The sequence below is a fragment of the Mesorhizobium sp. M0862 genome (genome assembly GCF_040319795.1).
Taxonomy (GTDB): domain Bacteria; phylum Pseudomonadota; class Alphaproteobacteria; order Rhizobiales; family Rhizobiaceae; genus Mesorhizobium.
This window is the reverse complement of the sequence record NZ_JAMYOJ010000003.1, coordinates 229,487-419,084: the sequence shown is the minus strand read 5'-3', so window position 1 is coordinate 419,084 and position 189,598 is coordinate 229,487. Positions and strand designations below refer to the sequence as shown.

General features: G+C 62.3%; 201 protein-coding genes, 1 tRNA gene, 1 other RNA gene and 1 pseudogene (1 of these 204 only partly in view). 106 read left to right on the top strand and 98 right to left on the bottom strand.

Going from position 1 to position 189,598, the window contains the following annotated elements; all coding sequences use genetic code 11:
* Together NKI15_RS07090 and NKI15_RS07085 are read right to left on the bottom strand one after the other, a co-directional pair.
* Positions 1-296 (bottom strand): helix-turn-helix domain-containing protein (locus tag NKI15_RS07090; protein WP_352885940.1); only part of this gene is annotated, 296 nt, incomplete at its 3' end.
* Between the two features lie 94 nt (positions 297-390).
* Entirely contained in the window at positions 391-849 is a 459-nt protein-coding gene (locus NKI15_RS07085) for an SRPBCC family protein (protein ID WP_352514506.1), read from the bottom strand.
* Positions 850-992: 143 nt separating this feature from the next.
* On the opposite strand from NKI15_RS07085, the gene NKI15_RS07080 reads away from it, so the two are divergent.
* The 3 genes from NKI15_RS07080 to NKI15_RS07070 all read left to right on the top strand — a co-directional run bounded on the left by NKI15_RS07080 (position 993) and on the right by NKI15_RS07070 (position 5,083).
* A complete protein-coding gene (locus tag NKI15_RS07080; protein WP_023806313.1) occupies positions 993-2,798 on the top strand; it encodes an IlvD/Edd family dehydratase in 1,806 nt (601 codons plus the stop codon).
* 330 nt (positions 2,799-3,128) lie between these two features.
* The gene (locus tag NKI15_RS07075; RefSeq protein WP_352514507.1) at positions 3,129-4,610 is read left to right on the top strand and encodes a flavin monoamine oxidase family protein; all 1,482 of its coding nucleotides are present in this window, start codon (positions 3,129-3,131) and stop codon (positions 4,608-4,610) included.
* A gap of 44 nt (positions 4,611-4,654) precedes the next feature.
* Complete coding sequence (locus NKI15_RS07070; RefSeq protein ID WP_023738152.1) at positions 4,655-5,083, top strand: hypothetical protein; 429 nt, start codon at positions 4,655-4,657, stop codon at positions 5,081-5,083.
* A gap of 17 nt (positions 5,084-5,100) precedes the next feature.
* On the opposite strand, the gene NKI15_RS07065 is transcribed toward NKI15_RS07070, so the two are convergent.
* Both NKI15_RS07065 and pdxR read right to left on the bottom strand, forming a co-directional pair.
* The gene (locus tag NKI15_RS07065) at positions 5,101-6,705 is read right to left on the bottom strand and encodes a trimethylamine methyltransferase family protein (RefSeq protein WP_023738153.1); all 1,605 of its coding nucleotides are present in this window, start codon (positions 6,703-6,705) and stop codon (positions 5,101-5,103) included.
* A gap of 206 nt (positions 6,706-6,911) precedes the next feature.
* A complete protein-coding gene (gene pdxR / locus NKI15_RS07060) occupies positions 6,912-8,405 on the bottom strand; it encodes a MocR-like pyridoxine biosynthesis transcription factor PdxR (protein WP_023669484.1) in 1,494 nt (497 codons plus the stop codon).
* Positions 8,406-8,832: 427 nt separating this feature from the next.
* On the opposite strand from pdxR, the gene pgi reads away from it, so the two are divergent.
* The 3 genes from pgi (at position 8,833) to NKI15_RS07045 (ending at position 11,495) form a co-directional block, all read left to right on the top strand.
* The gene (pgi, locus tag NKI15_RS07055) at positions 8,833-10,476 is read left to right on the top strand and encodes a glucose-6-phosphate isomerase (RefSeq protein ID WP_023688784.1); all 1,644 of its coding nucleotides are present in this window, start codon (positions 8,833-8,835) and stop codon (positions 10,474-10,476) included.
* Complete coding sequence (locus NKI15_RS07050) at positions 10,473-11,204, top strand: HAD family hydrolase (protein WP_023688783.1); 732 nt, start codon at positions 10,473-10,475, stop codon at positions 11,202-11,204. The genes pgi and NKI15_RS07050 overlap by 4 nt, the downstream gene beginning before the upstream one ends.
* Before the next feature lie 69 nt (positions 11,205-11,273).
* Complete coding sequence (locus NKI15_RS07045) at positions 11,274-11,495, top strand: hypothetical protein (RefSeq protein ID WP_155922478.1); 222 nt, start codon at positions 11,274-11,276, stop codon at positions 11,493-11,495.
* Positions 11,496-11,579: 84 nt separating this feature from the next.
* Here the strand turns inward: NKI15_RS07045 and NKI15_RS07040 are convergent, their stop codons facing one another.
* Together NKI15_RS07040 and NKI15_RS07035 are read right to left on the bottom strand one after the other, a co-directional pair.
* The gene (locus NKI15_RS07040) at positions 11,580-12,287 is read right to left on the bottom strand and encodes a class I SAM-dependent methyltransferase (RefSeq protein ID WP_027049319.1); all 708 of its coding nucleotides are present in this window, start codon (positions 12,285-12,287) and stop codon (positions 11,580-11,582) included.
* A gap of 28 nt (positions 12,288-12,315) precedes the next feature.
* On the bottom strand, positions 12,316-14,307 hold the full coding sequence (locus NKI15_RS07035; protein ID WP_352885938.1) for a long-chain fatty acid--CoA ligase: 1,992 nt from the start codon (positions 14,305-14,307) through the stop codon (positions 12,316-12,318).
* A 475-nt stretch (positions 14,308-14,782) separates the two neighbouring features.
* On the opposite strand from NKI15_RS07035, the gene NKI15_RS07030 reads away from it, so the two are divergent.
* The 5 genes from NKI15_RS07030 to NKI15_RS07010 are packed head-to-tail and all read left to right on the top strand — an operon-like array spanning position 14,783 to position 20,022.
* Positions 14,783-16,381: an ABC transporter substrate-binding protein gene (locus tag NKI15_RS07030; RefSeq protein WP_023669491.1), complete on the top strand. Its 1,599-nt coding sequence runs from the start codon at positions 14,783-14,785 to the stop codon at positions 16,379-16,381.
* 47 nt (positions 16,382-16,428) lie between these two features.
* Complete coding sequence (locus tag NKI15_RS07025) at positions 16,429-17,436, top strand: ABC transporter permease subunit (protein WP_023692619.1); 1,008 nt, start codon at positions 16,429-16,431, stop codon at positions 17,434-17,436.
* 26 nt (positions 17,437-17,462) lie between these two features.
* Positions 17,463-18,347 carry an ABC transporter permease subunit gene (locus tag NKI15_RS07020; RefSeq protein ID WP_050485757.1) on the top strand — a complete coding sequence of 295 codons (885 nt, stop codon included), beginning with the start codon at positions 17,463-17,465 and terminating at the stop codon, positions 18,345-18,347.
* Complete coding sequence (locus NKI15_RS07015) at positions 18,347-19,192, top strand: ABC transporter ATP-binding protein (protein WP_023682051.1); 846 nt, start codon at positions 18,347-18,349, stop codon at positions 19,190-19,192. The genes NKI15_RS07020 and NKI15_RS07015 overlap by 1 nt, the downstream gene beginning before the upstream one ends.
* On the top strand, positions 19,192-20,022 hold the full coding sequence (locus NKI15_RS07010; protein WP_023682050.1) for a dipeptide ABC transporter ATP-binding protein: 831 nt from the start codon (positions 19,192-19,194) through the stop codon (positions 20,020-20,022). The genes NKI15_RS07015 and NKI15_RS07010 overlap by 1 nt, the downstream gene beginning before the upstream one ends.
* A 122-nt stretch (positions 20,023-20,144) precedes the next feature.
* Here the strand turns inward: NKI15_RS07010 and NKI15_RS07005 are convergent, their stop codons facing one another.
* From NKI15_RS07005 to NKI15_RS06985, 5 genes are read right to left on the bottom strand one after another with little or no spacing between them, the layout of a single operon-like run.
* Positions 20,145-21,941, bottom strand: a complete 1,797-nt coding sequence (locus NKI15_RS07005; RefSeq protein ID WP_027049321.1) for an ABC transporter ATP-binding protein — start codon at positions 21,939-21,941, stop codon at positions 20,145-20,147.
* Positions 21,941-22,987: a glycosyltransferase family 2 protein gene (locus NKI15_RS07000; protein WP_023682048.1), complete on the bottom strand. Its 1,047-nt coding sequence runs from the start codon at positions 22,985-22,987 to the stop codon at positions 21,941-21,943. Before NKI15_RS07000 ends, NKI15_RS07005 begins: the two co-directional genes overlap by 1 nt.
* A complete protein-coding gene (locus NKI15_RS06995; protein WP_023682047.1) occupies positions 22,984-24,096 on the bottom strand; it encodes a glycosyltransferase family 2 protein in 1,113 nt (370 codons plus the stop codon). Before NKI15_RS06995 ends, NKI15_RS07000 begins: the two co-directional genes overlap by 4 nt.
* Positions 24,093-25,274 carry an acyltransferase family protein gene (locus NKI15_RS06990; RefSeq protein WP_023682046.1) on the bottom strand — a complete coding sequence of 394 codons (1,182 nt, stop codon included), beginning with the start codon at positions 25,272-25,274 and terminating at the stop codon, positions 24,093-24,095. Before NKI15_RS06990 ends, NKI15_RS06995 begins: the two co-directional genes overlap by 4 nt.
* Positions 25,274-25,462, bottom strand: a complete 189-nt coding sequence (locus tag NKI15_RS06985; RefSeq protein WP_023682045.1) for a hypothetical protein — start codon at positions 25,460-25,462, stop codon at positions 25,274-25,276. The genes NKI15_RS06990 and NKI15_RS06985 overlap by 1 nt, the downstream gene beginning before the upstream one ends.
* A gap of 746 nt (positions 25,463-26,208) precedes the next feature.
* Between NKI15_RS06985 and NKI15_RS06980 the strand changes: the two genes are divergently transcribed.
* From NKI15_RS06980 to NKI15_RS06970, 3 genes are read left to right on the top strand one after another with little or no spacing between them, the layout of a single operon-like run.
* A complete protein-coding gene (locus NKI15_RS06980; RefSeq protein ID WP_352885935.1) occupies positions 26,209-27,381 on the top strand; it encodes a DNA polymerase III subunit beta in 1,173 nt (390 codons plus the stop codon).
* Position 27,382: 1 nt separating this feature from the next.
* On the top strand, positions 27,383-28,543 hold the full coding sequence (locus tag NKI15_RS06975; RefSeq protein ID WP_352885934.1) for a tyrosine-type recombinase/integrase: 1,161 nt from the start codon (positions 27,383-27,385) through the stop codon (positions 28,541-28,543).
* Positions 28,544-28,559: 16 nt separating this feature from the next.
* A complete protein-coding gene (locus NKI15_RS06970) occupies positions 28,560-28,826 on the top strand; it encodes a helix-turn-helix domain-containing protein (protein WP_023828541.1) in 267 nt (88 codons plus the stop codon).
* On the opposite strand, the gene NKI15_RS06965 is transcribed toward NKI15_RS06970, so the two are convergent.
* The 30 genes from NKI15_RS06965 to NKI15_RS06820 form a co-directional block, all read right to left on the bottom strand.
* Positions 28,823-29,257, bottom strand: coding sequence for a hypothetical protein (locus NKI15_RS06965; RefSeq protein ID WP_352885933.1), 435 nt, complete (start codon positions 29,255-29,257; stop codon positions 28,823-28,825). The genes NKI15_RS06970 and NKI15_RS06965 overlap by 4 nt on opposite strands.
* Entirely contained in the window at positions 29,226-29,417 is a 192-nt protein-coding gene (locus tag NKI15_RS06960; protein ID WP_352885932.1) for a hypothetical protein, read from the bottom strand. Before NKI15_RS06960 ends, NKI15_RS06965 begins: the two co-directional genes overlap by 32 nt.
* Before the next feature lie 10 nt (positions 29,418-29,427).
* The gene (locus tag NKI15_RS06955) at positions 29,428-29,790 is read right to left on the bottom strand and encodes a hypothetical protein (protein WP_352885931.1); all 363 of its coding nucleotides are present in this window, start codon (positions 29,788-29,790) and stop codon (positions 29,428-29,430) included.
* Positions 29,791-29,887: 97 nt separating this feature from the next.
* A complete protein-coding gene (locus NKI15_RS06950; RefSeq protein ID WP_352885929.1) occupies positions 29,888-30,430 on the bottom strand; it encodes a glycoside hydrolase family protein in 543 nt (180 codons plus the stop codon).
* 70 nt (positions 30,431-30,500) lie between these two features.
* Complete coding sequence (locus NKI15_RS06945) at positions 30,501-30,764, bottom strand: DUF7940 domain-containing protein (RefSeq protein WP_352885928.1); 264 nt, start codon at positions 30,762-30,764, stop codon at positions 30,501-30,503.
* Between the two features lie 9 nt (positions 30,765-30,773).
* On the bottom strand, positions 30,774-32,036 hold the full coding sequence (locus tag NKI15_RS06940) for a phage late control D family protein (protein WP_352885927.1): 1,263 nt from the start codon (positions 32,034-32,036) through the stop codon (positions 30,774-30,776).
* 3 nt (positions 32,037-32,039) lie between these two features.
* Entirely contained in the window at positions 32,040-32,252 is a 213-nt protein-coding gene (locus tag NKI15_RS06935; RefSeq protein WP_352885926.1) for a tail protein X, read from the bottom strand.
* A gap of 78 nt (positions 32,253-32,330) precedes the next feature.
* Positions 32,331-32,729: a phage tail protein gene (locus NKI15_RS06930; protein ID WP_352447182.1), complete on the bottom strand. Its 399-nt coding sequence runs from the start codon at positions 32,727-32,729 to the stop codon at positions 32,331-32,333.
* 4 nt (positions 32,730-32,733) lie between these two features.
* A complete protein-coding gene (locus NKI15_RS06925; protein WP_352885925.1) occupies positions 32,734-34,629 on the bottom strand; it encodes a phage tail tape measure protein in 1,896 nt (631 codons plus the stop codon).
* A complete protein-coding gene (locus NKI15_RS06920; protein ID WP_023828531.1) occupies positions 34,629-34,748 on the bottom strand; it encodes a GpE family phage tail protein in 120 nt (39 codons plus the stop codon). Before NKI15_RS06920 ends, NKI15_RS06925 begins: the two co-directional genes overlap by 1 nt.
* A 23-nt stretch (positions 34,749-34,771) precedes the next feature.
* Positions 34,772-35,044, bottom strand: a complete 273-nt coding sequence (locus tag NKI15_RS06915) for a phage tail assembly protein (protein WP_352447180.1) — start codon at positions 35,042-35,044, stop codon at positions 34,772-34,774.
* A 14-nt stretch (positions 35,045-35,058) separates the two neighbouring features.
* Positions 35,059-35,571, bottom strand: a complete 513-nt coding sequence (locus NKI15_RS06910; RefSeq protein WP_023828529.1) for a phage major tail tube protein — start codon at positions 35,569-35,571, stop codon at positions 35,059-35,061.
* Positions 35,568-36,965, bottom strand: a complete 1,398-nt coding sequence (locus tag NKI15_RS06905) for a phage tail sheath subtilisin-like domain-containing protein (RefSeq protein ID WP_352447178.1) — start codon at positions 36,963-36,965, stop codon at positions 35,568-35,570. The genes NKI15_RS06910 and NKI15_RS06905 overlap by 4 nt, the downstream gene beginning before the upstream one ends.
* An 80-nt stretch (positions 36,966-37,045) precedes the next feature.
* Positions 37,046-37,570 (bottom strand): hypothetical protein, encoded by a 525-nt coding sequence (locus tag NKI15_RS06900; protein ID WP_352885922.1) that lies wholly within the window; start codon positions 37,568-37,570, stop codon positions 37,046-37,048.
* Between the two features lie 4 nt (positions 37,571-37,574).
* Entirely contained in the window at positions 37,575-38,291 is a 717-nt protein-coding gene (locus NKI15_RS06895; RefSeq protein ID WP_352885920.1) for a hypothetical protein, read from the bottom strand.
* Positions 38,288-39,304 carry a hypothetical protein gene (locus NKI15_RS06890; RefSeq protein ID WP_352885919.1) on the bottom strand — a complete coding sequence of 339 codons (1,017 nt, stop codon included), beginning with the start codon at positions 39,302-39,304 and terminating at the stop codon, positions 38,288-38,290. Before NKI15_RS06890 ends, NKI15_RS06895 begins: the two co-directional genes overlap by 4 nt.
* A 10-nt stretch (positions 39,305-39,314) precedes the next feature.
* Positions 39,315-42,539, bottom strand: coding sequence for a DUF4815 domain-containing protein (locus NKI15_RS06885; protein ID WP_352885917.1), 3,225 nt, complete (start codon positions 42,537-42,539; stop codon positions 39,315-39,317).
* Positions 42,540-42,541: 2 nt separating this feature from the next.
* The gene (locus NKI15_RS06880; RefSeq protein WP_352885915.1) at positions 42,542-43,633 is read right to left on the bottom strand and encodes a phage tail protein; all 1,092 of its coding nucleotides are present in this window, start codon (positions 43,631-43,633) and stop codon (positions 42,542-42,544) included.
* Positions 43,630-44,478, bottom strand: a complete 849-nt coding sequence (locus NKI15_RS06875) for a baseplate J/gp47 family protein (RefSeq protein ID WP_352885913.1) — start codon at positions 44,476-44,478, stop codon at positions 43,630-43,632. Before NKI15_RS06875 ends, NKI15_RS06880 begins: the two co-directional genes overlap by 4 nt.
* Entirely contained in the window at positions 44,475-44,804 is a 330-nt protein-coding gene (locus tag NKI15_RS06870; protein ID WP_352885912.1) for a GPW/gp25 family protein, read from the bottom strand. Before NKI15_RS06870 ends, NKI15_RS06875 begins: the two co-directional genes overlap by 4 nt.
* 17 nt (positions 44,805-44,821) lie before the next feature.
* Positions 44,822-45,394 carry a phage baseplate assembly protein V gene (locus NKI15_RS06865; protein WP_352447169.1) on the bottom strand — a complete coding sequence of 191 codons (573 nt, stop codon included), beginning with the start codon at positions 45,392-45,394 and terminating at the stop codon, positions 44,822-44,824.
* Between the two features lies 1 nt (position 45,395).
* Positions 45,396-45,944: a hypothetical protein gene (locus tag NKI15_RS06860; RefSeq protein ID WP_352885910.1), complete on the bottom strand. Its 549-nt coding sequence runs from the start codon at positions 45,942-45,944 to the stop codon at positions 45,396-45,398.
* 3 nt (positions 45,945-45,947) lie between these two features.
* A complete protein-coding gene (locus NKI15_RS06855; protein ID WP_352447166.1) occupies positions 45,948-46,277 on the bottom strand; it encodes a head-tail joining protein in 330 nt (109 codons plus the stop codon).
* A gap of 15 nt (positions 46,278-46,292) precedes the next feature.
* Positions 46,293-47,375, bottom strand: a complete 1,083-nt coding sequence (locus tag NKI15_RS06850) for a major capsid protein (protein WP_352885908.1) — start codon at positions 47,373-47,375, stop codon at positions 46,293-46,295.
* Positions 47,376-47,407: 32 nt separating this feature from the next.
* Positions 47,408-48,055, bottom strand: coding sequence for a head decoration protein (locus NKI15_RS06845; protein ID WP_352885907.1), 648 nt, complete (start codon positions 48,053-48,055; stop codon positions 47,408-47,410).
* 24 nt (positions 48,056-48,079) lie between these two features.
* Entirely contained in the window at positions 48,080-49,453 is a 1,374-nt protein-coding gene (locus NKI15_RS06840) for a S49 family peptidase (RefSeq protein WP_352885906.1), read from the bottom strand.
* Positions 49,443-50,957 (bottom strand): phage portal protein, encoded by a 1,515-nt coding sequence (locus NKI15_RS06835; RefSeq protein ID WP_352885905.1) that lies wholly within the window; start codon positions 50,955-50,957, stop codon positions 49,443-49,445. The genes NKI15_RS06840 and NKI15_RS06835 overlap by 11 nt, the downstream gene beginning before the upstream one ends.
* Positions 50,957-51,172, bottom strand: coding sequence for a phage head-tail joining protein (locus NKI15_RS06830; RefSeq protein ID WP_023828513.1), 216 nt, complete (start codon positions 51,170-51,172; stop codon positions 50,957-50,959). The genes NKI15_RS06835 and NKI15_RS06830 overlap by 1 nt, the downstream gene beginning before the upstream one ends.
* Before the next feature lie 5 nt (positions 51,173-51,177).
* On the bottom strand, positions 51,178-53,145 hold the full coding sequence (locus NKI15_RS06825) for a phage terminase large subunit family protein (protein ID WP_352885903.1): 1,968 nt from the start codon (positions 53,143-53,145) through the stop codon (positions 51,178-51,180).
* Positions 53,139-53,702, bottom strand: a complete 564-nt coding sequence (locus NKI15_RS06820) for a hypothetical protein (protein ID WP_352447160.1) — start codon at positions 53,700-53,702, stop codon at positions 53,139-53,141. The genes NKI15_RS06825 and NKI15_RS06820 overlap by 7 nt, the downstream gene beginning before the upstream one ends.
* A 41-nt stretch (positions 53,703-53,743) precedes the next feature.
* On the opposite strand from NKI15_RS06820, the gene NKI15_RS06815 reads away from it, so the two are divergent.
* Together NKI15_RS06815 and NKI15_RS06810 are read left to right on the top strand one after the other, a co-directional pair.
* Positions 53,744-54,532: a DUF3489 domain-containing protein gene (locus NKI15_RS06815; RefSeq protein WP_352885901.1), complete on the top strand. Its 789-nt coding sequence runs from the start codon at positions 53,744-53,746 to the stop codon at positions 54,530-54,532.
* Positions 54,529-54,954, top strand: a complete 426-nt coding sequence (locus tag NKI15_RS06810; RefSeq protein ID WP_352885899.1) for a DUF7768 domain-containing protein — start codon at positions 54,529-54,531, stop codon at positions 54,952-54,954. The genes NKI15_RS06815 and NKI15_RS06810 overlap by 4 nt, the downstream gene beginning before the upstream one ends.
* A 486-nt stretch (positions 54,955-55,440) precedes the next feature.
* On the opposite strand, the gene NKI15_RS06805 is transcribed toward NKI15_RS06810, so the two are convergent.
* Positions 55,441-55,686: a hypothetical protein gene (locus tag NKI15_RS06805; RefSeq protein ID WP_352885898.1), complete on the bottom strand. Its 246-nt coding sequence runs from the start codon at positions 55,684-55,686 to the stop codon at positions 55,441-55,443.
* 120 nt (positions 55,687-55,806) lie between these two features.
* Here NKI15_RS06805 and NKI15_RS06800 point away from each other — a divergent pair, with 120 nt between their 5' ends.
* Positions 55,807-56,694 carry an ATP-dependent DNA ligase gene (locus NKI15_RS06800; RefSeq protein ID WP_352885896.1) on the top strand — a complete coding sequence of 296 codons (888 nt, stop codon included), beginning with the start codon at positions 55,807-55,809 and terminating at the stop codon, positions 56,692-56,694.
* 621 nt (positions 56,695-57,315) lie between these two features.
* Here the strand turns inward: NKI15_RS06800 and NKI15_RS06795 are convergent.
* Both NKI15_RS06795 and NKI15_RS06790 read right to left on the bottom strand, forming a co-directional pair.
* Entirely contained in the window at positions 57,316-57,864 is a 549-nt protein-coding gene (locus tag NKI15_RS06795) for a phage tail protein (protein WP_352447151.1), read from the bottom strand.
* Between the two features lie 7 nt (positions 57,865-57,871).
* Entirely contained in the window at positions 57,872-58,063 is a 192-nt protein-coding gene (locus tag NKI15_RS06790; protein ID WP_352885894.1) for a hypothetical protein, read from the bottom strand.
* Between the two features lie 460 nt (positions 58,064-58,523).
* Between NKI15_RS06790 and NKI15_RS06785 the strand changes: the two genes are divergently transcribed.
* The 13 genes from NKI15_RS06785 to NKI15_RS06725 all read left to right on the top strand — a co-directional run bounded on the left by NKI15_RS06785 (position 58,524) and on the right by NKI15_RS06725 (position 65,000).
* Positions 58,524-58,745, top strand: coding sequence for a hypothetical protein (locus NKI15_RS06785; protein WP_352885893.1), 222 nt, complete (start codon positions 58,524-58,526; stop codon positions 58,743-58,745).
* A complete protein-coding gene (locus NKI15_RS06780) occupies positions 58,742-58,987 on the top strand; it encodes a hypothetical protein (RefSeq protein ID WP_352885891.1) in 246 nt (81 codons plus the stop codon). Before NKI15_RS06785 ends, NKI15_RS06780 begins: the two co-directional genes overlap by 4 nt.
* Before the next feature lie 11 nt (positions 58,988-58,998).
* Positions 58,999-60,063 carry a phosphoadenosine phosphosulfate reductase domain-containing protein gene (locus tag NKI15_RS06775; RefSeq protein ID WP_352885890.1) on the top strand — a complete coding sequence of 355 codons (1,065 nt, stop codon included), beginning with the start codon at positions 58,999-59,001 and terminating at the stop codon, positions 60,061-60,063.
* Positions 60,064-60,138: 75 nt separating this feature from the next.
* Complete coding sequence (locus NKI15_RS06770) at positions 60,139-60,600, top strand: hypothetical protein (protein WP_352885888.1); 462 nt, start codon at positions 60,139-60,141, stop codon at positions 60,598-60,600.
* A gap of 60 nt (positions 60,601-60,660) precedes the next feature.
* Positions 60,661-60,849 carry a hypothetical protein gene (locus NKI15_RS06765; protein WP_352885886.1) on the top strand — a complete coding sequence of 63 codons (189 nt, stop codon included), beginning with the start codon at positions 60,661-60,663 and terminating at the stop codon, positions 60,847-60,849.
* Positions 60,850-60,953: 104 nt separating this feature from the next.
* Positions 60,954-61,196 (top strand): hypothetical protein, encoded by a 243-nt coding sequence (locus tag NKI15_RS06760; RefSeq protein WP_352885885.1) that lies wholly within the window; start codon positions 60,954-60,956, stop codon positions 61,194-61,196.
* Positions 61,197-61,208: 12 nt separating this feature from the next.
* The gene (locus tag NKI15_RS06755; RefSeq protein ID WP_352885883.1) at positions 61,209-62,057 is read left to right on the top strand and encodes a DUF6011 domain-containing protein; all 849 of its coding nucleotides are present in this window, start codon (positions 61,209-61,211) and stop codon (positions 62,055-62,057) included.
* 1,069 nt (positions 62,058-63,126) lie between these two features.
* Positions 63,127-63,336, top strand: a complete 210-nt coding sequence (locus NKI15_RS06750; protein ID WP_352885881.1) for a hypothetical protein — start codon at positions 63,127-63,129, stop codon at positions 63,334-63,336.
* A 51-nt stretch (positions 63,337-63,387) separates the two neighbouring features.
* Positions 63,388-63,618, top strand: coding sequence for a hypothetical protein (locus NKI15_RS06745; protein WP_352885879.1), 231 nt, complete (start codon positions 63,388-63,390; stop codon positions 63,616-63,618).
* Positions 63,615-63,956, top strand: coding sequence for a hypothetical protein (locus NKI15_RS06740; protein ID WP_352885877.1), 342 nt, complete (start codon positions 63,615-63,617; stop codon positions 63,954-63,956). Before NKI15_RS06745 ends, NKI15_RS06740 begins: the two co-directional genes overlap by 4 nt.
* 80 nt (positions 63,957-64,036) lie before the next feature.
* Complete coding sequence (locus tag NKI15_RS06735; protein WP_352885875.1) at positions 64,037-64,213, top strand: hypothetical protein; 177 nt, start codon at positions 64,037-64,039, stop codon at positions 64,211-64,213.
* Entirely contained in the window at positions 64,210-64,491 is a 282-nt protein-coding gene (locus NKI15_RS06730) for a hypothetical protein (RefSeq protein ID WP_352885873.1), read from the top strand. Before NKI15_RS06735 ends, NKI15_RS06730 begins: the two co-directional genes overlap by 4 nt.
* A gap of 299 nt (positions 64,492-64,790) precedes the next feature.
* Positions 64,791-65,000, top strand: coding sequence for a hypothetical protein (locus NKI15_RS06725; protein ID WP_352885871.1), 210 nt, complete (start codon positions 64,791-64,793; stop codon positions 64,998-65,000).
* Positions 65,001-65,232: 232 nt separating this feature from the next.
* Here the strand turns inward: NKI15_RS06725 and NKI15_RS06720 are convergent, their stop codons facing one another.
* From NKI15_RS06720 to NKI15_RS06670, 11 genes are all read right to left on the bottom strand, one after another.
* A complete protein-coding gene (locus NKI15_RS06720; protein ID WP_352885869.1) occupies positions 65,233-66,426 on the bottom strand; it encodes an HWE histidine kinase domain-containing protein in 1,194 nt (397 codons plus the stop codon).
* A gap of 314 nt (positions 66,427-66,740) precedes the next feature.
* Positions 66,741-66,968, bottom strand: a complete 228-nt coding sequence (locus NKI15_RS06715; RefSeq protein ID WP_352885867.1) for a DUF768 domain-containing protein — start codon at positions 66,966-66,968, stop codon at positions 66,741-66,743.
* 38 nt (positions 66,969-67,006) lie between these two features.
* Positions 67,007-67,291, bottom strand: coding sequence for a hypothetical protein (locus NKI15_RS06710; RefSeq protein WP_352885865.1), 285 nt, complete (start codon positions 67,289-67,291; stop codon positions 67,007-67,009).
* Positions 67,292-67,527: 236 nt separating this feature from the next.
* Positions 67,528-67,833 carry a hypothetical protein gene (locus NKI15_RS06705; protein WP_352885863.1) on the bottom strand — a complete coding sequence of 102 codons (306 nt, stop codon included), beginning with the start codon at positions 67,831-67,833 and terminating at the stop codon, positions 67,528-67,530.
* 109 nt (positions 67,834-67,942) lie between these two features.
* Positions 67,943-70,807, bottom strand: a complete 2,865-nt coding sequence (locus tag NKI15_RS06700) for a primase/helicase family protein (RefSeq protein ID WP_352885861.1) — start codon at positions 70,805-70,807, stop codon at positions 67,943-67,945.
* On the bottom strand, positions 70,794-71,216 hold the full coding sequence (locus NKI15_RS06695; protein ID WP_352885859.1) for a hypothetical protein: 423 nt from the start codon (positions 71,214-71,216) through the stop codon (positions 70,794-70,796). The genes NKI15_RS06700 and NKI15_RS06695 overlap by 14 nt, the downstream gene beginning before the upstream one ends.
* The gene (locus NKI15_RS06690) at positions 71,213-72,052 is read right to left on the bottom strand and encodes a hypothetical protein (protein ID WP_352885857.1); all 840 of its coding nucleotides are present in this window, start codon (positions 72,050-72,052) and stop codon (positions 71,213-71,215) included. The genes NKI15_RS06695 and NKI15_RS06690 overlap by 4 nt, the downstream gene beginning before the upstream one ends.
* The gene (locus tag NKI15_RS06685) at positions 72,045-72,326 is read right to left on the bottom strand and encodes a hypothetical protein (protein WP_352885856.1); all 282 of its coding nucleotides are present in this window, start codon (positions 72,324-72,326) and stop codon (positions 72,045-72,047) included. Before NKI15_RS06685 ends, NKI15_RS06690 begins: the two co-directional genes overlap by 8 nt.
* Before the next feature lie 11 nt (positions 72,327-72,337).
* A complete protein-coding gene (locus NKI15_RS06680) occupies positions 72,338-73,819 on the bottom strand; it encodes a DEAD/DEAH box helicase (protein ID WP_352885855.1) in 1,482 nt (493 codons plus the stop codon).
* Position 73,820: 1 nt separating this feature from the next.
* Positions 73,821-74,312, bottom strand: a complete 492-nt coding sequence (locus tag NKI15_RS06675; RefSeq protein ID WP_352885853.1) for a hypothetical protein — start codon at positions 74,310-74,312, stop codon at positions 73,821-73,823.
* A 41-nt stretch (positions 74,313-74,353) separates the two neighbouring features.
* Positions 74,354-76,000 carry a DNA methyltransferase gene (locus NKI15_RS06670; RefSeq protein ID WP_352885852.1) on the bottom strand — a complete coding sequence of 549 codons (1,647 nt, stop codon included), beginning with the start codon at positions 75,998-76,000 and terminating at the stop codon, positions 74,354-74,356.
* 599 nt (positions 76,001-76,599) lie between these two features.
* Between NKI15_RS06670 and NKI15_RS06665 the strand changes: the two genes are divergently transcribed.
* The 9 genes from NKI15_RS06665 (at position 76,600) to NKI15_RS06625 (ending at position 81,018) form a co-directional block, all read left to right on the top strand.
* Positions 76,600-77,226, top strand: coding sequence for a helix-turn-helix domain-containing protein (locus NKI15_RS06665; RefSeq protein ID WP_352447112.1), 627 nt, complete (start codon positions 76,600-76,602; stop codon positions 77,224-77,226).
* Between the two features lie 228 nt (positions 77,227-77,454).
* Positions 77,455-77,838 carry a hypothetical protein gene (locus NKI15_RS06660; RefSeq protein WP_352885851.1) on the top strand — a complete coding sequence of 128 codons (384 nt, stop codon included), beginning with the start codon at positions 77,455-77,457 and terminating at the stop codon, positions 77,836-77,838.
* A complete protein-coding gene (locus tag NKI15_RS06655) occupies positions 77,835-78,833 on the top strand; it encodes a YqaJ viral recombinase family nuclease (RefSeq protein ID WP_352885850.1) in 999 nt (332 codons plus the stop codon). The genes NKI15_RS06660 and NKI15_RS06655 overlap by 4 nt, the downstream gene beginning before the upstream one ends.
* Before the next feature lie 4 nt (positions 78,834-78,837).
* A complete protein-coding gene (locus NKI15_RS06650; protein ID WP_352885849.1) occupies positions 78,838-79,785 on the top strand; it encodes a hypothetical protein in 948 nt (315 codons plus the stop codon).
* Positions 79,785-80,144: a helix-turn-helix transcriptional regulator gene (locus NKI15_RS06645; protein WP_352885847.1), complete on the top strand. Its 360-nt coding sequence runs from the start codon at positions 79,785-79,787 to the stop codon at positions 80,142-80,144. Before NKI15_RS06650 ends, NKI15_RS06645 begins: the two co-directional genes overlap by 1 nt.
* The gene (locus tag NKI15_RS06640) at positions 80,141-80,335 is read left to right on the top strand and encodes a hypothetical protein (RefSeq protein WP_352885845.1); all 195 of its coding nucleotides are present in this window, start codon (positions 80,141-80,143) and stop codon (positions 80,333-80,335) included. Before NKI15_RS06645 ends, NKI15_RS06640 begins: the two co-directional genes overlap by 4 nt.
* Before the next feature lie 41 nt (positions 80,336-80,376).
* On the top strand, positions 80,377-80,604 hold the full coding sequence (locus NKI15_RS06635; protein WP_023828469.1) for a hypothetical protein: 228 nt from the start codon (positions 80,377-80,379) through the stop codon (positions 80,602-80,604).
* The gene (locus NKI15_RS06630; protein WP_352885844.1) at positions 80,601-80,840 is read left to right on the top strand and encodes a hypothetical protein; all 240 of its coding nucleotides are present in this window, start codon (positions 80,601-80,603) and stop codon (positions 80,838-80,840) included. The genes NKI15_RS06635 and NKI15_RS06630 overlap by 4 nt, the downstream gene beginning before the upstream one ends.
* Positions 80,827-81,018: a hypothetical protein gene (locus NKI15_RS06625; RefSeq protein WP_352885842.1), complete on the top strand. Its 192-nt coding sequence runs from the start codon at positions 80,827-80,829 to the stop codon at positions 81,016-81,018. The genes NKI15_RS06630 and NKI15_RS06625 overlap by 14 nt, the downstream gene beginning before the upstream one ends.
* Here NKI15_RS06625 and NKI15_RS06620 read toward each other — a convergent pair.
* The 5 genes from NKI15_RS06620 to NKI15_RS06600 all read right to left on the bottom strand — a co-directional run bounded on the left by NKI15_RS06620 (position 81,015) and on the right by NKI15_RS06600 (position 83,796).
* The gene (locus tag NKI15_RS06620; protein WP_352885841.1) at positions 81,015-81,626 is read right to left on the bottom strand and encodes a BglII/BstYI family type II restriction endonuclease; all 612 of its coding nucleotides are present in this window, start codon (positions 81,624-81,626) and stop codon (positions 81,015-81,017) included. The genes NKI15_RS06625 and NKI15_RS06620 overlap by 4 nt on opposite strands.
* The gene (locus tag NKI15_RS06615; RefSeq protein ID WP_352885839.1) at positions 81,626-82,495 is read right to left on the bottom strand and encodes a DNA-methyltransferase; all 870 of its coding nucleotides are present in this window, start codon (positions 82,493-82,495) and stop codon (positions 81,626-81,628) included. The genes NKI15_RS06620 and NKI15_RS06615 overlap by 1 nt, the downstream gene beginning before the upstream one ends.
* Positions 82,496-82,819: 324 nt before the next feature.
* A complete protein-coding gene (locus NKI15_RS06610; RefSeq protein ID WP_352885837.1) occupies positions 82,820-83,011 on the bottom strand; it encodes a hypothetical protein in 192 nt (63 codons plus the stop codon).
* Positions 83,012-83,184: 173 nt separating this feature from the next.
* Complete coding sequence (locus tag NKI15_RS06605) at positions 83,185-83,349, bottom strand: hypothetical protein (RefSeq protein WP_352885944.1); 165 nt, start codon at positions 83,347-83,349, stop codon at positions 83,185-83,187.
* Positions 83,350-83,720: 371 nt separating this feature from the next.
* Positions 83,721-83,796: transfer RNA gene (locus NKI15_RS06600), tRNA-Thr, on the bottom strand.
* A gap of 350 nt (positions 83,797-84,146) precedes the next feature.
* Between NKI15_RS06600 and NKI15_RS06595 the strand changes: the two genes are divergently transcribed.
* Positions 84,147-85,370 carry a hypothetical protein gene (locus tag NKI15_RS06595; RefSeq protein ID WP_352514510.1) on the top strand — a complete coding sequence of 408 codons (1,224 nt, stop codon included), beginning with the start codon at positions 84,147-84,149 and terminating at the stop codon, positions 85,368-85,370.
* A 7-nt stretch (positions 85,371-85,377) separates the two neighbouring features.
* On the opposite strand, the gene NKI15_RS06590 is transcribed toward NKI15_RS06595, so the two are convergent.
* Both NKI15_RS06590 and NKI15_RS06585 read right to left on the bottom strand, forming a co-directional pair.
* Positions 85,378-86,976, bottom strand: a complete 1,599-nt coding sequence (locus NKI15_RS06590; RefSeq protein ID WP_023692612.1) for a cisplatin damage response ATP-dependent DNA ligase — start codon at positions 86,974-86,976, stop codon at positions 85,378-85,380.
* Between the two features lie 244 nt (positions 86,977-87,220).
* Positions 87,221-88,231 carry a ligase-associated DNA damage response exonuclease gene (locus tag NKI15_RS06585; protein ID WP_023725791.1) on the bottom strand — a complete coding sequence of 337 codons (1,011 nt, stop codon included), beginning with the start codon at positions 88,229-88,231 and terminating at the stop codon, positions 87,221-87,223.
* Positions 88,232-88,336: 105 nt separating this feature from the next.
* Between NKI15_RS06585 and NKI15_RS06580 the strand changes: the two genes are divergently transcribed.
* The gene (locus NKI15_RS06580; RefSeq protein ID WP_023725790.1) at positions 88,337-89,269 is read left to right on the top strand and encodes a class I SAM-dependent DNA methyltransferase; all 933 of its coding nucleotides are present in this window, start codon (positions 88,337-88,339) and stop codon (positions 89,267-89,269) included.
* 104 nt (positions 89,270-89,373) lie between these two features.
* Positions 89,374-89,730: a hypothetical protein gene (locus NKI15_RS06575; RefSeq protein WP_023725789.1), complete on the top strand. Its 357-nt coding sequence runs from the start codon at positions 89,374-89,376 to the stop codon at positions 89,728-89,730.
* A 12-nt stretch (positions 89,731-89,742) separates the two neighbouring features.
* Here the strand turns inward: NKI15_RS06575 and NKI15_RS06570 are convergent, their stop codons facing one another.
* From NKI15_RS06570 to NKI15_RS06540, 7 genes are all read right to left on the bottom strand, one after another.
* Positions 89,743-90,684, bottom strand: a complete 942-nt coding sequence (locus NKI15_RS06570) for a 2-hydroxyacid dehydrogenase (RefSeq protein WP_023696755.1) — start codon at positions 90,682-90,684, stop codon at positions 89,743-89,745.
* Between the two features lie 19 nt (positions 90,685-90,703).
* Entirely contained in the window at positions 90,704-92,332 is a 1,629-nt protein-coding gene (locus tag NKI15_RS06565) for an ABC transporter ATP-binding protein (protein ID WP_352885834.1), read from the bottom strand.
* Positions 92,329-93,468 carry an ABC transporter permease gene (locus NKI15_RS06560; RefSeq protein WP_023682037.1) on the bottom strand — a complete coding sequence of 380 codons (1,140 nt, stop codon included), beginning with the start codon at positions 93,466-93,468 and terminating at the stop codon, positions 92,329-92,331. Before NKI15_RS06560 ends, NKI15_RS06565 begins: the two co-directional genes overlap by 4 nt.
* A complete protein-coding gene (locus NKI15_RS06555; RefSeq protein WP_023688770.1) occupies positions 93,468-94,565 on the bottom strand; it encodes a microcin C ABC transporter permease YejB in 1,098 nt (365 codons plus the stop codon). Before NKI15_RS06555 ends, NKI15_RS06560 begins: the two co-directional genes overlap by 1 nt.
* A gap of 174 nt (positions 94,566-94,739) precedes the next feature.
* The gene (locus tag NKI15_RS06550; RefSeq protein ID WP_352514512.1) at positions 94,740-96,608 is read right to left on the bottom strand and encodes an extracellular solute-binding protein; all 1,869 of its coding nucleotides are present in this window, start codon (positions 96,606-96,608) and stop codon (positions 94,740-94,742) included.
* Positions 96,608-98,485, bottom strand: coding sequence for an extracellular solute-binding protein (locus NKI15_RS06545; RefSeq protein ID WP_352514513.1), 1,878 nt, complete (start codon positions 98,483-98,485; stop codon positions 96,608-96,610). The genes NKI15_RS06550 and NKI15_RS06545 overlap by 1 nt, the downstream gene beginning before the upstream one ends.
* A 151-nt stretch (positions 98,486-98,636) precedes the next feature.
* Complete coding sequence (locus NKI15_RS06540) at positions 98,637-99,302, bottom strand: c-type cytochrome (protein ID WP_023669512.1); 666 nt, start codon at positions 99,300-99,302, stop codon at positions 98,637-98,639.
* Between the two features lie 193 nt (positions 99,303-99,495).
* On the opposite strand from NKI15_RS06540, the gene NKI15_RS06535 reads away from it, so the two are divergent.
* Entirely contained in the window at positions 99,496-100,221 is a 726-nt protein-coding gene (locus NKI15_RS06535; RefSeq protein ID WP_023712584.1) for a 3-deoxy-manno-octulosonate cytidylyltransferase, read from the top strand.
* Between the two features lie 53 nt (positions 100,222-100,274).
* Positions 100,275-101,138 (top strand): prephenate dehydratase, encoded by an 864-nt coding sequence (locus NKI15_RS06530; protein ID WP_352514514.1) that lies wholly within the window; start codon positions 100,275-100,277, stop codon positions 101,136-101,138.
* A 7-nt stretch (positions 101,139-101,145) separates the two neighbouring features.
* Here NKI15_RS06530 and NKI15_RS06525 read toward each other — a convergent pair whose 3' ends face one another.
* The 3 genes from NKI15_RS06525 to NKI15_RS06515 all read right to left on the bottom strand — a co-directional run bounded on the left by NKI15_RS06525 (position 101,146) and on the right by NKI15_RS06515 (position 102,923).
* A complete protein-coding gene (locus tag NKI15_RS06525) occupies positions 101,146-101,451 on the bottom strand; it encodes a Dabb family protein (RefSeq protein ID WP_023669515.1) in 306 nt (101 codons plus the stop codon).
* A 75-nt stretch (positions 101,452-101,526) separates the two neighbouring features.
* The gene (nudC, locus tag NKI15_RS06520; RefSeq protein WP_023715298.1) at positions 101,527-102,468 is read right to left on the bottom strand and encodes an NAD(+) diphosphatase; all 942 of its coding nucleotides are present in this window, start codon (positions 102,466-102,468) and stop codon (positions 101,527-101,529) included.
* 35 nt (positions 102,469-102,503) lie between these two features.
* A complete protein-coding gene (locus NKI15_RS06515) occupies positions 102,504-102,923 on the bottom strand; it encodes an HIT domain-containing protein (protein ID WP_023682032.1) in 420 nt (139 codons plus the stop codon).
* A gap of 157 nt (positions 102,924-103,080) precedes the next feature.
* Between NKI15_RS06515 and ffs the strand changes: the two genes are divergently transcribed.
* From ffs to NKI15_RS06455, 12 genes are all read left to right on the top strand, one after another.
* Positions 103,081-103,177, top strand: an RNA gene (gene ffs / locus NKI15_RS06510) — signal recognition particle sRNA small type.
* Positions 103,178-103,381: 204 nt separating this feature from the next.
* Complete coding sequence (locus tag NKI15_RS06505; protein WP_352514515.1) at positions 103,382-105,193, top strand: DNA polymerase III subunit gamma/tau; 1,812 nt, start codon at positions 103,382-103,384, stop codon at positions 105,191-105,193.
* 30 nt (positions 105,194-105,223) lie between these two features.
* A complete protein-coding gene (locus NKI15_RS06500; RefSeq protein ID WP_352514516.1) occupies positions 105,224-105,547 on the top strand; it encodes a YbaB/EbfC family nucleoid-associated protein in 324 nt (107 codons plus the stop codon).
* Between the two features lie 218 nt (positions 105,548-105,765).
* Complete coding sequence (locus NKI15_RS06495) at positions 105,766-106,734, top strand: cell wall hydrolase (RefSeq protein ID WP_023688761.1); 969 nt, start codon at positions 105,766-105,768, stop codon at positions 106,732-106,734.
* Positions 106,735-106,831: 97 nt separating this feature from the next.
* Positions 106,832-107,437, top strand: a complete 606-nt coding sequence (gene recR / locus NKI15_RS06490) for a recombination mediator RecR (RefSeq protein ID WP_023692600.1) — start codon at positions 106,832-106,834, stop codon at positions 107,435-107,437.
* A gap of 194 nt (positions 107,438-107,631) precedes the next feature.
* Entirely contained in the window at positions 107,632-108,909 is a 1,278-nt protein-coding gene (locus NKI15_RS06485) for a lytic murein transglycosylase (protein ID WP_352885942.1), read from the top strand.
* 264 nt (positions 108,910-109,173) lie between these two features.
* Positions 109,174-110,817 carry an ABC transporter substrate-binding protein gene (locus NKI15_RS06480; RefSeq protein ID WP_023725785.1) on the top strand — a complete coding sequence of 548 codons (1,644 nt, stop codon included), beginning with the start codon at positions 109,174-109,176 and terminating at the stop codon, positions 110,815-110,817.
* A 19-nt stretch (positions 110,818-110,836) separates the two neighbouring features.
* Positions 110,837-111,904 (top strand): ABC transporter permease, encoded by a 1,068-nt coding sequence (locus NKI15_RS06475; RefSeq protein WP_023669524.1) that lies wholly within the window; start codon positions 110,837-110,839, stop codon positions 111,902-111,904.
* Complete coding sequence (nikC, locus tag NKI15_RS06470; protein ID WP_023682024.1) at positions 111,901-112,821, top strand: nickel transporter permease; 921 nt, start codon at positions 111,901-111,903, stop codon at positions 112,819-112,821. The genes NKI15_RS06475 and nikC overlap by 4 nt, the downstream gene beginning before the upstream one ends.
* 10 nt (positions 112,822-112,831) lie before the next feature.
* Positions 112,832-113,668: an ABC transporter ATP-binding protein gene (locus NKI15_RS06465; RefSeq protein WP_023682023.1), complete on the top strand. Its 837-nt coding sequence runs from the start codon at positions 112,832-112,834 to the stop codon at positions 113,666-113,668.
* The gene (locus NKI15_RS06460; RefSeq protein WP_352885831.1) at positions 113,665-114,414 is read left to right on the top strand and encodes an ABC transporter ATP-binding protein; all 750 of its coding nucleotides are present in this window, start codon (positions 113,665-113,667) and stop codon (positions 114,412-114,414) included. The genes NKI15_RS06465 and NKI15_RS06460 overlap by 4 nt, the downstream gene beginning before the upstream one ends.
* Positions 114,415-114,452: 38 nt before the next feature.
* Positions 114,453-114,791: a hypothetical protein gene (locus NKI15_RS06455; RefSeq protein ID WP_023703494.1), complete on the top strand. Its 339-nt coding sequence runs from the start codon at positions 114,453-114,455 to the stop codon at positions 114,789-114,791.
* A 12-nt stretch (positions 114,792-114,803) separates the two neighbouring features.
* On the opposite strand, the pseudogene NKI15_RS06450 reads toward NKI15_RS06455, so the two are convergent.
* A pseudogene (locus tag NKI15_RS06450) lies at positions 114,804-115,572 on the bottom strand (efflux RND transporter permease subunit); the annotation flags it as partial.
* Between the two features lie 196 nt (positions 115,573-115,768).
* Here NKI15_RS06450 and NKI15_RS06445 point away from each other — a divergent pair.
* Complete coding sequence (locus NKI15_RS06445) at positions 115,769-117,046, top strand: 4-aminobutyrate--2-oxoglutarate transaminase (protein ID WP_023703491.1); 1,278 nt, start codon at positions 115,769-115,771, stop codon at positions 117,044-117,046.
* Between the two features lie 121 nt (positions 117,047-117,167).
* Here the strand turns inward: NKI15_RS06445 and NKI15_RS06440 are convergent, their stop codons facing one another.
* Positions 117,168-118,421, bottom strand: coding sequence for an NAD(P)/FAD-dependent oxidoreductase (locus NKI15_RS06440; protein WP_023708184.1), 1,254 nt, complete (start codon positions 118,419-118,421; stop codon positions 117,168-117,170).
* Between the two features lie 491 nt (positions 118,422-118,912).
* Here NKI15_RS06440 and NKI15_RS06435 point away from each other — a divergent pair, with 491 nt between their 5' ends.
* From NKI15_RS06435 to trmB, 18 genes are all read left to right on the top strand, one after another.
* Positions 118,913-120,205, top strand: a complete 1,293-nt coding sequence (locus NKI15_RS06435; RefSeq protein ID WP_023669535.1) for an imelysin family protein — start codon at positions 118,913-118,915, stop codon at positions 120,203-120,205.
* A 59-nt stretch (positions 120,206-120,264) separates the two neighbouring features.
* Complete coding sequence (locus tag NKI15_RS06430) at positions 120,265-120,576, top strand: hypothetical protein (RefSeq protein WP_023688751.1); 312 nt, start codon at positions 120,265-120,267, stop codon at positions 120,574-120,576.
* Positions 120,542-121,027, top strand: coding sequence for a bacterioferritin (gene bfr, locus NKI15_RS06425; RefSeq protein WP_023669537.1), 486 nt, complete (start codon positions 120,542-120,544; stop codon positions 121,025-121,027). The genes NKI15_RS06430 and bfr overlap by 35 nt, the downstream gene beginning before the upstream one ends.
* 12 nt (positions 121,028-121,039) lie before the next feature.
* Complete coding sequence (locus NKI15_RS06420; RefSeq protein ID WP_352885827.1) at positions 121,040-122,629, top strand: di-heme oxidoreductase family protein; 1,590 nt, start codon at positions 121,040-121,042, stop codon at positions 122,627-122,629.
* Positions 122,629-123,708, top strand: coding sequence for an imelysin family protein (locus tag NKI15_RS06415; protein ID WP_023692589.1), 1,080 nt, complete (start codon positions 122,629-122,631; stop codon positions 123,706-123,708). Before NKI15_RS06420 ends, NKI15_RS06415 begins: the two co-directional genes overlap by 1 nt.
* A gap of 2 nt (positions 123,709-123,710) precedes the next feature.
* The gene (locus NKI15_RS06410; protein WP_023692588.1) at positions 123,711-124,817 is read left to right on the top strand and encodes a DUF1513 domain-containing protein; all 1,107 of its coding nucleotides are present in this window, start codon (positions 123,711-123,713) and stop codon (positions 124,815-124,817) included.
* A gap of 107 nt (positions 124,818-124,924) precedes the next feature.
* Positions 124,925-125,602 carry a tRNA (adenosine(37)-N6)-threonylcarbamoyltransferase complex dimerization subunit type 1 TsaB gene (gene tsaB, locus NKI15_RS06405; protein ID WP_023669541.1) on the top strand — a complete coding sequence of 226 codons (678 nt, stop codon included), beginning with the start codon at positions 124,925-124,927 and terminating at the stop codon, positions 125,600-125,602.
* Complete coding sequence (gene rimI / locus NKI15_RS06400) at positions 125,602-126,096, top strand: ribosomal protein S18-alanine N-acetyltransferase (RefSeq protein WP_023669542.1); 495 nt, start codon at positions 125,602-125,604, stop codon at positions 126,094-126,096. The genes tsaB and rimI overlap by 1 nt, the downstream gene beginning before the upstream one ends.
* A gap of 28 nt (positions 126,097-126,124) precedes the next feature.
* Positions 126,125-126,925 carry a lyso-ornithine lipid O-acyltransferase gene (olsA, locus tag NKI15_RS06395; RefSeq protein ID WP_023669543.1) on the top strand — a complete coding sequence of 267 codons (801 nt, stop codon included), beginning with the start codon at positions 126,125-126,127 and terminating at the stop codon, positions 126,923-126,925.
* 76 nt (positions 126,926-127,001) lie between these two features.
* Positions 127,002-128,411: a tRNA (N6-isopentenyl adenosine(37)-C2)-methylthiotransferase MiaB gene (gene miaB, locus NKI15_RS06390; RefSeq protein ID WP_023669544.1), complete on the top strand. Its 1,410-nt coding sequence runs from the start codon at positions 127,002-127,004 to the stop codon at positions 128,409-128,411.
* A gap of 83 nt (positions 128,412-128,494) precedes the next feature.
* Positions 128,495-129,487 (top strand): PhoH family protein, encoded by a 993-nt coding sequence (locus tag NKI15_RS06385; protein ID WP_027049340.1) that lies wholly within the window; start codon positions 128,495-128,497, stop codon positions 129,485-129,487.
* Between the two features lie 17 nt (positions 129,488-129,504).
* Positions 129,505-130,011, top strand: a complete 507-nt coding sequence (gene ybeY / locus NKI15_RS06380) for an rRNA maturation RNase YbeY (RefSeq protein WP_352885824.1) — start codon at positions 129,505-129,507, stop codon at positions 130,009-130,011.
* A 28-nt stretch (positions 130,012-130,039) separates the two neighbouring features.
* Positions 130,040-131,134, top strand: coding sequence for a hemolysin family protein (locus NKI15_RS06375; protein ID WP_023826828.1), 1,095 nt, complete (start codon positions 130,040-130,042; stop codon positions 131,132-131,134).
* A gap of 20 nt (positions 131,135-131,154) precedes the next feature.
* Entirely contained in the window at positions 131,155-131,625 is a 471-nt protein-coding gene (locus NKI15_RS06370; RefSeq protein WP_023669548.1) for a VOC family protein, read from the top strand.
* A gap of 77 nt (positions 131,626-131,702) precedes the next feature.
* Entirely contained in the window at positions 131,703-133,295 is a 1,593-nt protein-coding gene (lnt, locus tag NKI15_RS06365; RefSeq protein ID WP_023669549.1) for an apolipoprotein N-acyltransferase, read from the top strand.
* Between the two features lie 137 nt (positions 133,296-133,432).
* On the top strand, positions 133,433-133,852 hold the full coding sequence (locus NKI15_RS06360) for a helix-turn-helix domain-containing protein (RefSeq protein WP_023669550.1): 420 nt from the start codon (positions 133,433-133,435) through the stop codon (positions 133,850-133,852).
* A 222-nt stretch (positions 133,853-134,074) separates the two neighbouring features.
* Entirely contained in the window at positions 134,075-135,340 is a 1,266-nt protein-coding gene (gene metK / locus NKI15_RS06355; RefSeq protein WP_023669551.1) for a methionine adenosyltransferase, read from the top strand.
* A gap of 139 nt (positions 135,341-135,479) precedes the next feature.
* Positions 135,480-136,181 (top strand): tRNA (guanine(46)-N(7))-methyltransferase TrmB, encoded by a 702-nt coding sequence (trmB, locus tag NKI15_RS06350; protein WP_023688742.1) that lies wholly within the window; start codon positions 135,480-135,482, stop codon positions 136,179-136,181.
* Between the two features lie 42 nt (positions 136,182-136,223).
* On the opposite strand, the gene NKI15_RS06345 is transcribed toward trmB, so the two are convergent.
* Positions 136,224-136,388: a hypothetical protein gene (locus NKI15_RS06345; protein ID WP_023669553.1), complete on the bottom strand. Its 165-nt coding sequence runs from the start codon at positions 136,386-136,388 to the stop codon at positions 136,224-136,226.
* Between the two features lie 335 nt (positions 136,389-136,723).
* Between NKI15_RS06345 and rimP the strand changes: the two genes are divergently transcribed.
* The 10 genes from rimP to NKI15_RS06295 all read left to right on the top strand — a co-directional run bounded on the left by rimP (position 136,724) and on the right by NKI15_RS06295 (position 148,946).
* Entirely contained in the window at positions 136,724-137,368 is a 645-nt protein-coding gene (gene rimP / locus NKI15_RS06340) for a ribosome maturation factor RimP (protein ID WP_023669554.1), read from the top strand.
* Positions 137,369-137,415: 47 nt separating this feature from the next.
* Positions 137,416-139,011 (top strand): transcription termination factor NusA, encoded by a 1,596-nt coding sequence (gene nusA / locus NKI15_RS06335; protein ID WP_023669555.1) that lies wholly within the window; start codon positions 137,416-137,418, stop codon positions 139,009-139,011.
* A gap of 38 nt (positions 139,012-139,049) precedes the next feature.
* The gene (locus NKI15_RS06330) at positions 139,050-139,700 is read left to right on the top strand and encodes an RNA-binding protein (RefSeq protein WP_023669556.1); all 651 of its coding nucleotides are present in this window, start codon (positions 139,050-139,052) and stop codon (positions 139,698-139,700) included.
* Positions 139,697-142,261, top strand: coding sequence for a translation initiation factor IF-2 (infB, locus tag NKI15_RS06325; RefSeq protein WP_023669557.1), 2,565 nt, complete (start codon positions 139,697-139,699; stop codon positions 142,259-142,261). Before NKI15_RS06330 ends, infB begins: the two co-directional genes overlap by 4 nt.
* Before the next feature lie 161 nt (positions 142,262-142,422).
* Entirely contained in the window at positions 142,423-142,842 is a 420-nt protein-coding gene (gene rbfA / locus NKI15_RS06320; RefSeq protein WP_023669558.1) for a 30S ribosome-binding factor RbfA, read from the top strand.
* Positions 142,842-143,813, top strand: coding sequence for a tRNA pseudouridine(55) synthase TruB (gene truB / locus NKI15_RS06315; RefSeq protein ID WP_023746681.1), 972 nt, complete (start codon positions 142,842-142,844; stop codon positions 143,811-143,813). Before rbfA ends, truB begins: the two co-directional genes overlap by 1 nt.
* Before the next feature lie 44 nt (positions 143,814-143,857).
* A complete protein-coding gene (gene corA / locus NKI15_RS06310) occupies positions 143,858-144,952 on the top strand; it encodes a magnesium/cobalt transporter CorA (protein ID WP_023682006.1) in 1,095 nt (364 codons plus the stop codon).
* 95 nt (positions 144,953-145,047) lie between these two features.
* Positions 145,048-145,422 carry a 30S ribosomal protein S15 gene (rpsO, locus tag NKI15_RS06305; RefSeq protein ID WP_280790898.1) on the top strand — a complete coding sequence of 125 codons (375 nt, stop codon included), beginning with the start codon at positions 145,048-145,050 and terminating at the stop codon, positions 145,420-145,422.
* A 277-nt stretch (positions 145,423-145,699) separates the two neighbouring features.
* Positions 145,700-147,847: a polyribonucleotide nucleotidyltransferase gene (gene pnp / locus NKI15_RS06300; RefSeq protein ID WP_023732440.1), complete on the top strand. Its 2,148-nt coding sequence runs from the start codon at positions 145,700-145,702 to the stop codon at positions 147,845-147,847.
* Positions 147,848-147,932: 85 nt separating this feature from the next.
* Complete coding sequence (locus NKI15_RS06295) at positions 147,933-148,946, top strand: class I SAM-dependent methyltransferase (RefSeq protein WP_023732439.1); 1,014 nt, start codon at positions 147,933-147,935, stop codon at positions 148,944-148,946.
* 16 nt (positions 148,947-148,962) lie between these two features.
* Here NKI15_RS06295 and NKI15_RS06290 read toward each other — a convergent pair whose 3' ends face one another.
* The 4 genes from NKI15_RS06290 to fabA form a co-directional block, all read right to left on the bottom strand.
* Positions 148,963-150,516, bottom strand: coding sequence for a putative bifunctional diguanylate cyclase/phosphodiesterase (locus NKI15_RS06290; RefSeq protein WP_352514528.1), 1,554 nt, complete (start codon positions 150,514-150,516; stop codon positions 148,963-148,965).
* A gap of 184 nt (positions 150,517-150,700) precedes the next feature.
* Positions 150,701-151,513, bottom strand: coding sequence for an enoyl-ACP reductase FabI (gene fabI, locus NKI15_RS06285; RefSeq protein ID WP_023669564.1), 813 nt, complete (start codon positions 151,511-151,513; stop codon positions 150,701-150,703).
* A gap of 33 nt (positions 151,514-151,546) precedes the next feature.
* The gene (fabB, locus tag NKI15_RS06280) at positions 151,547-152,767 is read right to left on the bottom strand and encodes a beta-ketoacyl-ACP synthase I (RefSeq protein WP_023699465.1); all 1,221 of its coding nucleotides are present in this window, start codon (positions 152,765-152,767) and stop codon (positions 151,547-151,549) included.
* A 122-nt stretch (positions 152,768-152,889) separates the two neighbouring features.
* Complete coding sequence (fabA, locus tag NKI15_RS06275) at positions 152,890-153,405, bottom strand: 3-hydroxyacyl-[acyl-carrier-protein] dehydratase FabA (RefSeq protein WP_023703479.1); 516 nt, start codon at positions 153,403-153,405, stop codon at positions 152,890-152,892.
* Positions 153,406-153,749: 344 nt separating this feature from the next.
* Between fabA and irrA the strand changes: the two genes are divergently transcribed.
* Entirely contained in the window at positions 153,750-154,181 is a 432-nt protein-coding gene (gene irrA, locus NKI15_RS06270) for an iron response transcriptional regulator IrrA (RefSeq protein WP_023688734.1), read from the top strand.
* A gap of 10 nt (positions 154,182-154,191) precedes the next feature.
* A complete protein-coding gene (locus NKI15_RS06265; protein ID WP_023703478.1) occupies positions 154,192-154,551 on the top strand; it encodes a DUF4260 domain-containing protein in 360 nt (119 codons plus the stop codon).
* Positions 154,552-154,564: 13 nt separating this feature from the next.
* Here NKI15_RS06265 and NKI15_RS06260 read toward each other — a convergent pair whose 3' ends face one another.
* The gene (locus NKI15_RS06260; protein WP_023703477.1) at positions 154,565-155,122 is read right to left on the bottom strand and encodes an SH3 domain-containing protein; all 558 of its coding nucleotides are present in this window, start codon (positions 155,120-155,122) and stop codon (positions 154,565-154,567) included.
* 157 nt (positions 155,123-155,279) lie between these two features.
* Here NKI15_RS06260 and NKI15_RS06255 point away from each other — a divergent pair, with 157 nt between their 5' ends.
* Entirely contained in the window at positions 155,280-156,281 is a 1,002-nt protein-coding gene (locus tag NKI15_RS06255; protein ID WP_023703476.1) for a 2-hydroxyacid dehydrogenase, read from the top strand.
* A 12-nt stretch (positions 156,282-156,293) separates the two neighbouring features.
* Here NKI15_RS06255 and NKI15_RS06250 read toward each other — a convergent pair whose 3' ends face one another.
* Genes NKI15_RS06250 through dnaN form a run of 6 tightly spaced genes read right to left on the bottom strand, consistent with a single transcriptional unit; the run spans position 156,294 to position 161,556 of the window.
* The gene (locus NKI15_RS06250; protein WP_023682001.1) at positions 156,294-156,707 is read right to left on the bottom strand and encodes an aconitase X swivel domain-containing protein; all 414 of its coding nucleotides are present in this window, start codon (positions 156,705-156,707) and stop codon (positions 156,294-156,296) included.
* The gene (locus NKI15_RS06245; RefSeq protein WP_023703475.1) at positions 156,704-157,957 is read right to left on the bottom strand and encodes an aconitase X; all 1,254 of its coding nucleotides are present in this window, start codon (positions 157,955-157,957) and stop codon (positions 156,704-156,706) included. The genes NKI15_RS06250 and NKI15_RS06245 overlap by 4 nt, the downstream gene beginning before the upstream one ends.
* Positions 157,954-158,442 (bottom strand): GNAT family N-acetyltransferase, encoded by a 489-nt coding sequence (locus tag NKI15_RS06240; protein WP_023703474.1) that lies wholly within the window; start codon positions 158,440-158,442, stop codon positions 157,954-157,956. The genes NKI15_RS06245 and NKI15_RS06240 overlap by 4 nt, the downstream gene beginning before the upstream one ends.
* A gap of 4 nt (positions 158,443-158,446) precedes the next feature.
* A complete protein-coding gene (locus NKI15_RS06235; RefSeq protein WP_023703473.1) occupies positions 158,447-159,202 on the bottom strand; it encodes a molybdopterin-synthase adenylyltransferase MoeB in 756 nt (251 codons plus the stop codon).
* Between the two features lie 31 nt (positions 159,203-159,233).
* On the bottom strand, positions 159,234-160,379 hold the full coding sequence (recF, locus tag NKI15_RS06230) for a DNA replication/repair protein RecF (protein WP_352885822.1): 1,146 nt from the start codon (positions 160,377-160,379) through the stop codon (positions 159,234-159,236).
* A 58-nt stretch (positions 160,380-160,437) separates the two neighbouring features.
* Positions 160,438-161,556: a DNA polymerase III subunit beta gene (gene dnaN / locus NKI15_RS06225; protein WP_023669575.1), complete on the bottom strand. Its 1,119-nt coding sequence runs from the start codon at positions 161,554-161,556 to the stop codon at positions 160,438-160,440.
* On the opposite strand from dnaN, the gene NKI15_RS06220 reads away from it, so the two are divergent.
* Positions 161,555-161,830, top strand: coding sequence for a hypothetical protein (locus NKI15_RS06220; RefSeq protein WP_155922476.1), 276 nt, complete (start codon positions 161,555-161,557; stop codon positions 161,828-161,830). The two genes, dnaN and NKI15_RS06220, sit on opposite strands and share 2 nt — an antisense overlap.
* A gap of 27 nt (positions 161,831-161,857) precedes the next feature.
* Here the strand turns inward: NKI15_RS06220 and dnaA are convergent, their stop codons facing one another.
* On the bottom strand, positions 161,858-163,402 hold the full coding sequence (gene dnaA, locus NKI15_RS06215; protein WP_031195619.1) for a chromosomal replication initiator protein DnaA: 1,545 nt from the start codon (positions 163,400-163,402) through the stop codon (positions 161,858-161,860).
* A 569-nt stretch (positions 163,403-163,971) separates the two neighbouring features.
* Here dnaA and NKI15_RS06210 point away from each other — a divergent pair.
* On the top strand, positions 163,972-164,223 hold the full coding sequence (locus tag NKI15_RS06210; RefSeq protein WP_155921597.1) for a hypothetical protein: 252 nt from the start codon (positions 163,972-163,974) through the stop codon (positions 164,221-164,223).
* 26 nt (positions 164,224-164,249) lie between these two features.
* Here the strand turns inward: NKI15_RS06210 and rpsT are convergent, their stop codons facing one another.
* From rpsT to NKI15_RS06190, 4 genes are all read right to left on the bottom strand, one after another.
* Positions 164,250-164,516: a 30S ribosomal protein S20 gene (rpsT, locus tag NKI15_RS06205; protein WP_023681995.1), complete on the bottom strand. Its 267-nt coding sequence runs from the start codon at positions 164,514-164,516 to the stop codon at positions 164,250-164,252.
* 159 nt (positions 164,517-164,675) lie between these two features.
* Positions 164,676-165,449 (bottom strand): enoyl-CoA hydratase, encoded by a 774-nt coding sequence (locus NKI15_RS06200; protein WP_023708181.1) that lies wholly within the window; start codon positions 165,447-165,449, stop codon positions 164,676-164,678.
* A gap of 41 nt (positions 165,450-165,490) precedes the next feature.
* On the bottom strand, positions 165,491-166,381 hold the full coding sequence (gene mutM / locus NKI15_RS06195) for a bifunctional DNA-formamidopyrimidine glycosylase/DNA-(apurinic or apyrimidinic site) lyase (RefSeq protein ID WP_023703469.1): 891 nt from the start codon (positions 166,379-166,381) through the stop codon (positions 165,491-165,493).
* Positions 166,374-167,612, bottom strand: a complete 1,239-nt coding sequence (locus NKI15_RS06190) for a phosphopentomutase (RefSeq protein WP_023703468.1) — start codon at positions 167,610-167,612, stop codon at positions 166,374-166,376. The genes mutM and NKI15_RS06190 overlap by 8 nt, the downstream gene beginning before the upstream one ends.
* 175 nt (positions 167,613-167,787) lie before the next feature.
* Here NKI15_RS06190 and NKI15_RS06185 point away from each other — a divergent pair, with 175 nt between their 5' ends.
* Positions 167,788-168,741, top strand: coding sequence for a PhnD/SsuA/transferrin family substrate-binding protein (locus NKI15_RS06185; protein ID WP_023703467.1), 954 nt, complete (start codon positions 167,788-167,790; stop codon positions 168,739-168,741).
* Positions 168,742-168,766: 25 nt separating this feature from the next.
* Here the strand turns inward: NKI15_RS06185 and NKI15_RS06180 are convergent, their stop codons facing one another.
* From NKI15_RS06180 to NKI15_RS06170, 3 genes are all read right to left on the bottom strand, one after another.
* Positions 168,767-169,402 carry a TadE/TadG family type IV pilus assembly protein gene (locus NKI15_RS06180; RefSeq protein ID WP_023703466.1) on the bottom strand — a complete coding sequence of 212 codons (636 nt, stop codon included), beginning with the start codon at positions 169,400-169,402 and terminating at the stop codon, positions 168,767-168,769.
* A 25-nt stretch (positions 169,403-169,427) separates the two neighbouring features.
* Entirely contained in the window at positions 169,428-170,045 is a 618-nt protein-coding gene (locus tag NKI15_RS06175; RefSeq protein WP_031196259.1) for a TadE/TadG family type IV pilus assembly protein, read from the bottom strand.
* A 155-nt stretch (positions 170,046-170,200) separates the two neighbouring features.
* Positions 170,201-170,623 (bottom strand): pilus assembly protein N-terminal domain-containing protein, encoded by a 423-nt coding sequence (locus tag NKI15_RS06170; protein ID WP_023681988.1) that lies wholly within the window; start codon positions 170,621-170,623, stop codon positions 170,201-170,203.
* Between the two features lie 345 nt (positions 170,624-170,968).
* On the opposite strand from NKI15_RS06170, the gene NKI15_RS06165 reads away from it, so the two are divergent.
* From NKI15_RS06165 to NKI15_RS06125, 9 genes are all read left to right on the top strand, one after another.
* On the top strand, positions 170,969-171,139 hold the full coding sequence (locus NKI15_RS06165; protein ID WP_023681987.1) for a Flp family type IVb pilin: 171 nt from the start codon (positions 170,969-170,971) through the stop codon (positions 171,137-171,139).
* A gap of 149 nt (positions 171,140-171,288) precedes the next feature.
* Positions 171,289-171,807 carry an A24 family peptidase gene (locus NKI15_RS06160; protein ID WP_023703464.1) on the top strand — a complete coding sequence of 173 codons (519 nt, stop codon included), beginning with the start codon at positions 171,289-171,291 and terminating at the stop codon, positions 171,805-171,807.
* Between the two features lie 205 nt (positions 171,808-172,012).
* Positions 172,013-172,825, top strand: a complete 813-nt coding sequence (gene cpaB / locus NKI15_RS06155; RefSeq protein WP_023681985.1) for a Flp pilus assembly protein CpaB — start codon at positions 172,013-172,015, stop codon at positions 172,823-172,825.
* Positions 172,822-174,354 carry a type II and III secretion system protein family protein gene (locus NKI15_RS06150; protein ID WP_023681984.1) on the top strand — a complete coding sequence of 511 codons (1,533 nt, stop codon included), beginning with the start codon at positions 172,822-172,824 and terminating at the stop codon, positions 174,352-174,354. Before cpaB ends, NKI15_RS06150 begins: the two co-directional genes overlap by 4 nt.
* Before the next feature lie 13 nt (positions 174,355-174,367).
* Entirely contained in the window at positions 174,368-175,105 is a 738-nt protein-coding gene (locus tag NKI15_RS06145; RefSeq protein WP_352858845.1) for a CpaD family pilus assembly protein, read from the top strand.
* 54 nt (positions 175,106-175,159) lie between these two features.
* The gene (locus tag NKI15_RS06140) at positions 175,160-176,443 is read left to right on the top strand and encodes a CpaE/TadZ family protein (protein ID WP_023681982.1); all 1,284 of its coding nucleotides are present in this window, start codon (positions 175,160-175,162) and stop codon (positions 176,441-176,443) included.
* A gap of 29 nt (positions 176,444-176,472) precedes the next feature.
* On the top strand, positions 176,473-177,978 hold the full coding sequence (locus tag NKI15_RS06135; protein ID WP_023738191.1) for a TadA family conjugal transfer-associated ATPase: 1,506 nt from the start codon (positions 176,473-176,475) through the stop codon (positions 177,976-177,978).
* A gap of 29 nt (positions 177,979-178,007) precedes the next feature.
* The gene (locus NKI15_RS06130) at positions 178,008-179,021 is read left to right on the top strand and encodes a type II secretion system F family protein (RefSeq protein ID WP_023703461.1); all 1,014 of its coding nucleotides are present in this window, start codon (positions 178,008-178,010) and stop codon (positions 179,019-179,021) included.
* Between the two features lie 39 nt (positions 179,022-179,060).
* Positions 179,061-180,077: a type II secretion system F family protein gene (locus tag NKI15_RS06125; protein ID WP_023703460.1), complete on the top strand. Its 1,017-nt coding sequence runs from the start codon at positions 179,061-179,063 to the stop codon at positions 180,075-180,077.
* A 113-nt stretch (positions 180,078-180,190) separates the two neighbouring features.
* Here the strand turns inward: NKI15_RS06125 and NKI15_RS06120 are convergent, their stop codons facing one another.
* Positions 180,191-181,012, bottom strand: coding sequence for a tetratricopeptide repeat protein (locus NKI15_RS06120; RefSeq protein WP_023703459.1), 822 nt, complete (start codon positions 181,010-181,012; stop codon positions 180,191-180,193).
* A gap of 239 nt (positions 181,013-181,251) precedes the next feature.
* Here NKI15_RS06120 and NKI15_RS06115 point away from each other — a divergent pair, with 239 nt between their 5' ends.
* The 3 genes from NKI15_RS06115 to NKI15_RS06105 all read left to right on the top strand — a co-directional run bounded on the left by NKI15_RS06115 (position 181,252) and on the right by NKI15_RS06105 (position 183,916).
* On the top strand, positions 181,252-182,613 hold the full coding sequence (locus NKI15_RS06115) for a leucyl aminopeptidase family protein (RefSeq protein ID WP_023703458.1): 1,362 nt from the start codon (positions 181,252-181,254) through the stop codon (positions 182,611-182,613).
* A gap of 62 nt (positions 182,614-182,675) precedes the next feature.
* Positions 182,676-183,026, top strand: coding sequence for a MarR family winged helix-turn-helix transcriptional regulator (locus NKI15_RS06110; protein ID WP_023669596.1), 351 nt, complete (start codon positions 182,676-182,678; stop codon positions 183,024-183,026).
* 29 nt (positions 183,027-183,055) lie between these two features.
* Positions 183,056-183,916 (top strand): C40 family peptidase, encoded by an 861-nt coding sequence (locus NKI15_RS06105; protein WP_023703457.1) that lies wholly within the window; start codon positions 183,056-183,058, stop codon positions 183,914-183,916.
* Between the two features lie 141 nt (positions 183,917-184,057).
* On the opposite strand, the gene NKI15_RS06100 is transcribed toward NKI15_RS06105, so the two are convergent.
* Entirely contained in the window at positions 184,058-184,252 is a 195-nt protein-coding gene (locus NKI15_RS06100) for a hypothetical protein (RefSeq protein ID WP_245260071.1), read from the bottom strand.
* Between NKI15_RS06100 and NKI15_RS06095 the strand changes: the two genes are divergently transcribed.
* Together NKI15_RS06095 and pdeM are read left to right on the top strand one after the other, a co-directional pair.
* The gene (locus NKI15_RS06095) at positions 184,160-186,664 is read left to right on the top strand and encodes a ligase-associated DNA damage response DEXH box helicase (protein WP_245261101.1); all 2,505 of its coding nucleotides are present in this window, start codon (positions 184,160-184,162) and stop codon (positions 186,662-186,664) included. The two genes, NKI15_RS06100 and NKI15_RS06095, sit on opposite strands and share 93 nt — an antisense overlap.
* Positions 186,661-187,377 carry a ligase-associated DNA damage response endonuclease PdeM gene (gene pdeM / locus NKI15_RS06090; protein ID WP_023703455.1) on the top strand — a complete coding sequence of 239 codons (717 nt, stop codon included), beginning with the start codon at positions 186,661-186,663 and terminating at the stop codon, positions 187,375-187,377. Before NKI15_RS06095 ends, pdeM begins: the two co-directional genes overlap by 4 nt.
* Positions 187,378-187,381: 4 nt before the next feature.
* On the opposite strand, the gene NKI15_RS06085 is transcribed toward pdeM, so the two are convergent.
* The gene (locus NKI15_RS06085; protein WP_023708179.1) at positions 187,382-188,353 is read right to left on the bottom strand and encodes a quinone oxidoreductase family protein; all 972 of its coding nucleotides are present in this window, start codon (positions 188,351-188,353) and stop codon (positions 187,382-187,384) included.
* 95 nt (positions 188,354-188,448) lie between these two features.
* On the opposite strand from NKI15_RS06085, the gene NKI15_RS06080 reads away from it, so the two are divergent.
* Positions 188,449-189,327: a LysR substrate-binding domain-containing protein gene (locus tag NKI15_RS06080; protein ID WP_023688709.1), complete on the top strand. Its 879-nt coding sequence runs from the start codon at positions 188,449-188,451 to the stop codon at positions 189,325-189,327.
* Between the two features lie 12 nt (positions 189,328-189,339).
* Here NKI15_RS06080 and NKI15_RS06075 read toward each other — a convergent pair whose 3' ends face one another.
* Positions 189,340-189,598: the 3' end of a dimethyl sulfoxide reductase anchor subunit family protein gene (locus tag NKI15_RS06075; RefSeq protein ID WP_023688708.1), read on the bottom strand. The gene runs 680 nt beyond the window's last position; 259 of the gene's 939 nt are visible here — the last part of the coding sequence; the start codon falls outside the window, past its right edge — the gene reads right to left on this strand; the stop codon is at positions 189,340-189,342.

Genomic DNA, 189,598 nt, shown 5'->3' with positions numbered 1-189,598 from the left:
GTGCGCCTGAGCCGTGCCACGATCTTCTTTGGACCCCAAAGCGGATGCAGCTCCTTGGCCGCCACAATCCGCTCAACCAGATCCTGAGCTGTCGCCCGGCCATGATTGAGCGGGGCTCGCGGCAGGTCGTGCAAACCCTCAGGCCCAAACGTCCGATAGCGTCCTAGCCATTTGTAGCCGTTCTTGCGTGAGATCCCGTAGGCCGCACAAAGCGCAACCATCGTCTCATCCCCAGAAAGACACTCCACAACAAACCGTAGCCGCTCGTCCATGATGCCAGTCTCTCGCCAAACCATCGCCGGTCCTCCGGCGGACAAGAAAACTGTCACCCATGCTATCGGTCCATTCTGTTACCTATCTATCCGGTTCGGACAACGAGGCACCCTCCCCTCAAGGGGGAGGGGAGCCCACCTTCTCGCCAAAGCTTGAAAAAAACTGCCCGGCCAGCTTCTTCGAAGTCGATTCGATCAGCCGGCTGCCGAGTTGGGCGATCTTGCCGCCGACTTCGGCTTTGGCAAAGTATTTGAGGACCGTCGCATCCGGCCCGTCCGCCGTCAGCGTCACGTCGGCGCCACCCTTGGCGAAGCCGGCAATACCGCCCTTGCCCTCGCCCTGGATGGTGTAGGAGTGCGGCGGCTTCAGGTTCTTCAACGTCACCTCGCCGTTGAATGTCGCCTTGATCGGTCCGATCTTCAACACCACCGTCGCCGCCATTTCGGTCGGCGATTTCATCTCCAGGTGCTGGCAGCCGGGAATGGTCGCCTGCAAAACCTTCGGATCGTTCAGCGCGTCCCACACTTTCTGCAGGGGGGCGGCAATGCGTTCCTCGCCTTCGATCACCAAAGCCATCGACACCTCCCGGACAGACTTCGAAGGCCTAACGCACGGTCTGGTCTGTGTCTATCGCACCAAAGTCCGGTTGCGACGGTGCGCCCTCTTGCCTGCTTCCGCGCGTTGCCATATCGATTTGTCTTACAAATACGGAGACCATGATGGCAGGCGCCCCCACCGGAAAGAAGAAGTTTCGCTCGCAGGAGTGGTTCGACAATCCCGACAATCCAGGCATGACCGCGCTCTACCTCGAGCGCTACCTGAACTACGGCCTGACGCGGGCCGAGCTGATGTCGGGCAAGCCGCTGATCGGCATCGCCCAGACCGGCTCGGATCTGTCGCCATGCAACCGCCATCATATCGAACTCGCCAAGCGCGTGCGCGAAGGCATCGTCTCGATGGGCGGCATCCCCTTCGAATTCCCGTGCCATCCGATCCAGGAGACCGGCAAGCGCCCGACCGCGGCACTGGACCGCAACCTTGCCTATCTCGGCCTGGTCGAAGTGCTTTACGGCTATCCGCTCGACGGCGTCGTGCTGACCATCGGCTGCGACAAAACCACGCCGGCGCTGCTGATGGCGGCGGCCACCGTCAATATTCCGGCCATAGCACTTTCGGTCGGACCGATGCTCAATGGCTGGCACAAAGGCAAGCGCACGGGATCCGGCACCATCGTCTGGGAATCGCGCCAGCGGCTCTCCGCCGGCGAGATTGACTATGACGAGTTCATGGACATCGTCGCCTCATCGGCGCCGTCGACCGGCTATTGCAACACCATGGGCACCGCCACCACGATGAACTCGCTGGCAGAGGCGCTCGGCATGCAATTGCCGGGTTCGGCCGCCATTCCCGCACCCTACCGCGAGCGCGGCCAGATCTCCTATGAGACCGGCAAGCGCATCGTCGAGATGGTGCATGAGGATCTGAAGCCGTCCGACATCATGACGCGCAAGGCCTTCGAGAACGCCATTGTCGTCAATTCGGCGATTGGCGGCTCGACCAATGCCCCGATCCACCTCAACGCGATTGCCCGTCATCTCGGCGTGCCGCTCACCAATGACGACTGGCAGACGGTCGGCCTCCATGTGCCGCTCATCGTCAATCTGCAGCCATCGGGCGAATATCTCGGCGAAGACTATCACCATGCCGGCGGCGTGCCGGCTGTGGTGGCCGAGTTGATGAAGGCCAAGCTGCTGCCTTATCCCGAAGCGATGACCGTCAATGGCAAGACTATCGGTGACAATTGCAAGGGTGTCGCCAACGAGAACACCGACGTCATCCGCACCGTCGCCGAGCCGCTGAAGGCCAATGCCGGCTTCATCAATCTCAGCGGCAATCTGTTCGATTCCGCAATCATGAAGATGAGCGGCATCTCGCCGGAATTCCGCGAGCGCTATCTCTCCAACCCGAACGACCCGGAAGCCTTCGAAGGCAACGCCATGGTCTTTGACGGTCCGGAGGACTACCACGCCCGCATCGACGATCCGGCGCAAGGCATCGACGAGCACACCATCCTGTTCATGCGCGGGGCCGGCCCGATCGGCTATCCCGGCGGCGCCGAGGTGGTCAACATGCAGCCGCCCGCCTATCTCATCAAGAAGGGCATTCACGCGCTGGCCTGCATCGGCGATGGCCGCCAGTCGGGCACATCGGGCTCGCCCTCTATCCTCAACGCTTCGCCGGAAGCCGCCATTGGCGGCGGCCTGGCGCTGCTCAAGACCGGCGACCGTGTGCGCATCGATTTACGGAAAGGCACTGCCAACATCCTCGTCACCGACGAGGAAATCACGCGCCGCCGTGCCGAACTGCAGGTCGATGGCGGCTATCATTATCCCAAGCATCAGACGCCATGGCAGGAGATCCAGCGCTCCATGGTCGACCAGTTCTCGGAGGGCATGGTGCTGAAGCCGGCGGTGAAATACCAGGACGTCGCCCATACCAGCGGCGTGCCGAGGGACAACCACTGAGCACCCGCTTGATATGAAAATGCCGGCCTGATCGGGCCGGCATGAAAGCCTTGGCGTAAGCTTGTTTGGATGGCGGCCTCAGGGTGGAGGCGGGCCGGACGAAGCGGCGATGGCTGTGATGCCGGAGAGTCGTCCTGCCTTGCGGATGACTGGTGTGTGATACTGTTTCTTCATAGGACCCGTTGCCCGTTTAGATCACTGCTCGCACGCCAACTGATCCCACCTGTCAGTATGACATTGCAGTCCTCGTCAGTTTCGGGTTTTTTGACACGAAATCAAGGGGGTCCAGAGAGTCGTCCATGATGATGGTTTTCCGCCACGGGCGTATCCTTGCCGCCTAGCCCGATCGACATTGCCCCGGTCGACATTGCTATTGTCGGCGCGGGCATGGCCGGTCTCTTCCTGGCGTGGCGCTTGTCCCAAAGTGAAAAGCCCGCAAGGATCGCTGTTTTCGAATCCGCCGGTCGCGTCGGCGGTCGGGCCTCCACGGTCTCATTTCCCGGAGAGCCGAACTTCGGCATCGATCTCGGCGCGATGATGCTGATGCCGCAACATCGGCTACTCAAAAAACTCATGGCGACGCTGGATGTAAAGCTGTCGGGTATGGACGTCGTCACCGGCGCCAACCGGCTCCATCTGCGCGGTAGGAGCCTGCCCTACGCCGCTATATCGCGCTTTGCGCCGCGCCGCCTGTTTGCCTATGACGTGACGCGTCGGCTGCAGGAAAAAGGCCCGTCCCGCCTGCTGCGAAAGGCGGCAGCACTGATCCTGCCGGGTTCGGAGGCCTTCGGCAGCGCCGAATGGAACGGCGCCGCAGGCTTCGTTTATCGCGGCCGCAAGCTGGCGGATTGGGCGACTTGGGATGTGCTGGCGACGGTCTTGACCCCGGAGGAAATGGCTTTTGCCGAGGACGCGGTGGGCTATTCGTTGCTCCTGCGTGGACCCAACGCCGCCGAGACGTTCAGGCTTGCGCTCGGCGAGCTGAGCGGCGGCCGCTCCTATTGTTCCCCCGATGGCGGGTTCCAGCCGGTTGCGGAGCGAATGGCCGGGCGGATCGCTGTCAGCGGCGGCGCCGTCCATCTCGATCACACCGTGACCGCCATCGCCCGCTCGGCGCAAGGGATGGTCTTGTCTGTCGAGGGGCAGGGCGGGACGGTCGAGGCGCGCAAGGTCGTGCTGGCGTTACCGGTCCGCCCCCTGCGGACCCTGCTGGAAAAGTCCGGCATCGAGCAGCCCAGCGATCTGCCGGCACCGGAACCCTGGCCGATGCTCACGCTGGCCGCCTGCTATGCCAGCCCGTGGTGGGCTCGAAACGGCATCGCGGCCGGCCACAGCGTGACCGATCTGCCGGCTCGCCAGATATGGCAGTTCACAAAAGCGGACGCTCGCGACGCGACGATTCGTCGGAGCGTCGCCATGGCCTATTGCGATGGCAGGCACATGGTATTCTGGCGCTCACTGCTGCCTGAGCTCGCTCGGCGCCACGGTTTTGCGGTTTTGGCCGAGGGACATTCCGCGCTGGAGGCCTTTCACGGCCAGATGGTCGAAGTCCATGGCAAACACGGCGCCATCTCGAAACCCATCGGCGGGTTTGCGCAGGATTGGGGTGCGCCGGCCTATGGCGGCGCGTCGCATGTCTGGGACCGTGGCATAGATATCTCCGGTATAAAACCGGCGAGCCATACGCTCGCTCCGGGCATTCATGTCTGTGGCGAAGCGTGGTCCAACAATCACGGCTGGATCGAGGGCGCGCTGGAAAGTGCGGAAGACCTGTTGCAGCGGGAATTCGGGCTCGACGCCTGGTTTGCCTGAGACTCCGGAAAGGCGATGAAAAGCGATCCTACGTTCCCATATGAATGGTCGGCTATCGGACGGAAAGTATCAACGTGACTAAACGGCGCTCTTCCCTCGGTTTCCTCGGCATGTTCGGCCGCTCGGGTGACTTGCGGGAACTGGACAACGCGCTGCGCGGCGCCGACCTTCACCCGGCACTGGTGCCAGAGGGAGTAAAGCTCACCATCGTCAATCTGATGAAGGATCACTGGCCGGACGAGCCCCCGCCAGAGGCTTATCGGTCCGTGGCGCAGCTGTTTGGTTATTGCATCGCAGGCCCACAAACCTTTGAGCAGGCCAATGGGCCGGAGCGGCGGCTGGACGCTGAGCGCCGCATCGAGGCAGCGCTTGAAACCGGCGACAGCCTGGATGCCCAGATCGTGCTGATGGCGCTGCATGGCAAGCTGATCAGCGCCGAAGTCGTCGAGCGCTTTGGGCTAAGTGCGGACTGACCTTCGTAAGGTGAAGCTTACCCGCCCATGCCGCTGCGTGGCAGCTTGATCATCTCGCCGAAGCGGGCACGCAATTTGTCGTCGAGCAGCTTCGGCACATGGCGCGGGAAGCGCTCGGCAAGCACGCGCTTCTTTTCGATGATCGCCCGCTGCAAGATGTCGGGCCGGCCCTTCTCGTTCCATTCCTTGGGCGAAAAGCGGTCGCCGACGGCCGGATAAAAATACTCGGTCTGCATCAGGCGCAGCGTCTGCTCGTTGCCGAGATAGTGGCCTGGGCCATTCATGCAGACTTCGGTGATGGTGTCGATCGACAGCGCTTCGTCGGTCACTTCGATGCCCCGCACGCAGCGCAGGCAGTGGCCCAGCATGTCATTGTCTATGATCAGGCTCTCCAGGCAAAAGCCGAGCAGCGAGGCGTGCATGCCCGCCGATTCATAGACCAGATTGAGGCCGGCAAGACCGGCCATCACATCGGTGATGCCCTTTTCATAGCCGGACTGGATGTCGGGCAGTTTCGAATCCGTCATGCCGGCGGCCGAACCGCCCGGCAGATCGTAGAACTGCGCCATCTGCGCACAGGCCGAAGTCAACACTGCCTGCTCGGCCGAGCCGCCCGACATGGCGCCGGTCCTGAGGTCGGAGACGAACGGCCAGGTGCCGAAGATCGCCGGATGCCCGGGCTTGATGGCGTTGACGTAGATGAGGCCGACCAGCACTTCGGCCACCGCTTGCACCACAGCGCCGGCAATTGCCGCCGGTGCGGTGGCGCCGGCTTGGCCGGCCGATAGAAGCAGGATCGGAATGCCGCCTTCGACGCAGGCTTCGAGCACGCCGCAGGCGTCCTCGGCAAACTTCATCGGCGGCACGACGAAGCAATTGGAGTTCGACACGAACGGCCGGGCGCGAAAGTTCTCCTCGCTGCCGGCGATCGCATAAAGCATTTCCAGCGCCGGCTGCACGTTCTCGCGCACCGTGAACGAGGTGCCGACATGCTTCGACGTCCCCATCACGCAAGCGTAGAGCGTGTTGAAGTCCATTTCGAGCGGATCGGGAATGTCGCGCGGCACCATCGGTCGCTGGAAGAAATGGATGTTGTCGAGCCCTTCGACGAGGCGGGCGGCATCATAAATGTCCTGCACCAGCGACTCGCGGTATTCGCGCTTTTCGACATCGACCAGATGCACCGCCGCACCCGCCGTGCCGTAATGCACGCGCTTGCCCTGGATCAGCATGTCATGCCTGGGGTCCTGGCCGTGCAGCGTAAAATTCCTCGCGGCTCGTCTGATCGTGTCCATCACAAGCCCACGTGGGAAACGGACGCGGCCGTCATCGCCATAGACGGCGCCGACCCCGGTCAGAGCCTCGATGCAGGAGGGAATGGCATTGGCGAAGCCGACGGTCTCCAGTAGCGTCAGCACCGCTTCATGGATGCGTTCCTGGTCGTTCTGGTTGAGCGGCCCGTAGCTGCCGCCTTCGAGGCCGGCGCGCACCGGCCGGATATCGTCGGCAAGCGGTGCGGCCCGCATGGCGCGGCGCGCTTCGCGCCCGCCGGATCGGCGCGAACGCTGGTCGGCTGATGCATCTTTAGGAGCCGCATCCTGCTTCTCAACAGCCACTGACATGGGGGCACTCCACCTTTAGTTTGCGAAACACGACGCGATGATTGGTCCACCGTCGGCTTGCTTCGTCCCTCTGTCAGCCGACTATGCCGTTGCCATTGGCCCAGCCTATGGGCCAGTCAACGCAGCCGAGTATGCCAGAGAGCTAATGCAGAATGTTGGTGATCATGCCAAGGGCCGGGGCTGTTCAAAGCTCCGGCACAGGCAAATCAGGCTGCCGCGGGCCTGCGTCCGGCTGCGGTCGCGAGCTCGCGAATACCCGGCTCGATGTGCTGCAATGCGATCGAGGAAATGCCCAAGCGCATGAAACGCGACGGCTTTTCGGTGCGATCGAAGAAACGATCGCCGGGCTCGATTATGACGCTGCGCGACGCCGCGGCCTCGGCCAGTCCACGTGAATCGGTGCCGCGCGGGCCTTCCAGCCAGAGCGATGTGCCGCCGGCGGAATCGGTCGAGCGCCATTCCGGCAGGAATGCGGAAATCGCATGGACCAGACGCTTGCGCCGCTCGTCGAAGGCCGACGACAGCCGCCGCACCAGGGCTTCGTGATGGCCGAGCGACAGGAACAGCGCAACCGCGCGCTGGTTGTTGGCCGGCGGGTGCCTGAGCATGAAGCGGCGCAGCGCCCTGAGCTCGGAGATTAGTCCAGCCGAAGCGACGATGTAGCCAAGCCGTAGGCCCGGAGCCAGCGTCTTCGACATCGAGCCGACATAGACGACGCGACCCGAGCGATCGAGGCTCTTCAGCGCCTGCTGCGGCGCCTCGTCGAGAAGCTGGCTGTCATAGCCGTCCTCGATGATGATCTGGTTGTGGCGGTTGGCGCGCGCCAGAAGGTCCTGCCGCCGCTCCGCCGACAGCGGCACCATGGTCGGGCAGTGGTGGCTGGGGGTGACGAAGACAAAGCCGGAATCGTTGGGAATGGACGAGGTGACGATGCCGGACTGATCGACCGGAACCGGCTGGATTTCGGCGCCTGCCAAGCGGAAGATCGAGCGCGCGTCGGGGTATCCCGGGTCTTCCATCGCGACCTTGGAGCCCTTTGTCATCAGCAGTGTCGCCAGCATATAGAGCGCGTTCTGGGCGCCCAGCGTGACGATGATCTCGTCCGGATTGGCGAAGATGCCGCGCCGCGGCAACAGCCGCGCCTGGATCTGCTCGATCAAGAGCGGATCGTCACGATCGACCATGTCGGAGGCCCAGTTGCGGATTTCGAGCACGGCCAGCGCCATGCGGTTGCACTCACGCCATTCGGCTGTCGGGAACAGCGCCGGGTCGAACTGGCCGTAGACGAAGGGGTAGGAGGACTTGATCCAGTTGTCGTGCTTGGCCGGTGGCGGCATGTCGCTGGCGGCGATCTGCCGGCGTGCCTTCCAGTCGATCTCGTTCTGCTGGTCGGGCGCCTTCTGGTGCGGCTTGGCGGGGGTGGCCAGCACATCCGGATTGACGAAATGGCCGCGCCGTTCGCGCGCCACCAGGAAACCTTGGTCGACCAATTGCTGGAACGCCAGCACCACAGTGCCGCGCGCGACGCCGAGTTTTTCAGCCAGGATGCGGCAGGACGGAAGCGGCATCGAAGCGGCGATCTGCCGGTCGAGAATGGCGGCGACGATCGCCTGACGGATCTGCGCCTGCAGGGTCTGGCCCGATTCCGCCGAAATCCGGAACAGGCCGGACCATATGGCCGTGTCGTTACGCTGTGGCATGGAAGGTGTTCCTCGATGGCCAGTCTTTTTTGCTTGGCTGGACCAGCGGAAGGTAACCGTGGCACAAGGGGTTGCGCCAATCAATTTTTCTGATCGCTGGGATTTATGCCAGTGATCTATGCGCGACGCGCAGCGTCGTCTCATCCCCGGGTGACGCTTGCGTCATCCCGCAGCGCGGACGCCCGCGCGATGCGAAGCGTCGTCGCGCCTCATTATCCCCAGCGCGACGCGCAGCGTCGTCGCTACTCCCATCAAATCATCCAGCGCGGCGCGCAGCGTCATAGCTCCATCACATCGCACTATGCTGCACTGCGTCATCCCCACGCATTGAAACATGCGGAATTCGGCTCAATAAGATCAGCGCGACGACACGCGCCGGAAACATCCGGTCTGATAAGATGTCGTGAAAAACGATCAGGAGCCGAAAGTGGATCATTCCTCCTTCGACAAACAGCTTGTCGCCTTGCGTGCTGCGCGCGCGGCGGCATCGGGTACGATGCGCGAGGCTTTTGCCGCCGACCCCAAGCGCTTCGAGACGTTCTCGGCCAGCGACGGCGACCTTTTGCTCGACTGGTCGAAATGCGCGGTCGACCAGGGCACGATGGAACTGCTCGAGAAGCTCGCCGCCGCCGCCGATCTCGAAGGTCGCCGCGCCGCAATGTTTTCCGGCAAGAAAATCAACATCACCGAAGACCGCGCCGTGCTGCACACGGCGCTGCGCAACCTCTCGGGCAAGGGCGTCACCGTCGATGGCCAGGACGTCAAGGCGGATGTGCTGTCCGTGCTCGACGCCATGGGCGCTTTCGCCGACGCCATTCGCTCCGGCAAGGCCGCCGGCGCCACCGGCAAGAAAATCACCGACATTGTCAACATCGGCATTGGCGGCTCCGATCTCGGCCCGGCCATGGCGACGCTGGCGCTGGCGCCCTATCACGACGGCCCGCGCGCGCACTACGTCTCCAACATCGACGGCGCCCATATCCACGACACGCTGAAGGGCCTGTCGGCCGAAACCACCCTGTTCATCATCGCCTCGAAGACCTTCACCACGGTCGAGACGATGACCAATGCCGAGACGGCGCGCGAATGGGTGCAGAAGGCGCTCGGCAAGGAAGCTGTCGGCAAGCATTTCGCCGCCGTCTCGACCGCGCTCGACCTGGTTTCCAAGTTCGGCATCGAAGCGGATCGCGTGTTCGGCTTCTGGGACTGGGTCGGCGGCCGCTATTCGCTGTGGGGCGCCATCGGCCTGCCGGTGATGATCGCCATCGGCCCGCGCAACTTCCGCGCCTTCCTCGATGGCGCGCATGAGATGGACGAGCACTTCCGCACCGCACCCCTGCAGAAGAACCTGCCGGCGCTGCTGGGGCTGGTCGGCTGGTGGCATCGCGTGATCTGCGGTTATCCGGCGCGTGCGGTCATCCCTTATGACCAGCGCCTTTCCAGGCTGCCGGCCTATCTGCAGCAGCTCGACATGGAATCGAACGGCAAGGGCGTCACCCTCGACGGCACGCCGGTGACGACGCCGACCGGACCGCTGGTCTGGGGCGAGCCCGGCACCAATGGCCAGCACGCCTTCTTCCAGCTGCTGCACCAGGGCACCGATTCCATCCCGGTCGAGTTCCTTGCCGCTGCCGTCGGCCATGAGCCGGATCTGAAGCACCAGCACGATCTACTGCTTGCCAATTGCCTGGCCCAATCGGAAGCGTTGATGAAGGGCCGCACGCTGGACGAGGCTCGCGCGCAGATGCTGGCCAAGGGCATGAAGCCGGCCGATGTCGACAGAATAGCCCCGCACCGCGTCTTCTCCGGCAACCGCCCCTCGGTGACGATCCTCTACCGCAAGCTCGACCCGCGCACCTTCGGCCGGCTGATCGCGCTTTACGAGCACCGCGTCTTCGTCGAAGGCACTCTGTTCAACATCAATTCCTTCGACCAATGGGGCGTCGAGCTCGGCAAGGAGCTGGCGACCGGCCTGTTGCCAGTCGTGGAAGGCAAGGAGAGCGCCGCCAAGCGCGACGCATCGACGGCCGGGCTGGTGGCGCGCATCCAGCAACTGCGGGGGGCGCAATGAAAAATCCGGCCGACATCAAGGGCATATTGTTCGACAAGGACGGCACGCTTGTCGATTTCAACGCGACCTGGCTCGGCATCGCCGATTTCATGGCCATGGATGCTGCCGAGGGCGATCGCTGGAAAGCCGACAGGCTGCTTTCAGCGGCGGGCTTCGATTTTGTCGCCAAGCGTTTCAAGCCGGATTCCATCTTCGCCTCGGGCACCAACATGGATGTCGTCGAACTATGGTTCCCGCGCCTGTCCGACGAGGACCAGATGCTGGCCGTCGCCCGTTTCAACGAGATCACCTCGGTGCAAGGCTCATCGATGGCGGTGGCCTTGCCCGGCATCGTCGCGGCGCTGACGGCTCTGCACAAGCGATCCTACCGGCTCGGCGTCGCCACCAATGATTCGACTGCCGGTGCCGAAAAGACCATGGTCACGCTCGGCGTCGCGCAGCTGTTCACCGCCGCCTATGGCTATGACGCGGTCGCCAATCCGAAACCGGCGCCGGACACGATCGTCGCCTTTTGCGACCTGACCGGGTTGAAGGCGTCCGAGATCGCCATGGTCGGCGACAACCGCCACGACCTGGAGATGGCGCGTGCCGGCGGCTGCGGCCTGGCGGTCGGCGTGCTCTCCGGCACCGGCACGCGGGAATCGCTGGCGTCGATCGCCGATGTCGTTCTGGATTCGGTTGCCGACTTGCCGGACTTTCTGTCGGCGCGGGTCAAGGAGACGGTCTGACGGGGGCCTGGGGCAAACTCAATTCGGCTCGGGATTTCCCCGCCAATGGCCGAGTTGGGGGAAGCAGCCATGAAACTATGGAGCTTCTGGTTTGTTTTCGGACATAGTGGGCTACTCATCAGCAGAGCAAACGTACCCGCATCTGCCGCACCTGATCTTGGCGCTTGCGTTATCGATGTCTTCGCCAGGCTGAAGCTCGAAGCCGCGATTTTCGCACTTTGGGCAAACTATGAAGCCGATACGTTGAACAACTTTAATCCACGCCATTCGACTTCTCCTATCAACGGCTAATCCAATCTATTTTCTGCCCCTTGAGGTTTGTCCACAATGAGTAGAATCCGGCCATTCAGAGCGACTGGGCTTTGCCGCGTCGCGCTAGCAATCTTCCGGCTCGAACCAAAACACACCGCTCGGCTTGGTCAAATCACCCTTTGCGTCGCCGAAATCCGGCACCTGATATTCGGCGAGCAATCGTAGCCGCGACAGCGGCAGATCGGCGCGGCGGGGATCGCCGACCAGCACCTCGATGCCGGCTGCCAGGCAGCGGTCGAGGAACGGGATCACCCGCAGAGCAACCTCGCGGCCGTAGAACACGTCGCCGGCAAGCACGAGATCGACCGCTGGCGGCGGGCCCGTGGTGATATCCTGGTCGACAATGGTGATCTCGACGCCGTTGGCCAACGCGTTGAGGCCGATCGCGGCGACGCCGTTGCGATCGCTCTCGGCGGCGATCACCGCGCTGGCGCCGGCCTTGGCGGCGGCGATGCCGACGAGGCCCGAGCCGGCGCCGAGGTCGAGCACGCGGTGACCGGCCACGATTTGCGGATGGTCGAGTATATAGCGCGCCAGCACGGCGCCGCCGGCCCAGGCATAGGCCCAGTAGGGCGGCTGCGGCTCAGCTTCGTGCTCCTCGGTCTGGCTGCCGTCTTCCGGTCCATGAGCTCGCCACTCGACAAGCCGCCTCAGGCCGCTGCCGGAATGAGCCGTATAGAGCTGGATTTCAGGGAGCGCGGGAACGGGCGCAAGCCGCAGGTTCGCCTTGATGAACACTACTGCATCGGGACGCCGACTATCGTCCGCCATCCCGCCGTCGCCAGGCTCGCCGTTCAAATTATTCCCGCAGCGCCCGGCGCAAAATCTTGCCCACCGGCGTCTTCGGCAGCTCGGTCCTGAACTCGATGTATTTCGGCCGCTTGTAGCCGGTCAGGTTCTCGCGACAATACGCAGTGATTGCCTCAACGGTCAGCGCCGGATCCTTCTTGACGATGAACAGCTTCGGCACTTCGCCCGAATGCTCGTCCGGCACGCCGACCGCCGCCACTTCGAGCACGCCCGGATGCTGGGCGACGACTTCCTCGAGTTCGTTGGGGTAGACGTTGAAGCCGGAGACCAGGATCATGTCCTTCTTGCGGTCGACGATCTTGGTGTAGCCGCGCTCGTCCATGAAGCCCATGTCGCCGGATTTGAAAAACCCGTCCTTGGTCATCACCTTGGCGGTCTCGTCCGGCCGGTTCCAGTAACCGGCCATGACCTGCGGCCCGCGAATGCAGATCTCGCCGACCTCGCCGAGCGGCAGGTTGTTGCCGTCATCGTCGCGGATGACGATCTCGGTCGACGGCAGCGGCAGGCCGATCGTGCCGGTGAAATTGCTGTCGCTGAACTTGTTGGCGGTCGCCACCGGCGAGGTCTCCGACAGCCCGTAGCCCTCGGTGATCGAATTGCCGGTCAGCGCCTTCCAGCGCTCGGCAACCCCCTTCTGCACCGCCATGCCACCACCCAGCGTCATGATCAGCGGCTTGAAGTCGAGCTTGCGGAAATCCTCGTTGTTGAGCAGCGCGTTGAACAGCGTGTTGAGGCCGGGGAAAATGTGCATCGGGTATTTCTGCAGCTCCTTGACGAAGCCGGGAATGTCGCGCGGGTTGGGAACGAGCACGTTCTGGGCGCCCTGCTGCATGCCCATCAGCGCGTTCACCGTCAGCGCGAAGATATGGTAGAGCGGCAGTGCGCAAATGAAATTGAGATGCGCCGGTTTCGGCTTGATCGCATAGGCGTCCTGCAGCCACAGCGTGTTCTGCGCGACATTGGACAGCACATTGGAGTGCAGCAGCACAGCACCTTTGGAAATCCCCGTGGTGCCGCCTGTATATTGCAGGAAGGCGACGTCGCTGGCTTCCATCTTGGCCGGCTTGAAGGCGATGCCGGCGCCGGCCTTCACCGCCGCATTGAACTTGACATGGTCGGGCAGCGACCAGGCCGGCACCATCTTTTTCACCCGGCGCACGACCAGGTTGACGATCGTGCCCTTGAGGCCGCCGAGCATGTCGCCCATCGCCGCGACCACCACATGCTTGACCGCCGTCCTGGCAATCACCGCGTCCAGGGTGCTGGCGAAATTCTCCAGAATGACGATCGCCTGCGCGCCGGAATCCTTGAGCTGATGTTCGAGCTCGCGCGGCGTGTAGAGCGGATTGATGTTCACCACGACATAGCCGGCGCGAAGCACGGCCATCATCGCCACCGGATATTGCAGCACATTCGGCATCATCAGCGCCACGCGTGCGCCCTTCTGCAGGCCCTTCAATTGCAAATAGGCGCCGAAGGCGGCCGATTGCCGCTCGAGTTCGGCATAGGAGATCGACTTGCCCATGCAGACGTATGCCGGCTGGCCGGAAAACTGCTTGCAGGCGCCGACGAGGAAGTCGCCGATCGAACTGTAGGGCAGGGCGCCGATCTCCGCCGGCACGACTTTCGAATAGCTTTTTAGCCATGGCTTTTCCGGCAAGCCCGCGGCAAGCGCCGTCAGCGTATTCGGCAGTTTTTTGGCCACGCCCGTCGACGGCTTCGAGGCGGGCTTCGCCGCGGCTGTCTTGGCGGCTGGCGGCTGGGCGGGCTTTGCAGCGGGTGCTGTCTTCGCAGCGCGGTTGACCGCAGGTTTCGCTGCCGGCTTGGCGCTTGCCTTCGCCGGCGTCGAGGTTGCCGTTGGCTTGACGGCGGGAGTGGCTTTGGCCGGTGGCGCTTTCGACTTGGCGGCAGCGGCGGCCGGTTCTGAAGCTTTCGCCGCTTTTGCTTTCGCCGGGGCCGTTGACTTTGTTGCTTTCGCCACCTCTAGCCTCCCTAAGTCGTTCTGTTGCCTGCTCCATGCTGCGCCGCCTCGATGTGGTGAGGCGTCCTCCGCTGCAGCGATGTCGCGGATCCCGGAAAATCCAGCGTGTCATCTATCTATTGCGACTATCGGCGGCCGTGCAAGTCTTGCCCCAGCGGCAGGACGGCAAAGATTTGCCGTCGAAATCCTTCCCGCGACGCCGGCTCGGCAATGCCGTCCTGTCATCTCGGTGGCGAAACCCAGGCTTGTGGATTTTTGGCTTACGATTGCTGCGATCAATGAAAAAATGCGGTCGTTAACAATCCCGTGATTAGCAGATTTTGCTATTTGTTTCTGCAGTTCGTCAAAGACCGAGAAATATTTTCTGCTTACGGTGGGGTAGGCAAACAGGGTGTTCCAAAGCCGGAAAAACGGTGCTTATATGCGCGCTTCGCGAGCCTATAGAGGGGCTTGGAAGAACATCAGGGAGTGCTCAATGAAAAAGAAACTGACTTTTGCAGCCGCGTTGCTGGCTGCAAGCGTCCTCGGCGGTGTGGCCAATGCCAAGACGCTGGTCTATTGCTCGGAGGCCTCGCCGGCCAACTTCGACCCGGGTACCACGACGGGCGGCAACGACTTCGACGCCTCGTCGCGCACCGTCTATTCGCGCCTGGTCGAGTTCAAGCATGGCGGCACCGAAGTTGTGCCCGGTCTCGCCGACAAATGGGAGATTTCGGACGACGGTCTGGTCTATACTTTCCACCTGCATCCGGGCGTGAAGTTCCAGACGACGGATTTCTTCAAGCCGACGCGTGATTTCAATGCCGACGACGTCGTCTTTTCGTTCGATCGCCAGTTCAACAAGGAAAACCCCTGGAACGGCGAGAAGTACCTGCCGAACCTGACCTGGGACTACTACACCGGCATGGACATGCCGAAATACGTCGCCAAGTGGGAAAAGGTCGATGACCTGACCGTGAAGCTGACGCTGACCGAGCCGAACGCGCCGATGCTGGCCAATCTCGGCATGGACTTCGCCTCGATCGTGTCGAAGGAATATGCCGACCAGCTGGAAAAAGACGGCAAGATGGCCGACTTCTCGACCAAGCCGGTCGGTACAGGTCCGTTCCAGTTCGTCGACTACCAGCTGGATTCGGTCATCCGCTATGCGGCCAACCCGGACTACTTTAAGGGCAAGGAAAAGATCGACGATCTCGTCTTCGCGATCACGCCTGACGCCACCGCCCGCATCCAGAAGGTGCTCGCCGGCGAATGCGATATCGCGCCCTATCCGAATCCTGCCGACATCGGCACGATCAAGGCCAACGCCGACGTGACCCTGATGGATCAGGCTGGCCTCAACATCGGCTATATGAGCTACAACACCACCATCCCGCCGCTCGACAAGCCTGAAGTGCGCCATGCGCTCAACCAGGCGATCGATCGGGAATCGCTCATCAAGTCGCTGTTCCAGGACGCCGGCGCCACGCCGGCCGTAAACCTGATCCCGCCGACCATGTGGTCGTGGAACAAGGACGTGAAGTCCGACGCCTATGATCCGGAAGCAGCCAAGAAGGTGCTGGCCGATGCCGGATTGAAGGAGATCCAGCTTTGGGCCTCCGACCGCGTCCGTCCCTACAACCCGAACTTCCAGCGCGCCGCGGAACTGATCCAGGCTGACTGGGCCAAGGTCGGCGTCAAGGCGGAGATCGTCAGCTACGAGTGGACGAAGTACCGCGAAGAAGGCAAGAAGAAGGAGCGCCCGGGCGCCTTCCAGATCGGCTGGACCGGTGACAATGGCGATCCGGACAATTTCTTCGCCACGCTGTTCGCCTGCTCGGCCATCGGCGTGTCGAACTACTCCAGCTGGTGCGACAAGGACTTCGAGGATCTGATCCAGAAGGCCAAGAAGACCAGCGACCAGGCCGAACGCACCAAGCTCTATGAAGAGGCGCAGGTTGTCTTCCAGAAGCAGGCTCCGGCCTTCCTCATGGCACACAGCCAAGTCTACGCAGTCGTGCGCAAGAATGTCAGCGGCTTCATGATGGACCCGCTCGGCATTCATCGCTTCGACGGCGTCGACAAGGCCGAATAGAACTGTTAGGCGGGCGGCGCGCAATCAGGCGCCGCCCGCTTTTCAAGATGCTCCGATATCTCCTAAACAAAATCGTCTTGGTGCTGCCGACGCTGATCGGCATCACCATCTGCGCCTTCGCTTTCGTCAGGCTGCTGCCCGGCGATCCCATTCTTGCCATGGCCGGCGAGCATGGCGTGTCGCCCGAGCGTTACGCGGAACTGAAGGAACAGTTCGGCTACAATTTGCCGATCTGGCAGCAATACGCGCATTATGTCCGCGATGCCGCGACCGGCAATTTCGGCGTGTCGATTTCGTCCAAGCGGCCGGTCATCGAAGATTTCATGACGCTCTTCCCGGCAACCGTCGAGCTCTCAGTCTTCGCCATGATCTTCGCCATGGTGCTGGCCATCCCGGCCGGCATCATTGCTGCGGTCAAACGCGGCTCCTGGTTCGACCAGGGGCTGATGGGCACCGCCCTTGTCGGCTATTCCATGCCGATTTTCTGGTGGGGTCTGCTGCTGATCATCTTTTTCTCCGGCTATCTCGGCTGGACCCCGGTTTCAGGACGCATCGGCCTTCAGTTCTTTATCAAGCCGATCACCGGCTTCCTGACCCTCGACAGCCTGCTCTACGGCAAATGGGATGCTTTCCGCTCGGCATTGAGCCACCTGGTGCTGCCGACAATTGTGCTCGGCACCATCCCGCTGGCGGTGATCGCGCGCCAGACGCGCTCGGCCATGCTCGAAGTGCTGGGCGAAGACTATGTGCGGACCGCCCGCGCCAAGGGCCTGTCGTCGTCCCGCGTCATCGGCGTGCATGCGCTGCGCAATGCGCTGATCCCGGTGGTCACCACCATCGGCCTGCAGGTCAGTACCCTGCTCGCCGGCGCCATTCTCACAGAAACCATCTTCGCCTGGCCGGGCATCGGCAAGTGGATGGTCGAATCCATATCCAAGCGCGACTATGTCGTCGTGCAGTCAGGCTTGCTGCTGATCGCCCTTATCGTCATGGCGGTGAACCTGATCGTCGACGTGCTTTATGCCGTCATCAACCCGCGCATCAGGGCGGCGTGATGAGCCAGTCGACCGAAATCGCCCCGATGGCCGCCGGCAACCCTGACCGACTGACCGGCTTCAGGACTTTCTGGCACTATTTCTCGGTAAACCGCGGCGCCGTCATCGGCCTGTTCGTCTTCATCCTTTTGGTGCTGGCCGCGCTCTTTGCACCGCTGCTCGCGCCCTATGCGCCCGACATCCAGGACAAGACCGCTTTCTTGCGTCCGCCGGCCTGGCAGGCAGGCGGCAGCATGGAATATCTGCTTGGCACCGACGCGGTCGGCCGCGACATGCTCTCGCGCCTGCTCTATGGCGCGCGTTTCTCGCTGCTCATCGGCGCCGTCGTGGTCACGCTGGCGCTTGTCGGCGGCATCACGCTCGGCCTTTTGGCTGGCTATTTCCGGGGCTGGGTCGACGTGGCGATCATGCGGGTCATGGATCTGATCCTGTCCTTCCCGTCGCTGCTCTTGGCGCTGGTTCTGGTCACCATCCTCGGCCCCGGCCTGTTCAACGCCATGCTGGCCATCGCGCTTGTCCTGCAACCCCACTTTGCCCGTCTGGTGCGCGCTGCCGTCATGGCCGAAAAGAGCCGCGAATATGTGGTCGCCGCCAAGGTCGCCGGCGCCGGCCATATAAGGCTTATGCTGCGCACCATCCTGCCCAACTGCCTGGCGCCGCTGATCGTGCAGGGCACGCTGTCCTTCTCCAACGCCATCCTGGAGGCGGCCGCTCTCGGCTTTCTCGGCCTTGGCGCCCAGCCGCCGACACCGGAATGGGGAACCATGCTCGCCTCGGCGCGTGAATTCATCCTGCGCGCCTGGTGGGTGGTGACCTTCCCCGGTCTGGCCATCCTCATCACCGTGCTTGCCATCAACCTGATCGGCGACGGTCTGCGCGATGCGCTCGATCCGAAGCTGAGGAGGTCGTAATGGCGCTGCTCGACATCCGCAATCTCGTCGTTGAGTTCCAGACCGCATCCGGCCCGTTCCGCGCGGTCGATGGCGTCTCGCTCCATGTGAACGAACGTGAAGTGCTGGCCATCGTCGGCGAATCCGGCTCCGGCAAGTCGGTGTCGATGTTGGCTGTGATGGGGCTGTTGCCGTGGACGGCGACGGTCACTGCCGACGAGATGAGCTTCAACGGCCGCGATCTCCTGAAGATGAGCCCGGCCGACCGGCGCAAGATCGTCGGCAAGGACATGTCGATGATCTTCCAGGAGCCGATGGCCAGTCTCAATCCGTGCTTCACCGTCGGCTTTCAGATCGAGGAGGTGCTGCGCTTCCATATGGGCATGGACAAGGCCCAGCGTCGCGAGCGCGCCATCGAATTGCTGACGCAGGTCGGCATTGCCGAGCCGGCCGAACGGCTGAACTCGTTTCCGCACCAGATGTCGGGCGGCCAGTGCCAGCGCGTGATGATCGCCATCGCCATCGCCTGCAATCCGAAGCTTCTGATCGCCGACGAGCCGACCACCGCGCTCGACGTCACCATCCAGAAGCAGATCCTCGACCTGCTCGTGTCGCTGCAGGTCAAATACGGCATGGGCCTGATCATGATTACCCACAATATGGGCGTCGTGGCCGAGACGGCCGACCGCGTCATCGTCCAGTACAAGGGGCGCAAGATGGAAGAGGCCGACGTGCTGTCGCTGTTTGAATCGCCGAAGAGCAATTACACCCGCGCGCTGTTGTCGGCGCTGCCGGAAAATGCCGTCGGCGACCGGCTGCCGACCGTCTCGGACATGCTGTTCGAACCGGCTGCCGGGGGCGTCTGATGAGCATCAAGGTCGTCGAAGGCAAGGACATCGTGCGCGACTATCACGTCGGCGGCGGCCTGTTTCGCGGCGCGCGCACCGTGCATGCGGTCAAGGGCGTCTCGTTCAGCGTCGACAAGGGCAAGACGCTGGCCATCGTCGGTGAATCGGGCTGCGGCAAGTCAACGCTGGCGCGCATCATCACGCTGATCGATCCGGCAACGTCGGGCGAACTGTTCATCGACGGCAACAAGGTCGACATCGCAAGGAACGGCCTGACCAGGGAGATGCGCCGCAAGGTGCAGATCGTCTTCCAGAACCCTTACGGATCGCTCAATCCGCGCCAAAAGATCGGAGATGTGCTGGGCGAGCCGCTGCTCATCAACACCGACAAGCCGGCCGAAGAGCGGCGCGACCTCGCCATGAGGATGCTGAAGAAAGTCGGCCTCGGAACCGAGCACTACAATCGCTATCCTCACATGTTCTCGGGCGGCCAGCGCCAGCGCATCGCCATTGCCCGCGCGCTGATGCTGAACCCGAGCCTGCTGGTGCTTGACGAACCGGTCTCCGCGCTCGATCTTTCGGTGCAGGCGCAGGTGCTCAACCTGCTCGCCGATCTGCAGGACGAATTCCAGCTGACCTATGTCTTCATCAGCCACGATCTGTCGGTCGTGCGCTACATCGCCGACGATGTGATGGTGATGTATTTCGGCGAAGCCGTCGAATACGGCTCGCGCGAGGAGGTCTTCGCCGACCCCAAGCACAACTACACCAGGACGCTGTTCGCCGCGACGCCGCGCGCCGACGTCGCCTCGATCAAGGCGCGGCTGGCGAAGAAGAAGGCCGCCTGACCTCCCACCGAGAATTGTTTTTGAACAATCGGAAATGCGTCGCGGCGGTGGTTTGCCGGCAGGATTGATCGCGATCTGCGAGCTGCCGGGCGCAAGCCGCGTCGCAGGTTGGGTGCGCCCCATCACTCACCCGCTCCGTGCTGGTAAAGCTCGTCCATGCTGAGCATTGCCAGGGTTGCGAAGGGGGCCTGTTTTTTCACCCGACCGCGGCTCAAGATCACCACGTCGTCGCAGAACGATATGGTGCTGTAATGATGACTGATGACAATGGTGGTGCGGCGGCCGGCCCGCGATTTCAGCGTCTCGACAATAGCGGCTTCTGACAACCCATCCACCGCACTGGTGGCTTCGTCGAGGATGAGAATATCGGGATCGCGCACCAGCGCCCGCGCCAGGGCGATCCTTTGCCTTTGTCCGGCTGACAGGTTGATGCCCCGGTATCCGACCAGTGTCGCGTAGCCCTGCGGCAGGTGCTCGATGAATTGATGTGCCTCGGCCAGCCTTGCGGCGCGCATGGCGTCGCTGGCCGACGCCGTGTCGTAGCCGTAGATAATGTTTTCAAAAATGGTGCCATCGACCAGTTCCAGCTCCTGACTGGCCAGGGCAATGTTCCGCCGCCACTGGCTTGGGTCCACTTCATCGAGCGGTGCCCCATCGACGAGGATCCTGCCGCTGTCGGGTTTGACGAAGCGGCACAGGAGATTGACGATCGTCGTCTTGCCGGCGCCCGAGCGGCCGATCAGCGCCGTCGAGCGGCCGCTGCGGATATCGAACACCGCCTTATGCAGCACCGCCTCGCGCGCGTCGGGGCCTGACAGGGGACCGGAATAGGCGAAGCTCACATCATCGAAGCTGATCCCTTGGCGCAAGCCGTCGAACGGCAGGCTGCCCTGCGGCGCCTCGGGCTTGTCGGAAGGATCGAGCAGCCATTGTACCTCCTCCAGCGAGCCGCTCATGCCTTGCAACTGACTCCAGGACATCTGCAAGGCGCGCATATGCGGCTGCAGTCGGTAGAGCAGGATGAGGAAGGCGACGGTCAGCGGGAAGCTTACATTCGCCAGCCAGGCTCCGATCACCACCGCCAGGAACAGCATCGCGTGCAACACCTCGGTCAGTGGCGGCAAGACGCCCTGGCGGATTGAAAGCACGAAAGCCGCCCGCCGCACCCCGTCGGACGCTTTGGCGAAGACCGCCTTTTCGCGGTTCTCCTGCCCGAAGATGCGAATTAGGCGCCCGGCATGCACCAGATGCAGCATCTGCGACGCCAGTGCGCTGTTGCGCGAGACGACGCTGCGGCTCGGCGCCTTCAGATTGGACGACAAAACCCCGTGCGCCAGCTGGACGAGCGCCAGCCCTAGCGTCACCAGCAGCGTCATCTGCCAAGAGAGGAGCAGGAGGAAGGCGAGCAGGATGACGGCGGCCGAGGCACTGACGATCGCGCCGAGCAGGGCCTGGATAGCGTCGGATGCTCGCCACGATTCGTTGGAGATGATGTTGAGCAGCCGCCCGGGGCTTTGCTGCAGGAAAAAGGGGTAGCCGACCCTGAGCAACTGCTCCGACAGTGCGCTACGGATCGAATAACCTGCCTTGCCGTAGATGTAGCTGGTCAGCAGCGTGTTGGCGAAGGCAAAGACATTTTTCAGTACGATCGAACCGAGGATCGCGGCCGAAATGGCGATCAGCCGCTGGCGCTCGCCGAGGTCCGCTCCAACCTGCTGGAGGAGGGCGGAGAAACCGGCCATGCCTGATGTTTCGCCACGTCCCATAATGATGCCAAGCAGCGGAATGATGAGACCGATGCCGAGGCCTTCCAGCGCGGCGCCCGCAAGCCCGAGCCCCACCACGACGGGAACGAGCCGCAACAGCCTGCCACCAAGCGCGCGGCGCAGCATTGGCAGGGCTGACGGAATCAGTGACATTATCGCGCTCTGGCCTCCGCATTGGCTTCGCTGGCTTCTCGGTCGTGGCGCAGCGGCAGCCGTTTTGGCCATCCCATCATGACGAGCAGCGCAAATCTGGCGGCACCTGCCAGATTCATAACGACAATAGGCCAGTGCGACAGATCGAGGTCGCGGTCAAAGCGAGGACGGCCCGCCAGTTCCCTGAACGCGGCCCGCGCGGACCAATAGACATGGCGAAGCAGCCAAGGGGCGTGGCGGACATGTTTCAGGCACAGCGCACCATTACCGAGGCTATAGTCGCGGTGCAGCCTGTCGATCGATTTGCGGTCTCGCCGGCCGTGATGATGCAAGACCGTCATGTCGGGCACATACTCGACCGGCATGCCGAGCAGCATCGCCCGCACGAGATAATCAGTATCTTCAGCCGAGCGTAGCGGGCCGCCAGCGCCGAAGCGTTCGTCGAACGACCCGATGCGGGCCGCGACGTCGCGGTGCATGGTCATGTTGCAGCCGAGCACGAAGCCGCCGGGGTGGACCGCCGGGGTCAGCCGCTCGCTTGCCTCGCAGAGCTTTATGGTGAAGGGCAGGTCCCGGGCATCACCGAGCTCGACCCGGCCGCCGCGGATCAGCCACTTCTCGCCACTCCGGTAGTGCCGCTCCAGGTCGCGGAGATAGTCGCGGTCGAGCTTGCAGTCGTCGTCGACGAAGACCAGCACGCGGCCTCGCGCTCGCGCCAATCCGGCATTGCGGGCAGCGGCTAGTCCGGGGCGAGTCTCCGAGACGGCTGTGACTGGGATGTCGGAAGTTTCGGCGATAGCGGCCAGCCGCTTTGACGTGCCGTCCCGTGAACCATTATCGACCACCACCAACTCTGCCGCGAAGGTGGCGTGCACCCGGCATGCCGCCTGGATCGAGGCTATGCAAGCCTCCAGCACAGCGGCGCGGTCGCGCGTGCAGACGATGAAACTGACCTCGAGCGACGGCCGCTCCGATCGGGGAGATGTCGGGACAGGCGCACTCGCAAACTGGTGATCGCGCAGGAGCGGGTGGGGCCTGTCGGTCATACCAGTCCCCGCTGATAACGCGCAAGCACCGCTTCGGCCGGCGTGGTTTTGAAGAAGTAGGCCACCGCGTCCGCCCGCTTTCCGGCCCTTATCGAGAGCAGGCTGAGCCAAGGCGCCCAGACGCCGGGACGCAGCGCATATTGTTCGCGGCGCCGGATGAAATTCCATCTCGCCGTCCGCGTGAGCAATTCGTGGGTCAGCGGCGGTTCTCCTTCGTCGCCGACGAGTTGGTAGAGGAAATAGAACAGGTTCAGCGCGCCTGCCTCGAAGCTTGGCCGTGTGTCGGTCGGCAGCTCGGAAATCCGCTCTTCAAGCGCACGGATGAAATCGGCTGCGCGCGAAACCGTGTCGAAAGAGACGGCCTCGCCGATGTCGCGCAGATCCGCTGTGGTTTCCGCAAGCCCCTCACGCTCGAGATTTTCGGCCACGATCCGCAAATGCGTCCTGCGCATTTCCTTGGCATGCCGCATGGTCACGCTTCCCGCATGGATGCGATAGACGAGCAGGCTATCGGGCAATATGGTCGCCGGGAAACGGCCGGCAAGCCGTCTGAAGAGATCAAAATCCTCGGCATGCCTATATTTTGGATCGTAATAGAGATCGTTGTTCCCAATAACCTTCCTGTTATAGATCACCGTCGGATGTAAGAATATCGTAAAGAACATCGACAATATGTCGAGCCGGCCGAGCCGGAACACCGGATCTAGCCTGCCTTTGGCGATACGGCCGTGAAGCAAGGTATCGACGCAGGCGCCGCAGAAGCCGAGATCGGGCCGCCGCTCGAACAGTGCGACCTGGCGCGAGAGGCGCCGGGGATAGGCGACATCGTCCGCATCCATTCGCGCAACAAGCTCGCCCTGGGCCAGCCGTAGCCCTTCATTGAGGGTGGCGACGAGGCCGCGGTTCTCACGCGAGATGACAGAAACGCGATTGTCTGCCCGGCGGTATCGTTCGAGAATCTCGAGCGAGTTGTCAGTCGATCCGTCATCGATAGCGATGACCTCCAGGCGATCGTAGTCTTGCCGCAGAATGCTCTCCAGCGCAGCGGTGAGATAAGGCCCGGCATTGTAGACCGGCAGCAGGACGGAGACGAGCGGCGCGGTGGTCATCTCTGCGCATCCGTTCGCCGGAGTTCGAGTGCGGCGCGGCCATCGGGGGATCCGCCGGGATAGGCGTCCGCCGCCCTGCCGAGCCAGCCGGGATCGCCAGCGCGTGCCTGGGAGCGGCGGCGCGCTACATAGGGGAAGCGGCGCTTTAGGCCGTTGAGCGGCTTTTCGAAAGCCGTCCACGAGATCGAAGCGACGGCGATCGTGGCGGCGCTCGCGACCAGGAAACGCCCTGGCCCCTGCTCCGAGACGTTGAGCGGGATCCAGGGCTGTGACTTGACGGCGAGCGACAGAAGGATCGGATGGTAAAGATAGACGCCGTAGCTGATGCGGCCCAGTGACAGCAGCGGTGGCAGTTCGAAAACCCTGCCGAGGACGCCGCCAAGGCCGGCTGAACAGGCGGCCACAACGGCCACCAGCGGCACTAGGGGCAGGATCTGCAGCAACGCCCAGCGGGCCCATTCCAGCATAGGATCGGCCGGCGCAGGGATAAGCCACTCAATCGCCAGGAAGACAGCCGCAAGGGCTGGCCAGCCTAGCCGCATCCATTGCGGCAGGCCGGCGCCTCTGGTCCGCCGGCAGGCAAGCAAAGCACCAAACGCCAGCGCGTCCATCGATGCTGGCGGCAGCAGGTCGCGCGCTAGCGCCGGGGTGGCGGTGATCGGCCAGTAGAAGCGATAGGCCAGCGACAACAGGATGACGCCGATAGTGATCGCTTCCACCCGCCGGCGGGGTGCGAGAAGCACGACCAGCGGCCAGGCGATATAGAACTGCTCCTCGATGCTCAGGCTCCAGAAATGGCAGAGTAGCCAGGGCGTCCATTCGTTGCGCAGCGCGTACCAAAAATTCGACAGGTAAAGCGCATGCCAGACGAGCGATCCACTGGACTGCTCCAGATCGGTCAGCCAGACGAACCCAAGCACGGCGAAATAGGGCGGGAATATGCGCAGCGCGCGCCTGATGTAGAAGGAACTCAATGCAGGGCCGGCTTTGAATTCGGCCGCGGCGCGCGCTTCGAGCAGCAGTCGTGTGATCAGGAAGCCGCTCAGCACAAAAAAAAGCCGCACCCCGATGTGGCCCCAAAAGGAGGACCCGTTGGGTGCAAGGAAATGGGAATAGAGAACCATCGTGACAGCGATGGCGCGCAGAGCGTCCAACTGATTGTCACGCGCGACCGCCATCAGCCATTTCCGCCGGTCTGAAATCTCCGATGAAGCCAGCGGCCCTGCATTCCGGGCCTCAGGTCGAGGCCTGCCAGCGTCGAGAGTGCGCCGACAACATCAAACCCGCGCCTTGTGCGCGGGGCAGCCTCGAAATCGGTGCTGGCCAGCGAAAAATTCAAGCTGATCAACTTGGCGGAATCCTCCACGGCGCACTTCCCAGTACCAAATCCCCCAAGAAATGGTGCAACCGGGCAATGGTGCAGTGCAACACAAAATATCTATCGAGCTGTAATATTTGTGTGAGTTAGTGCTAAAAATGGGTATGATTTGCGAGTGCGTTGCGTCGCTGAGGGTTTTTCACGTCCGCAATGCTGCATGAGCAGTAGTACCATGTCAGAAAAGGCACGGTTTAATTACACAGCTATAATCCGGAGCGTCTGATATAGGTCAAAATTGACGAATATTATTCTAAGATAGTGGTTTTGTATCTTATAAATTATGCTTGTATTGTCGGGTTCTCTAGGCTGTCATTCTTGCGCGATGCAGCATAGTCGATGGTCAAGCGTCTGACGACGCAATCCTGTGGCGGCGGCCATATGGCGCATGTCGACGAGGCAGACAGGAAGTGCCGGTGTTGGCGTAGGGAGTGACGTGCATTAGCCTTGCACCTGCCGTCACGCTTGCGTCGGATGGAGAACTGGTGCCGCTTAGGTGACTCGAACACCTGACCCCATCATTACGAAACAGGTTTCCACCCTTTCTAGGCCATATCAGGACAGCGCAAACCGTTGCATTTGTGCGGTTCCGCGTTTGCACCTGATAGCATCAAACCGCCCTCTATCCCGTAAATCTGCTACCGATGTGCTACCAGACGTTGACAAATCGCAAACGCCTTCGTATTCATCATGCATAGCAGGCGTTTGCGAAACATCAAAGCGAGGTCATCACCCCCATGACGCATACCGATAAAGCCGCCACCGTGGCCGCCAAGCCTTCCGCCGTCTTTTCCGTGGGCGTGGACGCCGGGTCGTTCCGTCGCGCCCTGGCGGCCCTTCTGCCATACAGCGAGCCCCGGAACACCATCCCGATTCTCGGATGCGTCACCCTTGCCATGGACGCCACCGCGCAACGCCTCGGCGTCTCGCTGTTCGACATTGACCTGGCGATTGAAACCACGTTAGCGGCCGAGGGGCGGGGCGAAGCCTTCGCGGTGCCGCTGCGCACCCTGGCGGCCTTCATGAACGGCGCCGATGGTGAGCGGGTCCAGATACGCAAGGCGGCCACTGACGAGCGCGTCACCTTCACCTGTGGCGATTTCAGCGCCGGCATTATCCCGATGCCTGCCGAGGATGCCCCGCGCCTCAATGGCCCGAATTTCAGCGACGCCGGCTTCCGCCGCGTGCCGCTCGCCGAGGGTGTCATGTCATGGCTTCTCGGCCTCACCTTGCCGTTCGTATCGACCGAAGAAACCCGGTACTACCTCAACGGCGTCGCCTTCGAATTTGGCGTTGATGATGACGGCATGTTGCGGGCCATCGCTACGGACGGCCACCGCCTCGGCTCGCGCCAGACGAAGACGACCGCGAACATCGTGAGCCGGCCGACCGTCATCATCCCGCGCGGCGCGATCAAGGCCGTTGCTCACCTCGCCGCCGGCAAAGAGGTCGTGCTTTGCGTGGATGATATGAAGGCCGAATTTAGCTTCGGCGATACCGTCATCCGTACGAAGGTCATCGACGGCACGTTCCCCGAGTGGCGCCGCGTCGTGCCCAAGGGACCGTTCAAAGAGTTCGAACTAGACGCCGGCAAGATTGGCAAGCTGCACCGTGCCACGGGCGGCGTGAGGCGCGAGCGGCAAACGGCGGTCAAGGTGCAACCCTGTGAGGGCGGCATGTCCGTTTCCGCGAGCAACCCCGATTTCGGCGAGGTGTCCGCCGTCTTCCGTGGCGAGGCACCCGAGGGCGTTAGCGCGTTCGGCGTCAACAGCCGCTATTTCGCGGACATGGCAAAGGCCTTCGGGGCGAAGCGGATTCGGCTCGGCTTCACCGGCGCGGGCGACCCGCTCATGGTGAGCGCTGGCGGCCCTGCCGGCGAGTTCGCCGTGCTCATGCCTATGCGCGTGTAGCATGGCCGAAGAATCGAAAGGGCCGGCCGCCTCGGGCGCTTCTGGCACCGCATGGAACGACCCGAAGGTGCCAGGCCTTCGGCTTCGTTACTTCGCGAGTAAGGCGGTTTGGTATCTGTTCTACCGGACGAAGGTCGGCCGGCAGCGCAACATGAAGCTCGGCGATTTCCGATTCCTGGCCCTCACCCCGGCCAGGACGAAGGCGAAAGATATCCTGGCCAAGGTCGCCAACGGTGAAGATCCCGCCGGGGAGAAGGCCGAGGCCGCCGCGCGGCCCACGATGGCCGAGCTTCGCGACAAGCACAAGGAATACGCCGAGACACGGAATAAACCCGGCTACCGTAAGGACAACGAAGGCCTCTATAACAACCATGTTTTGCCCCACTTCGGGGCCGGCAAGGCCGTGGCGGACGTGACCGAGGCCGAGGTCGAGGCCCTGCATTTCAAGATGCGGAAGACCCCGAGTCAGGCGAACCGGGTTGCCGCCATGCTATCCAAGGGCTTCAACCTTTCCGAAAAATGGGGCTGGCGCCCGCGCAAATCGAACCCGGTTCATGTCGAGCGCTACAAAGAGCACAAAAGGAAACGGTTGCCTCAAGCCGACGAGGCGTTCCGCTTATTGCTTGCCATCAATGCGCTATGGGAAGCCAGCCCGTTTTTTGCCGGGCTGGTCGAGCTTCTATGTTTCACCGGCGCCCGCCGCAATGAGATACAGACGGCTAAGCGGTCATGGGTGAAGGCGGACGGCCTGCACCTTCCGGACTCCAAGACGGGCGAGAAGATCGTTCCGCTGTCCGCCCTGGCGCGCGAGGTCATCGCCAAGATACCCGAGGTGAAGGGAAACCCTTACTTGATCGTGGGGCGGCACGGCCGCAAGCATATGGTGAACGTCACGAAGCCATGGGCCGCGCTGATGAAGGCCGCCGGGATAGAGGAAAATCTAGTGCCGCATGATCTTCGGCGTTTCTTCGCCTCGGCCGGTTTGTCCGCCGGGCTGGACCTCACCCAAGTCGGCGGCTTGCTCGGGCACATGGATTCGCAGACAACCAAACGCTACGCCTATCTGCTCACCGGCGCCGCTCAAAAGATGGCGGACACGGCAGCGGAATCCGTCAAGGAAATTATGACGGGCGGCGGCAAAGTTGCGGTATTGCGGCGTTGATAGGGGACTATGCGAAATGTATATTCACGACATGACAAACGCCGCAGACGATCAACGCGAATTCGAATTGCTCTTTGAGAAATCAGGGCTTGAACAGAAACAGCTTGCCGGGCTTCTCGGCAAGACGCCGGTTCAAGTGAACCGCTGGCTACGGGACCGCCAGGACAGCGGAGTCCCGCCCTTTTATGCCATCAACTTTTTGCGGATCTATTTGATGCTGCCGGCCTCGGCACGGGCGCATTTGCCCATGCGAGTTACCGGCGGCGCCGCCAAGGCGGCTTAGTGCTTCTCGGCCTTTTGCGCCGAGTTATCCAGCCATTTGTCGAGCCGGTCGCCGAGCCGATCGATTGATTGCACGATCCGCTCTTCCACCTGGCGGATTGATGCGTTTGTAGCGAACCGCTCGGCGGCAGCAAGCTTGTACTCGGCCAATTCATGCGCGGTCCTGCCGCGCACCTCTTCCGCCTTCTCTATGGCCTTTTCGGTCTTGAGGTTCGCCAGGGCGACGGACGCCGCCAGCGTGGTCAACTGCTTGCCCATGTCTTCCTCAAGCTTCTCGATTGCCTTGGTGTTTTCCTGCCCTTTTGCGCGTACCGCATACCATGCGCCTATACCCGAACCCGCCAGCACAACGATAGTGATCAGCGTAGGAATGCCCACGGTCATATCAAACTGCAGCATTTTAGAGCCCTGCATTCCACTGGCGGACGCCATCAACCTGGGCCGAGCAAGTATCGAGCCCGGCCGCGTTGACGTCGCCGCGCACGACAAAATCTTCTGTGATCGCCGGGCCGCCGGCCTTATGCCATTTCTTCGGGCATGGCTGGATGAGCGCCGCCGGCACCTTCTCACGCACCGTCACGGTTTTGACCACGACCACCGGCTTAGGGGTAAAGGCGGCGCACGCTGTCAGGCACGGGAGTATTAAGATAAGAGCGAGCGGTTTCATCTTTGCCTTTCAGGTCGGCCCTAGCCGTGCCTTGCGCGTTCAATTCAGCGTTTGCGGCCGTAAGCTTTTGCATGACGGCCGCCGTGATCGCATCGTTCGCGGCGTCCTGCTTTTGCATCCGGTCTATGGTGGCGGCGCTAACGGTGTTGGCGTCCACCGCCTTATCGAGATTGGCTTGCACCCGAGCGGTTTCCGCCTCGGCGGCGATGGCGTTCCCTCGATACCAGGCCGCCGCGCCGAAGAGCGAAGCGAAGGCGAGAAGCACCAAGCCGGCGGCAATGATCTTGAATTGCGTCATTGTGCCAGCCACCACCAAAACACGGCGCCCTCGATAGCCAGGATAAGGCCGGCGCCGATGGCGGCACCGGCAGCGAGAGGCGTGAAGGCGCGGGCGTTCATTGCCGCACCACGGAAGGCATAGACTCGCAAAGCTCGGCCTCGCCGATGCGGGTAGCGTCACCATCCTCGCGGCGGTTCTTGAGGCCCTGTAAGACCTGGCCGCCGGCTTTATTGAAGGCGGTTTGAGCTTCGCAAGCCGCGTAGTAATTGCCGGCTCGGGCGAACCTGGCCGCGCTCGACCCGCATATGCCGTTGCGCTTCGCGACCGAGCCCACGCCCACGTTGTAGGCGCCGGAAATCATGGAAGCTTGAAGCGAAATCGGCAGCGCGTCGAAACCCGCAATGCACCGCGTCAAGGGCTTGTAATAGTCATTGACGACCCGGACGACGAGAATGTCATAGCACTCGGCCTTCGTTTTGGTCATGCCGAACGTGACAGGCTTACCGTTGATCCGGGTGTCCCCGTGGCAAATATCGTATTGCTTCGAAAAGCGATCCCAGTGGGCGGACAGCACAAGGCCTTCCCAAGGGATAATGTTCGCGTCGATGGCGAGCCGCACCGCCGCCGGGATCGGCTCGCCGTTCGGGACGGCGACCATGTAACGGCCGCCTACCAAGCTGGCGATTGCCATTACGGCAGCGATAGCGCCTCGGGCGCGGTTGCTTGACCTATTTGCGGACATAACGGCGGCGCCTCTTTCCTGAAACAGACTGTTGCGGGATGAAACGGAAGACACCGGCAAGCGCCGAGAAGATCCCGGCGAGCGCGCCGAACACCGGGGTCGGTATCGGCAGATAGCCGTTGAAGTAGGGCCAGGCGGTGTCGAGAAAGAACAGCAAGCCGGACACGGCGCCGGCAAGGTTGAGGTGAACGGAATAGGCGCGGAGCGCCACCTTGCGAGCGTTTGGGATGAGCCGAGGGAAGAGGTTCATTGCGCGCCCCTAGTTCGGAACATCGATAATAAAGCCATCGGTCGGCGCGGTAGGCTCCACCGGCTCGGGCGGCGCATCCGGGTCGATCTTGTCGTCATCCGTGGGCTTGGTTTTTTTGACGCTGCCCGGAACGTCCGCCTGCTTTTCGGCGAACAATTCGGCGTCAATCGCGGTCTTGTAGCCGCTGCCGTTGAAGACGTGCGACGCGCTCTTGATCCGCCAGGCCGCCGGGATATAGGGGCGGAAGTTGGACAGGGTTAGCTTTGCCTCGGCTTGCACCGATGGCCGGCCCACGGGCAGCGTGCAAGAGAACGAAGCTTTGCCGCGAGCGCTCTTGTTCTTGTAGGAGTCGGCGGCGGCCTGCGCCTCGGCTTCGTTGTGATAGGTGTAGCGAAGATCATGGAACGGCTCTTTGCCGACCGTGGATTCCTTCGTCTCGCCGGTGCGGATATCGGTCCAGAACGCGCGGACCCCGCCCTTTTCCTCGGCGTCGCCGTCTTCGTCATCCGGGGCGTCGATTATGGACTCGCCTTCGGTCTGCCCCGAGGCGGTATCGCCAGCGGCGCCGGCCGCACCTTGAGCCGAGGAACCGCCGCCACCGCCAACGCCGCCAGCCTCGCCGGCTTCGTCTCTGGCCGAGTATTTGAAATTCCACGTCTCGCAATCGGACTCGACAAGTGTGATCGCGGGAAGCTCGGCGCCCGTGACGGCCTTCCCGGTGCCTCGCTTCGCAACCGCCAGTTTGCCGGCCACCGGCCTGGCGACGCCGTCATGCATCGCGGCGAGCCGGGTCGCGAAAGACATATCCGACTCGTTGCGCTGATCGATATGGCGCATGACGATGCCGGACAGCGCCGGGTCAATCTTGGCCTCATAGCCGTTTCGTCCGGCAATTTCCTGCATGATCGCGCCGACCGTCTTTTGATGGTAGCTCTTCGTTTTCGGGGTGCGAAACGACTTCGGCATAGCTGCCGCCCGGCCCGTTACCTTGAGCACCCGAGGCGGCGAAGACACGTCCAGGTCGTCAATGAGGTACGGCCCGAACGTGGCGGACTCGCCCTCGCGAAAACCTATCGTGACGGTGAGGGTTGAGCCGATGAGGGGCAGCGCCGCAACGGCGCCGTCGCTCCACCTGGCGCGGTCGTCAAGCTCGATTGTGACGCGGTCGGATTTGTCTTCCGCTTCGTCATGGCACTCAATGGACAAGAGCCGGTCGGCGAGGGCGCCGGTGATATCGGCGCCGTTGGAAGATATCGAGGCGAACGGGGTCATGGCCTATCCCCAAATTCGGATTATCGGGGTAGCTTCCGGGCGGGGAAGTTCCGGCAGATTGACGAGAGTCCCCGCCGTGAGCACTGGCCCCATGGCGGCGAGGCCTTGGTTCGCCTCATACACTCGTTCGACGGCAAGCGGTTGCTGGCCCTTCTCATAGAAGCGCCAACAAATTTCATCGACCATGTCGCCGTCGCTGGCGCGGTAAATGTCCACTTGCACACCTGTTTGCAATTCGCAAACACCATACCCGAACCGGCCCGTTCCCCGTACCCACTATGAGGGGAACGGACCCTAGAACAGGCCGCCGTCGACGCCGTAGCTCTTGAGGTCAATACTGAATTCCTGCTTTCGGAATGCGCCGTTGTCAAAGAAGATGGTTTGCGTTTCATTGACGCCAGCGATCACATAGAGCCCGAAAATGCGGCCGAGCCCCGAAACCATCATTTGCGGGGCGCCTATCGCGGCGATGGCGCGCATGGAATCCAACTGCCCGAGGCCGCCGCGAAAGCCAGGGTAGATCGTGCCGCTCAAGCTGAAAGTCGTTGTGCCGGCGCCGATGAACTGCATAGCGGGCGCGCGGCCGATACGGGCGGCCTCTTCCCATCGATATTCATCGCCACGCTCAAGCGATTGGTAGGCCGCCGTTGACAGGCTGAAACGAAACGGCCCGAGTCCCATCATCGTAGGCATGGCATCAATCCGATAGGCTCGATTGCAGATTTGCGGCGTGCTTGGCTTGAGCCGCGCCGATGGCGCGCGTGACCATGCCTTGCGCCTCGGCGGGCGTCATGCCCTGCACGTTCACGGTGATGCCGCCCACGTTGAGCGGCGCATTGATCTGTTGCGGCTCATGAGCAATCAACGGCTCGGACATTTGAATGCTGCCCGTGGTGATCGCGCCGGCCTCGACCTTGGCCGTCTTCTCGCCGCTGCCTTGCTTGACGATATCGCCAATCGGTTTCATGAGGTCACGCCACGCCGAGGCGAAGCCTTCCATCATGCCGCCGGTATCCATAGGCCGAACGGTAGGCGCGAAGCCAGGCGAGGGCGCCGGGGCGCGTTCCGTTGCCGGCGGCACCAATCCACCAACGGCTCGGCCGGCGCGCGCTGCGGGGCCGGCTGGCCCTTCGGGAAGCTTGGTCGCGCTCAAGTCAAACCCGAGCTTGCTTTTGATGCTTTCGGGAAGCCAGCCAATGAGGTCGTTGACGGCGCCTTTGAGCCAGGCCACGACCTCGCCCCACTTCGATTTGAGGCCTTGCCAGATGGAGTCCACCATGGCGGCGCCAACGTCATAGAGCTTGATCGGAATGGACTGGATATAGGCAACCGCCGAGGCGAACAGGCCTTTGACGTAATCCCAAAACTGCCCGAAATATTTCGCGATGGTATCCCAATTTTGATAGATCAGGTACGCGGCGCCAGCGATGGCCGCCACGGCCGCCAGGAACCACCCGACCGGCGTCGCCATGATTGCGATACCAAGCGAAACGAATGCGGCCGTAACCGCCGCCAGGGCCGTAATGAGAGGCGCCGCCGTCCACGCGCCGAGCACCAAGAGGGTGGCATTCATCGGCCCGCCTATGAAGTCCACAACGGGTTTGATCGCCGCGAGGAACGACGAGAAGCCTTCGGCCATGCCGGCGATTTTCTGCCGGATCTCGGAAGCGGGATTCATGAGGTCACGAAGCACTTGCGCGAAGCTCTTGACCCATTCCGAGATAGTGGACCGGACAAGTCCCGCGTTGGCGTCAAACCATTTCGTGGTCGTCTCGATAACCTCATTTAGGACCGGCAATAGCTGGACCCCGAGGAAGAGCTTAAGGCCGTTGATGCGGATAAGCAGGGCGTCAAGGTTGTCGCCGAACTTGTCGGCCGCCGCCGCCGCGCCCGCGCTCATGACGGACCCGGTAAGCCTGGCCTCATGGCGCATATCTTTGAGGCCTTCGGCACCATCCGAAAGCATCTTGACCAAATCGACCCCGGACTTGCCGAAGAGTTGGAACGCCAGGGCGTTGCGGCGCAACGGGTCTTTGATCTTTGAAAGGCCGGTAAGGGTGTCGTCTAGGATGGCTTCGGTCGACCGCATCTTGCCATTAGTGTCTTTCAACGGGATGCCGAGCGCCTTGAAGCTCTTCGCCATCGCCTTGTTGCCCTTGGTGGCCTGCGAAGCGTTGATGCCGAGCTTCTGAATTCCCTTGGTGAGGGACTCTTGTTCGATCCCGCTCATTTTGGCGGCGAATCGGTATTCCTGCAGCGCCTCAACCCCGATGCCGAGTTTGAACGAAGCTTCGCCGATCTCGCTGCCGAGGTCCGACGCGCTCTTCGCCAGCGCGAAGGCGCCAGCAACGGCACCCGAGGCGCCAAGGCCGAGTAGTGAGACGAAGGAAGCGAGGCGGCCGGTCGTGCGGGCCAGGCCAACGCCAAGGCCCTGCAGGCTTCGCCCGAGGCGGCTTACAGAAGCGCCGATGCGGTCGAAGCCTAGACGAGCGCTGAGTGCGGACAGCCGCGCCTGTAGCCGCTTAATCGGCCCGGTGATACGGTCGATGAGCGTGAGCTTGACGGATGCTTCGGCTACGGGCTTCCCGGCCATTACGTTTTTGCCTTACCAGCGCGGGCGGCGGCCAGGGCGCGCCACATGACGATTTCCGAAAGGTCCATTTCCCACATTTCGGACGGCGGCCAGTGGAAGATAGAGGCAATATCCGCCATGAGGTTGGAGACGGACTCGAGCGTTACGCTCGCTTCCGCCTCCCCATAAAACCCTCAATGATCTTGCCGAGCCCGTCGATGTCTTCGGCGTCCAAAAGGTCGAACGCCTCGGGCGGCCAGCCGGCAAGCTGACAGATGATGTAAGCCGTCTTGTCGATGTCCGATTCTTGGCGGTCCATACCGCGAATGTCTTTGCCCTTGATGCGGCGCAAAACCGCTTCGGTCACTTCCCTGCCTTCGACGGTGATGGATTCAACCAGCGGGTGACGGACTTGCTTTCGAATGTCAGTTGTCATGTCTCATGCTATCCTTAGAGGCCGATAGCGGTTCGCTGCGCCGCAAGCTGGTCGACACCGCCGATGCGGCGAACCATGTTGATGATGTCGATTTCCATGAATTCGACCTCGGCCTGGCGATAGCGGAAGTAATCGAGTTCATAGGTGAGGGTCTTGAGGGACTTGCTGCCGGGCTTCCACTCGGCGAGTTCCAGCGCCATCAACATGCCGCGCATGTTGAGCACCACGGGCTCGGCGGCCTTGCCCTGTGCCTGCACGGCGCCACGCGCCACAAGCGGCACGTTGTCCACGCCGAAAAGGCTGATAAGCGCGGGGTCGTAATCGGAAATGATAAGGGTGGCGGTCATGGCCTCCATACCCATTTCCAATTTCTTCGGGCCATCCATGCCGCCGGCCCGGTGCTCTTCCGAGGTGAGCGTGAGAGTCGGCGGCGTGATGCTGTCCACTCGGCCGGCAAACGAGTTGCCGTCGAAATAGAGATTGAACGCCTTTAGCTGGCGCGGGAGTCCGAAAGTGGGGGTGCTCATATCACCAAATCCTCAAGGAAGTCGTTGACGATGCGCGAGCGGAAAATGACGTGCTCGGCCGGGTAAGGCGGGGTAAAATCGATATTGAACCAAACCTTGCCCTCGGATATTGAGGCCGGCGAATTGAGGTCCGGGTCGGCGTAGCATCGGCCGCCGATAAGGGCGCCCATCGCAACCAGGGTGCGAATGTAGGCGTTCACGGACTCCTCAACGTCATCGATATAGGTTTTCGTGATGTTGCGATCCACGGCCCAAAGATGGGCGCGAAGAATGGAGTCGTTGATGATATCCGCCGTGCGGACCACGGACAGGAACGCGAATTTCGGGTCGCTGGACAGGGTGCGGTTGCCCCAAAGCCGGAACCCATCTTCGCGGATGATCGTCGCGACGTTGCCTTCGTTGAGAAGGTTTGCGCGGCTGTTCGCATCGCCGAGCGCGAAGTCGACCGAGCGATCCGTTCCCACGATACCGTTGATGTTCTGGTTTGAGGGCGACCACCAGAATCCGCGGTCATTATCGATCTTAGCGATAAGGCCGGCGACGGCCGCCGAAGCGGGCTCGCTGTTCACGTTGGCGCCACGAGCAACCTTGACGCCAGGGTCGACCACATAGACGCGCTTCGAGCCGAAGTCGCCGGCATAGGTCAGCGCGGCGGCGTCATTGGTGTTCGGGCCGTCCGCAACAATGACGGCCTTAAGGCGTTCCGCGATGCCGATCAATTCGGCCACGACCGCGTTTGCGGTAGCGCCGAGCGTGACGGCCGAGGCGGCGGCGGTGAGGCCAGCCGAGGCGGCAAACGAAAACACGGGGGCAACCGTGTAGCGGCCCGCCGAGGTGATGGTGATTGCGGTAAGCTGGCCGCCGGCCACGGTGAATGTGCCGGCCGCGCCGGACCCGGTGCCGCCAGTAAAAGCGAGCGGGAAAGTGCCGTTCGCGCCGCCGTTGCCGGGAGTGATGGCGCCATGGCCCGCGATGCCGACCGGACGCTCGCCGGTGAAGCCTGGCGCGATAAGAATTCGGGGGCTCACACCCACCGCCGATTTCGCATCCATTGCGACGTGAACGCCTTCAAGAACGTTGGCGAGGGTTTCGCCAGCGCTGGCGCCTTCGTCAACCCGGCACACCACGATAACGGCGCCGATCTGGTCGAGGATGAGGTCGACCGCGTTCGGCAGGGTGCCGAGCCGGGTCTTGCCGACCGAGGTGTCCAGCTTGGAGGCCTCGCCACGGCTCCCGGCGATCAGCACCGGAGTCATGAGCGGGAAGGCGAGGTCGTCAGCATCGGGCGCGGTGCCCACGATGAAAATGACGGACGAGCGAACGGTGCGGATGGGGCGGGGGCCGTCATCGATCTCAATGAGTTCAACGCCGTGCAGAAAGTCAGTGCCAGCCATAATTAGCGATCTCCGATGTCACCATTTGCTATAAGCTCGCGTTTGCGTTTCGCAAACGAAGAATGCGAGACTTGAGGCCGTTACAGTGCTGCCGCCTCAATCCAAAATTCATCGATCTGCGATTCGCCCCATCCGAACGCGGCGCCGAAAGCCGAGGTCAGGGGATGGGCGCGCTTGAATTCGGTGGCCCCGGAAAGGAGCATTTCGGCCGCGAAGCGGTTTGCCTCGGGCAGCGCCGCGATCAAGGCCACCATGGCGGCGGGAATCACACCTGTCTTGACGGCCGCCAATGCCTCGGCCTGGGTAATGATGCCGCCCACCGCCAGCGCTTGAAAAAACTGCCTGTCGGATATGACCTCGGGCACCGGCGGCACGATATCGGCGAGGACGTAGACAAACTTTGGCGCGCCCGCGACCATGACTGCCGCCGAGCTAACCACCTGTTTGCCGGCGGGAACCGGGTCCGCATCGGATATGGTTCGAAGCGAGAAGTCTTCAAACTCCCATCCGTCATATGCGGGAATCGTCCAATATGTTCCATGGGCGAAACCGGCACTTTCGGCGACGACATCAACGATGGAACCGGAATTGATAAGCGCGAGCATGGTTTTATTTCCTTACCGAAGGGGCAGTTTTGCCTTTGAGGGCGACGGCGAAAAAGTCTGTTTCCCGCATACTTACAAGGGAGTCGGCGACGTAATCGCCGATCCAGCCGGCGGCCGGAAGCGAGGCATCAACAATGATGTTGTCCCACGTTCCCGGCTCGGCCGTTCCCTGCTGCCATCCCCGACGCTGCACGTTTGTCCCTTGGACGCGGAAGCGATTCCAGATCCAAACCGAGGGCGCGGTTGCGGCTATCAGTGGCCCGAGGCCATCGCCTGGGCCGTTGATAATGGTTGAAGTGCCGGCAACCATTTTACTCGTTTGGACGCGCCAGTCGGTTGCTGATGACGTGTGATAAAAGGCCGGGTTGCTGTAGGCGTTTTCGGTGCCGATGCCGCCCCCGGCTCGACCAGCGGGGCGCGAAATAACGGTGATCGTGGCGGGAGCCGTGAGCATTCGTGAACGCGTCAGGATTTCGAAGTCGGCGGCCAGGGGCACCCGGTCCCAAGAAAAAAGGCCGAGGCCGTTTATCGTGGTGATGTTGAACCGAAGCGCCTTGCCAGAAAATGAGCCGGCCGAGGTTTCGACCGTGGCGTCGTAATGGGCCGTTGCCCATCGTTTCGACCAGTTGGCAGGCGGCGCGCCGACCGGATACTCGGCGAAATCCGTGACATAGAAATCAGTGTCACGGGCGTTGAAGTAGGCCGGCATTATCAGGCTCACGGCATCGACTCCAGCACCGCCGAGACACCGGCGTCCGTCTTGGAAATGTGAAGTTTGAACTTTGCCGCGTTCGTCGTGGCGTAGGCGTCGCCCCTCGGGGTGAAGCCGGAAAACGTGATCGCCCCGGCAGTGGCGCCGTTGGTGATATCGATCTCCATATTGTAGCTGTTGGCCGTGGTCGGCGCCGCGAGAATGAACGCGCCGTTTGCGATGATCTTTCGGAAGTTGCCGCCGGTCGGTGCCGGCGTATAGGTGCCCGCTGCCTTGGTGCCGTCATCGATCACAACGGACGTAAAACCCGCCGTCATGCCGAGGTTGTCAACCGCCTTTTGCAACATGGCCGAGGTCGCCGCCGACAGCCCGGCGGCGAGTTCGGCGAGTGTGTCGAAAGAAGCCGAGACACCGCCGAGCACCACGTCAATGGCGGCCTTTACGAAGCCGGTTGTCGCAAGCTGCGTCGTGTTGGTGCCTGCCGCCGCCGTGGGGGCCGTAGGAACGCCGGTAAGGGCGGCGTTGGCGGCGTTGGCCTTGAGGGCGCCGAGAGCCGCCACAAAGGCCGTGGTGGCAAGCTGCGTCGTGTTGGTGCCTGCCGCCGCCGTGGGGGCCGTAGGAACGCCGGTAAGGGCGGCGTTGGCGGCGTTGGCCTTGAGCCCAAGCGAGGTCAAGATTTGCGTGATGATGTCCGGGTTATTTTGCAGCGCCGTGGCAAGCTCGGCGATGGTATCGAGCGCGGCTGGCGCGGCGCCCACGAAATCGGCGAAATACAGCCTTGCCCACGCGGTCGTTGCGATCTTGGTAGAGTTGTCGGCAAGCGCGGGCGTGGGTGCGGTAGGCGCGCCGGTAAGCGCCGCGTTGAGGGTCGGCGCCTTGAGCACAAGCGTTGAAAGGATATTGGCGACGTCGAGGTCGGCGGCTTGCAATGCCGCGATCAACCGGGCGACATCGTGGTCAAGATTGTTTCCGCCGTTCGGAAGCTGCCAATTTCGATTTGCCGTTACGTTGTCAGTGGGCATCGTTCAATCCTTAAATCGAAAAGGCGCGGAGGTCGGAAACAGCCGGGCGAGCCGCCGGGGTGCCCGTTTCGGTGATGCGGATTCGGCCCTGAATCGCGGTGAGGCCGGTCGTGCGGTAAGTCCGCTCAAACGTGCCATCCGCCAGGGCCGTGGCCGAGACTTGCGGCAGTGGAAGCCAGTTGTCGTCGGCCTTGTCATATTCCACCGTGAGGGTAGAGCCGGCCGGCAACCGGGTTTTCATCACGCCGTCAATGCGGATCGCCGTCCCGAAGGCAAAGGCCCGGCTGATGTATACGCCGCTCGCCTGCATCGTTCCTTTGATGGCGAGGACATCGCGCCCCATGATGGGCGAAACCTTCTCTGTGCCCGTCAGGATGGCCCGCAGAGAGGCATTGCCAGTAAAGAAGCTTTGACGCTCCCACACCTGGCCGGGCTCGATACGAACCGCCGTCTCGCCGATAGGCTCGATTTCGAATTGCAGGCGGGTGTCGCCGGTCGGCAAGAACACCTGTGCCTCGGCGATGAAATCCGAGAGGTTCGCCGCCGTGACCGTGCCAAGGGCAACGGTTTTCGATGCCGGATTGAACTTCGCGGCATTGAGCCGGAACGTCAAATCTTCGTCTTGGTGAGCCGTCCAGGTCGTCGCGTTCGAAGACGAGAAGCGGACGCCTACCGTGTAGGGCTGCGCCCCGATCCATTCCTGCCGGGCTGCATCGAAGCCGCCACGCGAGGCGAACGAAACCGAATGGTTCGGATCATTCGTCTTGAGCACAAACGCGGTTTCAACACCCGCCGGGATGAATACGGGCGGGTCGAACGTGAACTTATGCCAAGGGCCGACCAAGGCCAGATGCATATCGGTTTCGGTCTGCGCGATGACATCGGCGGTTGGATAGCCGTTATCCATCGTGACGATTTCGCAAAGCACGGGCTGCGAGGCGTTGCCGAGGGCGCAAAACTTCACCTCGATAGAAGCGATATGCCGGCCTTCCGTGAACTGGAAAGACTGCGCTACTGGGTCGGTGCGTCCGCCCGCGCTTCCGTTGCCGGAATTGCCGCCATTGCCGCTAGTGGCCCGAGGCGGTGATTCTTGGAACCGCTGCACGGTCGTAAGCTGTTGATTGGTCGTGATCTCGATTCGGCCTTGGCCGGTAAACTCGGCGTTGGCGTAGTCGCCACCGGCGCCCACGGCGGCGACGTGCTTGGTGCCCGAGGGCACATTCGCCGGAATGACGAAGCTTCCCGAAACGCGGCCGTTGGCGTCACCCACAAGCGGGCCAGCTGGCGTCACTGCGATGCCGTCAAACGTCAGGGTTTGAAGGATCTCGCCAACTCCGAACCCGTCAATAACGAAAGCGACGTTGATCTGCCGAAGGAAGCGCGCGGTAACTTCGCGGGTCGAGGTGATGATCTCGACATTGGTGATGCGGCTTCGGTTGCCCTGGCCGAACACCTGGGTAACGGGGGAAAGCGAGGTGTCTTGCGTTTCCGTCCAAAAGTCCTGCGATGGCGTCAACGTCATCTTGGCCGGCAGCGGCGCGAATGACTGGTAAGGGTTGATCTTGGTGCAACCCGTCACCGCTTCCTGTGCAATCAAAACCTCTTCGGTGAAGTTGAGATATTGCGGCTTCGGCAGCGAGAAGAATTGGAAAGTCGGGGTGATCGGAATCTGAAACGTGCCGTTGAACACGGCGCCGTTCTGGACCTCGCCGGCATCGCGGTAACGGTCATCATTGAGGGGATCAACGAAGACGCCTTTTTTTGCCACCGGCTCGCGCGCGGTGATGTCCATTTGCAGACGCGAAAGCGCGATCAAATCGAGCGCGTCGACAAGGCGATTGTACATGCGGTCGATGGTGGAAAAGGGGTAGGCGCGGATGCCGTTGTTGATGACGGCAGGCGTTCCGAACCAATCGTTTTCGATCACGCAAAGCGCCAGCAACGTGGCCGGGGGCGCCGGGGGCTGCGGCTGTTCAATCGCGGGAATGCCCTTGAGGTAGACGACATTCCCATCCCTATCGAGACAGATGAGGTCGTGCCGGGGCAGATTGAAATTGTAGGTCACGAAGACGGCGCCGCCAGTGACGCCGCCGGCTACTGTGATGCCGGTCGGCGTGACTACCGAAGGAACCACCGGCGCGAGATAGCGATAGGTGACATCGTAGGAGGTGCCGCCTGCCGGCTCGGCGCCGCCGGCCGCCCAATCAATGCGGTCGTTTACAAGCGCGTAGCTGGCGGGCGAGGTGTAGGTCGTGCCGCCCTGTTTGACCAGGGAAACAGACGAGACACTAGAATGCCCGAGAAGGTCGGCCGTATTCGCCACGCCGCCGCGCACAATCGTTTCCGTCACTTCCTTTGTGACAATGACGGTTCCGACCGAGTTGATCGGGGTGCGGTTGAGCGCGATAACGGCGGTTCCGGTGCCGCCATCGGCGAACGTATGCGGCTCGGAAGCAATGTTGAGAATGTCCGGCTCTTCGGTCTGGCCGAAGCGCGTCGCCGTGTTCCGGGTGCGCTTATAGCCGAGGATATTTGCCGTGCCTTCCTCGATTGAAAACCATTGCTTGCCAGCCGAAAGGCCAAGGGGCGTAACCCTGCAGCCGCGAGCAATATAGTTTTCGTGGGCGTCATAGTCATAGGGCGCAATGGCGGCGTTGAAGCCAGCCAGGGAAGGCGGCGGCGTCTGGTCGACAACGAAGCCGTTTCGCAACTGATAGACGCGGTAAAGGTCGCCATCCTCGCCGTCGCCATCCCATCCCCATGCCAGCGAAAGCACTTCGCGCGCCGCGCCAGGCTCGCCATAGGAAACAATCGCTTCCTCATGCAGGCCGAGTAAGGATTCATCTTCCTCGTGCGTGATGACGGTTTGCAAAACGCGAACGCCCACCACGACGTCGCCCACGATGGGCAGGCCTGCGAAGGCCGCCGAGCCCACGGGACGGACGTCGCCGCGCAAGTAGACCTCGCCGGCCGCAATCGTGGTGTTTCCGTTGGCGGCGTCCACGATGATGTCGCAACCTTTGATTCGGTCGCCGTCATGGGCCACCATGTTGCCGATGTTGGTACGCTTCCGCGCTTCGATGGAAAACGCTTCGGTGGCCTCGCTGGCCTGCGCATATTTCCGCTCGCGGAAAAGCACGCGCTCACGCGGTTCGCTCACCTTCGAACGATCATAAATATCCGCGAGGTCCGGGCGAAGCGCCGGGTCGAACACTAGAAATTCTTCATTCGCCATTTTCAGATTTCCAAGGTGAGCGTGACGTGCTGCCGGACGGTGCGGCGGAATGCGAAATCAACCGCAACCGGCCCGAGGGTCATGTCGTCGGCTTCAAAGCCGTCTTCGAATTCGATTTCTTCCGGCTCAAGCCAAAGCTTGCCAGGCTTCGCCGGGTTGACGTTGTGCGCCCGGAACACCAAGGCAACGGAGGCACATTGCGAGCCCTCGCCGTCGCCGAAGTCCGTACGCGCCTCAACCTCAAAAAACACTTTGCCGGGCGCGGCGTCGTGGTTTGCCGTGGTGTCCCGAACTGCCACCGGCCGGCGGTAGCCGATGGCATCCCCGGCGGCATCATAGAAGCCAACGTAAACGGGCAGGCGAGCGATCTGAAAGGCCTTGAACGCCTTGACATCGGTAACGCCGTTCCAAGACACGCCGGGCGCGTTCCAAGGGAAGTTGCCCCACGGCAGCGCACCGCCCAAGGTGACGTTGACGCCGAGCGCGATACGGTCTGCGGTGCCCGCCAAGATGCTGCCCGAGAAGTCTTCGCCGTGACTCCATTTCACGGTTCCGCCGTCAAGACGGATACCGCTATCGTCACCCCAAAGCGAACCGCCCCACGTCTGTTCACTCCACTCAAGAGCGCGGACATTGTAGCCGTGCCATCCCCGGATGAACGCCGAGCGCGCCGGGTCCGAAATCCCGACGATGTATTCGGCGTCGCGAAGCACCGGCAACTCGGCTTCGGGCACCAAACCCATAGCGATCTGATAGCGATTCCATTTGCGGCGGCGGTCGTTCTGATCTTCGATTGCCGGCGCCATGTAGCCGAGCCAGGCAAGCGCCTTGGTGATCGCAAGCGGCGTGCCCCGGACCCGCTGCCACGGTATGCCGGCCTCGATAATCGCGGCATCGTCTTCGAAGAATTCAGAAATCGGCCCGAGGCCGTATTCTTCCACAACCCAAGGCGAGAAGGTCGCCGGGATCTCACCGTATTTCAGGCCCGCGATACTGTCGATGTAGGGGCCGAATTCCGGCGTCCTGTCCAGCACTTCGGAAAGAGCATGCTCAAACGGCGTCGCGTTGTGGGGCAGAAGGTGAAGAGCGCTCAACGCAACCTCCCCACAAAATGCACGGTGACGGTTCCGATCAACGCGGCTTGATTGTCGCCCGCCACAACCGGCGCCGCCGGGGTGACGACCTCAACCTTGGACACGCCTGGGATATGAACCCGCGCCGCAATCCAAGACGGATTGAGGTCGAAGCCGATTCCGCTTTCGTCAAACCAGGCCGAGCGAATGAGCGTTTCCATGGAGTCGATGATCGCGAGCGGGGCGTTCGGCAGAAGCCAGACATTGAGCACGATGTTTTGCGGCGCCTGGGTAGCCGACACGACCTCGATAACGTCATTGATGGCCCGGACGGCTGGCGCCGTCACAGCGGCGGCCACGGCCGCAAGCATGGGATCGTCCGTTGCGCCGCCGTTGACGGAAGAAAGCAGGGCGACTCGAAGCTTCGGCCCGCCGTTCACCTGATAAACGGCCACGTCTTTAACGCGCACGTCTGCGGTGCGGGCGATGAATTTATACCGCTCTTCCGTGCCGCCGGTGGACCGGCCTTGAATCGCCAGGATGGTGCGCGAGCGAAGCGCCGAGTCCGTCTCACCGATGAGGCGAAGCACGTCATAGAAGGCGGCGAGGTGATCGAGGTCGGACCCCTTGGCGAAAAACAGGAGGTTGGCTTTCGCGACATCGTTCGCGCGTTCGCGCAAGACAAGATCATTGTACGAAGACGCCTCAATAACTTTGATCGCCGGATCGCTTTCGAGCAACGCGGAATAGCTCGGATCGATGTCAACAAGCTTGTTGATCGTATTCTGGCGAATTTCTTCGTAGGATAGGCTCGCAATAATCGCCGGGACGGGAAGCCCTTCTAGCGTATATTGCGCCTGGGTCATTTGATGACGATTCCGTTGAGAGAAATGATCTTTCCGTCCGGCAAGTAATCGCCGGTTAGCCCAAATTCTATAACCCCGTCGCCGAGCGGATTAAACGAAGCTTCCCGCAATCGTAGGCGCGGCTCCCATCGCGTCAGCGCCTCGGCGAGGGCCATATAAAGATCAACGGAAAAATCCGCGGTGACGGGGTTGTCGACCAGATTTGGAAGGTCCGAGCCGTAGTCGCGGCGCATCACCCGCGTTCCGATGCGGGTTGAAAGAATGTCCGTTATCGATTGCTTGAGGTGCGCCAGGCTTTCAAGAGGCTTGCCAGTGGCGGCGTTCATTCCGAGCATCGTTCCCCCTACCCCGCAACCGGGCCGGTGTTGCTGCCGCCAGGCTCGACCCCGGTATGCTCATGCGTCTCGGAAATGTCCTTTCCATTGTGCGTGAGCGTGGGGCTTTCGATTTCGATTCCGCCTGGCGCCTTGATCTTGAGCCCGCCGCCGGTGGCGTGTATCGAGGCGCCGCCGCCGATGTTCAAGGCGAAGCTGCCGCCCTCGGCGACGTCCATTTTGTAGGCCTTGGCCTGGTCATCGTACTCAACGACCGTGCCGTCCGGGTAAACCGTCCGGTGAATGTTGCCCTTGTCCGCCGCCTGCTTTTCCTGGGTAGCGATGGAACCCACAATTATGCCCTGCGAGGGGTCGCCAGCGGGCGAGACAAGCACCACTTGCTCGCCAACGTCCAAGCTGTCGTAAGTCTTTGTGTTGCCCGCCCTGGCGCTGGTAAACGGTAGCCAGTCGCTTTCGAACTCGCCGGCTTTGACCCGGTAACGGGCTTTGCCGTGGTCGACCTGCGAAACCTTCCCGATGAGCACGGTGTTTGACAGCCGGCGCTCGATATCGGTGATATCCTTTTCACGGCGCTCAAGCATCTTACTGCCCCGTGATGTCAGTATAATCGGGCTCATGCCCGATGCCGATTTCCGGGTCAAAGCCGAGCATGACGGTCGTCGGCCGCCTGCCGTCATCCGCGATCAATTGCGTGTAATAGATGATGTCGAACGTTAGAATGACGGTCCAAAGCGCGACCTCGCCTTGCTCGGCGAACGCGGTATCCGTCCCGAAAATCGTACACCACTCGACCCGGTTGCCGAGCGTGGGGTTTGCGTGAAGCCAGGTTTCAACCTGATTGGCGCATTCGTCCACCGCCTCGGCGCCGTCATCGCCTACCGCGTAGCATTCAACTATGAGCTTAAGGAAATGGCGGCGGATTCCGCCATCGTGCCGGTGATCCGGGTCGATAACATCGGCGCCGGTGTAGACCACGCAAACCGGCATGATGCGGGCGTCGGCTGGAAAGTCACGGCTGTCGTAAACCCGAGCCTTGGCCCCCGTGGGGAACACAGGCGGGTCGCTGGCGTCTGGCGTTGACAGCAAGGCGGCCACGGCGGCGCGGATGAGCTTTCGCGGGTGCGGGGCCATCGCCTATTTCTTCCGAAGGTGAAGCTTTGTGTTCTTTGAACTGTCGGGAAAGGTGTCGATGACGCGGAAGGAACCGAAGCCGGAAATCGTCACTTCATCCTCGGGCATCGGGTCGAAGCCGAGGTCGGCGTTGCGGACATCGAGCACCGGGATCTTGGAAGTCGTCGGCACCCTGCCGCCGGCCTCAAGCGAAACGTGTTCGTAATCGAAAATCGCGGTGAGGTCCGGCTTGATTTCGCCAGTCTCACCGCGCTTGTAGATGATCGCAACGGCCTCCCCGAACGTATCCCGAACAATGCCGGTCATATCGTCTAGGAGGCCGCTCCAATCCATGGCGAAGCGCCGGCCTTAGCCGGCGGCCTTCTCTTTAGCGGTCAAGAGCATTTCCGGCCGCGTGCAGATGAACAGCGGATAGGAATAGACCTCGGGGCGAACCCAAAAGTTCCGGTCCTTATCGCGGATCAGCATCGCGTAGAGCTTGCGGCCGAGGGTGTTGACCATGTCGAACGCTTCGCCAGGTGCGAAAGCACTCTGGAAAACATCGTTCGCGCCGAGCGGGAAGAATTTGCACTTGGTCGACCGGATGCCGAGGCCGGCTTTCGTGCCCGGTGCGGCGCCTTCATCGAAGTCGTCGCTTCCGCGATAGTTGATGAACAGAATCCCGCCGAAATCGAAGGTGGCATACGAGCCGGCGGCAAGCACGTTCTGCGTCGCCACGCCGAAAGCGCGGTTCAGCGCCTGCGCCTGGGCGGTGTTCAGATAGACCTCGCGAACGCTCTTGTGGCGGGTCAGCTTGTCGAAGAAGCTGTCGCCAGCGAGGCCCACGACCCGCGTGCCGATGGTCCAGGCGCCGCGAGCGGCCTTGGTCATGGTGCGGATGACGGAACGGCAGACGGACTCAACGTCCGTGCCGGGGGTGTCCAGGGCGAAGTCGATTTCGGCGGGAACCGCGATGCCCCATTCCTGAAACCAGTCGACAATAACGGTGCCGTCCGCGTCCAGAACCTTGCCCTGCAGCGCACCAAGCTGCATGTTTTCCCACGTCAGTTCCACGTCGCCGATAAGACGCTGTTCGTACCGGCCCACGTAACCGATCATGGTTTCCAGTTCGGACTCGGTGCCGAACGCGCGCATGTTCTGGATCTCGGAAGCCTTGAGCGTGTGACCCTTGGCAATACGCGAGGTGTCATACTTGCGGAGCGAAGCCCGGTCGGTCTTGCCCTCGGCCAGCGGCGCGCCGCGTTCCGAAGTCTGGATGATGGAAAGGACGTTGCCGGCGCGGCGCTCAACCGAGACGGTTTCCGTGGCAATCGGCACCTCGGAAAACAGGTTGAGCGAGCCGATTAGGTTCGGCTTAAATTCGTAGTCTTCGAGCGCCACGGTCATAGAGACGGCGGAAAACGCGTCGTCGTTGAAGATATCCATATGCATAGTTGCGGTTCCTCGTTTTCCCCGTCGCTGCCTTAGCGAACGATGATGCTTCGTGCGGTAAGGTCCGCGATTGCGGTCGCCTTGTTCGGTGCGGAAATGCCAACGGGCCAGGTGATTTCGGCGCCGTTGATTTCGGTATCCCTCATGCTCACCACGATGTTCTTGTCGGCGGCCGTGGCATCCACGTTGCCGAAAAGAACGGCGCGCGCCTTCTGCGAACCATCCACGGCGGCCGGGTCGTACGGCTTGAATTTCTTGGTGCCGGCCGAAACGGTGATGTTGAAGCCGTCGCCAGCAACCATCGGGGTCGCGCCGACCGTGATGGTAAAGCCGAGGTCATCAGCATACGCGGCGCCGGTCGAACCGGACTTGATCTTGAAGCCTTCCGGGTCGACTACGTCGAACTTGGTTGCTGCCGCGAATTCCACGGAATAGACGCCGACCTTAGCGCCGGGGCCAGGCGCAACCGCCGAAATGGTGGCGTTGCCGGTGTTGCCACCCTTGGCGGCTGCAACCGGGACGGCCGCAACGCTGATCTGGCCGAGGATGGTTCCGTCGACCAGCTTGCCTGAGCCCGAGGCGAGAACGCCGGCCTCGCGGGAACGCATCCCGCCGGTGGCGCCTGCGGCTTCACTCACGATATAGGCGCCGGCTCGGCGGTTTTCATAAAGAACAGTCATTGAGGTCGACTCCTGTTGTCGCGCTTACCGGCGCTTCATTGCCTTTTTCCACGCGGAAGTTTTCTCGCCCGCGTCCAGAACTTTGCCGGTCTTGGGCGTCTCGGCCTTCGGCGCGGCGATGGTGGAAGTGGGCGCGGCATCGCCAGCGGCGGCGGCGTCCAAAACCTTGGAGCGGGCATCGGCCACGCTCATGTTCGTTTTGATCGCCTCACCCACGTTGAAGGTGACGCCGAGGCGGTCGGCCTGGGCAGTGATGGCGGCGAGGCCTTCGCAGCGGGTGCGCTCGGCTGTGGTGGCCTTTTCGGCTTCGGTCGCGTTTGCCTCGGCGGCAACCCTGGCGGCCTCGGCTTCGGCCGCAAGGCGGGCAGTCTCGGCCTCGGCGGCAAGCCTGGCGGTTTCGGCTTCGGCGGCAAGCCGGGCAGTCTCGGCCTCGGCGGCGGCGGTTTCGGCGGCGGAAAGAACCTTGGGCATAAGACCTACCTTTAGTTTCGATTTTGACGACGCTTGAGGCGAAAGAGTTTGCGATTCGTCAACGCTATTCGCGAACGCTTGAAGGGCTTCGTCAAAGCTGCCGGACACATCGGCTAGGCCAGACTCGACCGCGTCAACACCGCGATACATACAAGCTTCCGTAGCACGGATCGCCGCCGCGTCGATTCCACGATGTTGCGAAACAAGCTGCACAAACATTTCGCCGAGGGCGTCAACATCGGCCTGCACCGCTGCCCTGGCGCGATTGCTCAAGGGCTCATGCATGTTGCCATCCGCCTTTTCGGCGCCATAGAAAATATACGTCCAGCGAACGCCGGCCATCTTGTCCGCTTCGCTCACGTCCACATGGGCGGCTAGACAGCCAATTGAACCGACCTCGCCCGTGGTCGGCACCCAAATTTGCGAGGCCGCGCTTGCGATGGCGTAGCCGGCCGAGGCCGCGACTTCGTTGACGTGGCACCAAACCGGCTTGCCGGCTTCCTCGCTTGCGCTGCGAATGAAGCGGGCCAGGTCAAAGCATCCGTTTGCCTCGCCGCCGGGGCTGTCAAGCTCAAGCATGAGGCCGCGAACCGTCGGGTCGTACATGATTTCCGTGACGGCATCGGACAGCGCGGAATAGCTGGTAAGTCCGGACTCCGAATCCAGCCAGGAACCGCGCCGGATCAAAGTTCCGAGGACGGGCAAAACCGCGATGCCATTGTCGGCCATATAGCCGCCGCTACGGAAGGCCCGGCCCTGGCCCGCACGCGCTTCGCGCGGGGCTCGCGGCAACTCATTGGCGGACACCGCCAGGCCGTCCAGAATGCGGGGGCCGATGGCGGTGAGGATGGTGTTCGCCTTGCCGCGATGGATAAGCAGGGGCGTGTCGAAAAGCAGGCTGGCAACTAGCGGGAGGTCACGCGGCATTTGGAAGATCCTCCGGGGGGTTGTCATCGGCCGGGGCAGGCGGCGCGCCTTGCGCCAGGGGCGGCGCGGTGCCATCCGTATCGAACACAAGCGGCATCGCCCGGCCCGCCGCATCGGTGCGCTCGGCCTCGATCTCGTCGTCAACGTCTTCGATATCGTAACCGCGTTCCGCGATTGATTGCGTGCGGCTCTTGAGGCCGCCTTTGATCGCGTCTTTCTCGGCCGCAATATCCTTCGCCGGGTCAAGCCATTCTTGCCGAGGCGGCAGGTGATCGCACTGCCAATATTCGGTCGGGTCTTCGTCATAGCCGGGAAGCTCGATAAGACCCGCCATCACGGCGCGCTCAACAAACGCAATCCACACCGGGCGGCAAAGCTGAAAGATCAAGGTGTTATTCTGCCACTGCGAAATGCGGCGACGGAACGCCACAATGGCGGTGCGGACATTCGAGAAATTGCCCTTGGTCATATCGCCGGTAACGATGGAATAGGGCACGCCGAGGCCGGCGCAAATCTTTAAGATGGTGCGATACTGGAAGGCCTCATATGAGCCGCCCACCTCGGCCGGCGAAGAGAACTTGATATCCCGGTCGTTGCCGAGGTCGATGATTGCGCCTGGCTGGATACCCGCAATCGGGGTGTCTTCGTCGTCGCCGTCATCGTCGTCGTTTACCGTCAACGGGTTTTCGCCACGGCCCACAAGGAAGCCAGCGAAGAGAGCGGCGGTTTTCTTCCGCTCGATTTCGGCGTCGTCATAAACCTCGAGTCCGAAGATTTTGACCAGCACGCGGGCGACGCGCGGGACGCCGCGAATCTGCCCGCTCTGGCGGCCATCGTAAACGTGCAGCACTTCGGCCGCCGGGACGCGGACCCGCTCACGCGCATTCAAGGCGTTCGGCGGGCGGGTGTCGTTCGGATGGAAGCGCCAGAAGTGATAAGCGACGCGGGCGCCAATCGCGTTGAACTCGATACCGGCCACAACGAAGTTGCCGCCAGGAAGCGAGGTGCTAAAGGCGAGGTCCAGCATTTCGGCGGGAAGCATCTGCAATTGAAAAGGCACCGTCCACATATCGGAACGGCGGCGGGCTCGGATGCGAATGAAGCACTCGCCGGCAATGTAGGCCTCGCGGGCGACCTTCTCTTGAAGGCCATAGTAATCGGTCAAGCCCTCGGCGTCGGCTTCGTCCGTCCACTTCATGAACAGCGCGATCAACGCGGCTTTCGCAGCCTTGCGTTCTTTCTTGAGGCGGGGCCGAGGCTTGATGCCATCGCCCACGGCGGCCGAGGTCCATTCGTCAACCGCGTTGCCGGCGATGCCATCGTTTTCGTATAGCCAGCGGGCGCGGGCGACGAGGGTGGACCCGGCGGCGGCGATTGCGACGTTGACATGGTTGCGGGACGGATTGAACCCAAGCAACCGCCTGCCGGTGCCGGCCGCCTCAAATGAATTGTTGCCGCCGCTGCTCAAGCGGAACGCGCTCGCGACTCGGGAAAGAATGCCCATCAATATCCCCGCCTGGCGTCGAGATAGAACACGCGCTTTTTCTTGCTGCCTTCAAGCTCGGCGATTTCGTCTTTGATCGAGTCGAGCGCGTCTTTCATTTCGCCGATGCTGCGATACTGGACGCTCTTGTCGCCGTGGCGAACGATGAGCGCACCGGAACGCATCGCCTTTAACAGCGCCGCCTTTTGAGCCTGTAGCAATTCAAGTTCGGTCATCGCGATCACATGTAAGGGCTGCCGACGACGCGGCGGCGTTTCCGGTTCACCTTAGCACTGGCCTGCGGCGGCTGGATTCCACGATGCTGCGAAACGGCGTCATCTTCGCCAGGGATGGGCAGCGGTTCCGCTTCCGGTTCCGGCTTGTCTAAGCCAAGCTCGGAAAGCATCCGCTTGACCTTGGTGGCCTCACGGTTCAAGACGATGCCGGCGGCGATCAAACCTTGCAATGACGCGTAGGCGTAGACGCGGCAGTCAAACGCCTCATTCCTGGCGTGGTCTGGCTTCCACCAATAGACATCTTTGAAGCCTTTCACGTACCGGGTTTTTTTAACCTCGGCCGTCATTTGATCGAAATAGTCTTTGTCGCGTTCCATCGGGAAGTGACAGGCGCCGGCCCCGCTCACTAGCGGCCCCGTCTTCTCAAGCCGCTTCATGATCGTCTCTTTCGCGGAGTCGACGCCGATGGGGTAAAGGTTGATCCGGCCTTTGTTGTTTCGGGTCGGCCGCTTCGGCCACACCGCCCGGCGCCCCGCGTAGCCCTTGATTCCCCAAATGCGGCGGCCCTCACGCGGCTTGACGAAGCGGTAAACGTCTTGCGTGTTTGCGCCGCCGGTGTCCACGGAGGTCGCCGCTATCGCCATCCCGTTCGGGAAAGCGGGGTGCGGAAAGCGGGTGAGCAAGTAGTCGTCAAGCTGATCCCAAACCTCTTGTTGAGACGGGTCGCCTACAAAGATTTGATAGTCGATCGACCAAGATTCCTCGTCTCGCCCCCACGCCACAACCTCGGCCTCAAGGCGGTCGGGCTGCACGTCAACGCCAGCGGTGAGCAAGGCGGCACCGGCTGGGCAACCCGAGAATACTTCCCGCTTCGCCAAGAGGGTGGCGGGGTCCGCTTTCTCGCCGCCGGTGTCTTCCCACGGCTCGCCTAGAACGGTGTTGACAAAGATCTGTAAGAGGGCGGGGTCGTCTTTGGCCGCCATGAATTCCGAGACGCATTCCGCCCACTTGAACCAAGGCGAATAAAGCGCGGAAAGGTGATAGCTGCGCACGTTCGGCCGGATCGGCGCCGCCGTGGGCACCCATGCGGCGCCGTGCTCTTCGGATAGCAGGAACTTTTTCCGGGCTTCGGTATGCCTGTGCTCGCAAAGCTCGCCGGTGTCCGGGTCTGAGGCCTGGCAAACAAAGGCCGCCGTCTCTGGCTTTCCCGGCTCCCATTTGACGGCGGCCCAAATGATGGGCTGCGCGGTCCCGCAATTCTCGCACTTCACGTTGTAATATCGCTGATCGCCCTCGGCGAACGACTTAGCGATACGGCTATTGAGCTTGAGCTTTGGCGAGGACGTAATGAAGATTTTGCGGCGCGGAAAATTCGCGGTTCGCTTGATCGCGAGCATCGCGGGGTCGCCTTCGTCATCCGCCGAAGCGGGATAGGCGTCGACTTCGTCCAGCACCAAGCGAGACACCGGCGAGCCGCGAAGGCCGGAACCCGAATTCGCGCCGGTCATGAACAAGGCGCCGCCGTCAAAATCCTTCTGCATGACGGTGTTGCCGGAATCGCGGGAACGGGCCGGCTTGATCTTCTCGGCCAGCGCCGGGCTTTCGGAAACCATCGGGTCGATGCGGGTTTTCGAAAACTTTTTTGCCATGTCGATGGTTGGCAAAACGTACATAATCGGGCCGGGCGAATGGTGGATTGTGTATCCGACGAAGTTGAACCCGCCTTCGGAGGCGCCGATCTGCACGCCCTTCATGAGGGCAACGGTCTCAATCGCCGAATAGGTGGACAGCGAGTCCATGATCTCGCGTAGGTACGGGGTGCGCGAGGTCCGCCACTTGCCAGGCTCGGAAGACGAAACCGAAGTCAGATGCCGGTGTTCGTCCGCCCATTCCGAAACAGTAAAGGGCGGGTCCGGCTCGATAGCCGCGACGCCTTCCTCAAACAGATATTGATATGCGCCCTCGGCTAGCACTCGGCATCCCCGAAGGTGCCCGCTTCCATCGGCGCCCGCGTCTTTGACAACTCGGCCAGGGCGAGGCGCATGTGCTCTTCAAGGGTGCCGGCCAGCTGGACCGGGTCGGCTTCCACCACGGCCGCGATATCGGATGCGTAGCGGTTCGCAAAATTCAGCATCGCCGCTCGGAAGACGCGCATAAGCGAACGGATGGCGCGGCGGGCTTCCTCGCGGTCGACCGTGGTTTCCTTAAGCCGCTCAAGATTGATCTTGGCGGCCTCAAGGTCGACTTGCATCCGCTCGACCTTGAGGTCGTATTCGCTGGTTTCCTCGGCGCCCTCGGCGGCCTCGCGAAGCTTGGAGGTCTTCGCCGCCGGCTTCCGCCGTTGCTGGTTTGGATTGCTATTTGCAAACCACTGGACCCGAGCCGCCACCGAATCGACCGAACCATCGGGGAAGATGGATCCGGCGAGGCTTCCGCGCTGCACTCTTTGGCGCACCGCGTTAGGCGTAACGCCCATTTCGCGGGCAAAAGCGGCTAGGCTGATGCCGTCCAGTTTTTTCCTGCCGCCCACTTTTTTGATCCTAGCTATATACACCACGCATATTGCGCGCTATGTGTCGTTTGCGAATTGCAAACACTCTAGCTGAATCGGAACCGACAATGAAGTCGTACAATGTCAAGTCAAATGCGAAGCGCTTTGCCAAACAACTTGCCGCAAAGTTTCCTGGCTATAGCCCCGATGAACCGGCCGAGGTGAGCCCCGGCGCAAAGGAATGGTTCCCCGCCCTGGCTGCGCCGTTCAAGACGATGGCCGCCGGCATCCCCGAAGAGATCAGTTCAACCGCCTACGTCAACGGCAAGAGCCATGAGGCCGCCGCTACCATCGCCGAGGCCGCCCCCGTCATGACCCGCATTCAAGCCGAGGTCGCCAAGGTGGCGGCGATGACTCCGGCCGAGGTGAAGGGCGCCAGCAAGGCGAACAAAGCCAAGGTGAGGGAAGCCCGCAAGGTCACTGCCATTCGCGGCGGCGACACCGGCGAGGGCGTAGAAACGACAATGACCATCGCAGCGATGAAAGCGGCGGTCGCCGACCTCCCGCCCACGAGATCGACCCCGGAGCAAATCGCGGAACGCCGCGCCGCTCGCGCCGCTGCCCGTGCCGCCAACCCGAAGCCGGCTAAGGTGGCGAAGGCAACCAGGGCGGACACGATCATTGCGCTTGTGTCTCGCCCGAACGGCGCGACCTCGGCGGAACTACAGGCCGCCACGGAATGGCAACCCCACACCTTGCGCGGCTACATCGCCGGCACGCTTCGGAAGCGCGGCCACAACATCGTTCTGGTAAGGATCAAGGGCGAAGAAACCCGCTACATGATCCCGGCGGCCGAGGTGGAAGCATGAGCGGCGCCGCGATTTGCAAGACGTGCGGCCAGGGCGTGGACCTGGCCGGCGTTCACGACTGCCCCGGCCTCGGCGCCGAGAAGGCGTTTAAGTGGCGGCTGGTCATTCTGGAGTCGCCCTATGCCGGCGACATCGACAAGAACGTGGCCTATGCTCGGGCCGCGATGCGGGATTGCCTGGCGCGAGGCGACGCCCCGGTGGCAAGCCATCTGCTTTACACGCAACCCGGCGTATTGAATGATAGCCTGCCGTGGGAGCGCAAGCGCGGCATTGATGCCGGTTTGGCTTGGGGCAAGGTTGCCGAGGCGAGCGTTGTCTATACCGATATCGGCATATCCAAAGGCGTGGCCCTGGGTATCGAGCGCGCCTTTGCCGAAGGCCGCCCGGTCGAGTGGCGAACAATCGAAGGGTGGCAGTCATGACGCCGGCACAAGCGCGAGTCCTTCGCACCCTTCCCGAAGAGTGGGCGGACGTGCCCGAGGGCGCGGACCCCATAGAACGGGGCGAGGTCATCTTTCTCGGGTTGGTCAAGCTCGGGCTCGCGGACATGAGGCAAGCCCCGGCCGGCGAGGTTGACTTGAGCGCGGGGCCGGCGCCGGCTATCCGCTGGCAGCGCAAGATAACCTCGGCGGGCCGTGCCGCTCGCGGGGTGACATCGTGGAAGGCGAAGAGCATGGACCCCTCGCTGTAAGGCCGGGTGACCGGAACATTTCTGCCGCAAAAAGGTTGGGCTTGCGTAGTAGGCGAGTCATGGAAAAAGAGCGCAAGCGGATAGAGGTTGAAGCCCTCGCCTCCCGATTGGCGAAAGAGACCGGCATTTCGGTACAGGAATCTTGCCAGCTCATTGAACTGATCGGCACCGACTGGAATTCGCTACTTCGTGAGGCACGGAATCTTAACAGAGGCCACTAGCCGTCAGCAATACCGGCACGCCGCAGTAGTTCCGCCTCGTCGGTAATTCCATTTTGAAAAAGGAGGATGACTCCCCAAGCCAGGACTTCCATTTTTTCACTGTCTTCTCGGGCGATCCCGCGCTCGCCGCTCAAACGGTCTAGCACCCGCTGAAGCAAGTCGAGATCCTTGGGTTCGAATACCCCGCGGTAACTTTCTAACGGCATCGCCGGCCCCTCTACACCGCTATTGGCTTTACCCACGAGGATCGCGGTGCAAAGTCAATTCACCGTGATTAGGGCGTCCCTCTCATATGAGGGGTAAAAGGTTTCGGAACCATTTTAGCTAATGCTGAATTGAGTCGCGGTCCCGTGAGTCAGTTCATGCGTTTAGCGTTCATCCCGCCGATGAAACCAAAGCTTGTCGATAGTCCACCGCTCGGCGACGGCTGGACCCATGAGATCAAGCTAGACGGCTACCGAACTCAAATCATCATCGAAGCCGGCGAGGTCCGCGCCTACTCAAGTAGCGGCGCGGATTGGACGAAGAGATACGCCGGCATCGTTGAGGCCGCCCGCGAGCTTGAGGTTGAGTCCGCGATCATCGACGGTGAGGCCGTTGTTACCGATGCCAAGGGCCGGCCCGATTTCCAAAGGATGCAAAGCGTGGTCCACAAAGATCCTTTCGCCTCCATCCTCGGCGCCTTTGATCTTCTCCACCTCAACGGCCACGACCTCCGCGACATCGGCTCTAAGGCCCGGCGGGAAATGCTGCATAGCATCGTGAAGCCTGGCACCCGGATTCAATTCAGCGAGGCGCTACCAGGCGAGGCGAAAGCGATCTTCTATCTGGTCGAGCAAGCCGAGCTTGAGGGCGTCGTTTCGAAGCGGGTCGATAGCAATTATCGAAGCGGCCCGACCACGAATTGGTTGAAGACGAAAAGTTATATGTACAGTGATCTTGATCTAATCGGATACCAGCGGGAAACAGGCAAGGCGGCTCAAGGCTTGTTCGCGGAACCGGGAACCGGACGCTACGTAGGAACCGCTATGATCACCCTCGGCCGCGACATGCGTGAACGGCTTTGGCAGCGGGTCCAGGCCAGGGCCGGCGGCGCGGCGCCCGAAGCGCTCGGGAAGAAACGCGACGCCTCGATACAATGGATCAAGCCAGGGGTGCGCGCCACGGTGAAGCATCTGCGAGGCGAAGAGATCTTGCGGCACGCGTCCGTCAAGGCGTTGCTAGAGGATGGGGAAGAGGGCGGCGGTTAGCAGGATCAAGAACGCATCGCGTAAAAGAGATTCGTGTCAACGCGTTTATCCACAAGTTATAATTTGCCTGTGGATGCTTGTGTGGGTCTGTGGAAGGCGGGGGCTTGGAACGATTGTTTGCATACTCGACGGCCTCAGGGGGTATTTAGGGAGTCATCTTCAACAAAAGGGATTCCCTAGATGACGCCGCTTCAAATCTCCTACCTGATGATCGCCGCCTCGTACCTGGCTGCTGCCTATGCCCTCTATTCGTCTCACTAGCGGGCGAGCATATCGCCCGGCGCCAGCGCTCGCGACCACGTCACAGCCTCAAGCGATTGATCCCGTTGAAGGATTCCGCCGGGGAAGAAAGCCCGCGGTTCTTTGATGCATTCGCAAAAGCGATGGTTTGTTATCGGAGCGAATAGTTCGGATATGCTTTCCGGGATTTCTGTCGCTAGTGAAAACGTGCGATGCAGCGCTCCCCTCACATGGCGGCGGGGGAGGAAGTACCTTTTGATTTTATAACCGCTTGATATCATTACGCTTTTGACTTTGGCATCATCATGCATTGATCGTAGGGCAGGGAGGCCGGGGCAGCGCCGTAGCGCTTGCCCTAACTCATCAACGTTTGTGATGCATTCAACCTCGGAAGGCGTAGCGCTTAAGCTGTCGCACTACGTTCGTGGTGAGCTTGGCCTGTGCGTCTGCCTCGATCTCGCCCATTGTGATGGCCTGCGACATCACCTGGGTAACGCCGGAGCCCCATAGCTCTTTGATCGGGTTTCGTTTCTTAGTTTCCCTCACAAACACCCCCTCATGCCCCGACCGCATGGTGGCGATGAACGTATGTTTGTAGAGCTTTCTAACCCCCCACGCGTTCGCGGTTGTCCCGGCCTTGGTTTGCCTGGCCGCGAACTTGATAAGCGCTATGGGGCGGCCTGAGCCTCGGACAGTAGCGCTTAGCGTTTGTGGGGTGGAATGCGGATAGATGCGGATTGAGGGATCAACATCACCACGCTTAAGCCCGCCCTGCTTAGCAACGATGCGGGCCGCGAAGGTTCGGACTTGCTTCGCAGTGGTGTTGACGCTCACGGAAAGCGCTTGGTTCAACCTCGGGGGTTGAAGCTTTCGCATGAGGGCGCGAACCTCGGCAGTATTCCAGTCCGCGCGGATCTCAAGGTCGGACATTCCGCCCTTACTTCGCCTTGCCCTTGGGGGCGTCGAGCACGGGCGCCGCCTTAACTGCGACCGCCTCTTCGGCCAAGGCACCGGCGCGGCGCAAACGGTCCAACGTACCGGGGCCGATGTTCGAAGGCACCGGCCCTTTCAGGAACTGCCTCGGGTTGCCGTGGTCGGAAACAACCATGTTGCGGATGAGGTCAGCCATTGCGGGAATCCTTTCGGGCGAGTCGGGTGAGGCGCCCATTAAGCAAAAACGTTTGCGCTTCGTCAACGCCTCAACGCTTCGCGGGGCGTGTATGGATGGGCTTCGGCTTCATACACCTTCCATACACCCTAAACATAGGCGTTAAACCCCTGATTTATATATATATATTTATTTGTATAGAAATATATAATAATAAGAGGCCTTATTACACCTATGTCTATGCGCATCCGCATTACGCTATGCATGTATAGCTCTATGTTTTCGGCCAAAATTCCATAGCTGAAATAGTCGCAATGATTTCAATGGGTTGATTGTATTTTCGGCTCTATGAAAGGCACTATAAACCGCGATCTATGGATTTTCAGGCCAGAAATCGGACCTCGGCCCGCGAAACCCTCTTGCATCCTCGATATTCGCAGCGTATATCAACGTTGACGAAACGCAAACGAAGGCCGCCCCGATGATTTACTTTTCTCACCCTGCAGCCTGTCCGAACCGCGCCGCACTTGCCAAGATGACGAAGGGCGAGGCCGCCGCCTGGGCCGCCCGCGCCTCGACCCACTGCATGGAAGTTTCCCGCCTCGCCGAAATCGAGACGTTCTTTAGCCTCTCCCGCGCCGAGACAAACGCGCTGCACGCCGCCGCTGTCACCGCTCTTGTCGCTTCCAAGGTGTCCGCATGAGCCCGAAGACGGCCGCCGCCCTCGCCGAGATCGAGGCCGCCGTGCGCACCGGGCAGGCCCGTCTAGTGCCCGCGCTGTTCTCATGGCAGTTCGGCCGCGCCGCATCCGCCGCCGCGTTCCGCGCCGCCAAGGCCGCCGGCATTATCGAGGTCGCTTACACCTCCGTTGCGGGAACACCCGTCTACCAGGCCGCCGGGATCAATGCCGCCCTTGCCCTCTTCGCCACCTCAACCAAGCACTAGGACGCCTCGCCATGAACCCCGCATCAACCGGCGAAATCGACGCCCTTATCCTGGCCGGCTCGCCTGTAGCCATCGGCGTATCTGGCGGCAAAGACAGCCAGGCCGCCGCCCTGGCCACTATCGCGTACCTTGACACCATGGGCCACACCGGCCCCCGCGTGCTTATCCATGCCGATCTAGGCGAGGTCGAATGGAACGACTCGTTTCCGGTCTGCGAAGCGCTCGCCGCTCACCTGAAAATTGAGTTGATCGCTGTGCGACGGAAGGCCGGCGGCCTCATGGAAAGATGGGAAAGCCGTTGGCAGTCCAGCGCCACCCGATACGCCGAGCTTTCCACCGTCACGCTTGTTCCGTGCTGGTCGACGCCTGGCATGAGGTTTTGCACCTCGGAACTAAAGACCCATCCAATCACGGCCGAGTTGAAGCGGCGTTTCAAGCGCCAAACCGTTATCAACGTGACGGGCGTTCGCCGCGCCGAAAGCAGCGCTCGCGCGAAGTCCACCATTGCCAGCGAAGACAAGGGCGGCCAGCTATGGCACTGGCGCCCTATCGCGGATTGGAGCGTTGCCGAGGTGTTTGACGCCATCGACGCCAGCGGGTTAGCCGCTCACCCCGCCTATCGTGATTTTGGCATGAGTCGCGTTTCCTGCCGCTTCTGCATCATGTCAAACCTAGCCGACATGACGGCCGCCGCCGCGCAACCGGAGTCGCATGACCTCTACCGCCGGATGGTAGCGCTTGAGGCCTGTAGTTCCTTTGCCTTCCAAGGCACCCGCTGGCTAGGGGATCTCGCGCCGCATCTTTTGGACGCCTCGGGGCGCGCGGCCCTGGCCCATGGCAAGAGCGTCGCGGCGGCTCGCGTCCAGGCGGAAAAGCGAATCACTATGCCAATGCTCTACGTCAAGGGCTGGCCGGTTCGCATGTTGACGGATGACGAAGCCGACACCCTGGCCGGGGTCCGCCGCGAGGTGTCCGGCTTACTCGGGCTCGCCTCGGGGTGCCTCGACCGCGAAAGCATCCATGCCCGCTACGCGGACCTCTTGGCATCGAAGCCGACAGAAAAAGATCATTTTTAGAGCGTTTGCGTATTGCAAACGCGATATTCGTGACGTATATCAGATTTATCGAAACCGCGAACGAAGGAAGCCCCGATGCCCAAGACCATTTACACCGCGATTGACCCGGCCGGCGTTGAGCACAAGCGCACCACTGCCGACCGGACCTACACTCACACCGTTGTTTTCCAGCGGTCCAAGGCCGCCGCGATTGAAGCCGCTACCGCGAAGAGCGCTCGGGGCTTCCATGCCAATAACGGCCAATATTACCTCGATTGCATCCGCGACGGCCGTCACTCAAACCTCATGAGCTTTGAGCACTACCGGAACGATACCGACCGCCAGGCCCGCGACGTCGCCGAGGCCATCGAACACCTTTCCGGCGTCACCACGGCCGCCGAGTTCGCCGATGCTAAGGTCGCCGCTCACGTCGCCCGTATCGAGGCCACCGACTGGACGATCTGGCATAATGCGGGATGGTGCGGCCGTCACGACCTCGCCCTCAAGCTCGCCGCGAAAGCCTCGGGCGCCGTCATCCTTCCCGCGATCCAGAAGTGAGCCCCACGGGGCGCCGGGGGCCATCCTCGGCGCCTACTTACCCCGACCAGGAGTCCAGCCATGGGAAACCCTACATTCCGCCGCGTTGTCCGCCTTTGGGATGACGCCACCAAGAGCATCGTTACCCGCGAAATCGAGATCAACATTGACGTTGACGCGGTGGCGCTGGCGCTCGCGAAGAAGGCGATCAAGAACAAAAGCAAGAAATCGAAGCTGATAGCCGGGGACATCGTCGGCGCGCTCGTCTGAAAAAAGATCAGGCTCTTACCGTTTGCATATTGCAATCATGATATTCGCTATGTATATAGATGTTGTTGAAACGTGAACGAGGGACGGACATGAACGGAAAAGCAATGGGCCGCCACGCTGCAACCATCGCGGCCTATCCGATCAAGGCCGCGCTCGGCGGCGGATTCCGCGGCGTCTATTTCAACCGCATCACGAAGGAGCGCACCGCCTCCGAGGCTTTCGGCTCTCTTGAGGCCGCCCGCTTTTGGGCGAAGACCGAAGCCCACACCCGCCATGACGCCGAGGGCTACGCCCTGGCCGCCTTGAGCCGGCGCGGTGAATACGAAGCCAACGTTTGGACCGCTTAAGGGGGAACGACCATGATCGATTTCAACGACCTCGATACCGACCCGAACGCCTCGGCCCCGCTGGCCTCGACCTCGCCCGAGGCGATCCGCGCCGCCGCTCACCTCGCCAACGGTGGCGACGCGGTGTTCCCCTGCCCGAAGTGCGGCGGAACCGGCATGTGGCGCGGTATCCGTACCTGTTTCACATGCCGGGGCAAGCGCACGGTGTCCAAGGGTGTCGCCGCCGCCGCTAAGGGCAGGGTGACGAAGGCGGTTAACCTCGCCGCTGCCAAGGCCGAGTTTGAAGGTTCGAACCCTGCCCTCATGGGCGACCTTCGCGCCATCGCCTCTTGGCATACCTTCGCCCGCGAATTGCTCGGCAAGTTCGATCAATACGGCTCGCTTACAACGGGCCAGGTTGTCGCCGCGCTGAATTCCCTGGCGAAGGTGAAGGAAAAGCAGGCCGAGCGCGCCGCCGTACGCAACGCCGAGAACGCCGGGAAGTCCGGCGAGGTCGGAATTGATCGTATCACCGCGCTTTTCGCCACCGCCACGGCCGCCGGCCTCAAAAAGCCGGTGTTCCGCACCGAACGGCTTATCATCAAGCCGGCGAAGTCTCACCCCGGCACCCTCTACGTTACCGACAAGGCCCTGGCCGGTGAGTATGTCGGCAAGATCGTTGCCGGCAAGTTCGAAGCCCGCCGGGAAGCGAAGCCGGACACCCTGGCACTGCTTTGCGCCATCGCAGCGGACCCGATGAAAGCGGCCACCGAATACGGCCGTAGCACCGGGGAATGCGGTTGCTGTGGCCGCGAGCTTACCGACCCCGCATCCGTCAAAGCCGGCATCGGCCCGATATGCGCAACGAAGTGGGGCATCTAGCCCCACGCTCGGCGCCCGAACCCATTAACTCAAAGGACCCCCAAAATGCTTTCAACCCATTCTCTCCGCGTGCTTGTCGCTTGCGCATTTTCCGGCACCGTGCGCAACGCCTCGGCTCGGATAGTTAGGGCGCCGGCTCAAGTATGGAGCGGGCATACCGCCGTAGTCTACGTGGTCGGCGGCGGCGGATGCGTCGCGCTATCCCGCGTGGTGACGCAACGTAAAAATTAGCCCTAGCGAAAGTATTTGGTCTAATCACGAATTGTTGGAAAAGTACCGAAAGCTAGACGATCCTAGTTGCGGCGCTAAAAATACCTGTTAGAAGCCGCCTCGGGTATAGCAACCCGGTCAACGACACTGCGGCGTCACTTCCCGGCGCCCTATTTCGCGTTCAGCTTGCTTTTAGCTGCGCGCACGCCTGGCGCAGGCCGGGGGCGGTGCGGATGTCCAGCCTTCAAGCTAAAGGCGCCCCGGCTCGTCGTTTCGATAAGTTGCTGTCCCCCGGCTCGCCGCCCGATGGACGCGGCACATGGATCATACAAAACGTACGATCATTCGTACAAAACGCGTTGACTCTCATCGCGTAGTGCGTTCTCATTGTGTTCTCGTAAATCAATTTCCAGAAAGCCCCGCCAACATGTTGCATACCCTTCTCGTTGCCGCCGCAGCGTATTCGAAACCGCGCCTCGCGTTATGGCTTCACCTTGCCGGCACATTCGTGCCGGGTGGCGCGGCGCCGTCACTCATAGAGCTACCGCTTGATATAGCGACGGGCTTTACATACCGGGCCAGGAACGGCGCTAAGGTGGGGCCGCTTCGGCCATTCCGCGACGAGGAAGACGGCCCCCATACCGATGCCGCCGGCCGTTCCGCTTGGTTCATTGCCGAGGGTGTCGGCGCCTTCGATGGATACGGGCGCCACCTGTCAGGGCGGCGTTGTGACAGTCCCCACGACCTAGTTTCATCGTGGAGGCCAGAACCCATTGAAATAGATCAATTATCGGCGCTTCACCCCTTGCACTTCGATATTCGTGGCGTATATTCGCATTGACAACGCGAAGGGAAACCGATGACCACTTTCGAAGCCGGCAAGACCTACAAGACCCGCTCAATCTGCGACTCCAATTGCTGGTTTTCGATAACGGTTGCCTCGCGCACCGCCAAGACGATCAAGACCACCGAAGGCAAGACGCTTCGGGTCGGTTCCTACGATGGCGCCGAGACGGTGAAGCCGTGCGGTTCCTATTCGATGGCGCCGGTTATCTCGGCGGACAGGTGAGGCGGCGCATCGCCTCGCCGAAAGTGCCGAGGCCATTTTCAAGAGGTTTACATGACTGACCCGGTACTAACCCGCACTCTAACCGTATCGAGCCGGCTCTACCGCGCCGCGCTCGACGCCGCTCATGAGTTGACGGAAGAACTTTTCATCAACGAAAAGGACGCCGACATGGATTTGACGCGAGAACAATGGGAGGCGATGGCGCCCGTCGACGGCGGCCCCTCGGAAATCTTGTTAGAGCTTCGCGCCGCTCTGGCCGAAGAGAAGGCGAGGCAGGCATGATCGCGCTACCCGATGCCCCGTTGCCGTGGCGCCTGAATACCGCCCTCGGCGTTTCCGAGCTGGTCGACGCCAATGGCGAGCCCGTCATTCTGTCCCATGATGACGGGCTGTCCGCGCCCGCCGATGCTTGGGCGTTCATCCTGGCCGCCGTCAACGCGTACGCCTTCAAGAGTGACCGGCACACCGCCGCTGGTGTTCTTGTCCCGAGGCGGCCCGACCTCCAAATGGATGCCGCGTTTATCGGCTACCTCAACGAATGCGAGAGGCGGAAGATGATGCCGACGATTGCAGCGCTTTGGCCCCGGCTTCTCGCCGCCGCTTTGAAAGCTGATCGCTAGGCCTCCCCCTTTTTTCGTCTCGACGTTTGCAGAATGCAAACATAGTGATATTCGTAGCGTTATCGAAACGGGAACACCTCATGAGCAATCATCACCACTTCACAGACGCCGAACTAGCCGAACCCGAAGCCGGCGCCGCCGACTTCGCCCGCGCCGTGCTCGCCATCGGCGCCGGGTCCGTTGGCCTCGCCGTATTCTTCGCCACTTTCGTTTTCGGGCTCCCCCTCGGCGCCCTGTTCATCGGGGGCCAGCTATGAGCGAGGCCGTTCTGTTCGGCCCCGCCCGTGAGGCCTTGGTGTCCGCCCGCTTCGACTATGGCTGGCGCCCCGCGCCTGGCTTCACCCGTGAGCGCATGGCCTGGGAGACACCCCAAGGCGAGCGCATCGCCCACGTCGCCCGCCTCAACGGCTTACGGCACTACGCCCCCGGCCTGCGCGTCTACCTGGCCCCCGGCTGCGACCCGGATGACGTCGCCGAGATCCGCTTTGAAGGCCGCACAGGCCGCCTCATCATCGTAGGGGAACCCACACCATGAACGCACCATCAAGCCGTGCAGGAATCCTTGAGAGGCGCCGGCTTACGACTCCAAGGAGTCGCCATACCCGGTTTCCACAGCGGGCCATTCCCCTACGGCTGGGTAGCGCCAAATGCTTAGTTGCGAAATTGCTAATATCAAATACGTTAGGCACTGCGGGAGGGACGATCCAATCAAAACCCGCTGACCGGTGCGGCCTGTACCCCCGAACGAGAGCCCCGGGCCGCACCGGCTATTCCCTCATCATTTGAAGCCGCCAGATATCGCCCTATGTGCTTACCGCAGAGCACTTGGGTGGCATGGCCGAACTGACTAACGCCGCAGAAATGGCGACCGCTGCGGGCATTGACCCGGAGACGTTTCGCGAGGCTTTGCGCGATTCAGACTTCCCGTGGCACAATCCCCCTGACGACTGGACGGTGGAAATTGATAGCCGCCAGCATGAGGCAATGCGCACCGTGTTGCTGATAGTCCTCCTGAAGCGGAAAAGCCTCAAAACAAAGAAATAGGACCTAGGTTTGTCAACGACATGATCGCCGATTAATGGGTCTGTTTGTGTGGGAGCGTGAGGCATGTCCGCTATCCGTCGTACTGCAGACTTAAACTGGACATCGCCTCAGGTCCGAAACGGGCCAAAGACGGAGCCTACTAAGCCCGACAAGCTGTCTTAGTCGTGTGCGCATTGTCGAGCGAGACCCTCGATGAAGCGCCACTGTAGCACCGCGCGGCGGTATCAGGGCTTCAGGTTGATAAGTTCTGGATCGGCAAGTTGATATCGACTGATAGTCCGTCAGGCCGCCAATCGTAATCGAGCGTGCCACCCAATTCGCGGACGATGGTGTTGTGGGTGAGCGTACTGCCGAACCCCTTCCTGATCGGTGCAGCCATGATCTGCGGGCCGCCGTTTTCCTGCCAGTGCAACAGCAGATACTCGTCTTTGCGTGTCCATGACACGTTGATCCTGCCTGAGCCGAGCGTCAGCGCTCCGTGTTTGGCGGCGTTGGTCGCGAGTTCATGGAAGACCATCGCCACGCCATTCGTGGCACGATCACCGAGGTGGACCGGCGGTCCATTGATTTCGAAGCGGCTAAAGGCCGAATCTTCGTGCGGGTTGAGGATCTTCCGGAGAAGCTGGTCGAGTTCAGTCCGTTCGCTCACCGTCTCGTCGCCGATCTGACGCCTGACGAGGTCGTGGGCCGCCGCCAGCGCATGGAGGCGGCCGGAGAGAAGTTCCGACATCTCGGCTGGTGAGGACGCAGCCTTGGCGCTGACCCGGATCATTCCATAGGTGACGGCGAAAAGGTTCTTTACCCGGTGGTTCATCTCGCGCGTCAGCGTCTGCTGATGCTCCAGTGCCCGCTTCAAGTTCTGCTCAGTCTGTTGCACGTGAAGCGCGATGCCGACGAACGAGGCGAGCTCGGTCATGACCCGCGCATGGCCGCTGTCATAGTAGTCCTCATCTTGCGAAACCAGCCACAACGTCCCGACTGGTTTCACGCTGCCAACATAGAGCGGCACGAGCAGCAATTCTGGCAGCGAAATCTCCGCATCCTGAAGCCACGTGTAGGTCCTCTCAGGACGCTTGCACAAAACCGGCGAGTTGCGGTCTAAGGTCACGCCGCAAGGCGAAAACATCCGGGGCGTGGTTTCACCGGTGAACTTCTCCAGGCGGCCACGCAGGTGATGCCAGCGGAAAATGCCCGGCGCTGGGTCCGGTTCGAACAGACTGAGGCCGCCGGTGACACTCCCGGTCATCTCCAGCGCCAAGTCAACGAGGCGCGGCATGATCTCGCCGGGATTGTCAGCCATCCGCGCGGCGAGGTCCTGTATCGCCAACTTTTCCATGAGGTAGTCCGTTGTTTTGGGCGCGCGACGGCTTAGCTCACCGGTGATGTATACATCGGCCGAAGCCTCAACTTCCTGCAACATTGTCATGAGCGCCCCTCCTATGGAGGCCGATTTCACCCTGCGCTACTTAACCCGAATAGGCGAATCTTTTGATTTCACGGGCTCACCGCATCATCGGCGGGAGCGCAACCATCACGGTACATCGGTAGAGCCATCGTTCCGGCCCGAAAAACTAAGTCAGGCAGCCGACTTAAGCTGAGCAGTATTGACCATTTGTGAGATATCAATAAGAGCGGCGTTTGTAGGTGAAGAGTTGGACCGGAAACCGTGGTGCGCCGCCGTGCTGCCTTCATCAAACTTGCAGCCATTCGGATTTGGCTGCGCGCTTATGAGTCCACGCCCTAGTCCGTGATGCCGGGGGTTTGATAATGGACGATGGCGTCGAGGATGGCTTCGTAAACGCTGCCGCCGACACCCTCGGCGACCTCGGCGCCGTCAATCCCTTCGCCTTGCGCGTCATGGAAAAGCTTTTCGGTTGCCTTGCCCACCGATATGATATCTGCCCCCACCAAGGTCGGCAGGTTTTCCGCAAGCCACCGATCAAGGAAATCTATACCCCGTGCGCTCATAGGGCTTCAACTTGCACGGTGCAGTTAGGTTCCGCACGCTACCATTCGGCGACATCAATACGTCCATCATCCCTAAATGTGACGCGGTAGGCGAAGTCGGCGAAGACATTGTCGGTTCCGTCATCGGGGCCGCAATGCACCTTGACGACATCGCCTCGGGCGTTCTCACCTTTCTTCCAGGCCATTTTAGCCGCCGGGCAGTTGAACCCGGCGTTCCGAATGACCAGGGCCGCACCTTTCGCCATGTCCGGGGTGAGCTTCATTTCTTCGGCCGCCGCCGAGGTGGCGGCTATAGCGAAGAGGGCGGCGAGGATCTGTTTCATCGGTCGAGCGTAGCGTCGATCCGGCACGGCGTGCAAGGTCGATGCCTTCGGCATGGTTTACAAGCCGGCTCAGGTCAGCATGACGAACCGCCGGCCTAACGGGCGTGAACCGATCGCTCTACCAGGCTGAGCTACCCCGCCGCTACCTAAGTCCGAGTCGTTTGCTTTTTGTGAACGCCAAACGAAAAACCCGGCATCGCTGCCGGGCTTACTCCGTATCCTGTAAACCGCAGCGGTCAGGCTGGCCAAGGTACGGCATAGGGGCGGTGCGGGCCGGCGGCCGGCTTAGTGAGACGGTAGACCGCGAACAGCATGACAGCGGCGCCGGTGACGGCAACCGCTGGAATTCGTCGGACATCGTGCAAGACGCGGACGACGTCGAAGTCGGCGGCAACGGCAAGCGGCGCCGGGCTCGGCGGGTGTTCCTGTTGGCGGGCGGCGGTGGCGATGGTGACGCGGTCGAACTCGGCGGCCGGCGCGGAACACGCCGAGAAGGCGATCATTGCGACGGCAAGTGCAGACAGAAGGAATCTCTTGGTCATATCGGTTCCCTGTTTCGGACTAAAGAGGGCGGCCATCCCCCTTGGGAGGTCTGTCGGGATGGCCGCCAACACCCGAACTATGGTTGAGTCGTTTGCGTTTTGTCAACGCTCAATCCGCGTCTTCGCCGGGCTCGCGCTCCCCGAGCAACGCGTTAAGCGGAACCGTCACAAAGGGCGTGTTGATGCCGCTGGAAAAGTAGCGGTTGCCTTTGCCTGGCCTGGCGCCGGGGATCGCCTTTAAGATGTCCCGGTACTTCGTTGCGGCCCACTCCGTATTTCGCAGCACAAGGCGCTTGAAGCTTTCGTGCGTCGTGGTGATGTCAACGCATAGCTCGGGGCCGCGCCACACCCGTATTCCGAGGCGTGCCAAGGCCGCCACGGCCGAACCCTTTTTCTTGTTCGGTTCCATCCCGCCGTAGCCATCGCCGAGCGGCATTTGATCGGCGGCATAGGCGGCCAATTCCAATAGCTCGCCGACCGTCCGTTCCCATGTGCCTCCCTCGGGCGTGTTGTGGCGGACAAGGTGCCCGGTAATGTGCTGCAAAAACCGTTCGGAGTCCTTGGTGGCACCCTTCGCGCTATGATCGGTCCAATCGTTTTCGCGAAGCCATTTCAGAGCGGTTTCAACCGTTACTGGCTTGGTGCTGTTGAGAAGGTAGGCGCCGGCCAGCATAGGCCCTAACTGATCGCCGAGGCGTTGCGTGCCGAGGTGTTGAGCCGCCGCCACCGTGAACACGTCCACATAAGCCCGGAGCGTCGGCAAGTGCTGGATTGTCCGGGCGATCAACCGCTTTGAAAACGTTGGCGTGAGAAGCCCGACGATATCGGACAGAAGCTTTTCATAGTGAGCCTTGTTCCGCGCCTTCTCTTCCTCGGAATCCTGCGAGCCGTCCGCAAGGGTTAGCTGAGTGATGCGGGACTCGTCCGCGTAGCCTTCGATTTGCGTGACGATGGAAGCGAAGACAAACATTGACCTGGCCCGGAAGCCTTTTGTCTTTTGGTTCGCGGTTCCCTTGAGAATGAGGCCGTCGCCTTCCGAGGCGGCGACGCGCGCCAGGTCCATAATCGCCCGGATGCGCGCTTGGTTGTTTTGATCCTTCGGCTCGACTTCGTCAAAGATGATTGGCAACGCATCCATGCCAAGCGCGCCCCGCACGCCGGCTTCCGTGGTGTTGCCGACCACGCTCAACGCGGTAGCGCCGAGACACCGCCGAATGATTTGGTCCATCACGGTGGACTTGCCGGACCCCGAAGGGCCGTTTACCCAAACGTGGGGCCGCCATTTCAGGAAGCCGCACACCGGGGCGACAACGCACCATCCCGCGAGAAGGTAGCCGGACAGCGGAGAGACCCACCGAAGGCTTTTGCAAAGCTCTAGGAGCTTGCGCGCCTCGGCGGTGTTCACCGGGCCGTCAACCTCCACCGCAAGCGCTTCGCCTTCGTCATAGACAAACCGGCTTTTGTGATCGTGAAACGATGACTCCTCGCCGTCCACTATGAGGCGGTCGCCGGCATGATAGATTGCGGTTTCGCCTTCGAACCATGCGCCGCGCCCCCGCACCGAATTGTGAGGCACAAACTTGCGGCGATACATGCAGGCTTGCATACAAGCGTTGATCGCCGCGCTCCAATCGACGCCGGTTTTCGCGCCGGGGAATTCGGATTCCCACCATTGCAGTTTGGCAAGGCGCATCATGTTGGACGATGACAGTTGCGAGGCAGTGAGGGAGATCACTTGCGCCACGTTGGCGGGCTGAAAGAACAGCGTAGTTTCATCGACCCCGAGGCAACGGAAATGAGGTTCGCCGAAGGTGGCAAGCGGGTGCTCAACATCGTCGTCGGCGCGAGTGGCGGCGGCGGGCTCTTCGTGGTGGCCGTGGTCCTGATAGTCCGGGTGATAGCCGCTGCCGTCATCCTCGGCCGGCGGGGGCGTTTCGTCTTGGACCGGCGCTGGGTTGAGGGCGGCGTTGATGACATCGCGTACCCGGTCGACGCCGTATTTTTGGGCGAGGTCATCGAAGTCGGTTAGCTCGATATCGGCGGCGTCGAACTCGGGGAACGCGACCAGGCCGCCGACCGTCTCTGCCGCTTCCTTCGCCTTGGTGAGGCCGGGATTCATCCTGCCGTCCGGCATCGGGGTGAGCCGGTCATTGTCCGCCGCGAAGAGCAACCGGGCTTCGGGGAACTTGGCCCGTATCGCCTTTGAGACGGGCGCCAGGTTGCCGGCATCAAAGGCGACAATGGTGAGGTAGCCGGTCGCCTCATGAACTCGGGCGCCGGTGCTGTAGCCCTCGGCGATGACGATGACGCCGCCGGGATCTTCGCCGCGCTTACCGATGGGGTGATAGTTGCCTTCCTTCGCGGTGCCTTTGAGAAAGCGTTTCGTGCCGTCATCGCCGATAAGCTGGACGCTCACAAGTTCGGAAGCCGGGGTGTAGACCGGCACGACAAGCGAACCGGCGCGAGCGGTGCGCGGGTCTTCCTCGGGGTCGATGGTGTAGCGAACCGCTTTCTTGAGCCTGCGAAGGCCAGGGAAAGGCGGCAAGCCCTTTCTAGCGAGGTAGGGGTGCGAAGCCGGCGCTTTTTCCGTTTCCGCGACAATGAGCTTTGCAGCGGCGGCGGCAGCGGCGTGCAGCGCGGCGCGGTCTTCGTCCCGCTCGCGTTGCGTATCGATCATGCGTCGTTTCAGGGCGGCCCGCTCGGCGGGCGTCATTGTCGTCGGCCGCTTTTCCGTCCAAGTATCTTGAACGCCTGTTTGCAGGTCGCCGAAGGCGCCCGAGGCCGGGGAGTCCAGGTGCAACACATACCATATGTGCTGATTTTTGGCCTGTTTTTTTCCCTGGGCGTTGGCGCGGTGTATCTTGCCGTCCGCTATGGGATGGGATGAGCCCCTAGCGTTCGCGGTGTCCAAGTAGACACCGGCCGAGCGCATCGCTTCGATGAACGCGAGTATGTTGTCGTCACTGTCCGCCACGGTATGCCTTAAGAGTTTCGAGCGCTTCCGCTTCACTTCTGATGATCGTGCCGATGCCACCGGCGCCAGCGATGAAACCCGCGAAATGGGCTTGTTCCTTTGTCGGCCTGCCCGTGCCGTCTTTCACTTCCCAAGAGCCGAACACCGCGACCCGGCGGCCGACCATTTCGAGCGTGATGACGATTGAATTGAGCCCGATGATATCGCCGGACCCGAGGCATAGACCGGCCTTGATAGGGTAGGCGTTGAGAACGACTCGCTCGCCGCCTTGCGCACGGTAAACCTCGCCGCGCGACAACGAAAACGATTTGCCCGCCCACCCCGAGGCCGTGGTGTTTCTCCACACCGTTGCGCCGGCTTTGGACAGCGCGATTAAGCAACGGTTCATTAGGTTCGTGCCGGTGCTCATAGCAGCGCCGGCATAGCTGCGAGCGCGGCCTTGTATTCCGTGTCGGCCGGCTTCCACTTTTCAAAGTCCGCCTCGATCTGTCCATAGTTCACGGGATGGGCGAGGCGAAGGTTCAAGGCGCTTCCGCCCGCTATGTATTGCCCCCGGTCCTGGCTATGCGAGATCCACCGCATATCAAGCCAGCGCTTCCGGTCTATGCCAATCCGCTTGAAATCGGCGATTGTGACAAAGCCCCGGCGTTCCAAGATTATGCAAATCTTGATCGCTTTAATCTTCCATTCCGATAGCTGCGAAGGCCCCGAGGCGCCGGCGATGACATCGGGCACGTAGGCCGGAACCTTGCACCGTTCCGGCGGGCAATGGTCGACCCATGTCTTCCGCCAGTCATAGCCGAAGGCCGGAAGTTCCGGGGTAAACCACGGCTTGTCGCTGGTATGGGCTCGGCGATATGAAAGCCCGAACTTCTCGGCGAACGCCTTTTCATCGGCCTCGCGTTCCGCCTCGCTTGTCATGACGATCACGACAACGCCGAGATAGCTTGCAACGGCTTTCAACTCGACCCCCGCGGCGCCAGACGGGACCAAGGCGGCCCGGAAGTCAGGGCCGGCGTGCTCGCGACCATGCCCCGAATAGATGCCTTCAATGGCTTGCAAAAGCACCTTCGGATTGAGGGTCATTTTTGCCTCAACGCCGATTTGGGCGCCGTCAACATCGCGCACCAAGAGGATATCAAAGCCGGCGGTTTCCGGGTACGCGGTCCAGCCCTCGGGCAGGCGAGCAATGAAGGCGGCGCAAAGCGCGGCCTCGGACTCGAAGATGGCTTTTGCCTTAGCCATTGGAAGGCACCGCCGGAACCTGGCGCTCGCAAACGGCAGCGTAGTGGCGCAACACTTCGCCGGCAGCGGCGGGGCCGTACCACTCGACCAGCTTCACCGCCAGGGTATCGAGCACGCCGAAGGCGGCAGCATCGGCGGGCAGGCCGTCGCGGACGTGAGCGGCCAGGGCGGCAGCGATGTGGATACGCCCTTGGTGGCGAACGGTGTTGTGCTTGATCGCCTGTAGGTCGGTCATCTGGCCGGTGGCGATGTAATCGAGATATGAGCGCGGCATAGGGCTTCCTTTCAACGGACGTAGCGGGTTTGAGATTTGGACATTCGGGCGGCGTGAACGTGCTTCGCCCACCCATGGGGATTCTTCATGCCGCGCATCTTTCCGAGTGCGACCAGGTCTTCCAAAGACTTCGCCGAGCTTTGTTGTTTCTTGGCTTCGACGCGGGCGACCCGCTCCACCTCGGCCAGTTCGCCGGCAAGCTCTTTCACTGTGCGGCCCATGGTCGGGTAGACGTGTTGACATTGCGGGCAGGTCGGTGCGGGCGGATGGACGCGGAAACAGTTCGGGCACTGGCGCGATGTCACCGCCGGCTCTTCGTCTTCGTCTTCATCCTTCGCCCGTTTCTTTTTCTTGTGGCCCTCAAGGGTCCATTCCCGATCATCGTCCGGCAGGCCGTGGCCGCGCCCGCCTTGATCCTTCGGGATACTGTTTCCAGCGTGGTCGAGAATGAGGGCGTAAGGCTTCGGCCCCGCCGCTATCGCCATGAGGCGGCCGGCCTGGGTATCGAGGTCGAAACCAGGCGCGTAGACCGGGCGAAGCACGCGGCCGACTTGCTGTAGGAAGAGCGCAAGCGAGTGCGTGGGGCGCAAGAGAATGGCGACCTCAATGGCGGGCAAATCGAAGCCCTCGGAAACGAGGTCGACCGAGGACAGCACTTGAATCGTGCCGCGCTCATAGGCCCGAAGAATGGCGTCGCGGTCCGGGGAGTCGCCGTCGATATGGGCAGCGGTGTAGCCGGCGGCTTGGAATTGCTCGACCACGCTCAAGCTGTGTTTGATAGACACGCAAAAGATCATGGCCTTGCGGCCGTGGGCGAGGCGCCGGTAATGCTCGACCGCGTTGCCAGTGATGGCGGTCGTTGCCATGCGCTTGGCTAGTTCGGCCTTGTTGAGGTCGCCGCCGGTTCGCTTGATGCCCGAGAGGTCCGGCGAGGAAGGGGCAAACATTCGATAGGTGGACAGATAGCCCTGATCCATAAGCCAGGAGACGCTAGGCCCCGTGACCATGCGGCCGAACCACTTCCCTAGCCCGGTGCCGTCCATCCGTTCCGGCGTGGCGGACAGGCCGACGACCTTGGCTTTCTTGCTGGCGTATTCCTCAATGATAACGGCCCACGTCTTCGCCCCGGCGTGGTGCGCTTCGTCCGGCACATAGAGGTCGGGCGTGCCGTGCAGGTCCATTCGCTTGCCGAGCGTTTGGATGCTGGCGATTTGGACGGGCTGGCGCCGGTCCCCGGTCATGCCGGAAGCAATGATGCCGTAGGGTATGCCCACCTTGTCGAAGGTGAGCGCGGTTTGCTTGATAAGCTCGCGCCGGTGGACACCGAAGATAACCCGCTTACCGCGCTTCGCGGCAGATGACGCCATGAATGCGGCGAGGCCGGTTTTGCCGCCGCCGGTCGCCATCTGGACAAGCACGGAGTCGACCTCGCGAAGCGCGTCGCGCGCATCGACAATTAGCTCTTGCTGATAGGGGCGAAGAACAAATGCCATCTTACGCCGCCACCGCCTCGCGGGCGTCCGTAGCGATGGCGTCACGGATGGCGCGGCGCTCTATCGGCGTGCCTTTGCCGGACACTGCCCGGGCGTGGAAACCGCAATACGGCCAGCGGCTATCAGGAATCCGCGGTGCCCCGCAAAACAGCGAGGTGTCCGCCTCATACTGTTCGTGATGGCCCCAAAGCGGGAACTCGCAACCGCATGAGGTGAGGCGGCCGTGCGGTACGCCATTGTAGCCAGGCGCCTTGTCAGGAAAGCGCGGCTTGATCTTGAGGACCTCGGCCGCCCTGCCTTCGCTGGCGCCCTTAGTCAGGGCCGCCAGGCGGTTGGCGCCGCGTCGCCGCAACACAAACATTTTCCGGTTGTGGCGGGTGAGCGCATAAAGCTCTTTCGTAGTCGAGCCGACACGGGCGGCGATGGCGGGGCCGTCAAGTCCGGTCGCCCATAGGCGCGCGGCTTCGGCTTTCTTTTCGGGGGTCCATTTCATGGCTGTTTCTCCAAATCGTTTGCGTTTTGCAAACGGTCCGTTCAAGCAAAAAGCTTTTCGCGGGCATTGATTTTTGAGACGTGGGCGACCGTATCTTCGCCGAAGAGCGGAAGGCCTTCGGGGGGCTCGATTTCGGTACGCGCCCGTTTCTTGGTTTCCGGCCCGGCCAGCACGAGCGACATTCGCTTCGCTATATCGCGCTGGTATTCTTCCTCGCGCTCGATCAGGATTGCGTTGCACCCTTCCCAAAACGCGGCCTCGCCCGTGGTGCCGGTGCCGGCAAACGGGTCAAGCACGGTGCCGCCCTTGCGGCAGACGAGCCGGACAAGCCAGCGCATGAGATCTACCGGCTTCACTGTCGGGTGCTTGGACCCGAGACGGTCGTCGCCGTCCGCCTTCGCGCTGTAGAAGAAACGGACAGCGGACCCCGCGTCGCCGCGCGGCTCGCTGGCGGCCCGCTTGTACTCCCCGTGCGTGTTCTTGGTGCTGGCGCTGGCTTCCTGGCCCGAGACGCTGCCTTGCGCGCCGTTGGCATCGGGGAACGCGGCTTCCACCTCGGCGGAACCGTCCGTTATGATGTTCGCCGGGTAACGGCCTTGAACCGGGCGGGCGGCGCCGTCTTTGCAAAGGCCGCTGTTTTCATCTGTCCAAGTGCCGCCGCCGCTCGCCTTGCCGCCCCATCCGGTGGCCTTCTCGGCGTCGATGCGGCAGGCGTCCACGTTGAGGCCGCCGGTTCCGTGCGCCAGGGTATTGGCGGCCACGGTTCCATTAATTGGCTTGCGGGCCAGGCATATCGGTTCCCATGCCGGCTTGAGCGCGGTTCCCCATCCTTCCCACTCGGCGGCCTCGGGCGTGCCGGTGGAATAGATATCCCGATCATAGGCGGGGCGTTCCTCGCCCTTGCCTACGTTCAAGAGGGCTGAGTTGCGCATGTCATTGACAAGCGTTTCTTTGCCGAGGAATTGGCCCCGGAAGTCGCCGAGGCGCTTGAACGCGGTTTCAATCCGCCCGCGAAGCCCGGTTGAAACCCCGCGCTTGTCCCGGCTCTTCGCCCATTTGATGAGGCGATCATGACGCGCGCGGATGGCCGGGTTTTCGTCTAACCATTGCCGGAACAAATGGTCGTCAATGCCCTTCGAAACGCTATGGCTTTTTGGGAAGCCGGTCCCGTAGCACCAAGCCAGCATTCCGCCGAATTGGCTATCCTCGATGCAGCGAAAGAACGCCTCGACCTGTGCAGGCGAAAGGCTTTCAAGAAACTGCACAACCGCCGTATCCGAGGCGAGCATGTTGAGAATGTTGTCGCGGACTTCGAAGCCGGCGCGGGCGATTGCCACTGCCATGTCGTGATAGGTCCGGGTGCCTGAGAAGGCCACAACGTAGCCGCCGGGTTTCAGTACGCGAAGCACCTTCGCCCATAGGTCCGGCCGGAACGCGATGTCGCCGCCGTCCCATGTCTTGCCCATGAATCCGGCGGAGGCCCTGGCGTAGGCGCCGGCGCTCCCTTCCTTCGGCGTAGCCGGTGCCGCATCCTCGGCGCCGAAGCGGTTGACGATAGAGGTGAGGTGATAGGGCGGGTCGCACACCACGGCGTCGACCGAGCCTTCGGGAATATCATCGAGACGGGCGAAACAGTCGCCGGACAACAGGGTTATGCGGCCGTCCAAAAATTCGGTTGAGGCGTTCATGCTAAAAGAGATCCCCTTGAGTTTGAGGTGTTGGCGGTGGCGGCGGGGCCGGCGTCTCGGCCGGCTCGGCTCTGAAAATCGTTTGCGTTTCGTCAACCCTATGGGCGAAGCAACGCCAGTTTCCGAGCCGTCCGACCCTGAGTTTGACGTTGTACCCGAAGCTCGCGGCGCCGCCGCCAACTTCGCAAACGAAGTCGCCAGGGGTGGCCGCTCTTGTGCAAGGCGATGTCACGTTTGCCATAATCCGATAAACGTTGACATATTGCAAACCATGTTCGTTTCCCAAACACAAGCCGAAATTTTCGCCTGTTCAAAAGATCAATTTGCAATTAACCTTATTGCATCAGCCCGAAAGCCAGGATTTGCAGCTATTTTGAGCATTGCGCGTACATATAAGGCCGTCGCTCGGAGGCCTATTTATCCCCGCCCGGCGCCTACGTTAGGGAAGGCGTGCCATTTCGGCACGTCTTCGGAATGCAAACAGATTCGTGACGAATCGCAAAGGGAAATTAACGGTCATACACGATATCGTTTGCTAAACGTTAACAACTTTGCTAATCCGGTTGGCATAGCAGTGCAGTGCGTAAAGGGGATAGAGAATGAACACGAAGCCTGATGTTGATTGGTTCCGCCGGAAGCTGGAAGAGCACCGGCTTTCACAATCCGGCCTCGGCCGGATGCTCAAGATCGACAAGGCGAGCATGAGCTTGATTCTAGGTGGCAAGCGGAAGCTCAAGCTTTCGGACGCCGCCGATATGGCGCGCATCCTGGGTGTCACGGTTTCCGAAATCATGGAACATATCGGCGTTCGGGTTGACGGCATAAAGCCAAGCGAGGCCGCGAACTCGCAACTTCTCCCTTTCGCGGGCTGGATTGACGAAACTGCCCAAGTGCAACCCGAGCCGAGCAAGCGCAAGCGCATGGTTGACATCGGCATCAACGTCGAGCCGGGGTCGACCGCCTGGCAGTGGCGGACCCCGCAAACGAAGATGGACATTCTAGACGGCTGGATTGTTGTGTCTGGCGCCCGCCGGGAACCCGACGACCGGATGATTGGCCGTGGATGCGTGGTCGGCACCAAGTCCGGCGAAATCTTGCTGCGCACGATTCGGCGCGGCTACACGCCGGGCTCGCATACCTTGCTCGGCCTCGGCATTCCTGAGTCCGCCGAAGCCGAGGTCGAATGGTATGCGCCGATCCTGCTTATGAAGCCCGCGACGGTCTGAGAAACCACACCGCGAGTTAATAACTTCAAATTTTATCAATCCGTCGCATTTTATCGATTGACGCCGCCGGCCGCGTGTTTGCATATTACAAACGGTTAGCAAAACGCAAACGAGGATTCGGGCGGCATGTTGGTTAAGACAGGTGGAATCTACCGCACTAAAGGCGGCAGGAAGGTCGGGCCATTGCGCCCGTTCAGAGATAGAGAAGACGGCCCGGCAAGCGATATCATGGGGCGCTCGGCGTGGTTTTACGCCGATGGTATCGGCGCCTTTGACAAGAATGGGGAATACCTCACCGCAGGCCCCGACAGCCCGCATCACCTCACCGCCGAGGTTGACGGCTTCACCTCAATCGACGGCCATATCGAGCGCGGCGACAACGATCACGAATTGACGGTAGGCAAGACGATACCGGCCGGCGTGTTGCTGGCGGAAGCTCGCGTGAATGGCGAACAGGTCGCCATTGATAAGGTCTGGCTTGAGGGCGCCGCCGGTGTCACCGTTCCGCTTGAAGGCAACGCGGTCGATACCTTCGGCATCTTCACGGCGGGCCGCTGGCGGACCTTTCGAAGCATCATCACGGCGGCAGCGCTGGCCGAGGTGAAGGCGTGAGCAAGGCCCCTTACTCGCCGGACGCGCAATGGTTCTGGCCGCGCAAAGAAAGCACCTGGCACAAGCTGCGGGAACCGGACATCACCGCCACCGGCTCGGCTACGCTCTTCGGCTGTAGCCCCTACATGACGCCGTTCGACATGTTCCACCGGATGGCCGGGAACATCACCGTAGAATTCGAGGAAACCGAGCGGATGCTTTGGGGTAAGCGTTTGCAAAACGCAATCGCTTTAGGCGTCTGCCAAGATCATGGATGGGAGATCGTAGACGCTCACCCCTTCCTCTACGCGAGATCAAAGACGGTTCGCGGCATGGGGGCGTCGCCCGACTATGTCATCCGCGACCCCGCACGGCCCGAACTCGGCTTCGGCGTTCTGGAAATCAAGAACGTCGATTTCTTCGTGGCCGGCAAAGACTGGTCGGACGAAGAGGCGCCGCCGCATATCGAGTTTCAGGTGCAACACCAGCTTGCAGTTACCGGCTTTCGATGGGGCGCCCTGGCCGGCCTTATCGGCGGCAATACAGTGCGGGTGTTCCGCCGGGACCGCGACGACGAAGTGATCAATGAGATCATCGTTCGGGTCGATGACATGCACGGCCGCGTCGCCAGGAAGGAAGCGCCGCCGGCTGACTATCTGGCGGACTATGAGACGATCCGCACGCTCTACCGGCACGCCACCATCGCTAAGTCGTTTGACCTCGACCACCCCGGCGAAGAGCCCGAGCTAGACCCGGCGAAGCTTACCGCCCTCATGGTCGCGAAGTTCGACGCGGATATCGCGTTCAAGGCTGCCGAGGAAGACAAGAAGCGGGCCGCCGCCGAATTGCTCGACTTCGTCAAAGACACCGAAACCGTGTTCGGCGGCGGCTGGAAGCTTTCCGCCGGAACGGTCCACCGCGAAGCCTCGACCATCATCTACCCCGCAACCACCTACCGAAACCTTCGGCTGTCCAAACCGAAGCCCAAGGCCGCCAAGGCCAAGAAAGGCTCATAGACAAATGACGACCTCAAACAATCTCGTCGTGCAGCAAGCGGCGCCGCACCGCGCCATTTCGGTGTTCTCAAGCGAGGCAGATTTCGCCGCCGGGCAGCGCCTTTGCAAGGCCCTGACATCATCGAACCTTGTTCCCGTCAGCTACCAGGGCGAGCAAAATATGGGCAACGCCCTTATCGCGCTCGATATGGCGAACCGGATGCAGATTCCGCCCATCATGGTTATGCAAAACCTAAACGTGATCGAGGGCCGGCCGGCGTGGGCATCGCAGTTCATCATTGCCGCGCTCAACGCTTGCGGGCTCTTCTCGCCGATCCGCTTCCGCAAAGTGAACCTCGGGCAGACTGAGGTTTCCAAAACGGAATGGAGCGGCCCGAAGGGCGCGAGGCAGAGCAAGATCGTTAAGGCCACGATCACGAATAAGGAATGCACCGCCTACGCGGTCGAGAAGACCACCGGCGAGGTGCTTGAAGGCCCTACCGTCTCCATCGCTATGGCGGTGGCGGAAGGCTGGTATTTCCGCGCCGGTTCGAAGTGGCAGACCATGGAAGACTTGATGCTGATGTATCGGTCGGCCGCATTCTTCGGCCGCCTCTACGCGCCGCATATCCTCAACGGCATGAGCACCGCCGACGAGGCCATGGACCTGGCGGAAATCAAAGACATCACGCCAGCGGCCGAGACTGTGGCCGCCGCTTCGGAAGGCAAGCCCGAAGGCAGGCCGAGGGGCGTTCACGCCGCCATGGCGGCGGCGAAGGCGGCGGACAAGCCGAAAGAGAAGGCGAAGCCTGCCGGGAAGGTTATCGAGGCCGTGGCCGAAGAGCTTCCCGCCCATGACGCGGACGGCGTGATTTTGGAAGACGAGGAAGACGTTGACGGCGATGCCGACCGAGCCGCCGAGGCGGATGACGTGTTCGGCACCGAAGACGACGACTTTGGTCCGGGGGCATGATGTCTGATATAGTTCGCGACCTACAAATCGCCGCGACCGGCGCCCGCCGCGCCCTGGCTATTGCTGAAAAGGCAATTGCCAACGTGGCGGACAAAACGGAAGCCCTGGCCCTTTCCTTCGGCCAGAACAACGAAGCTCGCGCGGTGGCCTTTGCGGCCACCGGCGAGGTGCTCCTAAACGCCGATGACGTCGCCGGCATCCTTCGTTGCAGCAAAGCGACGCTCGCCCGCTGGCGGGTGCTCGGCACCGGCCCCGGCTACGTCAAGAAACAAGGGCGCATCCTTTACCGGGCCGAGACGATTCAAGGCTTCGTCACGTCCAAAGAGCGCACCAAGACACGGGATGAGGCCGAGGGATGAACCACGCCGCCGAGCCTTTCACGTCCACCGTCAAGGTGCTGGACAGGTACGATCGGGGCGCTTTCGTCCGGGTCAATGACACGGGCCGCGAGGGCTGGATTTCTCTAGCCCACGCGGACCTTTCACCGGCGGGACCGCTGCACGTCTTGACGGTGCCGACCGAGGTGGCGCGGGAGGCCGGGCTACTATGACCAGGGGGAGGGCAACAGCAACGACAGGCGAAGATTTTTCATTGATCGATGAATTCGATCTTAGTCAGCAACGCCGCGCGATGTTCGCGTTGCAGCATGAGCGCCGCCGCATCGCAATGCCGATTTCGGACATGGAATTGAAATCTGGCGTCGCGATGAATTCCTTTTACGCCTGGCATGGCGGCTTGAGGGAACCGACACTTGGTTGCCTTGTCGCCGTGGCGCAAACCCTCGGCTTTGACATCATCATGCGGAGGCGGAAGGCGTGACGCTCGGGGAACTGTACGAAGCCGCCGAGCGTAAAGCCCTCGCCGCCGAGGCGAAGGTCGCCATTGAGGAAGCGGTGTTAGCCGAAAATCAGGCCTTCGCCAAAGAGCACAAACAGTCAATGAGCGGCGACTACTGGAAGCCGCTCCACCTCGCCAGGCTCAAGGCGCAAACCGCCCGCGCCCTCGCCGTGGCGATAACAGAGATCATGGGAGAAATCGGCAATGAGCATAAGTGATCGCATCACTCATGGCATGGCCGTGGCAAAAGCCGAAAAGTCAGTGCCTCAGATAGAGAAGTTCCGCGATCTGGCGCGGGAGATCGGCACCGTCGATTCCGAAGAGCCTTTGAACGCGGCCCTTAAAAAGGTGAAGGCCACACCACCCAAAGAGGAAAAGCCCAAGAAGGCCGACTAAGGCGCTACGCCAACCAAAATGATCGGCACTGCCGGAATGCCGCGACCTTGGCGCATGAGATTGAATAGGTCGCGCTCGTAGTATGGGACGCCAGAAGACATTTCCCGTTCAAGCGACTTCATGGGCACGATCTCGATACCCACGTCGATATCCTCGCTGATGAAGAAAGACACGTGCTTTACGAAAAGGTCGTGCGCAACAAACGCGTACTTGCCGAACTGCACTTCAGCGGCGACGCGATCTTTGACAAAGTCGGTCTGGTTGTAGGTCTTGATGGGCTCTAGCCCCGCCGCTTCGATTGCCTTTTTCTGTTCGTCCGGTTTGTCGCGCATGATCTTCCGCATAAGGTCGCCGTCTTCGGCAACCCAGTTGGTCACGCGGCGCTCCGTCCATTTGTGGGCATCAAACAACGTGGCAAATTCAATATTCATATCAACCGGAGAATAGAGCGTCCTGCCCGCCTTCTTCGCTTCGGCAGACGCTTTCGTCTTGCACTTAGCCGCGTTGACGCCAGCGACAATCGTCTGGAGGTCCTTCCAGATATGTGGCTTGTGGTACATGAGATATTCGAACCCGTTGAGGTGCGAATAGAACTGGACGATTTGCATCAGTGGCCGCCGCGCGGCAGAGATGGGTCATAGACTGGCTTGTGCATCGGACGCGTTTCAAGCCGCCCGGAACGCAAGTCACGTACACGATCTTTCGCGACCTTGACGTATTCTTTCACCACGTCGCAACCGTAGCCAGCACGGTCATGCATGAGCGCGGCAACGACCGTGCTGCCGACGCCCATATAGGGATCGAAGACCGCATCGCCCGGCTCTGTCAGGGACAGCACAAGGCGCTCGACCAGCTCGACCGGGAACTGGCAAGGATGAATTGTCTTCTCAACGTGGTTGTTCTTTACGTTCGGGAAAATCCAAACGTCGCCGGGATTCTTGCCTAGCGGGTTGCCAGATAGTTTGCCGGCGTTTGGTCCCTTGAAATGCTTCTTACCGGGATATTTCGACGGGACGCGGATAGGGTCCAGATTGAAAGTGTAGTCTTCGGTCTTGGTGAACCAAAGGATTGTCTCATGCCTCCCGGATAGCCGGTTTTTGCAATGCAGGCCGTGTTCGAAGTGCCAGACAATCCGGTTGCGAAGCTGAAGGCCATGCTTCCGGAAAACCGGATAGAGCATGATATCGAGCGGGAAAATTTGCCCGTCTTGAACGTGGTTGCCGACTTGCCAGCAAATCGAGCCGCTAGGGCTCAACAGCCGAACGCATTCGTCAATGACGGTCTCTTGGTCAGCCAGGTATTGTTCAAGCGACGAACGCCGCTCATAGGACTTCCCGATATTGTAGGGCGGCGACGTGACGATCAGCTGCATGCTCTCGTCGGGCAGCTTTCCCATAAAGGACTTGTTGTCCTCGCAAGCCATGACATCGGCGGGAATCGCTTTAGCTTCCCCGGTAATTCTGGGGTTATGCAACATGACGGTTTCTCCCGAATCAGCCGACCCTGTGCCGACCTTACAAAAGAACGCGTCAAGGATCTAGTCCTGTGAATCAGGATAATTTCGGGGATACCGGGGATTACTGACAGCCTCCCGACAGCCATTCCCCTACGGCGGGGTAGGGTGTTCGTGCTCGGCAATCTTTTTCAAGAGCTTCCGCGAAGCCTCTAGGACGCGGCGCGTCTCTTGGATGGTCGATTGCAGGGATTCCAGTTGGCTCTCCGCTCGGCGCTGGCCACGGCGGGCGCTTTCAATGATCTGGTGATCAATTTCCCACCGCTCTTTCATGGGACTCAGCCTCTCTTACAGGCGAACGAACTTGTCGAGATGCAGGCGTATCCGCTGGCCCTCCGCAAAGGACAGCGCGAACGATTCAAGCTCGAAGGATCGGGTAATTTCCTGGTCTTCCTCGGCCACACGAACGGACCATTCGCCGCAGGCTTCGACCACTTCGACGCAAGGCAATGCTTTGCGGATTGGTATCACGTTATCCATCACAGCCTCCCTACGAAAAGCAATGGTAACGTCGAGTCCTATACGCCCCGCGCAAGCGGGTTTCCATAACAAAGATGGTCCTGAATCATACCATTCGGGTCAGCGCATTGCTGGAAGAGCTTTTTCGCAGAGAGGCAGCGATGATTGAGGCCCAGCGCGGCACCTGAGTGCTATCAGGCGAACCCTCCTGGGAACCTCCCGTGGGACAGCCTCTGCTTCAGGTCGTTGGCATTCAGGATGTCCGCCAGCTCCTTGGCGTACTCCGTATCAGGAAGATCGACAGATGTGTGGCCCGCTACAATAGCCGGGTGCCCGGTGAACACGTCGAACACCGTCAAGGTCCCATCCTGTTCCCGCCTTACGTCGTACCGCAGAGTTGCCATGAGAGAACCATATAGGTCGACCATTAGGGGTTGGGAATATATGGTACAAAAATGCGAGCACCCGCGCCGACCCCCGTACCCCCCAACGGTTTTCAAACTATAATCAGTTTTCTGATAGGCGTGGCTGCCGGCATGTCGGGGACCACGGGGCAAACATAGCTTGCGTGGCGCCGCTAGCCAACACTCTAGGTGCCCGCGAGGTGTCCAGCTGCGCCGTTTCGAGGCGCTACAAAAGGCGAACAGATGAGCTTCGGATTTGCTACCAGACTGCTACCAGGGCGTTTTTTGCTCTACGCCTCGGGAACCCGCAAAGCCTTGGAAATAATTGGTGCCGCTTAGGTGACTCGAACACCTGACCCCATCATTACGAATGATGTGCTCTACCAACTGAGCTAAAGCGGCCCGGGAAGCGCGAGGTTCCAGGATCGGCTGGGTGATAGACTCAACCGGCCGCTAATTCAAGATGGGCAACCGCGATTTCGAGCCGGCATCCGGCAATTCGTCCCGGCATTTTCCATTGGCGCGGAATAAGCCATCGCCTCGTTTGCTTTTTCGATTACGCGGAGACGTCGCGCCGGACTGCGCGCAAATTGCCCGGCAAGGCGGCAAACGGACTGATTTTATTGCCAAAACGCATCGAAATGGGCGTTGAACAGGCCTGTAAGGCAGAATGCGGGCGCTCGCCCGTTGATTGATTGGTCGCCTGCGGCTAACGATCATGGCAATGTAAGCGAACGGACAGGGGAATTCGCTTGGACGCGATCGAAAAAGCGATCCGCAACGCCTTCGAGAAAGGCAACGCCGAGGACCGGGCATTTCGCGAGCGGGTCTATCGGTCGGCTTTCGCGGCGCTCGACCGCGTGCTCCAGGCCAATCCCGGCGTGACGGTGGAAGCCGCCATCAAGCGCCGTAAGGCGGTGCAGGAAAAGATCGCCGAGATCGAATCCGAATTCCTGCCCGCGGTCCCCGATGTCGCTGCGCAGACGCAGAGCGCTGCGCAGACACAAGATACCGCGCTGACGCAACGCGTTGCGCAGGCGCAAGACGCCGTACGGGGCGCCGCCGAAGCGCCCGCGGTCGATGCCCCGACAGGTGTCGCGGCCGGACCGTCGCCGGCGATCGTCGTTGATGGACCGGTTCAGCCCGAGGCATCCGACGCGCCGCGTTCGCGCGTGCTGCCGGTCGTCCCCGACATCATGCCTGACGCCACGCTGCCCGGCGCCCCGGCGATCGATATGGCCGATTCCGCGCCGGCCGAGGCCGCGGCGGAAGTGGCGCCTGACCGCGATGAAAGGCGGATAAGGGGCCGCCGCCTGCCGCTGACGGCGATCTTCTTTGGCGTGACGTTGCTCGCCGCCGCCGGCATCGGCCTCTATTTCGCCGTGCAGACCGGAGTCTTCAAGACGCCGGCGCAGCTCGACACGGCGCCTCCCGAAGCGCCGCCGACCGTCGACGATGACGACTTCACGCCGCCTGCCGATACAACTGAGCCGCAGCAGCCTGGCGCGCCGCAGCAGCCTGGTGTCGCCGAACAGACGCGCGACTGGATCAACGTGTTTACACCCACCGATCCAACGCATGTGGCGACCCCGTCCGACGCCAAGGCCGACGTCGTGCAGGACGACACCGGCTCCTTCCTGCGCATCCGCTCCGGCGCTTCCGGCTCGGCCATCAGCTTCGATGTCGGGCAGGGCGTGCTGGAGAAGCTTGCCGGCAAACATGCCGTGTTCGACATCGTCGCCCGCGCCGAGGACGGCAAGGACACGCAGATCTCCGTCGACTGCAATTTCGGCGATCTCGGCGACTGCGGCCGCAAGCGCTATGCGGTCGGCCAGCAGCGTAACGAATATCTGTTCGACGTGAAATTTCCCGACAAGCCCCCGGGCGCGGCCGGCAGCATCGCCATCAACTCCGACTTCGACAAGCAGGGCAAGGCGGTCGACATCTACGAGATCCGCGTTTCGATCGAACCGTGAGCGCTGCCTAGCGATCAAGCAGCGCCTGCAGCGTCTCGATGCGGTCGGCTTCGGCGGTCGGCTTGTCCCAGCGCAGCCGTGAGATGCGGGGAAATCGCATCGCAACGCCGGATTTGTGGCGGGTCGAACGGTTGAGACCTTCGAACGCCACCTCCAGCACCAGGCCTTGGCTGCGGTCGGCGCGCACCGAGCGCACCGGGCCGAAACGCTCGACCGTATTGTCGCGGACAAATTTGTCGATCTGCTTCAACTCCTCGTCGGTGAAGCCGAAATAGGCCTTGCCGACCGGCACCAATTCCTCCGCGCCTTCCGGCCCCGACCAGACGCCGAACGTATAGTCGGAATAAAAGCTCGACCGCTTGCCATGGCCGCGCTGCGCATACATCAGCACAGCATCGACCGTGTGCGGATCGCGCTTCCACTTGAACCACGGCCCTTTCGGCCGTCCCGCGAGATAGGGCGAATCCCAGCGCTTCAGCATCACGCCTTCGATAATCGGGTGCGGCGGCGCGCGGCGCAGTTCCTCCAGCGTTTGCCAATCCGGGAATTCGACGAATGGCGACAGATCGAAACGGTGCGGGTCCAGCGTTGTGATGAAGGCCTCAAGACGGGCCCGCCGCTCGCGGAAAGGTAGCGCGCGCAAATCTTCGCCGTTGATCTGCAGCGCATCGTAGCAGCGCATGAATGCCGGGTATTGCTGCTGTATCTTCGGGGCCACGCTCTTGCGATTGAGCCGCTGTTGCAGGTCCGAAAAGGTGCCGGTCGCCACCGGCTCGCCGACCAGCAATTCACCATCGAGCGCGGCGGAAAAATCCATTGCCTGGGCGAGATCGGGGAATGCGCCGGACACATCGTCGCCGGTGCGCGAATAGAGCCGGCGCACGCCGCCCTCGCACACCGCCTGAACGCGGATGCCGTCCCATTTCCATTCCGCGGCATAGTCGGCCGGATCGAGCTTTTCGAGGTCGCCGTCGCCGACCGGGTTCGACAGCATCACCGGACTGAACAGGGCAAGTGCGGTCCGCTTCGGCTTCTCGGCCTTGCCTTCCAGCCACGCGAACAGCGAGATATAGGGCGGTGTCAGCCCGTGCCACAGCTCCTCGATCTCGGCGACATCGACCTTGCCGAAATCGGCCAGCGCCTGTTTGGCCAGCCGCGCCGAAACGCCGATACGCAAGCCGCCGGTGACGAGCTTGATGATGGCAAAGCGCGCCGAAATGCCGGCGCTGTCGAGCAGCCCGGCCAGCACCTTGGGTCCGTCCGAGCGGCTCGCCGCCTGCAGCTTCGCCACGACATCGCCAAGCGTCGGCTCCCGGTTGGGGATATGTCCCGGCGTCTGCGGCCAAACCAGCGAGACGGTTTCGGCAAGGTCGCCGACATAGTCGTAGGAATAGCCGAACAGCACCGGATCCATGCGCTCGGTGACCAGCGTGCGCAGCATCGCCGGCTTCACCGCCGCAATGTTGAGGTCGCCGGTGATCGCCGCCAGTGCCAGCCCGCGGTCGGGGTCCTCGACGCTGCGGAAATAATCGACGAGCAGCGTCAGCTTGCCATTGCGCGACGGCGTCAGCACCAAGCGGTCGAGGAGTTCGGCAAAGCGGTTCATGGATGCAAGGACCGCGTTGACGGCAGAGGTTTGCGTTCTGGCGCACCCCCCTCTGTCCTGCTGGACATCTCCCCTGCAAGGGGGGAGATTGGCAGCCTTGATCTTGCCGCCCATCTTGCGAGGTTGGCGATTGGCGAAAGCGGAGGTGACATCTGATCTCCCCCCTTGCGGGGGAGATGGCCGGCAGGCCAGAGGGGGGTGGGAAGGATCGCCGCGCCGGCGATTTCTGGATCAAAAATCACCATCAATCGCCCTCGTCCTCATATCCCACCAGGTGCAGTGGCCTGGCGGCGATGCCTTCCAGCTCGCACCAGCGCACCAGCGCTTCCTCGCGGCCGTGCGTCACCCAGATTTCGCCGGCGCCCGTCTCCTTGACGGTAGCGGTCAGTTCATCCCAGTCGGCATGGTCGGAAATGATCAGCGGCAGTTCGACGCCGCCTTGCTTGGCGCGCTGGCGGATGCGCATCCAGCCCGAGGCGAAGCATGAGATCGGGTCGGGAAAGCGCCGCGCCCAGCGGTCGGCGAAGGCCGATGGAGGGCCGACAACGATGGCCCCGGTGAAATCCTGCTTGCCGCCGCTGTCGACGGTTGCCGGCTCCAGCGTGCCGAGGTCGATGCCCTGGCTCTGGTAATATTCGCTGAGCTTGGCCAGCGCGCCGTGGATATAGATCGGCCTGTCATAACCGGCATCGCGCAGCAGCCGCATCACCCGCTGTGCCTTGCCCAGCGCATAGGCGCCGACCAGATGCGATCGCTCGGGAAACTGCGCCGCCGATTTGAGCAGCCGGGCGATCTCCTCCGTGTCGGGCGGATGGTGAAACACCGGCAGGCCGAAGGTCGCCTCGGTGATGAAGACGTCGCATTGGACCGGTTCGAACGGTGCGCAGGTCGCGTCCTTCTGGCGCTTGTAGTCGCCGGAGGCGACGATGCGCCTGCCCTTGTGCTCGACCGCGATCTGCGCCGAGCCCAGCACATGGCCGGCCGGATGGAAGGTGACGCTGACATTGTTCAGCGCCATCGCTTCGCCAAGCACGGCCGCTTGCGTTGTCCCGGCAAAATCCTCGCCATAACGCAACCCCATAATGTCGAGCGTCTGCTGCGTCGCCAGCACCGAACGATGGCCGGATCGGGCATGGTCGGAATGGCCATGCGTGATCAACGCCCGGTCGACTGGCCGCACCGGGTCGATGAAGAAATCGCCGGATGGGCAATAAAGGCCTTCAGGCCGGGGATGGAGCAGGTCGCTGGCGCGCATCCAGTCAAGATAGTGGCTAATTCCAGCGCGGGAAGCCTGTTGCAAGAGACTGCTGACTCGGCCTACAGCCAGCCACCGGCCGCATCAGCCGGCGGGGCCATCGCCATGCAACCGCTGAAAATCTCGTCCGGCGACCTGACCGCCGACCGTCGCGCCGACTATGCCGAGATGCTTTTCGGCTCGGGCGAGCACGCGGCAGCGGCGGAGCTGCTGCTCGGCGCGCTGGAACTGGCGCCGCAATGGGCGGCGGGCTGGTTCCGTCTTGGCGAGATGCAGGAGACAGCCGAGCGGCTCGACGTGGCGGCTCAAGCCTGGGCGACGGCGCTGAAACTGGACCCGGCGGATCGCCTGGGTGCTGCGCTGAAGCTGCAACTCATCGGCAAGGCGCCGGCTGCCGCAGCGCCACCCAGCGCCTTCGTCGAGACGCTGTTCGACCACTATGCCGAGACTTTCGAGGACTCGCTGGTCGACAAGCTCGGCTACCGGCTGCCGGAGTTTCTCGATCGCGCCATTCGCGCGGCAAGACCGGGCCGCTTTTCGCTGGCGCTCGATCTCGGTTGCGGCACCGGTCTGATGGGCGAGAAACTGCGGCCGGTCGCCGAACGGCTGGAGGGCTACGATATCTCCGCCGCCATGCTGAAAAAGGCCCGCTCCAAGGGCGTCTACGACCTGCTCGCCAAGGCCGATCTGCAGCATTTTGCCTATGCCGGGCCGAAAGCCGATCTGGTGGTGGCGGCCGACGTGTTCATCTATGTCGGCGCGCTCGATCGCGTGGTGAAGACCGTCGCCGGCATTCTGGCCACCAATGGCCTGTTTGCCTTTTCCGTCGAAACGCCAGCCAAGGGCGGGGCGGGCGGCGACGCCGGTTTTGCGCTGCAGCCGTCTCGTCGCTACGCCCATTCTCAAGCCTATGTCGAGCGGGTGCTTGCCGCAAACGGCCTGTCGGTGCTGTCGATGCAGCCGACCGTCATCCGCTGGGATCGCCGCCAGCCGGTCGGCGGGCTTGCCGCGCTGGCGGTGCCCTCGTCCAAGGGTTGATGTCTCGTCTTGTTCGAAAACGTGAATAGGATTTTTGCGGCTCGCGCGGCATCAGGTAGGATACAAGCCGAGAAAAGCCCTCGGCAGGCATTGAGGAGGAACACATGCGCTGGAACATGATGGTCTTGGCGTCCTGCCTGGCGATGGCCGGCTGCAGCAGCTCGATGTCGGAGCGGCAGGACCAGGACGTACAATCGTCGCTGCAATATGACAACGTGCCTTGCGACCAGTTGCTGGCGCAGCGCAACGAACTGGCGCAGCAATACCATCTGTCGACGGACGCCAAGCCGAGCTTCTCCAATCCGGCGATGGGCTTCGGCCCGTTCACGCCGGATATGCGCTCCAAAAGCAAGCGCGATACTGATCTGGCAAGTGGCAAGATCGACGCCATGAACCGCTCGATCGTCCGCCGCGACTGCGGCAAGCCCAACAAACAGAAGAAGTTCACCCTGCCGAGCTGAACCTGAACTTCCTCAGTACCCCGCCTTGCGGTCGACCACGTTATCAAGCTTTTCGCCGCGCTCGAAGGCATCCATCTGCCGCAACATGCTCGGCGCCAGGTGGACAGGGTCGGAGGTCGCCGCCGCGTGCGGCGTCACGAACACTTTCGGGTGACTCCAAAGCGGACTGGTCTTCGGCAGCGGCTCGACCTCGAACACGTCGAGGCTCGCCTCCTTCAGCGTGCCGTCGTCCAGCGCTCGCAAGATGTCGGCGTCCTTCTGCAGCCGGCCGCGCCCGGCATTGATCAGCACCGAGCCGCCGAGGCCGTTTCGCTTGCGCAATTCCTTCAGCACGCCGTAATTGATGATGCCGTGCGTGTCCGGCGTCAGCGGCAACAGCACCACCAGTATGTCGGTGGCGTTGAGGAAGGGGATCAGCCCGGCCTCTCCGGCATAGGTCGCAACGCCTTTCATGGCCTTGTCGCTCCGCGACCAGCCATTGACGGCAAAGCCGAGCGACAACAGCACCGATGCCGCCGCGCGGCCGAGATTGCCGAGCCCCATAATGCCGACCGAGATGTCACCGGCCGGCCGCTGCGGCGGTTCGTGCCAGGTCTTCTTCGGCTGCTGCGCACGATAGAGCATGCCCTGGCGGTGATGGTCGAGCACGCGCCAGACGACATATTCGGTCATGTACTGCGTCAGGTTCTCGGCGACCACTTTGACGATCGGCACATCGGGCAGGCCGGGATCGGCGAAGATGTGGTCGACGCCGGCGCCGATCGAGAAGATTGCGCGCAGATTGGGCAGCGATTTCAGTAGGTTCGGCTTCTGCTTCCACACCACCGCATAGGTGATCGACGGATCCGAAGCGCCGTCCGGCTCCAGCACCACTTCGCGCTCGGCCGACAGCAGCTCGCGCCAGCGCTGCGGATGAAAGCCGGTGACGGCAAGCAGGATTTTGCCTTTTTCCATTTGCGGATTGTATTCCCTGTTATTCGCTGACGATACCGACCGGCGCCGTCTCGATCTTGAACGCGGCCGAGATCAGCGCCTTCGTATAGTCGGTCTGCGGCCGCTCGAAAATCTGTTCGGAAGGGCCGGCTTCGACGATCTTGCCATTGCGCATGACGATGACGTCATTGGCAAGGGCGCGAATGACTTTCAGATCGTGGCTGATGAACAGATAGGCAAGGTCGTGCCTGGCCTGCAGATTGCGTAAGAGGTCGACCACTTGCGCCTGCACGCTCATGTCGAGCGCCGAGGTCGGTTCGTCCAGCATGACGAAGCGTGGATTGAGCACCATGGCGCGCGCAATGGCGACGCGCTGGCGCTGGCCGCCGGAAAATTCATGCGGATAGCGGTTCCTGGTCGCCGGATCGAGCCCGACCTCCTTCAGCACGGCGACGACCTTGTCGTCGCGTTGGTCGGGCGACAGCTTCGGCTCGTGGATCTTCAAGCCTTCCTCGATGATCTCCGAGACCGACATGCGCGGGCTGAGCGAGCCGAACGGGTCCTGGAAAACGATCTGCAACTCGCGGCGCAGCGGCCGCATGGCGTTGAAGGAAAGTTGGTCGATGTCGCTGCCGTTGAACTGGATGGTGCCGGTCGATGAGATCATCCGCGCCAGCGCCAGGCCGAGCGTCGTCTTGCCGGAGCCGGATTCGCCGACAACGCCGAGGGTCTGGCCGGCGCGCACGGTGACGTCGATGCCGTCCACCGCCTTCACATTGTCGACGGTGGTGCGAAAGAAACCCTTTTTTATCGGGAACCAAACCTTGATGTCCTTGCCGGTCATCACAGGCTTGGCGGCGTCGTTGGCGGCCGGCGGCTTGCCTTTCGGCTCGGCGGCCAACAGGTGCTTGGTATAGGCGTGTTGCGGGTTGGCGAAGATGTCCTTCGTCGGTCCGGTCTCGACGATCTTGCCCTTGGTCATCACGCAGACGCGGTCGGCGATCTTGCGGAGGATGCCGAGATCATGGGTGATGAACAGCATTGACATGCCCTTGCGGCTCTTCAGCCCCGCCAGCAATTCGAGGATCTGCGCCTGGACAGTGACGTCGAGCGCCGTCGTCGGTTCGTCGGCGATCAGCAGTTCAGGCTCGTTGGCCAGCGCCATGGCGATCATGACGCGCTGGCGTTGGCCGCCGGACAGCTGGTGCGGATAGGCGTCGAGCCGCTTCTCCGGTTCGCGTATGCCGACCTCGTTGAGCAGCGCCAGCGTGCGCGCCTTGGCCTGGCGGTCGCCCATGCCCTGGTGCAGCGCCAGGATCTCGACGATCTGCTGCTCGATCGTGTGCAGCGGATTGAGCGAGGTCATCGGCTCCTGGAAGATCATGGTGATCTTGTTGCCGCGCACGCTGCGCAACTGCTTTTCGTTCATCGCCAAAAGGTCGGCGCCCTGGAACAGGATCTTGCCCGAGGGATGGCTGGCCGTCGGGTAGGGCAGAAGCTTCAGCACCGACAGCGCCGAGACCGATTTGCCGGAACCGGATTCGCCCACAAGCGCCACCGTCTCGCCCTTGGCGAGGTCGAAGGAGATGTGGTCGACGGCGGTCGACTCGTTGCCGCCTTGGGTGAAGGCAACGCTGAGATCGCGGACGGAGAGCAGGAGTTCGCTCATCGGAACGCCTTGCGCGGGTCGAAGGCATCGCGCGTTGCTTCACCGATGAACACCAACAGCGACAGCATCAGCGAGATGACGATGAAGCCCGATATACCGAGCCAGGGGGCATTGAGGTTACTCTGCGCCTGTTTTAGCAGTTCACCGAGCGACGCGGTGCCGGGCGGCAGGCCGAAGCCGAGATAGTCGAGCGAGGTCAGTGTCGAGATCGAGGCGCTGACCAGGAAAGGCATGAAGGTCAGCGTCGCCACCATGGCATTAGGCAGAAGATGGCGCAGCATGATGGTGCGGTTGGACACACCAAGCGCGCGGGCCGCGTTGACATATTCGAAGTTGCGTGCGCGCAGGAATTCGGCGCGCACCACGCTGACAAGCGACGTCCAGGAGAACAGCAGCATCAGCCCGAGCAGGATGAAGAAGCCCGGCGGCAGGATGGCGGCGACGATCAGCAGCAGATACAGCAGCGGTATCGCCGACCAGATTTCTATGAAGCGTTGAAAGAGAAGGTCGGTCCAGCCGCCGAAATACCCTTGCAGCGCGCCGGCGGCGACGCCGATAACCGACGAACCCGCAGTCAGGATCAACCCGAACAGCACGGAAATCCTAAACCCGTAGATGATGCGCGCCAGCACGTCGCGCGCCTGGTCATCGGTACCCAGCCAGTTCCAGTTGCCGACAATGCAGTCAGGATCGGCAGCGCCTTGCGGATATTGGCTGCATCGCCTCTGCGCGTCGTATTCCCATGACGGTTTTGCGGGAGCGGCGTCGGGGATCGCATTGTTGACGGTGCGGTAGGAATAGCGGATTGGCGGCCAGATCATCCAGCCATTGGCGTTGATCTCGTCGCGGATGACCGGGTCGCGATAGTCGGTGACGGCGTAGAAGCCGCCGAATTTTTCCTCGGGGTAGGCGACCGCCACCGGGAACAGGATCTCGCCTTTGTAGTAGGCGACGATCGGCCTGTCGTTGGCGATCAGTTCGGCAAACAGCGACAGCACGAACAGAGCGAGGAATATCCACAACGACCAGTAGCCGCGCCGGTTGGCCTTGAAGTTCTGCCAGCGCCGCTTGTTGAGCGGCGACAGCCAGGGGCGGGCGATCCTTGTCGGTGTGATCTCGGCTGCAGCCTGCGTCATCAGACGTCTCTCCGCTCGAAATCGATGCGCGGATCGACCCATGTGTAGATCAGGTCGGACAACAGCGTCACGAACAAACCAAGCAGCGAAAATATATAGAGGTTGGCGAACACGACCGGATAGTCGCGCGCCAACACGGACCTGAAACCGAGCAGCCCGAGACCGTCGAGGGAAAAGATGTTCTCGATCAAAAGCGAGCCGGTGAAGAAGGCCGAGATGAAGGCCGCTGGAAAGCCGGCAATGACGATCAGCATTGCGTTGCGGAACACATGTCCGTAAAGCACCCGCCGCTCCGACAGGCCCTTGGCACGGGCCGTCACCACATACTGTTTGCGTATCTCTTCCAGGAAGGAGTTCTTGGTCAGCAGCGTCGTCGTCGCGAAGGCCGACAGCACCAGCGCCGTCAGCGGCAAGGTCATGTGCCAGAAATAATCGACGATCTTGTCGGGCCACGACAATTGGTCCCAATTGTCGGAGACGATGCCGCGCAGTGGGAACCAGTCCCAGAACGAGCCGCCGGCGAAAAGCACCATCAGCAATATGCCGAACAGGAAGGCCGGTATGGCATAGCCGACGATGATCACGCCGCTGGTCCAGATGTCGAAGGCGGAGCCGTCCTTGACCGCTTTGCGGATGCCAAGGGGAATCGAAATCAGATAGGAGAGCAGCGTGATCCACAGCCCGAGCGAGATTGAAACCGGCATCTTCTCCAGGATCAGGTTGAGTACCGAAATGTCACGGAAATAGCTGTCGCCGAAATCGAAGCGCGCGTAGTTCCACAGCATCATGCCGAAGCGTTCGAGAGGCGGTTTGTCGAAGCCGAACTGCTTTTCCAGCTTCTTGATGAATTCAGGATCGAGCCCTTGCGCGCCGCGGTACTTCGAACCGACATCGCCGGCCACATCGAAATTGCCGCCACCTCCTGCATCGCCGCCGCCACTGCCGAGCCGATCGTTGCCGCCCTGGTTGGTCAGGCTGGCAATGACCTGCTCGACCGGTCCACCCGGTGCGAATTGAGTGACGACGAAAGCAACCGCCATGATGCCGAACAGGGTCGGTATCATCAGCAGGATACGGCGCAGTATGTAGGCGCCCATCAGCTTTCACCCTCCCCCTTGTGGGGAGGGTCGATTCGCGAAGCGGAGCGGGGTGGGGGTAGTCTCGATCCGGCGTACGCCGTCACACCGCCACCCCGGTTCGCCATTCGTGCTGCGCACGAAGTGCTCACCGACCCTCCCCACGAGGGGGAGGGTAAAGTGCCGCGCAACAGCCTACCCTTTGCCAATTTTTGCCGCCTTGCCCTTGTCGACCCACCACAGCGCTTCGACCGGGAAGTCGAAATCGGGTTTCCGCTCGGGAAAACCGAACATGTCCCAATAGGCGCTTCGATGATTCGCCAGGAACCAACTTGGAATCCAATCCCTCCGTGCACGCAAGACCCGGTCGAGCGCGCGCATGGCAATTGTCAGGCTTTCGCGACCCTCGGCGGCACCTGCGGCGTCAACCAGGGCGTCGATGGCCGGGCTCGACGTTCCCGGCAGATTGCGAGAGCCCGATACGGTAGCTGCTCGCGAATGGAAAATGGTTTCGAGGTCATCACGGGTTGGCGTCGCCGGAAACGAGGCCGCGACCGAGACGAGGTCGTAGTCGAACGAATTCTGCCGCAGCTGATATTGCGCGGCATCCACCAGCCGGATCGAGGCATCGATGCCGACCGCCTTCATGTTTTCGACCCAGGGCGAGTAGACCTGTTCGAAGACTTCGTCGTCGACAAGAAACTCTGCGGACAACCGACCACCCTTGTCGTTCACGACGAAATTGCCGGACCGTTTCCAGCCGGCCTCGGCCAGAAGCTTGGCCGCCTTGCCAAGCAACTGCCGGTCGCGGCCGGAGCCGTTCGACGCGTCCTGGATCACGGCTTCGCCAAAAGCCTCGGCGGGAATCTGCTCACGCAGCGGCTCAAGAAGAGCCAATTCTTGTGGCGACGGTCTGCCCTCGGCGCGAAATTCGGATTTCTCGAAGCAGGATTGCGAGCGCTCATAGGAACCGTAGAAGAAATTGCGCCGCGTCCATTCGAAGTCGAAGCAGAGCCCGATCGCCTGCCGCACGCGCGAGTCGCGAAACTGCTCGCGCCGCTGGTTGACGGCGGTGCCCTGCATCGAAGGCACCGTTTCGGCCGGGAATTCGTGCTTCACCACCTTGCCGGCAGTGAAGGCTGGGAAGTCGTAGCCGGTCGCCCAGACGCGCGAGGTGAATTCCTCCCTGTAGAGGATTTCTCCCTTCTTGAACGCTTCGAAGGCAACGCTACGGTCCTGATAGAACTCAACGCGGATCCGCTGAAAATTGTTCTGGCCGCGATTGACCGGCAGGTCGTTGCCCCAATAATCAGCCACACGCTCATATTCGATCCAGGCCCCTGCCGACCAGCGACCGACCTTGTAGGCGGCTGACCCCAACGGCGGGTTCATCTGCGAGGAATTGAACGGGTTGGCCGTGTAGAACGCCTTCGACAGGACGGGGAACTCGACCACGTTGAGGATGGTGCGGCTTGTCTGCTTGCCGGAAAACCTAAGCTGCAGTGTGTGGGCATCCACGGCAATCGCGTCATCCAGATGCGTTAGCGGCAGGGAATAGTACGGGTGCCCCTTGTCCTTGAGCAGCTTGAAGGTGAAGGCGGCATCCTCTGCCGTCAATGGCGTGCTGTCATGGAAGCGGGCCTGCGGGCGCAGCGAGAAGGTGAAGTCGTTGCGGTCGTCGGAAATCGTCACGCCGTCAGCGATCAGCCCGTAAACGGCGTCAGGTTCGTCGTACGCTCTCACCATCAGTGAATCGAAGCACATCTCCGTACGCTGGGGCGAATCGCCTTTGGGAACGAACGAATTCAGCGTGTTGAAGGTCAGCGGCGTCTGGTTTGCAAGCCAGTTGCGCGGCAGGAAGTTGAAGATGCCACCTTGCGGCGCATCGACATTGACATAGTCGAAATGAGTGAAGTCCGGCTTGTATTTGAGGTCGCCGAAAGCCGACAGTCCATGCAGTTTCACGCCGGTTGGGCTGGCGGCGAAAGCCTTGCCCGGCAGCAGCGCAGCAACGGCCGCGGCGCCACTGAGGGCCAGGAAATCGCGGCGAGGGAGCCCCGCCATCAATTGCTGCCCTTGTACTTGGCGGCCAGGGCCTTTTCCTTGTCCGCATCGATCCACCAGGAATCGATATCGGCGCCACGGTAGCCGGGCTGCTTTTCCGGGATGCCGAACTTGTTCCAGTAAGCCAGCCACACAACGGCGCGATAGTATTGCGGCACCACATAGTAATTCCACAGCAGCACGCGATCGAGCGCATGGGTGGTGGCGACGAGGTCATCGCGATCCGTGGCAAAAATGATGCGGTCGACAAGGGCGTCAACGACCGGGTTCTTGATGCCGGAATAATTGCGCGATGCCGGTGTGTCGGCGGCCTTGGAGCTCCAGAAATCGCGCTGCTCGTTGCCGGGCGATTCCGACTGTTGGAGCTGTCCTGTGATGACGTCGTAATCGAAATTTCTGACGCGGTTGGTGTACTGGCTCGGGTCGACGATGCGCAGTGTCGCATCGACGCCGATCTTGCGCAGATTGGCGATCCAGGGGCTGGAAATGACCTGGTCGGTTTCATTCGAGCCTAGGATTTCAAACTTGAATGGCTCGCCGGTCTTGGCGTTGACCATCTTGCCGCCCTTGATCACCCAGCCGGCCTGGGCGAACAGGTCGACCGCCTGCTTCAGATATTTGCGCTCGGCCTGCGGCGAATCGTAGACCGGCAGCTTGAATTCCTGCGTGAACAGCTCCGGCGGCAGCTTGTCGCGGTACTTCTCCAGGATCTCCAGCTCCTTGCCTTGCGGCAGGCCGCTCGAGGCCAGTTCCGTGCCTTGGAAATAACTGTGGGTGCGGGTGTTGAAACCGAAGAACAGCGTGCGGTTCATCGATTCGAAATCGAAGGGATAGGTGAGCGCGGCCCTGACCAGACGATCGGCAAACAGCTTGTGTCTCTGGTTGAGCATGAAAGCCTGCATCGGCTCGGGCGAGGTGGTCTTGAACTCCTGCTTGATCACATCGCCGGCCTTGATCGCCGCGAAATCATAAAATGTCGCCCAGCGCTTCGAGCTGTTTTCCGGCTTGATATCGTCGAGGCCACCTTTCTTGAACGCCTCCCAGGAGGCGTTGTCGTCAAGAATGTAGGTGAAGTGCTGCGTGTCGAAATTCTCCCGGCCGATCTTCACAGCCAGCTTGGCGCCCCAATAGTCGGGGACACGCTGCCAGACGATTTCCGACCCCGCCTTGAAGCTGGCGATCTTGTATGCAGCCGAGCCCAGCGGCGGCTCCAGCGTCCCCTTGGTGATGTCGCGCTTCTTGCCATTGGCGTCGGTGCCTTCCCACCAATGCTTGGGCAGCACGACAAGGTCGCCGAGGATCTTGGGCAGTTCGCGATTGCCCTTCTGGTCGAAGTGGAACTCGACCTCACGGTCCGAGACAGCGACGGCGTCGGTGACGTTTTCGAAATAGCGGCTGTACATCGGGCTGTTGGCCTTCAGCACCTGGAACGACCAGATCACGTCGTCAGTGGTGATACGCTGTCCGTCATGCCATTTCGCCCGTGGGTCGAGCCGGTAGGTGGCCGAGGAATAGTCGGTAGGGTACTTGTAGGCATCGGCGATGAGCGGGTGGCTGACGCTGCCTTCGTCAGTCGCTTGATCCATGAGCGTGTCGTAGAGCAGGCCGCCGCCAAATGGCTGCAGGCCGGCCGCCGGCGATCCCTGAACGATATAGGGATTGAAGCTGTCGAACGTGCCGGAAACGACCGAATTGTAGGTACCGCCCTTCGGTGCATCCGGATTCACATAATCGTAGCGCTGGAAGTTCTCGCCATATTTGGACGGGCCGATCAGCGAAGAGGTGGTGTGCCATTCCTGGGGGAAGGCTGCCTGCAGGCCGCCTGCGAGGGCGCCCACAACCAGAAAGGACCTCAGAAGCGTTCGGCCAACCGTCATGCGTTCTCCTCGTCGCGATGCCCGGCAATCCTAAATGATTTGACGCCGGTGAAAACCGCCATGCGGCGGCTTTGTCGCCGCATATGCGATTTTCCTAACAAAAAGCCGGGCTGAACCCGGCTTTTTTGAGGTCATGGAGATGACAATTCGGTTATTTGGCGGGCGCCGGTGCCGGCGTCGCAGGGGCGGGAGCTGCACCTTCAGCCGGCTTGGCCGGAGCGGCACCCTCGGCCGGCTTGGCCGGCGCCGTTGCATCGGCGGCGGCACCTGGCGTCGGCAGCGGCTTCGGGCTATCCGACAGCGTGCGCAGATAGGCAATGACGTTGGCGCGGTCCTCGTCCTTCGGCAGGCCGGCAAAGCCCATCGCCGTGCCCTTCACGAATTTCTTCGGCGAGGTGATGAAGTGGTTGAGATTGTCATAGGTCCACTTCTCGGCGCCGCCCTTGGAAAACTCTTTCATGCCGGCCGAATAGGCAAAGCCCTCATGCTCGGCGACGGGGCGGTCGACGATGTCCCAGAGATCCGGGCCGACCTTGTTGGGGCCGCCTTTTTCGCCGGAATGGCAGGCCTGGCATTTCTTAAAGACGGCCGCACCTTGCTCGACATTGGCGGTGGCCAAAAGGTCGGCGATCGGCTTGGCCTCCGCCGCGGGTCCGGCGGCGCCGCCTTCGGCAGGCTCCGTCGCCTCGATGGCAAAGCCGGGTTTTTCCGGCGCGGGCGAGGCAAACAGGGCGTCGGACACCAAACCGACCGAGAAGACGACGAAACAGGTTCCAAGCAACCCGGCGAGCAGTTTGTTGACTTCGTTGGAATCCATACGCCCCAGGGCTCCCTTTTCCGGCGGACCTCTCCGTCCACTCCGTCCGTCGGTATCGTGACCCACCCCGTCGAGCCGGTCAAATCGGGCGGAAACTAGGTCTTTTGCTTGGGCGTTGCAACACCTATAAGGGCGCTTCCAGTGAGACCTTTTGCCACTTTCCCCATCCTCTTTCGAACGCCTTGCAACCTCGATGTCCACGCTCATCCTGATCCCGGCCCGCATGGCCTCGACGCGCCTGCCGGGCAAGCCGCTGGCCGACATAGCCGGCGCGCCGATGATCGTCCATGTCGCCCGCCGCGCCGCTGAGGCTGGGCTTGGCCGGGTGGTGGTGGCAACCGACACGCGCAACGTGGCCGAAGCGGTGCGCGCGCACGGTTTCGAGGCGGTGATGACGCGCACCGACCACGAATCCGGCTCCGACCGTATCTTCGAGGCGCTGACCGCGCTCGACCCCGATCGCAAGGTCGAAACCATCGTCAATGTGCAGGGCGACCTGCCGACCATCGATCCCAAGATCATCGGTGCGGCGCTGAAACCGTTCGAGGACGCTGCGGTCGACATCGCCACGCTCGGCGTCGAGATCGTCCGCGACGAGGAAAAGGCCAACCCCAACGTCGTCAAGATCGTCGGTTCGCCGTTGTCGGCGACGCGGCTGAAGGCGCTCTATTTCACCCGCGCCACCGCGCCCTGGGGCGAGGGGCCGCTCTATCACCATGTCGGCCTCTACGCCTATCGGCGCTCAGCCCTCGAACGCTTCGTCGCGCTAAAACCGTCGCCGCTCGAACGGCGCGAGCGGCTGGAGCAGTTGCGGGCGGTGGAGGCCGGTATGCGCATCGATGCCGAGATCGTGCAATCGCTGCCGCTCGGCGTCGACACGCCGGAAGACCTCGAACGCGCCAGACAAATTCTTTGCTGAGAAGACAAATCCTTTCCTGACACCGCAGATCCTTTCAAACCTGAGATATCGGCATGCCTGACAAGACCAACAGAATAGCCTTCCAGGGCGAACCGGGCGCCAATTCCGACACCGCCAGCCGCAACATGTTCCCTTCGATGGAGCCGTTGCCGTGCCCCACCTTCGAGGATGCCTTCAACGCGGTCGAGACCAACAAGGCCGACCTCGCCATGATCCCGATTGAAAACACCATCGCCGGCCGCGTCGCCGACATCCATCATCTCTTGCCGGAATCGAAACTCCACATCGTCGGCGAATATTTCCTGCCGATCCACTTCCAGCTGATGGTGCTGCCAGGCGTCAAACGCGAAGAGATCAAGACCGTGCACAGCCATATCCATGCGCTGGGACAGTGCCGCAAATACATCCGCAAGAACGGTTGGAAGCCGGTGATCGCCGGCGACACGGCGGGCTCTGCGAAGCTGGTCTCGGAGCTCAAGGACCGCACCATGGCCTCGCTCGCCCCGGCGCTAGCCGCAGAACTCTACGGCCTCGACATCATCGAGAAGAACGTCGAGGACACGGATTCGAATGTCACCCGCTTTGTCGTGCTGACCAAGGACAAGCGATTGGCCGAACGGCCCTCGGCCGACACCAAGATGATGACGACCTTCATGTTCCGTGTCCGCAACGTGCCGGCTGCGCTCTACAAGGCAATGGGCGGTTTCGCCACCAACGGCGTCAACATGACGAAGCTGGAGAGCTATCAGTTGGGCGCCTTCACCGCGACGCTGTTCTACGCCGATATCGAGGGCCATCCCGACGACCCACTGGTCAAGCTGGCGCTGGACGAACTGCGCTTCTTCTCGCGCGAAGTGCGCATTCTGGGTGTCTATCCCGCCAGCGAGTCGCGCGAGCAGTGGAAGGTCTCGGACTAAGGTTCCTCTAAACCAGCAGGGTCAGCGGCACATAGTCGATTTCCATGAAGGTTTCGACTTCCGGGATCCAGCGGTCGCGCACGAAGGCAACGTGGTCGGGATGCTCGTTATATCTGGTGTAGGCGGCCTGATCGACGAACTCCATCGAGAAGCCGAAGTGATAGTCGTTCTTCGGGCTGACTTGCCGCAGCGGCTCGAAATGGGTGACGCCCTTGATTGCGCTGAGAATGCGCTTGGCATCGGAGAGGAACCGCTTTTCCTCCAGCGAGTACTGCGGGTGCTTCAGGGTGAAAACCACGGTGTGACGGATCATTTTTTGCTCCCGTTAAGCAATTCCAGGAAAAGTGTGAAGCGGTTTTCCGTCCGGAATTGCGTAAAATAACAAGTCTTATTCGCTGTCGACCCAGGCGCGGATCAGATGATGCGCGATCGCGCCTTTCGGCGGCGTGACCAGATTGTCCTTGTGCGTCCTCTCCAGCATGGAACGCACCTCGTCGCGAAAAAACCAGCGGCAATCTTCCAACTCGTTGAGATCGGCCTGGATGTCGTCATTGAGCGGTTCGCCGAAACAGCCGATCATCAGCGAATAGGGGAACGGCCAGGGTTGGCTGGCATGGTAGACGACGCGGCCGAGCCGGATGCCGGCTTCCTCCAGCGTTTCGCGGCGCACCGCCGCCTCGATCGTCTCGCCCGGCTCGATGAAGCCGGCAAGCGCCGAGTACATGCCGGGCCCGAAATGTCGGCCGCGGCCGAGCAGGCATTTTTCCCGCGTCGCCGTCAGCATAATCGCCACCGGATCGGTGCGTGGAAAGTGCTCGGTGCCGCAATTTGGGCAATGGCGCTTGTAGCCGCCGGCCCGCATTTGCGATTCATGGCCGCATTTGCTGCAGAAGCGATGGGTGGCATGCCAGGCAAGCAGGGCGGCGCCTTGCGCCAGCGCGCCCGCTGCCGCCTCGTCGATCAGCCCCTGAATATAGACCGAGCGATAATCGATCGCCTTCATGGTCTCCGGTAGCTGTTCGGGATCGAGGCCGACCGGCACGGCAAGTACCGGGCCGCTCTCGGCAAAGCCAAGCAGCACGCCTTGTGCGAGTGATGGCTGCAGCTTCTGGCTCTCAGCCAGATCGAACCAAGGGTCGAAGCTGCCATCGTGCAATTTCAGATACAGCCGTCCGCCATGCATCGGCAGAAGACGTGCCGAGGGATCGGCCAACGCCCTTTCGACGGAATCGTCGGCGCGGTTCTCGGATTGCCGATCAATCGTGTTTCCGGCGAAGCCGACGAACTGGCTCGGTTCGCGCAAGGGCGCGTCAAAGAGGCGAAAGGTCATGGAAGCTCGAACGTCTAGGAATGGACACAGGCGGCTTATAGCGCCGCCTTGATCTGTTGCGCAAACTGGCGGATGCCTGAACGCTCATAGGGCTCGCGCATGCCGTGCCCCCACACCGGCCCCGGCCAGCCCGGATCGCCTTCCGAGCGGGCGATGACGTGGACATGCAATTGCCGAACGATGTTGCCGAGCGCGCCGGTGTTGATCTTGGTGCAGCCCGTGGTTCTTTTCAGCGCCTGCGCCACCATGTTGGTCTCGAAGGTCAACATCGCCTGGTCGAGCGGCGTCATGTCGTGGATTTCTTCGGCCCCCGGCCGCTGCGGCACCAGGACCAGCCATGGCCAGCGGCTATCGTTCATCACCCTGAGCTCGCACAGGCCGAGCCACATCAGCTGCTCGCTATCCGCCTCCAGCCTGGAGTCGAGCGTGAATCCGGCCTTGAGGCCCGGTAGCATTGGCGTTTCCCTTGCGCTTCTCGCATTATTCCCAAACTCATGACGCTAGAGCGGCTGCACGGGGGCTGCAAGCGATTCATTGAGCGGCGGAGTTCAAGGGCATCCGATTCTCAATGCACCCTTGCATTTGATTGCTGAATTGCCGATATGGAACGCGGGAGGTTGGTGGTGGACGATCCACTCGCCAACCGGGTCAGGTCCGGAAGGAAGCAGCCCTAACGAGCCCGGAACGGGTCATTGTTCCAGCCTCCCACCTCATCGGCCCCTCTCGCGACATTGACGACGCATTGCAGCGCGGGCGAGACTATTGGAGCAATTCCAGGGAAAGTGTGAGCGGTTTCCCGTCCGGAATTGCGTTAAAGCAAAGGGTAGAGCGGTTTGCCGTTTCAGAAAACGGTGAAACGATCTAGCAGGAATCGGCTACGCTGAGACGCGGCCTTTTGGAGCTTTACGGGCGAATGAGCGAAGCCGGAAATTCGGACCCCGAAAACCTGGAGAAGCAAAAGGCCGTCGCCTATCGCGTGCTGGCGCGCAAATATCGTCCGTCGAATTTCTCCGAACTGATCGGCCAGGAGCCGATGGTCCGCACTTTGACCAACGCTTTCTCCACAGGCCGCATCGCCCAGGCCTGGATGCTGACCGGCGTGCGCGGCGTCGGTAAGACCACGACGGCGCGCATCCTGGCACGGGCGCTCAACTACAAGACGCCGACGGTCGATCATCCCTCGGTCGACCTCGCCTTCCTGGGCGAGCACTGCCAGGCGATCATGGAAGGCCGCCATGTCGACGTCATCGAGATGGACGCCGCGTCGCATACCGGCATCGACGACATCAGGGACATTATCGAGCGCGTGCGCTATGCCCCGGTGTCGGCGCGCTACAAAGTCTACATCATCGACGAAGTGCACATGCTCTCCACCCAGGCCTTCAACGGCCTGTTGAAGACGCTGGAAGAGCCGCCGCCGCACGTCAAATTCATCTTTGCCACCACCGAAATCCGCAAAGTGCCGATCACCGTGCTGTCGCGCTGCCAGCGTTTCGACCTGAGACGCATCGATGCCGGCGCACTGGTCGCGCACCTCTCCTCGATTGCCGGCAAGGAAGGCATATCGGTCGACGACGACGCGCTGGCGATGATCGCGCGCGCCGCCGAAGGCTCGGCCCGCGATTCGCTCTCCATCCTCGACCAGGCGATCGCCCATGGCGGCGGCGCCGTCAGCGCCGAAGCGGTGCGCGCCATGCTGGGTCTCGCCGACCGCGCCCGCATCGTCGACCTGTTCGAACATGTCATGAAGGGCGATGTGGCGGCCGCCCTTGCCGAATTCCGCAACCAGTACGACACCGGCGCCGATCCGACTGCCGTGCTGACCGATCTGGCCGAATTCAACCACCTCGTCACCCGGCTGCGCTTCGTGCCGACGGCTGCCGACGACGCTTCCCTGTCCGAGGATGAGCGCCGCCGCGGCGCCGACTTCGCCAGCACGCTGTCGGTCAAGGTTCTGTCGCGAACCTGGCAGATGCTCTTGAAAGGCATTCCCGAGGTGCAGTCGTCCAACCGACCGGTCAGCGCCGGCGAGATGGTGCTGATCCGGCTGGCGCATGCCGCCGACCTGCCGACGCTGGACGAGGCGCTGAAATCTCTGGAGAGCGGCGCTCCGGCGTCCGGTGGTGTTTCACGCCCGAATGGTGCGCCGGTAAATGCCGGCAATGGCGGCGGCGCCAGCGCGGTAGCGCAGACCCGGATGCCGTCCGGGCCAGCCGGTGCGCAAACCATGCGATTGGTCGACGCGCCCCCGGTCGCCTTTGTCGCGCCTCCGCAGCCGGTCGTGGAGCCGCAATCGCCGCCGCTGAAATCGCTGGCCGATATTGTCGCTCTTGCCGACGCGCAGCGTGACATCGCCTTCAAGGTGCTGGTCAAGAGCTGTATTCGCCTGGTGCGCATCGAACCCGGCCGTATCGACGTCGGCCTGACCGCTGATGCGCCCAAGATGCTGCTCAACGACTTGACGACGAAGCTGCGGGCCTGGACCGGCCGCAACTGGCTGGTGTCGCTGTCGAAGGAACAGGGCGGCCAGACGTTGGCCGAGATGGAATCGACCAGGCGCGAGACTGCTTTCTCCGATGCGAAAAGTGATCCGGCGGTGGCCGCCATCCTCGCGCGCTTTCCCGGCGCCAAGATCATCGACGTGCGCATTCCCGACGCGCCGGAAGTCGACACCGACAAGGCCGAAGTGCCGGTCGAGCCGCCGTCCGACGACGACGAAACCTGACCACAGTACGAATCCGCAAAGGACCCGACCATGAAAGATCTTCTCGGCCTGATGGGCAAGGCGAAGGAAATGCAGGCCAAGTTTCAGGCCATGCAGGACGAGATCGCCACGCTTGAAGCAAGCGGGCAGGCCGGCGGCGGCCTGGTCAGCGTCACGCTGACCGGCAAGTTCGAGATGAAGTCGCTGAAGATCGATCCCTCGCTGTTCAAGGAGGACGAGGTCGAGATTCTCGAAGACCTACTGCTGGCCGCTCACAATGACGCCAAAAATAAGGTCGAGCAGATTATGCAGGAGAAGACCAAGGCGCTGACGGCAGGCTTGCCGATCCCGCCCGGAATGAAATTGCCGTTCTGAGCCGGCTCCAAGCAGTTAATTGATTATGAAGGGAAATCGGCTGCGGAGGCTGTTGTTAAGACTTTCTCCGGCTTTGCTCACGCGGACATATCCGGGCATTTATAAAGTTTTACCTATGCTGCACGAAAGCTAATCCTTTAGCCATCTTTTTGCCTTTAAGAGTCTCATTCTTGCCACATCTCGGGGCGGGGTGGCATCTGGACAATGAGGCATTTTTGTTGATCGCGACGCGATGGAAGACGCCGCTTCTGCTCGGCATCATCTTCTCCCCTATGTTCCTGGCCGGTTGCAGCCAGACCACGTCTTCGCACGGCCTGTCGGTCGCCAGCCTGACCGACGCCATCACGCCCAGCTTCCTTTCGACGCGCGCCTACCGCAACACGCCGAAGGAGAAGGAATGCCTGGAGCGGGCGATGTTCTTCGAGTCCAACCGCTCGAGCCGTGACGGCATGATCGCCGTCGGCACGGTGGTGATGAACCGGCTGCGCTCCGGCAATCATGGCAGCACCATTTGCCAAGTGGTTGGCGAACCGGGCCAGTTCGCGCCCGGCGTGATGACGCGGGCGATGAATTCGAAAGCGATGCCCGATGTCGAGGAGGCCGCCGATGCGGTGCTGAAGGGCGAGCGCAAGGCCAAGCTGAAGAACACGATGTACTTCCACACCGCCGGCCTGAGGTTCCCCTACAAGAACATGCATTACACCATGGTTGCCGGCGGCAACGCCTTCTACGAGAAGCGCGGCCGCAACTGGCAGCCGCTGCCGGATGAATCCACGACCATGGTTGCCTCGGGGACGCCGCGCGCGCCTGTGCCTGAAGCGCCGGTGCAGGTTGCCTACGCCGAGCCGGTGGTGAAGACCATTGTCCGTCCAGATCCTGCCAAGCAGGCCGCGGCGGTTCGCGCAGCCAAGGCGACACGTGCCCCGGCCGAGCAGACCTATGTGACGGCTTTCGCGGCGCCCGCCAAGAGCGCCCGCGTCGCCGCCAAGCAGACGGAGGTGGCGATGCAGGAGCCGATGGCCGAGCCGGATGCCTCGCGTTTCGGCGGCACGCTGAACGCCCGCTACATCACCTCGGTTCCATCGGCGACGCAGGAAGCGTCGATGGGCTTCCAGTCGACGCCTGAGAACACCGACGCTATCGGCGCAATGATCGTCGATCAAACCCGGCCGCTCTCAGCCTACTGACGCCCAGAACATTTTCCGAGCCCGCCATGGCAGCATGGCGGGCTCGGTGCGTATGCGGCATGTTTCAAAGCGCGCGGAAAAATCCTAGATCAGTGCGATGTCGAAGCGAATCGCCGGTCCCGAGATCGAACGCCTGATCCAGCTCCTGGCCAAGGTGCCGGGGCTAGGGCCTCGTTCGGCCAGGCGTGCGGCACTGCACCTCATCAAGAAGAAGGAGCAGCTTTTGTCGCCGCTCGCCGCCGCCATGGCTGAAGCCGCCGACAAGGTGCGCATCTGCACGACCTGCGGCAACGTCGATACCTCCGACCCTTGCATGATCTGCACCGATCCGCGCCGCGATGCCTCGACGCTGATCGTCGTCGAGGATGTCTCCGACCTCTGGGCGCTGGAGCGGGCGGCGGCCATGAATGTGCGCTACCATGTGCTCGGCGGCACGCTGTCGCCGCTCGACGGCATCGGCCCCGACCAGCTCAATGTCCGCTCGCTGGTCGACCGCGTCGCCGGCGGCGAGGTGAAGGAGGTGATCCTCGCCGTCAACGCCACGGTCGAGGGCCAGACGACGGCGCATTATCTCACCGACCAGCTCTCGGGTTTCAAGATCAAGGTCACCAGGCTTGCACATGGCGTGCCGGTCGGCGGCGAACTCGACTATCTGGATGAGGGGACGCTGGCGGCGGCCTTGCGCTCGCGGACGGCGTTTTGACGCAATTGGCGGGCAGGATGTGCGACATGAAAGCTTCGCATTCTTCGAGGTTTGCGCCAAACACCCCCCTCTGTCCTGCCGGACATCTCCCCCTCAAGGGGGGAGATTGGCTGTCGCTTCGGTTTTCGCCTACCACCTGCGTTGAAAGAAGAATGCCGTCCGAGAAGCTGCTGATCTCCCCCCTTGAGGGGGAGATGTCCGGCAGGACAGAGGGGGGTGTGAGGGAACGCAAGCCTCCAAGGCTGCTACTATTTTCATTCCTTGCGGCTCTGCTCGCCCTCCTCCTCATCTCCCCCGCCTCCGCCGCCAAAATCGACGACCAGTTCCGCGCCTGGCTGCAAACCGATCTCTGGCCGGAAGCCCAGACCAAAGGCATCTCCAAATCCACCTTCGACGCCGCTTTCGACGGCGTGAAGCCGAACCTCAAATTGCCCGACCTCGTCCTGCCCGGCGGGAAACCCGAAACCCCGCAAAAACAGCATCAGGCCGAGTTCGGTTCGCCCGGCGCCTATTTCGCCGAAAAGACGGTGCGCGCCGTCACGTCAGGTGGGCGCACGCACGAGGCGGCCAACGCCAGGACGCTGGCTGCGATCGAAAAGCGCTACGGTGTCCCGGGCGAGATACTGTTGGCGATCTGGGGCCGCGAGACCGGCTTCGGCGCGGCGAAAATGCCCTACGACGCCTTCGAGGTTCTCGGCACCAAGGCGTTCATGTCGACCAAGAAGGACTTCTTCCGCACCGAGGTACTGGCGGCGCTCGAGATCGTCGAGCATGGGTTGGCGCCGGTCGGCGCCATGAAATCGTCCTGGGCCGGCGCGCTCGGCCAGCCGCAATTCATGCCGACCTCGTTCCTGAAGCACGCCGTCGACTACGACGGTGATGGGCACCCGGACATCTGGAATTCGACGCCGGACGTGCTGGCCTCGATCGCCAACTATCTCGTCCACTATGGCTGGGTGAAGGGGCGTGGCTGGGGTTTCGAGGTGACGGTTCCGGAAAGCGTTTCCTGCTCGCTCGAAGGTCCCGACCAGGGCAAGAAGATCTCAGCCTGGGCGGCGATGGGAATCAGCCGCGTCGGCGGCAAAGCCTTTCCGACCAACGAACTGAAGGCGGAAGGGTTCCTTTTGATGCCGGCCGGACGCAGCGGTCCGGCCTTCATCGCCACGCCCAATTTCTACGTGCTGAAGCAATACAACACCAGCGACCTCTACGCCCTGTTCATCGGCCATGGCGCTGACCGCATCGCCCATGGCGATGCTGATTTCGTCGGCAGCTGGGGTGCGGTCGGCGGCCTGCATCGTTCCGACATCGCCGCGCTGCAACGGGCGCTGGAGGCCAAGGGCTACGATGTCGGCAGCGCCGATGGTCTGCCCGGCTTCAAGACCCGCCGCTCGATCGGCTCCTGGCAGGAAAAGAACGGCCGCCCCGCCACCTGCTTCCCCGACGCCGATCTGGTCGCTGCCATCAAGTAACACCGAAAAGAGCAGATTTTTCCCCATCGGCGGCTGCAACTGGCTCGCCCATGCTTCGACGCGCACAGCATATTCCGGTCCAGTATGCCGGCTCGCAAAAATGCCCGTTGCCGGTTGGAGGGCTGCCGGATAGGGTGTTGACCAACTGGAAAAAAATCAACACGGTATGGGGTCTAACGGTCGTCCTCCGGCCGCGAAAAAGATTACTGCAGCCCTGAGCCGGGAACTCGGGGTCAACAATCAACAAAACAGGGAACAATCATCATGATGATGGAAAAGTTTGCTCTACGTTCGCGCGTCTGGCTCGCAGGTGCTGCCATGTCCGCTCTGCTCATTGGCGTCGCGCCGGCCTTTGCCGTGACCCCCGCCGACACGCTGGTCGAAGGTTTTGCCATCGACGACATCATCTCCATGGATCCGGGCGAGGCGTTCGAACTGTCGACCGCCGAAGTCACCGGCAACACCTATGATCTGCTGGTCCGCCTCGACCTCAGCGACACCTCCAAGGTCAAGGGCGACCTTGCCGAGAGCTGGACCGTTTCCGACGACGGCCTGGTCTATACGTTCAAGCTCAAGCCTGGCCTAAAGTTCGCTTCGGGCAATCCACTGACCGCCGCCGATGTCGCCTATTCCTTCGAGCGCGCCATCAAGCTGGACAAGCCGCCGGCATTCATCATCAACCAGTTCGGCATCAGCGGCGACAATGTTGCCGACAAGGCCAAGGCCGTCGACGACACCACCTTCCAGTTCACCGTCGACAAGGCCTATGCGCCGAGCTTCGTGTTAAACTGCCTGTCGGCAACGGTCGCTTCGGTCGTCGACGCAAAGCTGGTCAAGGAACATGTCGCCGCGGTGACGCCGAGTGCCGACTACAAATGGGACAACGATTTCGGCAACGCCTTCCTGAAGACCGGTTATGCCGGCTCCGGCGCCTACAAGCTGCGCGAATGGCGGGCCAATGAGGTCGTCGTGCTCGAGCGCAACGACAATTACAATGGCGAGAAGGCCAAGCTCGCCCGCGTCATCTACCGCAACATGAAGGAAAGCTCGGCACAGCGCCTGGCGCTCGAAGCAGGCGACATCGACGTTGCCCGCAACCTCGAGCCGAACGATCTCGACGCCATCGCCAAGAATGCCGATCTCACCACGACCAGCGCGCCGAAGGGCACGGTCTATTATATCAGCCTCAACCAGAAGAATCCGAACCTCGCCAAGCCCGAGGTTCGCCAGGCATTCAAATATCTGGTCGACTACGATGCGCTGAGCACGACCATCCTCAAGGGCATTGGCGAGATTCACCAGACCTTCCTGCCCAAGGGCGTGCTGGGCGAACTGGACGAAAATCCGTTCAAGTTCGACGTCGCCAAGGCCAAGGAACTGCTGACCAAGGCCGGCCTGGCCGACGGCTTCAGCGTAACCATGGATGTACGCACGGGACAGCCGACAACGGGCATGGCGGAATCGATCCAGCAGACGCTTGGCCAGGCCGGCATCAAGCTGGAAATTATCCCGGGCGACGGCAAGCAGACGCTGACCAAATATCGCGCCCGCAATCATGACATCTATATCGGCCAGTGGGGCCAGGACTATTTCGATCCGAACTCCAACGCCCAGACCTTTGCCTCAAACCCGGACAATTCGGATGAAGGCAAGACCAAGACGCTGGCCTGGCGCAATGCCTGGGACATCCCGGACCTGACAAAGCAGACCGAAGCAGCCTTGCTGGAGAAGGATGCCGGCAAGCGCGCCGATATGTACAAGAGCCTTGAAAAGACGATCCTCGACACCAGCCCCTTCGTCATCATCCACCAGCAATTGGAAGTGGCAGGCCTGCGCAAAAACCTGAAAGGCTTTGCGCTCGGTCCGAGCTTCGACACCAACTTCGTCGGCCCGGTCTCCAAGGAATAGCGCCGGCGGACGCGCCCTGATGAGCGCGATTGAAAACCAGGCGACGGCGGGGCAGGGAAGCGCCCGCGCCGTCGCTATCTTGTTGGCGATCGGCCGCTTCCTGGTCATCGCCGTCACCACCTATCTCGGCCTGCTCGCGGTGACCTTTTTCATCGGCCGCGTCATCCCGATCGATCCGGTGCTGGCGGTGCTCGGCGACCGCGCACCGGCCAATGTCGTCGAGCGCACCCGCCGCGAGATGGGGCTCGACCTGCCGTTGATCGAGCAATTCTATATCTATCTCAAGCATGCGCTGAACGGTGATTTCGGCACCTCTGTGCTGACCACCAATCCTGTGATGACCGACATCCGCCGTGCCTTTCCGGCAACGATCGAACTGGCGACTTTGGGCACTCTGATAGGCTCGTTGATCGGCGTGCCGCTCGGCGTGCTGGCAGCGGTAAAACGCGGCAGTCTCATCGACCAGATCGTTCGCATTGTCGGCCTGATCGGCTATTCCGTGCCTATCTTCTGGATCGGGCTTTTGGGGCTTGTCCTGTTCTACGCCAAGCTCCAATGGGTGGCTTTTCCCGGCCGCCTCGACATCGTCTACGAGTACACATTCACACCGATCACCGGCTTCTACCTGCTCGACGCCGCGCTGCAGGGCCAGTGGGATGTCTTCTACGACGCTTACCGCCACATCATCCTGCCGGCAGGGCTGCTGGGCTATTTCTCGCTCGCCTATATCAGCCGGATGACGCGCTCCTTCATGCTGAACGAGCTGTCGCAGGAATACATCGTCGCCGCGCGCGCCAAGGGCCTGTCTGAAACGCGAATCATCTGGGGCCATGCGCTGCGCAACGCCGCGGTGCCGATGGTCACGGTGATCGCGCTGTCCTATGCCGGGCTGCTCGAAGGTTCGGTGCTGACCGAGACGGTGTTCTCCTGGCCCGGCATCGGCCTCTACATCACCAATTCGCTGCAGAACGCCGACATGAACGCCGTGCTCGGCGGCACCATCGTCATCGGTTCGGTGTTCATCGGCATCAATCTCCTGTCCGATGTTCTCTACAAGGTGCTCGATCCGAGGACGAAGACAGGATGAGCGCCGAAGCAATCCAAACGCGCCGCGATTGGCTGCTCAGCGATCGGCCGGCCTCGCGCATGCAGGCACGGCTCGGCCGCGCCTACGTCGCTTGGCGGCGCTTTTCCGCCAACCGGCTGGCGTTTCTCGGCCTGCTCATCATCATCGCGCTGCTGCTGGTCGCAGCCTTTGCCGATGTGCTGGCGCCCTATTCGCCGACCATCGGCGATCTCAAGAATGCCCGGCTTTTGGCGCCGAGTGCGGCGCATTGGTTCGGCACCGACGATCTCGGCCGCGATATCTATTCGCGCATTCTTTTTGGCTCGCGCTGGACCCTCTATGTCGTCATTCTTGTCGCTGTCATCGCAGCCCCCATCGGCCTTTTGGTCGGCACCGTCGCCGGCTATGCCGGCGGCTGGACCGATGCCATTCTGATGCGCATTACCGACATCTTCCTCGCCTTCCCCAAGCTGATCCTGGCACTGGCCTTTGTCGCGGCCCTTGGCCCCGGCATCGAAAACGCGGTGCTGGCCATCGCCATCACCTCGTGGCCGCCTTACGCCCGAATTGCGCGGGCCGAGACGATGACCGTGCGCAATTCGGATTACATCAAGGCGGTGCAATTGATGGGCGCCTCTCCGTTCCGCATCGTGCTGCGCCACATCATGCCGCTCTGCATCTCTTCGCTCATCATCCGGGTGACGCTCGATATGGCCGGCATCATCCTCACCGCCGCCGGCCTCGGCTTCCTCGGCCTGGGCGCCCAGCCGCCGCTGCCGGAATGGGGCACGATGATCGCGTCCGGCCGCCGCTTCGTGCTCGACCAATGGTGGGTGGCCGGCGCGCCGGGCTTCGCCATCCTCATCGTCAGCCTCGGCTTTAACCTGCTTGGCGACGGCCTGCGCGATGCGCTCGATCCCCGGAGTGGCGACCAATGAGTGGTGACCAATGAGCGGTGCACTTCTCGATGTCGACGACCTGCGCGTCACCTTCCCGACTCGGACCGGCCTCATCCAGGCGGTGCGCGGCGTCACTTTTTCGCTTGGCCGAGAGCGGCTGGGCATTGTCGGTGAAAGCGGCTCCGGCAAGTCGCAGACCGGCCGCGCCATCATGGGCCTGACGCCGCCGCAGGCTCTGGTGTCGGCCAAGAAGCTCGCCCTCGACGGCATCGACCTTCTGGCCATACCGGCCCGTCAGCGCCGGGCGCTGCGCGGCAAACGCATCGCCATGATCCTGCAGGATCCGAAATATTCGCTCGACCCCGTGATGAGCATCGGCCGCCAGATCGTCGAGACGCTGCGCACGCATGAAAAGGTCTCCAAGGCCGAAGCGCGCGAGCGGGCGCTGGCCATGCTGGAAGCTGTGCAGATCCGCGATCCCTCGCGTGTCTTCGACCTGCATCCGCACGAGGTGTCCGGCGGGATGGGCCAGCGCGCCATGATCGCAATGATGCTGATCGCCGGACCGGAACTGATGATCGCCGACGAGCCGACCTCGGCGCTCGACGTCACCGTGCAACTCGATGTGCTCGGCATCCTCGACCGCTTGGTCAGTGAGCGCGGCATGGGCCTGATCTTCATCTCGCACGACCTGCGGCTGGTCGCCTCCTTCTGCGACCGCGTCATCGTCATGTATGCCGGCAAGGTGGTCGAGCAGCTCAAGGCGTCGGAGCTGCGCGACGCCCAGCATCCCTACACGCGCGGCCTGCTCAACTGCATGCCCAGGATCGGTTACGAACGCCACCCGCTGCCGGTGCTCGACCGCAAGCCGGAGTGGGCGGCATGACGCCAGCCATTTCGATTGAAGGGCTGGAGGTGGTGTTCGACCGTTTTCGCGCGCTGAAAGGGGCGAACCTCGAGGTGAAGTCCGGCGAATCCTTCGGCCTGGTCGGCGAGAGCGGTTCCGGCAAGTCGACGCTGCTCAAAGCCATTGCCGGCCTGGTGCCTGTCGCATCCGGTACTATCACGGTCAATGGCAAGACGCTGGGAGCGCGCCGCGACAAGGCTTTTTATCGCGAAGTGCAGATGGTCTTCCAGGACCCCTATGGTTCGCTGCACCCGCGTCAGACCGTCGACCGCCTGCTACAGGAACCGCTCGCCATTCACGGCTTTGCCGATGGCGAGCAACGCATCCAGCGCGCCCTCGACGAGGTCGGATTAGGCAACGGTTTCCGTTTCCGCTACGCGCACCAGCTCTCCGGCGGTCAGCGTCAGCGCGTGGCGATCGCGCGCGTGCTCATCCTCGAACCGTCGATCCTGCTGCTCGACGAACCAACCTCGGCGCTCGACGCTTCGGTGCAGGCCGAAGTGCTCAACCTGCTCGAAGAGGTTCGCCGTCGGCGCAAGCTGACCTTCCTGATGGTCAGCCACGACCTCGCCATCATCACCCATATGTGCGAGCGCCTGATGGTGATGCAGAATGGCGAAGCGGTGGAGAACCTGACAGCGGGCCAGCTGATCGGGCACCGCGTGGAGAAGGATTACACACGCAATTTGCTTAGGGCGAGCGAGGGGTTTGTTCGGACGGCGTGAACTAGTTTCTTCCGCAGAATAATCGCTTGGGGAATTCCATGGAAGAATGGAAGTTTGCAGATCCGCCCAATGTCGCGGTGCTATCGGACAAGAGCATATTCAAACGGGGCGACTGGATCGCATACGTTGTGCATGAAGCTGACGATGACGAGAACTACAACGATGAACGGGGCAGTTGGCAATTCTATAGCAGCGACTCTCAAGATTGGGATGAACGCGAGATAATGCTCGTTGGCCTGCAAGAGGTGGTGCAGCAGGATGAAAGCATCCTGGCATTGGCCGACTTGCCAAAAGGCTGGCATGCTTGGCGGACCTCAAAATCATCGCCATGGCAGCGAGCGAAATCGCGCCCCGAACCCTCTAACGATAACGAATGATCCGGCAAAGCCTTAAGCGGGGTCTTGCGCCAGTTCGCGGTTCTCCGGAACAGATGGTTCGTCCCCCTGCTTAGGCTCCTTGATCCTGAACCACGTCACATAAAGCGCCGGCAGGAACAGCAGCGTGATCGCCGTGCCGGCGATGATGCCGCCCATCATGGCGTAGGCCATCGGGCCCCAGAACACTTCGCGCGCGATCGGGATCAGCGCCAGGCTGGCGGCCGCGGCCGTCAGCGCGATCGGCCGCATGCGGTGCTCGGTCGCTTCGATCACGGCTTCCCAGCGGTCTTGGCCCTCGGCCACCAGATCCTCGATCTGCACGATCAGGATCACCGAGTTGCGGATCAGGATGCCGATCAGCGCCAGGACGCCCAGAATGGCGACGAAGCCGAGCGGTGCGCCGCTCGGCACCAGGGCCGCGACCACGCCGATCAGGCCAAGCGGCGCCACCTCCACCACCAGGAACAGGCGCTGAAAACTTTGCACTGGATCATCAGGATGGTCGCCATCACGAACAGCATCAGCGGCACCACCGCTGCGGCTTTTTGCGCTTTCTTCGACCGAGCCGGCGGTTGCAACGGAATAGCGGGCGGCAGTTTGGCGATGAAGGCGTCGACCGACGGCTTCAATTCGTTGACCACGGTGGCCGGCAGCACGTCGCCAACGAGGCCTGCGCGAACGGTGATCGTCGGGATGCGGTTGCGCCGCCACACCGTCGGCTGTTCGAGGTCGTAGCGGAAGTCGCCACTGCCGCGAGCGGGATCGCTTCGCCGTTCCCGGTGACGGGTGAGCTGTCACGGACTGCCCCGTACGTGTATCGGTCGGCTGGTTAAGACCCGGTCTGTCGAAGTGGCCCGCATCGACGACAGGCCCAATCGCCCGGCGGCGGTGCCAACTTGAGGAAAACGTGAAATAAGGTCAGAAGAGGCCTTGGCATTCATCTAACGAGAACGGGCGTCGGCCCGATGAGGGACGAAATGAAGAACGCAGCCATTTCCGAGCGCAAGAACCAGTCGATCTCGCGCGGCGTCGGCATGACGACGCAGATCTATGCCGACCGCGCCGAGAATTCGGAGATCTGGGATGTAGAAGGCCGCCGATACATCGATTTCTCCTCGGGCATCGCCGTCGTCAACACCGGCCACCGCCATCCCAGGGTGATCGAGGCGGTCAAGGTACAGCTCGACCGCTTCACCCATACCTGCCACCAGGTCGTGCCCTATGAGAGCTATGTGCGGCTGGCCGAACGGCTGAACGGCATGCTGCCCGGCAAGTTCGAGAAGAAGACCATCTTCGTCACCACGGGCGCTGAAGCCGTCGAGAACGCCATCAAGATCGCCCGCAACGCCACTGGCCGCCAAGCCGTCATCGCCTTTGCCGGCGGCTTCCACGGCCGCACCTTCATGGGCATGGCGCTGACCGGCAAGGTCGTGCCCTACAAGGTCGGCTTCGGCGCCATGCCGGGCGACGTCTACCACGCGCCGTTTCCGGTGCCGCTGCACGGCGTGTCTACAGCCGATTCGCTGGCCGCACTCGACAAACTGTTCAAGGCCGATGTCGATCCGGCTCGCGTTGCCGCCATCATCATCGAGCCGGTCCAGGGCGAGGGCGGCTTCTACGACGCGCCGCGCGAATTCCTGACGGCGCTGCGCAAGCTCTGCGACCAGCACGGCATGCTGCTGATCGCCGATGAGGTGCAGACCGGCTTTGCCCGCACCGGCAAGATGTTCGCCATGGATCATCATGAGGTCGCGGCCGACATTACCACCATGGCGAAAAGCCTGGCCGGCGGCTTCCCGCTGGCGGCGGTCACCGGCCGCGCCGACATCATGGATGCGCCCGGTCCTGGCGGGCTCGGCGGCACCTATGGCGGCAGCCCGATCGGTGTCGCCGCAGCACACGCCGTGCTTGACGTCATCGAGGACGAAAAGCTGTGCGACCGCGCCAATACGCTGGGCGCCCGGCTGAAGCAGCGGCTGCAGTCGATCCGCGACGACGTGCCCGAGATTGTCGACATCAGGGGTCTCGGCTTCATGAACGCGGTCGAGTTCAACGACGTCAAGAAGGGCCTGCCGTCGGCCGAGATCGCCAATGCGATCCGGCTGAAGGCGCTCGACAAGGGGCTGATCCTGCTGACCTGCGGCGTCTACGGCAACGTCATCCGTTTCCTGGCTCCGATCACCATCCAGGACAATGTCATGAACGAGGCGCTCGACATTCTGGAAAGCTCGATCCGCGAAGTCTGCGCTGCCTAGTGCAAACCCCTTCCTCGCCCTTGTGGGGAGGTCGGACCGCAGGTCCGGGTGGGGGCCTCGCGCCGACCCCAACCCCGCTGCTTCGCAGCGACCCTCCCCACAAGGGGGAGGGTAAGTGCGTCTAGCCCGCAGCCCGTGCCGGCTCATCCTGCTGGAACGCGGCCAGCGCCGCCTTCAGCCCATCAGGCCCTTCCGCAACAGTCTGCGCCATCGGCGAAAACCCGGCCCCGAGCATCTTGCGGCCCAGCATATGGTCGCCCGGCCTGTTGACGGATTCGATGCCGAGCAGCCGGCTTCCAGCATAGTGGTAGATCGAGAACTTGTTCTCAGCGAGGTCGCCCAGCACGACATGGCTGTCGCCGCCCGAGGTCAGCCCGACCATCTGCAGTTTCATGTCGCCGATGTCAGACCAGAACCACGGCACCGCCGCATAGGCGTCCGTATGGCCGGTGATCGTGCGTGCGGCAAGCCGCGCCTGGTCGGTGGCGTTCTGCACCGATTCCAGCCGCACGTCGCCGCCGGTCGACCAGTGGCGGTAGGAAGCGGCGTCGCCGATGGCCAGAATATCAGGCACTGAGGTGCGCATCTGTTGGTCGACGCGGATGCCATTGGCGACAGTCAGTCCGGCAGCCTGAGCAAGTTCGACATTCGGCACGGCGCCGATGCCGACGATGACCATGCGCGCGGGCAGCCTTTCGCCGGTGGAGGTGATGGCAGCGCAGACATGGCCGTTTTCCCCTTCCAGCCTGGCAATGGTGGTGCCGGTGAGGATACGCACGCCGATCGCCTCCAGCCGTTGGCGGACATGGCTCGCCACCACCGGCGCCACGGCGCGGCCAAGCAGCCGGTCGACAGCCTCGACCAGGGTGACGTTGCGGCCGGCGGCCCTCAGCGTAGCCGCGATCTCCAGCCCGATGAAGCCGCCGCCGAGGATGACCACGTCTTCGCTTTGGGCGCTGAGCTGGCGGATCAGCCGCGCATCGGCGATCGAGCGCAGCGACAGCACGCCCGAGAGGTCGGCGCCCGGCAGCGGCAGGAGCCGCGGCCGCGAACCGGTGGCCAGGATGAGCCGGTCGAACGGCAGCACGCCGCCGCCTGCTATGTCCAGCTTGCGGCCTGCCGTATCGATGCTGTCGATTCGGACGCCCGGCCTGAAGTCGATGGCGCTGCCGGTGTAAAAGGCCTCGCCGCGCAAGGGTTGCGGCTTGGCATCGGCGTCCTTGATGAAGGTCTTCGACAGCGGTGGCTTGTGATAGGGCAGATCGGTTTCGTCGCCGATCAGTACGACAGGCCCGTCATAGCCTTCCTCGCGCAGGCTGGCGGCCGCTTGCACGCCCGCATGACCCGCACCGAGAATGACGACCCCGTTCTTCATCGCAAACCGAATTCCTGTTTCAAATCTGGAGCATGATGCCGAAAGTGTGAAGCGGTTTTCGGACGACATCATGCTTTGATTGTGAGCCGTTCCGCCAGATGGCGATTGTCTGCCGCCGTCGCAAGAGCCCCGGTCCGGGTCGCACCCGGAACGGTCGCTTGTCAATCGCGCCGTCTCTCATCTTGGCTGCTGGCTATACGATTTAAAGTTGACAGTCCTAGTTTAGAATAATTCTAAACTGTTGTTTCAATTGAATTTTCTAAGGCTCACCAGTTGACTTCCGGCCTCGCCATCGTTTTATGGAGGCTCGCGCGTCAGCGCATCCCTTTGATGTTTGGGCCTTGAACCCGTTCGATTGGAGGCATTTGGTGTCTTTCTTCCGTGAGCCGCAGAGCGGCGCGGCATCTGTCGTGACCTACGGCATGCCTATGTCTTGGCACCGTTTGGCACGCGCGCCTTTTACCGAATTCCCTTTGAACTGGAGAATGATGATGACAGCGCGATATGGCGGCAGGCTGGCTGCGATCGGTGCCACGGCTATGTTGACGGCGGCGGTTTTCATCCTGCCGGCCAAAGCGGCGGAGATCGATGCCAAGGCGGTCATCAAGACCTATTCCGACATCGCGCTGGCCAAGTACGAGGATTCGCTGACCACGGCGCAGGCGCTCGACAAGGCTGTCGACGCGCTGCTTGCCAACCCGTCGGCGGACACGCTGAATGCCGCCCGCGATGCCTGGAAGGCGTCGCGCGTGCCCTACCAGCAGACCGAGGTCTACCGCTTCGGCAACAAGATCGTCGACGACTGGGAAGGCAAGGTGAACTCCTGGCCGCTCGACGAAGGCCTGATCGACTACGTCGCCAAGAGCTACGGCACCGAGTCCGACGCCAACGCGCTCTACACCGCCAATGTCATCGCCAACAAGGACATCGAGATCGACGGCAAGAAGGTCGACGCCTCGAAGCTTTCGCCGGAGTTCCTCGCCGGCACGCTGCAGGAGGCCGGCGGCATCGAGGCCAATGTCGCCACCGGTTATCACGCCATCGAATTCCTGCTCTGGGGCCAGGATTTGCACGGCACCGGCCCGGGCGCCGGCGAGCGTCCGTACACCGACTACGACCTCAAGAACTGCACCGGCGGCAATTGCGATCGCCGGGCCGAGTATCTGAAGTCGGCCAGCGATCTTCTGGTCTCCGACCTGCAGGAGATGGTCGGCAACTGGAAGGAAGACGGCGCCGCCCGCAAGAACCTCGTCGATGGCCAGCCGAACACCGCTATCTCGGTGATCTTCACCGGCATGGGCTCGCTGTCCTACGGCGAACTGGCCGGGGAGCGCATGAAACTCGGCCTGCTGCTGCACGATCCCGAAGAGGAGCACGACTGCTTCTCGGATAATACCTACAACTCGCATCTCTATGACGCCATCGGCATCCGCGCCGCCTATCTCGCCAGCTACACGCGCATCGACGGCACCGTCGTTTCAGGCCCGTCGGTGCACGATATGGTCAAGGCGGCCGATCCGGCGATCGACAAGGAACTGTCCGACAAGCTCGATGTCTCGGTCGCCAAGATGGAGGCGATCAAGGCGCGGGAAGTGGCCGGCGAGGCCTACGACCAGCAGATCGCCGAGGGCAACACCGAAGGCAATGCTACCGTGCAGGCGGCAATCGACGCGCTGGTCGACCAGACCAAGTCGATCGAACGCGCCGTCGGCGCGCTGAAGCTGAACAACATAGCCTTCGAGGGGTCCGACAGCCTCGACGCACCGGACAAGGTGTTCAAGTAGCACCCCAACCAACCACCAGCCAAACGGCGCGGAGGGGCGCCGTCAGCCAGAGCCAATCCATGCTGATCTGCCATTGCAACATCATCACCGAAAAGGAGATTGAGCAGACGATCATCGATCTGCTGGATCAGGACCCCTGGCAACTGATCGTGCCGGCGAAGGTCTATCACACGATGCAAAAGCGCGGTCGCTGTTGCGGCTGCTTCCCAAATGTGGTCGAAACGATCATTCGGGTCACCGAAAATTACCACACCCGTTCGGAGGCGAGCGGCGTGGACATCGTTTCACACCTGGATCGCGTCAGAGGCCTGCGCGTCCAATATGGGAGCAGAATCCATGAAAGGCGAACCGCAGATCATCGAGCGGCTTAACGAGGCTCTGTTCCTGGAGCTTGGCGCCGTCAATCAATACTGGGTGCATTTCCGCCTGCTCGAAGATTGGGGATATGCCAAGCTGGCAAAGAAGGAACGCGCCGAATCGATCGAGGAGATGCACCATGCCGACCGGCTGGTGGCCCGTATCATCTTCCTCGAAGGGCATCCCAATTTGCAGTCCGTGGCGCCGTTGCGCATCGGCCAGAACGTCAAGGAAGTGCTCGAATCCGATCTCGCCGGCGAATATGACGCACGCACCGCCTACAAGCGTTCGCGCGAGATCTGCAACGAAGCCGGCGACTACGTGACGATGAAGCTGTTCGAGGAATTGCTGGCGGATGAGGAAGGTCACATCGACTTCCTCGAGACGCAGCTCGACCTCCTTGCCTCGATCGGCGAGGAAAAATACGGCCAGCTCAACGCCGCATCGGCGGACGAGGCGGAATAGGACCATGCAGGAATGCGGCGCCCCATAGATATTCTGCGCCGCTTGCGGCGGGCCGCCGGCCCGCTGCTCCTCAAAAACCCGCGATATCAGGCCTTTCGCGGGCTTTCGGTTGTAACCCTGGCGGCAATTTTGGCCCCGGCCCTGGCCGGATCGTCGGAACCGGTCGGCCTCGCCACGAGCCGCACCGACCTGACGCCGAAGGACCAGGCCCGCGTCCTTGCCGTTACCAGGCCAACCCAGGATTTCTCCAAGGCCGAATCCTTCGAAACGATGCAAGGCGGCGCCGGCACGTCGCGCAAGCAGGTCGACCGCGACGCCTTCTCGCAACCCTCTGAAAACATTACCTTCGAGGAACAGGGCAATTTCAAGCTCGGCAATGCGCTTTTCCGCAAGAACTGGGTGTCGTCGCCATCCTCGACCCAGGCCTCGGACGGTCTCGGACCCCTGTTCAACGAGCGCGCCTGCCAGAATTGCCATTTGAAGGATGGCCGCGGCCGCCCGCCGGCCGCCGACAGCCGCACCACGTCGATGTTCCTGCGGCTGGCGCGCGATGCGAGCACGGCCGAGGAAAAAGCCGAGATTGCCGTGCACAAGGTGCTGAACTTCCCCGATCCGGTCTACGGCGCGCAGTTGCAGGAACTGGCGGTGCCCGGCCTCAAGGGCGAAGGCCGCATGTATGTCGATTATCGCAAGGAAAAGGTCACGCTCGGCGACGGTAGCATCGTTTCGCTGCGCAAGCCGAGCTATTCGCTCGACGGGCTTGGCTACGGCCCGCTTGACCCGCGCACCACGCTGTCGCCACGTCTGACCCCGCCCATGATCGGCCTTGGCCTGATCGAACAGATCGCGCCGGCCGACATCCTTGCCCATGCCGATCCCGACGACCGCGACGGCATTTCCGGCAAGCCCAACATGGTGCGTGACCTCAGCAGCGGGCAACTGACGCTTGGCCGCTTCGGTTGGAAGGCGCAGACCGCATCGATCCGCCAGCAGGCGGCGGACGCCTTTGCCGGCGATATCGGCATTTCGACGCCGGAAGAGCCCAGCCACTGGGGCGATTGCACCGCAGCCGAAGAGGCCTGCTTAGCCATGCCCAATGGCGTGCAGAAGCGGCTCGGCCCGGTCGAGGCGCCACCACCGGTGATGGACCTCGTCACCTTCTATTCACAGAACCTTGCGGTGCCGGCGCGGCGCGATGTCGGCGCACCCGCCGTGCTCGCCGGCAAGAAGCTGTTCTACGAGATGGGCTGCATTGCCTGCCATACGCCGAAATTCGTCACCATGCGCGGGAACAAGGCGCAGGCGTTCCAACTGATCTGGCCCTATTCCGACTTTCTGCTGCACGACATGGGGCCTGGCCTTGCCGACGGCCAGGCGGTGGGCGATGCCACGGGCAGTGAATGGCGCACCCCGCCGCTATGGGGCATCGGCCTGACAAAGACCGTCAACGGCAACGCTTTCTTCCTGCATGACGGGCGTGCGCGCACGCTTACCGAAGCGATCCTGTGGCATGGCGGCGAGGGGCAGAAGGCGCGCGATCGCTTTGCCGCCGCCAATACGGCCGACCGCGATGCTCTCATCAAATTCCTGGAGTCATTCTGATGCTCAAGCGGGTTTTGCCTGTTCTCCTCCTCCCATTGGCTCTGTTCGGTGCGTCCCCGGCATCGGCCTCGGTGAAAGCCTCCGACGTGATCCAAAGAGCGATCGACGGCTTTGTCCGCCCCGCCTATGCCAGCCTGCATGGCCATGCCGGCACCTTGGCGAAGGCCATGGACGCGCTCTGCCAGGCGCCGTCGCAGGGCAACCTCGATGCCGCGCATGCCGGATTCTCGGCCACGGTCGCAGCTTGGTCGTCGGCTGAAATCATCGGCTTCGGGCCAATCAAGGAGAACAACCGGCTGGAGCGCATGCTCTACTGGCCGGACCGAAAGAGCATCGGCCTGAAGCAGGTGCAGGCGGCGCTGGCCGGCAAGGATCCGACCGCCACCGATCCGGCGCAGCTGGCGGGCAAGAGTGTCGCGATGCAGGGATTAGGGGCGCTTGAGTTCGTGCTTTACGGCGACGGCGCCGAGACGCTCGTCGGCAAGGACGAGCCCTATCGCTGCGCCTATGGCGCGGCAGTCGCCAAGAACATCGAGACCATGGCGGCCGATGTCGACGCGGCCTGGAAAAAACCGGACGGTTTTGCAGCCTCGTGGGCTAATCCCGGACCCGACAATGCGCTTTACCGCGACGGCACCGAAGCGGTGACCGAACTGGTCGGCGTCTTCATCAACGAGCTGGAAATGGTCCGCGACGTGCGCCTCAAAGGTTTTTTCGGCGCCAAGCCGGAGGCTGACAAGCCAAGGCAGGCGATCTACTGGCGGTCGCAAAACACAGGCCTGTCATTAGCCGGCAACCTCTCCGGCATTGATGCGCTGTTCCAGGCCTCGAAGCTCGGCGACGCGCTGCCCGAGGATAGCAGATGGATGGCGGAATCCATCCATATCCAGCTCATCAATGGCGTTGCCACTGCCAAATCCATCCAGGGTCCGATCGACAAGACGCTGGCCGATCCCGCGGAGCGCGGAAAACTCGAGCATTTCGCGCTGATCACCTCCAGCCTGTCGGGCCTGATCGGAACCAGGCTGACCGCCGAGTTCGGCCTGACCGCCGGCTTCTCCTCGCTCGACGGAGACTGATCATGAGGACGCCGCTGATCGACCGCCGCGATTTTCTCAGGGCTGCCGGCGCCGGCTTCGTCGCGTCAATGGCGCCGCGGGCCTGGGCGGACACGCTTGCCGCCGATGCCGTCTTTGCCACCGCCTTCGGCAAGCGCGACGGCAGCTTTGGCGCCGCTGTGTTGTCGGAAGCCGGAAAAGTATTGCATGCGATCGACCTGCCCGACCGTGGCCACGACGTCACCTTCGATCCGGCCTCAAAGCGCTCCGTGGTCTTCGCCCGGCAACCCGGCACCTTCGCCGTGGTCTTCGACCATGCCGGCCGCGAGCCGCCGCTGACCATCGCCAGCATCACCGGTCGGCATTTCTTCGGCCACGGTGTGTTTTCCACCGACGGCGCGCTGCTTTACGCCACCGAAAACAATTTCGACAATGCCGCCGGCGTCGTCGGGATCTACGACGCACGGGCCAAGTTCAGCCGCATCGGCGAGTTTCCGACCTATGGCATGGGGCCGCATGAGCTCTTGCTGCTCGGAGACGGCCGGACGATCGCCATCGCCAATGGCGGCATCGAGACCCATCCCGACTATGGCCGCGCCGAGCTCAACATCGCCACCATGAAGCCGTCCTATGTGCTGGTCGATCGCACAACCGGCGATCTCATCGAAAAGCACGAACTGCCGCCGGCTCTGCACCAGCTGTCGATTCGCCACATGGATGCCGACCCCACAGGCACCATCTGGTTCGGCTGCCAGTACCGCGGGCCGGGCACCGAGCGGCCACCGCTGGTCGGCCGCGCCACGCGCGGCAAGGGGCTGCAGCTGCTCGACATGCCGCAGGACGTGCTATCCGGCTTCCGGAATTACATCGGCTCGGTCGCCGCCAACCCGATTGCCGGCACGGTCGCGGTGTCTTCGCCGGAAGGCAATTCGCTGGCCGTCATCGACGCCGCCAGCGGCAAGATCGTCGCCACCAAGGCGCTGGTCGAGGTCTGCGGCCTGGCGCCCGACGGCCCGGGCTTCATGGCAACCACGGGTGCTGGCGAAATCATCGAAGGCAGCGGCGCGACGCGCTCCGAGCCCGACTATGTCTGGGACAACCACATGCTGCGCATCGCGCCGGCGGCGTAAGCCGTCCGGCCTGCACCGAAGCGAAGCCACTTAACAATTTACGCGCTGGCTCTTGCGGCGGCGCGCCGTGGCGGGCAGAGGGAGACTGTTTTTCGAACCGGTCGCCCATGAAACTGCTCGCCATCGACTGTGCCGCCAATCTCTGCGCCGCTTGCGTCTATGACGCATCGGGCGGCAGAGAACTTGGCCGCTCGGTACTCGATCTCGGCAAAGGCCATGCCGAACACCTGATGGCTGTCATTGACGAAGCGCTGAAAGCGGACGGCACCGATTATGCCGGCCTTGGCGCCGTTGCGGTTTCCATCGGTCCGGGTTCCTTCACCGGCCTGCGGGTGGGCGTCTCGGCGGCGCGCGGCCTGGCGCTGGCGCTGAAGATCCCGGCGATCGGGGTAACGACACTGGAGGCGCTGGCGGCCGAGGCGAGGGCGGCATTTCCCGGCCGCCCGGTCCTGGCCGCTCTCGATGCCGGCCGCGAGGAAATCCATGCCGCGCTTTACGATGCGGAAGCGATTTTGCGCTATGGTCCGGCGGTGACCACACTTGCGCAAGCCGCGGGAATGGCGGCGGACAATCGTCCGGTGCTTGCCGGCACGGCCGCCGTGCAGATCGCAGCCGCGGCCGGTCGCGATTTCGATATCGGCCCGACGGCTGCCACCGCCGACATTGCCGTCTACGCCCGGCTCGCCGCTGCAAAAGGCGAGGGCGACAAGCCGAAGCCACTCTATCTGCGCGGCGCCGATGCCAAGGCGCAGGCCGGGTTCATCCTGTTGAGGCAGGAAAAGTGATGCGCATCCCTTTCCTCCAGCCGCGCCGCAGGGACTATGCGCTCGAGCCGCTGACCATCGCCGACAGCCCGGCAGCGTCGGTGCTGCACCGCGAGGATTTCGTCCGGCCCTGGACCGATGGCGAGTTCGCCGCGTTGCTCGAACAGGAAACCGTGTTCGGCTATGCCGCGCGCGAAATCGGCCAGGGCGCCAAGCCGCCGGTCGGCTTCGTGCTGGCCAGGCTTGCAGCCGGCGAGGGCGAGATTCTGACCGTGGCGGTGGCGCGCTCGCATCGCCGCCAGGGGCTCGGCTGGCAATTGATGGACGCCGTACTGCGCGAATTGCATGCGCAGCGCGCCGAGGCGCTGTTCCTTGAGGTCGACGAGACCAATGTCGCTGCCATCGCCCTCTACCGGCGGCTGGGCTTCCGCCAGGTCGGGCACCGCGCCAATTATTACCGCTCGACCGAACATGGTCCTACCGGCGCGCTTGTCATGCGCCGCGATCTTCGCTAGCCAAAGTTTTGGGGCAGGGCCAAGCTGCATGATCGGAAAAATCAGGATTTTCCTGGCGCTGAGCCTCGTTGTCATCGGTTCGCTGGTCCTTGTGCCTTTGCAGCTGCTGTCGATGAAGACTGGAATCTGGCGCGAGACGGTCATTCTGAAGGCCTGGCACAGCCTCATCGTCCGGACGCTCGGCCTGCGCATCCATGTCAAAGGTGCGCTGTCCAGCCAGCGCCCGCTGCTGGTCGCCTCGAACCATATCTCCTGGACCGACATCATGGTGCTGGGCTCCTTTGCCGATGTGACCTTCATCGCTCGGGCGGACATGGAGGGATGGCCGCTGATCGGCTGGCTGTCGAAATTGCAGCGTACGGTCTTCATCGAACGCGAGCGTAAGCGGACAGCTGGCGACCAGGCCAGCGAGATCGCCAGCCGCATGGCCAAGGGCGACGCTATGGTGCTATTTGCCGAGGGCTCTACCGGCGACGGCAACACCATCCTGCCGTTCAAGAGCACCTTGTTCGGCGCCGCCTCGATGGCGATTTCGGAAGGCGCGGCCGAGCAGGTCTTCATCCAGCCGCTGGCGATTGCCTACACGCGGGTGCACGGCGTGCCTCTCGGCCGTCGCCACCGGCCGCTCGCTGCCTGGATCGGCGATCAGGACCTGATGCCGCATCTCAAGGTGCTGATGGCCGAAGGCGCCATTGACGTCGAGGTGCATTTCGGCGAGCCCATCGCCTTTTCCAAGGGCTCGAACCGCAAGGAAACGTCGAGGATGATGGAAAGCAAGGTGCGCGCCATGATGCAGGCCGCGCTCGCCGATCCCCGACCGAGCCGCTAGCGCAGGCCGGGCGCCTACAGGCCGATGCCCGAGAATCGTCTGTTTTTTGTCACGGAAAGGCGTTAGAAGCCGCCGGATGGATTTGAACACGATAGAGCGGAACGAAACCGACAGCGCCTCGCAAAGCGCTGCTGCGGCGTCCGCCCCGGCCAAAAAGGTCTTCGTCAAGACCTATGGCTGCCAGATGAATGTCTATGACTCACAGCGCATGACCGATGCGCTGGCCGCCGACGGCTACACCGCGACCGATGTCATCGCCGACGCCGACCTGGTGCTGCTCAACACCTGCCATATCAGGGAGAAGGCGGCGGAAAAGGTCTATTCTGAGCTCGGCCGCATCCGCGACATGAAGGCTGAACGCGCAGCAGTTGGGCGCGAAATGCTGATCGGCGTCGCCGGTTGCGTCGCGCAGGCCGAAGGCCCGGAAATCATCCGCCGTTCGCCTGCTGTCGATCTGGTCATCGGCCCGCAGACCTATCACCGGCTGCCCGATGTGCTGGCCCGGGTGCGTGGCGGCGAAAAGATCGTCGAGACCGAATACGCCATCGAGGACAAGTTCGAGCATCTGCCGCAGCCGAAGCGTGCCGAAATGATCAAGCGCGGCGTCACCGCCTTCCTCACGGTACAGGAAGGCTGCGACAAATTCTGCACCTTCTGCGTCGTGCCCTATACCAGGGGCTCGGAAGTGTCGCGGCCGGTGGCGCAGATCGTCGCCGAAGCCGAGCGGCTGGCCGATGCCGGTGTGCGCGAGGTGACGCTGCTGGGGCAGAACGTCAATGCATGGCACGGCAAGGGTGAGGATGGCATGGAATGGGGGCTTGGTCGCCTGCTGTTCCGGCTGGCCGAAATTCCTGGCCTGGCGCGGCTGCGCTACACCACCAGCCATCCGCGCGACATGGACGACGAATTGATCGCTGCCCATCGCGATCTCCCGGCTTTGATGCCTTATCTGCACCTGCCGGTGCAATCCGGGTCAGACCGCATCCTCAAGGCGATGAACCGCAGGCACACGGCCAAGGACTATCTGGCGCTGCTCGAGCGCATCCGCGCTGCGCGCGGCGACATCGCGCTGTCCGGTGACTTCATCGTCGGCTTCCCCGGCGAAACCGAGGCGGATTTCGAGGCGACGATGGGTCTGGTGCGCCAGGTGAACTACGCCTCGGCCTTCTCGTTCAAATATTCGCCGCGTCCCGGCACGCCGGGCGCCGATATGCCCGATCACGTGCCGGAAGCGGTCAAGGATGAACGTTTGCAACAGCTGCAGGCATTGTTGCTCAAGCAGCAGCAGGATTTCGGCCTGGGCCTGGTCGGCAGCACCATCGACACGCTGATCGAGAAGCCCGGCCGTCAGGCCGGCCAGAAGGTCGGCCGCTCGCCCTGGCTGCAGCCGGTTATTGTTGATGAAAAGGCCGGCGAAATCGGTGACATTATCCGGGTGCGAATCACGAAGACGGGCTACAATAGCCTGTTCGCCGAGTTGGCTTGATGGCCTCGGCAGATGAGGAGAGACGGTTGAGCGCTGCTGAAGTGAAGACTCTGCCCCAGAACCAGACATCCGGGGCCTCTGACATGGCGCACATCGTTCTGACTTTCGACAACAACAAGCTTGCCAGCGCCCTGTACGGCCAGTTCGACGAGAATTTGGCCCGGCTTGAGCAGAAGCTCGGCGTCGACATCCGCTCGCGCGGCAACCAGTTGACCATCAAGGGCTCGGCCTCGGCGGCCGAGCAGGCGCGCCGCGCGCTCGACAATCTCTACGGCATTCTCCAGAAGGGCACCGATATCGGCCAGTCCGACGTTGATGGCGCCGTGCGCATGGCGATTGCCGCCGACGACCAGCTGACGCTGCCGACGCTGGAACGCAAGGGCAAAGTCTCGGCCGCCCAGATCTCCACCCGCAAGAAGACGATCTATGCCCGTTCGCTCAACCAGGACGCCTATATGCGGGCACTGGAGCGTTCGGAACTTGTCTTCGGCATTGGCCCCGCCGGCACCGGCAAGACCTATCTGGCGGTGGCGCATGCGGCGATGCTGCTCGAACGCGGCATGGTCGAGCGCATCATCCTGTCACGGCCAGCGGTCGAGGCCGGCGAGCGGCTGGGTTTTCTGCCCGGCGATATGAAGGAAAAGGTCGATCCGTACCTGCGGCCCCTCTATGACGCGCTCTACGACATGATGCCGGCCGACAAGGTCGAGCGTGCTATCGCTGCCGAGGTCATCGAAATCGCGCCGCTGGCCTTCATGCGCGGCCGCACGCTGGCGCATGCCGCCGTCATCCTCGACGAGGCGCAGAACACCACGCCGATGCAGATGAAGATGTTTTTGACCCGCCTCGGCGAGAATTCGCGCATGATCGTCACCGGCGATCCGACGCAGATCGATCTGCCTCCAAGCACCAAGTCGGGCCTCGTCGAAGCCTTGCGTGTCCTTGACGGCGTGGCCGGCGCGGTAACCGTGCGCTTCAACGATGTCGACGTTGTGCGCCACCCGCTGGTGGCCGAAATCGTCAGGGCCTATGACCGCGACGCCAAGCTGGCGCGCGGCCTCGGCGCCGAGAGCTGATGTGACGATGCGGGCTCATGCCTGAAGACATAAGACCTGGCGGCGGGGATAGTTCGGTTCCCGTCGAGATCGATATGTCGGTCGGGGCCGGCGAGTGGCCCGACGAGGCGGCGCTGACGCGTCTGGTCGATCGCGCCGTGTCGGCTGCCTTTGCCGAAACCGCTGCTGCCGGTCCTTCCGAACTCAGCATCGTCTTTTCCGACGATGCCCATATCCGTACCCTCAATGCCGGCTGGCGCGGGAAGGACAAGGCGACCAACGTCTTGTCTTTCCCTGCTTTTCCGTTCCCCAGGGGTGGCAAGCTGCCGCCCATGCTGGGTGACATCGTGCTGGCCGCCGAGACGGTGGCGCGCGAAGCAGCCCTGGAAGACAAGCCCTTCGAGAACCATATCACCCATCTCGTCATCCACGGCCTGCTGCATTTGCTGGGCTACGATCATGAGACCGATGCAGAGGCCGAGGAGATGGAAGCCATCGAGCGCTCAGCGCTCGCAAGGCTTGCCATTCCCGATCCCTACACGTAATGACAAAAGACCAATTGACCGGACGACGATGAACGACAAACCAGAAACTGCCGCCCGCCCCGAGGCTGGCAGTGCGACAAAGCCTTCCGATACGACGGAAGAGGGATCGAGTCCGAGTCCCAGTTCCGGCAGCCTCGCTTCTGGTGGTATTGCCAGCGAGCCATCGCCTGCCGGTCCGTCCCTGTTCGACCGCGTCTTGGGCCTTTTCAGGCAGCGGAACGGCACCAGCCTGCGCGAGGAAATCGCCGGCGCGCTTGCCGAAACGACCAGCGATGCCGGGTCTTTCTCGCCCGGCGAACGCGCCATGCTCAACAACATATTGCGCCTGCGCGAGGTACGCGTCGAGGACGTCATGGTGCCGCGCGCCGATATTGAGGCCGTCGAGATCACCACGACGTTGGGCGATCTGCTCGGTCTGTTCGAGCAGTCCGGCCATTCCCGCATGCCGGTCTATTCCGAGACGCTCGACGATCCGCGCGGCATGGTTCACATCCGCGACGTGCTGGCCCACATCACCAAGGTCGCCCGGGTCAAGAAGGGCAGAACATCCAGGAAGACGCCGGCAACGACGCTTCTCGACCTCGCCCAGGTCGATCTCGGCCGCACCATCGGCGACCTCAATCTGATCCGCCCGGTGCTTTTCGTGCCGCCCTCGATGCTTGCCTCCGACCTGATGGGCCATATGCAGACGACGCGAACCCAGATGGCGCTGGTCATCGACGAATATGGCGGCACCGATGGTCTCGCCTCGCTGGAAGACATCGTCGAGATGGTCGTCGGCGATATCGAGGACGAGCATGACGAGGACGAGCCGCTGATCACCCAGACCGGCGAGGGCGTGTTCGTCGTCGACGGCAAGGCCGAGATCGACGAGGTCGCCAAGATGATCGGCGAGGACTTTACCGCCGGTGAGCATGGTGAATATGTCGACACGATCGGCGGCATGATCTTCAACACGCTGGGCCGCGTGCCCGCGCGTGGTGAGGTTGTGCAAGCCATCCCCGGCTTCGAATTCCACGTGCTCGACGCCGATCCGCGCCGCGTCAAGCGGGTGCGCATCGTCCAGAACCAGAAGGGCGAGCGTCGCCGCCGCGTGACCGCCCCCCGCACCGAGCAGGCCTAGGACAGAACGTCGCCCGGCCGATGACGATCGACGATCCCTTCAAGCACTCAACCTTTGGCTCGGGTGTGTTCTACAAGGACCCGCGAGCCGCATTGAAATGGCTCGAAACGGCCTTCGGCTTCGAGCCGAGCATGGTGGTCAGCGACGCCGACGGACGGCTGGTCCATGCCGAAATGCGTTTTGGCGACGGCTACATCATCGTCGATTCCGAATGGGCCGATCATATTGCCAGTCCGGTAAGCGTCGGCGGCAAGAACACTCAGTCGGTCTGTGTGCATCTGAAAGACGGCCTGGACGTGCATTGTGAGCGGGCAATGGCGGCTGGAGCCCAAATCGTCGAGGAGCCTGCCGCCCATTTCTACGGCGAACGGCAGTATCGGGCGCGCGACCCCGAAGGCCATGTCTGGACCTTCACCCAGACCGTGCGCACCGTGCCGCGCGAGGAGGCCGAGCACCTGAGCGGGCTCACCATCGAGGGATGGCACCGATAGCGCAGCGATCGGCCGGTTCGCGTTTCAATAAATCTGATAAATCTTGGCTCCTGATTCGCGCGACTTGGGAAGTCTGTATGGAGCGCCTTGCCGGCCGGATAATTCTGCTTTGGGGCTGGCGACGCGCGCTGGTGGCGTTTCTTGCCGGGGCGCTGGCGGTGCTCGCCCAGGCGCCTTACGATTTCTTCGCCGTCTGTTTCGTCTCGTTTCCACTGCTGGTCTGGCTGCTCGACGGCGCCACCGGCGAGGCTTCCGACGGCTGGCTCAGGCGCCTGCGGCCGACTTTTGCCATCGGCTGGTGGTTCGGTTTCGGCTATTTCCTCGCCGGCCTGTGGTGGATCGGCGAGGCGCTTCTGGTCGAGGCCGACAGTTTCGCCTGGGCCTTACCCTTCGCGGTCGTCGGCATTCCTTTGGCGCTGGCATTTTTCTACGGCTTCGCCGCCGTCGTCGCGCGGCTGTTATGGACCAACGATATTGGCCGCGTTGCCGCCCTTGCCTTTGCTTTTGGCCTGACGGAATGGCTGCGCGGCTTCCTGTTCACCGGCTTTCCCTGGAATGCCGTCGGTTATGCGGCGATGCCCGTGCCGCTGTTGATGCAAAGCGTGTCGGTGACCGGCATGGTCGGCATGAACGCGCTGGCGGTCTTTGTCTTCGCCATGCCGGCCTTGCTTGCAGCACGCCGGCATGTCCGTCTCGGTGTGGTCCTGCTTGCCATTCTCGTCGCCGCCCATGCTGGCTTCGGCTATTTCAGGCTCGCGACCCCCGACAAGCCGACAACCCGCACTCTCGATGTCCGTATCGTGCAACCGGATGTCGACCTCAGCGAAAAATGGGACGCCTCGGTGCGCGACCGCATCTTCGCCACGATGATGGGCCTGTCGGCCGCAGCGCCCGATCCCGGCCATAACAAACCGCAGTTGATCCTGTGGCCGGAGACCTCGGTACCCTTCCTGTTCACCGAGCGTCCGGACGCGCTGACCGCGGTCGGCGACATGCTGCAGCCTGGTCAGATGCTGATTGCCGGCGTCGTGCGCGAGGAGCGCGGATCCGGGGCGGATGCCGACAGCCGCTACTACAATTCGGTGGTGGCGATCGATGACAAGGGCGAAATCGCTGATGCCGTCGACAAGGTCCATCTGGTCCCGTTCGGCGAGTATCTGCCGTTTTCCGGTCTGCTCAGCCGCTTCGGCATCGGACAGCTCGTCGCCGGGCCGATGAATTTCGCCGCCGGCAACGAGCGCCATCCGATCGCTTTGCCCGGCGGCATCAGCGCCTTGCCGTTTATTTGCTACGAGGTGATCTTTCCTGATCTTGTGGCTGTTGACGCAACGTCATCCCAGCTTATTGTGAACGTCACCAACGACGCATGGTTCGGCGACACGCCTGGGCCGTACCAGCATTTCAGGCAGGCTCAGATTCGCGCGGTGGAAAACGGATTGCCGCTGTTGCGCGCCGCCAACAACGGCATTTCCGCCGTTGTCGATACGCGGGGACGCATCGTCGACGCATTGGCGGTCGATGCACGTGGCGCCATCGACGTGCGGGTGCCGATCTCCGGCCAAGCCTTCATCTCCGCCGCGGGGCGGCGCATTAACGGAATGCTGATCATGTTGGTGTTTGCCGCAATCGCCCTCAGCTTGAACGTAAGGCAACGGCTACGGGTGAATTGACAGTCGACACATTAGAAACTCATACTGTTACCGCCTAATTTTCTCGAAGTCGGTTGGTGTTTCTGTTGGGGCAGTTGGCTCCGGCTTCGTTTGGGCGAGAAAAATAGAAAAGGCCGGAAAAATTCGGCGAGGAAAAAATGACAGAAGAAAACAAGAAGAAACCGAATCCGATCGACATCCATGTCGGAAGTCGCGTCCGCCTTCGGCGCAATATGCTTGGAATGAGCCAGGAAAAGCTTGGTGAAAATCTCGGTATTACGTTTCAGCAGATCCAAAAATATGAAAAAGGAACGAACCGCGTCGGCGCCAGCCGTCTGCAGGCAATAGCCTCGATACTCAGCGTGCCTGTCGCCTTCTTTTTCGAGGATGCGCCAGGGCAGGAGCCGGTGGGTAATAGAGGATTTGCCGAGGACACTTCGATGGCTTTCGCCGTCGAATTCTGCGGCAGTCCGGAAGGGCTTCAGCTCAACCGCGCGTTCGTCAAGATCGCGGATGTGAAGGTGCGCCGCCGGATTATCGACCTTGTGAAGTCCCTTTCTGCCGAAGATGCCGAGTGATTCGGTGGGTCGATTGACCCATTGGCCCCAGTAATCCCCCGGGCCCGAGTAGCCCAGAGGCTCGACTGCCGGCGGCGCCAAGCCGCCGGTGGTACAAGATATATTGCTGCGGCACTCATGCCAGAACCGCGGCACCGCTTGACGAGCGGCGCCCGGCACCGTTAACACGTGGCGCGCCAAAATCGGCAGCCCTGCCGATCTTTTTTTCAAGAGGGGACACCCGTGACGCGGCAGAACTACTTCTTCACCTCGGAATCCGTGGCCGAGGGTCATCCCGATAAAGTCTGTGACCGCATCTCGGACGAGATCGTCGATCTGGTCTATCGCGAGGCCAAGAAGACCGGCATGGACCCGTGGAAAGTCCGCGTCGCCTGCGAGACGCTCGCAACCACCAACCGCGTCGTCATCGCCGGCGAAGTAAGGGTTCCCGATACTCTGCTGAAGCGGGACAAAGCCGGCAACATCCTCAAGGACGCCGCCGGGCATTCGGTCGTCAACCCGGCCAAGTTCAAGTCGGTCGCCCGCAAGGCGATCCGCGAAATCGGCTACGAGCAGGCCGGCTTCCACTGGAAGACGGCAAAGATCGAGGTTCTGCTGCACGGCCAGTCGCCCGACATCGGCCAGGGAGTCGACAACGCCGCCGACCGCCAGGGCGAAGAGGGTGCCGGCGACCAGGGCATCATGTTCGGCTATGCCTGCCGCGAGACCCCGGACCTGATGCCGGCGCCGATCTATTACAGCCACAAGATTCTCGAACTGCTCGCCGCTGCCCGTCACGAAAACAACGGCGAAGCCGGCAAGCTCGGACCCGACGCCAAGAGCCAGGTCACCGTTCGCTATGTCGATGGCAAAGCCGCCGAAGCGACGCAGATCGTGCTGTCGACGCAGCATCTCGACGCGACCTGGGATTCCAAGAAGGTCCGCAAGGTCGTTGAGCCTTACATCCGTGAGGCGCTCGGCGACCTCAAGATCGCCGACGATTGCATGTGGTACATCAACCCGACGGGCAAGTTCGTCATCGGTGGACCGGACGGCGACGCCGGCCTGACCGGCCGCAAGATCATCGTCGACACCTACGGTGGTGCTGCCCCGCACGGCGGCGGCGCCTTCTCCGGCAAGGACACCACCAAGGTCGACCGCTCCGCCGCCTATGCGGCGCGCTATCTCGCCAAAAATGTAGTGGCGGCCAAGCTCGCCGACCGCTGCACCATCCAGCTGTCCTACGCCATCGGCGTTGCCCAGCCGCTGTCGGTCTATGTCGACCTGCACGGCACCGGCAAGGTCGACGAGGCCAAGCTCGAGGAAGCGCTGCGCACGGTGATGGATTTGTCGCCATCCGGCATCCGCAGGCATCTCGACCTCAACAAGCCGATCTACGCAAAGACCTCGTCCTACGGCCATTTCGGCCGCAAGGCCGGCCGAGACGGGTCCTTCTCCTGGGAAAAGACCGATCTGGCCAAGGCGCTCAAGGACGCGATCGCTGCTTAGGCATGATTCGAAAAAGTGGGTACCGGTTTTTTGGAAAAGATCGTGCTCCAACAAAGGATTAGATTGAGATGAGATTTCAGCCAAATCTCATCTCAATCCCAAATCTCATCTCAATCTAAGCGCGGCGCGCGACCAGGCCATGGATCCACAGGACAGGCGGAGCCGCGCGACCGAAGGGTTCTTCGGCCGCCGGCACGGCAAGACCATTCGCCCGCAGCAGGCGGCGGCGCTGGAAAGCGGTCTTGGGGCCTATGGCCTCGACCTCTCCGTCCAGGCGCCGGCAGAATTGCGCGCGCTATTCTCAGCGGATGTTTCAACGGTTCGGCTGGAAATCGGCTTCGGCGGCGGTGAGCATCTGCTGCACCGTGCCACGGAGGCACCGGCGACCGGCTTCATCGGTGTCGAGCCGTTCGTCAACGGCATGGCCAAGCTGATGATGGCGGTGCGGGAAAAGCCGCTTGCCAATCTTCGCGTTTATGATGACGACGCCACGCGCCTGCTCGATTGGTTGCCGCAGGCGTCGCTCGACGGCATCGATCTGCTCTACCCCGATCCCTGGCCGAAGAAAAAGCACTGGAAGCGGCGTTTCGTCAGCCCGCTCAACCTCGATCGGTTCGCGCGCGTGCTGAAGCCGGGCGGAAAATTCCGCTTCGCATCCGACATCGACACCTATGTGAACTGGACCTTGTTGCACTGTCGGGCGCATGGCGCGCTCCTCTGGCAGGCGCAAGGTGGGGCCGACTGGCATCGGCCCTATGAAGGCTGGCCGGGCACACGCTACGAGGCGAAAGCCATTCGCGAGGGCCGACGGCCGGCCTATCTCACCTTCATCAGAAAATAGTTCGATGCGGGAAAGTGTCCCGCATCAACAGCCGGTCTGGCTTCAGAAACGGCCGATCTTGCCGAAAGCGGTCGGGTCCATGCCGAGCCGGCGCAGATCGTTGGCGCGCGGCTTGCGGCCGGCTTCGACGGCCCGCGAGGCGGCAACGGCGCTGCCGAACAGGGCAAAGGCGTCGCCTATGGCGGAAAACACGGTACGGTTGCTCATTGTCTTGACCTTTCGCGCGCCACCGCGCGCTCATCTTTGATTTGTGCAGTGCAACATAGATAGGGATGTGAAATCCGGGATCACAGGGCCGTTACCGCATAGCCGGCATGCGCCGCGCGCAATCCTGCCAGCCGTCCCCGGCTGCACTCTGCCCGGCCCGTCAACAGACTTGAAACACCGGCCGGGATCGTCTATATCAGCCTCAAATTCTTGGTCGGTATGACGAAGAGTGGGTCCACCCGGTCCCGCTCTTTTTTATTACCTGCCGGTCAGCCATCAGCAAAGAGATGGTTCGGGACGACGATCATCCTGATCCAGAGAACGACAGGAACCGCATGACTGCAACGGCAAGCGAAGCCGACGACCGCATCATCCGCGAAAGCGGTATCGATGCGCGCATCGCGCTGATCGTTCAGCCGGTGTTGCGAGGCATTGGCTTCCGCCTCGTGCGGGTGCATCTGTCGGGCCAGAACGGCCTGACGCTGCAGATCATGGCCGAACGCGAGGACGGCACCATGACCGTCGAGGATTGCGAAGAGGTCAGCCGCGCTGTGTCGCCGGCGCTCGACGTCGATGACCCGATCGAGAAGGCCTATCATCTCGAAGTGTCGTCGCCGGGCATCGACCGGCCGCTGGTACGCAAGTCGGATTTCGTCACCTGGACCGGCCATCTGGTGAAGATGGAAACCTCGGTGCCGGTCGCCGACCGCAAGCGCTTCAAGGGCAAGATCGCCGAAGCCGGCGAAGACGACATGCTGCTCGAGCGCGACAAGGCCGCCTACGGCGAAGAGCCGACGGTTCGCATTCCTTATGACGCGATCGCCGATGTGCGGCTGATCCTCACCGACGACCTTATTCGCGATGCCCTTTCGAAGGACAACCGGGAACGCAAGGAAGCCAAGAAACGCCGCGGCGAAGCTGATGATGCACCCGAAGGTGCTGAAGGCGGCGCGGAAGACGAAATCGAACAGGAACTATGATGAGCGGCCGGGCCTAAAAGCTCGGCAACAAGCTCGGGAGAAATAAGATGGTTGTAAGCGCCAACAGACTTGAACTGCTGCAGATCGCCGACGCGGTGGCGCGTGAAAAGTCGATCGACAAGTCGATCGTCATTGCCGCCATGGCTGATGCGATCCAGAAGGCCGCGCGCTCGCGCTACGGCCAGGAAACCAACATCCGCGCCGACATCAACGCCAACACCGGCGAGATGAAGCTGCAGCGGCTGATGGAAGTGGTCGAGAAGGTCGACGACTACGCCACCCAGATCGCCATTTCCTCGGCCCGCGAGCGCAATCCGGACGCCCAGCTTGGCGACTTCATCGCCGAACAGCTGCCGCCAATGGATTTCGGCCGCATCGCCGCCCAGTCAGCCAAGCAGGTCATCGTGCAGAAAGTGCGCGAGGCCGAGCGCGACCGCCAGTATGACGAATACAAGGACCGCATCGGCGAGATCGTCAACGGCACCGTCAAGCGCGTCGAATATGGCAACGTCATCGTCGATCTCGGCCGTGGCGAGGCGATTATCCGCCGCGACGAGCTGATCCCGCGCGAAAACTACAAGTACGGCGACCGCGTCCGCGCCTATGTCTACGACGTGCGCCGCGAACAGCGCGGCCCGCAGATATTCCTGTCGCGCACCCATCCGCAGTTCATGGCCAAGCTCTTCACCATGGAAGTGCCGGAAATCTATGACGGCATCATCGAGATCAAGTCGGTCGCCCGCGACCCAGGCTCGCGCGCTAAGATCGCCGTCATTTCGCGTGACTCGTCGATCGATCCGGTCGGCGCCTGCGTCGGTATGCGCGGCAGCCGCGTCCAGGCCGTGGTCGGCGAATTGCAGGGCGAAAAGATCGACATCATTCCGTGGTCGCCTTCGGCCGCCTCCTTCATCGTCAACGCGCTGCAGCCGGCGGAAGTCGCCAAGGTGGTGCTCGACGAGGATGCCGAGCGCATCGAAGTGGTGGTTCCCGACGACCAGTTGTCGCTGGCCATCGGCCGTCGCGGCCAGAACGTGCGTCTTGCCTCGCAGCTCACCGGCTGGGACATCGACATCCTGACCGAGGCCGAGGAGTCTGAGCGCCGCCAGAAGGAATTCGTCGAACGCTCGTCGCTGTTCATGGAAGCCCTTGATGTCGACGAGATGGTCGGCCAGGTGTTGGCCTCCGAAGGCTTCACCAGCGTCGAGGAAGTTGCCTACGTCGATTCGGGCGAGATCGCCTCGATCGACGGTTTCGACGAAGACACCGCTTCGGAGATCCAGACCCGCGCCCGCGAATATCTGGAGAAGATCGAAGCCGAGCATGACGACAAGCGCAAGGCGCTGGGCGTCACCGACGAACTGCGCGAGATCCCTGGCGTCACCACCGCCATGATGGTGACGCTCGGCGAGGATGGCGTGAAGACGATCGAGGATTTCGCCGGCTATGCCGCCGACGACCTGACCGGCTGGAAGGAACGCAAGGACGGCGAGACCAAGGTATTCCCGGGTGTGCTCGCCAATCACGGCGTGTCGCGCGCCGACGCCGAGCAGATGGTTCTGGCAGCCCGCCTCAAGGCCGGCTGGATCACCGAAGACGAGCTTGCAGCCGAACAGGTCCCGGCTGACGAAGCCGTTGGTGCGTGAGGTGAAACCGCATCGCACACAACCCGCCCCAGGACGAGATGAACGATCGCACCTGCATCGTCACGCGCAAGCAAGCCGAGCCGGATGAGCTGATCCGTTTCGTCGTCGGCCCGGATTCGGCCGTCGTTCCTGACCTGAAGAGAAATCTGCCCGGCCGTGGTTGTTGGGTGAGCGCCGACCGCCTACATATCGACAAGGCGGCGGCGAAGAACTTGTTTGCCCGCGCCTTCAAGGCGCAGGTCGTCGTGCCGCCCGATCTCGGCGGCATGGTCGACGGACTGCTTGCACGATCCGCTTTGGGTATGCTTGGCCTTGCCCGCAAGGCTGGCTCGATCGCACTCGGCGCAACCAAGGTCGAGAGCGCGGTGCGCTCGGGGTTGGCGCTTTTCGTGCTCCACGCGACCGAGGCATCCGACGATGGCGTGCGCAAGATCAGTCAGGCGCGGCGGGCAACTGTCCACCTCGGCGGGCCGGCAGTCCTTGCCTACAAACTTTTCTCCGAGGCCGAGTTGAGCTTGGCATTGGGGGGTACAAATGTGATACATGCTGCCGTTCTCGCGGGAGACGCGGGCAAGGCGGTTGAGAGGCGCATGGTTGCGCTCGACCGATATCGGGGCGGAACCCCCGACGATCTGGCAATGCTTGCGGCCGTTGCTGACGAAGATGATGCTGCAGAGGATATGGAATGAGCGATACGAAATCGGGCGACGACAAGACGTTGAGTGTTACACCGAAGAAGACCTTGACGCTGAAGCGCCCCGGTACCGAGCAGAGCGTCGTGCGACAGAATTTCTCGCATGGCCGCACCAAGCAGGTCCAGGTCGAGATCAAGAAGCGCAAATTCTCCATGCCCGGCGACAAGCCGGAGCCGGTGGCTGCACCCGTATTTACGCCCAAGCCCGCGGTAGTGGCAGCCCCCGTCGTGCAGGAAGCGCCCAAGGCGCCGCCTCCGCCGCCGCCGGCCGAACGCGGCGGCATGGTGCTGAACGAACTGTCGCGCAATGAAATGGAAGCGCGCCGCAGGGCGCTCGAAGGCTCCAAGGTTCGCGACGTCGAGGACCGCCAACGCGCCATCGAAGAGGCCAAGCGCCGCAACGAGGATGAGGAACGCCGCAAGCGCGAGCGCGAGGAATCCGCGCGCCGTCAGGCCGAGGAAGAAGCCCGCCTGCAGACCGAGGCCGAGTCCCGCCGCCGCGCCGAGGAAGAAGCGCGCCGCCGCGCGCCGCAGGCTGCCGAGCTTGTGGCATCGGACGACGAGGAAGAGGTCAAGCCGAAGCGCACCGCCGCCGGCGCCCCGGTACGCCGTCCGGTTACGCCCGAAGTGGCGCGCCCGGCCAAGCCGACCAAGGCCGAGGAAGACCGTCGTCGCGGCAAACTGACCCTCAACACGGCGCTTTCCGACGAGGACGCGCGCGCCCGCTCGCTGTCGTCGATGCGTCGCCGCCAGGAAAAATTCAAGCGCGCGATGCATAATGAGCCGCGCGAGAAGGTTATGCGCGAAGTGATCCTGCCTGAAACCATCACCATCCAGGAACTGGCGCAGCGCATGTCCGAGCGCGCTGTCGATGTGGTCAAGTACTTCATGAAGCAGGGCCAGATCCTGAAGCCGGGCGACATCATCGACGCCGACACGGCCGAGCTGGTCGCCACCGAATTCGGCCACACGGTCCGCCGCGTCGCCGAGTCCGACATCGAGGAAGGCCTGTTCAACATTGCCGACAATGCCGAGGACCTGGTGTCGCGGCCGCCTGTCGTGACCATCATGGGCCATGTCGACCACGGCAAGACCTCGCTGCTCGACGCCATCCGCAATGCCAATGTCGTCTCCGGCGAAGCCGGCGGCATCACCCAGCATATCGGCGCCTACCAGGTCGAGAAGAACGGTCAGAAGATCACCTTCATCGACACGCCCGGTCACGCCGCCTTCACGGCGATGCGCGCCCGCGGCGCTCAGGCGACCGACATCGCCATCCTGGTGGTGGCGGCCGACGACAGCGTCATGCCGCAGACCATCGAATCGATCAGCCATGCCAAGGCGGCCGGCGTTCCGATCATCGTGGCGATCAACAAGATCGACAAGCATGATGCCGATCCGCAGAAGGTGCGGTCGGAACTGCTGCGCCATGAGGTGTTCGTCGAATCGATGGGCGGTGAAGTGCTGGACGTCGAAGTGTCGGCGACCAAGGGCACCAACCTCGACAAGCTGTTGGAAGCGATCCTGCTGCAGGCCGAAATCCTCGACCTCAAGGCCAATCCGGACCGTACCGCCGAGGGCGTGGTCATCGAAGCCCAGCTCGACAAGGGCCGTGGCCCCGTCGCCACCGTACTGGTGCAGACCGGCACTTTGATGCCGGGCGACATCCTCGTCGCCGGCAATGAGTGGGGCCGGGTGCGCGCTCTGGTCAACGACCGTGGCGAGCAGATCAAGGAGGCGCCGCCGGCTATGCCGGTCGAGGTGCTCGGCCTGCAGGGCACGCCGCAAGCCGGCGACCGCTTCGCTGTCGTCAACAACGAGGCCCGCGCCCGCGAGATCACCGAATATCGCCAGCGTCTGGCGCGCGAGAAGGCAGTGGCTCGCCATGCCGGCCAGCGCGGCTCGCTCGAACAGATGATGTCGCAGCTGCAGACGAGCGGGTTGAAGGAATTCCCGCTGGTCATCAAGGGCGACGTGCAGGGTTCGATCGAGGCGATCAACGCCGCTCTCGACAAGCTTGGCACCGACGAGGTGCGTGCGCGCATCGTTCATGCCGGCGCCGGCGCCATCACCGAAAGCGACGTGTCGCTGGCGGAGACCTCGGGGGCCGCGATCATCGGCTTCAACGTCCGTGCCAACGTGCAGGCACGTGCGGCCGCGGCGGCCGCGGGCATCGAAATCCGCTACTACTCGATCATCTACAACCTTGTCGATGATGTGAAGGCAGCACTTTCCGGCTTGCTGTCGCCGGAACGCCGCGAGACCTTCATCGGCAATGCCGAGATCCTCGAGATCTTCGACATCACCAAGGTCGGCAAGATCGCCGGCTGCCGTGTCACCGAAGGCAAGGTCGAGCGTGGAGCGGGCGTGCGCCTGATCCGCGACAACGTCGTCATCCATGAAGGCACGCTGAAGACCCTCAAGCGCTTCAAGGACGAAGTCGCGGAAGTTCCGGGCGGCCAGGAGTGCGGCATGGCCTTCCAGAACTACGAGGACATGCGCGTTGGCGACATCATCGAGTGCTTCCGCGTCGAGATGGTGACCCGGACGCTCTGAGTTCGTATACTGTCGATACGACCGGGCGGTGGTCGAAAGACTGCCGCCCTAACTTTAATGCCTGTCGCCCAAAAGTGCGGGATAAACGATATGCATAGAAACAAGTATGAGACATGCGGCACGGTCCCATCCCGCGCCTCACGCTTTCCGGATTGAGAAAAATGCCCCGTCCAACCGCCTCCAGCCCATCCCAGCGCATGCTTCGCGTCGCCGAACAGGTGCGCCATGCGCTGTCGGAAACCTTGCAGCGCGGCGAGATTATCGACCCGCTGATCGAGAACACCGTGGTTTCGGTCTCGGAAGTGCGCATGTCGACTGATCTGAGGGTCGCAACGGCCTTCGTTTCGCCGCTCGGCGCCAAGGACACGGGTGCGGTCATCGACGCGCTCAACAAGCATGCGAAGTTCGTCCGTGGCCGCGTCTCCGGCGCGCTCCGCCAGATGAAGTTCATGCCGGAGTTCCGCTTCAAGCTCGATACGTCCTTCGACAATTTCGCCAGGATCAACGATTTGCTGAAATCGCCCGAAGTCGCGCGAGACTTGGGTGCCGATGGCGAAGACAACGACAAGGACGAGAAATAGTGGGGCGCCGCGGCAAGAAGAAGGGACGGCCGATCTCCGGCTGGGTGGTGCTGGACAAGCCGGTTGGCATGGGTTCGACCGAAGCCGTCTCCAAGATCAAATGGCTTTTCCAGGCAGAAAAGGCCGGCCATGCCGGCACGCTCGACCCGCTGGCCTCTGGCATGCTGCCGATCGCGCTCGGCGAGGCAACCAAGACCGTGCCTTATGTGCAGGACGGCGCCAAAATCTACCGGTTCACCGTCGCCTGGGGCGAGGAGCGTTCGACCGACGATCTCGAAGGCCCGGTGACGCAAAGTTCCGACCGCCGTCCGGCGGAAAACGATGTCAGGGCGCTGCTGCCGAACTACACCGGCGTCATCATGCAGACACCGCCGCAATTCTCGGCCATCAAGATATCAGGCGAACGCGCCTACGATCTCGCCCGTGGGGGCGAGACAGTCGACATCCCCGCGCGCGAGATCGAGATCGGCCGTCTGGACATCGTCGAGCACGCTGCCGACCACACTTCGTTCGAGGTCGAATGCGGCAAAGGCACCTATGTGCGCTCGCTGGCCCGCGACATGGGCCGCGACCTCGGCTGCTTCGGCCACATCGCCGAATTGCGCAGGGTCGAGGTCGAGCCGTTCACCCAGGAGGATTTCGTCACCGTCGCCGAACTGGAAGCCGCCCGTTTCGGCGAACAGCGCGAAGCTGACAAAGAGGGCGACGCCGATGTTTCCGACGCGCCGATCGACTTTGGCGCCATCGATGCGCTGCTTGTCGACACGGCCGCCGCGCTCGACTGCCTGCCCCAGATCGCCATCAGCGACGAAGCGGCGACCAAGATCCGCCTTGGCAATCCCGTCATCATCCGCGGCCGCGACGCGCCCGTGGAAGCCGAGGAAGCCTGCGCCACCGCGCGCGGCAAGCTTGTCGCCATCGGCGCCATCGAGCAAGGCATGTTCAAGCCGAAGCGGGTCTTTGTCGGCTGACCACTCTCGTCTAGTCTTACGTCGACGTCACATCCGAGGGGCACATGGCAAAGGCTGAGGCGGTGAAGAAGCGGGCGCCAGTGACAACGCGCCGGCCGCCGGTTGGCGCCTCGCCCGGCACGCTGATCGCCGATCCGGCGGCGCGACGGTCCGAGCTGCGGCTGACGCTGATTTCGCCTGAAAAATTCAAGACCATCAACGATGCCAGCATCGACGATCTCAACACCCATTGCGACAACTGGCCGGTCGTCTGGTTGGACTGCACCGGTCTCGCCAACATCCAGCTGATCGAGGAGATCGGCCGGATCTTCAACCTGCATCCACTGGCTCTGGAAGATGTCGTCAACACCGGCCAGCGGCCGAAGGTCGACTTCTTCGAGGACCACGCCTTCGTCGTCATGCGCATGATCGACGACGTCAAGGTGCATCGCTATGAGCAGATCGCGGTGTTCTTCGGCAAGAAATTCGTCGTCACCTTCCAGGAGCGCGAAGGCGATCCGTTCGACCCCGTGCGCAAGCGCATCGCCGCAGCGTTGCCCAACCGCTTGCGGATGCGCGGCGCCGACTATCTGGCCTATGCGCTCATCGATTCCATCGTCGACAGCTATTTCCCGCCGATTGAGGCCGCTAGCGAGGAGGTCGATGGCATCGAGGACGAGATGCTCAACACGCCTCACAAGCATCAGATGCGCCAGCTGCACGAATTGCGGCGCGACGCCAATGTGCTCAAGGGCGTGCTGTGGCCGATGCGCGACGCGCTGGCGACGCTGATCCGCAACGACGTGCCCTATGTGAAGCCGGAGACGAAAATCTTCTTCAATGACACGCTCGACCACGCATTGCGGCTGATCGAGCTGGTCGAGAACCAGCGTGATATGCTGACCGGCTTGATCGAAATGCATTTGTCGCTGAGCCAGGCGCGCACCAACGATGTGATCTCTTATCTCACCATCGTCTCGGTGATTTTCATGCCGCTAACCTTCCTGGTCGGTATCTGGGGGATGAATTTCGATCCCGAGAGCTCGCCGTGGAACATGCCGGAACTGAAAGCCTACTATGGCTACCCGGCTTCGCTGCTGTTCATGCTGGCCGTTGCTGTCGGGCTGATCGTCTTCTTCAAAAGCAAGAAGTGGCTGTAAGCTTCAGGTGTCAGGGGAATCCTGGATTCCCGAGCAAAGGGCTGCGACAAGCCGGCTTTATGAATGGGCTGGTGTTTTCCGGGGAATTGCCCTATATGCGCCGCAGCATCGCGCCATGTCGCTTTGCTTGCACCGGCCCCTGCTGGACGACATCCCGGCTAAGGGCGACCCGTTTCCTCAAACAGATAAGGAAAAACACGATGTCGATTACTGCCGAGCGCAAACAGGAATTGATGGGTGAATTCGCAACCGCCAAGGGCGATACCGGGTCTCCGGAAGTCCAGGTGGCCATCCTTTCCGAGCGCATCAAGAACCTGACCGACCACTTCAAGGACCACAAGAAGGATAACCATTCCCGCCGTGGTCTGCTCGCTCTCGTCTCCCAGCGCCGCAGCCTGCTTGATTATCTCAAGCGCAAGGATGACGCGCGCTATCAGACGTTGATCGAGAAGCTCGGTCTGCGCCGTTGACGAATTGACCGGCGGGCTTTCGAAGGAGAGCCCGCCGGTCGCGCATTCTGCCAGTCGCATCGATTGGCCAGACCCGGTTTCGAGCGTGCAGAGGCCACTCGAAACCGCCCATGGACGGTCATGGGGCAGGATTGCAGGACGCTCGTGCGCTAACCAGCGCCGAATCTACCCGAGCTTCCCGTTGTCTTGCCCGTGGCTGCCCGAGAAAGGAAGCCAGGGAAAGGGCATCCGCGCACCGTGAAACGGCGCGGCCCTTTCCGCTTACTAAGGACAAGATATGTTCAACTACCACAAAGTGGAAATCGAATGGGGCGGCCGTCCGCTCATCCTGGAAACTGGCAAGATCGCACGTCAGGCTGACGGCGCGGTGCTTGCGACCTATGGCGAAACCAAGGTTCTCGCCACCGTCGTTTCGATGAAGGAGCCGAAGCCAGGCCTCGATTTCTTCCCGCTGACCGTCAACTACCAGGAAAAGACCTACGCCGCCGGCAAGATCCCGGGCGGCTACTTCAAGCGCGAGGGACGTCCGAGCGAAAAGGAAACGCTGGTTTCCCGCCTGATCGACCGCCCGATCCGCCCGCTCTTCGCCGACGGCTACAAGAACGACACCCAGATCGTCGTCACCGTCGTCCAGCATGACCTCGAGAACGATCCCGATATCCTGTCGATCGTCGCCACCTCGGCCGCTTTGACGCTGTCGGGCGTTCCCTTCATGGGCCCGATCGGCGGCGCTCGCGTCGGCTACATCAACGGCGAATACGTGCTCAACCCGCATGTCGACGAGATGCAGGAATCCAGGCTCGACCTCATTGTCGCCGGCACCGCCGACGCCGTGCTGATGGTCGAGTCCGAAGCCAAGGAACTCGGCGAAGAGCTGATGCTCGGCGCCGTCATGTTCGGCCACAGGGGCTTCCAGCCGGTGATCGACGCCATCATCAAGCTGGCCGAAGTTGCCGCCAAGGAGCCGCGCGATTTCACAGCGCCGGACTACTCCGCGCTTGAAGCCGAAATGCTGAAGATCGTCGGCGACGAGCTCAGCAATGCCTACAAGAACGTCGATAAGCAGAAGCGTTACGCCGCCGTCGACGCCGTCAAGGCGAAGGTCAAGGCAGCGTTCGCTCCGGCCGAAGGCGAAGACGCCAAGTACACCTCCGAGCAGATCGGTTCGGTGTTCAAGGAACTCCAGGCCAAGGTCGTGCGCTGGAACATCCTCGACACCGGTTCGCGCATCGATGGCCGTGACCTCAAGACTGTCCGCAAGATCGTCTCGGAAGTCGGCGTCCTGCCGCGCACGCACGGTTCGGCGCTGTTCACCCGCGGCGAGACCCAGGCGCTTGTGGTTGCCACATTGGGCACCGGCGAGGACGAGCAGTATGTCGATTCGCTGACCGGCATGTACAAGGAGAAGTTCCTCCTTCACTACAACTTCCCTCCCTACTCCGTCGGTGAGACCGGCCGCATGGGTTCGCCGGGCCGCCGCGAAATCGGCCACGGCAAGCTCGCCTGGCGCGCTATCCGTCCGATGCTGCCGAGCGCGGACCAGTTCCCCTACACGCTGCGCGTCGTCTCGGAGATCACCGAGTCCAACGGTTCGTCGTCGATGGCCACCGTCTGCGGCACATCGCTGGCGCTGATGGATGCCGGCGTTCCGCTGGCCAAGCCGGTTGCTGGTATCGCGATGGGCCTGATCAAGGAAGGCGAGCGCTTCGCGGTTCTGTCCGACATCCTGGGTGACGAAGATCACCTCGGCGACATGGACTTCAAGGTCGCCGGTACCGAAAGCGGCATCACCTCGCTGCAGATGGACATCAAGATCGAGGGCATCACCGAGGAGATCATGAAGATCGCGCTGGACCAGGCCAAGGATGGCCGCCAGCATATCCTCAGCGAGATGGCGCATGCTCTGACCGGCGCCCGCCCCGAACTCGGTGAGTTCGCACCGCGCATCGAGGTCATGCACATCCCGACCGACAAGATCCGCGACGTGATCGGCTCCGGCGGCAAGGTTATCCGTGAGATCGTCGAGAAGACCGGCGCCAAGATCAACATCGAGGACGACGGCACGGTCAAGATCGCTTCGTCGAACGCCAAGGAGATCGAGGCGGCCAAGAAGTGGATCCATACCATCGTCGCCGAGCCGGAAGTCGGCGAAATCTACGAAGGCACGGTCGTCAAGACCGCCGACTTCGGCGCTTTCGTCAACTTCTTCGGTCCGCGTGACGGCCTCGTCCACATCTCGCAGCTTGCCAACGACCGGGTCGCCAAGACCTCGGACGTCGTCAAGGAAGGCGACAAGGTCTGGGTCAAGCTGATGGGCTTCGACGAGCGCGGCAAGGTCCGCCTGTCGATGAAGGTCGTCGACCAGGCCACCGGCAAGGAAATCGCCCGCGACAAGAAGGCCGAAGGCGAAGAAAACGCCGCCTGAGTGGTCTGACAATAGAGTTGAACGGGCGCGGCTTATGTCGCGCCCGTTTTCGTTTAATACCCGTCTACGACATGAGAATCGAAGAATGGCCGCTGAGCCGCTGAAGACACTGTTCCATCCCTTCGAGGCCGAGGGGCTCCCTCTGCCGCAAAAGGGCGAGCGTGTGTTGTTCCTGGGTGCGGAGCCCGGCTTCCGCTTGCCGGAAGGCTTCGAGGCAGAGCTCCATCTTGCACAGGGTTTCCGGCCGCATCTCCGAGCGCTGGAGCGTGCCGGTCACAAGGTAGCGCCGCGCGCGGAAGGCGATGCATTCGATGCAGCGCTCGTGCTTGCCGGCCGCCATCGTGGGCTAAACGAGATGCGTATTGCCGAGGCGATCGAACGCGTCACGCCTGGCGGTCTGATCGTCGTCGCCGGCGGCAAGGACGAAGGCATCGCCAGCCTGCGCAAGCGCATCGACGAGCTTGTTCCGATCGAAGGGCATCTGCCGAAATATCACGGCATCGCCTTCTGGCTTCGCCGTCCGGCCGATCTGGCGCCTGCGGAAAAACTGCGCGTCGCCAATCCCGCCTTGGTCGTAGAGGACCGCTTCCGTACCGCGCCTGGCATGTTCTCCTTCGACCGGATCGACGCCGGCTCGAAACTTCTGGTCGACAACCTGCCCAAAGACCTGCGCGGCAACATTGCTGATTTCTGCGCCGGCTGGGGTTATGTCGCCGCCGAGGTCGCGGCACGTTCATCCGGCATAACGGGGCTCGACCTTTACGAAGCGGATTTCGACGCGCTTGAGGCGGCCAAGGGCAATATCGGCCAGACAGGCTTCGAGCCCGGCTTCTTCTGGACCGATCTGCTGAGCGAGCCGGTCGAGCGGCGCTATGATGCCATCGTCATGAACCCGCCCTTCCATCGCAGCCGGGCGGCCGAGCCGGAAATCGGCGCCGGCATGATCCAGGCGGCGGGCAAGGCGCTGAAGCCGGGCGGGCGGCTGTTCATGGTGGCGAACCGTCAGCTGCCTTACGAACCGGTTCTGAAGGCCGTCTTCTCCAGCCATGCCGAGCTCGCCCGCGACGGCATGTTCAAGGTTTTCTCCGCGCGCCGATAGGACGGTGCCGGTCGCCTCAATGCATGCTGACGATGCGCGCCGGCTCGTGGACGGGAACGGTCGCTCTGATATCGCCGGGCTTGATCTTGAGCGGCGCCGGCCTGCCGAACAGATAGCCCTGCACCATCTCGCAACCAGCTGCTCGCAAAAGCGTCGCCTGGTTCTCGGTCTCGACGCCTTCGGCGATGATGCCGACGCCGAGCGCCCGCGACAGGCCGACGATGGTAGAGACGACGGCGCCCGAATTCGAATCGGTGTCGATGCGGCTGACGAAGGAGCGGTCGATCTTCAGCTTGCCGAAGGCGAAGTCGATCAGGTAGCTGAGATTGGAATAGCCGGTGCCGAAATCGTCGACGGCCACCGAAATGCCCATGTCGGCAAGCTGCTGCAGGATGATGGCGGCGCGGTCGCGGTCCTGCATCATCGCCGTCTCGGTCACTTCGAGCTCCAGCCGCGACGGCTTGATGCCGGTGCTGGCCATCGTATCGCGCACGATGCCGACGAAATCCTTGGTCATGAACTGGACCGGCGAGATGTTGACGGCAACGAAGCAGTCCTCGGGCAAATGACGGGCATCGCTGCAGGCCTTGTTCAGCACCCAATTGCCGATCGGGTGGATCATGCCGGTCTCTTCGGCGATCGGAATGAATTCCATCGGCGGGATCATGCCGCGTTCCGGGTGCTTCCAGCGGATCAGCGCCTCGTAGCCGACGATACGGCCGGTCGGCAGGTCGAACTGCGGCTGGTAATGAAGGTCGAAATCGCCACGGTCGAAGGCGATGTGCAGTTCGGATTCAATCCAGTGGCGGTAGTCGGCGACCTGGCCCATGTCGGAATGGAAGACCGACCAGTTGCCCACGCCGCCGGCGCGGGCATTCTGCAGCGCCAGGTTGGAGCGGCGCAGGATGAGGACCGGATCGACGCCATCCTTTGGCATCGCCACGATGCCGACCGACAGGCCGACCGACTGCAGGTGAGAATCGAGCTGGTACGGCTTCAGCATCTCCTCGATCATGGTTTCGACGGTGCTTTCCATCGAGCTTTGGAGTTGGTGTTCCCAGACAAGGATAGCGAACTCGCCGGCGCCGATGCGCCCCATCACCGCGCCTTCGGGCATGCAGGCCTTCAACCGCTTGGTGAAGCCGCGGATCAGTTCGTCGCCATGGCTGTAGCCGATGGCGTCGTTGATCTGCTTGAAGCGGTCGATGTCGATGTCGATGAGGAACACCGGCTCACCGGTCCTGATCGTCGCGGACGCCGCGTCGGCGATCCTGCCGACCATCGCCGGCCGCGCCAAAAGCCCGGTCAGCTTGTCGAAATGGGTTTCGTTGAAAACGTAGTCCACCGATTCATCGACGCCGGCGAAGAAGGACAAGGCAGCACCGGCGGCGGCCAGCGCGCATAGCGCCGACGCGATGCCGATCATGGTTTCCGCCTGCATGCCGGCAAAGCCGTCCCCGAAACCATGCCGGAGGCCCCAAAGCCCAAGGATGAAACTGCCAAGGCCCGAACTGGCGACGGTGAGCAGCCGGAACACAGGTGTTCGCTTCGGGTTGCTGACAGCAGGCATTGCTCAGTCCCTGTCGCATGATCCCGAAATCAACTCGACTTTCGGGAAATATCACGCGCAAATTCATAAAGGCTAAAGCATCCTTTGCGCCCAGCAAGAACGCGCAGAGCCCAAGCCCATAAGACTTCTAGCGGATATCTCCTTAAAATGAGTTTCCGCCGATGCATCTAATTTTACTGGTGAGTTAATCGCGTACGCTGTCGGTCTGCTTCAACTCATCCAGGGTTGGCATCGACACGATGTGATAGCCGGAATCCACATAATGGATTTCGCCGGTGACGCCTGACGAGAGGTCGGACAAAAGATAGAGCGCCGAGCCGCCGACCTCGTCGATGGTCACCGTGCGGCGCAGCGGCGAGTTGCGCTGCTGGTAGGAGTACATGTGGCGGGCGTCCGAGATTCCGGCGCCGGCCAAAGTACGCACCGGTCCCGCCGATATGCCGTTCACCCGGATGCCGCGCGGGCCATAATCGTTGGCGAGATAGCGCACGCTGGCTTCCAGCCCGGCCTTGGCGACGCCCATGACGTTGTAGTTCGGCATGACGCGGACAGAGCCGGCATAGGTCAGCGTGATCATCGCGCCGCCTTCGCTCATCAGCGGGGCGGCATGGCGGGCGACCTCGGTGAAGGAGTAGCAGGAGATGACCATGGTGCGGACGAAATTGTCGCGGCTGGTGTCGGCGTAGAGCCCTTTGAGCTCGTTCTTGTCGGAAAAGCCGATGGCGTGGACGACGAAGTCGAGCCCGCCCCATTCCTTGCCGAGCGTCTCGAAGGTTGCGGCGACCGATGCGCTGTCCTCGACGTCACAGGGCACCACCAGAGACGCGCCAAGCTTCTCGGCAAGCGGCTTGACGCGGCGCCCGAAGGCGTCGCCCTGATAGGTGAAGGCAAGCTCCGCCCCGTGTTCGGACAATTTCCTGGCGATGCCCCAGGCGATCGAATGATCGTTGGCGACGCCCATGACAAGCCCGCGCTTGCCCTTCATCAGTCCGTCCATGGCCGGCAATCCCCCTACAAAAAAACGCTGGCCTTATGCGGAATAGCGCTGGAAAATCAGCGTTGCGTTGGTGCCACCGAAGCCGAACGAGTTGGACAAAACCGTGTCGATCCTGGCGTCGTCGATGCGCTTGCGCACGATCGGCATGCCCTCGAATTCGGGATCGAGGTTTTCGATATGGGCGCTCTCGCCGATGAAGCCGCCTTGCATCATCAGGATCGAGTAGATCGATTCCTGTACGCCGGCGGCACCCAGCGAATGGCCGGTCAGCGACTTGGTCGAGGTGATGAACGGCATCTTCTCGCCGAACACCTCTCGGATGGCGCCCATTTCCCGGGAATCGCCGACCGGCGTCGAGGTGCCGTGGGTGTTGATGTAGTCGACCGGCGTGGACACCGTCGCCAGAGCCTGGCGCATGCAGCGCACCGCGCCTTCGCCCGACGGCGCCACCATGTCGTAACCGTCCGACGTCGCGCCATAGCCGACGATCTCAGCGTAGATCTTGGCGCCGCGCGCCTTGGCGTGTTCGAGCTCCTCCAGGATGAGGACGCCCGCGCCGCCCGCGATGACGAAGCCATCGCGATTGGCGTCATACGCGCGGGAAGCTGTCGGCGCACGATCGTTATACTTCGACGACATCGCGCCCATGGCATCGAACAGGTCCGACATCGTCCAGTCGAGGTCTTCATGGCCGCCGGCAAACATCACATCCTGCTTGCCCCACTGGATCAGTTCGTAGGCGTTGCCGATGCAATGCGCCGAGGTCGAGCAGGCCGACGAGATCGAATAGTTGACGCCGTGGATCTTGAACCAGGTGGCGAGCGTCGCCGACGCGGTCGACGACATCGCCTTCGGCACCGCGAACGGACCGATGCGCTTGGGGCTGTTGTTCTTGAGCGTGGTCTCGGCCGCCTCGACGATGGTGCGGGTCGAGGGGCCGCCCGAGCCCATGACGATGCCGGTGCGCTCATTGGTGATGTCGCTTTCGCCAAGCCCGGCGTCGGCGATCGCCTGATCCATCGCGACATGGTTCCAGGCCGCGCCCTGGCTCAGGAAGCGCATGGCACGCCGGTCGATCATAGGGGTCGGGTCGAGCGTCGGCGCGCCCCAGACCTGGCAGCGGAAGCCGTGTTCGGCGAAGGAATCGGAGAAGCTGATGCCTGATTTGGCATCGTGGAGCGAGGATTGCACCTCGTTGGCGTTGTTGCCGATCGACGATACGATGCCGAGGCCTGTGACGACGACCCTTCTCATTCGCAACTCCTTCCAGCGGATGATCCCGAAACCTAGTCGGTTTTCACCGGCGATCATACGCAAAATCAAAATGCCGCAGCGGCGTTGCGTCTCGGAAGAACGCGCCGCTGCAGTGGCGCCGGTCAGGCGGCCGATTGCTTGGACAGCCCCACCTTGAGGTCCGTCGCAGTGTATATGGGTTCGCCGTCGGCCTTAAGCCAGCCATCGGCGATACCGAGCACCAGGCGTCCACGCATGACGCGCTTGAAATCGATGCCGTATTCCACCTTCTTGACCGAAGGCGTCACCATCCCCTTGAACTTCACTTCGCCGGTCGACAGCGCCATGCCCTTGCCCGGCTCGCCGAGCCAGCCGAGGTAAAAACCCGTCAATTGCCACATGGCGTCAAGGCCCAGGCACCCCGGCATGATCGGATTGCCGATGAAATGGCAGGCGAAGAACCACAGGTCCGGTTTGATGTCGAATTCGGCACGGATGAAGCCCTTGTCGTGGGCGCCGCCGGTCTCGCTGATCTCGGTGATGCGGTCGAACATCAGCATCGGCGGATAGGGCAGCTGGGCGTTGCCAGGCCCAAACAGCTCGCCGCGGGCGCAGGCAAGCAATTCCTCATAACCGTAGCTGGATTTCGAACCCGCCATATGTCTCGTCCCCATAATGTCCCGGGCGGTGGGGCGCCCTTGTCGTTGGTTTCCTAACACAATCCCTTTCGGTCCGGAAACCGGCGTTTGCGCTTAACCCGCCCGTCTGCCCGGGTCAATGCGCGCTCTCGCATCGGCCCGAAATCGATCTCGATTCCGGAAAGCACGATGCGACGCCAAAAAAGCAATAGAGCGCACTTAGTGCGTCCAACTGGACGCACGTCGCTCTATTGATCGTATTCCGCCAACAGAATATATGTCGGGAGGTATCCAGTTTCGGTTGATGACGTTTTTTCGCCACTCTGGGCGTGTCTTGAGGCAGAACTGTGGGCTTGGACGGATAGATGGATCTGGGCTGCCGGAAGGAAAATGTCGCTGTGGACAAGCGGGTTCGCGAAGCCGGCCTCAGGCCGACACGCCAACGCATTGCGCTGGCCGATCTGCTGTTTGCCAAGGGCGACCGCCACCTTTCGGCCGAGGAACTGCATGAAGAGGCGGTCGCCGCCGGCGTGCCGGTCTCGCTCGCCACCGTCTACAACGCGCTTCACCAGTTCACCCAGGCCGGCCTGCTGCGCATCCTGGCGGTCGAGGGGTCCAAGACCTATTTCGACACCAACACCTCCGATCACCATCATTTTTACATCGAAGGCGAAAACAGGATCTTCGATATAGAAAGCGGTCCGGTGACCGTCTCCAACCTGCCGGAGCCACCCGCAGGTATGGAGATCGCCAATGTCGACATCGTGGTGAGGCTGCGCCCGAAACGCAGCGTTTAAGCCCCAACCCGTGAAACCTGTCGATTTTGCAATCCGGCTCGAATGGGTTGCGGTCGCGGTCGTGGCTATAGTCGCCTATGCCGCGTCAGGCGTTTCCTGGTGGCTGTTCGCCCTGCTTATCCTGGCGCCAGACCTGTCGATGCTGGGCTATCTCGCCGGGGCACGGATCGGCGCTGTCGCTTACAATGCCTTGCACATATTGATCGTCCCGCTGTTGCTGGCGCTCGCCGGATATGTTCTGGCCAATTCGACGGCGACCGCGATTGGTCTGATCTGGATCATCCACATCGCCGTCGACCGCGCGCTCGGCTACGGTCTCAAACTGTCGGCCGGTTTTCGGGACACCCATCTCGGCCGTATCGGCCGTTAGGCCTCCAGCAATCTCAATTCTTGACGTGCTCGCCGGGATAGGCGCCCCACACCTGCGACTGGGCGATCCAGCCGGTGTGGCCGTCGAAGGTCATTTCGCACCACTGGCCATCGCAGGTTTTGATCGTGCCCGTAACGCCCGGCTCGATGATGGCGATGACGCTGGCGTCCTTGTCGGCATCGTCGAGCAGATTGATTCGGCCCCCCTTGGTGCGCTGCCAGGGGGCGACGATCGCGGTCCGGCGGCCCGACAGCAGCGACTGGTTGATCCAACCCTCCGAGCCATCGGCATCGCGCACGCGCCGCCAGGTATCGAATTCCTGGATGATCTCCATAGGCAGGCCGGCCTTTGTGTACATCCAGTCGACGGAATAGTTGGCGCCGGGCCCAACGCGCGAGTTGACGCGAGCCGATTTCAGGCTGACGAAACGCGGCAGCGGCAGGCCGCTCGGCCCGAGCGTGACCGTCTGCACAGGTGCGGCGGCACCTTGCGCCGCGGCTTGCGGGAAATGCAGGAGAGCGCCGAGAAGCGCTGCGCTGAGGATCAGGCGAAGCGACGCGAAACCAGACACTTTCATTCCTTTCGGCGCGTGCCCTTTGGCCCGGGCGCCCCTTTTTCTTTGTCTTCGGCGGCACCGCTTGTTACAGGAGTGGCAGGCACCGCGACCGGTATTCAGTTTCGCCTGTCTTGGTTAAAGAGGTCTCAACGAGATCGGGTTCGAGGAAACAATGGCAGGCAAAAAACGGCCTCTCGTCGTCATCACGCGCAAGCTGCCCGATCCGGTCGAGACCCGCATGCGCGAACTCTTCGACGCCAGGCTGAATGTCGAGGACCGCCCGATGACGCAGCCGGAGCTGGTCGCGGCGATCAAGGAAGCCGATGTGCTGGTGCCGACCATCACCGACCAGATCGATGCGGCGCTGATTGCCCAGGCCGGCGACAATCTCAAGCTGATCGCCAATTTCGGCAATGGCGTCGACAAGATCGATGTGGCGGCGGCGGCCAAGAAAGGCATTACCGTCACCAACACGCCGAACGTGCTGACCGAAGATACGGCCGACATGACCATGGCGCTGATGCTGGCCGGGCCGCGGCGGCTGGCCGAAGGCGCCAATGTGCTCACCAGCGACAAGAAATGGGCCGGTTGGTCGCCGACCTGGATGCTCGGCCGGCGCATCTGGGGCAAGCGCCTCGGTATCGTCGGCATGGGCCGCATCGGCACTGCGGTTGCGAGGCGCGCCAAGGCTTTCGGCCTGTCGATCCACTACCATAACCGCCATCGCGTGCTGCCGGCGGTCGAGGAAGGGCTGGAGGCGACCTATTGGGAAAGCCTCGACCAGATGCTTGCCCGCATGGACATCATCTCGATCAACTGCCCGTCGACGCCGGCGACCTTTCATCTGCTTTCGGCGCGGCGCCTAGCTCTGCTTCAGCCCACCGCCTATGTGGTCAACACCGCGCGCGGCGACATCATCGACGAGGAAGCGCTGGTCAAGCTGATCCAGGACGGCAAGATCGCCGGCGCCGGCCTCGACGTCTACGAGCACGAACCGGCGCTGAACTCGAAACTGCTGAAGCTTGCCGCCAAGAACAAAGTCGTGCTTTTGCCGCATATGGGTTCTGCGACGATCGAGGGCCGCATCGACATGGGCGAGAAGGTGATCATCAACATCCGCGCCTTCTTCGACGGCCACCGGCCGCCGGACCGCGTGCTGCCGCTACGGACTTGAAGCGGGCCGCGTTCAGGATGCGGTTGTGAGGGCGCCATCCGCCGCGACACTCACACGCTTGCCGCGATAGGCCTCAAAAGCGTCGCGCCTGAGCCTGAGCGCTACCGGCGTCGGCCAGCCCATTTCCCTGGCCACAATCAAGCCAAGCAGCAGGATCGCGTCCGGCTCGTGCAGCACGAGTGCCGTCGGCGCATGGCCATTGTGGACGAGTTCCATCAGCACGGCTGACGCTGAGGACGAGCCGATCGTGCCGGGCAGGAACAGCACACGCCCGGAAATGGTCTCGCCATGCTGCGGGTGACGGACATCGGCGATGCGGCCGCTCTTCGGATCGACGCCACCCCAGAAGCTGATTGGCGCCATCAGCACCAAGGCCAGCCCTTCGCCTCCGCTGCCCGGCACCAGGATTTCAGCGACGGCGCTCATGCGGCGATATCCGTAAACCTGGGCTTACCGGCAACCGCGCTTTCCACGCAGTCGGCCAGCGAGCCGTAAAGCACGGCGTAACCGGTATTGCCCGGCGCGTAGTGCGCGAATTTTCCCGAATTGGTCATCAGCACGCCGCCGGCCAGATTCGGCAGGATCGGCGTCACCACCACGCAGGTGTCGGCGACGATGATGACGCCGCTGGCTTCGAGCATCTTGCGCTTGCCGTTCTGCTCCAGCCTGGTGAGCACGTGGCGGCCGGTGCAGGCGTAAATCGGCACGCTGAGCCGCCGCCCGCCAATCAGCCGCTCAAGTGCATCGAATTCGGCCAAAGACAGATGCGGACTGCCGATCGCCACGGCATCGATGGCGGTCTGCGTGGCTGCGGTGGACAGGCCGGCGCGGGCCTTCATGGCCATCTCCGGCGTTACGCGGATCATCGTTTCCGGCCTGCCGCCCACCAGGATGGTCTCGGCGTCGGGCGCTTCTGGCGTTACCCCAGCGATATGGAACAGGCCGACGGCGCCCGACGATGCCGCCGCCGCGCCGAAGGCCTTCAGCGCATCCTCGCCGGGATGGCTGGATATGCCGGTGACGACGCCGACCGCGTTGCCGACCTCACGGCCGTAGAGGTTGCCCAGCACCGGCCAGGCGATCTCCGAACCAAGGAACGAGGCGGAGAGGCCGGACACATCGAACACCAGCCGTGCCTGCCGGTTCTCGGGGCGATGCAGGCCGTAATCCGGCGCGCGGCCCGATATGGCGCAGGCGATGTCGAGGAAGTCGCCATAGCGGTTGGTGCGTGCCCCCAGCACCGAATTGCAGAACACCACCGCGTTGGATTCACCCCAGGCGACATCGCTGCCAAGCGCTGGCCTGTGGCCGGCCTGATAGGGCGCGCAGGTCCAGCTCTGCTCGCAGCCCAGTTTGCGGTAGGCCTCCATCATTCGTCGCGCCATGCCGCGCGCCGGCTCTTCGAGGCGCACGCGCGAGCAGCCCATCAGGTCGAGCGCGCCGACATTGAGCGTCGAGCGCACCGCGACCCTGGCGCCGCCATCGACCAGCCTTTCGGCAAACAGCGTGCCGGAATCGCCGTGATAGAGCGCGCCGTCTATATGCGTCGAGGCGATCGGGATCAGTCGCGGCGCGCCGAGCAGCGCAGCGCTTTCGGCAACGATGCGCATCGCCATCGCCGCCCCGTCATGGCCGGAGGCGACTGTCTGCTCCTGTGAGCTGAGTGCAAGGCTCACGCCAACTCCTTGCGCAAGGTGATCGAGGTCGGCCGGTCATAGCCGTCATGCGCGGTGCGTTCAGTCTCGCGAAAGCCGAGACCGGCAAAGGTTGCATGATTTACGGTCAGTTCGATTCGCGTCTGCAGTTCGATGGCCGGTTTGTTCCGGCTGCGGGCGAGAAATTCGACAGCCTGCATCAGCCGCCTGCCGATGCCTTGCCCTTGAAGCTCAGGTTCGACGGCGAGCTTGCCGATGTAGAAATCATCGGCTCTCTCCAGCGCGAAAACGCAGCCGGCGATCCTGTCATCCTGCAGGGCCAGCAACACGGTCTCTCGGCCAGCCTTGTCCCTGAGGTTTCCGGCGTTCAGCAGATGTGCCGAGGAGGGCGGGTCTATGACGCCGTCCATCGGTGCAAAGGCGCGCATGATCAGGCTGAGCAGTTCGTCCCAGCGGTCGAAGCCGGGGGCGAGCTGCGTGACCAAAACACTGGCAGGCTGATCCATGCGGTCAGCTTCTCTTGTAGCGGATCGTGTCGAAGCGCGCCGACAGCGCATCGTAGAGCAGCAGCCGGCCGACCAGCGGTTCGCCGATGCCGGTGATCAGCTTGATCGTTTCCATCGCCTGCAGCGTGCCGACGACGCCGGTCAGCGCACCGACGACCCCGGCCACCGCGCAGGATGGCACCAGCCCCTCTGGCGGCGCTTCGGGAAAGAGGTCGCGATATCCAGGGTTCGGTCTGCCGTCGGTGCCGGTGCCGAACGGCATCAACACCGTAACCGAGCCGTCGAAGCGGCCGACGGCGGCATGCACGAGCGGCCGCTTTTCCGCCGCGCAGGCATCCGCCACCACATAGCGCGTCTCGAAATTGTCGGAGCCGTCGACGACCACGTCGTAGCGCGCCACGAGAACGGCAGCATTGTCGGCCGTCAGCCTGAAATCGTGCAATTCCACCGCGACATGGGGATTGATCCGGGCGATCGCTGCTTTGGCGCTCTCGGTCTTCGCCGTTCCGACCGTATCGGTGGCGTGGATCACTTGCCGCTGCAGATTGGACAGCGAGACAATATCGTCGTCGACGATGCCAAGCGTGCCGACGCCTGCGGCAGCGAGATATTCCAGCACCGGCGCGCCGAGGCCGCCGGCGCCGATCACCAGCACTCGCGCCCGCTTCAGCCTCTGCTGGCCGGCGCCGCCGATCTCAGGCAGCACGATGTGGCGGGCATAGCGTTCGAGTTCTTCGTCGGTGAGGGCGGCAGGGGTCATTGCCCGACCATATAGCGGAGCAAAAACCTTGTCAGGTCTCTTCGGTTGGCCCAACCGTGCCGTGGTCGACGGTGAGGAACTGCGCGCGTCCCCTCAGGCTGGAAAACAGCGCGGCGTCGGTTCCGGTCATGAAGGCCTGGCAGTTCAGCTCCTCCAGGATCGAGAACAGCGCGGCGCGCCGGCCGGCATCGAGATGCGCGGCAATCTCGTCGAGCAACAGGATCGGCGTCATCCCCGACATCTCGCCGGTCAGCCTTGCGTGCGACAACACGATGCCGACCAGCAGCGCCTTCTGCTCTCCGGTCGAGCAGAGTTCGGCCGGCATCGCCTTGGGGCGGTGGCGCACCAGTAGATCCGAACGGTGCGGGCCGTCGAGCGTGCGTCCGGCGGCGCGGTCGCGCTCGCGGCCGTCGGCAAGGGCGTCGCGATAGCGTTGCTCGACATCCACAGCGGGTGCTGAGGCGACATGGCTTTCAAGGTCGCCGAAGAGGCTGATGTCGGCTTGCGGAAACGGCCCGCTGGACGGCAACCTGTCGATCATGGCGGCCAGCAGGCGCACCAGCTCGGCGCGCGCAGCCGCGATCGCCACGCCGGTTTCGGCCATCTGCATCTCGATGGCGTCGAACCAGGCGCCGTCGCGCGAGCCTTCCGTAAGCAAGCGGTTACGTCCGCGCATCGCCTTCTCGTAATCGAGCGCACGCTGGCCGTGGCCAGGATCGACAGCCAAAACCAGCCGGTCGAGAAAGCGCCGCCGGTCGGCGGCAGGTCCGGGGAACAGGCCGTCGATGGCCGGCGTCAGCCAGACCACGCGCAGCCATTCCAGCATGGCGTCGGCCGACCGTGCCGGCGCGCCATTGATGCGCACCTTGCGACCGCCCTCGCCGGCCGCTTCACCCCCGGTGATGCCGGTGCCGATCTCGACCTGCCCCTCCGGGCCGTCGAGCCTTGCGTGCAGCGCAAAGCCGCCATCGCCGCCTTCGCGGGCCACGTCGACATAGGGCGCACGGCGCAGGCCGCGGCCAGGCGTCAGCAGCGAGATGGCTTCCAGGAGATTGGTCTTGCCGGCGCCATTGTCGCCGGAAAACACCACCGCGCCGGGTGAAAAGCCGATCGACAACGCCGCATAATTGCGGAAATTCGTAAGTGTGAGCTTACTTATGTGATTTTGTTCCGGCAACCGCTATCCGCCTATAGAAGTCGCCGCAATCACTATGCTGCAGTGTGCCGCAGTGCGGCTACACCCGCATCGGCATCAGCACGTAGAGCGCGGTCTCATCGGCCATGTCGTGGATCAGCGTCGGCGAGCCGGCATCGGCCAGCATGAACTTGGCTTCCGTGCCGGTGAGTTGAGCAGCGACGTCGAGCAGATATTTGGCGTTGAAGCCAATCTCGATCGGGTCGGACGAATAGTCGGCCGCCAGCTCCTCGGTGGCGCTGCCCGAATCCGGATTGTTGACGGCAAGCGTCACCTGGCCTTCGGTGATCGAAAGCTTCACCGCGCGGCCGCGCTCGGAGGAAATGGTCGAGACGCGATCGACGGCGGCGGCGAAGCTCTGCCGGTCGATGATCAGCTTCTTGTCGTTGCCGGTCGGAATGACGCGCTGGTAGTCCGGGAAAGTGCCGTCGATCAGCTTCGAGGTCAGAACCACGCTGCCGATGGTGAAGCGGATCTTGGTGTCGGACAATTCGGTGGTCACCGCGACATCGGGATCGTCGACCAGCTTCTGCAACTCGCTGACCGTCTTGCGCGGAATGATGATGCCCGGCATGCCTTCGGACCCGGCCGGAGCGTCGATCTCTGCGCGCGCCAGGCGGTGGCCGTCGGTCGCCACTGAACGCAGCTTCAGCTTGCCGCCAGTTTCATGCGTGTGCAGGTAGATACCGTTGAGATAGTAGCGCGTCTCTTCGGTGGAGATGGCGAACTGGGTCTTTTCGATCAGGCCTCTCAGGGCGACGGAATCGAGCCGGAAGATGTGTGAGAAAGATCCCGCCGAAAGCTCCGGGAAATCGGACTGCGGCAGGCATTGCAGGCGAAAGCTCGAGCGGCCCGACGTCACCGTCATGGCGTTGCCGTCCTCATCGGTCTTCAGCATCACTTCGGCGCCGTCGGCCAGCTTGCGCACGATGTCGTAGAGTAGGTGCGCCGGAACCGTCGTCGCCCCGCCGCGCTCGACCTTTGCCGGCGTCGCTTCGGTCACTTCGAGGTCGAGGTCGGTGGCTTTCATTTCAAGGCTGGCGCCCTCGGCGCTGAGCAGTACGTTCGACAGGATCGGTATGGTATTGCGCCGCTCGACCACGCGATGAACGTGGTTGAGCGACTTCAGGAGATTGGACCGTTCCAGGATAACACGCATGACGAAACAGGCTCGCTTGAATGAATGGACGGGTCACCAGTGGGCGGCGCCCCGCGAAAGGTCTGAACAGGCTCAGAATCTATGCAAACTGACAGGAAAAAGCCAGCAAACGCAAGTCCGGGCCACCGGTTCGCGCCGGTTAAGCGGGCTTTCTGGGGATAAAGCGGACGTTGGCCGGCAACCGATGCATGTCGCCGAAAACTGCGCAGCGGTTTTGGGACAACGACATGCATCAAAACAAGAAAATTTAAAGCGCGACGACCGAATACTCTAACCCGGCGCGCTCCGTTTGCCGCGCCGATCAGGCTTGGTCGTTGATCAGCCTGCGCAACAGTTCCAGTTCCTGCGCCAGCGTGTTGTCGACGCCGGAAAGGTCCTCGATCTTGCGCACCGCATGCAGCACCGTAGTATGGTCGCGGCCGCCGAAACGCCGGCCGATCTCCGGCAGCGAGCGCGGCGTCAATACCTTCGACAGGTACATGGCGACCTGCCTGGGCTTGACGATGGTGCGCGTGCGCCGGTTGGACAGCAACTCGGTCTTCGACACATTGTAGTGGCGCGCCACGATGCGCTGGATGTCCTCGATGCGCACCCGCTTCGGCTCGCCAGAGCGATAGATGTGGCCGAGGATTTCGTCGATGCGGTCGATGGTGATCGCCGGCTCGAACGACTGACGAAACAGCAGCTGGTTGAACGCGCCCTCCAGCTCACGACCGCTGCCGGTCACCGTGCGGGCGACATGGTTGAGGATCTCCTCCGAAATATTGAGCGATGCATCGTCGACCTTGGCGGTGGCAAGCCGAAGTTTGAGCATGCCGATGCGCATGGCGAAGTCCGGCGCCGACATTTCCAGCGCGACACCGCCATTGAGGCGCGAGCGCACCCGCGGTTCCAGCGATTCCAGTTCCGACGGCGGCCTGTCAGCGGCAACCACCACTTGCTTGGCACTGTCGAGCAGCATGTTGATGAGATGGCAGAATTCGTGCTGGATCGACTTGCCCTGCAGGAACTGCATGTCGTCGATGATCAAGAGGTCGATGTCGCGCAGCTGTTCCTTCAGCGTCAGCGCATTGTTGTCGCGGATCGCGGTGGCGAAGCGCCACATGAAATATTCGGCCGTCAGATAGACGACGCGCGATTTCGGGTTCTGTTTCAGGGATTCGGCCGCAATCGCCTGCAAAAGGTGCGTCTTGCCAAGCCCGACGGTTGCATGAAGGAACAGCGGGTTGAAGCGCACCGCGCTCGACTGCGATTCCGCCACGGCTTTGGCTGCGGCGAAAGCCACCCGGTTCGACGGGCCTTCGATGAAGGAGCCGAACGTGTAGCGCGGGTCGAGCGGCGACCCCAGCACATTGTGCCGGAATTCGCTCTCGATCGGCGTGCCGGGACGAGGGGCGGGCGCCCGCTCCACCCTGCCGGGGCCGACCGTGCCGGCCGCCAATGCGGTCTGCGTATGCTTGGTCATCTTGCGCGCCGGCACGGCCTCGGGTTCGACGCCATTGCGGGCAGGACGGGTCGCGGTGCGCACGACCATCTCGATCTTGAGGATTTCGGGATCCTCGTGCTTCCACAGATCGGCGATGAGATCGAGATAATGGCCATTGATCCACGAGCGCAGGAAGGCCGTGGGCACCGAGATGCGTACAATGCCCCGGGAAGCCTCAGCCACCTTCATACGGCCGAACCAGCTCGAATAGACCTCGGTTCCCAGGCGCGCCTTCAACTGGGCCTTGACCCGGTCGAACTTCTGTTCCGCGTCGCTGGAAGCCGCCATATCGTGCGCTCCGACCAATGTTCCGGGAAATGGCAGGTCGCCCGTAAGCTCCCGCTCGATGCCGCTCTGCATGATTGTGCGTCCCTTTTCCTTTGTACCTTTTTTCCGCCGGGAGTGCGCCTCCTGCACCCATGTTTCCGGCGACCGTATCTTCGCTACAACACCACCGCCGCCGCCGGCGGATGACGTTGCCTCGTCAGAATGGGATCGGTCCCGGCTGCTTAAGGCCAGTCCGTCTGACATGTTCGGGCAAAGCGGTGCTACCCGGCGAAAACGCCGGTGCGCCATCAAGCTGCCATGTACAATTACGCCAGTCCCCTATCGTATCGAAAAGGCAAGCCATACCCGTTCGCGGAATTGATCCACGTCATGAATTCTGCCACTGTTAGCTGGCCGATTCAGGCTGGGTTAAGGGCTAATGGCCCGTCCCTTTCGATAGATCGACATTACCGAAATCGCTGTGGATAGGGCAAGGCCACCTCTAACGGATTTTTAAGGAATCTGGTTAGTGAACAACGGTTCGGGCTCCGTGCTGGAAGCGCATATTTTGACAAAGCCATTGGGATTCAAACCCTTTTGCCGCGAATATGAAAATGGCTGTGCGGTTTGAAATTTTCTGAAATAATTCGCTTGACACCAACTTGCTGCCTATCGCCCACAGGCGATGTGAACAAGCTGTGGATCACTTCCAGCAAGTCGTTGAAAAATATCAGCAATTTGTGACAGCCAAATTTATTGGCGTGGGCCGTTTCGGCGGATTGGAATATCAGTGGGAGTGTATGTGCCGGCAAAGCATTCCAGACTCTGGAATGCGGCTCGGGCGTGCTTTGCGGCCGTTCTTTTTAAGTGCTTGCCGGCAAACGAAAAAACCCGGCGCGATTGGCCGGGTTTGAAAGAACGACAGTTCAGGAACGGTCAATCAGGCCGACAGCACCTTGAGGCGGTGAGCCAGACGCGACACCTTGCGCGATGCCGTATTCTTATGGATCACGCCCTTGGTCGCGGCGCGCATCAATTCCGGCTCTGCGGTCTTGAAGGCTTCCAGCGCGGCTGCCTTGTCGCCGGCAGCCAGTGCCTCTTCGACCTGGCGGACATATGTACGCACGCGCGAGCGGCGGTTCTTGTTGATCGCTGCGCGGCGGGCGATCTTGCGCGTTGCCTTTTTGGCCGAGGAGGTATTGGCCATGATGCCTCTCTTCTGATCTGGTGGGCGCATGCGGGATGCCGCAGGGCGCAAAAAACAAACGGGCAGCCAACGGCCGCCTCGGTTGGAGCGGCTTATAGTTCAGCTTTTCCGGCGCGTCAACGCCGCTTTGGCTTCTTTTTGGTCCTCGCCGCCGCCACTCTAGCGATTGGTGAAATTCGGCTTCCGCTTCTCGGCAAAGGCTGCCATCCCTTCCTTCTGGTCGTCGAGCGCAAACAGCGAGTGGAACAGCCGGCGTTCGAAGCGCAGTCCCTCCGCCAGCGTCGTCTCGTAGGCGCGGTTGACTGCCTCCTTGGCCATCATCACCGATGGCAGTGAAAACTCTGATATCCTGGCCGCGGCCTTCATCGCCTCCTCGATCAACTCGCCGGCCGGCACGACGCGCGAGGCCAGGCCGCTGCGCTCGGCTTCGGCGGCATCCATCATCCGCCCGGTCAGGCACATGTCCATGGCCTTCGACTTGCCGACAAAGCGGGTCAGCCGTTGCGACCCGCCCATGCCGGGAATGACGCCGAGCGTGATTTCGGGCTGGCCGAATTTCGCCGTGTCGGCGGCAATAATGAAATCGCACATCATCGCCAGTTCGCAGCCGCCGCCCAGTGCATAGCCGGCGACCGCCGCGATCATCGGCTTGCGCGCACGGGTAAACTCTTCCCAGCCGACGAAGAAATCCTGCACATAGGCCTTGGCGTAGGTGACGGCTTGCATTTCCTTGATGTCGGCGCCCGCCGCAAAAGCCTTCTCGGAACCGGTGATGACCGTGGCGCCGATGCCGGGATCGGCGTCGAACCCCTTTGCCGCCGTCAGCAAATCCGCCAGCACCTGCGCGTTCAGCGCGTTCAGCGCCTTGGGCCGGTTCAGCGTGATCAGGCCGACCTTGCCGCGCGTCTCGACGATGATGGTTTCATAGCTCATGGGCTGGCCTCCTGGTTGCGGCACTGAAGGACCGGTCTAGCTTACCGCTGACAGGTCCGGCAATAAAAGGTCGAGCGGCCGCTTTGCACGATGCGCGCGATGTGGCCGCGACAGCCGGGCGTCGGACAGGGCTCGCCTTCGCGATCGTAGACCGCGAAGGAATGCTGGAAATAGCCCAGCGATCCGTCTGTGTGCATATAGTCGCGCAGCGAAGACCCGCCGGCGGCGATCGCATCGGCGATCACCGAACGGATTGCCTCGGCCAGTCGTTCGCTCTGTTCCTTGGCCTTCTTGCTGGTCCCGGCGATGGTGCCTGCCTCGCGCAATGGTGAAAGGCCGGCGCGCCACAGCGCTTCCGACACATAGATATTGCCGAGCCCGGCAATCAGCTTCTGATCGAGCAACGCCGCCTTCAACGGCGATCTGCGGCCCTTCAGCAGAGAGGCGAGCAGGGCGCCTTCCAGCGCATTGCCGGTCGGCTCGACGCCCAGTCCCGCCAGCATCGGATGCGCGTCGGCCAGGCCTTCCGCAAACAGCATGAAGCCGAAGCGACGCGGGTCGTTGAAGACCACGCGAGACTGGACGCCGACAGGCGACACGACATGGAACACCACATGGTCGTGCTTGGCATCCTTCGAGCGCTCTTGATGGAACGTGCCGGGCGTCTCTTTGTCATCAGCGGCCTCGATGCGGAACGAGCCCGACATGCCGAGATGGCAGATCAGCACCGGGCCACCGTCCAGGTGTATGGTGAGATATTTGGCGCGGCGGCCAAGCGCGGTGACGGTCTTGCCGGTCAGCCGCTGCGCAAATTTCGCCGGAAACGGAAATCTGAGATCGGGCCGGCGCGCCTCGACGCGCATGATCCGCGCGCTTTCCAGAACCGGCTGCAGGCCGCGCCGGACGGTTTCGACCTCGGGCAGTTCAGGCATGGCCGCCTATCGCCGCATGGAAGGAAGCGCCGTGGCGGCCGCGCGCCAGCTTGAGGTGTTCGGCGACCGTCTCGCCGATATCGGCGAAGGTGGTCCTGAGCCCGATGTCGCCGCCGTTGAGACCTGGTGCGGTGCCGATGACCGGGACGCGTTCGCGCGTGTGGTCGGTGCCACGCCATGTCGGATCGTTGCCATGATCGGCGGTGAGGATGAGCAGATCGCCCGGCTTCAGCTTTGCCAGTGCCTCGGGCAGCCGGCGGTCGAAGGCTTCGAGCGCCGCAGCATAGCCGGGGACGTCGCGGCGATGGCCGAACTCGGTGTCGAAGTCGACGAAATTGGCGAACACCAGGTCGCCGTCGCCGGCATCGTCCATCGCGCCCAGCGCCTTGTCGAACATTGCCATGTTGCCGGGCGCCTTGCGTACTTCCGAGATACCGCGGTGGGCGAAGATGTCGCCGATCTTGCCGACCGCGATCACCCGGCTGCCGCGCCCGGTCAAGCGGTCGAGCAGCGTCGGCTCAGGCGGCGGCACGGCGTAGTCATGGCGGTTATAGGTGCGCTCGAAGGTGGCTGATGTTTCGCCTAGAAAAGGCCGTGCGATCACCCGTCCGATCTTCAGCGGGTCGACCAGCCGGCGTACCGTCTTGCAGAACTCGTAGAGCCGCTCCAGGCCGAAATGAACTTCGTGCGCTGCTATCTGCAGGACGGAATCGACCGAGGTGTAGCAGATCGGCTGGCCGGTGCGGATATGCTCCTCGCCAAAGCGCTCGATGATCTCGGTGCCGGGTGCATGGCAGTTGCCGAGAATGCCCGGCACCTTGCCCTCGCGGATCATCGCTTCGGTCAGTTCGGCAGGGAAGGCGGGCACCTTATCGGGGAAATAGCCCCAGTCGAACCGCACGGGCAGCCCGGCGATTTCCCAGTGACCCGACGGCGTATCCTTGCCGCTCGAAATCTCCTGCGCGGCGCCGTGGAAAGCGGAGGCTGAAACGGCGGCTTTGCTGTCGAATTGGAAGCCGGTTGCGGTTTCTGCTGCGCGGCCGAGACCGAGCGAAACCATGGTGGGCACCTTCAGCGGTCCCTCGCGCAGGCCCTCGCGATCGGCGCGGGCTTCCGCGCAGGCCAGCGCGATATGTCCCAATGTGTTCGAGCCGGCGTCGCCATAGCGTTCGGCATCGGCGGCGCCGCCAATGCCGAAAGAATCGAGAACGAAGAGGAAAGCGCGTGCCATCGATGCCGTCATTGCCAGTCTGGTTGACCAGACATAAGGTCCCGTCGCGGCATTGGCAAATCGTAAACCAGGCGGCAACGGCCTGGCGCGATAGTCGCGAAGTCGGGCAGGCGTGGTGTACGCATCCTTGAGACATGCGATGCGCTTCAAGGAACGGCGTGCGGGGCATGGATCGATGAGACGGGCTGACCTCGGTTGGAGTGCACTGGCGACCACTGTAGCGCTGCTGGCCTCGCAGCTCGCCGCGCACGCCGACTGGCGCGACCAGATCGGCACGTTTCGGATCGGCATCGTTGCCGAGCCGGGCGCTGGCAACACGGTTCCGGGTCTGGCCTTGCTGACTGACGCCTACGGCAAGGCGCTCGGCATGAAGGTGGAATTCGTCGTCGCGCATGACTATGCGGCGCTGATAGAGGCACAGGCCAATGGCCGGATTCAGTACGCGGTCTATTCGGCGACCGCCTACGCCACCGCCTCGGAGCGCTGCGGCTGCGTCGAACCTCTTGTGGCGCCGGTCGATGCCGACGGTGCCACGGGCATCCGCTCCGTGCTTTTGACGCGCGACGGCAGGCTTTCCGATCTCGCGGCCCTGGAAACGCACCGCATCGCCATGGCGCCTTCCGACAATGTCGGCGGTTCGCTTCTACCGCTCGCCGGGCTGGCGGCCGACGGCATCAAGATCAGCCAGGATGCGCCATTCCTCGCTCATGCCGGCTCGGCTGCCGCCGCAGAAACGATGCTGGTCGATGGCCAGGCCGATGCCGTGTTCGGCTGGGAGCGGGCCACGGCGGAAAACTGGACGGCGATTGCTGGCGATCAGCCGGCTGATCCGGACGGCACGGCGGCGCGACTGGAGGCGGCGGGCATTCCAGAAGCCGCGCTCCAGATCATCTGGACCTCCGGCGTGCTCAGATACGGCCCTCACGCCGTCCGCAGCGATCTTGACCCCGAAGCCAAACGCCGACTGACGGTCTTCCTCACCAATCTCAGATCGCAGTCGCCGGAAATCTACGATTTCGTGGAATCGAAACATTCGGGAGGGTTCACGCTCGCCGCTGCGAGTGACTATGCGATGGCCGCTTCCATCGTGCGCCTGGTGTCGGGCAGCACGGACAGCAGCGCGCAATGACCCGGGTTGAATGGGTAGAACTGCTTCAGCAATTGCTGCAGGGGATCGAGGTGGCCCGGCGCGGCCTGAGATAGTAGGTTTCGCTCATCGTTATTTTGCCTTCGTTGAAGGCCGAGATAAATCCGAGCGGCTTTTCGGCGCTTTCCGACCAGGAGATGATCGGTTCATATTTGAGAGTGGTTTTGACACGAATAAGGAAAGTCCCCGCAACGTTGAGCGTCGCCGGAACAGTTGTGGAGCTTGTCGGGTTGGAGTCGCGGCTCGTGACCCCATTCAGCACGCGCCAGGACCACGCCACCTTCGCCTTCGGTGTCGGGTTGCCCGGATCGGCTTCGATGTCGATTGCTGTGATGAAGATATCGGCGACTGAGCGGTTATAAGGCTGAAGGCTGGAGTTTCCGATCTTCATAATGTCGGTGAGATCTGCATTGACCAGCGACGTTTGCTGCGTGACGAGGTCGGCAACCATGGAGCTGATGCGGCTGACCTTCTTGCTGGCCTCGATGGCTTGCGAGGCCTCAATGGTAACGAAATACATGATCAGCAGGACGGGCACGATGAGGGCAAACTCGACCGCCGCTATGCCCCGACGATCGGCACAAAACCGCGCCGCTCTCTTCCAGATAACCGATATCCCCGGATGTGCCCCCGCACGAAACATGCCCTTTTCCTTTGCTACACGTGCCTCAGTTGTCGAATGGCTCGTTTTGCCACGTTGCCGTTGCGTAATGCAGCGTCTTGCCGCCATCCATATTCGACATGTATTGAGCCATGAAATCGGTCATGACCGGCCAAGGGTAGAAAACCCGCAGCATGTTCTTTGATTCTGCCGGACCTATTGTGGGGGTCCCGAAAGCCGGGTCCTTGCCTGTATCCGGATCCTTGCCCGTCAGCGTGATGGTCGAGCCGGAAATCTTGAAACCCGCACTGGCTGCCCCGGCAAAGGTCTTGAACGGGCGCAGATCAACCAGCAAACCGGGGCAACCCTTGGCGACAATGATCTCGAGTCTGGCGCAGACCCTACCCTTTAGCTTCTCTTCCGTCACATCGGCTTGCCTCAACTGGCCAGTACGCAATTGACGGGCGATATCATCGGTGATGTTGGCCATCACCTCCTGTCCGGCAAATGAAATGCAGCTCTCGAGGATGGCGAAGACGAGAGCCGCAAACGGTAACGCAAGCATGGCGAATTCTATCGCCGTGCCGCCGCGCCGATCACCAAGGAAACGACGGGCAAACGTCACGCGCCCTGCCTTGGCCTTGCAGATCTTGCGTCTTGAATCCTCGTCCAAAACGTCGCCCATATCCCGTTCCTGCCGATCCTGATGCGGTACCGTCAGCACCACTATCAAGAACCCATTTAGCTCCGGTTTGAATGACCGTTAAATTCGACCAGGCGACATTAACCGGCCGCTAACCGACGCGGCTCTCCCCCAGACAATCAAGTCACCTGAGGCGCTTACTGCCCAGCGCTCATCTCGGCCTCGGACGACTTTTCCGAGTCGCTCTTGTACGAGCTTTCGCAATATGGCGTGCAGGACATGGTCTGGACCGAGGCGCGCCTGTAGATACGCACCGACGACGCGTCCTGGCGCACTACGGTCACCTGCTCGTCGACGATCGGGCTGCCATCGTGGTCGAGGACAACCAGATTGGTCACGCCGAACCCCTTGCCCGTCAGCACGATCGTTGATGCATCCTGGACGGAGGCGTCGGCGATCGCCGGATTGCCGACGACGATGGTGTCGGCGGGGCGTGTCAGTTTGACGATCTTGGCCTGGTTCATCGTCACTTCGATGCCGGCTCCGGCCTTGGCCGGCAGCACGAAAGCCGGGACGGCGAGAAGCGCGACAAGCAGGAATGACGATTTCATGGCGGTCATCAAGGCGCTCCACAGCGGCAAAACTTGTTCACGGAACATGAAGGAGATTGGTGAACCAACGGTTAAACCCTTGACCGGCGCCGGGTATTCGCTCCAATCTTGCTGCCAGCTGATATAACAATGCGTCCTGCCGATAGCCGTGAAATTACAGCTTTTCACGGGCAGGCGAGCTACTGTCCAGCGTTTAGTTTACGGTTAACCACGCAAGCTGTTCGAAGCGGGAAAGGAATCGGTAAGGCTGTTTATTAAGCCGATTGAAAGAGCTTCTCCGTAGATTGGCAGCATCCGATCAACCACCACAGAAGTTGACGGAAGTGCTGTAACACGTGGAGTAGGAGCTCTCGAATGTCTAATCTCATCGCACGTTTCGCGAAGGACGAATCCGGCGCGACCGCTATCGAATACGGTCTGATCGCCGCTCTCATCGCGCTTGCCATCATTTTTGGCGCTGGTCAGCTCGGCAACGCCCTGAACAACAAGTTCATCGCCATCGCCGGTAAGGTGAGTGGTTCGTAATACCCTGGTTGCCTTAGAGATAGGGGCCGCCTGACTGGCGGCCCTTATTTCATCGCGTCGGGCGGTTTTGAGTAACCCAGTCTCATCGATCGTTAATCATATATGTCTAGGCTGAGGCTGGACACAGTTGGCAACAGGGTGTCGCGCCCATGCTCGAAGCGTTGATCTTCGTCATCTTTCCTTTTTGCATGCTCTTCGCCGCGATCTCCGACATGCTGTCGATGACGATCGCCAACCGCGTACCGGTGCTGCTGCTGGCGGTGTTTGCGCTGGTTGCGCCGCTGACGGCCATGGACTGGGCAACCTATGGCTGGCATTTCGCCGCCGGCGGCCTGGTGCTGGCCGTGACGTTCGGTCTGTTTGCACTCGGCGGCATGGGTGGCGGCGACGCCAAGCTGCTCGCCGGCACCGCCGTCTGGATGGGGTTCAACATTCACCTTGTCGAGTATCTCGTGATATCGACGTTCATCGGCGGACTGCTGACGCTCGCCATCCTTCTCTACCGGAAATCGCCGCTGGCGATTTACACCAGCCACAATCTATTCCTGCGCCATTTCGCCGACGACACGACTGGCGTTCCCTACGGCATTGCACTCGGCATTGGCGGGCTGCTGACCTATCCGGATTCACCCCTGATGGTTTGGGCACTGGCAAAGCTGGCGAACTGAAACAGCAAGCAACCTTTGCCGCTCCGACATCGGTCTGAAAAGATGCCGCTGGTCGCCCTTTCTGTCGTCGGAGCACGGGTCCGTCCAATTTATGTAAACCTTAAATTAATCACGATCGTAAGCATTGCATTAACCTTGTTTTGACGATTGCCGCTGCAAAGTCCGGCCTGGCTAGTTGGTTGCCTAAAGGCGAGGGTTCGGACAGATGCCAGCATCCCGACTGATTATTCTGGGCGTGGCGGTGGCTGCGGCGGGTGGTGCAGGTTATGTCGCCAAGAATATGGTGGCGGTCCCGCCCCAGCAGGTCGTCGCCGATGCCCCGCAGGCGCCGGCCATTGCCTTGCAGGATGTGCTCGTGCTTTCCGGCGACGTGCCGATGGGCAGCCCACTTGAGAACAATCTCAGCTGGGAGTCCTGGCCGTCCGATGGCATCAATGCGAATTTCATCACCCGTGCCGCCGAACCCGAAGCGCGGGAGAAACTGAAGGGCTCCGTCGCCCGCATGGCGATGTACACCGGTGAGCCGCTGCGGCGCTCCAAGCTGATCGGCGAGGGGCAAAGCTTCATGTCTTCGATCCTGCCCACCGGCATGCGTGCCGTCGCCACCGCGATCTCGGCTGACACGTCGGCAGGCGGGTTCATCCTGCCCAACGATTTTGTCGACGTCATCATGACCCGCAGATCCGACACCGGCAACGGCGGCAGCGGATTCACCACCGAGACCATCCTCAAGAACATCCGCGTCCTGGCGATCGATCAGACCATCCAGGAGGACGAGGAAGGCAAGAAGACCAGGGTCGGACAGACGGCGACGCTGGAGCTGACGCCGCAGCAGGCCGAGATAATAACCGTCGCCCAGCAGATGGCCGATCGCCTGACGCTGGCGCTGCGCTCGATCACCGACAACAAGGAAAAGGGTACCGATGAAGCCGACTACCTCGTTTCCGGCAGTGGGCGGCGCGGAACGGTGCGGTTGATCAAATCGGGCGAAGTTTCCGAAGTAGGGGCAAGGAAATGAGGTTAGTCGCTAAACTGCCGGTCACCATGGCTGCAGCCGTCGGCCTGCTTTTCCTCGGAGCCCATGCAAGTGGCCTCGGCGACGCCAAGGCCGCCGGAAAGAGCGTCGGGGTCACGGCCTCGACCGCCACGCAACGTGTCAAGCTCGGCCTCAACAAATCGGTCGTCATCGATCTGCCGAGCGACGCCTACGACATCCTTGTCGCCAATCCCGCGGTCGCCGATGCGGTGACCCGCACCGCAAGGCGCATCTATCTGTTCGGCAAGTCGGTGGGCGAAACCAACATCTTCGTCTTCGGTCCCAATGGCGAGCAGATTGCCAGCCTGGATCTGGCCGTCGAACGCGACGTCGCCGGATTGGAAGACTACCTCAAGCGCTTCCTTCCGAATGCCGAGATCAAGGTCGAATTGCTGAACGACAACGTCGTCCTGACCGGGACGGTGGATACGCCGCTCGATGCCAAGCGCGCCGTCGATCTGGCAACCATCTTCGTGTCCGGAGGTGAAGCGACGACGGGCCAGTATTCGCAGACCGCGGCCGGCGGCAATGCCAATGGGGGCGTCGACATCAACAACCCGGATGCCGAACGCCGGGTCTCGAAGATCGTCAACCTGCTACAGATCATCGGCGACGACCAGGTGACGCTGAAGGTGACCGTGGCCGAAGTCAGCCGCTCGGTGATGAAGCAGCTCGGCGTCAACATGGTTGGCAGCGGCAGCATGGACGGCATCGCTTACGGTGCGCTGAGTTCGCCCAACTACGGTTTGGGAAAGCCGCTTTCGCAGAATTCAGGCTTTAACTTGGGCGGCAGTGGCCTCAAAGCCTACATCAATGCCATGGAGCAAAGCGGCGTCATGAAGACGCTTGCAGAACCGACCCTCACCGCGGTTTCGGGCGAGAAGGCAACGTTCAGGGTCGGCGGCGAATTCAATCTCATCACGGCACGTACGAACAACGTTTCGACCGACAACCAGACCGGCCAGGTCACCTACACCAACGAAAAGCTGGAATACGGCATAGGTCTCGAGTTCCAGCCCGTTGTGCTGTCGGCGGGCCGGATCAGCCTCAAGGTCAGAACATCGGTTTCGGAGCCGACCTCGGAAGGTGCTACCACCCTGGAAGGCGGCGGCAGCTTGCCCGGCCTGACGCTTCTGTCGATCCGCAAGAGACTTGCCGACACCACCGTCGAATTGCCGTCGGGCGGTTCGATGATGATTGCCGGCCTCGTTCGCGACGACGTCCGCCAGGCTGTATCGGGCTTGCCCGGCCTGACCAAGATCCCGGTGCTCGGCACGCTATTCCGCAGCCGCGATTTCGTCCGCAATGAAACTGAACTGGTCATCATCATCACGCCTTATCTGGCTCGGCCGGTGGCGCGCAACGACCTGGCTAAGCCGGACGACAATTTCAATGCCGCAGGCGATGGTCCGGCCATGTTCCTTGGCCGCGTCAACCGCGTCTACGGCACCATGCAGACCGACAAGCCCAACGGCCGCTACCACGGCGTTGTCGGCTTCATCTACAAGTAAGCGGGGAAGCGGAATGTATCAGTCAGCATCAAAGGTACTGGCGATTGCCGCAACGGCATGGTCTGGCCGTGGCCGGATCCGCCGATCGGCAATGCCGATCCTGGCGGTCGCGATCGCCGCCTCGCTTGCCGGTTGCGCTAAGCGCGACAGCATCACGGTTGGGGCGATTCCCGATGACTATCGCACCACGCATCCGATCGTAATTGCTGAGAAGAACCAGAAGCTCGACCTCCCGGTCGGCGCCGGCGATCGCGGCATGACCGGCTCGCAGCGCGACACGCTTCTGGGCTTCCTCGACGGTTACGACAAGAGCGCTGCCCCGGCGCTGACGATCGCAACCCCGATCGGCTCGGCTAATGAGGTCGCGGCGACTGCCGCGGCGCGCGATTTCGCAAGGCTGGCGGTTGCCAGCGGCATCAAGCTAAACCGGATCGTGGTGACCTCCTACCAGTCGGTTTCCCCGGAAGCGTCGGCGCCTATCCGCGTTTCCTATATTTCGGTGAGAGCCCAGACCGACAAATGCGGGCGCTGGCCCGAAGACATCCTCGAAACCTCCGAAAACAAGCACTACGCCGATTACGGCTGCTCGTCTCAAAACAACCTCGCCGCGCAACTCGCCAATCCGACCGATCTGCTCGGGCCAAGAAAGTCGTCCGACATCGACGCCGAGAACCGCGGCGCGGTGATCGACGTCTACCGCGGCAGAGGTATTTCGGACGAGTTCCTCGGCAATTCGGAAGTGACGTACTAGGAGCGCCGGTCCCGCGTAGAGACCGGAAGAGAAGTCACGGAAAAGAGCATGACAATGAGCAATCTTGCCTACGATACGCCCGTAGACGGCGGCGACAGCTCGCAATTGGATATTGCCGCGATGCAGGCGCTGCGGCCGGTTCCGCGTATTTCCATCCAGGCATTTTGCGAGACGGAAGGTGTCGCGCATCCGGTGGAGCGGGCCGGCGAGGATCGCCGCATGGCCAAGGCGCATCTGAAAGTGCATATGGGCGGCATCGCCACGGCGATCGAATTCTACCAATCCGCGCCGACGCCGAACCTCATCCTTCTGGAGTCGCGCAGCGAACCGAAGCAGTTGCTGGAGCAGCTTGCCCAGCTTTCAGAATATTGCGATCCCTCCTCTAAAGTCGTGGTGATCGGCCACTACAACGATGTCGGTCTTTACCGCGAACTCATCCGCTTCGGTATTTCCGAATACGTCATCGCGCCCGTGTCGATGGCCGATATTGTCTCGGTGGTTTCGTCGATCTTCGTCGATCCGGAAGCCGAGCCGATCGGCCGCTCGATCGCCTTCGTCGGCGCCAAGGGTGGCGTCGGCTCCTCGACCATCGCCCACAATGTGGCGTGGGCGATGTCATCGCTGTTCAAGTCGGAAGTGGTCGTCGCCGATCTCGACCTGGCTTTCGGGACGGCCAACATAAACTTCGACCAGGACCCTGCGCAAGGCATCGCCGAGGCCGTGTTTTCGCCCGAACGCGTCGACGAGGTTTATCTCGACCGTCTGCTTGCCCAGTGCGCCGAACATCTGTCGCTGCTCGCCGCGCCCTCCACCCTCGAACGTGTCTATGATTTCGATCCCGATGCCTTCACGCAACTCATCGATACCGCCCAGCGCAGCGTGCCGCTGCTGGTGCTCGACGTCCCCCATATCTGGACGGGCTGGACCAAGAACACACTGATCAAGGCCGACGAGATCGTCATCACTGCGACGCCGGAATTGGCCAATCTGCGCAACACCAAGAATCTGGTCGATATGCTGACGCGGCTTCGCCCGAACGATCCGCCGCCGAAACTGATCATCAATCAGGCCGGCGTGCCGAAACGGCCCGAGATTTCCGCTTCCGACTTCGCCGAGCCGCTCAGCCTCACGCCGATGTCGGTCATCGCCTTCGACCCGTTGTTGTTTGGAAATGCCGCGAACAACGGCCGCATGCTGGGCGAGATGGATCCCAAGAGCCCGGTCGTCGGCATGATCAACGAAATCGCGCACGTGCTGACCGGTCGCAGCGAAATCAAGGCCAGGAAGAAGGCAGGCCTTGGCGGCCTCCTCGGCAAGCTCTCGCGTAACAAGAAATGACGCTTCTCAAGCGAAATTGGTAGTCGATCATGTTTGGAAAAAGAGGCTCCGACGACGGCGGCCGGTTCACCCCGGAGTTCCGTCAGCCAGCGTCAGCGGCGCCGGCTGCTGCAACGCCTGCGGACATGGCGGTACTTGCCCGACCCCCGGCAGCGCCGCCGCCGGGAGCGCTGGCAACGCCGCCAACTCGCCGTGCCGTTGAGGCGCCGTCGATGGCGCCGGAGCCGCCAAAAAAGATCCAGCGCGAAAAAAGCGAAACCTACTACGACACCAAGAGCCAGGTCTTCTCCGCGCTCATCGACACCATTGACCTGTCGCAACTTGCGAAACTCGATCCCGAGAGCGCGCGCGAGGAAATCCGCGATATCGTCAACGACATCATCGCCATCAAAAATTTCGCAATGTCGATCGCCGAGCAGGAAGAGTTGCTCGACGACATCTGCAACGATGTGCTAGGCTACGGGCCGCTGGAACCGCTGCTCGCCCGCGACGATATCGCCGACATCATGGTCAACGGCTCCAAGAACGTCTACATCGAAGTCAACGGCAAGGTCGAACAGACCGGCATCCGCTTCCGCGACAATCAGCAGCTGCTCAACATCTGCCAGCGCATCGTCAGCCAGGTTGGCCGCCGCGTCGACGAATCGAGCCCGATCTGTGACGCCCGTCTTCCTGACGGGTCTCGCGTCAACGTGATCGCGCCGCCGCTCTCCATCGACGGCACCGCGCTCACCATCCGCAAGTTCAAGAAGGACAAGCTGACGCTCGATCAGCTGGTCAAGTTCGGCGCCATCTCGCCGCAGGGCGCCGAGATACTCAAGATTATCGGCCGCGTCCGCTGCAACATCGTCATCTCCGGCGGTACCGGCTCCGGCAAGACGACGCTGCTCAACTGCTTGACCAACTATATCGACCGCGAGGAACGCGTCATCACCTGCGAGGACTCGGCCGAACTGCAACTGCAGCAGCCGCACGTGGTACGTCTCGAAACCCGCCCGCCCAATCTCGAGGGCGAAGGCGAGGTGACCATGCGCGACCTGGTCAAGAACTGCTTGCGCATGCGGCCCGAACGCATCATCGTCGGCGAAGTGCGCGGACCGGAGGTTTTCGACCTGCTGCAGGCGATGAACACCGGCCATGACGGGTCGATGGGAACGATCCACTCCAACAGCCCGCGCGAATGCCTGAACCGTATCGAATCGATGATCGCCATGGGCGGCTATTCGCTGCCGCAGAAGACCGTGCGTGAAATCGTCGTCGGCTCCGTCGATGTCATCATCCAGGCAGCACGCCTTCGCGACGGCTCGCGCCGCATCACCCACATCACCGAGGTGATCGGCATGGAAGGTGACGTCATCATCACGCAGGACATCGTGCTCTACAACATCAAGGGCGAGGACTCGAACGGAAGGCTGCTTGGCGAGCATGTGTCGACCGGCATCGGCCGTCCGCATTTCTGGGATCGCGCCCGCTACTATGGCGAGGAACAGCGCCTCGCCAATGCTCTGGAATCGATGGAGAAACGCGCTGACTAACGCATATCCAGGCGTGGGGACTGAGGTCGATGTTCGGAATTGATACCACCGTACTGGCGTTCATCGTGCTCGCCGGCTTCAGCGCCGGTGCGGTCGCCTATGCCTTCCTGTTCACCAAGATGAGCAACGAGAAGCAGGCCGGCAAGCGGCTCGAGACGATCAAGGCCGCCGAGACCGATCGTTCGGTCGTCAAGGCTTCGCGCGACCGTGTCGCGGAGGCGGTCAAGCGGCGTAAATCTGTCCAGGACACGCTGAAACAGCTCGACGAAAAGCAGAAAACCAACGAACTCGCCGTCAAGAAGCCGCCGTTGAAGGCCCAGATTCGTCAGGCCGGCATGCAGGTCTCGATCGAGCGTTTCTATATCTACTCCGTCATTTGCGGCATCGCGCTGACGGTGCTCGCCTATCTCGCCGGCGCGCCGCTACTTGTCCTGCCGGGTACGCTTCTGGCCGGCGCGCTCGGCCTGCCACGCTGGTTCGTCTCGTTTCGCCGCGCGCGCCGGGTCAAGGCGTTCCTCAACGAATTTCCCAACTCCCTCGACATCATCGTGCGCGCCGTCAAATCCGGCCTGCCGCTCAACGACGCCATTCGCCTGATCGCCAATGAATCGCCGGAGCCGGTCAAGACCGAGTTCCGCCGGATCGTCGATTCGCAGCAGGTTGGCATGTCCATCCCCGACGCCACCTTGCGCATGGCTGAGACCATGCCGTGCAGCGAGGCAAGTTTCTTCGGAATCGTTATCCAGATCCAGTCACAGGCCGGCGGTAATCTCTCCGAGGCGCTAGGCAACCTTTCGCGCGTGCTTCGCGATCGCAAGAAAATGAAGGCCAAGGTCCAGGCGCTGTCCATGGAAGCGAAGGCGTCGGCCGTCATCATCGGCGCGCTGCCTATTGTCGTCGCCCTTCTCGTCTATCTGTCGAGCCCGAACTACATCATGCCGCTGTTCACCACCAGCACCGGCAATCTGATCCTTGGCTGTTCCGGCGTGTGGATGTCGATCGGCATTCTGGTGATGCGCAAGATGATGAACTTTGAAGTTTAGGCCCACCTTGGAAAGCTCGAACGAAAAGACTGAAAACGGATGACCGACCAAGTCGTAAAATCGCTGACCGATCCTGCCTTCCTGATCGCATTGCTGGTCGGCGTTGCGGTGTTCGCGACCGTCTTCACGTTGCTGCCGGCGCTTGGCGGCAATCAGCTCAAGGCGCGCATGAAATCGGTGGCGCTGGAGCGTGACGAATTGCGCGCCAAGCAGCGCTCGCGGCTTGCCAACGAAGCCGATCGCCGCCGCAAGGGGCTGCGCGAAGAGCAGTCGATCGGCATGCGCAACATCGTCGACAGGCTCGACCTGCGGCGTGCGTTGGCCGATGAAGGCACGTTGCAGAAGCTCAAGGTGGCGGGATTTCGTGGCCAAAACCCGCTGACGCGCTTCCTGTTTTTCCGCCTGATCCTGCCGTTTGTGGGTTTCGCGCTGGCAGCGATCTATCTGTTCGTGCTCGGCGGACTGCCTGACCGGCCGGCCTTCGCGAAACTGTTCGTCTGCATTCTCGTCGCCTACGCCGGCTTCTATGCGCCGATCCTTTACGTCAACAATCGTGCCGCCAAGCGCAAGCAGTCGATCCAGGCGGCGTGGCCGGATGCGCTCGACCTGATGCTGATCTGCGTCGAGTCGGGCATGTCGGTCGAGGCTGCCTTGCGCAAGGTCTCCGAGGAGATCGGTTCGCAATCGGTGGCGCTGGCGGAGGAATTCGTGCTGACCAATGCCGAACTCTCTTATCTGCAGGAACGCAAGCAGGCTTATGAAAACCTGTCGGCTCGTACCGGCCTGGAATCGGTGAAGTCAGTGTCCCAGGCACTGGTCCAGGCGGAACGCTACGGCACACCCGTGGCGCACGCATTGCGCGTGCTGGCCGCGGAAAGCCGCGACATGCGCATGAATGCAGCCGAGAAGAAGGCCGCCGCCCTGCCGCCGAAGCTTACCGTGCCGATGATCCTGTTCTTCCTGCCGGTTTTGTTCGCCATCATTCTGGGCCCAGCCGGCATTCAGGTCAGCCAGCGCGGCATCTTCGGCGACCAGCACAATTCCTCAAGCCAGTAGGCCTCGTTGCAGCCATACAAACGAGCCGCACTGCCAATGCAGTGCGGCTCTTGTTTTCAGCTTTGATATGTGGACGGATTTGCGCTGTGCGGGAGCCGGCGCCCATGCGGCGCTCAGTTGGTCGCCGCCTGTGCCTTGTCCTGATCCTTGAGCTGGCTCCAGGCGTTCTGCTGGGCAAGCATCTGGCGAAGATAGGCCACATTGGCTTGCGCCTGTTCGGGCGAAAGCTCTTGCGAGGCGATCTTCTCGGCCTCGTCGAAGCGGCCCTGCAGTCCCACGACCAGCGCAAGGTTCTGCCGCACCCGGCTGTCGGCATTCGGTTGCTGGGCTGCCGAGCGCATATAGGTCTCGGCGGTGCGCAGATCGCCTTCCAGCACATAGGACATACCGAGATTGGAAAGGATCGAGGGTTCGTTCGGCTTGAGGTCCAGCGCCTTGCGGTAGTTCTGGCGCGCTTCATCCTTCTGGCCAAGCTGGTCGAGAATGGCGGCCTCGGCCGACATCAGCCGCCAGTCCGGATATTCCGGCGTCTGCGCCCGGCGCACGGCGTCGAGCGCCGGCTCGAACTGGCCGTTGGCGGCCAGCGCCTTGCCGTAGGCGGCAAGCACGTCGCGATCCTTGGGGTAGGCGATCGCCAGCTTGCGCATCACGGCAAGCGACTGGTCGGCATCGCCGTCCATCTGGAGCGCCGCCGCAAAATTTGTCGCCAGCCGCTTGTCGTTGGGGTTCTTTGCGTAGGATTCGCCGAGCCGCCCGGTTGCCCCGTGCAACTCGCTGGCCGACATGGTTTCCAGCGGTTTGCCGCTGGTGCGACCGATCGAGCCGGTCGTGAGCTTGCTGGTTCCGCACCCGGCAACACCGGCCGCCAGCGCCATCAGCAACGCTGTGGTGACCAACCGTTTGCCCGTGACGTTCGTCCTGCGGTTGGTGGGCATCGGCACGGGGCTCTCCATTCCTGCGCGTGGCCATTCACGTGGCCATCTTCATCCCCGCAGAAATATTCTGTTAACCCTAACGGACAGTTAAAAAGCGAGCCGTCTGATCGGCGAACGGCCCGCCGGAAGCCATTGGCCTGGCATGTCCAATGTCTGGTCTCTGTGCATAGATGTTGAAATCATCCGACGTCCCTATCACTTGACTGGGGACGATCTGCAAGCCTCCCGGAGACCATCGAATGCCCGTCGAACTCGTCGAGACACTAAACACTGCCTTGCCGGTCCATCTGGTCGCGAGGGATGGACTGGAGGCCTTGGGGCTTTCGCCTTCCACGATCGCATGGGCGGCCGCCAACGGCTTTTCCGGCGAAGCCGGCAGGACGCTCGCTGTCGCCGGCGACAACGGTTCCCTTGCCGGCGCCTTGTTCGGCGTCGGTGATGGCGAGGGCGCGCTGGCCGTCGGCATGCTGGCGAGAGCCTTGCCGGAAGGCGACTGGCATTTTGCCGCCGCTCCAGCCGAGCCGGAACTCGCGGCCATAGGCTTGGTGCTCGGCGGCTATGTCTTCACTCGCTACGGCAAGAAATCAGGCAAGGCGTTGCGTTTTGCGCTGCCGTCCGGCGCCGATGCGGGTCGTGTCCGGCGCATCGCCGACGGCGTCTTCCTGGCGCGCGACCTGGTCAACACGCCGACCAGCGACATGGGACCGGACGAGTTCGAGAAGGCCGTACGGACCCTGGCGGCCACTCACAAGGCCGAGGTATCGGTGATCAAGGGCGATGATCTCCTAAAGCAGAATTTCCCGATGATCCATGCGGTCGGCCGGGCCTCGGTCGGAGTGCCGCGCCTGATCGATATGGTTTGGGGACCGGAAGGCGCGCCGAAGGTGACGCTGGTCGGCAAGGGTGTCTGTTTCGACACTGGCGGCCTCGACATCAAGCCTTCGTCGGGCATGCTCTTGATGAAGAAGGATATGGGCGGCGCCGCCAATGTGCTGGGCCTGGCCTCGATGATCATGGCTGCCGGGCTGAAGGTGCGGCTGCGCGTCCTGATCCCGGCGGTCGAGAATTCGATTGCCGGCAACGCTTTCCGGCCTGGAGATGTACTGACCAGCCGCAAGGGCATTACCGTCGAGATCGGCAACACCGACGCCGAAGGGCGGTTGGTGCTGGCCGACGCGCTGGCGCTGGCCGATGACGAGGAGCCGGAACTGCTGATCGACATGGCGACGCTGACCGGGGCAGCGCGTGTCGCGCTCGGGCCCGATCTGCCGCCTTTCTACACTGGCGACGAAGCGCTGGCGTCCGAACTGGCTGCGGCCTCCATGGCCGTCGAGGATCCGTTGTGGCGCATGCCGTTGTGGCGACCCTATGAAGGCAGGCTGGCGTCGAAGATCGCCGACATCAACAACGTCACCACCGACGGCTTCGCCGGTTCGGTCACCGCGGCGCTGTTCCTCAAGCGCTTTGTCGAACGGACAACGGGCTGGGCGCACTTCGACATCTTCGCCTGGAACCCGTCCGATCGCCCCTACGGACCCGCCGGCGGAGAGGCGCAAGGCATCCGTGCACTGGAGCGGGTCATTTCGAGGCGCTATGCCTGACGCCCTGAGACGGCCACCAAAACTGAAACGGAACCGAAACAATTTGCCGTCATGCTCGGGCGATGTCGATTTCGATGCGTCCGAGCCAGGCGATGCGGCTGTGGCAGCAGGTGATGCTGTCGCAGGTGCGCGCCGGCGCGCCAGATCTCACCATGCGCCAGACGGCGATCCTGTTCACCATCTATCTCGACCCGCCGCCGCACACGGTGCGCGGTCTAGCCGCCCGCCTCAATGTTACCAAGCCGGTTATCACTCGCGCCCTCGACACGATGGGTGCGCTGAAACTGGTGTCACGCCATCGCGACGAGCTCGACAAGCGCAATGTGCTGATCCGGCGCACGGTCGAAGGCGCGCTCTTTGTCGAGCGCTTCGGGGATGGTATCGTTGCCAGGGCTCATGAACTGCCCATCTGATCAATCCATGAATTAGAACGAGTACCGATTTGACTGCCAGGGATGCCCGCCTCCACGCCTTCCGTTCCGACCTCGCCGATGCCAGGCTGAAAGGGGAGGTTTCGGCCGATCGCTTCGTCACCGGCCGTCGGGCTCGGATCACGGCCTCCGTGGCTGACGTGCGCAAGGCACCGCGCCCGGATGCCGGCGTCAACACGCAGGTACTGTTCGGCGACGATGTGCTTGTCTTCGAGGAAGCCGAGGGATGGGCCTGGGTCCAGGCCGAACGTGACGGCTATGTCGGCTACGTCGGCGCCACCATGCTGGGCGCACCCGAGCATGCGCCAACCCACATCGTCACGGCGCCGCGCACTTTTCTCTATCCAGGCCCGGATCTGCGCTTTCCGATCAGCGGGCAATTGTCGATGGGCTCGACGGTGACGGTGAGGGGCGCTGCCGAAACGCGCGGCACGCACTATGCGCTGTTGCCTTCCGGCGAGGCGCTGATCGCCGGCCATGTGCGCCCGGTCAGCGATATCGCCGCCGACTATGTCTCGGTCGCCGAGATGTTTATCGGCACGCCCTATCTCTGGGGCGGCACCTCCGGCTTCGGCATCGACTGTTCTGGCCTCGTGCAACTGGCCATGCGCATGGCCGGCCGCAATGTGCTTCGAGATTCCGACATGCAGGCGGCAGGCCTGGGCGAGCCGCTCGATCCGGGATCCGATTATGCCGGGCTAAAACGCGGTGACCTCGTGTTCTGGAAGGGGCATGTCGCCGTTATGGCCGACGCCGAGACCATGATCCACGCCAACGGCCACACCATGCTGGTCTCGCGCGAAGGGCTGAAGGATGCGGTTGATCGGATTGGGTATCGCTATGGCGGGCCGACTGGGTTTCGGCGGCCTTAGCGCCTCTTCCTTCGCCCCGTTCACGGGGAGAAGGTGCCCGAACGGCGGATGAGGGGCGGCGCCAGCGATTGAAAGCTCGCGCTGTCCCTCACGTGCCTGCCGGCATCCTCTCCCCGTACGGGGTGAGGGCAACTCACCCGATCACCTTTTGTTCCGATTTTCCTTGGCGATCGCGCGCCGTCGCGCTACCTCTTTCGCGTGACCGAGCAGCCGCGCCTTGCCAAACAAAATGCCGCCGTCCTTCTGCCCGAGCCATTCATCAGATGGTTTGGCGAAAAAGGCTGGTCGCCGCGCGCTCACCAGATCGAGCTGCTGGCGAAGGCTCAAGCCGGGCAATCGGTGCTCTTGATCGCACCGACCGGCGCCGGCAAGACACTGGCCGGCTTCTTGCCATCGTTGACCGAACTGGCCAACCGCCCCAGACGCAAAGCTGGTATGGCACGGCGCGGCATCCATACGCTCTACATCTCGCCGCTGAAGGCGCTGGCCGTCGACATCGAGCGCAATCTCGGCAAGCCCGTGGAGGAGATCGGCCTGCCCGTCACCATCGAGACGCGCACCGGCGACACCCCTTCGCACAAGCGGCAGCGCCAGAAACTGGCGCCGCCCGACATCCTTTTGACCACGCCCGAGCAATTGGCGCTGCTGATCGCGGCCGGCGATGCCGGGCGCTTCTTCGAGGATCTGCGCTATGTCGTCCTCGACGAGTTGCATTCGCTGGTGACATCGAAACGCGGCCATCTGCTGGCGCTCGGGCTGGCGCGGCTGCGCAGCATCGTGCCCGGCCTGCAGACGATCGGTCTGTCGGCAACGGTGGCCGAGCCCGACGAGTTGCGGCGCTGGCTGGTGAGCCAGAATCCGCCCAAAGGCCTGGCAAGTCCCGATATGTCTGAGCTCATCGTCGTAACCGGCGGCGCGAAGCCCGAAATCTCGATCCTCGATTCGGAAGAGCGCGTGCCATGGGCCGGCCATTCGGCGCGCTATGCGACGCCGGAAATCTACCGCGAGATCAAGCGCCACAAGACCACCCTGCTGTTCGTCAACACCCGCAGCCAGGCCGAGCTGCTGTTTCAGGAATTGTGGCGGGTCAACGAGGATACCTTGCCGATCGCGCTGCATCACGGCTCGCTCGATGTCGCCCAGCGCCGACGCGTCGAGAAGGCGATGGGGGAAAACGCGCTCCGTGCCATCGTCGCCACCTCGACGCTCGACCTTGGCATCGATTGGGGCGATGTCGATCTGGTCGTCCATGTCGGCGCGCCCAAGGGCGCCAGCCGGCTGGCGCAGCGCATCGGCCGCGCCAATCACCGCATGGACGAGCCGTCGAAGGCGATCCTGATCCCGGCCAATCGTTTCGAGGTGCTGGAGTGCCGGGCAGCGCTGGACGCCAACTATCTGGGCGCCCAGGATACGCCGCCGCTGGTCAATGGCGGGCTCGATGTGCTGGCCCAGCATGTGCTGGGCTGCGCCTGCGGAGCGCCGTTTCGCGCCGACGATCTCTACGAGGAAGTGCTGACAGCAGCGCCCTATGCCAGCCTCGACCGGCCGACATTCGACCGCGTCATTGATTTCGTCGCCACCGGCGGCTACGCACTGAAGAACTACGAGCGCTACGCCCGCATCCGCCTCAACAAGGACGGCATGTGGCGGGTCTCCAATCCCCGCGTCGCGCAGCAATATCGGCTGAACGTCGGCACCATCATCGAGGTGCCGGCGCTCAATGTGCGTTACGTCAAGGCGGGCAGCAAAGGCTCGGCTTCGCACGGCGGCCGGGCTCTGGGCAAGATCGAGGAGGCCTTCCTCGAAACGCTGACGCATGGCGACACCTTCATGTTTGCCGGCAAAGTGCTGCGCTTCGAAGGCATCCGCGAGAACGAATGCTTCGTCTCGAATGCGCCGGGAAGCGACGCCAAGGTTCCTTATTATGGCGGCGGCAAATTTCCGCTTTCGACTTACCTCGCCGAGCAGGTGCGCGCCATGCTGGACGACCCGCAGCGCTGGAAGAAGCTGCCCGAGCAGGTATCGGACTGGCTGCGGTTCCAGGCCGACAAATCGGTATTGCCCAAACGCGACGACCTCTTGATCGAGACCTTTCCGCGCGGCAACCGTCACTATCTCGTCGCTTATCCTTTCGAGGGCAGGCTGGCGCACCAGACGCTCGGCATGCTGCTCACCCGCCGGCTGGACAGGGCCGGCGCCAGGCCGCTTGGCTTCGTCGCCACCGACTACGCATTGGCCATCTGGTCGCTGGGCGATATGGGCGCGATGTTCAAATCGCGGAAACCTTCGCTTGGCGCTCTGTTCGACCAGGACATGCTGGGCGACGACCTCGAGGCTTGGCTGGCCGACAGCTGGCTGCTCAAGCGCACCTTCCGCAACTGCGCGCTGATTTCAGGCCTGATCGAGAAGCGCCACCCGGGACAGGAGAAAAGCGGCCGTCAGGTCACCGTCTCGACCGATCTGATCTATGACGTGCTGCGCAGCCATGAGCCCGACCACATCCTGCTGCAGGCGACGCGCGCCGACGCGGCGACCGGTCTGCTCGATGTCAGCAGACTTGCCGACATGCTCTCGCGTATCCAGGGTCGAATCGTGCATAAGGCACTCGAACAGATATCGCCGCTGGCCGTGCCGATCATGCTCGAAATCGGCAAGATGCCGGTGAATGGCGAGGCCGACGAAACGCTGCTGATGGATGCCGCGACTTTGGTCGAGGAAGCCATGGGTCCTGGGATGGTTGAGGAATGAATTTTTCGCTGGCGCGGGCATCGCTGATCGCCGAGGCCGACTTTGTCGGCATCGCGGGCGAGCGCGCGATCTGTGATTCGCGCGGCGTGCTCTATTTCCCCGATCTGAGGCTGCTCGCGGTCTCCGACCTGCATCTGGAAAAGGGCTCGTCCTTCGCCAGGCGCGGCGCACTGATCCCGCCCTACGATACCGGCGCCACTCTGCTCCGGCTGCAGGCGGTAATCGCGGACTACCAGCCGGCCATCGTCATCAGCCTGGGCGACTCCTTCCACGACGGCGGCGGCGCCGAGCGCATGCATCAAACCTTCCGCGATCGGCTGGAAGCATTGATGGCCGGCCGCGACTGGTTCTGGGTCGCCGGCAACCATGACCCGGAAGCGCCGGCGGATTTGCCCGGCGAGACGGTGCGCGAACTCGCCATCGGCTCGCTGCTGTTCCGCCACGAGCCGTCGAAGATAAGAACCGAGGGCGAAGTTGCCGGCCATCTTCACCCTTGCGCCCGCATCGTCCAGCAGGGCCGCTCGGTGCGGCGGCGCTGCTTTGCCGGCGATGGCGGCCGCATGATCATGCCGGCCTTCGGCGCTTATACCGGCTCGCTCAACGTGCTCGACCGCGCCTATGCCGGCCTGTTCCGCCGCGAGACGTTGATAGCTTATATGATGGGCGCCGCGCGCATCTTCGCCATTTCCGGTTCGATGCTGCGGCCGGGCTGAGTTTCTACGGTATAAGCACGGTTGCGCCTGTCGTCTGCCGTGCTTCGAGCCGGCGGTGCGCCTCCGCCACTTCGGCAAGCGGCATGCTTGTGTGCACCGGGATTTTCACTGCGCCGCTGAGGACGACGCTGAACAGATCCTCGCTCATGGCGACGACGTCCTCACGCCTGGCGAGATGATGGAACAGCAACTGCCAGGTGGCGAACAGCGAACCCTTTTGCATCAAAAGCATGATGTCGAAGGGCGGGATCGACCCCGACGCTGTGCCGTAGCTGACGAAGGTGCCGAACGGCTGCAGGCAGTCGAGCGAGGCGGGGAAGGTCGCGTTGCCGACGCCGTCATAGACGGCGTGGCAGCCTTCGCCGTTGGTGACCTCTTTCACCCGTGCGGCGAAATTCTCTTTGCTGTAGTCGATGACATGGTCGCAGCCATTGGCGCGCGCAAGTTCGGCCTTTTCGGGTGAACCGACCGTGCCGATGACGGTCGCGCCGAGATGTTTGGCCCATTGCGTCAGGATGAGGCCGACGCCGCCCGCCGCGGCATGCACCAGGATTGTATGGCCCGCCTCGACGCGAAACGTGCGGCGCAGCAGATATTGCGCCGTCAGCCCTTTCAGCATCATCGCCGCACCTGTCTCGAAATCGATGGCGTCGGGCAGATGCACGACGAAATGCGCCGGCACGATGCGTTCTTCGGCATAGGCGCCGAGCGTCTCGACATAGGCGACTCGGTCGCCAGGCGCGAAGCCGCTGACGCCTTCACCGACGGCGACGATTTCGCCGGCGCCTTCATTGCCGGGAATGAATGGCAGAGCGGGCGGCGCGTATTCGCCGGTGCGAAAATAGATGTCGACGAAGTTGAGGCCGACCGCCCGGTTGCGCACGCGCACCTCGCCCGGTCCGGGCTGGCCGATGTCGACATCTTCGTAGGCGAGCATATCTGGCCCGCCATGGCGGTGAACACGGATCGCTTTCATGGTTTTCTTCCCTGCGCTGTTTCTCTTGAGTGTGAGATAGCGCGTGGCGGGATATCATTGTAGACTGATACCGATGACATCAGAGTTCAAACAAAATGATATCTGAGCAGATCGGCCTCGACCTTCTCCGCACCTATGTCGCGGTCTGCCGGCAAGGTAGCCTGAGCAGGGTCGCCGCGCAGACCGGCAAGACCCAATCGGCGATGAGCATGCAGATGCGCCGGCTGGAGGGCCTGCTCCAACGGCACTTGTTCCAGCGCACCGGCCGCGGTGTCGTACCGACTGCGGCGGGAGAGCTCTTTCTGGGATACGCGACTCGCATCCTCGCTCTCGGCGACGAAGCGGTGGCGCGTCTGCAGCAGGCTAGCATTGGCGGCGGCGTGCGTATTGGTCTTGCCGAAGAGGTCACCACGGCCGCGCTTTCGGCCGCGCTTGGGCGGCTGCATCGCACCTATCCCGACATCAGCCTCGACGCGATGGTCGAGCACAGCGTCGCGCTGGGACGGCTGTGGAGCGAGGATGCGCTGGATGTCATGATTGCCCCGACATCCGTCGTCGCGGCCGATGCCGTGACGACATGGAACGTCGAACTGCAGTGGGTCTGCGCCCAGGACTATGTGCTGGACCATGACCGGCCACTCGATCTCGCCGCCTTCGGCGCAACCTGCCCTTGGCGCAGGCGGATGATCGAGGCGCTGGTCGCCGCCGGCCGGGAGCACCGGATCGTCCTGTCGTGCCAGAGCGTCACCGGCCTTCAGGCCGCGATCGAGAACGGACTGGGCGTTGGACTGCTTCCGCCCGAATCCGTGCGCACCGCTTCGATGCGGGTGCTGAAGACGTCAGCCGGCCTGCCCGAGCCGCTCACGGTCCAATACGGCCTTTACGCGCACGACCGCAGGACAGCTGTAATCGATGCCGCGATCGAAATCCTGCTTAAGGATTTGCCGGCGGCGCCACGAGCACGGGCCGCCTGACGGCGGGACGCTCTACCGGCCGTAATAGAGGGTGACGGTGTGCTTGGCCTCGGCGAAGAACAGCCAGCGCTCGACCAGCATGCCGGCGAACTGGACGGTTGCCGCAAGCACCGACAGCACCGCTGCGAATGGCCAGGGCAAAGCGAATAAGACAGAAAGCAGCAGCAGGGCAGGCAAGGCGAAAGCCAGCAACTGCGTGATCAGCCGCAGCTTTGCACCGTGCTTGCGGGCGATGCGAAAGCCCATTTCCTTGAGCAGGTAGTTCTCCTCG

What these genes read in the sequence shown, in the direction of transcription:
- NKI15_RS06860 (WP_352885910.1), bottom strand. Translation starts at nt 45,944, where the DNA reads ATGGCCCCGCACCCGCGAAAGCTCATCCGCGCCGCCGTGGCCGCCTTG.
- NKI15_RS06250 (WP_023682001.1), bottom strand. Translation starts at nt 156,707, where the DNA reads ATGAGCGCCGTCGCTGAAATCCTGGTGCCGGGCAGCGGAGGCGAAGGG.
- NKI15_RS06730 (WP_352885873.1), top strand. Translation starts at nt 64,210, where the DNA reads ATGAGCGAGGCCGTTCTGTTCGGCCCCGCCCGTGAGGCCTTGGTGTCC.
- NKI15_RS06455 (WP_023703494.1), top strand. Translation starts at nt 114,453, where the DNA reads ATGGAAGAATGGAAGTTTGCAGATCCGCCCAATGTCGCGGTGCTATCG.
- NKI15_RS07080 (WP_023806313.1), top strand. Translation starts at nt 993, where the DNA reads ATGGCAGGCGCCCCCACCGGAAAGAAGAAGTTTCGCTCGCAGGAGTGG.
- recR (WP_023692600.1), top strand. Translation starts at nt 106,832, where the DNA reads ATGTCGAAGCGAATCGCCGGTCCCGAGATCGAACGCCTGATCCAGCTC.
- NKI15_RS06865 (WP_352447169.1), bottom strand. Translation starts at nt 45,394, where the DNA reads ATGCTTGAGCGCCGTGAAAAGGATATCACCGATATCGAGCGCCGGCTG.
- NKI15_RS06990 (WP_023682046.1), bottom strand. Translation starts at nt 25,274, where the DNA reads ATGGCGGTCGCGCGTGACAATCAGTTGGACGCTCTGCGCGCCATCGCT.
- NKI15_RS07050 (WP_023688783.1), top strand. Translation starts at nt 10,473, where the DNA reads ATGAAAAATCCGGCCGACATCAAGGGCATATTGTTCGACAAGGACGGC.
- NKI15_RS06420 (WP_352885827.1), top strand. Translation starts at nt 121,040, where the DNA reads ATGCGGCGCCCCATAGATATTCTGCGCCGCTTGCGGCGGGCCGCCGGC.
- NKI15_RS06685 (WP_352885856.1), bottom strand. Translation starts at nt 72,326, where the DNA reads ATGCCGCGCTCATATCTCGATTACATCGCCACCGGCCAGATGACCGAC.
- NKI15_RS06150 (WP_023681984.1), top strand. Translation starts at nt 172,822, where the DNA reads ATGAGGTTAGTCGCTAAACTGCCGGTCACCATGGCTGCAGCCGTCGGC.
- mutM (WP_023703469.1), bottom strand. Translation starts at nt 166,381, where the DNA reads ATGCCTGAACTGCCCGAGGTCGAAACCGTCCGGCGCGGCCTGCAGCCG.
- NKI15_RS06755 (WP_352885883.1), top strand. Translation starts at nt 61,209, where the DNA reads ATGATCGATTTCAACGACCTCGATACCGACCCGAACGCCTCGGCCCCG.
- NKI15_RS06145 (WP_352858845.1), top strand. Translation starts at nt 174,368, where the DNA reads ATGTATCAGTCAGCATCAAAGGTACTGGCGATTGCCGCAACGGCATGG.
- NKI15_RS06775 (WP_352885890.1), top strand. Translation starts at nt 58,999, where the DNA reads ATGAACCCCGCATCAACCGGCGAAATCGACGCCCTTATCCTGGCCGGC.
- pnp (WP_023732440.1), top strand. Translation starts at nt 145,700, where the DNA reads ATGTTCAACTACCACAAAGTGGAAATCGAATGGGGCGGCCGTCCGCTC.
- NKI15_RS07045 (WP_155922478.1), top strand. Translation starts at nt 11,274, where the DNA reads ATGAAACTATGGAGCTTCTGGTTTGTTTTCGGACATAGTGGGCTACTC.
- rimP (WP_023669554.1), top strand. Translation starts at nt 136,724, where the DNA reads ATGACTGCAACGGCAAGCGAAGCCGACGACCGCATCATCCGCGAAAGC.
- NKI15_RS06740 (WP_352885877.1), top strand. Translation starts at nt 63,615, where the DNA reads ATGATCGCGCTACCCGATGCCCCGTTGCCGTGGCGCCTGAATACCGCC.
- rpsO (WP_280790898.1), top strand. Translation starts at nt 145,048, where the DNA reads ATGCGCCGCAGCATCGCGCCATGTCGCTTTGCTTGCACCGGCCCCTGC.
- NKI15_RS06810 (WP_352885899.1), top strand. Translation starts at nt 54,529, where the DNA reads ATGAGCGGCGCCGCGATTTGCAAGACGTGCGGCCAGGGCGTGGACCTG.
- pdeM (WP_023703455.1), top strand. Translation starts at nt 186,661, where the DNA reads ATGAATTTTTCGCTGGCGCGGGCATCGCTGATCGCCGAGGCCGACTTT.
- irrA (WP_023688734.1), top strand. Translation starts at nt 153,750, where the DNA reads ATGGATCTGGGCTGCCGGAAGGAAAATGTCGCTGTGGACAAGCGGGTT.
- NKI15_RS07040 (WP_027049319.1), bottom strand. Translation starts at nt 12,287, where the DNA reads ATGGCGGACGATAGTCGGCGTCCCGATGCAGTAGTGTTCATCAAGGCG.
- tsaB (WP_023669541.1), top strand. Translation starts at nt 124,925, where the DNA reads ATGAAACTGCTCGCCATCGACTGTGCCGCCAATCTCTGCGCCGCTTGC.
- NKI15_RS06745 (WP_352885879.1), top strand. Translation starts at nt 63,388, where the DNA reads ATGACTGACCCGGTACTAACCCGCACTCTAACCGTATCGAGCCGGCTC.
- NKI15_RS06180 (WP_023703466.1), bottom strand. Translation starts at nt 169,402, where the DNA reads ATGTTTCGTGCGGGGGCACATCCGGGGATATCGGTTATCTGGAAGAGA.
- NKI15_RS06540 (WP_023669512.1), bottom strand. Translation starts at nt 99,302, where the DNA reads ATGGATTCCAACGAAGTCAACAAACTGCTCGCCGGGTTGCTTGGAACC.
- NKI15_RS06240 (WP_023703474.1), bottom strand. Translation starts at nt 158,442, where the DNA reads ATGGATCAGCCTGCCAGTGTTTTGGTCACGCAGCTCGCCCCCGGCTTC.
- NKI15_RS06760 (WP_352885885.1), top strand. Translation starts at nt 60,954, where the DNA reads ATGGGCCGCCACGCTGCAACCATCGCGGCCTATCCGATCAAGGCCGCG.
- NKI15_RS07025 (WP_023692619.1), top strand. Translation starts at nt 16,429, where the DNA reads ATGCTCCGATATCTCCTAAACAAAATCGTCTTGGTGCTGCCGACGCTG.
- NKI15_RS06485 (WP_352885942.1), top strand. Translation starts at nt 107,632, where the DNA reads ATGTCCGGCAGGACAGAGGGGGGTGTGAGGGAACGCAAGCCTCCAAGG.
- NKI15_RS06580 (WP_023725790.1), top strand. Translation starts at nt 88,337, where the DNA reads ATGCAACCGCTGAAAATCTCGTCCGGCGACCTGACCGCCGACCGTCGC.
- NKI15_RS06850 (WP_352885908.1), bottom strand. Translation starts at nt 47,375, where the DNA reads ATGCATATGGATATCTTCAACGACGACGCGTTTTCCGCCGTCTCTATG.
- NKI15_RS06535 (WP_023712584.1), top strand. Translation starts at nt 99,496, where the DNA reads ATGTCCACGCTCATCCTGATCCCGGCCCGCATGGCCTCGACGCGCCTG.
- rpsT (WP_023681995.1), bottom strand. Translation starts at nt 164,516, where the DNA reads ATGGCCAATACCTCCTCGGCCAAAAAGGCAACGCGCAAGATCGCCCGC.
- NKI15_RS06840 (WP_352885906.1), bottom strand. Translation starts at nt 49,453, where the DNA reads ATGCCGCGTGACCTCCCGCTAGTTGCCAGCCTGCTTTTCGACACGCCC.
- NKI15_RS07085 (WP_352514506.1), bottom strand. Translation starts at nt 849, where the DNA reads ATGGCTTTGGTGATCGAAGGCGAGGAACGCATTGCCGCCCCCCTGCAG.
- NKI15_RS06770 (WP_352885888.1), top strand. Translation starts at nt 60,139, where the DNA reads ATGCCCAAGACCATTTACACCGCGATTGACCCGGCCGGCGTTGAGCAC.
- NKI15_RS06765 (WP_352885886.1), top strand. Translation starts at nt 60,661, where the DNA reads ATGGGAAACCCTACATTCCGCCGCGTTGTCCGCCTTTGGGATGACGCC.
- NKI15_RS06705 (WP_352885863.1), bottom strand. Translation starts at nt 67,833, where the DNA reads ATGACCAAGAGATTCCTTCTGTCTGCACTTGCCGTCGCAATGATCGCC.
- NKI15_RS06430 (WP_023688751.1), top strand. Translation starts at nt 120,265, where the DNA reads ATGCTGATCTGCCATTGCAACATCATCACCGAAAAGGAGATTGAGCAG.
- NKI15_RS06370 (WP_023669548.1), top strand. Translation starts at nt 131,155, where the DNA reads ATGACGATCGACGATCCCTTCAAGCACTCAACCTTTGGCTCGGGTGTG.
- NKI15_RS06920 (WP_023828531.1), bottom strand. Translation starts at nt 34,748, where the DNA reads ATGGCGGATATTGCCTCTATCTTCCACTGGCCGCCGTCCGAAATGTGG.
- NKI15_RS06290 (WP_352514528.1), bottom strand. Translation starts at nt 150,516, where the DNA reads ATGCCTGCTGTCAGCAACCCGAAGCGAACACCTGTGTTCCGGCTGCTC.
- NKI15_RS07065 (WP_023738153.1), bottom strand. Translation starts at nt 6,705, where the DNA reads ATGTCAGTGGCTGTTGAGAAGCAGGATGCGGCTCCTAAAGATGCATCA.
- NKI15_RS06725 (WP_352885871.1), top strand. Translation starts at nt 64,791, where the DNA reads ATGGCCGAACTGACTAACGCCGCAGAAATGGCGACCGCTGCGGGCATT.
- NKI15_RS07000 (WP_023682048.1), bottom strand. Translation starts at nt 22,987, where the DNA reads ATGACCGACAGGCCCCACCCGCTCCTGCGCGATCACCAGTTTGCGAGT.
- NKI15_RS06910 (WP_023828529.1), bottom strand. Translation starts at nt 35,571, where the DNA reads ATGAGCACCCCCACTTTCGGACTCCCGCGCCAGCTAAAGGCGTTCAAT.
- dnaN (WP_023669575.1), bottom strand. Translation starts at nt 161,556, where the DNA reads ATGCGTGTTATCCTGGAACGGTCCAATCTCCTGAAGTCGCTCAACCAC.
- cpaB (WP_023681985.1), top strand. Translation starts at nt 172,013, where the DNA reads ATGCCAGCATCCCGACTGATTATTCTGGGCGTGGCGGTGGCTGCGGCG.
- nusA (WP_023669555.1), top strand. Translation starts at nt 137,416, where the DNA reads ATGGTTGTAAGCGCCAACAGACTTGAACTGCTGCAGATCGCCGACGCG.
- NKI15_RS07005 (WP_027049321.1), bottom strand. Translation starts at nt 21,941, where the DNA reads ATGTCACTGATTCCGTCAGCCCTGCCAATGCTGCGCCGCGCGCTTGGT.
- NKI15_RS06640 (WP_352885845.1), top strand. Translation starts at nt 80,141, where the DNA reads ATGAACCACGCCGCCGAGCCTTTCACGTCCACCGTCAAGGTGCTGGAC.
- NKI15_RS06785 (WP_352885893.1), top strand. Translation starts at nt 58,524, where the DNA reads ATGATTTACTTTTCTCACCCTGCAGCCTGTCCGAACCGCGCCGCACTT.
- NKI15_RS06475 (WP_023669524.1), top strand. Translation starts at nt 110,837, where the DNA reads ATGAGCGCGATTGAAAACCAGGCGACGGCGGGGCAGGGAAGCGCCCGC.
- NKI15_RS06200 (WP_023708181.1), bottom strand. Translation starts at nt 165,449, where the DNA reads ATGAGCTATGAAACCATCATCGTCGAGACGCGCGGCAAGGTCGGCCTG.
- NKI15_RS06465 (WP_023682023.1), top strand. Translation starts at nt 112,832, where the DNA reads ATGAGCGGTGCACTTCTCGATGTCGACGACCTGCGCGTCACCTTCCCG.
- NKI15_RS06815 (WP_352885901.1), top strand. Translation starts at nt 53,744, where the DNA reads ATGTGTCGTTTGCGAATTGCAAACACTCTAGCTGAATCGGAACCGACA.
- NKI15_RS06980 (WP_352885935.1), top strand. Translation starts at nt 26,209, where the DNA reads ATGACGCATACCGATAAAGCCGCCACCGTGGCCGCCAAGCCTTCCGCC.
- miaB (WP_023669544.1), top strand. Translation starts at nt 127,002, where the DNA reads ATGGATTTGAACACGATAGAGCGGAACGAAACCGACAGCGCCTCGCAA.
- NKI15_RS06645 (WP_352885847.1), top strand. Translation starts at nt 79,785, where the DNA reads ATGTCTGATATAGTTCGCGACCTACAAATCGCCGCGACCGGCGCCCGC.
- NKI15_RS06220 (WP_155922476.1), top strand. Translation starts at nt 161,555, where the DNA reads ATGACGAAACAGGCTCGCTTGAATGAATGGACGGGTCACCAGTGGGCG.
- NKI15_RS06375 (WP_023826828.1), top strand. Translation starts at nt 130,040, where the DNA reads ATGAACGACAAACCAGAAACTGCCGCCCGCCCCGAGGCTGGCAGTGCG.
- NKI15_RS06855 (WP_352447166.1), bottom strand. Translation starts at nt 46,277, where the DNA reads ATGGATTGGAGCGGCCTCCTAGACGATATGACCGGCATTGTTCGGGAT.
- rbfA (WP_023669558.1), top strand. Translation starts at nt 142,423, where the DNA reads ATGCCCCGTCCAACCGCCTCCAGCCCATCCCAGCGCATGCTTCGCGTC.
- NKI15_RS06295 (WP_023732439.1), top strand. Translation starts at nt 147,933, where the DNA reads ATGGCCGCTGAGCCGCTGAAGACACTGTTCCATCCCTTCGAGGCCGAG.
- NKI15_RS06570 (WP_023696755.1), bottom strand. Translation starts at nt 90,684, where the DNA reads ATGGAAAAAGGCAAAATCCTGCTTGCCGTCACCGGCTTTCATCCGCAG.
- NKI15_RS06160 (WP_023703464.1), top strand. Translation starts at nt 171,289, where the DNA reads ATGCTCGAAGCGTTGATCTTCGTCATCTTTCCTTTTTGCATGCTCTTC.
- NKI15_RS06925 (WP_352885925.1), bottom strand. Translation starts at nt 34,629, where the DNA reads ATGGCCGGGAAGCCCGTAGCCGAAGCATCCGTCAAGCTCACGCTCATC.
- NKI15_RS06790 (WP_352885894.1), bottom strand. Translation starts at nt 58,063, where the DNA reads ATGGCTGACCTCATCCGCAACATGGTTGTTTCCGACCACGGCAACCCG.
- NKI15_RS06435 (WP_023669535.1), top strand. Translation starts at nt 118,913, where the DNA reads ATGACAGCGCGATATGGCGGCAGGCTGGCTGCGATCGGTGCCACGGCT.
- NKI15_RS06385 (WP_027049340.1), top strand. Translation starts at nt 128,495, where the DNA reads ATGGCGCACATCGTTCTGACTTTCGACAACAACAAGCTTGCCAGCGCC.
- NKI15_RS06175 (WP_031196259.1), bottom strand. Translation starts at nt 170,045, where the DNA reads ATGGGCGACGTTTTGGACGAGGATTCAAGACGCAAGATCTGCAAGGCC.
- NKI15_RS06235 (WP_023703473.1), bottom strand. Translation starts at nt 159,202, where the DNA reads ATGACCCCTGCCGCCCTCACCGACGAAGAACTCGAACGCTATGCCCGC.
- NKI15_RS06830 (WP_023828513.1), bottom strand. Translation starts at nt 51,172, where the DNA reads ATGACCGAACTTGAATTGCTACAGGCTCAAAAGGCGGCGCTGTTAAAG.
- NKI15_RS06900 (WP_352885922.1), bottom strand. Translation starts at nt 37,570, where the DNA reads ATGCTCGCGCTTATCAATTCCGGTTCCATCGTTGATGTCGTCGCCGAA.
- NKI15_RS06555 (WP_023688770.1), bottom strand. Translation starts at nt 94,565, where the DNA reads ATGGGCGCCTACATACTGCGCCGTATCCTGCTGATGATACCGACCCTG.
- NKI15_RS06515 (WP_023682032.1), bottom strand. Translation starts at nt 102,923, where the DNA reads ATGCTACCGGGCCTCAAGGCCGGATTCACGCTCGACTCCAGGCTGGAG.
- NKI15_RS06750 (WP_352885881.1), top strand. Translation starts at nt 63,127, where the DNA reads ATGACCACTTTCGAAGCCGGCAAGACCTACAAGACCCGCTCAATCTGC.
- NKI15_RS07010 (WP_023682050.1), top strand. Translation starts at nt 19,192, where the DNA reads ATGAGCATCAAGGTCGTCGAAGGCAAGGACATCGTGCGCGACTATCAC.
- NKI15_RS06565 (WP_352885834.1), bottom strand. Translation starts at nt 92,332, where the DNA reads ATGAGCGAACTCCTGCTCTCCGTCCGCGATCTCAGCGTTGCCTTCACC.
- NKI15_RS06715 (WP_352885867.1), bottom strand. Translation starts at nt 66,968, where the DNA reads ATGAGCGCACGGGGTATAGATTTCCTTGATCGGTGGCTTGCGGAAAAC.
- NKI15_RS06410 (WP_023692588.1), top strand. Translation starts at nt 123,711, where the DNA reads ATGAGGACGCCGCTGATCGACCGCCGCGATTTTCTCAGGGCTGCCGGC.
- NKI15_RS06795 (WP_352447151.1), bottom strand. Translation starts at nt 57,864, where the DNA reads ATGTCCGACCTTGAGATCCGCGCGGACTGGAATACTGCCGAGGTTCGC.
- NKI15_RS06330 (WP_023669556.1), top strand. Translation starts at nt 139,050, where the DNA reads ATGAACGATCGCACCTGCATCGTCACGCGCAAGCAAGCCGAGCCGGAT.
- NKI15_RS06085 (WP_023708179.1), bottom strand. Translation starts at nt 188,353, where the DNA reads ATGAAAGCGATCCGTGTTCACCGCCATGGCGGGCCAGATATGCTCGCC.
- NKI15_RS06115 (WP_023703458.1), top strand. Translation starts at nt 181,252, where the DNA reads ATGCCCGTCGAACTCGTCGAGACACTAAACACTGCCTTGCCGGTCCAT.
- NKI15_RS06800 (WP_352885896.1), top strand. Translation starts at nt 55,807, where the DNA reads ATGCGTTTAGCGTTCATCCCGCCGATGAAACCAAAGCTTGTCGATAGT.
- NKI15_RS06885 (WP_352885917.1), bottom strand. Translation starts at nt 42,539, where the DNA reads ATGGCGAATGAAGAATTTCTAGTGTTCGACCCGGCGCTTCGCCCGGAC.
- fabB (WP_023699465.1), bottom strand. Translation starts at nt 152,767, where the DNA reads ATGAGAAGGGTCGTCGTCACAGGCCTCGGCATCGTATCGTCGATCGGC.
- NKI15_RS07020 (WP_050485757.1), top strand. Translation starts at nt 17,463, where the DNA reads ATGGCCGCCGGCAACCCTGACCGACTGACCGGCTTCAGGACTTTCTGG.
- NKI15_RS06125 (WP_023703460.1), top strand. Translation starts at nt 179,061, where the DNA reads ATGACCGACCAAGTCGTAAAATCGCTGACCGATCCTGCCTTCCTGATC.
- fabA (WP_023703479.1), bottom strand. Translation starts at nt 153,405, where the DNA reads ATGGCGGGTTCGAAATCCAGCTACGGTTATGAGGAATTGCTTGCCTGC.
- NKI15_RS06550 (WP_352514512.1), bottom strand. Translation starts at nt 96,608, where the DNA reads ATGGCGGGGCTCCCTCGCCGCGATTTCCTGGCCCTCAGTGGCGCCGCG.
- NKI15_RS06970 (WP_023828541.1), top strand. Translation starts at nt 28,560, where the DNA reads ATGTATATTCACGACATGACAAACGCCGCAGACGATCAACGCGAATTC.
- NKI15_RS06675 (WP_352885853.1), bottom strand. Translation starts at nt 74,312, where the DNA reads ATGAAATGGACCCCCGAAAAGAAAGCCGAAGCCGCGCGCCTATGGGCG.
- NKI15_RS06135 (WP_023738191.1), top strand. Translation starts at nt 176,473, where the DNA reads ATGTTTGGAAAAAGAGGCTCCGACGACGGCGGCCGGTTCACCCCGGAG.
- NKI15_RS06690 (WP_352885857.1), bottom strand. Translation starts at nt 72,052, where the DNA reads ATGGCTAAGGCAAAAGCCATCTTCGAGTCCGAGGCCGCGCTTTGCGCC.
- NKI15_RS06780 (WP_352885891.1), top strand. Translation starts at nt 58,742, where the DNA reads ATGAGCCCGAAGACGGCCGCCGCCCTCGCCGAGATCGAGGCCGCCGTG.
- lnt (WP_023669549.1), top strand. Translation starts at nt 131,703, where the DNA reads ATGGAGCGCCTTGCCGGCCGGATAATTCTGCTTTGGGGCTGGCGACGC.
- NKI15_RS06610 (WP_352885837.1), bottom strand. Translation starts at nt 83,011, where the DNA reads ATGGATAACGTGATACCAATCCGCAAAGCATTGCCTTGCGTCGAAGTG.
- NKI15_RS06835 (WP_352885905.1), bottom strand. Translation starts at nt 50,957, where the DNA reads ATGGGCATTCTTTCCCGAGTCGCGAGCGCGTTCCGCTTGAGCAGCGGC.
- NKI15_RS06940 (WP_352885927.1), bottom strand. Translation starts at nt 32,036, where the DNA reads ATGACCCCGTTCGCCTCGATATCTTCCAACGGCGCCGATATCACCGGC.
- NKI15_RS06930 (WP_352447182.1), bottom strand. Translation starts at nt 32,729, where the DNA reads ATGCCTACGATGATGGGACTCGGGCCGTTTCGTTTCAGCCTGTCAACG.
- NKI15_RS06995 (WP_023682047.1), bottom strand. Translation starts at nt 24,096, where the DNA reads ATGACCACCGCGCCGCTCGTCTCCGTCCTGCTGCCGGTCTACAATGCC.
- NKI15_RS06720 (WP_352885869.1), bottom strand. Translation starts at nt 66,426, where the DNA reads ATGACAATGTTGCAGGAAGTTGAGGCTTCGGCCGATGTATACATCACC.
- nudC (WP_023715298.1), bottom strand. Translation starts at nt 102,468, where the DNA reads ATGACCTTTCGCCTCTTTGACGCGCCCTTGCGCGAACCGAGCCAGTTC.
- NKI15_RS06500 (WP_352514516.1), top strand. Translation starts at nt 105,224, where the DNA reads ATGAAAGATCTTCTCGGCCTGATGGGCAAGGCGAAGGAAATGCAGGCC.
- nikC (WP_023682024.1), top strand. Translation starts at nt 111,901, where the DNA reads ATGAGCGCCGAAGCAATCCAAACGCGCCGCGATTGGCTGCTCAGCGAT.
- trmB (WP_023688742.1), top strand. Translation starts at nt 135,480, where the DNA reads ATGGATCCACAGGACAGGCGGAGCCGCGCGACCGAAGGGTTCTTCGGC.
- fabI (WP_023669564.1), bottom strand. Translation starts at nt 151,513, where the DNA reads ATGGACGGACTGATGAAGGGCAAGCGCGGGCTTGTCATGGGCGTCGCC.
- NKI15_RS06440 (WP_023708184.1), bottom strand. Translation starts at nt 118,421, where the DNA reads ATGAAGAACGGGGTCGTCATTCTCGGTGCGGGTCATGCGGGCGTGCAA.
- NKI15_RS06665 (WP_352447112.1), top strand. Translation starts at nt 76,600, where the DNA reads ATGAACACGAAGCCTGATGTTGATTGGTTCCGCCGGAAGCTGGAAGAG.
- NKI15_RS06190 (WP_023703468.1), bottom strand. Translation starts at nt 167,612, where the DNA reads ATGGCACGCGCTTTCCTCTTCGTTCTCGATTCTTTCGGCATTGGCGGC.
- NKI15_RS06165 (WP_023681987.1), top strand. Translation starts at nt 170,969, where the DNA reads ATGTCTAATCTCATCGCACGTTTCGCGAAGGACGAATCCGGCGCGACC.
- NKI15_RS06525 (WP_023669515.1), bottom strand. Translation starts at nt 101,451, where the DNA reads ATGATCCGTCACACCGTGGTTTTCACCCTGAAGCACCCGCAGTACTCG.
- NKI15_RS06620 (WP_352885841.1), bottom strand. Translation starts at nt 81,626, where the DNA reads ATGCAAATCGTCCAGTTCTATTCGCACCTCAACGGGTTCGAATATCTC.
- ybeY (WP_352885824.1), top strand. Translation starts at nt 129,505, where the DNA reads ATGCCTGAAGACATAAGACCTGGCGGCGGGGATAGTTCGGTTCCCGTC.
- corA (WP_023682006.1), top strand. Translation starts at nt 143,858, where the DNA reads ATGGCAAAGGCTGAGGCGGTGAAGAAGCGGGCGCCAGTGACAACGCGC.
- NKI15_RS06480 (WP_023725785.1), top strand. Translation starts at nt 109,174, where the DNA reads ATGATGATGGAAAAGTTTGCTCTACGTTCGCGCGTCTGGCTCGCAGGT.
- NKI15_RS06975 (WP_352885934.1), top strand. Translation starts at nt 27,383, where the DNA reads ATGGCCGAAGAATCGAAAGGGCCGGCCGCCTCGGGCGCTTCTGGCACC.
- NKI15_RS06575 (WP_023725789.1), top strand. Translation starts at nt 89,374, where the DNA reads ATGCGCTGGAACATGATGGTCTTGGCGTCCTGCCTGGCGATGGCCGGC.
- NKI15_RS06170 (WP_023681988.1), bottom strand. Translation starts at nt 170,623, where the DNA reads ATGACCGCCATGAAATCGTCATTCCTGCTTGTCGCGCTTCTCGCCGTC.
- NKI15_RS06875 (WP_352885913.1), bottom strand. Translation starts at nt 44,478, where the DNA reads ATGACCCAGGCGCAATATACGCTAGAAGGGCTTCCCGTCCCGGCGATT.
- NKI15_RS06670 (WP_352885852.1), bottom strand. Translation starts at nt 76,000, where the DNA reads ATGAACGCCTCAACCGAATTTTTGGACGGCCGCATAACCCTGTTGTCC.
- NKI15_RS06650 (WP_352885849.1), top strand. Translation starts at nt 78,838, where the DNA reads ATGACGACCTCAAACAATCTCGTCGTGCAGCAAGCGGCGCCGCACCGC.
- NKI15_RS06545 (WP_352514513.1), bottom strand. Translation starts at nt 98,485, where the DNA reads ATGACGGTTGGCCGAACGCTTCTGAGGTCCTTTCTGGTTGTGGGCGCC.
- NKI15_RS06890 (WP_352885919.1), bottom strand. Translation starts at nt 39,304, where the DNA reads ATGCCCACTGACAACGTAACGGCAAATCGAAATTGGCAGCTTCCGAAC.
- NKI15_RS06255 (WP_023703476.1), top strand. Translation starts at nt 155,280, where the DNA reads ATGGCAGGCAAAAAACGGCCTCTCGTCGTCATCACGCGCAAGCTGCCC.
- NKI15_RS06955 (WP_352885931.1), bottom strand. Translation starts at nt 29,790, where the DNA reads ATGACGCAATTCAAGATCATTGCCGCCGGCTTGGTGCTTCTCGCCTTC.
- NKI15_RS06870 (WP_352885912.1), bottom strand. Translation starts at nt 44,804, where the DNA reads ATGAACGCCGCCACTGGCAAGCCTCTTGAAAGCCTGGCGCACCTCAAG.
- NKI15_RS06695 (WP_352885859.1), bottom strand. Translation starts at nt 71,216, where the DNA reads ATGAGCACCGGCACGAACCTAATGAACCGTTGCTTAATCGCGCTGTCC.
- NKI15_RS06120 (WP_023703459.1), bottom strand. Translation starts at nt 181,012, where the DNA reads ATGCCCACCAACCGCAGGACGAACGTCACGGGCAAACGGTTGGTCACC.
- NKI15_RS06080 (WP_023688709.1), top strand. Translation starts at nt 188,449, where the DNA reads ATGATATCTGAGCAGATCGGCCTCGACCTTCTCCGCACCTATGTCGCG.
- bfr (WP_023669537.1), top strand. Translation starts at nt 120,542, where the DNA reads ATGAAAGGCGAACCGCAGATCATCGAGCGGCTTAACGAGGCTCTGTTC.
- infB (WP_023669557.1), top strand. Translation starts at nt 139,697, where the DNA reads ATGAGCGATACGAAATCGGGCGACGACAAGACGTTGAGTGTTACACCG.
- NKI15_RS06110 (WP_023669596.1), top strand. Translation starts at nt 182,676, where the DNA reads ATGTCGATTTCGATGCGTCCGAGCCAGGCGATGCGGCTGTGGCAGCAG.
- pdxR (WP_023669484.1), bottom strand. Translation starts at nt 8,405, where the DNA reads ATGCCACAGCGTAACGACACGGCCATATGGTCCGGCCTGTTCCGGATT.
- NKI15_RS06505 (WP_352514515.1), top strand. Translation starts at nt 103,382, where the DNA reads ATGAGCGAAGCCGGAAATTCGGACCCCGAAAACCTGGAGAAGCAAAAG.
- NKI15_RS06140 (WP_023681982.1), top strand. Translation starts at nt 175,160, where the DNA reads ATGAGCAATCTTGCCTACGATACGCCCGTAGACGGCGGCGACAGCTCG.
- NKI15_RS06360 (WP_023669550.1), top strand. Translation starts at nt 133,433, where the DNA reads ATGACAGAAGAAAACAAGAAGAAACCGAATCCGATCGACATCCATGTC.
- NKI15_RS06660 (WP_352885851.1), top strand. Translation starts at nt 77,455, where the DNA reads ATGGGGCGCTCGGCGTGGTTTTACGCCGATGGTATCGGCGCCTTTGAC.
- NKI15_RS06950 (WP_352885929.1), bottom strand. Translation starts at nt 30,430, where the DNA reads ATGGTCGCCGTCCCGAACGGCGAGCCGATCCCGGCGGCGGTGCGGCTC.
- NKI15_RS06710 (WP_352885865.1), bottom strand. Translation starts at nt 67,291, where the DNA reads ATGAAACAGATCCTCGCCGCCCTCTTCGCTATAGCCGCCACCTCGGCG.
- NKI15_RS06185 (WP_023703467.1), top strand. Translation starts at nt 167,788, where the DNA reads ATGAGACGGGCTGACCTCGGTTGGAGTGCACTGGCGACCACTGTAGCG.
- NKI15_RS07015 (WP_023682051.1), top strand. Translation starts at nt 18,347, where the DNA reads ATGGCGCTGCTCGACATCCGCAATCTCGTCGTTGAGTTCCAGACCGCA.
- NKI15_RS06415 (WP_023692589.1), top strand. Translation starts at nt 122,629, where the DNA reads ATGCTCAAGCGGGTTTTGCCTGTTCTCCTCCTCCCATTGGCTCTGTTC.
- NKI15_RS06945 (WP_352885928.1), bottom strand. Translation starts at nt 30,764, where the DNA reads ATGAACCTCTTCCCTCGGCTCATCCCAAACGCTCGCAAGGTGGCGCTC.
- NKI15_RS06460 (WP_352885831.1), top strand. Translation starts at nt 113,665, where the DNA reads ATGACGCCAGCCATTTCGATTGAAGGGCTGGAGGTGGTGTTCGACCGT.
- NKI15_RS07030 (WP_023669491.1), top strand. Translation starts at nt 14,783, where the DNA reads ATGAAAAAGAAACTGACTTTTGCAGCCGCGTTGCTGGCTGCAAGCGTC.
- rimI (WP_023669542.1), top strand. Translation starts at nt 125,602, where the DNA reads ATGCGCATCCCTTTCCTCCAGCCGCGCCGCAGGGACTATGCGCTCGAG.
- olsA (WP_023669543.1), top strand. Translation starts at nt 126,125, where the DNA reads ATGATCGGAAAAATCAGGATTTTCCTGGCGCTGAGCCTCGTTGTCATC.
- NKI15_RS06560 (WP_023682037.1), bottom strand. Translation starts at nt 93,468, where the DNA reads ATGACGCAGGCTGCAGCCGAGATCACACCGACAAGGATCGCCCGCCCC.
- NKI15_RS06615 (WP_352885839.1), bottom strand. Translation starts at nt 82,495, where the DNA reads ATGTTGCATAACCCCAGAATTACCGGGGAAGCTAAAGCGATTCCCGCC.
- NKI15_RS06680 (WP_352885855.1), bottom strand. Translation starts at nt 73,819, where the DNA reads ATGGCATTTGTTCTTCGCCCCTATCAGCAAGAGCTAATTGTCGATGCG.
- NKI15_RS06530 (WP_352514514.1), top strand. Translation starts at nt 100,275, where the DNA reads ATGCCTGACAAGACCAACAGAATAGCCTTCCAGGGCGAACCGGGCGCC.
- NKI15_RS06130 (WP_023703461.1), top strand. Translation starts at nt 178,008, where the DNA reads ATGTTCGGAATTGATACCACCGTACTGGCGTTCATCGTGCTCGCCGGC.
- dnaA (WP_031195619.1), bottom strand. Translation starts at nt 163,402, where the DNA reads ATGCAGAGCGGCATCGAGCGGGAGCTTACGGGCGACCTGCCATTTCCC.
- NKI15_RS06585 (WP_023725791.1), bottom strand. Translation starts at nt 88,231, where the DNA reads ATGCGCGCCAGCGACCTGCTCCATCCCCGGCCTGAAGGCCTTTATTGC.
- NKI15_RS07070 (WP_023738152.1), top strand. Translation starts at nt 4,655, where the DNA reads ATGGTCGGCTATCGGACGGAAAGTATCAACGTGACTAAACGGCGCTCT.
- NKI15_RS06345 (WP_023669553.1), bottom strand. Translation starts at nt 136,388, where the DNA reads ATGAGCAACCGTACCGTGTTTTCCGCCATAGGCGACGCCTTTGCCCTG.
- NKI15_RS06445 (WP_023703491.1), top strand. Translation starts at nt 115,769, where the DNA reads ATGAAGAACGCAGCCATTTCCGAGCGCAAGAACCAGTCGATCTCGCGC.
- NKI15_RS06845 (WP_352885907.1), bottom strand. Translation starts at nt 48,055, where the DNA reads ATGACTGTTCTTTATGAAAACCGCCGAGCCGGCGCCTATATCGTGAGT.
- NKI15_RS06735 (WP_352885875.1), top strand. Translation starts at nt 64,037, where the DNA reads ATGAGCAATCATCACCACTTCACAGACGCCGAACTAGCCGAACCCGAA.
- NKI15_RS06905 (WP_352447178.1), bottom strand. Translation starts at nt 36,965, where the DNA reads ATGGCTGGCACTGACTTTCTGCACGGCGTTGAACTCATTGAGATCGAT.
- NKI15_RS06915 (WP_352447180.1), bottom strand. Translation starts at nt 35,044, where the DNA reads ATGACAACTGACATTCGAAAGCAAGTCCGTCACCCGCTGGTTGAATCC.
- NKI15_RS06965 (WP_352885933.1), bottom strand. Translation starts at nt 29,257, where the DNA reads ATGGCGTCCGCCAGTGGAATGCAGGGCTCTAAAATGCTGCAGTTTGAT.
- NKI15_RS06590 (WP_023692612.1), bottom strand. Translation starts at nt 86,976, where the DNA reads ATGAACCGCTTTGCCGAACTCCTCGACCGCTTGGTGCTGACGCCGTCG.
- NKI15_RS06625 (WP_352885842.1), top strand. Translation starts at nt 80,827, where the DNA reads ATGAGCATAAGTGATCGCATCACTCATGGCATGGCCGTGGCAAAAGCC.